Consider the following 230,686-nt stretch of genomic DNA (forward strand, 5'->3'; position numbering starts at 1 on the left):
TGCTCATCGCCGGCCTCGTGACGATCCCCGTCATCGGCATCTCCCTCAGCAAGGCGTTCCGGGCCTACCTCGACACCTACCGACAGCTCGCGGCAGCCATCGTCACCGTCATGGCCGTCCTCGGCCTCGCCTACGTCATGAACGCCTCCGGTCAGACCGCGACGCTCGGCACGTGGATGGCCGGTGCTGGGGCGATCTTCGCGATCATCTCCCCGATCCTCGGGTGGCTCGGCGTGGCCGTCACCGGCTCGGACACGTCGTCCAACTCGCTGTTCGGAGCGCTGCAGGTGTCGGCGGCCGCCAAGACCGGGCTCGACCCCATCCTCATGGCGGCGGCCAACTCCTCCGGTGGTGTCCTCGGCAAGATGATCTCGCCGCAGAACCTCGCGATCGCTGCGGCGGCGGTGGGATTGTCCGGCCGGGAGGGTGACATCTTCCGCAAGGTGGTCGGCTGGAGCGTCGGGTTCCTCGTCTTCATGTGCGTGCTCGTCTATCTCCAGTCCACGCCCGTGCTCTCGTGGATGGTCCCCTGACCCCACGCCCGCTCGTGATGGCAGGCTGGTGGCGTCCCGCTCGGCGCGTGCCGAGCGGGACGCCCTGACTTCCAGAGAGGAGCCGCGCGTGGACCGTGGCGAACGTCCGTCCGCCGACCGGGCGGGCGCGGAGTCCAAGGTGGTGGCGCCGCGCCGCCCCGGAGTGCAGTCGCTGGATCGCGCCTTCGAGCTGCTCGAGGCGATGGCCGACGCCGGCGGGATCGCCACCCTCTCCGAGCTCGCGAAGTCGACCGGGCTTCCGATGCCGACGATCCACCGAATCGTCCAGTCCCTCGTGGCGGGAGGCTACGTCCGCAAGGACGTGTCGCACCGATACGCCCTCGGCCCGCGGCTCATCCGGCTCGGAGAAGTCGCCGGTCTGACGCTGGGAGCGCGAGCCACGCCCTACCTCAGGCGACTGGCCGAGCAGATCGGTGAGACCGCCAACCTCGCCATGCTCGAAGGCGACTCGGTGGTCTACGTGGCGCAGGCACCATCACCGCACGCCATGCGGATGTTCACAGAGGTCGGGCGGCACGTGCTGCCGCACTGCACCGGGGTGGGGAAGGCGCTGCTGGCTGAGCTGCCCGTGCAGAACGTCATCGAGCTCATCGGCAGGACCGGCCTCCCGGCCCGCACCGAGCACACGCTGACCGACCTGGACGCCCTGCTTGCTGAGCTCCGTCGGATTCGTGAGCAGGGGTTCGCGGTCGACGACGGTGAGCAGGAGGTCGGGGTCCGGTGCGTGGCGGTTGCGGTGACCACCGGGCCGGCGCGTCTTGCGGTCTCGGTCTCCGGGCCGTCGGGGCGCCTCACCCTCGGACGCGTCCACGAGATCGCCCCCGTCCTGCGAGACGTCGCAGACCGGCTCCTCCTCGACCTCGGGGAGGCCGGGACCGACCCGGCGGAGGGCCGCCGACCGGACGGTCTCGCACAGCACCGCCAGAGGGGTCGCGGCTGACGCGCCGCGGTCGGGAGAGAGGGCGCGGCTCACCCTGCTCTCGGCAGGCGGACCACGGCTCGAAGTCCGGGCGCGGCATCCTCGAGTCGCACGTCGCCTCCGGTGCGTCGCAGCAGAGCCCGGGTGATCGGGAGCCCGAGCCCGCTGCCTCCGCTGTCCCGGTCGCGGGCCTCGTCGAGTCGGGTGAACCGGTCGAAGACGCGCTCCCGATCCTCGGCGGGGATGCCATGACCGTCGTCGGTGACGGTCAGCTGCACCTGGTGGCCGACGGCGGTCGCGTCCAGGACCACGCTGGTCCGTGCATGACGGACCGCGTTGTCGACGAGGTTCGTCAGGGCGCGGGTGAGGTCGGCGCTCGCCGCGCGGGTGGGGAGCTCGCGGCCGGCCAGGCCCGGGGCCGTGCGGACGGGAACGCGGGCGTGGGCATACCGTCTGGCCACGTCAGAGACGAGCTGGCCGACGTCGAGGTCGGAAGTCCGGCGTGTCGTCGCGGCGTCGTCGGCCCGCGCGAGCAGGAGCAGGTCGTCCACGAGAGTGGTCAGCCGGTCCACGTCGGCGAGGAGCTCGGCCGGTAGGTCGCCGCCCTCACCGAGTCGCTCGGCCACCTCGAGCTGCGTCCGCATGCTCGCGAGCGGGCTGCGCAGCTCGTGCGCCGCATCGGCGACGAAGGCCCGCTGCTTGTGCCGAGCTGCGGTGACCCGCTCGAGCATGGCGTTCAAGGTCGTTGCCAGGGCGCTGATCTCGTCGCGGGTGGGCGGCACCGGCAGGCGCTCGGTCTCCGATGACGACTCGTCGATGCGCTCGGCGCCCCGGCGCAGGGCCTCGACCGGCGCGAAGGCCGCACCGATGACGCGCCACGCGATGACGGCCAGAACGGCGAGGAGCAAGGGGAAGATCCAGAGCAGCAGGGTGCGCAGGGTCGCTGCGCTCTGCTCCACGTCGGCCGTGGGTGCCGCTGCGACGACGGAGAACTGACGCCCCGAGGGCACGGACGGGCCAGCCCCCACAGCGGCGACCAGGAGCCGACCGGCAAGCCCCGATCGGCTGCCCGGGACACTCACCCGCTCCCCGGCCAGGGCGCGCCGCAGCTCGTCGGGAGTGACGAGGGCAGTCAGCCGGTCTGCGGTCACCGAGGCGGTCACCACCCGGCCCGCGGCGTCGAGAACCTGGACGACCTGGGACCCGGAGACCGGAACCGGGTCGGGCAGCTGACCCGAGTCGACGAACAGGGCCACCTGCTCCGCGCTCGCCCGGGCCGTGCCCTCCACGGATCGTCCGAGTGAGGTCGTCAGCACCGTGTAGAGCAGCACGCCCCCGATCACCAGCGCGCCGGCGAGCCCGGCGAGGCCGATGAGCATCAGTCGGGCGCGGATGCTGAGCCCGGCCAGGCGGGTTCGCACCGACCGCCGGGCCGGGGCGCTGGTCACGGCGCCATCCGGTAACCCACGCCCCGGACGGTCTCGATGCGGGCCCGGCCGAGCTTGCGACGCAGGTAGCCCACATACACCTCCACGACGTTGGCGTCGTCGAGGCCACCCCAGACCGCGTCGAGCAGCTCCTCCTTGCGGACGACAGCCGGGTGAGCCCGGATCAGGTGCTCGAGGAGCAGGTACTCCCGCGGGGCGAGGGCCACCTCGACTCCGTCGACCTCGACGGCGTGACCCGCCGGGTCGAGCGTCACCCCGGCGGCCCGCAGGATCGTGGGGCGCGGTGCGGGGTCGCGCCGCAGGAGCGCCCGGAGCCGGGCCAGCAGCACGACGAAGGAGAACGGCTTGGTCAGGTAGTCGTCGGCGCCGTAGTCGAGGCCGTCGGCCTCGTCGTACTCCCCGTCCTTCGCGGTGAGAAGGAGCACCGGCACCCAGTTCTGCTCGGTGCGAAGCGTCTTGACGACCGTGTAGCCGGACAGGCGCGGCAGCATGATGTCGAGGACCACGACGTCGTAGGCGCCGAACCGCGCCGCGTCGAGCCCCGCCTGGCCGTCGCCGACGTGGTCGACGACGTACCCCTCTGCGGTGAGCCCGCGCACGATCGCAGCGGCCATCCGGGCCTCGTCCTCCACCAGCAGCACCCGCACCCCGTCACGATGTCACGCCGCAGGGCCCGTACGCCGCCGAGCACGCCGGAACGGTCTCAGCCCACTCTCAGGAGGGAGGGCGCACGATGGGCACATGAGCTTCTTCATCGAGCACCCCAGGGCCCGGTGGGCCCTCCCCGTCGCCGCGGCCGGCCTCATCGGCGCCACGGTCATCAGCCTCAACCAGGCGGCCAGTGCCGATGCCGGACTTCCCTCGCGGACCGCTGCGCAGCTGCTCGCCGACGTCCGCTCCTCCGATGTGTCCAGTCTCTCCGGGACCGTCGTCCAGACCGCCGACCTCGGCCTGCCCTCGATCCCCGGGATGGGCGGCTCGGGCGGCCCCGGCTCCGCGAGCAGCTCGCTGACCTCCCTCATCTCCGGCACCCACACCTGGCGCGTCTGGCTGGACGGCCCCACCCGTCAGCGCCTCGCCCTGATCGGCAGCAACGGGGAGTCCGACGTCATCCACAACGGCAAGGACCTCTGGTTGTGGTCCAGCGCGGACCGGACCGCGGTGCACCACGAGCTCGACGCCGACCAGGTGGGAGCCGGGACGGACGGCAAGCACCTTCCCGGTGTCCTGCCGAGCGGGGTGCCCAGCGCGTTGCCGTCCAGCCTGCCGCGCACCCCGGACGAGGCCGCGAGCGCGGCCCTCGCGCTGGTCGGCGAGAGCACCACCATCACGACCTCCGGCACCGCGTCGGTCGCAGGCCGCTCCGCGTACGAGCTGGTCCTCACGCCGAAGGACCCCAACACCTTGGTCAAGTCGGTGCGGATCGCCATCGACGGACAGGAGCGCGTCCCCCTGCGGGTGCAGGTGTACTCGACGAAACTGACGAACCCGGCGTTCGAGGTCGGCTTCACCGCCGTGGACTTCGCGCAGCCGGACTCCCGGCAGTTCGAGTTCACCCCGCCCGCCGGCACCACCGTGACCGAGTCCGACGAGCTCATGCCACCCAAGGCCTCCGACGGCAGCGACACCACGCCGAGCAAGCCGTCCACCGACACGCTGGCCGGCCTGACGGGGCGGCCGAAGGTCGTCGGCTCCGGCTGGAGCACCGTGCTCGTCGCACCGTTCTCCCTGCCCGACGCCCAGCCGGGCGCCGGCGGGACCGCGGGGGACAGCGCAGCCCAGCTCAGCGGCATACTCAAGGCCCTGCCGACCACGTCGGGTGCGTGGGGCAGCGGGCACGTCCTCCAGGGCACCCTCTTCACGGTCGTCCTGACGGACGACGGGCGGGTCGCGCTCGGTGCCGTCGCCCCGGACCAGCTGTTCAGCGCCCTGGCTGCGAAGTGACCGAACTCCTGCCGGCACAGCCGGCGTCAGCCCCCGAGCGCGATCTCGCCATCGCGACCCGGGGGCTGACGAAGCGTTTCGGTTCCCGCGCCGCGGTGGACGACCTGGGCCTCGTCGTGCCGCGGGGCTCGGTGTATGGCTTCCTCGGCCCCAACGGGTCGGGCAAGACGACGACGATCCGCATGCTCCTTGGTCTGGTCCGTCCCTCTGCTGGCACGAGCACCCTTCTCGGACAATCCATTCCGGCTGGCGCGCAAGCAGCGCTCCCGCATGTCGGGTCCCTGGTGGAGGGTCCTGCCTTCCACCCGTACCTGTCGGGTCGGGCGAACCTGCAGCGGCTGGACGCGGCCGACCTGACGGCCGACCCGCGGACGTCGAGGCAGCGCGTCGACGCCGCCCTCGACCGCGTCGGCCTGCTGGCAACTGCAGGCAAGCGCTACCGCGCCTACTCCCTCGGGATGCGCCAGCGCCTGGCCATCGCGGCCGCGCTGCTCATGCCGCGCGAGCTGCTCGTGCTCGACGAGCCGACCAACGGCCTCGACCCGCAGGGAACCCGAGAGGTCCGGCACCTCGTCGCCTCCCTCGCCTCGGACGGCACGACCGTCTTCGTGTCGAGCCACCTGCTGTCCGAGGTGGAGCAGATGTGCACCCACCTCGGCGTGATGAGTGACGGTCGGCTCGTCGCCCAGGGTTCGACGTCGGAGGTCCGTGGGGGAGCGGCACCGACGGCCCGCATCCTGACCGACCAGCCCACCGAGGCGACCCGGATCATGTCCGAGCTCGGGCTCACCGGGGTGGAGGCGATGCCGGGCGGGGTCCGAGGCACCCCCAACGGCGTCGCACCGGAGAAGATCGTGGCGGCGCTCGTCCAGGGCGGCGTCGGCGTCAAGGAGTTCACCGTGACCAGTCCCAGCCTCGAGGACCTGTTCGTCGCGCTCACCGGGGAGGGTTTCGATGTCAGCGGCTGACCCGGTTCTCGCCGACGTTCACGGCGCGGACCCGCACGACGCAGGTGCGACGGTCGCGCGGAGGCTGTCCACCCGCCTGCTGCGTTCGGAGCTGCGGCTCATCGCCGGTCGCCGCCGCAACCAGATGGGGCTCCTCGTGCTCGCCGCGGTACCCGTCCTCATCGCGGTGGCCGTCCGGCTCTCGTCGCCGCGCGAGGGCCGGGGCCCGGACTTCCTCTCCTCGATCACGTCGAACGGGCTGTTCGTCCCGCTCGCCGCGCTCAGTGTCGAGCTGGGGCTCTTCCTGCCGCTCGCCATCGCCATGCTCGCCGGTGACTCGGTCGCCGGTGAGGCCAACCTCGGGACGCTGCGGTACCTGCTGACCGTGCCGGTCGGGCGCACCCGCCTGCTGGTGACCAAGTACATCTCCCTCATGATCGGGGCCGTGTGGGGCGTCGCCGTCGTCGTCGTCGCCGGGACGATCGCCGGGATCGCCCTCTTCGGCACCGGACCGATGCTGACCCTGTCGGGCACCGAGATCTCGTTCGGATCGGCAGTGTGGCGCGTCGTCCTCGTCAGCCTCTACGTCGCCGCCGGGCTCGCCGCGCTCGCCGCCGTCGGCCTGTTCATCTCGACGCTCACCGAGCAGCCGCTCGCCGCGACGGTCGCGCTCATGATCTTCACCATCCTGTCGTGGATCGCGGTCTCGGTGCCGCAGATCTCGTGGCTGCATCCCTACCTCCTCGTGGACCAGTGGATGGCGTTCGGTGACCTGCTGCGCGACCCGCCGTTCTGGGACAACATCGCCCAGGGCCTCTGGGTCGACCTGGCGTATGCCGTCGTGTTCGGTCTGCTCGCCTGGGCCCGCTTCGCGGGCAAGGACATCACGAGCTGACCCCGCCGACCGCACGGCTCAGCGGGCGCGCGGGACCGAGCCCAGCGGCATACGGAACGAGTCGTATGCCGCTGGGCGCGCTTCCAACGCCTCTGGCCTGAGCGTTCGGTGCCCGCACAGCCTCCGATGTGCAGTGCCCAGCGCCCCGAGTGGGGCAGGATGGTGCGATGTCCAGCCCACGAGGGACAGTCGACGTGGTCGAACCGCCGATCGCGGATCGCGTGCGTCGACCCGCCGATGCGCTGAGGCTGGGTCTCGTCCTCGTCGTCCTCGCTGCCTCGCTGGCTCTCGCCGACGTGGCTGTCGGCACGACCGGCGCGCTCGAGCAGGACCTGGCCCTCGCGACGAGCGGCCTGCCCCGCCTGCTCCTCCAGGTCGTCAGCTGGCTCTCGGGCATCGGTGTCGTCGTGCTGCCCCTTGCCGTGGGCACCGACCTCGTCGTCCGCGGCCGGCCCTCGCAGCTCGTCCACGCGCTCGCCGCCTCCGGCGCGGCGGCCCTCGTCGTGGTCGGGCTGCGGGCTCTCAGCTTCGACGGACCCCTCAGCAGCCTGCTCCGCACCCTGACCCGCCCGCTCGCCGAGGGCCGTACCGACCCCCTTGACGCCGTCATCGTCTCGATGATGGCGCTGCTCACGGTGGCCGACATCATCGGGCGCAAGTGGATCTCCCCGCTTGCGATCGTCGTCATCGGGTCAACCGTCGTGACGGCCTTTCTCTCCGGCACGAGCACGGCCCTGGCCCTGTTCACCTCGGTGCTCCTCGGCTGGGCGGTCGGCCTGGCCTTCAGGTTCGCCTTGGGCGCCACCTCGACGCGGCCCCCCGGGTCGCAGATCGCCGATGCGCTGGTCGCGGCCGGCGTCCCGCTGGTGCGACTCGAGCTGGTGGACTCCGACGACGCGGGCGACCGCCGCTACCGCGGCACGACGACCTCGTCGACGGTGGACGTCCAGGTCATGGACCGCGACACCTTCGGGCTCGCGTCCGGCCGGCGGCTGCTGCGTCTCCTGCGCCTGCGCAAGGGCACGACCCGCCCGGCCCTGACGCTGCGCGCTGAGCTCGAGCACCGGACCCTCATGGGCCTGGCGCTCGCCCAGGCCGGCATCCCCGCGCCGCGGCCGGTCGCCGCCCGCGAGGTGGGGCCCTTCTCCGCCGTCATCGCCTATCTCGACCGGGCCGGAGCTCCGTTGTCCGAGCTGGGAGCCGAGCTCGACGACGCGCAGCTCGCCGACATCTGGCGCCTGCACGCCACCTTGCTGCGCCTCAGCATCGCCCACCGAGGACTCGGCCCGGACGTCGTCATGGTCACCGACGACGGTCGAGCGGGCCTGCTGCGCGTCGGCGGCGGCGACATCGCCGCCGACGAGCTGACGCTGCGCATCGACACGGCCCAGCTGTTGACGACGGTCGGCCTCGCCGTCGGCGCGGCGCGCGCAGTCCAGTCGGCCACCGCGGTGCTCGGAGCGGATGTGGTCTCCCGGGCGCTGCCGCTGTTGCAGCCGATCGCTCTGACGCCGACGACGCGCGCGGTGCTCAAGCAGCACAAGGGCCTGCTCGGCTCGCTGCGCGACGAGATCGAACGCGGCCGGCCCACCGAGGAGGTCGTCGCACCGGTCGAGCTGCGCCGTGTGACGCTGCGTGGTCTCGTCACCGTCGTCGGCGGTGGGGTCGCGGCCTACCTGCTCCTCACCCAGCTGGCCAAGGTCGACCTGGGCAAGGTCATCGCCAACGCGAACCTCGGCTGGGCCCTGGCGACCGTCATCTTCGCCACCCTGACCTTCGCCGGCGCGTCGCTCGCGCTCAGCGGTGCCGTCGACCTGGCGTTGCGGTTCGGCCGGACCTACATGACCCAGCTCGCCGTGGCGTTCAGCGGGCTGGTGGCGCCCGCCGCCATCGGCAACATCGCCCTGAACACCCGCTACCTCCAGAAGGCGGGGGCCGAGCCGGCCGTTGCAGGAGCGAGCGTGGGGGTCGCGCAGCTGGCCCAGTTCTCCTCGTACTTCGTCCTGCTCATCATCTCCGGTGTCCTCGCCGGCACCGGCCCGCGCGCCTCCTTCACGCCGCCGGCCGTCCTCGTCGCCGCCGTGCCCATCGTCATCCTCGTGGTCCTCGCCCTGCTCGCCGTCCCGCGGGTTCGTCGGCTCATCACCCTCCGCGTCGTGCCCCGGGTCAGGACCGTCGTCCCACAGGTCCTCTCCGTGCTCCAGCACCCGCGCAAGCTCACCCAGCTGCTCGCCGGAGCGCTCCTCCTCGACGTGTCCTTCGTCGCCGCCCTCGTCTGCGCCACCCGCGCCTTCGGGGCCACGCAGCCGGTCGCGGCCATCGCCGTCGTCTACTTCGCCGGCGCGATCATCGGCTCTGCCGTGCCCACCCCGGGCGGCCTCGGCGGGATCGAGGCAGCGATGTCCGCGGGCCTGATCGCCATCGGCGTCGACGGGGGGACGGCCGTGTCCTCCGTGCTGCTCTACCGCCTGGCGACGTACTGGCTGCCGATCCCCTTCGGCTGGTACTCCCTCAACCGGCTCCAGAAGCTCCAGGCCATCTGACTCTCCGCTGAGCCTCGTCGCGGTCGCCGGTGCCTTGCACTTCAGGCCTTCCGCCCAGCCCGATCGACCGGTGCCCCCAGCCGGCGGCACGGTGGCCGACGTTGCGGCCGCCTACCTCGACACCGCCGCGCGCCAGGACTGCGCGTTCACCGCGGTCCCTAGGGGGCTTGCTTGAGGCGGTCGACATGACTCGGTTTCGAGCGATGCGACACCTACTCCGTCAGCAGGTGCAACCACGAGTCCGTGAGCTCCTCAAGGCAAACCTCCCGCTGCCTGTCGCTGCGCCATCCCACCGCGAAGTAACGACGCGAGAGGTACTCGAACTGGCCGAACGCCAACAGGCTGCGCACCCGCCGGCGTTCGGTGGTGTACCTACCGGCTCGCTCCAGGCCAGTGGCCATCTGCTGAACGACCTGCTCGTACCAGTCCTCGGTTCGGCTGGCGACGTCCGGCTCATGGGATGCCTGGTAGCTCACGATCATGTAGGGCTTGATCGCGTCCCACTGGCTCATGCGCGAGTCCAGCCACGCGCGGATCTTTGCCTGTTGGCCCGACTCCACTACGTCACTGAGCGGCGGGCCCTCGAGAGAGACCAGCATCTCGTGGGCGTGACCCACCAGCTGGCTGACGAGTTCACCCTTCGACGGGAAGTGCAGATAGAACGTCGTGCGGGTGGCACCGGCTGCCTTGGCGATGTCATCGACGGTCGCCGCGGCATATCCCTTGCGGAGAAACATCTCCAGCCCGCTCTGGAGGAGGAGATCCTTCGTCAGCGCCTTCTGTGCTTCGCGCAGGTTGCCCATGGACGGACCTTACTGCGGGAGCGTGTTGTTTCATGAGCTGCCGCGTTCGGTGGGTTGGCAGCATGTCGCATCGGCGGACAAGCGACCGTCGTCCCCACCCGTCCTTGTCGCTCAACGCTCTGTGTCATTCATCTCGTGCATCCACGACCATGCAGAACATGCGCTTGCCTAATGCCGGTACGAGCCCTCACCTTGGGTGACAACCTGTTCCCCCGACCCGAGGTGCCGCATGCCGAACTCCACCCCGCCCGTTTCCGACATCGACCTGTTCGACGACGCCGTCACGGTTGACCCCTGGCCGACCTACGCAGCCCTGCGCGAGCTCGCCCCCGTGGTGTACCTTCCCGCGAACGACACGTATGTCCTCACGAGATACGAGGGCATCCGCAACGCCCTTCTCGACTGGGAGACCTTCTCTTCCGTCAACGGCATCGGCTTCAACCCGATGGTCAACGAGGCACTGACCGGCACGTCCCTGGCGTCAGACCCGCCGGTCCACACGCAGCTGCGCGCGACCCTGACCGAGAACCTGTCCCCCCGCGCGCTGCGTGGCCTGAAGGCCACCATCGACACGAAGGCTGATGCCCTCGTCGAGCAGCTCGTCAACAAGGGCTCGTTCGAGGCCATGGACGCCCTGGCCCGGGCCCTGCCGCTCGAGGTCGTCGCGGACCTCATCGGCTTCACCGGCGATGCCCGACACAACATGCTCCGGTGGGGGCAGGCCGCCATGCAGGTCATCGGCCCGATGAACGAGCGCACCGCCGAGAACTTCCCCATTGCCGGCGAGCTCTACGGGTGGTGCTCGAGCGTCACTGCCGAGGACCTCCAGCCGGGCTCGGTCGGGCGCGGGATCTTCGACGCCGAGGGCCGCGGCGACATCCCGCCCCACACGGCCGGCCACATCATCCACCAGTACCTCGGCGCCGGGGTGGACAGCACCATCGCCTCGATCGGCAACATCATCGCGCTCTTCGCGGCACACCCGGACCAGCTCGCGCTCGTCCGCGAGAACCCCGCTCTCGTCCCAGCGGCGTTCAACGAGGTGCTGCGTTACTGGCCTCCGCTCCACGTGTGGGGCCGACGCGCCACCAAGGACGTCGACGTCGAGGGCCTTCGCATCCCCGCCGAGGCGCACGTCGGCCTCCTCTTCGGCGCGGGCAACCACGATCCGCGCCACTACGACGACCCCGAGGCGTTCCTGGTCGAGCGGAACCCGGTCGACCACCTTGCGTTCGGCTACGGTCCGCATGGTTGCGCCGGGCAGGGGCTCGCGCGACTCGAGGCCCACGCGGTGATCGACGCCCTCGCCCGTCGCGTCGGGCGACTCGTCGTCGGACCGGAGGTGCGCCTCCCCACGAACATCACCCGCAGCATCGACGAGCTGGCCGTCCTCGAGGTGGTGCCGGCATGAGGATCGTGCTGGACCGGGCGCGCTGCGAGGGGCACGGCCTGTGCGAGGAGGCTGCGCCGCAGCTGATGCACCTCGATGACGAGGGCGAGCTCGTGCTCGACCGCGAGGAGATCTCCGTCACCGACTCTGCCGCGAATGCCGAGGCCAACGCGGCCGTGCGCGTCTGCCCCGTCGCGGCACTTCGGATCGCATGAGCCGCCCGACCGAGCAGGCGGGGCGGGTCGACCGGGTCCTCGTCGTCGGCAACGGCATCGCCGGCCTGACTGCGGCGGACACCTTGCGAGGGGCCGGCTTCGAGGGGGACCTCACCATCGTGGGGGACGAGACGCACGCGGCGTACAGCCGGCCCGCACTGTCGAAGGCTCTCCTCCATGACGGCGACGATCTTTCTCACGAGCTCGCGCCGCCGACCCATGGGGCGACCGAGCTCCTCGGAGTGCGCGCGACCGGCCTCGACGTCGAGCGACGCCGCGTCGCGCTCGACGACGGGACGGACCTCCCCTACGACCGGCTCGTCATCGCCACGGGCTCCCGAGCGAGGCGACTGTCCGACCTCCCCGAAGAGCTGACTCTCCGGGGACTCGACGACGCGCTGCACCTCCGCAGCCGCCTCGCCGAGAAGCCGTCAGTGATCGTCGTGGGCGGGGGCCCGCTCGGCATGGAGATCGCCTCCGGCTGCCTCGCGGCCGGCTCCCAGGTGACCCTCGTGTCTCAGGGCGTCCCGCTCCTCCTGCAGCTCGGCCCGCACCTCGGCGAGGTCTTCACCGCGGCGGCCCGCGAGCGAGGGCTCACGGTCGTGGACACCGAGTACGCCCGCCTCGAGCGCGGTGGAGCGCATGCGGGGGCCAGCCGTGTCGTCCTCGACGACGGCACCGTCCTGGAAGCGGACCTCGTCGTCACAGCCGTGGGCGACGTCCCCAACACCGAGTGGCTCGCGAGCAGCGGCCTGGTGACCAGCGGACCGCTCACCGTCGACAGCCGTGGGCTCGTGCGGCCCGACGTCGCCGCGGCCGGCGACCTCGCAGCGTTCCCCACGCCCTACGGCATACGCCGGATCCCGCTGTGGAGCAGTGCGATCGAGCAGTCCAAGGTTGCGGCAGCCGCGCTGATCCGCGGTCAGGAGGCGCCGACGCTGCACTTCCAGCCCTACTTCTGGACCGAGCAGTTCGGCCTCAGCCTCAAGGCGGTCGGCTACATGCCGGTGTTCGGCCCACCCGCCTACGTCGACGGTGGGCCCGGTGGCCCGGCGCTGATGCGATGGGCTCGCGAAGACGGGACCGGCGTTGCGGCTGCCCTCAACTACCGCATCCCGATTCCCCGGCTCCGGCGGGTGACCCAGCAGGCGGCGTAGATTCGTCGCCATGAGCGACGCGGGAGAGGGCACCACGGGCTCGGGGCTCGACCGGCTCGGGTCGGTCAACCTCAACCTCCTCGTGCCGCTCCTCGCGATTCTCGAGGAGCGGTCCGTGACGAGGGCGGCAGAGCGCGTGGGACTGACGCAGCCCGCGATGAGCCACGCCCTGCAGCGGATGCGACGGCTGCTCAACGACGACCTGCTCGTCCGGCACGGCAACGACGTCACGGTGACTCCTCGCGGGCTCGAGCTCATCGCGCCGGTGCGGGCGACCCTGGAGCGCGCCGCTCAGGTCGTCAACTTCCCGTCCTTCGACCCGGCCGCCGACCGGCGGGTCATCACCATCGCCATGACGACGAGCACGGCGTTCGTTCTCGGGCCGCGGCTGAGCCGGCTGCTGCGCGAGCGGGCACCACACGCGACGCTCCGTATCCGCACGATCACCGTGGCGTCCGCCTCGACCTTCACGGAACACGGCGTCGACGTCGTCCTGCTCTCGGAGGCCTTCACCTCGCCCTACCCACGCGAACGGCTCTACGACGACCGAATCGTCGTCGTCGCCTCGACGGACACCCCACCGGCGGCAACTGCACTCGACCTGCTCACCAGCGAGCCGCACGTTGTTGTCGACTCCGAGCGTCGCGTCTTCCCGTATGCCGTCCTCGACGAGCACGAGGTCACGTACCGGGTCGGCGTGCTCGTCTCGGACTTCCTCCTCGTCCCGTACCTCGTCGCGCGCGGGGGTGGCGTTGCGCTGCTGCGCTACCGGGTCGCCGCCGAGATGAGGACGCTCGTCGACCTGAGGATCGAGGAGGCGCCCTTCCGACTCCCCGGACTCGGCATCGACCTGGTCTTCAACCCGCACCTGGCCGACCAGTACTTCATGGCCTGGCTGCGTCAACTGCTGTTCGAGGCGGCCCGTCCCTGCCCCACTCGACCCTGATGGTCAGCGGCGGCGGCCGATCGAGGCGACCCAGCTCTCGGCGAGGACGTCGAGCATCTCGTCGCGCGCCACGCCCCAACGGTCCGGCTGCCACTGGCGCGCAACGTGGTCGAGCTCGGTGATGGCGAGGACGCTCCGGAAGTGACGGGTGGTGGCCGGGAAGCGCTCGGCCCGGTCCAGGCCGTCCCTGATGTCGCCGATCGCCTCATCCAGCCACTCGTCAAGGAGGGTGCGGATCTCCGGGTCGACCGCGGCGGCGGCGTGGGCGGTGGTCGTGTAGGGGCGGATCGCGTCCCAGCGCTCGGAGGTCGTGGCGAGCCACGACCGGATCCGCTCGGGTGAGCCGTCCTCGACGACCGCGACGAGCTCGTTCTCGGTGGACCCGCGCTCGGCCGACGGGACCCGGGCCAGCAGGGCGTTGAGCCGCTCGGCGAGGAGAGCCTTGACGACCTCGACCTTGGACGGGAAGTAGGCGTAGAAGGTCACCCGGGTGGTGCCGGCCGCCGTCGCGATGTCGTCGACCGTCGTCGTGGCGTAGCCCTTCGAGACGAACAGGTCCAAGCCGGCGTCGAGCAGGAGCGTGCGCGTCATCTCCCTCTGTGCCGCACGCAGCCTCGCCATGGCGCCAGCGTAGGGCACGGAGAGCGGCGCTCGTGCACGGTGCTCATTGGAAATACGATATGAGCAGCCTATTAACACTATGTAAAGCAATATGACACCTTGCCCAGCAGAATGATCTCGTGCGCTTCGGTGGCGAGCCCGGCCGTCATCACCGACTGGCTGACCGTTCGACATGGCCCTTCAACGAGGAAGACATCAGCAATGACGCAGACCCTCCGGCGCGTTCCGGGCTACACCGCCACGGTGATAGCCGGCTCCTTCGCCGTCCTCCTGGCCCAAGTGGCCTACTCGCTTCCAGGTGCCCTCAACGGCACGTTCCAGCAGGAGTTCCAGGCCACCGGCTCCGAGCTGACCTGGATCACCGCCGCCTTCGCGATCCCGATGGTCGTCTTCGAGCTGACGACCGGCGTGATCGGCGACCTGTTCGGCCGCAAGCGCCTGCTCCAGGCCGGCGCTCTGCTCACCGTCATCGGCTCGCTCGTCGCGGCCCTCGCCGGCACCGTGCAGGTGATGTGGGTCGGTCAGATCGTCGCCGGTCTGGGAGCCGCAGTGCTCTACCCGATCTCCTTGGCGATGATCGCGGCTCTCGCGCCCAGCCACGACGCCCGTGCGAAGGCGATCGCTCTCTGGGCGGGATTCCTGTCCATCGGCGCGGCCATCTCGCCCCTGCTCGGTGGCGCCTTCGCGGCGAGCGGCAACTGGCGCGGCGCCTACATCGTCGTCATCGTCGCCGCGCTCGCCTCGATCCTCATCACGTCGCGGGCGACCGACTCCTCGGCACCGGAAGGCCGCAAGCTCGACGTCCCAGGGCAGGTCACCCTCGCGGTCGGTCTCATCGCCGTGCTCTATGCCGCGACGCAGGGCTCCGACTCGGGCTTCCTCCAGCCGAGCGTGGTCGCCGCGTTCGTGGTGGGCGTGCTGCTCCTCATCGCCTTCGTCGTCATCGAGTTGCGAACCGAGTCGCCGCTCCTGCACCTGCACCTCTTCGCCAACCGGGCGTATGCCGTCGTCGCGATCGCCACGGTCATCGGCATGTTCGCCTTCCTGGCCACTGCCTTCTCGATGAGCATCTGGCTGGGGGCGATCCAGCACCAGAACCCGCTGATCATCGGCGTGATGTTCCTCTTCATCCAAGGTCCTGCCTTCGTCCTGGTTCCGGTCGTCTCCCACTTGATCCGCAACGTGCCGGCGCGCTGGATCCTCACGAGCGGTTTCGTTCTCATGGCTGCCGGCGGCTTCTGGCCCTCGACCTTCGACGTCAACGACCTGGGCTGGACCCGCTTCATCGCCCCGATGCTCCTGCTCGGCATGGGCTTCGCCCTCACGGTCGGCTCCATCACCGCCGTGGCGATCAACACCGTCCCCGTGCGCCTCGCGGGGATGGCGAGCGCGACGACCAACCTCCTGCGCGATCTCGGTTTTGCGCTCGGGCCGGTCCTCATCGGCGCGGTGGCCTTCAGCAAGGCGAATGAGTGGATGCTCGAGAAGATCGGCCCGGTGATCGGCGCGTCCGGCCTCCGGCCGCCGTTCAGCGACATCGCGGCTGGCATCGCCCACCAAGGCGGCGCCATGGCGATCAACTCCATGCCCGTGGTTCCGGGACCGGGACCGGACCTGCCTCCCGTCCCGATGCCGGCGCAGCTCCAGCAGCTGGCTTTCGAGTCCCTCGGTGACGCCTTCAACACGGCCTTCCTGCTCGCTGGGGTCTGCGCCCTGCTCGCCGCCGCCCTGACGCTCTTCGGCCTGTTCGGGCACCACGAGCCGTCGTCCGAGGTCGAGAGCGGGGAGCACGACGACGAGCTCGCCGCCACCCGCTGAGCGACCACCTGTAGTCGGCGGGTGGAGGCCGCCGCGCCCGTGCGGGGCCTCCACCCGTCCGACCTTCACCCGTTTTACGTACTGATCATTCAATTGACACTATGTAAGAATTAATGTCAGCCTTCAACATCGCCCGTCCGGGCGTACCACGACGTGAGCAAGGACGCTGACGAAAGGAGAGCCGGTGAACGGCAAACCCTCTGCCGAGGTCCTCACCGTCAACACGGTGCTCGGCCCGGTGCCCGCCCACGAGCTCGGCGTGGTCTCGATCCACGAGGCGCTGCTGTCCGTGGTCCCCGGCGCCGAGCACGCGTTCGACGTGACCATCGACCGGGTCGAGGTCTTCGAGACCCTCGCAGCAAAGCTGCGTGACTTCCGCGAGCACGGCGGGGGCACGATCGTCGACAGCACCGGCATGTTCCACGGCCGTGACGTCCGGCTCCACGAGGCGCTCTCGCGGTCGACCGGCGTGCACATCGTCGCGTCGACGGGCATGGGCCCCGAGGAGATGCTGGGTGGGTACTTCCTCACCCCGCAGACCAACCCCCCGACGCCGTGGCCGGCGGAGAAGTTCGCCGACCTCTTCGCCAAGGAGGTCACCGAGGGAATGGTCGTGCCCCGGGTCGAGCGCCGCGGAGCAGCCGGCATGGTCACGACGACGGCGACGCGCGGCGGCATGACGGCCACCGACGAGAGCCTCTTCCGCGGCGCGGCCCGGGCGGCCATGAGCACCGGTGTCCCGCTCTCGATCCGTTTCGGCGCGGACGCACTCCGCGACCTGGACGTCGTCCTCGACGAGCGGATCCCGGCCGACCGTGTCGTGGTCGGCGGGCTCGACCGCGCCGTGGCGTATGCCGCTGGGTGGCCTCTCGAGGTCGCCGGCCGTGGCGCGTACGTCGCCCTCGACCACGTCGGCACCGAGGGCGCCGAGTATGCCACCGACGCCGAACGCGTCGCCCTCGTCGCCGCGCTCGTGGCCGCCGGTCACGGCAACCGAGTGCTGCTGTCGACGGGCGCCACCGGCGTCTCCAAGGGCGAGCCCGGGGTCGACGTGCCCTACAGCCACGTGCTGACGGCCTTCGTCCCCCTCCTCAAGGCCCACGGCGTCGGCGACGACGACGTGCAGCGGATCCTCGTGGACAACCCGCGCAACCTGCTCTCGGTGCGATGACCGTCCCAGCGCCCCAGCCCGTCCAGACGCCGCCCGGAAGGTGAGTGCAGTGCCCAGAGTGAACACCGTCCTGGGGCCGATCCCCACGGAGGAGCTCGGTCTCGTAGCCGTCCACGAGCACATCGGGTACGGCATGCCGGGCTCCGAGCTCGACACGCGGTGGTGGAAGTCCCCCGAGGAGCGCTACGACGAGACGGTCCCCAAGCTGCGCCAGTTCCACGAGTACGGCGGCGGGACGTTCGTCGACGCGACCGGCATCTGCAACGGACGCGACGTCAACTACTACCAGTCGCTCTCGGAGAAGACCGGCGTGCACATCGTCGCCTCCACGGGCTTCGTCGGCGGTGACACGGCCCTGCCCTTCTTCGCCCGCGCGAGCGTCGACTACCTCGCCGCCCACTTCATCCACGAGATCACCGTCGGCATCGGGACCACAGGCGGCAGGGCCGGCATCATCAAGGTCGGCGTCAGCCGCGGCGGGCGGATGACCGACCTCGACAAGCGGATCTACCGGGCCGCCGCCAAGGCAGCGCTCGCCACCGGCGTGCCGGTCCTGACCCACCTGGCCATCGACGCAGAGAACGCCATCGCGATCTTCACCGAGGAGGGCCTGCCGCTCGACCGGGTGCTCTTCGGCCACGTCGACGACGGCGTCAACGCCGACAAGACCCGCGACACCTGGATCGCCGACCAGGGCGGCCGCATCGGTTTCGACACCTTCGGCTACGAGACCGAGCTGCCCGACCCGCCCTTCTGGGCTCGTCCCCGCAGGCAACGGCTCGAGCACTTCCTGCGCTTCATCGGCGAGGGTCGCCTCCACCAGGTCCTCGCCTCCGCCGACGCGAACTGCAGCCCGCTCGGCTGGCCCGGCGTCAAGGGCCACACCGTCAACTACATCTTCGAGGACCTCATCCCGGACCTCCGCGCCGCCGGTCTCGACGAGGCCGCCATCACGACGATCTTCGTCGACAACCCCGCGAGCTTCCTCAGCATCACGAACTGACAAGGACGACAGTCATGCACTCCTCAGACCTCAAGAACCTCACCATCGCCGTCATCGGCGCCGGCTACGGCGGCGCAGCAGCGGCCAAGGCCCTCTCCCTGCTGGGCGCGAAGGTCAACGTCTACGAGCAGGCGAGCCAGATCCGCGAGGTCGGCGCCGGCATCGGCCTGCGTCCCTCCTCGATGGACCAGTTCCGCCAGTGGGGCATCTTCGACGCCATCGCCAAGGTCAGCTCGGCGAGCGACTATTTCGAGATCCTCAGCGCGACCGGCCACCCGATCATGAAGGACGAGTGGCCGGGCATGGAGGAGTACGCCGTCAAGACGCACACCCACCTCATCCACCGCGGCGACTTCATCGAGGCCCTCGTGGGCGTGCTCCCCGAGGGGATGGTCCACCTCGGCCACAAGCTCGCGCGCATCGAGGACAGGGGCGACCGGGCCGTCGCGACCTTCGCCAACGGCGTGACCATCGAGGCCGACCTCATCGTCGGCGCCGACGGCATCAAGTCGACGGTCCGCGAGCAGCTCTTCAGCAACCAGCAGCCGGTGTTCGCGGGCGAGCACGCCTACCGCGCGGTCGTCGACGTCGACGACGCCCACGGCCTGGTCGTCGACGACAACCTGCGGATGTATGTCGGGCGCGGCACGAAGGTGTACGTCCTACCGCTGCGCCACCGCGGCCAGATGTCCTTCGACGTGACTGCGCTGCGCACCGACAGCAGCTGGTCGCCCCAGCCGTCCAAGGATGACCTGATGGCGATGGTGGAGGGCTTCGACGAGCGGATCGTCGCGACGGCGGGCGACCTCGACATGTCCAAGGTCAACGTCCGCGCCGTCTATGACATCGACCCGGTCGACACATGGCACTCCGACTCCGTCGCGCTGCTCGGCGACGCCGCCCACTCGATGTGCCACCACCAGGGCCAGGGCGCCAACTCTGCGATCCTCGACGCCGGCGGTCTCGCCGACGCCCTGCGTGAGGCGGCCTCCGTCAAGGAGGCGCTCGCCCTCTACCAGGCGACGCGCAAGCCGGTCACCGACGAGCTGCAGCGCATCTCCCGCCAGGGCTGGAGCGAGGACGAGATCAACGACGTCTTCCCCGGCCAGAAGCCCGCGGCCCAGCAGCCGCAGAGCTGAACCATGCCGCTGCATCCCGAGATCGCCAAGGTCCTCGCGAGCCTCCCGGCGCCGCCGCCGGGTCCACTCGACCCGGTCGCGATGCGCGCCGGCGAGGAGGCGATCGTCCCTCCCCCCGAGGAGCGCCTTCCACTCCCGTCGGTCGAGGACGTGACCGCGCAAACCCTCGTCGGCGACGTCACCGTTCGGGTCTACACCCCGACGGACTCAACGGCATACGGCGTGCTCGTCTACTTCCACGGCGGGGCGTTCTTCCTCGGCAGCCTCGACACGCACGACCACGTCGCACGGTCCCTGGCGAAGGAGACCGGGCTCAAGGTCGTCTCGGTCGACTACCGGCGGGCGCCCGAGGCGGCCTTCCCTGCGGGCCTCGACGACTGCTACGGGGTCGTCCGCTGGGTCGCCGAGCACGGCCAGAGCCTCGGCTGGGACGGCGAGACGCTGGCGATCGCCGGTGACAGCTCGGGAGGGACCTTCGCGGCCGCCGTGGCCGCGCTGGCGCACGACGACGGGTTCGACCGGATCACGCACCAGGTCCTCTACTACCCGTCGCTGGACCTCGACTTCGACGAGGACCGCTACGCCTCGCTGCGGGAGAACGCGATCGGCCACGGCCTCGAGACCGCCGCCCTCAAGCCGTTCAACGCCTTCTACCTGGAGAGCGGCGCCGACCCCGCGGACCCCCGGGTCTCCCCGATCAAGCGCGCGAACCTCACCGGGCTGCCGAAGGCGCTCGTCGTCACCGGCGAGTTCGACCCGTTGCGCGACGAGGGTGAGCTGTATGCCGCTCGGTTGCGGGACGCTGGCGTCGATGCACGGGTCAGCCGGTATGCCGGAGCCGGTCACGGCTTCGTCCAGCACTTCTCGTGGATCCCGGAGTACCACCATGTCTTCGAGGAGACCGCGGCCTTCCTGGGCAGGCGGTGAACAGGATGGCCGAGGTGGCGATCCACCCACTGGTCTCGCCGTGGGGCCGGTTCGGGCTCTACAGCTTCTACCTCGACGCCCCCGAGCCGGCCATCGTCGACACGGGCATCGCGTCCTCACCGGCCGAGGGCATGGCCCCCGCGCTGGAGGCCATCGGCCGGCGCATCGAGGACGTCCGCTGGATCCTGCTGACGCACGGCCACATCGACCACGTGGGCGGGGCGCACGCCCTGTGGGAGATGACCGGTCGGCGCGCGCAGGTCGTCATCCACGAGGCCGACGCACCCATGCTCCGCTCGCGACGCGCGCACGTCGACGAGTACCTCGCCGGCCGGGGCCGTTACCTCCACGATCCTGACGGCGAGGCGAAGGTGACGGCCGCAGCGAACGCGGTCATCTCCGGTGAACTGGAGCCGACCACGCTCGTCAGGGGCGGCGAGGTCCTCTCCCTCGGCGGCGGGGTCACCGTCTCCGTCCACTCGATCCCCGGCCACACGGCCGGATCGGTCGCCTACGTCGTCGACGGGCAGCGATCGGTCTTCGTCGGTGACGCCGTCCAGGTCCACGGGGCCGCCAACGGCTTCCCCGGCTTCGAGCACCCGACGGCCTACCGCACGAGCCTCGAGTACCTCCGGGACGAGGTCCGACCCAGGCGCCTCTACCTCGGCCACCCCTACCGCAGAGCCGACGGGACGGCATACGGCGTGGAGCTCGACGCAGCACAGGCCGCCGAGGCCCTCCGCGAGAGCCTCGAGATCGAGGGGCGCGTCGCCGCCGCAGCGCACGACAGCCTCTGCGCGGGACTGCGCGAGACGGCCTCTCCCTACTCCCCATTCGCACCCGTCGCCGCGCAGGTCGGCTACGAGAACGACCCGACCCTCGAGCCGGCACCGTTCTTCACGTCGATGCACGGCTACCGCACGCAGTACGAGAACGAACCCCGCGAGACCACAGGCCACACCGAGACCCAGTGACAGAGGAGCAACGCAGCCATGGCTGACGTCCAGACCATCCGGGCAGGACTGCAGGACATCGTCGTTCACAAGGATCTCCGGGTCCCGATGCGCGACGGTGTCACGCTGGCCGCTGACGTCTACCGCGGCACCGAGAACAGGCCGCGCCCGGCGCTCGTCGCGCTGAGCCCCTATGGCAAGGAACTGCAGGCGCTCGCGCTCACCACGCCGCCGCAGCGCCGTCCCTCGCCGATGTGGGATGGCTGCATCGAGGCCGGCGACATTGCTCGCGTCGTCGCCGAGGACTACGTCCACGTGATCGGCGACCTGCGCGGCTCCGGCGACTCCGAGGGGGAGCACATCGGGAACTACAACGCGGGCGGGGTGTCGCTCGGCCAGGACGCCTACGACTTCATCGAGTGGGTCGCCGAGCAGCCGTGGTGCGACGGCAACGTCGGGATGATCGGCATCTCCTACTTCGGATCCATGCAGATCTTCGCCGCCGCGGAGCGCCCGCCACACCTCAAGGCCGTGTTCATCTCCGGCGGCCATTACGACTTCTACGAGACGACCTACCACGGCGGCATCATGTGGTTCATGCCGCGGGCCGCCCGGGAGGGCCGTGGCGGGGACTCCGGCTGGGCCTTCACCGACCGCACGAAGTCACGCATGCTCGAGACCTACTCGCCGGAGCAGATCAAGCAGCGCGTCGCCGAGCGACTCAAGGACCCCGACGTCGCCGCCTGGCCGAACCTCGTCCACGTGCTGCACTACCCGAAGCATCACGAGGCGTGGTTCGACATCGTCATGAACGAGCTCGACGGGGAGTGGTACGAGGAGCGCAACCCGATCAACCTCGCGAGGAACATCGACATCCCGGTCTACCTCCAGATCGACCAGGGCCGCGGCTGGACCGTCGACGGTCACATCGAGCTCTTCGAGGTCCTCAAGGGTCCGAAGCGGCTCGACATCGGCTCCTACCCACCGATGCAGTCGCGCCCGTGGATCGAGGAGCACGACAAGATGTTCCGCTGGTACGACTACTGGCTCAAGGGCATCGACAACGGGATCATGGACGAGCCTGCCGTGAGCGTCTTCGTCGAGGGCTCGCGCGAGGTCTTCACGGCCGAGGAGTGGCCACCCAAGGGCATCGACCACCGGCCCGTCTACCTGCGTCCGCGTCGCAAGCTCTCGCTCGAGCCCGAGCCGATGGGCGCCGAGCATGCCGCGCCCGACGGGTTCTACCAGGCGCCCCTCACGGTCACCGACAAGGTCGAGATCATCGACTGGAGCACGGCGCCCTTCGAGGAGCCGACCGAGATGATCGGCACTGGCGCCGCACACCTGTTCGTCGAGATCGACCAGCCCGACACGAATCTCATCCTGCGTGTCTGGGACGAAGCCCCCGGCGGCACACGTCAGCTCGTCACGACCGGCTTCCTCAAGGCCTCGCACCGCGAGCTCGACGAGCGCAGCACCGAGGGCAACCCCTACCACCCGCACACCCGGGCCGTGCCTGTCGAGCCGGGGGTGATCGAGGAGTACGTGCTGCGCCTCTACCCCTTCGCCGCAACGTTCCTGCCCGGCCACCGGATGGTCGTGGAGCTGTCCAACGACGAGCCGCTGACCGACGCCCACAATGCGCTCCTGCCGCCCGACGCGTTCCACCTGCCGGTCGGTCGCCCGGTCACCCACAAGATCTACCGCGACGCGGTGCACCCGTCGCGACTCGTGCTGCCGTTCACGCGCCAGGCGCCGCCGTCCGCGGAGGACGAGCGGTGACCGACGCGTTCGTCTACGCCGCCGTCCGGACGCCGTTCGGCCGCTTCAACGGCGGCCTCGGCGGGGCCCGACCCGACGACCTCGCCGCCGCCGTGATCCAGTCGCTGCTCGCCAAGGCCCCCGGCCTGGAACCGTCGGCCGTGGACGAGGTGGTCTGGGGCAACGCGAACGGCGCGGGGGAGGAGAACCGGAACGTCGGACGGATGGCGGCGCTGCTGGCCGGGCTGCCGACCTCCGTCCCCGGGACGACGATCAACCGGCTCTGCGGCTCGAGCCTGGACGCTGCGATGGCCGGCTCGCGCACGATCGAGACGGGTGACGCCGACATCGTGCTCGTCGGCGGCGTCGAGGTGGCCGGATGAGCCGCACCGCGATCCTCGAGAGCGTCGACGAGGCCGTCGCCGGCATCGAGGACGGGAGCACGATCCTGGTCGGCGGTTTCGGCCTGGCCGGCATGCCCTTCGACCTCATCGACGGCCTCATCCGGCAGGGCGCGACCGACCTCACGATCGTCAGCAACAACGCCGGCAACGGCGAGGTCGGCCTCGCTGCCCTCCTCAAGGCCGGCCGCGTCCGCAAGGTCGTCTGCTCCTTCCCGCGCCAGTCCGACTCCTACGTCTTCGACGACCTCTACCGTCGCGGCGAGCTCGAGCTCGAGGTTGTCCCGCAGGGCAACCTCGCCGAGCGGATGCGAGCGGCAGGGGCAGGTATCGGCGCCTTCTACAGCCCCACTGCCGTGGGCACCGTGCTCGCGGAGGGCAAGGAGACGCGCACCATCGACGGCCGCGACTACGTGCTCGAGTACCCGATCCGCGGAGACGTGGCCCTGGTCGGCGCGCACCGCGCCGACCGCATGGGCAACCTCGTCTACCGCAAGACGGCCCGCAACTTCGGGCCCGTCATGGCCACCGCGGCAGCCACGACGATCGTGCAGGTCCACGAGATCGTCCCGACCGGCGACCTCGACCCCGAGGCAGTGGTGACGTCGAGCATCTTCGTCGACCGCGTCGTCCGCGTCCCCGCCCGTCGCTACACCGTGCAAGGAGCGCGCTGATGGCGCTGAACCCCGACGAGCTCGCCGCCGTCGTCGCCCGCGACATCCCGGCCCACTCCTACGTCAACCTCGGAATCGGGCAGCCCACCAAGGTCGCCGAGCACCTGGCGCGGGAGGCCGGGATCGTCCTCCACACGGAGAACGGGATGCTCAACATGGGCCCGGCCGCGGTCGGCGACGAGGTGGACCCGGACCTCACGAACGCGGGCAAGGTCCCCGTGACCGAGCTCCCCGGGGCGTCCTATTTCCACCACGCCGACTCCTTCATGATGATGCGGGGCGGCCACCTCGACGTGTGCGTGCTCGGAGCATTCCAGGTCTCGACGGCCGGCGACCTGGCGAACTGGCACACGGGTGCACCTGACGCCATCCCCGCCGTGGGAGGCGCGATGGACCTCGCGATCGGCGCGCGGCAGGTCTTCGTCATGATGACCCTCTTCGACAAGGGGAACCGCCCCAAGCTGGTGCCGGAGTGCACCCTCCCGCTGACGGGTCTCGCGTGTGTCAGCCGGGTCTACACCGACCATGCCGTCTTCGACGTGGGACCACACGGGGCTGTCGTCCGGGAGACGTTCGGGATCACGGTCGCGGAGCTCCGCGAGCGCCTCGACGTGGCACTCAGCGAGGGCTGACCGCGAGGCCGGCCCAGCGGCATACACCGATGTCCGTATGCCGCTGGGCCGGCTCCCGTCTGCAACCCGCCCCACCGACGGACGGGTTCTCAGGCCGACGCGGGGGCCGTCTGGCGCTGGGAGTGCGGCCCGAACAGCTCCGCCTCAACCTCCGGCGGATGGCGCTCGGCCCGTAGAGCCAGTCGACGTAGCTGTAGTCCTCGACGGGGCGGGCGCGCCGGACGTCGTTGCGCCACAGGCGGGCATCGTCCCCGAGGTGCCAGAACTCGCCCCAAGCGCGGGCGGTGGTCAACAGGCGGTGGCAGTGCTCCGGCCGCACCGCGTTGTGGGCGGAGAGCACGGCGTCCCAGTCGAGCCGATCGGCGGCGCCCTGCTGGGCTCGGCGCGGCCAGTGTTTGGCGTCAGGCATGATCGACGACCCGGCCCGGTTCGACGGCGACACCAAAGCTACGGTTGCGATCAACCGCTCCACCCTGCTGTCGCACGGGCATGTCGACCCGCACGGCGTCGCTCTATCCGTAGTGGTAGCGACAGGCAGCGGTCCGGACCTCGTCGTCGACGACTTTGTACACGAGGCGGTGCTCATCGGTGATGCGTCTGGACCAGTAGCCCGCGAAGTCATGCTTGAGCGCTTCCGGCTTGCCGATGCCCTCGTTGCCGTTGCGTTGGATGTCAGCGAGCAGCACCTTGATTCTCTTCAGGACCCTGCGGTCTTGCGCTTGCCACCAGAGATAGTCCTCCCACGCGTTCTCGTCCCAGACGAGCAGCACGTCAGTCGGTCTCGATCAGGTCATGACCTTTACTGCGATCGGCCTCCAGACGCTCCATGGCGTCGAGGAGGCGTCGGGCATTGGCGGGTGAACGCATCAGGTAGGCCGTCTCCCGGAGGGACTCGTAGTCCTCGAGGGAGACGATGACTACGGGCTCATGTCCCGCCCGGGTGATGACGACCTCCTCACGGTCGTTGGCAACCCCGTCGAGTACCTCGGCGTAGCGAGCCCGGGATTCGGTGTAACTCATCGTCTTCATCATCGCCTCCTGTACAGGAAACTGTACGTCCTGAAAGCGGCGCCACGACGACGGCACCGGCGTCCACCATCGACGACGTGCAGGCCTGGACCGCCGACGCAGTCGGTCAGGCCTCCAGCCACGCCCGCGAGTACCGCTACGACCCGGTCGGGCCGCCGCACCGCCCTGGCCTCGACCGTCCACCCGGACGGCGACTGCGACGCCGCCGGCACCACCAACACCACGACCAGCAGAACCGGGTGGGACAGCGCCGACCGTCCCACCACTGGCCGCGACAATGCTGCTTGTATGAGTTGAAGGGCCTCCCCTTACGGGTGGTGGTCGCAGGATGACCGTGGGAGAAGGCTTCGGGTCGCGCCGGTTTCCGGCTGAGTGTTCGGGCGGTAATCGAGTCCTGGGCAGCGGACCGGGAACCCGACGACCTGCTCTTCCCGGCCCCCGAGGGCAGAACCTGATGGCCCTTGACACGGCATCAAATCAGCGGGGACTTCACCGGAAAGATCGGGTATTCGGGCTGCAGCACCAACGCGGGCGCGCATTACGCGATCGGGACGTGGTGGATCAACGTCCACGACACCACCGGCACGGCACGCTTCGTCATCTACGTCGACGGGGAGCCGCACGTCGCGCACACGACGATACTGACGCGCACGGAGGACGCGAAGGCGACCTTCGCGGGGACGGTCGCAACCGGGGCGGGGCCACTCACGGTCACGGTGAAGGGCAGCAGGATAAGCTCGATCCAAACACCGGGCGGGTATAGCGGAACCTGCCCCTAGGCAGGGCGTCCACTGCGAGCGCACACGTCCACACTGGGGCGTGGCGCTCCTACCGGGGCCGCCTTGCTGGTGATCGGGTCGGCCTGCCGACGGCGAGAGGCACCTCCTTGCGGGGCGCCGCGCCTGAGGTCTAACGTGCCTGAGGTGACCGTGACCGCGGTCACGGCAGTTGAGTCGCCGGGGACGTCCCCGCAGGGTCGCCCTCGGGGGAGGGTTTCGATCATGACATCCACCCTGCTCCACCGACTCCTGGCGGAGTCGGTCGGCACCGCGATGCTGGTCCTCGTCGGGGCAGGGTCAGTGGTCGCCACGCTCACCGTGGACGGCGAGGTCGGCTACGCGGGGCTCGGTTTCATCTCCCTCGCCTTCGCCATCATCGTGGCGGTCGTGATCTACGGCTTCGGCCCCGTCTCGGGCGCGCACATCAACCCGGCGGTCACGATCTCGCTGGCCGTGACCCGCAGGTTCCCGTGGGCGGAGGTGCTCCCCTACGTGCTGGCGCAGGTGGTCGGCGGCATCGTGGGAGCGCTGCTGATCGTCGCCGTCTTCGGCACGGACGCCGCGGACCTCGGGCTGGGTGCCACCACGCTGGCTGACGGTGTGCCGTACTGGCAGGGCATCGTCGCCGAGATTCTCGGCACCTTCGTGCTCCTCTACGCAGTGATGGCCCTCGCCGTGGACTCACGCGCCCCCCTCGGCTGGGCGGGTCTGATGATCGGACTTGCGGTCGCTGCCGCGATCTTGCTGATCGCACCGCAGACGGGTGGCTCCTTGAACCCGGCACGCACCTTCGGGCCGTATCTCGGCGTGACCATCTTCGGGGGCGACATACCCTGGTCCGACTTCGGGGTCTACCTGATCGGGCCCGTGGTGGGTGCCGTCGCGGCCGCGCTCGTCTACGACTTCATCGCCCAGACGCGGACCGGTGCACGACCAGCCGAGGAGGAGTCGTTCACCCCGGCTCCCGGTGAGGACGGCTGAACGTCAGGTGCCTCCCCTCCGCTCCGAAGCGGTAAAGAAGGAAGATCCAACAACCCAGAGAAGGGAAACGCCATGGCGGGTAACCGTGTCGTCGTCTACAAGGGTCCGGGCGAGGTGAGCATCGAGTCGGTCGACTACCCGAAGCTCGAGCTTCCCGAGGATGTGGTCAATGGCCTCGGAATCAAGAAGAAGGCTCCGCACGCCGCGATCCTCAAGCTGGTCACCACCAACATCTGCGGCAGCGACCAGCACATGGTGCGTGGACGCACCACGGCGCCCGTCGGCCAGACCCTGGGCCACGAGATCACCGGTGAGGTCGTCGAGGTCGGCGAGGACGTCCTGTTCGTGAAGGAGGGGGACATCTGCTCGGTGCCGTTCAACATCGCGTGCGGGCGGTGCCGGATGTGCAACGAGGGCAAGACGGGCATCTGCCTCAACGTGAACCCTGCGCGAGCCGGGGCGGCTTACGGGTACGTCGACATGGGTGGCTGGCTGGGCGGCCAGGCGGAGTACGTCATGGTGCCATTCGCCGACTTCAACCTGTTGAAGTTCCCCGACCGGGACCAGGCGCTGGCGAAGATCCTCGACCTGACGATGCTCTCCGACATCTTCCCGACGGGCTACCACGGCGCGTACACAGCCGGGGTCACCACGGGATCGACCGTCTACGTCGCGGGCGCCGGCCCGGTCGGACTGGCCGCCGCCTACTCAGCACAGCTCCTCGGGGCCGCCACCGTCATCGTTGGCGACATGAACGCCGAGCGGCTGCGCCAGGCTGAGTCCTTCGGGTGCGCGACGGTGGACCTCAGCACGGGCAACGAGCTGCCCGACATGATCGAGCAGATCCTCGGCGAGCCAGAGGTCGACGCGGCGGTCGACGCAGTCGGCTTCGAGGCCCGCGGCCACGGTGCCGGAGCAGGCGAGGCGCCGGCGACCGTTCTCAACGACATGATGACCGTCGCGCGAGCGGGTGCGTCGCTGGGCGTCCCGGGGCTGTACGTGACCGGTGACCCGGGCGGCGTCGACGAGAGCGCCAAGATCGGCCAGATCGGTGTCCGGCTCGGACTCGGCTGGGCTAAGTCGCACTCCTTCACCACGGGGCAGTGCCCGGTGAAGCGCTACAACCGGCAGCTGATGAACATGATCCTGGCCGACAAGGCCCACATCGCGAAGGCGGTCAACGCGACCAGGATCAGCCTCGACGAGGCCCCGCAGGGCTACCAGGAGTTCGACAAGGGTGCGGCGAAGAAGTACGTGATCGACCCCCACGGGATGGTCAGCGCCTGACCGCGGCCGAGGCGCCGGTCACGCTCTTGCGCGTGAGCGGCGCCTCCCTGTGCGTCAGGATCGGGTGAGACGGGTCGGTGATTTCCTTCCCTCTGCACGGGGCGAGTTTGGTTGAGCATGATGACGATGAGGATGGCGGACCTGCCCACGGTTGATGATGTGGGTGTGGCAGCACGAGCGGACCGGCCGAAGCGGGCCGGTTCACCCAGGAGTAGAAGGACCGGATCCTCGCGGAGTACGACGCCGCCGAGCGAGGCGAGCGGGTCGCGATTCTGCGGCGGGAGGCCCTGTACACCTCGCATCTGGTCGAGTGGCGCCGCTCGGCCGGCGGGTCCGGTGGCCGGGGCGCGGGGTCCGGTGGGCGGGTCCGGTGCGCGCGTTCCCGCAGGATTGAGGTCGCAAACGTCTCGACGGTCAGCTGTCTCGCGGTGGACACCCGCTCTGGGGTGAAGCGGTAGTCACGGCCGACCTCTGAGCACGAAAGTCCGCGGAATATCCACGGAACATATGACCCTTTCCGTCCCAAAATCGCCGCGGCGGCATGAGATGAGCCGTCTGTCGCCTGCCATGAGCATGGGACCGCTCTGAGCGGTCTTTTGCCAGGTTCATGGGACCACCTGGATTGCCAGTCATGGGACCACCCGGCGCGCCTCGCCGGTGGGTCCTCGGCCGGCTCGTTTGATCGCCTCGTCAGCGTCGTCGACGTGGAGGTCAGCGGGCATGGGATTCCGGGAGGTCAGCGTGAGTGAGGTCAGGGAAGTGTTGCGGGGCTGGCTCGACGGGGCCGGGCTACGCACCGTCGCCGAGCGGGCCGGGGTCGACCGCAAGACGGCGCGCCGGTACGTGCAGGCCGCGCAGGAGGCCGGGCTGGACCCGGCGGCGGGCTGGGACGCGCTCGATGACGGGCTGGTCGGTCAGGTCGTGGTCGCGGTCCGCCCGGTCCGCCCGAACGGGCACGGCCGGGCGTGGGAGGCCCTCCTCGCGCATGAGGAGCAGATCCGGGCCTGGGTGGCCGGCGACGGCAAGGACGCCAAGCCTTTGTCGATCGTGAAGATCGAGGAGCTGCTCGCCCGGCAAGGCACGGTCGTGCCGTACCGGACGCTGCACCGGTTCGCGACCGAGCGATGCGGCTACCGCGCCAAGGAGAGCACGGTGCGCGTCAACGACGGCGAGCCGGGCGCCGAGCTGCAGGTCGACTTCGGTCAGATGGGCTACCTGACCGACCAGGACGGGCGGCGCCGGAAGGTGCACGCGTTGATCTTCACCGCGGTCTACTCGCGGCACATGTTCGTCTGGCTGACCCACGCCCAGACGTTGGCCGCGGTGATCGCCGGCTGCGAGGCGGCCTGGGCGTTCTTCGGCGGCGTGTTCAAGGTGATCGTCCCGGACAACCTCAAGCCGGTCGTCACCGACGCGGACGCGGTCAACCCGCGGCTGAGCCAGGGCTGGCTCGACTACGCCCAGCACGCCGGGTTCGTCACCGACCCCGCGCGGGTCCGCCGCCCGAAGGACAAGCCTCGGGTCGAGCGGACGGTGCAGTACGTGCGCGGCAACTTCTGGGCCGGGGAGTCCTTCACCGACCTCGCCGATGCTCAGGTGGCCGCGTCCCGCTGGTGCGCGCAGCGGGCCGGGATGCGGATCCACGGCACCATCCAGGCCCGCCCGATCGAGGTGTTCCTGCAGGCCGAGGCGCCCGTCCTGCTGCCAGCACCGGACGCCTACGACGTGCCGATCTTCGCTCGGGTCAAGGTGCACCGCGACTTCCACGTCGAGGTCGCCAAGTCGCTCTACTCGCTGCCCGAGCAGTACCTCGGCCAGCACCTCGACGTCCGCGCCGACAGCGAGCTGGTCAAGCTGTACCAGCGAGGGGCGCTGGTCAAGACCCACCCGCGCCAGCGGCCCGGCGGGCGGTCCACCGACCCGGCCGACCTGCCCGAGCACCAGGCCTCGTACGCGTTACGGGACCTGGCCCGGCTGATCGGCACCTGCGCCGGGCACGGGGCGAACATCGGCATCTACGCCGAACGGATCCTGGATGACCCGCTGCCCTGGACGCGGATGCGCGCCGTGTACCGCCTCCTCGGCCTCGTCCGCCGCTACGGACCCGACCCGGTCGAGCAAGCCTGCGACCGAGCGCTGCAGCTCGACGTCATCTCCGTCACCAAGATCGCCTCCATGCTCGAACGCGCCACCGAGCACACCACCCCCACCCTGCCCACCGCGACCGCCGCGACCACGACCCGATTCGCCCGCCAGCCAACCGAATTCATGAGCCGAACGACGCGCACTGCCAATAGCTGGACAACCCCGGCCAGTCGAGGGACCGCCCTCGCCATTCATGGGACCACCGTGGCCACCGAGCCAGTCAACGCGGCCACGAATGGGACCACCGCGCTGTCCCTCATCCCCGGAAGCGCCCGCGAGGCCATCGCGCGCGAGGACGCTCCCACCCCCAGGAACCCTCAGAAGGAGAGCACCCGATGAGCACCATCACCAAGCCCGCCCCGAGCCCCCACCCGAGCCCCCACCCGAGCACCGGGCCCATCGACCCGGTCGGGACCGACCTGAGCAGCATCCTGCGCGCCCTGAAACTGTCCGGCCTCAAGGACACCCTGCCCGAACGGCTCGCGCTGGCCCGCCAACAGAAGCTGGGCCACGCCGCGTTCCTGCAGCTGCTGCTGTCTGATGAGGTCGCCCGCCGCGAGTCCCGCTCCGCGATGCTGCGCGCCGCCAAGGCCGGCCTCGACCCGAGCATGCGGATCCAGACCTGGGACGAACACCCCGACCTCAACTACGACCGCACCCTCTGGTCGGACCTGACCTCGCTGCGGTTCACCGAGGCCGGCACCGGCGTCCTGATCCTCGGGCCCGTCGGCGCCGGCAAGACACACCTGGCGACCGCGCTCGGACACGCCGCGATCCGGCGCCGGATGAGCGTGGTGTTCGCCCGCGCCGACAAACTCTTCACCCGGCTACGCGCCGCACGCCTGGACCACACCCTCGAAGCCGAGGTCCGCCGCCTCGCGGCCGTGGACCTGCTCATCGTCGATGACTTCGCACTCCGCGCCCTGGACGCGACCCAGACCAACGACTTCTACGAGCTCGTCGTCGAGCGCCACCGCAAGAAGTCCACCATCTGGGTGTCCAACAGGGAGCCGTCCGAATGGCTCGCCATGACCACCGACGCCCTGCTCGCCCAGTCGGCCATCGACCGGCTCACCTCCGGCGCGCACCACCTGATCATCGAGGGCCCCTCACACCGGCAACGACAGCGCGTCATCCTTGACGAAACAAGCGAGGCCCAGCATGCTCACTGACACCTCCAGGTGGTCCCATGCTCGTGGCAACGAGGTGGTCCCATCACGCTGGCAAGCGACACCGTCCGATGGACCGCATCGTCGCAGGTCAGAGCCCTGACCGCTCAAGTGCCCCCGGCAGGATCCGAACCTGCGACACCCGCTTTAGGAGGTCCACGCCGGCGGGCTCAAGCCCGTGACCTGCGCGAACGCCGAATCCTCTTGCCGTACGGCGAGGCTGGGGACTTCACTGGAGTGCGCTGGCTTCGTGTGGTTGACGGCGCTTTGGCGGTTCTGGCGGAATCTGGGCGGAGTGCCGAGACACCAGTCCGGGCATCGCGGGCATGACCGTCTACACAGTCATATGACTGGAATAACAATCATGAGCTAGCATGGATTCATGCTGTTCGGACAACCATTTGGCGGTGTCATCCCGGGTGTGCGCGGTGCCGTTCTCGCGGTCCTGCTGCGGACGGGCGAGCCGCTGACCGGCAGGCAGGTGCATGGACTGCTCAAGGATGAGCACAGCCTATGGTCGGTGCAGGAGGGCCTGCGAGCCTGGGCCGCGCTCGGGGTCGTGGAGACGGTCACGGTCGGACGCGCGGTGCTGCACTCGGTCAATGAGGGGCACGTGGCCGTGCCGGCGTTGCGGGCCCTGCTGGACCCCATTGCCGCGTTGACCGCGGCGATGGGCGAGCACATCGACTCACACGTCCAGGCTGTAATCCTGTACGGGTCGGTGGCCCGGGGTGAGGCGACGCCCGAGAGCGACGTCGACCTGGCCGTCATCGCCTCGCCCGGATGGGACCAGCGCGTGGAGTTGGAGGAGACGGTTCGGTCCCGGCTCGGCAACGACTGCGACGTCCTGGTGTTCACCGCAGACCGTTTTCGGCACTTGGCCGTGTCCGGGGAGACCGTTGTGGTCGACATCCTCGCTGACGGGATCCCCTTGGTCGGATCCATGCCGCGGGTCAAGCGACGGGTGGGCTGATGGCCAGTTTGGAGCAGCGCAACCATGCGAGGAACTTCTTGAAGAAGTCCCAGGAGTATCTCGCCTCGGCCGAGGACAACCTCGACCTGCACCGGTACACGGTCGCGGCGGGAGACGCGATCCATGCCGGCATCAGCGCCAAGGACGCCATCGTCGTCACCCTCACCGGCGCCACCACCAAGGGCAGGGACCACGCCGCAGCTGCCAAGGAACTTGCCCGGGCGCTGGGACCGCGGACGGACGCGACCGTCGCAGTCCGCGCGCTGCGCGAGCTGATCTCGGCCAAGGCCGACGTCGAGTACGGCACCGAGTTGGTCGACGCGGCCAAGGCAACCGTACTGGTCAAGCGTGCCCGCGACTTGGCCGACTTGGCCGTCCAGATCGTCAAGCTGGGCAGGTGACCACTGCCGCACCCGACAAGAACCGCGGTGTTCGCAGGGAGAATCGGCCGAGCAGCGTCCTGTTCGGATCGCTCGTGGAGCACGGGCGTGGGCGGGCCCTCGCTGGACCATCCGTCCGCGGCTACGCCGATGACAGCAGTGGCCCGCCGAAGGCGTCGGGAGCCACCGTCACCGCGCCAGAGAGCTACATCGAGGCTCGCGTCACCGAGCCCAAAGCACCGGATCCACCCACTGAAGCCAATACGGAAACGGTTGGCGCCTGACTCGGCCCCCGGGGACGCCGGTGAGACGGACGGAGTCGTCCGACTCTGCCGATGGTCGGACGTTCAACATGCCGGGGATCCCGCGCCGTATCGGCGTGGCACGAGCGACCGTCGACGCCGTAGCACTCCGGCGGGACCGGACGCCGGGTGAAACTCAGAACCGCTTCTGGCTCAGGCAGCCCCGAGGAAGCTGACCGCGGCGGGTACGAACTCGTGGTGGTACTGGAAAATGCCGCCGTGCCCGGAGTCGGGGTAGATGATCAGCGTCGAGTCCTGGACAGGACGCTGGGCACCATGCGGTCGTGGTCGCCGTTGGCGATGAGCGTCGGTTGGGTGATCCTCGACAGGTCGGCGGGAGTCGACCGACCGTAGGCGCGGATGGCCTTCAGCTGGGTGCGGAAGGCACGGATCGAGACGTCGCGGTCGCGGTCGGGGGTGCGCTCCTCCAGGCGGCGGATGAAGGCTTTGGCCGCCTGCTTGCCGGTCGCGTTGCGATTGAAGAACAGGAACTCCTTCGGGTCCGCGGGGTCAGCGTGGCGCGGACGATGTCGTAGTACGTCGTCCGCGCGACCTTGTCCATATCCTTGCCACCCTTCGGGCCGGTGCCGGTGAGCACGAGCCTGCGGACCAGGTCGGGATGCTCGAGCACGAGCGCTTGGGCGATCATCCCGCCGAAGGAGAACGCGAAGATGTCGACCTGCTCGTAACCGAGCGCCCGGATGAACGTGACGGCATCGGCAGCCATTGCCTCGACCGTGTCGGGCACCGTGCCCGTCGACCCGCCGACCCACGGTTGTCGAACGCGATGACGTGGCGCCACTGCGCGATCGCATCGACGATCCGTGGGTCCCAGTTGTCGAGGTTGGCAGCCAGGTGGACGAAGAACACGACCGGCACGCCGCGGCCCACGGGGCCGAGCTCGCGGTAGGCGTAGGTGACGCCGCCGACGGCTATCGACCGGTTCGGAGCGTCTCGGTAGGCGGTGAGTGGAGGTGCCCCATCGGAGCCATCGCGGGTCGTCGTCATGGTCTCGGTCCTCATCCGCGGCGCGCTGGAGGGGCGCCATCCCAGGTGGTGTCGGACGCCGGGTGTCGGCCTCGGGTCATTGCATTACGACCGTACTGCTATGGTGGTCGCAGACGCAAGGGCGAAGGAGTGACAACAGATGGCGAGGTACGGCGCCGAGCACAAGCAGGCGACGAGACGGCGGATGATCGAGACGGCGGGTCGCCGTTTCAAGAGAAACGGCATCGACGGTTCTGGGATCGCGACCCTGGTGGCCGACGCCGGTCTGACCAACGGCGCGTTCTACGGTCACTTCTCGTCGAAGGACGACTTGGTCGCCGCCGTCGTCACCGACCAGCTCGACGCCCAGGTCGCCCGGCTCGACGCGCTCCCGGCTGGATCCCGGGTGGAGGCGTTCATCCGCGACTACCTCTCCGCCGCTCACCGCGACGACCCGGCCACCGGCTGCCCCTCCGCGGCACTCCTGGACGAGATCGGCCGCTGCGACAGTGCCACCCGGCAGGCCTACACCGCGGGAGTCCGTTCGGTCATCTCTGCCATCGCCCGACACCTCGATGACGGCGACGACCACACCTCGGCCGCCGAGGAACGGGCCATCGCTCTGGTGGGACTGCTCGTCGGATCCCTGCAGCTGGCGCGCGCCCTTGAGGATGGCGAGCTGTCCGACCGCGTGCTGGCCGCTGCCCACACCAACGCCCTGCAGCTGGCGCGCGCCGGCCGGCGCCCCACCAATGGCAGGGAGTCAGCATGAAGGCCTTCGTCGTCGACCACTACGGGCGCGACGGTCTGCGCGAGGCCGACGTGGCGACGCCGTCGGTCGGCCCCCGCGACGTTCTGGTCGATGTACGCGCGGCAAGCGTCAACCCACTCGACCTGATGGTGCGGAATGGGGAGTTCAAGCAGCTCCTCAGCTACCCGCGACCGTTCATCCTTGGCCACGACGTCGCGGGCACCGTCACCGAGGTCGGCCCCGACGTCCGCTCTTTCACAGTCGGGGACGAGATCTGGGCCCGGCCCCGCGACCACCGCATCGGCACCTTCGCCCAGTCCATCGCCATCGACGCCGCGGACATCGCACTCAAGCCCGCCTCGCTCTCCTTCGCCGAGGCCGCCGCCGTCCCACTCGTGGCGCTCGCGGCCTGGCAGGCACTCGTCGACGTCGCTCAGGTCCGCCCAGGACAGCGGGTCCTCGTGCACGCCGGAGCCGGCGGCCTCGGGTCGACCGTCATCCAGCTCGCCCACTTCCTCGGCGCGCACGTCGCGACCACCGCGCGCGGAACCGACGTCGAGATGCTCACCGGCCTCGGCGCCGACGAGGTCGTCGACTTCACCACCACCGACTTCGCCGACGTGCTCCGCGACTACGACGTCGTCCTCGACTCCCTCGGGACCGACAGCCTGAACAAGTCGATGACAGTGGTCAAGCCCGGCGGCCTGGTGATCAGCGTGGCCGGCCCACCCGACCCCGCCTTCGCCACCCAGCTCGGCAAGCCCCTGTTCAAGCCGGTAATGGCGCTCCTCAGCCGCAAGGTCCGCCGCAGAGCCCGCCGACTCGGCGTGCGCTACTCATTCCTCTTCATGCACGCCGACGGCACCCAGCTGGCGACCCTGGCCCGGCTCTACGAAGCCGGAGACCTCCGCCCGGTCCTCGACCGCACCTTCTCCTTCGACCAGACCCTCGAGGCCATCGCCTACGTCGACCAGGGCAAGGCGCACGGCAAGGTCGTCGTCACCCACTGACCGCCGCCAGGTTCACGCATCCAACTGCGAGCCTTCAGATGGCGGTGCCGTTAGAACGGTCGCATCCCTCAGGAGACACGTCCGCGCGACCTCGAAGGCGCCTGCAGGTACGCAGCATCTCTAGGCTGCCTTCGCCGGCAGCTCACCTCGACGCCCGGATTTGCCGCGCCCCGTGAGTTGACCACTGTGCCGTTCTTCTATGGCTGAGAGTGGCAAGTTCCCGTTTCAGATGTGCCGGGTGCCGGTCGCGGTCGACATGTCGCCGAACGTCACCGATCGGCGCAGACGAGAACGGCGGTAGGGAACCACGATCTCTAGGGCCGGTCCGTCGAGGTGCTCGACCTCAACACGCACTGCGTCCTGACCCCCAGCCAACCGAACGTCCGAGGCGAACGCTGCCGCCACGATCGCCGCTCGCTGTCCAGCCGCAGCGGCGTACAGCCGTTCAAGCACGACCGTTGACTCTGGCCGCTCCCCAAGGTCGTCATCGCCATTCGCGAATAGGTTCGCGCTACCGCCTGAATCTGCCAGCGTCGCACCGACTGGGAAGAACTCGCCGTTCTTACCGAGGAGGTGCCCAGCTAGATCAAGGACGCATCCGAAACACTCCTCGATGTCGTCCTGGACAGCCACTGGAACGTCGTCTCGCCATGATTGCGCCACGACCGAATGATGCCATGGGCGACGTCCGCCTTTGCCGCTGTCAGTGCTCTCCGAACCTCTGTTGCGCGGCTTGCCGCGTGATGTCGAGCGCGGCACCAATGACGGTCCAGGAGTCGCCCGCCTGACGGGCGGCGCGGACCGCGTCGCGCAGCTCCTGCTCCGCGACCGCGAGACCGTTCTTTGCCGCAAGGATGCGGCGGAAGGACGCGGCGTCGCGCGCCGGGTGAGTGGAGGGGTCGAGGTGGTCCAAGCCAGTGCGGTCGTGGTTGGTCTTCAGGTTTGCCATGTCATTCACCTCATCTCAGATAGTCGAAGAACTTCGGTCGGAGCCTGTCGGCGTGGATTATGCGGGTGGGCTGACCGGCAGGCACCGCGACCAGTTCCAGCATTCGGCCGTGTTGGTCAGGGCCGATCACGAGGAGGCGGTCCTCGCCGTCGTATTCATATTCCACGAGCCGGATGGCGTTGGTCCATGCGTGCTCGATGTCGGCGGTGTCGATCCCGTGCTTTAGCGCCGAGCGCACAACCTCCACGACGTCAACTTTACGTTGACATCGCGCCCATCGTCAACCTTTGCTTGACGCGCGCCCATGCCGCAGACCGTGAATTCGACCGTGCGGATGTGCGGTCGTGTCGCTACGAGTTGGCGGGGTCCACGAACTGGTCGTTGGCGTCGCGCCAACGCTTGACCATCGATGTGCCGCCGTGCCCATCGCCCTCGTCGATGATGAGCTTCGAGCCTGGCCAGCGACGGTGTAGCTCCCACGCGGTGAGGACCGGGGAGGAGATGTCCCTCCGACCGTGGAGGAGCACGCCGGGGATGCCCCGCAGACGGTCTATCTGCTCGAGGATCGGCGGATCGAGGAACCCATCGTGCGACCAGTAGTGCGCTGTGAGCCTGGCGAAGGCGTGGCGGAAGCGTTGGTCCTCCCAGCGTGGATCACGTTGGAAGCCTCCGGCGCCGATCGAGATGTGGGTGTCCTCCCACAACGCCCACTCCTGCGACGCGGCGTCGCGTGCCGCGGGGTCCGCCGCCTCCATCAGGCGGGCGTAGGCCTCGACCAGGCGTCCGTGGCCGCGCGAGTAGCCGACCCCGGCGTGTTCGGCGTGGGACGCCAGACGGTCCCAGGCCTCGGGGAAGACCATGCCGACACCTTCGGTGATCCAGTCCACCTCTCGTCGGCTCGATGTGGTGACGGCGAAGAGAAGGATGCCGAGCACGCGGTCGGGGTGCGCCTGCGCGTAGGCCAGCGCCAGTGTGGAGCCCCAGGACACGCCATTGACGATCCAGGCGGCGATGCCCAGGTGCTCCCGAAGGCGTTCTACGTCCCGAACCAGCTGTGCGGTCGTGTTGTCGGTCAGGGAGACCGACCGGTCGGAGGCGTGGGGAGTAGAGCGGCCGCAGCCGCGCTGGTCGAAGCTCACGACTCGAGTTCGGGTGAGGTCGAATCTGTTGCGGTACCTGCTGGTGCCAAGGCCAGCCCCGGGGCCGCCGTGAAGGTACACAGCCGGGACACCCTCGGGGGAGCCCCACTCCTCCCAGTAGATCTCGTTGCCGTCACCGACGTCGAGCATCCCCCGTGCCCGAGGCGTCTCGTCAGTGTTCACCTGCCCAGCAAACCAGTTCCAGGGTTCCGTTCTCCAATGATCCCGCGGCGCGGGCAGCTGGACGATTACCCCTTCCGCTGGAGGGAGCGTGCGGTCTTGCCTCTCTACCGGAGCCGCAGATAGCGTGCGCTGCGGCCATCCGGACATGCCGCCGTGAGCATGGAGGCTGTGGAAGGCTCAGCGCATGTCTGACGCGGACAAGTCACTGGAATGGATCTCAGTGCAGCTCGACAAGTCTGCGGAGGACTTCACGTTCCCCGATCTCGGCCACGGCTACTACTTCGCGATCGATGCCCGACTCCATGCCCACTCTGACCCCGACCGCTGGGCCCTGGTCGTGGAGGTTGTCGGCTACAACCCGAGGGGCGGGGATGTTCTAGACGTTCTTCACACCTACGGAAACTGCCTGACCAGCGGAGACCCCGGAATCGACAACGAGGACTTCCTTGGGCGCATTGACAACTTCGAGGAAGTCGAGGACGAAGATGAGCCCGAAACGGCCACCGGAGCGGACGTCGTCGTACGAGGAAGTCGCATCCGCCTGTCCGCCCAACCCGGCGAAGAGCTGTCGGCGATGTTCCGCCGACTCGTTCCGAGCCACCGCCATCTCCTGCTGGCGGACGATGTCGAGCTGCGCCGCCGCATCCCGACGGACATTCCGGAGATCCTGAGGCTGGAGGAATGGCACCAGCCCGACCTCTTTGAGACCAAGCCGAGTCAGAGCGAGGTCTATCGCCAGGTGGCCGAGGTCCTCGCAACCGCCGACCCGGCACGATATCGCCCGACCGAGGCACCAAACACGTACTGGTCCAACTGGCCCGACTCAGGATCTCTCTGACGCCGCTCGATCGGCCGCGACGACGCGCGCATCTGCCGCTCCGCGGGCGGACGCCCGGTCATCAGGGTGAGGCGTTTACCGGGCCTGCCGCGAATCGTGTGCTCCGTGGTCGGGCTCGCGCCCGTCAGAGTACGCGGGGCCAGTGGTCGGCTGGCCTTTGGGGTGGACACCCGCTCTGGGGTGGAGCGGTAGTCACGGCTGCTCTGCGAGCACGCGAACCGGCGGAATTTCGGCGGAGCGAACGACTGATTTCGTCTCAGAAACGACACTTGTGCGTGAGACTCTCAGTCCTGACCTGAGTTTGTTCAAATGCTTAGTGCGTGAGTTTCGGGCCGTGGAGCGCCTCGAGGACGACCTGCTGATCGGCGGGGATAGCCGGGGGGAAGGTTTGCGTCGTGCCGTTGATCGCGATGGTCGCTGAGCGAAGGGCGCGCAGCTGCCGGGTGAGGCTGCGGATGCTCAGCCCGGTGCGGGCTTGGGCCTCCCGGGACAGGGCCAGCGCGGTGAACACGATGGTCAAGTGAGCCTCGATCGCGTCGCGCTTCCGGGCGAACAGCGGTTATGCCGACCTCCCGGTTATGCCGACCCCGGGTGTGAACGTGCAGGTCAGCGGCTCGGGAGGAGCCAGAAGGTCGGCATAGTCAGAGGCTGGTGAGGAAGGCGAGGACGTCAGCCGTTGGGGTGTAGGTGCCCGGGGTGACTTGAGGATCTCGGGTGCGGTCGATCGCGGCCTGTTTGATGGTCATGTCGGCGTGGAGATAGACGTCGGTGCTGGAAGTGTTCTCGTGGCCGAGCCAAAGGGCGATGACGGCGACGTCGACACCGGCTTGGAGCAGCCGCATCGCCGCGGTGTGCCGCAGGGTGTGCATCGTGACGTGCTTGCCCCCTAGCGACGGACAGTGTTCTGTGGCTGTGGACACGTGTTTGGCCAGTCGCCGCTCGAGCGCGTCGCGGGACAGGTGCTGTCCGCGCGGCCCGGGGAATGCCGCGGCGCCGGGCCGGGCGGCCCGCTCGGCCAGATACGGGGTCAGAACGGTCAGGGTGATGCTGGTCAGCGGGGTGGCGCGGTACTTGCGTCCCTTGCCGGTGCAGGTCACGTGCGCGCCGGTGCCGGTGTGGATGTCGTTGGTCGTCAGGGCGGTGAGCTCGCTGACTCGCAGCCCAGTCTGTATCGCCAGGGTCAGCAGGGCCCGGTCGCGCCGCCCGGTCCATGTGTTCGGATCCGGCGCGTCCAGCAGCGCCTGCGTCTCTTCGACGGAGAGGAACTGCACCGTCCGCGGGGTGCCGCGCCTGGTCGGGACGGCCAGCACTCGGGCGATCGTGCCCGCATGCTCGGGATGGTCGGGCAGGGTCACGGCCAGCACCGCGCGGATCGCGGTGAGGCGCGCGTTGCGGGTGCTGGCGCTGTTTCCGCGGTCGGCTTCGAGATGGTCCAGGAACGTGGTGATGGCCTCGGCGTCGATCATGCCCAGGTCGATCTTGTCCGCGTGGACGCCGGTGCTGGCCGTGAGGTACTTGATGAGCAGTCGCCAGGTGTCGCGGTAGGCCGCGATCGTATTCGGGGACAGGCCCTTTCGGGCGTAGGCGTGGCCGGTGAAGTAGGACTGCAGAGAGGGCGCCAGGAGAGTCATGACCGCGCCTCCTGCCGTTGCTCGAGCCGGGTCGCTGCCAGAGCCATCAGTTCCGGGGATGCGGACAGGTACCAGTACGTGTGCGCGGTGCTGGTGTGCCCCAGCCACGTCGCCAGTAATGTCAGCGTGCGCTGCGGGTCGCCGCCGCGGGAGTAGGCGGCTGCCATGTGAGCTGTTGCGAAGGTATGCCGCAGGTCGTGCAGGCGGGGATGGGCGGCTCCGCGTGGTCGCAGCCCGGCGGCGGTAGCGAGTCGGGCGAAGTGGGCTTCGATGGTGCTGAGCTGGTAGCCGGTGCCACGGGTACTGACGAGCAGCGGCCCGCCGGTGGCGGGGTGGGCGGCGGCCCGCGCGGGCAGGTCGCGGTACGCGAAGAGCGCCTCCACGGTGGAGGGGTGCACCGGGACCAGCCGGTCCTTGCGTTTGCTCGCCCGGATCAGCAGCACCCCGGCCACGGTGTCGATGTCACCGGTGGTCAGTCGCAGCGCCTCGCCGATCCGCAGCCCGGTCGCGGCCAGCAGCCCGATCACGGTGCGCATCGTCGCGGCAAGCAGCAGCCGTGTGAACACCTGTCCGCAGGCGTCCACGAGCGCGTCGAGGTCGGATTGGGAGTAGATGAACGGCGCCGCGCGTCGTGGCCCGGCGGGCAGGATCCCCGCGGGTGGGACCTGCACGTCCACACCGGTCGCGTGCAGGTACTTCGCGAAGGTGCGCACCGATCCCAGCCGCATGCCCCACCAGCGCGGGTCCGCGCCGGCGGGCAGCCGCGCCCATTCGACGGCGTCGGCGGTAGTGAACGTCTCCTTGCCCGCCGCGGCGAGCCAGTCGCAGAACTGCCCGGCCAGATGCTCGAGCTTGGCCAAGTCGTAGCCCAAGGCGCGGCGCATCGTCAGATACTCGTCCAGGTGCTCGTGCAGGGTGCTCATGGCCCGGGCACCTTCCCCCAGGACGTGACCAGGTCGCGCAAGGCGGCCAAGTCGGTCCGGGCGTAGACCATCGTGGTGTCCGTGCGTGCGTGGCCGAGCAGCGCGCGGGCCTCGATCAGCGAGCCGCCGGCGGCGAGCACCGCGGTCGCGGCGGTGTGCCGCAGGGCATGCGCGTGCACCGTGCCCAGGCCCGCTTCGGTGGCCAGGTGTGCGATGACACCGGAGATGCCTTTGCTGCTGAGCCCGACCAGCGGCGGGCGGAGCCGGGTGAACACGGCCCGGTCCACGGCCCCTGGTGGGCGTCCGTCCCTCAGGTAGTCGACCAGTGCCTGCCCGACGTCGGTCGGGATCGGCAGGGTCAGGACCCGCCCGCCCTTGCCGTGGACCACCAGCGTGCCGGCGTGCCAGTTCAGCTCGTCCAACGCCAAGGCGGCGACCTCCCCGGCGCGCAGCGCGAGCCGGCTGATCAGGACCACGATCGCCCGGTCCCGCCGGCCCGCCGGCGTGCTCGTGTCCGCGGCCGCGATCAGCGCCTGCACCTGCGCCGCGCTCAGCGCTCGTGGCAGGCCCGGTACCGCTGGGGCCGGCCGCAGCACGCCGGCGGAGATCGCCCGGTCCAGCCTGCCGGTCAGGAACGCCCAGTCCAGCAGCCCCCGCATCGACGAGACCAGATGACGGCGCGAGGACAGCGAGTACCCCTCGCCGTGCCGGGTGACGTACCGGTTCACCGTGGCCGCGTCGACCCCGTCCCACAGCCGCTGCCCGTCCGGGTCGACGGGTAGTTCGGCAAGGAAGCCTGCGGCAAATCGGCGGGCCTCGGTCGCCCACCCTTGGCTGACGCCGCGCCGGGTACGAAGGTGCTCGGTCCACTCCTGCAGCAGCTGCTCCGACGGCGAGCGGGATGGCGGTGGTGGCAGTGGCGCGGTGATCAGGCCGGTGGCCAGGAGGAACTTGCGAACCGTCACGATCCGTCGCACCGAGGAAGGATGACGGCGCCGACCCCTCGCCTGCGAGGCCACGAACCGGGTCAGCAGCGCGTCGTCGAGATCCCGAGCGCCCAAGCCCTGCCGGGCCATCCAGTTGCTCAACCGTGCCGCCGTGCACGCCACCGACGTCGCGGTGCCGGGCGCGTACCCCTGATCCCGCAACCACGCCACCAGGTCCAGGACGAGCTCATCCAGCGGACCTCCGCTCAACCGCGGGCGACCGTGCCGAGCACGGCTTACCGGTGGCCGCAGCACCAGCACGCCCCGGGCGGCCAGGAACCGCTTGACCAACGGCAGATACTGAGCAGCTGCCGGGACCGTGCTGCCCGATCGCTGCCGCTCGAGCTCGATGTACGCGTCGATGACGTCCTCGTCGACATCCTCAGCGCCCAGCCCCCGGCCGGTCATCCAGGCCGAGAGCCGGCCGAACGCCAGCACCGCACGGCGCGCCCGATCCTTCGAGATCCGCGAGTCGCCCAGCCAAGCCTCCAATGGCTCAGCCCAAGCCTCCAACGGGTCCGCACGATTGACATCCACATCGGCCATGGCCGCCTCCTCGGGGTAGAGATCCCGAGCATCACGCCGCCGATCACTATGCCGACCTTCTGGCTCCTCCCGAGCCGCTGACCTGCACCCCCACCCCAGTGGTCGGCATAACCCGGAGGTCGGCATAACCGATCTAATGCCGACGTCGGCATGACATCGGCCGAGCCCTCAGGTCGGTCTTGCTCATGCGGAAGGACTGCTCGACGTGCCACAGGTCGTGATAGGACCCGATCACCTCCCCGGCGGGCATGACCTCGGCGCTGATGTTCGACACGTACCCCTTCAAGCCCGCGAGGCGGCGGGCTCGGGCCAGGGCGGCCTCGTCCAGGCTGCGGGTGCCGTTGCTGGTCTTGACGAACCGTGGCGTGCGGGCGGCCTTCTCCCCGGCGACCACTGCCTTGGCTCGGTTCTCCTGCAAGGTCAGGGTCCGCCCGTCGCGGACCGCGCGCTTGGCCGAGTACGCCCAGATCGCCCGCCACGACCCGGGATGGCTGGCGGGGTCCCAGACCGGTTCGGCGCGCACCATCGGGTTGTTCTCACTCCTGCGCCCAGTCCTCGGGGTGAGGGTGTCGATGATCTGCCCGTCGGTGAACGCGTCGCCGTGCCAGCGGAAGTGCGAGGCCAGATCGAGCGGGGCCTTGACCGCGCGGGACCCGACGATGAAGCGCAGGCCGGCCTCGTCCAGCTCCCGCAGGTTCGAGGCGGACAGCATCCCGGCGTCGGCGACCACGACCATGTCGACCAGGCCGTGGCGGGCCTGGAAGGCCTTGATGACTGGGATGATCGTCGCGGTCTCTGCCTTGTTTCCCTCGAAACAGCCTACCTCTAAAGGGAATCCGCGACGGTCGACCAGCAGCCCCACCACAATCTGGCTCTACTGACTGATCCGTGGGTCAGTTCCGGCCGGGCAGGACGGGGCGGTGACCGCCGAGGCTGAGCATGGCCAGGGCGATCAGGGACTCTGGCGAGCGGAACCCGAATGCGATGCGCGTGATCAGGCGGACTTTCGTGTTGACCGACTCGATACGACCGTTCGAGAGGCCGTGCTCGATCGCGGCGAGGATGGAGTCGCGGTGTTTGACGATGCGTCGCTGCAGGGTCACGAACGCCTCGATGCGGCACCGTCGGGCCCACGCGACCCACCGGTCGAGCGCTTCGGCAGCCTGCTGGTGGGGCAGCTGGAAGACGAGCCGCAGGCCCTCCTTCAGCAGGTATCCGCGGTAGAGCCGCGGGTCGGTCCTGGCCACCCACGCGAGCTTGGCCTGCTGCTTCTCGGTCAGATTGCCCGGGTTCTTCCACAACGCGTACCGGGCCCCCTTGAGGTCCTTCGCGTGGCCGCTGGCCCGGCCCGCCCGGCGCCGGGTGACCGCGCCACGCGCCTGGTTCCACGCGTCCCGGCGCACCTCGTCGAGCGCGTCGGTGGCCCAGGAGACGACATGGAACGGGTCAGCGCAGCGGACCGCCTGCGGGCACCGCTGGGTGACGACCTTGGCGATCCAGTCCGCGCCGTCCGCGGACACGTGCGTGACTGCGGCGCAACGCTGCTCACCGAGGGCGTCGAAGAACGCGTGCAGGGTGGCCTTGTCCCGCCCGGGCGCGGCCCACACCAGTCGGCCGCTGTCGTGGTCGACCACGATGGTCAGGTACCGGTGACCGCGCTTGTAGCTGATCTCGTCGATCCCGATCCGTTTCAGACCGGCGAACCGGTCGAACTGCCTCTCGGTGTCGGCCCACACCCTCGTGATGATCGACCCGACCGTGCGCCAGGCGATCCGCATCAGCTGCGTCACGGTCGTCTTCGAGGCCTGCGTGGCCAGCCACGCGACCTGCTCGTCGAACGCGTACGTGTGCCCCGCCCCGTGCCGCGCCCACGGCACCGCCGCGACAACCACCCCGTGCTGACGGCACGAGACGCGAGGCGCGTCCGCCTCCAGCACCACCTGGACGGTGCCCAGATCCAACGCCCGCCACCGCCGCCTGCCCTCACCGCCGTCGTAGCCCGGACACGACCGTCCACACACCCCGCACCGGCTCCGAGCCCGACTCCGAGGACGCACCTGCGCGACCAGCAGCTGCTCGTCCTCGTCGAACTCGACCTGTTCGATGACCGTCTTGTCGACGCCCAACAGGGCACGCCATAGGCTGGCATCACGCACGCCGTTCTCCGCTCCAATGGTTCTGGACCTTTAGACAGCCCAAAACCTATGCGGGAACGGCGTGCCCCCGTTCAGCCAGCCCGAGAACCACCCACGGAAGGGTCAGAGGAGCCCACAATCTGAGGGTCGACCCGTCGCTCCTTGGAATAGCCGACCTTGCGCAGGTCGTCCTCCTTCTCGGCCTCGAAGTACAACGTGTTGGGTCGGCCCGGGGCGCGGTGGCGCATTGCTGTCGCTCCGTTTCCCCGGACCGCCCGCCGAACCCGCCGTGCGCCTCTCAACGCAACGGGCTCTCCACGAGGTGATGCCGGTCAGGCGGCCGTGGCCGGGTCGTAGGGCTGGGGATCTGCCTCCCGCGGTACCGGTAGCGCTCGATCCGCACCTTGGTGGGGTCGAACAGGACCGCGTCCTCGGTCGCGATGGTTCTCCAGCTGCCGTCGGGGCGGCGGAGCCATCGTTTGACCTTGGACCAGTTCCAGCGGTGCTGCTCGCGTTGCCACGCGACGAACCTTCGCCAGGTGAAGTACCTGAGGAAGGAGAACCGTCGCCCGGCGATCGCGTGGCGGAAGTAGTACGCCCAGCCACGCAGCGCCGCGTTGACCTCGATGATCACGTCCGTCAGGGGCCGTGGTGACCGGCGAGGGGTCAGGTTGCGGATGGTCGTCTTGATCCTCGCGAACGCCTTGTCGGCGATGAAGACCATGCAGCACCACTTCCCGCCTCCCCGGCGTTTCCTCCACTGGATGTGGAAGCCGAGGAAGTCGATCCCCTCGCTCAGGTGCGTGACCCGGGTCTTTGACTCCGACAACCGGAGCCCGACCCGCGCCAACACCTCGGCGGCCTGTTCCTTCAGGGCCAGTACGTCATCCCGGCTGCCGTTGGTCATGATGACGAAGTCGTCCGCGTAGCGCACGATCCGCCAGTTGCCCAGCCCGTGGTAGCGGCGCTTGGCGCGGCCAGTCTGGGTCGACTGGTCACCGCCTTGTGCCCACGGGGCCATGATCGCCTCATCCAGTACGGACAGGGCGATGTTGGCCAGCAGCGGCGAGATGATCCCGCCCTGCGGGGTGCCCTCACCGGCCGCGGCCTCCAAACCGAGGTCACTCAGGACCCCGGCCTTGAGGAACGCGCGAACCAGCGCCACGGTCTTCTTGTCCTTGATCCGCTCCCGCACCAGCCCCAGCAGGGCCGTGTGGTCGATGTGGTCGAAACATCCTTCGATGTCCGCGTCCAGCACCCACCGGTAGCCCCGGCCGGCATAGAAATGGATCTCAGCGACCGCGTCATGGGCCCGCCGCTTGGGCCGGAACCCGTAGGAGACCGGCAGAAAGTCGGCCTCGAAGATCGGCTCCAGCACCATCCTGAGCGACTGCTGCACCACCCGGTCGGTCACGGTCGGGATCCCCAGCGGGCGGGACTTGCCGCCCGGCTTGGGGATCAGTACCCGCCGCACCGGCGCCGGTCGATACGTTCCATCTCTCAGGCTCGCGGCGATCCCCGCAAGGAACACCCCGACCTCGCCCCGCTGACGGATCTGACGCACGGTGACGCCATCAACCCCAGCGGTGCGAGCCCCTTTGTTGCGTGCCACATGCTCCCAAGCCACCAACAGGTAGTCCGGGTGTGACACCAGGTTGAACAAGTCCCCGAACCGCGCGTTGCGGTCGGTCTTGGCCCACCGGTGATACTTGACCTGCGTCCGCGCTACCCGCCCGAAGATGATGTCCATCAACGAGGGCTCGTCGGAGTTCACCAACGCCTCTCGCGCCATCGCAGCACCTCCTATCCATCCTCGCTGCCGCCCTTCCCGATGTGACCGGCTCTCCCGGACTCGCAGTACTACGGCGGCTCCGCCAGTCCTTGATCCGATCGGTGGACGACGCACCCAGCCACCCCGACCGCTGACCGCGCGATCCTTGATGGCAGGTCCAAGGACCTTCCCGTGTTCACTCGCTGTTCGCTCACCGAAGGAGGCACCCGGCTATCTGCCTGCGGCACTCGTCGACGACTACTCCGTAGTCATTTCGCCGCCGACCCGCCCGGGACATGTAACTCGTGCCCCGGACAGTCCACCCACCCCTAACGCCGGCAGGTGGCCGACCGCGCCCGCCCCATATCCACTGGGTTTGAGGCGGTAGTACGTCAAGACAGGTGATGACACCGGTTCCTCGCGTATACCTCTTCGGCATGCTCGCCGCACCCACGCCATCCAACGGTGCTGACGCGACACGACTTTGTCGGGGCTGCTCCCGCCCTCCCGGACGTCTCTCCGGTCAGGCTGCCCCCAGCTTCAAACCCCCTGCTACGGCAGGGAATCAGGCAAAGGTCTCTCACCTCCGCTCGAACAACAAGCGCCTCACGGCGCACCGTGACGTCATACAGAATCAGGCTCACATCCCCGGTGCTGGCCGCGTGCGCGAAACACGCCGTCGCCACCCGGTCGCGGTACCCGCGCTCCTCGGCGCGGACCAGCGTCCGGCGCATCGTCGAGTAGCTGGCCGGGCTCCGGCCCAGCTCCGTGAGCACCCGACCCATGTCCAGCAGGGACGTCGGCTCCACCACCCGGGCGATCACCAGGTCCCTGAACACCTCGTCCCCGAGGACGTCGAACCCGAGGTCGGCGTACACGGCGGCGAGGGCCTCGAACAGCAGGCGGCAGTCTGTGTCCACCACCCGTCCCGGCCCGTCGCGTCCCACCTCGGCCGCGGGCGCCTCGCCGATCTTGAACAGCGCCGGCTCGGCAGGCTGCGTGACGAGCCGAGCGACCGGCAGCGTCGGTTCGACGTCGAGGTCCAGCAACCCCTGGGCCGGGTCCTCCAACAACTCACGCGCCTTCCCCAGCAGCACGCCCAGCTCAGCCTCGGTGTGCGCCGACCCCACATGCTTGATGACTCGCTGACGCCCCCCGACGTACTGCATGATCTGCACCGCCGTCGCTCCCGACGCCGTCGGCACCCGCCTGATGAACGCCACACAGCGACCCTAGACGGCACCGATTAGTGCGTGAAAACGCACCAACTCGATCGCATCACCCCAGGTCAGCGACGCGCCGCCCCGACTGAGGGCAGCAAGTGAACAAACTCAGGGCGGAGCGAACGACTGATTTCGTCTCAGAAACGACACTTGTGCGTGAGACTCTCAGCCCTGACGCCTGCATCTGCGCAGGTAAGAGCCCTGCGGGCTCAAGTGCCCCCGGCAGGATTCGAACCTGCGACACCCGCTTTAGGAGAGCGGTGCTCTATCCCCTGAGCTACGAGGGCGGGACAGCCCGGCCATTCTGTCAGGTCGCCCCGCCCCGTTCCGAATCGGCTGCGGGCGACGTCGAGGTCACCGGCGCGAGCCCCTCGACCAGTTCCCGGACGGTCTCCAGCGGGTCGAGCGTCCGCATCTCCTCACGAAACTCTGCCGCTCGCTGCCGGAACGAAGGCTCGACACAGACGCGGTCGACGGCGGCCCGGATAGCAGCCGCCTTCGGGGTCTCCGTCCGTAGGTCGATGCCAAGGCCGTGGTAGTCCACGTGCGCCGCAACGTCGTTCCGGCCGGCCTTGATGCCGGCACAGACCAACGGCACCCCGTGGACCAGGCTCTGAAGCACGCCGCCGAATCCGCCGTTCGTCACGTAGGCGTCGGCGTGGTCGAGCACCTCGCCGAAGTCGAGGTAGTCCTCGACGACCACGTTGTCCTGGGGGTAGCGGCGCCGCAGTTCCGCTGTCCCTGACCCCCCGGTTGCGACGAGCAGCCGCGTGTGAGTGCCGGAGTCTCTCAGGGCCTCGATGGTGGGGACGATCAGCTGGTCGTGATCGACATTGTCGACCGTGCCCTGCGTGACGACCACCGTCCGCTCGAAGTCACTGGACCAGTCCACTGTGGCCGGCGCCCGCTGCCCTGAAGGGTGCGGGATCAGCGGCCCGACGTAGCGCACCCGCGGGTTGGTGCGCGACCGCGGGTAGTCGAACGACTCCGTGCCGGTCTGCACGACAACGCTCGACATCGTGTAGGGCTCGTCGGTGAGGATCATGCCCTTGGGGACGCGGATCCCGTGGTCGGCGAGGATCTGGACGTAGTGCCGCTGGCCCAGGCCGAGGATGAGCAGGTCCGACAGCCGAGTCAGGGCCCTGTCACGCAGTCGTCCGCGCCGGCCTGTCGCGGGCTTGAGCCCCATGAACAGCGGTGGCACCCAGGGATCCCTCTCCATGTTGGAGATGGCGATGACCGAGACGACCGGCACGTCGAGGCCCTGCCGGACCAGTCGCTGAACGTAGACGCTGCCATCGAGGAGGAGAACGTCGAAGGGAAAGCGTTCCCGGATGTCCTTGATGTCAGAGAAGAAGTGCCCCACGTTGCTGACCATGATCTTGTCCCCGTCGAATCGCACCGCGCGAGGACCCTTGAGCCGGGCCCGTTCGGGGTAGAGCTCATCGAGGTTGTCCGCGGTGTGCTCCACCGCGCGTACGAAGGGGTAGAAGGGGATGCCGAGGGCCTCGACGCGGGGTGCGAGCGTCGCTCCCGTGTACCACCGCACGTCGTGACCGGACAGCTGCAGGTGCTTGGCGATGCCGGTCATCGGGTTGAAGTGGCCGTCCACGGCCTGCGAGGCGACCAGAACCTTCATCGCCGTCTCCTGTCCTGACGTGGCAATGGTGTCGCCGGTCACTTTAAGTCATCACTAGTGATGACTTAAAGTAGTGTCGACCCCGTGAACGGTTCCGTCAAGAGCGGCAGCGCCGCGAAACAGACGCGCGGCGAGCGGGCCCGAGACACCCGCCGCAGGATCCTCGCCGCTGCGCGGGCGGAGTTCGTGGCCAACGGCTACCACGCCGCGCGCATGGCGACGATCGCTGAGCGCGCGAACGTCTCGGTGCAGATGCTCTACTTCGCCTTCGGCACCAAGGCGAAGCTCATGTCGGCGCTGATCGCGGTCGCCGTCCTCGGCGAGGGGAGGGTGGCTCCGCCGGACACGGAGTGGTACGCCGCGCTGGTGGGGGAGTCGACGGCTGCCGGGGTGGTCCGCAGCTTCGTCCTCGGCAGTGGCGAGATCTTCGAACGAGCGGGTCCCCTCCTCCTGTCCCAGCGGGCCGGCGCGACGACCGACCCCGAGCTCGCCGCGGACGCGGCAGCGGGGGACGCGCTCAGGGCTGCGACCTACCGGGACGTCATTGAGCTGGCCGCCGCCAAGGGCCCGCTCAGGCACGGCCTCGACATTGACGCAGCCACCGACATCCTCGTGGCCATCGCGTCCCCCGCGATGCACACGGAGTTCGTCTCCGACCGGGGCTGGTCGCACGACCGCACCATCGCCTGGCTGGCGGAGACGCTCCCGCAGCTCATCTGCGGGGACGCACAAGAACACGGTGCCGTATGCCGCTGAGCCCGCCCCGCTCGCAGGTGAGCTGACCCGGGGGCCGGCTGAGCGGCATACGGCATCGTCTGCGTTGTCCCGAAAGTGGGGGTGGCGCGACACGCGCGACAGTGGCAGTGTGATCTGGGTCACTTCGCCACGGAAGTTGGCTCAGAACTGCAGGGGGATGCAATGCGGCGTCTGCGTGTGTTCACAGTGGTCTCGGCGATGGTGGCGGCGCTCCTCGTGGGGCTCACGCCGACGGCGTCGAGCAGCCCTCCAGGCGGCGGTGACCTCGACGCCTACACGGCCGTCGTCACGCCCAACCAGCTGGCCGAGCTCGCCAGGCAGGGCCATGACGTCCACGAGGGGCGCCAGACGAGCGCGACAGGGATCCAGGTCGAGCTGATCCTCACCGCGGCCCAGCGTGACCAGCTGCGCAAGCAGGGCCTGGACCCGCAGCTGACGCGGGTCAAGGGCGGGCAGACCGTCAAGGAGTTCGCCGCTGCGGAGGCTGCTGGTGGCTTCACGGTGTGGCGTTCCTGGGACGAGCCCGGAGGCATCAAGGACCAGCTCGTCCAGGCCGCGGCAGCCAACCCGCAGGTCGCCAAGCTGGTCAGGATCGGCACGACCCTCCAGGGCCGCGACATTCTCGCCATCAAGCTGACCCAGGGCGCCAACGGCATCGCCGACGGGAGCCGCCCGGCCGTGCTCTACAGCGCGACGCAGCACGCCCGCGAGTGGATCTCCACCGAGATCGACCGGCGGCTGATGAACTGGTACATCGACCGCTGGCGGGCCAACGACCCTGCCGTGCGCACGCTGCTGCAGACGACCGAGCTGTGGTTCGTCCCCGTCGCCAACCCCGACGGCTACCAGTACACGTTCGACGTCGAACGCCTCTGGCGGAAGAACCTGCGCGACAACAACGGCGACGGCCAGATCACCACTGGTGACGGCGTCGACCTCAACCGCAACTTCCCCAACCACTGGGGCTACGACGAGGAGGGCTCGTCGTCCATCCGGTCGAGCGAGACCTACCGCGGCACCGCACCGGTGTCCGAGCCGGAGACGGCGGCCATGAAGGGACTCCTCGATCGGATCGGGTTCGCGTTCCAGGTCAACTACCACTCCAACGGCCAGTGGCTGCTCTACGCCGAGGGCTGGCAGATCGGCACGCCGACCGCGGACGACCCGATCTACTACGCGATGTCCGGCAACCTCGACGAGCCCGCGATCAAGGACTTCCACCCGGGCCTCAGCTCCGACGTCCTCTACGTCACCAACGGTGAGACGACCGACTACGCCCACGTCGCGACGGGCGCCCTCGCCTGGACGCCTGAGCTGTCGGCCGGCTGCGACGGGTGCGGCTTCGTCTTCCCCGACGACGAGGCCCTCGTGCAGGAGGAGTTCGAGCGCAACCTGCCCTTCGCCCAGTCCGTGGCGCAGTCGGCCGTCGACCCTGACGACCCGGCCTCCGTGCTCGGGATCGACACCTTGCCCTTCTACCTGGAGAGCGACGACCCCTACAAGCGCGGCAACCCGCACGCCGACCTCACCTTCGACTACTCGTACGGCGACCCGCAGCCCGTCGCCGTCATCGCGAAGCGCAGCCTCGGGGCGGTCACGGTGAAGTGGCAGGTCAACGGCGGCGCCGTGCAGTCCGCCACGACCTCCGAATGGGGTGGGGGAGAGCGATACTCACCGGCAGCGAAGCACTACCGGCAGATGCGGGGTGTCGTCACGGGGACCAGCCCCGGCGACTCGGTCACGGTGTGGTTCGAGGGCGGCGGCGAGACCAGCCCGTCGTTCACCTACCGGGCCGTGTCCGAGACGGGCAACCGCGTCGTCGTCGTGGCAGCCGAGGACTACACCGGCGCGTCCCCGCTCCAGCGGGGGACCGGCCCGCACTACCTCACCTCCTACCTCGACGCGCTCAAGGCCAACGGCGTCGCGGCCGATGTCTACGACGTCGACGCGCGGGGCCGCACCGCGCCCGACCTGCTCGGCGTGCTGAGCCACTACGACGCGGCGATCTGGTACTCCGGCGACGACATCGTCACCCGCACCCGCGGACGTGGGCCGGGCAACGTCGACCGGCTCGCGCTCGACGAGATGCTCGAGTTCCGCGCCTATCTCAACGAGGGCGGCAGGGTCGCCTACACGAGCGACTTCGCCGGCAACCAGTACACCGGCAACGTCGGTGGCCAGCTCTACGACCCCAAGGGAGAGATCGCCTGCGTGCCGCTCCCGGCGGGTGTCGACGAGCGTCGCTGCCTCCTGCTCGCCGGCTCAGGCGACGGGACCAACGACGTGCTGCAGTACTGGTTCGGCGGCTACGTCGCCGTCGAGGGCGACGGCCTCGACGCCCACGGCAAGGCCTTCGCCCTGAACGGCGTCGACGACCCGTTCACCGGGCTGACCTGGGGGCTCAACGGGCCGCAGAGCGCCAAGAACCAGGACGACACGATGTCCTACGTCGCGACGAGCGGCATCCTGCCGGTCGAGCAGTTCAAGGAGTTCGAGAGCTGGCCCTCGGCCGTGTGGGACAAGCCGGGTGGGCCGTACGCCCCGCACACGGGGACGCAGTACGCCTACTCCCAGATCGCTGACATCTCCTACAAGCGCCTGACCCGCACCGTCACCGTGCCCGCGGGTGGGGCCACCCTCTCGTTCTGGACCTCCTACGACACCGAGCCGGCGTGGGACCACCTCTTCATCGAGGCCCGCACGGCCGGCCAGGACGACTGGACGACCCTGCCGGACCAGAACGGACACACGAGCACGTCGACCGGAGACAGCTGCCCAGAGGGCTGGCGTGACCTGCACCCCCAGCTCGACCACTACCAGACGTGGGACAGCGAGACCGGGGCCTGCACCGCGACCGGCACCACCGGTGCGTGGAACGCCGCGAGCGGCAACTCGGGCGGGTGGCAGCAGTGGTCGGTGGACCTGTCCGGCTACGCCGGTGGTCAGGTCGAGGTCTCCATCGCCTACGTCAGCGACTGGGCGGTCCAGGGGTTGGGCGTCTTCGTCGACGACGTCGTCGTGTCGACCGGTGAGGGCAGCACGTCCTTCGAGGCGGGGCTCGACGGCTGGGCCGTCAGCGGGGCACCGTCGGGCAGCGGCGCCAACGCGAACGACTGGATCGTCACCGACGCCTCGGGGTTCCCGGTCGGCGCCGCGATCTCGACCCCGGACACCGTGCTGATGGGCTTCGGGCTGGAGGGGGTGACCGGCTCCGCGGGCCGCGCCGCCGTCATGGGCCGCGTGCTCGACCACCTGCTCAACTGAAAGAGAGTCGTATGCCGCTGGGCTCGCCCCGCGCGGACGCCACCGTCCGCGCGGGGCCGGCTCAGCGGCATACGGCATTCATCGGTCGAGGTTGTGCCGCCAGCCGGTGGCCATTCCGCTCGGCTTCTTGGTTAGCCTGCAGGAATGACCGACGCCCCACGACCCGCCGCCTCGCCGGCGGAGTCGACGTCGGGGGACCCACGCGCCGACCGGGTCGCAGCGGCGGTCAAGACGTGGCAGCGCTCGCTCGTCGACCTCGGCGGGCGCAACACCCTGCTCTGGTACCGCGACCTGCCCTCCGGCACCCTTGACCTCACCACGGCCCACCCCGGCGGCGTCTCGATGCTCCTCGCCGGCCGCAGGACGCGCCTGTCCGACCTCATGCGTGAGCCCGCTGCGCTCGCGGAGGCCCGGCGACGCGCCCGGGCGATCCGTGCCAAGGCCCAGGAGCTCAAGGAGGAGCGCGGCATCGCCGCGGGCTTCCTCGCCATCGGCATGGCGACGTGGACCGTGGCCCGCGCACCGCGGCCCCCAGCGGCCCCCGTCCTGCTGTGGCCCCTCGAGCTGCGGCCGACCGGTCCGGCGCAGGACGACTTCGACATCGTCCTCGGGCCGGAGGTCGAGTTCAACCCGGTCCTCATCGAGTACCTGCGGTCCGAGCAGGCCATCGAGGTCGACGGCGAGGCGCTCGCCGACCTCGCCACCCGCGGCGACACCTTCGACCCCTATCCCGTCTACGCGGCCCTCCAGTCGGTGTGCAGCCAGGTGCCGGACCTCGCCATCGCACCCCGGCTCGTCGTGGGCACCTTCTCCTACGCCAAGCTGCCGATGGTCGCCGACCTGGCCCTGCAGGGCGCGTCCCTCGCCGACCACGACGTGGTCGCCGCGCTGGCCGGAGACGAGTCGGCCCTGGCGGCCGTGCGGCTGCGGGTGCCCGACGCCGGCCCCGAGCCTGACCCGGAGCACGAGCACCTCGTCCTCGACGCCGACTCGTCACAGCACGCGGCGATCGACGCGGTGCGGGCCGGCGCCCACCTCGTCATCAAGGGACCACCGGGCACGGGCAAGTCACAGACCATCGCCAATCTCATCGCCACGCTCGCGGCCGAGGGCAAGTCCACCCTCTTCGTCGCGGAGAAGCGCGCCGCCATCGACGCGGTCCTCGGGCGGCTCGACCGACTCGGCCTGGGCGACCTCGTCCTCGATGCCTACGACGGCATGACCAACCGCCGTGCAGCGGCCCAGCAGTTCGCCCGCACCCTGGAGTGGGCCGTGCGAGAGGACCGTGACGTGCCCGGTCTGGACGTGTCGGCTCCGGACGCCGGCGGTCCGGACATCCCGGTGTCGGTCCTCAGGGACCGGCGCGCCCGTCTGGTGGCGCACCTGCGGGCCATGCACGCCGTGCGTGACCCGTGGGGGGTCTCGGTGCACCAGGTGCAGGAGGCCCTGGCCGAGCTGGCCACCCGTCAGCCGTCCCCGACCTCTCGGATCCGGCTCAACGGGCCGACCCTGGCGAGCTTGGGGCGCGAGCGGATCCGTGACCTGGCCGGCCGCCTGCGCGACGCCGCCGGGCTGGGAGCCTGGTCCCAGGACGGGGACGACCCATGGTTCGGAGCCCGCATCCTGACCCCCGACGAAGCCGCCAAGGCGCTCGACATCACGACCCGCTACAGCACGACCGAGCTCGACGAGGCGGCCGCGCGGCTCGGCGCGATCCTCGGGGAGTCCCACGTGCCCGCCGCGGGATCCCTCGCCGACTGGCAGTCAGCCCTGGAGACGATGGCGGCCGTGCGGCACACGCTGGAGGTCTTCCGGCCCGAGGTCTTCGACGTCCCGCTCGACGAGCACATCGCTGCGACCGCGACCCGCGACTGGCGTGCCGAGCGTGGCATCGACATGGGCTGGCTGACCCGCTGGAAGGTGCGGCAGCAGGCCAGACGGCTGCTCCGTCCGGGCCGCCCACCGCAGGACCTGCACGGTGAGCTCGTCTCGGCCCGGGAGCAACGGCGGCAGTGGTTCTCGCTCGTCGGTGGCGGCGGTCGCCCCACCATCTCCCCGCGACTCGGCGAAGCCCTCGAGGTGCACGGCCGGCTCCTCGCGGACCTCCACTGGCTCGAGCAGCGACTGCCGGCGCAGGGGAGCCCCGCCGAAGGTCAGCAGCCGCTCACCGAGCTCTCGCTGGCCGACCTCCGCAGCCGGCTGGCGGCGCTCGCGGCCCGGCCCGACCGCGTCTCCGTCCTCCCGCACGTCACGACGGTCCTCGACGACCTCCGGGCCGCTGGGCTCGGGCCGCTCATCGACGACCTCAACGCCCGGGGGGTCTCTCCGGCCGCCGTGCCCGCCGAGGTCGACCTCGTCTGGTGGGCCTCCCTGGCCCAGGAGATCAGCCTGCGCGACCCGGCCTACGGCGCGCACGACGGTGAGGGGCTGCGTCGCATCGCCGACGAGTACGCCGCCGCCGACCGCGCCCACCTCCGGGCCACCGTGCCCCGGGTTCGCGAGGCGGTGGCCCGCAACATCCGCGAGGTGCTCGCCGACCACCCCGCCCAAGAGGCGCTCGTGCGGGCCGAGGCAGGCCGGGCCCGGCGTCACAAGCCTCTCCGCGAGCTGATGCCCGCGGCGTCCGCCGCGCTGACCGCGATCAAGCCGTGCTGGGCGATGAGCCCGCTCGTCGTGGCCTCCACCCTGCCCCCCGGCCGCTGGTTCGACGTCGTCATCTTCGACGAGGCCTCGCAGGTCCAGCCGGCCCAGGCGATCTCGGCGGTCTCCCGAGGACGGCAGGTCGTCGTCGCCGGCGACGAACGGCAGCTGCCGCCGACGAACTTCTTCACCGTGGTCTCCGACGACGAAGGGTCGTCCGAGCCGGAGGAGGAGGTCCTCACCGAGGGGTTCGAGTCGGTTCTCGACGTGCTCGCCGCAGCCCTGCCCACGCGGAAGCTCACCTGGCACTACCGGAGCCGCGACGAACGCCTCATCGCCTTCGCGAACGCGGCGGTCTATGCCGGTGGCCTCACGACCTTCCCGGGGACGGCGGTCGAGTCGGCGCTCACCTTCGAGCCCGTGGACGGCCAGGCCGTCGTGCAGCCCGGTGCGCAGAGCATCGAGTCCACCACGGCCGAGGTCGAGCGGGTGGTCAGCCTCGTCCTCGACCACGCCCGACGTCGGCCCACCGAGTCCCTCGGGGTGATCGCCCTCGGCATCAAGCACGCCGACCGACTCGAGGAAGCCATCACCGCCGCGCTGCGCGACGCCCCCGACGTCACGGCCTTCTTCGGTCCCGATCGGGACGAGCACTTCTTCGTCAAGAACCTCGAGCGGGTCCAGGGCGACGAGCGGGACGCCATCATCCTCTCGATCGGCTACGGCAAGACCCCCCACGGGCGGGTGCTGCACCGGTTCGGCCCCCTCAACATCGAGGGCGGCGAGCGCCGGCTCAACGTGGCCATCACCCGGGCGCGCACCCGGATGACCGTCGTGTCCGCGCTGCGAGCGTCCGACCTCGACCCGTCGCGGCTCAAGGCCCAGGGGGCGGTCATGTTGCGCGACTTCCTCGCCTACGCCGAGTCGAAGGGAGCCTCCCTGCCCAGCACCGCGGCTCCGGCGCGGGAGCCCGCTCGCGACGCACTGCGGCACGACCTCGCCGTGCGGCTGCGCCGCGAGGGGTTCGTCGTGCACGAGGACTACGGCACGGCCGACCAGCGCATCGACCTCGCGATCGAGGACCCCTACCACCGCGGCCGCGTCCTCGTCGCGGTCGAGACGGACGGACGGCGCTACGCCGCCATGCGCAGCACCCGTGACCGGGACCGGCTGCGTCCCGAGCAGCTGACCCGGCTGGGCTGGGTGCACCTGCGGGTCTGGACCACGGACGTGTTCCGGGACCCCGCCCGCGAGATGTCCCGCATCGTGCGCGTGGCCCGCGACGACCGCCGCCCGCCCGTGAGTCCGGAGGCCACGCAGGCCGAGCCGCAGGGGAGCGCGCACAGCGAGGGCTCCGTTCTGGCGACACCGACCGAGGGCCCCGACGCCGGCCGGAAGGTCCCTGAGGGGTCTGCGGGCGGGCAGAACGGGTCAGCTGCCCAGGCCGAGCACGAGGCGGTCCCGGGTCGTCGTCGGCGGCGACGGGTCTTTCGGAAGGGCACGGCGGAGTCGTCCACCGACGAGCCGGCCGGCGGCGAGTCGTCGGCTGGGGACGTGTCGTCCAGCGACGGGCTGGCGGGCGTCGCGTACGGGCCGACCCGGGACGACACGGACCGTGGCTGGGGCGAGGCTGCGGACGTCACAGCGCGTGACCAGTGGCTCCGGGAGCAACGGCCACCGCACTACGAGTAGCCACCCCGGGGTCGAACACCCGCCCGGTCCGGACCCGTCGGCCTCCGGAATGTCGCGGGCGGATCCGGCGTTCTGGACGGCATGAACGCCACCTCGACGCCCTTCAGCCTGCGCTATGCCTGGGCCCGGGGCCTCTTCGAGCGCGGAGACCATCTCGCAGCGGCCGCGGCCTTCGCCGAGCTGCTGGCCGAGGTCGAGTCCGCCGAGTCCGCCGAGGCTGTCGCGGCCGATGGCGAGCAGCCCGTTCTGCATTCGACGACTGACCTGCGCACCTACCTGGCCCGCGCGTACTTCCATTCGGCGCAGTTCGGGCGCGCCGAGGAGGTCGTGCGCGGGCTCATCGAGGAGTCACCCACCGACGGGTACGCGCACCTGCTGCTCGGCCGGACGCTCCAGCGAGCCGGTCGGCACGCGGAGGCCGCGCGGCCCTTGGCGCTGGCCGAGATCCTCGGGGACTACGAGCGCCCGAAGGCCTACGGCGGCCCGGACGAGTAGCCATCTGCACCCCCAACCACATCGAGAGAGCAGTTCGTGACGGTACGTCGCGAACTGCTCTCTCGATCAGGTGTTGGGCTCCGCGGAGAGTTCACACCGCGGATGGAGATCAGCGAACGCGCAGGGCGTCGCGGATCTCGGTGAGCAGGATGACCTCCTCGGACGGAGCCTCAGGCTCCGGCTCCTCGCCGCGCTTGCGGCGCTCAGCCAGCCTGTTCATCGGAACGACCACCAACAGGTAGACGGCGAACGCCACGATGATGAACCCGATCAGCTGCGTGAGGAACCCGCCCACGGACACCCCGCCGGGGTTCCACTGGGAGAAGTTCGGTGTCCCGCCAACCAGGCCGATGAGATCCATGATGATGACGACGAACGCCTCTACCACCTTCGCGAACGCCGTGCCGATGACGACGGCAACCGCGAGGTCGACGACGTTTCCACGCATGAGGAAGTCCTTGAAGCCCTTGACCATGGGCAGTCCCTTCAGTTCCAAATGCCTCCTGGTGGAGGCCTGTCGACTCGCCAACCTAGCCAGTGCGGGACGGAAACGGACGCAGGCACGTCATCCATTTCCGCAGTTTGTGCAACTTTCATCTCGCTGGCTGTCGATGGAGGCCGTTCTCATGGCTCGGGACGCACCGCCACGGCGAAGCTCTCACCAGCACTGAGCGTGCTCAGGTGGGTGGCGAGCAGTCTGGCCTCCGCGGCTGACACGGCGACCGTGATCCCCGGGTCGGCACCGTCTCCCCAAGGAACCTGAGTCGTCATGGGGCTGGCAGCCGCCTGCTTGCCCTGGCTGTCCGCTCCGGAGCCCGAGGCGTTGCCGGCCGGCCCGCCGAGCACGGCGAGCACCTGCGCGCCGGCGACCACCTGCTCACCGCTTCCCGTCGCATAGAGGTCCACGCGCCCGCCGGCCTCGACGCCCGTCAGCGCGATGTCCATGACCGGCACGGTCATGGCGGCTCGATCATCGGAACGACCGGCGAGCAGACCCGCTCCGGCGAGCCGTTCGCCCGTGAGCATCCCCCGGGCCTCGATCGGTGCCGCCGCCCGGCGGCCCACGACTGCCGCGATGTCGGCTGCGGCCGACTCCGGGCGGTGCTCCACCGGGCGGTTCTCGACGTGCACATCGGAAGCTGAGATGACCGCGCCTGCCGCAATCGCCCGGACGGCCACGACGGTCGGCAGGCCGGCGTCGGTCGCCGCCGGCCGCAGAGCCGACACCCCGAGCGCGACTGCCGAACCGGCCAGACCGGCGGCGCCCCAGCGACGCAGGCGGGCCCGGCGCGCTCGCTGCAGCCGCGAGCCGGGCAGGGCCCGCCGCGTCGAGACTCCAGCCGTCGAGGGTCCAGCCGGTGAGAGTCCAGCCGGTGAGGCTGACGGCGCCGAGGGTCTCGGCGAGCGGGTGCGGCCGTGGTGACGCAGGCCCACCATCAGGGCAGGGGGAAGGGCAGCGTGATCCCGTCGAGGGCGCGACGGCAGACGCAGGTGGCCGTCTCGTCGTCCTCATGGGCCGGCAGCTGTCCGACGGCGTCACGAAGGACGCCCTTGAGACCTTCGACGTTCTGCGCGAAGACCCGCATCACCTCCTCGTGGGTGACCGGGTCGCCACCCTCGACCCCGGCATCGAGGTCGGTGACCAGGGCGATGGTCGTGAAGCACAGGGCCAGCTCTCGCGCGAGGGCTGCCTCGGGCATCGTGGTCATCCCGACGATGTCCCACCCCAGCTGCTGGTGCATGAGGGACTCCGCTCGCGTCGAGAACCGCGGACCGTTGACCACGACGAGGGTGCCGCCCGCCACGACGTCGAGCTGCGAGACGCGAGCCGCATCCACGGCCACCTGCCGTCCGTTCGGGCAGTAGGGATCGGCGAAGCCGACGTGCACGACCTCGCCCTCCGCGTCGTAGACGGTCTGGGGCCGACCCCACGTCCGGTCGACGAGCTGGTCGGGGACGACGAGGGTGCCGGGGCCGTGCTCCGGCCGCAGCGACCCGACTGCGCAGGGCGACAGGATCTGCCGCACCCCGATGGCGCGAAGGGCCCAGAGGTTGGCTCGGTAGTTGACCCGGTGCGGCGCGTGTCGGTGGTCCTTCCCGTGGCGGGTCATGAAGGCGACGGAGCGTCCCTCGACCTCACCGACGACCAGCGGGTCACTCGGGCTGCCGAACGGCGTGCTGACCTCGACCGTCTCGTAGTCATCGAGGAAGTCGTAGAGCCCGGAGCCGCCGATGACTCCGATCTCGGCTGTGATGTCTGACGGTGTGAGCACGGTCTGCGAGGTCATGTCGGCAGCCTAGGACCGCATCGAGTCCGCGTCCGGACTGCCCCGGGAGCTGGGGACAAGGGGAGCGAGGGGGGAGGGGATGTGGATGGACCATCCCGCCCGGCGGGCCGATGTGATCGATCCGAGGTGTGGACCGGTCGATCACATCGTCAGGGGAGGTGGGCCGAGCCAGGGTCAGGATGCTTTACCGGGGCCGGACGACGAGCCACCCGACGACCCGGACGCGCCACCCGAGGACCCGGACGAGCCGCCCGAGGACCCGGACGAGCCGCCCGAGGACCCGGACGAGCCACCAGAGGACCCGGACGAGCCACCAGAGGACCCGGACGAGCCACCCGAGGACCCGGACGAGCCACCCGAGGACCCGGACGTGCCCGACCCCGACGACGAGGAGGCGGCGGAATCGGACCCAGCCGAAGCCCCCGCGGCCGCCTTGTCCTTCGAGTCGCCCTTGGCCCCGGACGCGCCGCCACTCGAGCGGGAGTCGGTCTTGTAGAAGCCGGAGCCCTTGAAGGAGATGCCGACCGGGTGGATCACCTTGCGGAGCCGGCCGTGGGCGCATTCGGGGCAGTCCGTCAGCGGGTCGTCGGTGAAGGACTGACGGATGTCGAAGGAATGGCCGCACTCGGTGCAGGCGTAGGTGTACGTGGGCACGGGATACCTCAGGGCTGGCGGCGGGGATGCCCGCCAAGTCTACGGCCGTGCTCGGTGGCCGTTGTCGCCCAGCCGGCGAGGCGCCCCTGGTGGCTGAGGGCCAGGATCCGCTGCTCGGTCGCCTTGCGAGCGTTCGACGGCGTCACGATGAGCAGCTGGTCGCCGTGGCGGATCGTCGTGTACTGCTCGGGCACGAAGCTCTCACCGGCCCGCACGACGAGGGTCACCATGGCTCCCTTGGGCAGCCGCAGCTCGAAGACGGCCACACCGTGCAGTCTCGACTCCGCACCGACGTTGACCGTGAGGACGTCGGCACCGATCTCGACGAGGGGCGTGCTCTCGAGGGCCACGTCGACGGAGTGGACCTGCTCGGTGAGGCCGAGGCGCTTCGCCACCCAGGGCAGGGGCGGGGCCTGGACGATGGTGAAGACGACGACGAGGACGAAGACGAGGTCGAAGATCCAGCCGGTGTTCGGGGTCCCGGCGACGAGTGGCACGGTGGCCAGCACGACGGGCACGGCACCGCGGAGCCCCGCCCAGGAGAGGAAGGCCATGTCGCGCCACGGCATTCGGAACCAGACGGTCGAGGCGACGACGGACAGGGGCCGCGCGACGAGAAGCAGCACCAGGCCGATGGTGACGGCGTTGCCGAGCTGCGCATCGAGGCGGAACGGGTCGGCGAGCAGGCCCAGCATGACGAAGAGCCCGATCTGCGCGATCCAGCCGAGCGCCGTCGCGAAGCTCTGGAACGAGGCGCGGTTGGGCAGGCCCATGTTCCCGAGGACGAGGGCCGCGAGGTACGTCGCGAGGAAGCCGGAGACGTGGAGGGCGGCGCCGACGGCGTAGGCCAGCACGGTGAGGGTGACGACCCCGATCGAGAAGAGCGCCGACGACCCCCCGGCGACCCGCCGGAGCCCGGCACCGCCCACGTAGCCCACGACCACACCGACGACGGCTCCGCCGGCGAGCTCGACGAGGACCATCGCGAGGAGCATCCACCACGGTTCCGGCTCGGCCCCGGGCAGGCCCTGAGCGGAGAGAGCCACGACGAGGAGGACGACGGGGGCGTCGTTGAAGCCGGCCTCGGCTTCGAGCATGCCGCTCAGTCGGCGGGGGATGGGGACGTGGCGGAGCACGGCGAAGACCGCGGCGGCATCGGTGGAGGCGAGGATCGCGCCGAGGAGCAGCGAGATCGTCCACGACAGGTCGAGGAAGGTGTGCGCGACGACGGCGACGACGAGCACCGAGACGACGACGCCGATGGTGGAGAGCAGCGCGGCGGGCGCGACGGACCGCCGGATGTTGCTCCACTTCGTCGAGAGCCCACCCTCGGCGAGGATGAGCACGAGGGCGGCGTAGCCGAGCACCCTGGTGGTCGAGGCGTCGGAGAACTGGATCCCGACGCCGCCGTTGCCGAGGGCGAGTCCGATCCCGAGGTAGATGAGCAGCGACGGCATCCCGGATCCCGTCGAGAGCCGCACGGCGGCGACGGCCACGAGGAGGACGAGGGAGCCGATGAGGAGCACGCGCGTCAGGTCGTCGAGGGTCATCCCCGACGTGACGGACGTGAGCGCGGCCACGGGCTGCTCCTGAGGTTGCGGTGGCTCCCCATCAAACCACCCGTATGCCGCTGGGCTCGTTGTCGTCCAAGGGGCCCGGTCGGCGCCTCCCGCAGTCCACCGGGTCGTGGCCTAGGCTCTTGGCGTGCCCCGAGCTCACCTCGCCCGCCGAATCGCGCTGTCGGTCGTCGTCCTGGTCATCGTCGCGCTCGTGGCGCTCACGATTCTCGCCGTCTCGACGGTGCGTCGACCCTTTCCCGAGACGACCGGGGAGCTTGAGGTCGAGGGACTGACCGGTCGGGTGACGGTCTCTCGCGACGCGCGGGGTGTGCCGACGATCACAGCCGACTCGGCCAACGACCTCTTCCGGGCCCAGGGCTACGTCAGTGCCCAGGACCGCTTCTTCGAGATGGACCTGCGTCGTCACATCACCGCCGGCCGACTGTCCGAGCTGGTCGGCGAGGGCGGCCTCGACACCGACCGGGTCATCCGCACGATGGGCTGGCGGCGGGTCGCCGAGCAGGAGCTGCCTCGTCTGGCGCCGGAGACCCGCCAGTACCTGCAGGCGTACGCCGACGGGGTCAACGCCTACCTCAAGCAGGCCGACTCACCTGCGGACCTCGCCCTCGAGTACCAGGTTCTCGACTGGAGCGTCCCCGGCTACCGGGTCGAGCCGTGGACGCCGGTGGACTCGCTCGCGTGGCTCAAGGCGATGGCCTGGGACCTCAAGGCCGACTACGAGGACGAGCTCGCCCGCGCCCGGCTCTCCCGGGGCGGTCGCACGTCGCAGAAACAGATCGAGCTGCTCTACCCGCCCTACCCGTTCGACCGCAACCAGCCGATCCTCTCCGAGCAGGACTGGCGCCCCGGGGCGGCCGCCAGCGACCAGCAGGCCGCCGCCGCGACACCGATGGCGCTGCTCAAGGGGGGCCAGGGCGCCTTCGACGCGACCGCCGCGGCCATGGCGGCGATCCCGGCCCTGATCGGCGAGGGCGACGGGGTGGGCTCGAACTCCTGGGTCGTCTCCGGCGACCGCACGACGACCGGAAAGCCCCTGCTCGCCAACGACCCTCACCTCTCCCTCGGCATCCCGAGCATCTGGACCCAGGTCAACCTCCAGTGCCGCACCGTGTCGGCGCAGTGCCCGTTCCAGGTCTCGGGGTTCTCGTTCTCCGGCCTTCCCGGCGTGGTCATCGGGCACAACGCCAAGGTGGCGTGGGGCTTCACCAACCTGGGCGCGGACGTGACCGACTTCTACCTCGAGCAGGTCAGCGGCGACACCTACCTGCGCGACGGCAACCAGGAGCCACTCGAGACCCGGCGCGAGACGATCAAGGTCGCCGGTGGCTCCGACGTCGAGATCCTCGTGCGCTCCACGGTGCACGGGCCGATCCTCTCTGATGCGGTGCCGGCCATCGCGGAGAGCGGGGACCAGACCGCCGTGCGTGGGGTGGCCCAGTCGAACCGTTACGCGGTCTCCCTGGCCTGGACGGCGCTGACCCCGACACGCACCGCCGACGCCATCTTCGCGCTCAACACCGCGACCGGTTGGGACGACTTCCGGTCCGCCGCTGCGCTCTTCGCCGTGCCCGCCCAGAACCTCGTCTACGCCGACACCGACGGTCACATCGGCTATCAGACCCCCGGGCTCTTCCCGGTGCGGCGGTCTGCGACGCCGGGTGCGGTGCCGGGGTCCTGGCCGTCGCCCGGCTGGGACAGCCAGTGGGACTGGCGCGGCTTCGTCGACTTCGAGGAACTGCCCTACGTCCTCGACCCCCAGGAGGGGTTCATCGTCACGGCGAACCAGGCCGTGACGGCGAGCCAGAAGCCGTTCCTCACCGGAGTGTGGGACTACGGCTTCCGCGCCGAGCGGATCCGCACTCTGCTGGCCGGGTCCGCGAAGGTGTCGCCCGAGCGGATGGTCCAGATCCAGGGCGACACCCGCAACGCCTTCGCCCCCGTCCTCGTCGAGCACCTGCTCGGCGTCGAGGTCGACGACTTCACCGCCCAGGCCCAGCTGCTGCTGCGCGACTGGGACGGCAACCAGCCCGCGGACAAGACCCGCGACTCGGCCTCGGCGGCCTACTACAACGCCGTGTGGAAGCACCTGCTCGAGTACACCTTCGACGAGCTCCCGCCCGACATGGCCGCGTCAGGTGGGACCCGCTGGATGATCGTGCTCGAGCAGCTGCTCAAGGACCCGAAGAACGCCTGGTGGGACGACAAGACGACCCCGGGGGTCACCGAGGGGTCGGGTGAGATCCTCAAGCGCGCGCTGGTGGACGCTCGCCTCGACCTGGCTCGCAAGCTCGGCAAGGTCCCGGCGACGTGGCGTTGGGGCCGGCTCCACCAGCTGAACCTCGAGCACCGCGTGCTCGGCACCGAGTCGGTGCCCGGGGTGATCCGGGACGTCTTCAACCGGGGCGGCATCGAGCTCGGCGGCGGCAACGGCATCGTCAACGCCACCAGCTGGGACGCCTCGAGCTCCGGCTACGAGGTGACGGCGGGACCCTCCATGCGGATGGTCGTCGACCTCTCCGACCTGGACAGGTCCCTGTGGGTCAACGCGACGGGACAGTCGGGCCACGCGTACAACTCGCACTACGCCGACCAGATCGACGCCTGGGCGGCCAACGAGCCGTTCCCGTGGCCGTTCACCGCCCGCGCAGTGGCGGCCGCACAGGACAGCGAGCTGACGCTGGTCCCGCCCGGTCAGCCGACCGGCTGAGGGTCCCGCCCCTCAGAGGGTCAGACCGTCAGCCCGCCCGGTGCGCGGGGCTCGAGTCGGCTGCAGTCCGGACGACCCGACCGCTCGTGGTGACGTAGCCGTCGACGGGCGAGTCGTGCGCCTCGCGCGGCAGGTCCGTGTCGCGCTGCTCTCCCTCGTGCAGCAGCGTGATGACCGGCGTCCCCGGGTCGCGGTGCCGCAGGGCCCGGTCGTAGCACCCGCCACCCTGTCCCAGCCGCGTGCCCCGGCGGTCGACGGTCAGCCCGGGCGTCACGACGAGATCGCAGGTGGACAGCGCGCCGGGCCCCAGCCAGCGCCGGCCGTCCCCGGAGGGGGGAGTGTCCTTCGGGAGGCGCGCGACGGTGCCGCGGTCGCCGATGGTGCCCTCAGCGGCATACGTCCACTCGAGCGAGAAGTCGTCGAGCACGATGGGCACGATGACCTCATGACCGGCCGCGAGGAGGGCCGCGATGAGCGGCGCGGTGGGCGGCTCGTCGGGCAACGACTCGTACACCGCGACACGGACCTGGTCCTCCGCTCGCTCGGGGAGGAACCGCAGCACGGCCTCGGCGATCGCGGAGCCCGCCGCCGAGCCATCGCTGGCCGCGGCGAGCTCGGCCCGCCGGCGTCGAGCAGCCTGGCGGATCTCCCGTTTGGTGGGCAGCGGCTGGTCAGGCGACGGCTGCTGCGACATCGCGGCTCCTCTCGTCCTGCTCCCGGGCGCGCACCGGGTCCATCGTAAGGTGAGCCCATGAGTGACCAGGGGTTGGCCCGCGCCGTCGAACGGATGCGCGGGCGAGGGATGGGACCCGAGGCCATCACGGTCTTCGAGCACTACTACCGTCAGCTCGAGGAGGGGGCGCAGGGCACGATCCCCGAGGACACCATCGAGCCGCTCCGGGACATCCAGGCCCTCGGCGAGGTGGAGGTCTCGGACGAGGACGCCCGCCGGGCGCTGAGCCAGACCGCGGTGATCAAGCTCAACGGTGGGCTCGGCACGAGCATGGGGATGAGCGGCGCCAAGTCGGCGCTCGAGGTCAAGGACGGACTGACCTTCCTCGACATCATCGCCCAGCAGGTGCTCTCGCTCCGCGAGCAGTGGGGGGTCGAGCTGCCCCTCATCCTGATGAACTCGTTCCGGACCTCGGAGCAGTCGCTCGACATCCTCGCCACCTACCCGGACCTCCCCGTCGACGGGCTCCCGCTCGACTTCATCCAGAGCGCCGAGCCGAAGCTCCTCGCCGACTCCCTCGACCCGGTCGACTGGCCTCCGGACCGCGAGCTCGAGTGGTGCCCGCCCGGCCACGGCGACATCTACGTCTCCCTCGTCACGTCCGGCGTGCTCGACAGCCTGCTGGCCAAGGGGATCCGCTACGCGTTCATCTCCAACTCGGACAACCTCGGCGCCACCTGCGACCCCGACGTGGCGGCGTGGATGGTCGAGCACGGGCTGCCCTTCGTCGCCGAGGTGTGCACCCGCACGAAGAGCGACCGCAAGGGCGGGCACCTCGCGACTCGCAGGTCCGACGGCCGCCTCATCCTCCGTGACACGGCGATGGTGGCCGAGGGCGAGGAGCGGTTCTTCGCCGACACCAAGCGCCACGACACGTTCAACGCCAACAACATCTGGGTCGACCTGTCCGTCCTGCGCGACCGGATGGCCGAGCGGGCCGGTTTCCTCGGCCTGCCCATCATCATCAACCGCAAGACGGTCGACCCGGCCGACCCCACGTCGCCCGAGGTCGTCCAGCTCGAGTCCGCGATGGGTGCCGCGATCGAGGTGTTCGAGGGGTCCGAGGCGCTGCTCGTGCCGCGCACGCGGTTCCGGCCGGTCAAGACGACCAACGACCTGCTCGTCGTCCGCTCGGACTACTTCGTGCTCGACGAGAGCTACCACCTCCTCGCGGTGGGGGAGGGCCCCGAGCCGTTCGTCGACCTCGACTCGGCCTACCGGCTCGTGGACGGCTTCGAGAAGCGCTTCCCCTTCGGGGTCCCGTCGATGGTCGAGTGCACCAGCCTGCGCGTCATCGGCGACCCGGTCTTCGGGCGCGATGTCCGCTGCGTCGGCGACGTCCTCGTCGACGGGCTGAGGAGGGTGCGCGACCACGCGGTCCTCGAGGGCCCGGTCGCGGGCGAGACCGCGGCGGAGGGGCGCCCTGCGGCGCGGGCTCAGGGTGTCGCCGACCTGCGGACCGTCGACCAGCACCTCCGCGCGATCCTGTCGACCCTGGAGCCGGCCGCGACGGCGAGCGTGCCGCTCACCGAGGCGCTCGGGCTCGTCGTCGCGAGGGACGTCCGGTCCCGGGTCAGCCTGCCGCCCTTCGACAACTCGTCGATGGACGGCTATGCGGTCCGGGCCCGGTCCCTCGACGGGGCCGACGCGACGCCGGTGTCGTTGCGGATCGTCGGTGAGGTGGCCGCTGGGGCCAACCCGACCTTCTCGGTGGGCCCCGGCGAGGCCGCCCGCATCATGACGGGCGCGCCGATCCCGACCGGCGCCGACGCGGTCATCGCCGTGGAGGACACCGACGGCGCGGCCGAGGGCCCGGTCCTCTGTCGGGCGGTCGTCGCCCCGGGCCGGTACATCCGACCGCGTGGCGAGGACGTCTCCGAAGGTGCCGTCGTCGTGTCGGCCGGCGACGTCGTCGGGCCGCGGACGATCGCCCTGCTCGCCGCCTGCGGCCACGCGACGGTCGAGGTGCACCGGCGGCCGCACGTCGTCATCCTGTCGACCGGCGCGGAGCTCGTCCCGCCGGGCGAGCCCCTCCAGCCGGGCCAGATCCACGACTCCAACTCGACGATGCTCTGGGCGGCCGCGATCTCCGCGGGTGCCTCGGCCGAGATCCGCGGAACCGTCGGCGACACTGACGCCGAGCTGCTCGTCGCCCTCGACGAGGTCGTGGCCGGCGCGGACGTCGTGGTCACGAGCGGTGGGGTCTCGATGGGCGCCTACGACGTGGTCAAGAGCGCGCTCGCCGACCGCGGCGTGGACTTCGTCAGGGTGGCGATGCAGCCGGGCAAGCCACAGGGCTTCGGCTACCTCACGGGCCCGGTTGGTCGTCGCGTGCCGCTGTTCGCGCTGCCGGGCAACCCGGTCTCCTCGTTCGTCTCGTTCGAGGTCTTCGTCCGGCCGGCGCTGCGCCGTCTGATGCGCCTCACGCCGGAGAAGCGCCGGGTCCGCAGCGCCACGCTCACCTCAGGACTGCGCTCGCCCGAGGGGCGGCGGCAGTTCGGCCGCGCCGTCGTGTCGCGCAACTCCGAGGGTGCGCTGATGTGCACGCCGGTCGCGGGGCAGGGCTCGCACTTCGTCGCCGACCTGTCCCGGGCCAACGCGCTGTTCATCGTCCCGGAGGAGACCGCGGACCTCGTCGCCGGTGAGCGCGTCGACGTCATCATCCTCGACGACTGAGGTCGGCTCAGGCGCACTCTTCCCGTATGCCGCTGAGCTCCTCCCGCTCCCCCCTCCCTCCCAGCCCTCCCGCCCTGACGCGTCTCGGCCGTCCGCGTGGCGGATGGCGGGCCGGCCGCCGAGGGGGCCGGGCCGTCGCGGACGGGCGGTGGCATGATGACCCGGTGCCTGATGAGACTGCTGCCGCCGGCTCCGCACCGGCCGCCGAGCCCGGCCGGCTGACCCACGTGCGGTCGGACGGCACCGCGCACATGGTCGACGTGTCGGCCAAGGCCGTCACCACGCGCGAGGCGAGCGCCGCGGGCCGCGTGCTGCTCAGCGCAGACGCCGTCTCGGCGCTCCGCTCCGGTGTCGTGCCGAAGGGCGACGCGCTCGCGGTCGCCCGAATCGCCGGGATCCAGGCGGTCAAGCGGACCCCCGAGCTGATCCCACTGGCCCACCCGATCGCGGTCCACGGTGTCGAGGTGGACCTCGCGGTCGCCGACGACGGTGTCGACATCGTCGCCACCGTGCGGACGGCGGACCGGACCGGGATCGAGATGGAGGCCCTCACGGCGGTGACCGTGGCGGCGCTCGCGCTCATCGACATGGTCAAGGCGGTGGACAAGCACGGCCGGATCACCGACGTCCGGGTCACGGCGAAGTCAGGAGGAAGATCGGGTGACTGGCATGAGTGAGGCGACGGAGACCGGTCACGCCACGGAGAGCGACCAGGCGAGCGACCCCCTGGAGCAGGACCTGGTCGGCCTCGGACGCAGGGCCGTCGTCATCACCTCGTCGACCCGGGCCGCCGCGGGGGTCTACCCCGACCGGTCCGGCCCCGTCATCGTCGACCGGGTGCAGTCCTGGGGCTTCAGCGTCGGGGCCCCGATCGTCGTTGCTGACGGTGACGAGTTCGGACTCGCCCTTCGCGACGTGCTCGCCTCCGAGCCGGACCTCGTCATCACGACCGGCGGCACGGGCCTCACTCCCACCGACGTGACCCCCGAACAGACGTTGCCCCTGCTCGACCGGCTCGTCCCCGGCATCGCGGAGGGGATGCGGGCGGCAGGCGTCGCGAAGGGGGTCCGCACCGCGATGCTGTCGCGCGGGCTCGTGGGGATCTCCGGTCCGTCGCTGGTCGTCAACCTGCCCGGTTCGCGGGGCGGGGTGAACGACGGGCTCGACGTGCTCGAGCCCATCATGGGGCACGTGCTCCAGCAGCTGGCCGGCGGAGACCACTGAGTCACGGGTCGGATCGCCGCGCACGAGGACCGGAGGGAGCAAGCCGTGAGAGCACCGTGGCGACGCGAGCCGCAGCTCGCCCCGTGGCCGGTCGTGCTGCACGACCGTACTGCCTGGCCTGAGGTCGTCCTGCGGCCGCTGCGGCTCGAGGACGAGGACGAGTGGCACCACCTGCGCCGCGAGAACGCCGACCACGTGCGACCGTGGGAGCCGACGCTTCCGCCGGGGGTGACGACGAGGCTTCCGGTGTCGTACCGGCAGTTCGTCTCCGACCTCGACCGTGAGGCCGCCGCGGACCGGGCCATGCCGTGGTGCATCGAGGTGGGGGGTCGGATCGTCGGCCAGGTCCACCTCTTCGGCATCGTCCGGGCCGCCCAGCAGTCCGCTGCCGCGGGCTACTGGCTGGCCGAGTCCGAGTCCGGTCAGGGCATCGCCACCCGAGCCCTCGCCATGGCGATCGACCACGCGCTGGGCCCCGCCGGGCTCCATCGCGTCGAGGTCAACATCCGGCTCGACAACGACCGGTCCCTGGCGCTCGTGCGTCGGCTCCGACTCCGCGAGGAAGGCGTCCGGGAGCGGTATCTGCACATCGACGGGTCGTGGCGCGACCACCTCAGTTTTGCCGTGACGGCCGAAGAGGTCGAGAGGGCAGGTCTGGCGTCACGGTTGTCACACTTGTAACTTCCGCCACTTGCGCGACACGCGGGGAATGTGCATGGCCTTGCCGCCGTGGCCACCTAGCGTTGGCTTCGTGCCCGCCAGCAGTCTGATCTTTGTCGTCATCGTGGCGATCTGGGCTGCCTACCTCCTCCAGAACTGGTCCCGCCGGCGCGAGAACGCCGCTGCAGCGAGGTCCGTCGCCGGGTTCACCGAGGCGATGCGGGTCCTGCAGAAGCGCCGCGTCCTGCCCGGCGCCGACCTCTCCGAGCCGCGACCGCACTCCTACTCCGTGGCTCCCGCCCGGGTCGTCCACGCGACCGTCGACGTCAAGCGCGCCGTGCCCGCGGCTGCGTCGCGGCGGCGGTCACCGCTGGTCGCCCGCCGCCAGTCGGAGCTCGCGCCGGCCGGCCACCGAGCCGACAGCGACCGGGCCGGCACCGACCGTCACAGCATCGATCGGACCCGTCTCGACCGCACTCGCGACGACCACAAGGTGGAAACCATGAGCGCAGCCCGCCCGGCCACCCGTGCCCCTCGCCGAGTCCGGGCCGCAGTGCTCCTCGTCGCCCTGCTCTGGGTCCCGGTCTCGATCGTCCTGGCCGTCGTCGGCCCGCTCAACTGGGTCCCGGTGCCGTTCGCGGTCCTGACGGTCGTAGCAGTGCTCGTCTGGCTCCGCGCGGAAGCCCGCGTCGAGGGTGCGGAGCAGGCCAGCCGCGACGACGCCCACCCCGCCCGCGGACGGCGGGCGCCCGCACCCGAGCTGGAGCTCTCGAGCGACGTCACACAGGTCATCCGCCAGCCGCAGCGCTACGCCGCGGAGCAGGCCGAGCCGGCCGAAGCTCCCGCCGCAGCCGCAGCGGCAGCCGCCATCTCAGCCGCAGCCGCGGCCCTGGCTGCTGTCGAGCCGCTCAGCGCGTCCGTCTCGGGCCCCGCCGCGGCACCCGGGCGGCTGACAGCGCGAGCGAGCTCAGCGGCATCCGATCTCGTCTTCGACCTGCAGGCGAGCGAGCCGGCGCCCCGCACGGCGGCTGGGCCGCCCGCCCCGGGGACGTGGAGCCCGGTCCCGGTCCCGACGCCGACCTACGCGCTCAAGGCCAGGGCCGAGCCGCGCTACACGGCCGACGGGATCCCGGCCGATGTGTTCGACACGCCGGAGTTCGCCGACGAGGCGGACGAGCTCGACGACCGGGCCCTGTTCGCGCGCCGCGCCGTCAGTCAGTAGCCCCTCCGCCTCAGGGTTTGGCGGGGGCCGACCCCTCCTCTGCGGACTCCTCCAGCTCCTCCTCGAGCTCGGCCTCGCTCTCCTTGAGGAGCAGGTGCTTGCCGACCGCGTTGAGGACGGCCGCGAAGGGCACGGCGGCCAGCGCCCCGACGATCCCGGCCACCGTCGACCCGGCGGCGATGGCGAGGATGACGGCGAGGGGGTGGATGCTGACGGCGTGCCCGAGGAGGACCGGCTGGAGGACGTGCGACTCCAGCTGCTGCACGGCGATGACCACGGCGAGCATGATGAGGGCCACCCCGAACCCGTGCGACACGAGCGCGAGGATGACGGCGACCGCCCCGGACAGGAGGGCGCCGACGATCGGGATGAACGCGAAGAGGAAGACGAGGACGCCGATGGCGAACGCAAACGGCACCTTGAGCACGGTGGCGCCCAGCGCGATCCCGACCGCGTCGACGAGCGCGACGATGATCGTCGCACGGACGAACGCCGACAGCTGGTCCCACGCGATCCGGCCGGAGGAGTCCACGCGAGGCCGTGACACGCGCGGGAAGAGCCGGACGATCCAGGCCCAGATGCGCGGGCCGTCGTAGAGGAAGAAGAAGAGCGCGAAGAGGGCGATGAACATGCCGGCGATGAAGTGGGTCGCGGTGAGGCCGACGTCCGCGGCGGTCTGGCCGAGGTTGCCCGAGTTGCTGACTCCCTCGCGCAGGTTCTCGAAGTAGCGGTCGAACTCCGAGTCGGTGATGCTGAACGTCGTGCGCAGCCAGTCGCGGATCTGCTCGAGGCCCGTCGCGACCTCGGCGGTCAGCTCGGACAGGCCGCTGCTGAACTGCTGTCCGATCAGGGTGAAGAGCGCGGAGACGATGAGGATGACGCCGAGCACGGTCGTGCCGGCCGCGAGCCCCACCGGCATGGCCCGCGCGAGGCGGCGGCTGATCGGCACGAGCATGGCCGCGAGCAGCAGCGCGATGAGCAGCGGAACGACGATCTGGGAGAACTCCCGCAGCAGCATGGAGGCGACATAGAGGGCCACGCCGATGACGAGGAGGCGCACGGCCCACTCGCTCGCAGCCCGCACCGCGGGCGGCACCGCCGAGGCGCGGGCCGGGTCGGCGGGGCGGGGCGAGGTGGCGTTGTCGGTCACGAGGACACGGTATGCCGCTGAGCTCGCTTGGGTGGCCAGGCGCGGTCGGTGTCGTGGTCGGGTCAGCCCCCGTCGGCGTCGCGGAGGCGGTCGAGCAGGGCGACGGCGTCGTGCGGGGCGTGCCCCTTCGCGTCGTTGTCGAAGTAGACATGGGTGTCGTGCCCGTCGGCGAGCCAGCGGCGCACCTGCTCGGCCCAGCGGTCGAGGGACGCGTCGGTGTAGCCGCTCGCGTAGAGCTCGGTCTCGCCGTGGAGCCGGACGTAGCGGAAGTCGCTCGTCGCGTCGTGCATCTGTGGCCACCGGCCGGCGCTGTCGGCGACGACGGTGCAGATGCCGTGCCCGGCGAGCAGGGCCCGGGCCTCGGGGCTGTCGAAGCTCTCGTGCCGCGGCTCCAGGGCGTGCCGGATCGGCTGGTCCACCAGGGCCTCGGTGAAGACCCGGTCCTCGGCCAGCTTGTCGTCATGTCGGGCCGCGAGCCGGGCCGCCTCGTCGTGGGAGCGCGGGAGGAGCGCGAAGAAGCGCTCGAGTCGGTCCGGGCTCAGCGGCATACGGGCGGGGAGCTGCCAGAGGACGGGACCCAGCTTGGCGCCGAGGGCCAGAACGCCCGACGCGAAGAAGTTGGCGAGCGGCGTCTCGACGTCCTTGAGCTGTTTGAGGTGCGTGATGAACCGGCCGCCCTTGACCGCGAGGACGAAGTCGTCGGGGGTCGCGTCGCGCCAGGCCGCGTAGGAGCTGGGGCGTTGGAGCGAGTAGAAGGAGCCGTTGACCTCGACGGAGCTCATCCGCTCAGCTGCGTAGGCGAGCTCGTCCCTCTGGCGCAGGCCCTTCGGGTAGAAGTCCCCGCGCCAGCGCGGGTAACGCCACCCGGAGACCCCGACGAACGCCCGACTCATGGCGTCGAGGCTAGCTGGCCCGAGGCAGCGGGACGCCCGTTCTCAGCCGGTTCGTCCGCGTGGCGGGCCCGAAACGGTGGACGGAGCGGCTCACCTGGTGCGACCGTGAGGACGTGACCCGCACGGTCTCGGCGGACTACGTCGTGGTGGGAGCCGGTGCGATGGGGATGGCCTTCGTTGACGCCCTCACCGCCCAGACTGACGCGCGCGTCGTCCTCGTCGATCGCCGCCACGGCGTCGGCGGGCACTGGCTCGAGGCGTATCCCTTCGTCCGGCTCCACCAGGCGTCGGCGTTCTACGGGGTGGCGTCGACGCTCCTCGGCGGAGGGCAGGTGCAGCGGAGTGGCCCTGAGGAGGGGCTGCAGGAGCGGGCCTCCCAGGCCGAGATCTGCGCCTACTACGCCACCGTCCTCGACCGTCTCGTGGCGTCCGGGAGGGTGGAGCTCCTGCCGAACGCGGGCTACGTCCGCCGGTCCGATGGCGGGTCGATCGTGTCACGGGTGTCGGGGGAGCGGTTCGACGTCCCGGATCGGTGTCGGGTCGTCGATGCTCGCTACCTCGCGCCGAGCATCCCCGCGGAGAAGCCGCCGCCGTTCGACGTCGGCCGCGGCGCGCACGTCGTGCCGGTCAACGAGCTGGCCCGACTCGAGGAGGCACCGAGCGAGTACGTCGTCGTCGGCTCGGGCAAGACCGCGACGGACGCCTGCATCTGGCTGCTGTCCCGCGGCGTCGACCCGGACCGAGTGTGCTGGGTCCGACCCCGCGACCCGTGGATGCTCAACCGCGCTGTGGTGCAGCCGGACCCGGCGGTCTTTCTGGGGATGGGCGCCGACATCATGGAGCTGGCAGCGACTGCCGAGTCGCTCGACGACCTCTTCGTCCGACTGGAGGAGGTCGGGGTGATGCTGCGCATCGACCGTGGCGTCATACCGACGATGGCGAAGACGCCGACGCTGGCCGGCTGGGAGCTCGAGCAGCTGCGCACCATCGAGAACGTCGTCCGACAGGGGCACCTGCTCGCGGTGGGCCGAGGCAGGCTCCACTTCGCTGCCGGGACGGTCGCGGTGGCCGACGATGCGCTCGTCGTGCACTGTGCGGCGGACGGGTTGAAGTACCCGCCACTCGTTCCGGTCTGGCGTTCCGAGGTCATCACCCTGCAGCCGGTCCGCAACGGTTTCCCGTGCTTCGGTGCGGCCCTCATCGGCTACGTCGAGGCGACCCGGGGGGACGACGCCGAGAAGAACCGGGTGTGCGCGCCCTCACCGTATGGGGACTCGCTGGCCGGGTGGGCGAGCTCGGTCGTTCTGGGCACCCGTAACGCCATGACCTTCACGGCCGAGCCCGACATCAAGGAGTGGGCGAACGGCGTGGCCCTCAACCCGGCGCGGGTGCCTCCCGGCCACCCAGGTTCGGCGCAGCTCGACGACGCCCGGGAACGTCTCGGGCGGTACACCCGGCCGGGGCTGGAACGGCTGGCCGCACTCAGCTGACGTCGAGGGACGTCGAGGGACGTCGAGGGCGTGCGTATCGTCAGCCTCGTCCCCATCGAGAGGAGCAGCCGTGCGAGCCGTGGTCTACGACGAGATCGGCGCGAGCCCCGAGGTGCGCGATGTGCCCTCGCCGGAGGCGCCTGCGGGCGGGGTCGTCGTCGAGGTCCACGCCACCGGCCTCTGCCGCAGCGACTGGCACGCCTGGGCCGGTCACGACGACATCGCGCTCCCGCACGTCCCGGGGCACGAGCTGGCCGGGATCGTCGCGTCCGTCGGTGTCGGGGTGCGCGACTGGTCGGTGGGGGACCGGGTGACCGTCCCGTTCGTCGAGGGCTGTGGGCGGTGCGAGTGGTGCCTCGGCGGGGACGCGCAGGTGTGTCCCGCCCAGGAGCAGCCCGGCTTCACGCACTGGGGCTCGTTCGCCGAGTACGTCGCCCTGCACGCGGCCGACACCAACCTCGTGGCCGTGCCCGACGACGTGTCCTTCGAGGCCGCGGCAGCCCTCGGGTGCCGGTTCGCGACGGCCTGGCGCGCGCTGACCGGGCGGGCCGCGGTGCGACCGGGCGAGTGGGTGACCGTCGTGGGTGCCGGGGGCGTCGGACTGTCCACGGTGATGATCGCGAAGTCCTTGGGCGCCAAGGTCATTGCCGTCGACCGCAACCGTGGCGCGCTGGCTGCGGCCGAGGCGTTGGGGGCGGACGCGGTGCTCGAGGCGGACGGCTCGGACGTCCCGGCAGCGGTCCACGAGCTCACCTCCGGAGGCAGTCACGTCGCCGTGGACGCCGTGGGCAGCGAGGCGACCTGCGCCGACGCGATCCTCTCGTTGCGGAGGCGCGGCCGGCACGTCCAGGTCGGGCTGCTGCCGCCGGTGGACGGTCACCCCCGCGTGCCGATGGCGCGCGTCATCGGCTGGGAGCTGGACGTGCTCGGCTCACACGGAATGGCGGCCGTCGACTACCCGGGGATGATGGCGCTCATCGCGTCCGGGCAGCTGCGGCCCCAGACGCTCGTGGAGCGGGTCGTCGGCCTCGAGGAGGCGGCTGTGCTCCTGCCCCTCCTAGAGCAGGCTGCCCCGGCGGGAATGACGATGATCGATCCGAGGCCCGCGGCTGGGTGAGCACAACCAGCCCGCAGTATGCCGCTGAGCACCGCGGGCGGGCCGGTGCCGTCCCGGTCCGGACCCGGCAGCGATGGCCCGGCCTGAGCGATGTGTCCGTCCGCGCCCGCGCCGGCTTCACCGCGTGCGGCCTCTACCTGGGCGACCCGCCTGCGTGGGAGTGAACCCCGACGGACTCACGGGCGTGACCATCAGCGCTAGCCTGCGGGGACCGTCACCGGTTGAAGGAGGCCGCCCCGTGGGACTCGCCCTGCTCGTGCTCGCAGTCGTCGTCGGCGTCCTCATCGGCATGGTCGGCGTCGGTGGCGTGCTGCTGCCGCCCGGACTGGTTGCCCTCGGCGACCTGACCGCCAACGAGGCGACGGCGACGAGCACCTGGGCCTTCGTGTTCACCGGCGTGGTAGGCACGGTCGCCTATGCGTGGCGTGGGGTCGTGCCGTGGGGCATGCTCGCCGGGCTGACCGTCGGGGTCGCGCCTGCAGCGTTCCTCGGTGCGCTCATCAACGCGAGGCTGCCCGCGTCCGTCGTACTGCTCGGGCTGGCGGCTCTCACGCTGTTCGTCGGTGTGCAGCAGCTGCGGCCGCGGGCCGTCCGAGGGACGCGGGAGGGGCTGGGCGCGGCGGCGCTGGTCGCGCTCGGCGCCTTCGTCGGATTCGGATCCGCGCTCACTGGGACCGGGGGGCCGGTGCTGCTCGTGCCGATGTTGCTGACGCTGGGAGTGGCGCCGCTGCGGGCTGTCGCGGTGAGCCAGGCGGTGCAGTTGCCCGTGGTCGTCGCCGGCTCGGTCGGCTACCTGCAGACGGACCTGGTCGACATACGCCTGGGCACCGTGCTCGGTTGCCTCGCTGCGCTCGGGGTCGCGGCCGGCTCGGTGGTGGCCACGCGCATCCCCGCCGAGGGGCTACGGCGGATCGTGGCGGTGGCGTGCCTCGCAGCGGGCGTGTTCCTCGTGGTTCGTGCGGCCGTGTGAATGGTCTTCATGCCGCCCAGGTGCGCCAGCCCCGCCGCACCCCGCCGCACCCCGCCGAGAGCGGCCCAGCCGGCCGAGGACGACGGCCAATAGCCGGAACCTTGTGCTGAGCTGCCACTGCCTGCTCCTGATTTCAGGATCCGCGCAGGCCACTGACCAGCGGCTTTGGTGGAGCTGAGGGGATTCGAACCCCTGACCTTCTCATTGCGAACGAGACGCGCTACCAACTGCGCCACAGCCCCTTGATGCGACAGGAACTGTAACACCACGGGCACCGCGAGATGAAACCGGTCGCCTCGCCAGCGGGCCTCGGGTTGATGCCAGATCGGCACCCCCGGGGTTGCCGATCTGGCATCAACCCGGCCACGAGGGACCTAGACCCAGCTGGGGAACCACATCCGCATCGACCACTCCGACTGGGGGATGACGTCCCCAACGTAGATCGGGTGGAAAAAGGCGAAGAGCCCGATCGTCAGGAGCACGAACACTCCGGTCGCCGCGAGGCCGAGCCGCCGCCGCCCGACCGAGGCGCCACGCCCGCCGATGAGCAGGCCAAGGACGTAGACGCAGGCCAGCACGACGTAGGGCACGAACGCGACCTCGTAGAACGAGTAGATCGTGCGGTCGGCGAGGAGGAACCACGGCAGGTACCCGGCGGCGACACCCGAGAGCACGGCCCCAGCGCGCCAGTCGCGGCGCAGCGCCCACATGAAGAGCAGGACGAAGATGGCGAGGGTGCCGCCCCACCACACGGACACGGTCCCGATGGAGGTGATCGCCTTGCTGCACTGGTCGACGACGCAGCCGTCCGTGCCCTTGACCGGACCCTCGTAGAAGAAGGACGTCGGGCGGCCCTGGACCAGCCAGGACCATGGGCTCGTCTGGTAGGGGTGCGGGGAGTTGATCGAGGCGCTCGACTCGAACATCTGCTGGTGGTAGGCCCACAGCGACCGCCACCAGTCGGGCAGCAGCCCGCCGAGCCCTCCGGACGGCCGGGTCTCGGCCCAGTCGCGGAACGAGCCTCCTCGGGTGAGGATCCAGCCGGACCAGCTCGCGACATAGGTGACCAGGGCAGTCCCGACGAGCTGGACGAAGGCGAACAGCCCGTCCTTGACCACGCCGCCGACGACCCAGCCGCGCACCCCGGCCGCACGCCGCGCCCCGAGGTCCCAGAGGACGGTGAGGAGACCGAAGAAGACGACGAAGTAGAGGCCCGACCACTTGACGCCGGCGCCGAGCCCGAGCATCACGCCGGCCACCCAGCGCCACGGACGCCAGCCGAGCCACGGTCCGAGGCGCGACAACGATGCCCGCGACACACCGGCCACTCGCGTCGCGAGCACCGTGCGGGCCTGGTCTCGGTCGGCGAGCAGCGCCCCGAAGGCCGCCAGCCCGAAGAACATCACGAAGATGTCGAGCAGGCCGGTCCGCGAGTGCACGAAGTGGTGCCCCTCGAAGGCCAGGAGCGCAGCTGCGACGGTTCCGAGCAGGTCCGAGCGGAACAGCCTCCGTGCGATGAGCCCGAGCATGAGGATCGACAGCGTGCCCGCGAGCGCGACGGCGAACCGCCAACCGAAGGAGTTGAGGATGCCGAACGGGATCTCACCGAGCCCGATGAGCCACTTGCCCACCGGCGGGTGCACGACGAAGTCGCCCTCGGTGCCCCACACGAACGGGTCGTTGGCGGTGAAGTGCTGGTCGACCTGCTTGGCCTGCTCGAGGACGGGGTCGACCTTCATCTCGTAGCCGAACAGGACCATCGACCAGCCCTGCTTGACGTAGTAGGTCTCGTCGAAGATGAGCTGGTGCGGTGCGCCGACGTGCCAGAACCGCAGGATCCCGCCGACGATGGTGAAGAACAGCGGGCCGAGCCAGCCGAGGGTGAGGGCGGCGCCGAGCCGGGCCCTCCGCGGCACGCGGCGAAAGTCGTCCTCCGGTGTCCCGAGCAGCCGTGCGCGCACGGCCGGGGCGGAGTTCATGGGCGCCATCGTATGCATTCGGCCCGTGCCCACCCGATCCCGTATGCCGCTGAGCTGGCTCCCGCGCGCCGGGCCCTTCCAGCCCGGTGAGCCTCTCGTCGAGTGCGCACTTCCTGCCGCGCTGTGCGGTCAGACCGTGACGCCGCGGGACGTGAGGATCGAGTAGCCGACGAAGGCCACGATGTCGAGCAGGGCATGGCAGATGACGAGGGGCATGACCCGGCGGGTCCGCGCGAAGACATAGCCGAGAACGAGGCCCATGACGACGTTGCCGGCGAACCCGCCGAAGCCCTGGTAGAGGTGGTAGGTCCCCCGGATCAGCGCCGACACCCCGATCACCACCGGCCAGGACCATGCCAGCTGCCGCCAGCGCGTGAAGAGGTAGCCGACCATGACGACCTCCTCGACCAGGGCGTTGCCGATCGCGGCGAGCGTCAGCACCGGCGCGGACCACCACACGTCCGTGAGGTTGGCGGCGGAGACGTTCGTGTTGATGCCGATCGCCTTGGCCAGGAAGTAGAACCCGAGTCCGGGCAGGCCGATCAGCGCCGCCAGGCCGACACCGCGGAGCAGGTCCCGGAGCGGCTCGGTCCGGTCGAACCCCATGAAGCGCGCCGCTCCGACCCTCGCCGACGGGCGCAGCACCGTCGCCAGGAGGTAGATCGCGAGGGCCACCGGCACGACCTGGATGAGGATCCCCGCGAGCTGGTAACCCAGGTCGAGCCACGGCCGGTCCGGCGTCGCGGACTGGTTCATCGCCGTGGTCTGGGAGCGCAGCGGCACGTTGCGCGTCAGCTTCTCGATGATGGACAGGACCGACCAGATCGCCGACGCCCCGAGGCTGACCCCGAGCAGCAGGACCGTCTCGCGCCCGAGGCGTCGCCGCTCGACGGGCTCGGCCACGCGCACGGGGTCACGGTCGCTGGGACCGAGCTCAGCGGCATACGACAGCAGGGGGCGCGGCATGGCGCTCACTGTACTTTCGGAGCATGTCCCTGCTCGCCGACTGGACGCGCGGCCGCCACGAGGCGGCGGGGTTCGCGTACGACACATACCGGCGGGGGAGGGGGCCGGGGATCGTCGTCGTCCACGAGAGCCCCGGGCTGACACCCGAGGTCATCGAGTTCGGCGACGAGCTCGTCCAGTCCGGCTTCACGGTCGTCCTGCCGCACCTCTTCGGCTCGGCGCACGCCCCGCCACGGACGTGGGAGGCGGCCCGCGTCGTGCCGAGGCTTTGCGTGACAAGGGAGTTCACGATGTTCGCGACCGGGGTCTCAGCCCCGTTGGCGGAGTGGCTGCGCAGCCTCGCCCGCGAGCTGCACGCCGGCGCCGGAGGGCCCGGCGTCGGGGCGATCGGCATGTGCGTCACCGGCGGCTTCGCCCTCGCGATGATGGTCGACCCCGTCGTCGTCGCGCCGGTCGTCGCCCAGCCGGCCACACCGCTCCCGCTCGGAGCGCGGCGCGCGGCCGACGTCAACCTGTCACCCGACGACCTGGCGGCGGTGCAGGAGCGGGTCGCGCACGGCTGCCCCGTGCTCGGCGTGCGGTACCGGCGCGACTGGGTCACCGGAACGCGCTTCGAGACGCTCCGGCGTGAGCTCGGCGACGGGTTCATCTCCGTCGAGCTCGACGGCGCCGGTCATGCGACCCTGACCGACCACAGACACCCGACTGCCGTGGTCCGGGTCGTCGACTTCCTCCGCGAGCGGTTGCTCGGTCAATGAGACTTGTCCACACCCTTCTGGGGACAACCTGGGGATCGCATGGGCTGGCATGTGGAGAAGTGGGCTCTATCGGTGGACAACCCGCCCGGAAACTGTGGACAAAAAAGAAGTTCTCGAAACCCCTTGCGCCGCTTTGACATCGAGGCGTAGAACTCTCTTACGCGATCCCTTCGGGGAGAGCGGGACAGTTCGGAGACGAGGGTCCACACGCCAGGGCAACCTGACGCAGCCGCTTGGTGACGAGGTGGTTGGGACCGGAGCCGAAGAGTTGTCGATCGGAAGCGTCACATAGACCGATCACCAGAAGGGCCCTTGAGACTCATACTCCCAAGGGCCCTTCACCTTTCCCGGTCACCTCCCGGCCGTCACCGCGGCGTCGTAGAGCGCCTTCTTGGACAGCCCGGTGCGCACTGCGACGTCCGCGCAGACGTCCTTGAGGCGTTCACCGCGAGCAACCCGCTGCCGTATGCCGCTGAGCTCGCTCTCGACGGTGCTGACCTTCCGCTCCGCCCCCGTCACGACGACGGTGATCTCCCCCCGGACCCCGTCGGCGGCCCAGGCGGCGAGCTCCGCCAGGGTGCCGCGCCGGACCTCCTCGTAGGTCTTCGTCAGCTCCCGGCAGACCGCCGCTCGGCGCGTCGGCCCGAAGGCGTCGGCCATGGCGGCGAGGGTGTCGCCGAGCCGGTGCGGGGCCTCGAAGAAGACCATGGTGCGCCGCTCCTCGGCGAGGTCGCCCAGGGCTCGCGAACGCTCACCCGGCTTGCGGGGCAGGAAGCCCTCGAAGCAGAACCGGTCCACGGGCAGTCCCGACACGGCGAGCGACATGAGGACGGCGCTCGGACCCGGGACGCACGTCACCCGCACGCCGCGGTCCACGGCGGCAGCGACGAGCCGGTAGCCGGGGTCGGACACCGAGGGCATCCCCGCGTCCGTGACGACGACGACCCGGTCGCCGGCGACGAGCCGCTCGACGAGCTCCGGGGTGCGGGCGGCCTCATTGTGGTCGTGGTAGCTGACGACCTTCCCGGCGGGGCTCACGGACAGGTCGGTGAGGAGCCGTTTGAGGCGGCGCGTGTCCTCGGCGGCGATGACGTCCGCGGTTGCGAGCTCCTCCGCCAGCCGAGGCGCTGCGTCGCGGGGGTCGCCGATCGGGGTGGCGGCGAGGACGAGGGTGCCGACTGACGGTGCGGTGTTCACGACCCCATCCTCACCGACAGCATCGAAAGAGCAGTTCGTCCCCATCGAAAGAGCAGTTCGTCCCATCGAAAGAGCAGTTCGTCCGCCGCTTCCGCGCAGCTGCGGGTCTCGGCCAAGGGCGGACGAACTGCTCTTTCGATGTGGGGCGGACGAACTGCTCTTTCGATGTGGGGCGGACGAACTGCTCTTTCGATGTGGGGCGGACGAACTGCTCTTTCGATGGGGTTGGGGTCAGTCGGCGAGACGGGCCTCGATGGTGATCGACGGAACCGCCTTGAGGGCCTGGCTCACCGGACAGTTGTCCTTGGCCTCCTCGGCCCGGGCCTGGAAGTCCTCCGCGGAGATCCCCGGGACGGAACCGACCGTGCTCAGCTTGATCTCCGTGATGCCGGTGCCCGGGACGAAGGTGACGGCTGCGGTCGTGTCGAGCGTCGTGGGCGGGGTGCCGGCCTTGTTGAGGATGTTGGAGAACGCCATGTTGTAGCAGGCCGAGTGGGCCGCGGCGATGAGCTCCTCAGGGCTCGTCTTGCCGCCCGGCTCCTCGGTGCGGGCCGGCCAGGAGACGTCGAACGTCCCGTTGCCCGACGACTCGAGCGTGACCTGGCCGCTGCCGGTGAAGAGGTCGCCCTCCCAGTGGGCCGTTGCGGTGCGCGTGGCTGACATGAACACTCCTTCGATCGCGAGGTGGTGCTTCCCTCCTCACCTTTTCGCGAACGCGCAGGTCTGGCAAGGAGCCCGACAGCAACGGCACCGACCGACGGGACCGAGCCCAGCGGCATACGGCATCCTCGGCGCAGCCGCAGCGAAACGCGAGCACGACCACGGAGCCCGCCACCCTAGGATCGAGCCCATGAGCAAAGTCCTGTCTGCTGTCGCCTGGCCGTACACCAACGGCCCGCGGCACATCGGCCACGTGGCCGGGTTCGGTGTGCCCTCCGACGTCTTCAGTCGGTACATGCGGATGGCCGGACACGACGTGCTCATGGTCTCCGGGACGGACGAGCACGGCACGCCGATCCTCGTCCTCGCCGAGAAGGAGGGGATGACGCCGCAGGAGGTCACGGACAAGTACAACCGCGTCATCGCGACCGACCTGACCGAGCTCGGCCTCTCCTACGACCTCTTCACGCGGACGACCACGGCCAACCACTACGCCGTGTCCCAGGAGCTCTTCAGCGGCAACTGGCGCAACGGCTACATGATCGAGCAGACGACCAAGGGTGCCATCAGCCCGTCGACCGGGCGGACCCTGCCCGACCGCTACATCGAGGGCACCTGCCCGATCTGCGGCTACGGCGAGGCCCGCGGCGACCAGTGCGACAACTGCGGCAACCAGCTCGACGCCGAGGAGCTGATCAACCCGCGGAGCAAGATCAACGGCGAGACGCCCGAGTTCATCGAGACGCAGCACTTCTTCCTCGACCTCCCCGCGCTCGCAACGGCCCTGGCGGAATGGCTCGACGGGCGGGAGGGGTCGGGCACGTGGCGGCCCAACGTCATCAAGTTCGCCCGCAACCTCCTCGACGACGTGCGGCCGCGCGCGATGACCCGCGACATCGACTGGGGCATCCCCATCCCGCTCGAGGGGTGGCAGGACAACACGCACAAGCGGCTCTACGTCTGGTTCGACGCGGTCGTCGGCTACCTGTCGGCGTCGATCGAGTGGGCGCGTCGCGTCGGCGACCCCGAGCGGTGGCGCGAGTGGTGGAACGACCCGGAGGCCGTGTCGTACTACTTCCAGGGCAAGGACAACATCACCTTCCACGCGCAGATCTGGCCCGCCGAGCTGCTCGGCTACGCGGGGCTCGGAGAGAAGGGCGGATCCGCGGGGGCCTACGGGACGCTCAACCTGCCCACCGAGGTCGTCGCGTCCGAGTTCATGACGATGGAGGGCAAGCAGTTCTCCACCTCACGGGGCCACGTCATCTACGTCCGCGACGTGCTGGAGCGGTACGGCCCGGACCCGCTGCGCTACTTCATCTGCGCGGCCGGCCCGGAGAACCAGGACAGCGACTTCACCTGGGCAGAGTTCATCCAGCGCAACAACAGCGAGCTCGTCGCCGGCTGGGGCAACCTCGTCAACCGGACCGCGTCGATGATCGCGAAGAGCTTCGGCGAGATCCCTGCGGCGGGGCCGCTCGAGCCGGTCGACGAGGCGCTGCTCACCGCCGTGCGCGAGGCGTTCGACGTGGTCGGCGGCCTCATCGAGCGGCAGCGGTTCAAGCAGGGCATCGGCGAGGTCATGCGGGTCGTCGGAGAGGCGAACCGCTACGTGGCCGAGACGGAGCCGTTCAAGCTCAAGGGCGACGACGAGCGCGAGCGGCTGGGGACGGTCCTGCACGTGCTGGCCCAGGCCGTGGTCTCCATCAACACCCTGATGGCTCCCTTCCTGCCGCACGGCTCCAACCGGGTCCACCGGGTCATGGGCGGGGAGGGTGACTTCGTCCCGATGCCGGTCCTCGAGGAGGTCACCGACCTCGACGACGGACGCCCCTACCCCGTGATCACCGGCGAGTACTCCGCCACGCCGCGCTGGGAGCACGTCCCGGTCGTCGTCGGGACGCCGATCCCCAAGCCGACTCCCGTGTTCACCAAGTTCGACCCGTCCGTCGTCGAGGAGGAGATCGAGCGGATGCGCGGTGAGGACGCGGGCGAGGCGGGCGCCGCCCGATGAGCCCAGCCTCCTCGTCCCCACCCTCCTCGTCCGCGCAAGGGCTGCCAGCGGAGCTCCCTGACCCCCTCCCCATCGAGGTCGTCGACAACCACGTCCACCTCGACATCGGCCGAGACGGAGCGCAGCCCCTCGACGTCGACGAGGCGATCCGCCGAGCCCGCGCCGTCGGGGTGACCCGGCTCGTGCAGGTCGGCTGCGACCTCGACGCGATCGACTTCACCGTCCGCGCCGTCGAGCGACACCCCGAGGTGCTGGGCGCCGTCGCCCTGCACCCCAACGAAGTGCCCAAGCTCGCGTCCGCTGGGACGTTGTCAGCGGCATACGACATCGTGGAGCGCGCGGCGGCCCACGAGCGGGTGCGTGCGGTGGGCGAGACGGGCCTCGACTACTACCGCACCGGACCGGAGGGTGTGGCCGCGCAGCAAGAGGGCTTCCGCTGGCACATCGACCTGGCCAAGCGGCTCGGCAAGGCCCTGCAGATCCACGACCGGGACGCGCATGCGGACGTCCTGCGGATCCTGGCCGAGGAAGGCGCCCCCGACCGGACGGTGCTCCACTGCTTCTCCGGTGACCTGCAGATGGCTCGCGAGTGCGTCGAGCGAGGCTACTTCCTCTCCTTCGCCGGGACCGTGACGTTCAAGAACGCCCGGGGGCTGCGCGACGCACTGACCGCCACACCGCTGTCCCAGGTTCTCGTCGAGACCGACGCGCCTTATCTCACCCCGTCGCCCCACCGCGGTGCGACCAACGCGTCCTTCCTTGTGCCCCATACGATTCGGGCCATGGCCGGGACGCTCAACGTCGACGTGCCGACCCTGTGTGCGGCCGTCTCCGACAACTCCGAGCGCGTCTACGGCCCCTGGTCCTGACGCGCGCCGGGAGCGACGTGGTCGTCGGCGCGAGGAGTGTCCTGAGGGACGCCGAGCGGCTGCCCGCACTCCTTCGTCGAGAGCCGACGCTGTCCACGTACTGTTATCGAAATTTGACCTAAAGGGTCTTGCTCGTTCAGGCTGGGTAGCTGTTGGCCGGATGTCGCCCCGCATCGGACGCTCACTGAGGCCCCTCCAGAACGAACCGGAGGGAACCCTCCGAGGTCCGAGAGCGCGTGTCACCCGGGGATTACGACGTTCGGAGAATTTTGATTTCGCGCAATTTCAAGGTCATCGCCGGTGCCGGCGCCGCCTTGCTGCTCACCGCCGGTGGCGTCGGAGCAGCCCAACTCGACAAGGCGGTGAACCTGTCCGTGGACGGCACGTCCACCGCAGCCCACGTCTTCGGCGGCACGGTCGGTGACCTGCTCGAGAGCGAAGGGATCACGGTGAGGGACGGCGACGTCGTCTACCCGGCCGTCGACGCCCCCCTCTCGGACGGCGACACCGTCACGGTGCGGTACGCCCGAATGCTGAACCTCACCGTGGACGGCACGAAGAAGCAGATCCGCACGACGGAGACGACGGTCGACGCCGCTCTCCTCGCGCTCGGGCTGCACACCGACGGGGCCCGCATCTCGGTCTCGCGGTCCCAGCCCATCGGCCGCCAGGGGCTCGACCTCACCGTCGTGACGCCCAAGGCCGTGACCATCGTCGCCGATGGCAGGACGACCAGGAAGACCGTCGCCGCTGCCACGGTCGAGGAGGCCCTGACGCAGCTGCGGGTCGGCTTCGACTCGGACGACAGGATCTCCCCCTCACGGTCGACCGCGCTCAAGTCCGGCATGAAGGTCGTCGTCAAGGACGTCCGGACCACGACGTCGAGCCGCAGCGAGGTCGTCGGCTACACGACGATCCGCAAGGAGACCGCCGACCTCTACGAGGGGGCCACCAAGGTGACCACGCAGGGCGTCGACGGCGTCCGCCGGGTCACGGTGCGCACCACCATCGTCGACGGCAAGGTCGCCAAGCGCGAGCGCGTCTCGTCCAAGATCACCACGGCCCCCGTGGCCCAGGTCGTCCTCGTCGGCACCAAGGCCCGTCCTGTCACGAGCACGACCAGCACCTCGACCGGCGGCTCCGGCAGCACGTCGGGCACGGGCATCAACCTCGCCCGAGCCGACATGTGGGACCGCGTCGCTCAGTGTGAGTCCGGGGGCAACTGGTCCATCAACACCGGCAACGGCTACTACGGCGGTCTCCAGTTCTCCTTCAGCACCTGGCTCGCCTACGGTGGCGACGACTTCGCCCAGCGGGCTGACCTCGCTTCTCGAGCGGAGCAGATCACCGTCGCCAACCGGGTCTACGCCGACAACGGCCTGTCCCAGTGGGGCTGCAAGGCCTGACGCCTCGCACCCTGCACGGCTGCTCGAAGGGCCCTCGACCGGATGTCCGGTCGAGGGCCCTTCGCGTGCGGGCGTCAACTTTCGGGCCGGGGTCCGATGGGTGGGGGGCGAATCGTGGGTGGGCCGCCGACTTTCGGGCCCGGGTCCGATTGTGGAGGAAGGTCGAGCGCACGGGGGTACCCCTAGGGTGTGCTCATGACGAAGGAGGCCCCGGGCGGAGGGCGCAGAGCCGACCCAGCCGACCGGGTCGCGGCGGCGCCCCAGGCGGCGCTGCTGGGCCCCACACAGATCCGCGAGCTCGCGGAGCGCCTCGACGTCCGACCGACCAAGCAGTGGGGCCAGAACTTCGTCGTCGACGCCAACACGGTTCGCAAGATCGTCCGCGTCGCGGGAGTGGGACCCGAGGACGTCGTCGTCGAGGTGGGCCCCGGCCTCGGGTCGCTCACCCTCGCCCTGCTGCCTGTCGTCCGGCAGGTCACCGCGATCGAGGTCGACCCGCGGCTGGCTGGAGCCCTCGAGGGCACGGTCCGCTCGCTCCAACCCGAGAACGCGGCCAAGCTGCGCCTCGTCGCGGCCGATGCCCTCACCGTGACCAGGCTTCCCGGCCCCAAGCCCACCGCCCTCGTCGCGAACCTGCCCTACAACATCTCCGTGCCGGTGGTGCTCTCCTTCCTCGAGCAGTTCGCGTCGATCCGGCGGGTCCTCGTCATGGTGCAGCTCGAGGTGGCCGAGCGACTCGCTGCCAAGCCGGGCGGGAAGATCTACGGCGTGCCGAGCCTCAAGGCCGCCTGGTACGCCGACGTGGAGCTGGCCGGCCGCGTCGGCCGCAACGTCTTCTGGCCCGCCCCGAACGTGGACTCCGGACTGGTGTCCCTCGTCCGGCGCGACCCGCCGGACACGACGGCGACCCGCCAGGAGGTCTTCCGGTGCATCGACGCAGCCTTCCTCCAGCGGCGTAAATCGCTCCGCGGGGCGCTCGCGTCGTGGGCCGGCTCGCCGGCCCGGGCCGAGGCCGCGCTCCTGGCGGCGGGGGTCGATCCCAAGGCCCGTGGCGAGCAGCTCGACATCGTGGCCTTCGCGCGCATCGCCGAGCACAAGGACGCCCACGACGACCGACCCGAACCTCCGCGTCAGGCCCGACCGCACGACGCGGGCACCATAGGGTGACGCCATGACCGTCGCCCCGACACCGCCCCAGTCGGTGACCGTGCGTGCCCCGGCCAAGGTGAACCTCGAGCTCCGGGTCGGTGCGCTCCGGCCCGATGGCTACCACGACCTCGCCACGGTGTTCCAGGCCGTGTCGCTCTACGACGAGGTGTCTGTCGCTCGCTGGGACGAGTGGAAGGTCGTCCCGGGCGGCACCTACGCCGACCGCATCCCGGTCGACAACGGCAACCTCGCCGTGCGGGCGGCGAAGCTCGTCGCCGAGCAGTGGGACATCGATGACGTCCTCTCGATCCGGATCGACAAGGACATCCCGGTGGCCGGGGGGATGGCGGGCGGGTCCGCCGATGCGGCGGCGGCCCTCGTCGCCTGCGACCAGCTGTGGGGGCTCGGCCTCGACCGGGAGGAGCTGGCCGACCTGGCCGCCGAGCTGGGCAGCGACGTGCCGTTCCCGCTCGCGGGTGGCAACGCCATGGGCTCGGGTCGCGGCGAGCAGCTCGCTCCCGTCCTGGCCCGCGGCACCTTCCACTGGGTCTTCGCGATCAGTGACACCGGGCTGTCGACCCCTGAGGTCTTCCGCGAGCTCGACCGGCTGCGGTCGGTGGGCGGTGCCGACCCCGCCGATCCGGCCCGCACCGCTGAGGTGAGCTCCCAGCTGATGGCGGCCCTGCGGAGTGGCGACGCCCGTGACCTGGGCCAGGCCCTGCACAACGACCTGGAGGAGGCCGCGTTCTCCCTCCGTCCCGAGCTGCGGGTCCTCCGCGACGCGGGGGTCGAGTTCGGGGCGCTCGGTGGCGTGGTCAGCGGCTCGGGCCCCACGGTCGCCTTCCTCACGGAGAGCCACGAGGCCTCGCTCGACCTCTCGGTGTCGCTCGCGGCCTCTGACCTGTGCCGCGACATCCGCCGGGCCAAGGGCCCGGTGCACGGTGCCCACGTCGTCACCGGGGCACGCCCGGACTAGCACCCACCCCATGCCGTATGCCGCTGGGCTCGCTCGCGCACCGCGGTGACCGTCCCGGGGGTGCGGGATTGGGTGGCGGGGCGGGCAGGCCGTAGGGTCGGAAGGCCATGCCACCTGCCGCCGCCAACCTCATCAACCTCGAGCGAGTCTCGCTCGTGTTCGGGACGCGCCACATCCTCGACGACGTGTCGATCGGTGTCCTCGCCGGTGACCGCATCGGGGTCGTCGGCCGCAACGGTGGGGGCAAGTCGACGCTGCTGAGGGTCATCGCCGGCAGCCAGGAGGTGGACGACGGCCGCGTCTCCCGGCAGGGTGGCTCCGCGGGCATCCGGGTCGGGATGCTCTCGCAGGACGACACGCTCGACCCGGGCCACACCGTCCGCGAGGCGGTGTTGCGCGACCGCCCGGAGCACGTGTGGGCCGGCGACCCGCGGGTCCGTGACGTCCTGACCGGACTCCTGGGTGGGATCGACGCCCCGGACCTCGGCGGGCTCGATGCGATCGTCGGCCCGATGTCCGGCGGCGAGCGTCGCCGGCTCGCCCTGGCCCAGCTGCTCGTCGACGACCCGGAGCTGCTCCTCCTCGACGAGCCGACCAACCACCTCGACGTCGAGGGGGTGGCGTGGCTGGCGCACCACCTGGCCACGAAGCGGCCCCGGCCCGGCAACGCGACCGTCGCCATCACCCACGACCGCTGGTTCCTCGACGCCTACGCGACCTTGACCTGGGAGGTCGACGACGGTGGCGTCAGCGCGTTCGAGGGCGGCTACGCGGCCTACGTCCTCGCCAAGGCCGAGCGCGACCGCCTCGCCGGCGTCGTCGCGGACCGCCGCTCCAACCTCATGCGCAAGGAGCTCGCCTGGCTGCGTCGCGGCCCCCCGGCGCGCACGAGCAAGCCGAAGTTCCGGATCGACGCCGCCAACGCGCTCATCGCCGACGAGCCCCCGCCGCGCAACGCGGTCGAGCTGACCTCCTTCGCGACGAAGCGGCTCGGCAAGGACGTGCTCGACCTCGAGGACGCCGTCGTCGTCCTGGGCCAGCCCCCGCACGAGCGGACGATCCTCGACCGCGTCACCTGGCGCCTCCCGCCCGGCGAGCGGGTCGGGCTCGTTGGCGTCAACGGGGCCGGCAAGTCCACGCTGCTGCGCGCCCTGACCGGGGAGCAGCCGCTGACCGCCGGTCGCCGCAAGATCGGCAAGACGGTCGAGATCGCCCACCTGACGCAGGAGGTCCGCGAGCTCGACCGCTTCACCGAGTGGCGCGTCATCCAGGCCATCGAGGACGTCCGGCAGTTCACCACCCTCGGCGGCAAGGAGATCAGCGCCTCCCAGCTCGCCACCCGCCTCGGCTTCCCCGGCGGCCGGCAGCAGGCCCGCGTCGGTGACCTCTCGGGAGGCGAGCGCCGCCGACTCCAGCTGACCCGCCTCCTCCTCGGTGAGCCGAACGTCCTCATCCTCGACGAGCCGACCAACGACCTCGACATCGAGACCCTGACCAGCCTCGAGGACGTCCTCGACGGATGGGCCGGCACGCTCATCATCGTCAGCCATGACCGCTACCTCCTCGAGCGGGCCTGCGACCACCAGCTCGCCCTGCTCGGTGACGGGAAGCTCCGCGGCCTGCCGGGAGGTGTCGACGAGTACCTCCGCCTCCGGGCCGCCACCCCACGCCACCCCAGCCGTATGCCGCTGAGCCGGCCCAGCGGCATACGTGACCCCGCGGCCGGGGCCGGGTCCGCAGCCTCCCACGCAGCCGGCCCGAGCGCGGCGGAGGCCCGCGAGGCCCGCAAGACGATGTCCCGGATCGAGAGGCAGCTCTCGCGGCTGGGTGACCGGGAGGCGCGCCTCCACGGCGAGATGGTCACCGCGGCGACCGATCCCACCGCCCTCGCCGACCTCAACGCGAAGCTCCAGGACGTCGTCGCCGAGAAGGAGGAGCTCGAGCTCGAGTGGCTGGAGGCCGCTGAGCTCGTCGAGTGAGGACCCGCCGTCCTGACGCGACGGGGACGTGAGCCGTGCCACTCCGGCCGACAAACAGCCCAAACTCCGCACGGTCGACGGTGGCCGCACCTACGGTGGTCGAAGAAGTTCGGGGGACCTCGTAGGGGAGGCGGGCCGATGCTCACTCGACGGACGTTCCTGAAGTACACCGGGGCGACGACGCTCACGCTCTTCGCGACGACCGCCGCGGGTCAACGCGTCGCGCTCGCGAGCCTGCCGGGTGGCAGCCTCGACCCGAGCGCCGTGCCGAAGTTCGCCTCGCCGCTGCTCATCCCGCCGGTGATGCCGCGAGCGGGCACCGTCCCGTGGCGGGGAGCGGGGCGCGCCGACTACTACGAGATCGCCATGCGGCAGTTCGAGCAGGCCATGCTGCCGACGCCACTGCCCCTGACGACCGTGTGGGGCTACGGTCCGGCGGGTCCCGGAACCGCACTGCACCACGCGCCGTCGCTGACCATCGAGGCCACCGTCGGGGTCCCGGTGCGGGTCCGGTGGGTCAACGACCTCGTCGACGCCGACGGCCGAGCGCTGCCGCACCTCCTCCCGGTCGACCCGAGCCTGCACTGGGCGAACCCCGAGCGGCTGCCGGACCGGCACGGCCATCGGTCGACCGACCAGAAGCCGGACCTCACCGGCCGCGTCTTCGTGCCGCCCGACGAGTACACCGACCCGGCGACGCAGTACACGACGTACCGGGGCCCGGTGCCGATCGTCACCCATCTGCACGGCGCGGAGGGGGTCGGCGACGAGAGCGACGGCTACACGGAGGCGTGGTACCTGCCCGCCGCGACCGACCTCGATCCCGAGCTCGCCACCTCCGGGCGGTGGTACGCCTACCTGGCCGGGCTGGCCCAGGAGCGCTTCGGCGTCGCGCCCGAGGCCGGGGCCCAGACGAGCCAGTACCCCAACCACAACCGCGCGTCGACCCTGTGGTTCCACGACCATGCCCTGGGCCTGACCCGCCTCAACGTCTACGCGGGACCCGCCGGCTTCTACCTCCTCCGCGACGTCTCCGGTGGCGACGGGCCGATCCGCGACGCCCGCACGGGCGGGGCGGCCTCGCTCCCGGGCCCAGCGCCGCGGCGCACCGACCCTCCCCCGGGGAAGGCGTACTACGAGATCCCGATCGCCATCCAGGACCGGTCGTTCAACGCGGACGGGTCGCTCTTCTACCCCGACTCCCGGACCTTCTTCGACGGCGTGACCGGCCCGTGGGTGCCCGAGTCGGACCTCTCACCGGTCTGGAACCCTGAGTTCTTCGGCAACACCCTCATCGTCAACGGACGGGTCTGGCCGCACCTCGACGTCGAGCAGCGTCGGTACCGGTTCCGGGTGCTGAACGGGTGCCAGTCCCGGTTCCTCCTGCTCGACTTCACCGCCATCCCCGGCGTCGACGTGTGGCAGATCGGCAACGACGGCGGCCTGCTCCCGGACGCCGCCCACGTGACGGCCGACCTCGAGGGCAAGGTGCTCCTCGCCCCGGCCGAGCGGGCCGACCTCGTCGTCGACTTCACCGACGTCCCGCGTGGCGAATGGGTGCTGCACAACGTCGGGCCGGACGAGCCCTTCCGCGGCGGCGACTTCGAGCCCGCCGATGCGGCCACGACCGGTCAGGTCCTCCAGTTCCGCGTGGGCCGAGCGGTGACCCCGGACCGCTCCACCCCGCCGGAGCACCTCGTCCTGCCGGCGGTCCCTGCCCTGCCGGACGAGGGGCGGGTGCGCCGCGTCGCGCTCATCGAGGCCATGTCGATGGCAGCCGAGGACGCACCGGCGCGGGCCCTGCTCGGCGTCGTCGTCGGGGACCCGGCCGCGCCGGAGGGCGGGCACGTCTTCCCGAGCGAGTGGCACGAGGAGGTGACCGAGCACCCCGACCAGGGTGCGGCCGAGGTGTGGGAGATCTACAACACGACGGGTGACGCCCATCCCATCCACGTCCACGAGGTCGCGTTCGAGGTGGTGGACCGCCAGTCCGTCCACGTCGAGGAGCCCCCGGACGACGGGCCCGAGGAGGACGAGCACGAGCACGGCGCGGGGCCGACGGCAGTCGTCCGGATCTCGCCCGACAGTTCCGCGCGGGGCCCGGAGCACGGCGAGTCGGGACGCAAGGACACCGTGATCGCCTATCCGGAGGAGGTGACCCGGATCCGCCTGCAGTTCGACACTGCCGGGCGCTATGTCTGGCACTGCCACATCCTCGAGCACGAGGACCACGAGATGATGCGGCCCCTGCAGGTCGGCCCGGCGGACCCCGCCCAACCCCGCTGACCACCACCACTGCCCATCGAAAGCCCCCGATCGAAAGCCCCCGATCGAAAGCCCCCGATCGAAAGCCCCCGATCGAAAGCCCCCGATCGAAAGCCCCCGATCGAAAGAGCAGTTCGTCCCGGGAAGGACGAACTGCTCTTTCGATGGGAACGGGACGAACTGCTCTTTCGATGGGGTCAGCGGTTGTCGACCGCGGTCACCTCGACCGCGACGTCGGCGCCCGTCCAGAGGTGCGTCAGCACGTAGACCGACCCCGGCGGGATGACCGCAGACTCGTCCGCCGCGGAGGTCGCGACCGACCCGGTGAGCCCGCACGAGCTGTCCAGGAAGTAGAGGTCGAGGTCGTGGCCGAGGCTCGAGTCGGCCGCGCTCGTACCCCGCACGGACACGGAGTGCAGGCCGTCGGAGAACCCGGCCGGCAGCTTCGTCACCCAGCCGTCGACGCCCTGGGACGACGGCGGGAAGGTGCAGGCGGTGTTCATCTCGGTCCCGGTGACGCCGAAGACGTTCTGCAGCCCGGTGACGTCCCCGGCGGCGGGGTTGGGCGCCGAGATGGTGCCCTCGTCGGTGTGGGCCGGGTCGGGGGTCACCGTCCCGTTCTCCACGACGGCTCCCGAGCCGAACGCCTCGATCTCCGCGACCTGGGCGTACGTCGTCGTGTCGCCCTGCACCGAGTCGATGAAGAACCGCAGGTACGCGGCCTTCGTCGGCGTGGCGAGGGCGAAGGTCGTGTAGTTGAGGTCAGCGGCCGTCGGGCGCGGGGCCTGGTAGCCGAACGCCCCGGTCCGGACGGTCTTCCACGTGACGCCGTCGAGGGACGTCTGGACGGTGAAGTCCTTCACCGCCGAGAACCGGGACGCGTTCGTCGCCTTGAAGGCGCTGACCCGCACGGAGGAGACCGTGGCCGGGGCTGCGAGCTTGACCGTGACCCGCTCGTCGGGCCCGGCGTTGTAGGCGCCCTCGGCGTCCTTGCGGGTGGACCAGACCGAGGCGGCCGTGTCGTCGAAGGCGAACTTCGCAGGCTGGCCGGCGTCCTCGTTCGACACCGACACGATGGACGCGCCGGCCGCCGTGGACGCGAGGTTGGGTGCGAGCCTGACCACCCGGGACCGGTTCTTGCCCGCCGCCACCGAGAAGTCCTCGATCGTCTGCGTGCCGAAGCCCGGCGCCTGCACCGTCAGGGGGTACGTCCCCGCGACGGCCCGCACCGTCGCACCACCGGTCGAGCCGGTCCGCACGAGCGGGCTGACCCGGGCCTCGAAGACGCCGAGGATGACCTTGGCCCCGCTGATCGGCTCGCCGGTCGTCGCGTTGACGAAGGTGAGGGCCGCGGTGCCGTTCCGGGCTGCGGTGGGGTGGTCGAACCCGGGCTGCGGGTCGGCGTCGTCACCGGTGGCCGAGACGGCCGAGGCGCCCGCCCCGCGTCGCGCGAACACCGACCAGATGAGGTCCGCGTCGTCCCCGTGGTAGCGGTCGAGGTCGGCCGTGAGAATGGCGTCGCGCTGGTCGAGGAAGGACGGGTTCGGGGCGCTGATCGGCATGGCGTCGGTGACGAGGCGGGCCGCCCGCTCCGCACCCTCGGCCTTGCCGTGCTCGGTCACCAGGGCCCGGTGCAGGTCCCAGAGGATCGCGGTCCAGATCTCGCCGTCCGCATGCACCTCCGGCCCGGTCACGTCGTAGCCGATGTCGCCGAAGGTGTTCGGGTTGTCGTTGTAGTCGTAGTTGCGGATGCCGCGCGTCTCGTTGCCGGTCGCGTAGGCGCCGACCACGGCCCGCGAGGTCTCGAGCCCTTCGGTGTAGGCGTGGTTGAGGGCGTACCAGTCGCCCCAGCCCTCGCCCATCGAGCCGGACTGGTGCGAGCCGAGCGCCCCGCCGCCGGCGACGTACCGGTTGGACAGGCCGTGGCTGTACTCGTGCTCGATCACCGACATGTCGAACGAGCCGTCGCGGTGCGGTCCCTCGAAGGCGTCCTCGATGGGCTCCCAGAGGAACATGCCGCTCCACGGCGGGATGCCGTCGTCGAGGGTCAGCATGTAGGCGTTGTCCCGCCCGGTGTAGGTCGGCGCGCCACCGGAGGCCGCGCCGGCCTGCACCAGCCCACGGATCGCGTCGCCGCCCAGCCCGCCCCGGCCGCCGTTGTCGGCCTGGAAGTTGCCGCCGCTCTCGGTGAAGCCGAGCCGGTAGAGGCGGTCGTGGATCCGGTTGTGGTGGAAGAAGAGGTTCGTCGCCGCCGGGTTGAGGTCGTCGGCGTACGACGGCGGCACGGTCTGGCCCTTCGTCGCCGCCCACCGGTTCGCGTAGTCGTCGTCGAAGTGCCCGTCGACGGCGACCGGCCTCGGCGCGTTGTCGACCGGACCGATGAAGTTGGACCAGTTGGCGTAGGCGTCGGCGTTGTTGCCGAGAGTCGTGACGCCGGTCCCGGTGGCGCCGGTGAGGTCGACCCAGCCCTTCGGCGACTCCGCCGTCGCGCCGAACGGCGCCTGCCGCGGCTCGCCACCGGCGGGCGCGCCCGGGTAGTTGTCGTAGACGGTCCCGTGCGGGTCCTCGAACTGGACGACTCCGGCCCGGTGCAGGACCGCCCCGGTCGTCCCGTCGACGATGACCTCCCACGCCCGCGTCTGCTCCTTGATGAAGAAGACCTTGTAGGCCGCCACCGGCCCGTTCCTCGTCGGGAAGACGACCTTGCGCGCGTAGCCCGGCCCGGCGAACGGCCCCCGCTCGAAGGTGGTGAAGCCGGCCTGTGTCCCGGTTGCCTTGGGGGCGAAGGTGACCCCCGGAGCGAGCTGCGCGGCGACCGTGAGCAGGGCCCCCGCCTCACCCAGCACCCATCCTGACCTCAGCGTCTCCCCGGGGGCGAGCTCAGCGGCATACGACAGGATTCGGCCGTCCTTGGTGACGGCGACGATGGCGCGCCCACCGCGCGCCGCCGGCGCCCCGGCGACCGTCTGGACGAACGTCACGACGTGCGTGCCGGTCCCCGGGAGCGTGTGGTCCCTCGCGACGGACAGCGCGCTCACCTGTCGGGAGCTCAGGCCGTATGCCGCTGGGCTCGCTGCCAGCCAGGCGCGGGCGATGTCGACGGCTGAGCCCGAGGCAGGACCGGTGAGGTAGCCGTCGGCGCGGAGGGTCCGCAGCGTGCCGAAGCGGGGGTCCCACGTGGCGCGGGCGCCGGGACCCGACGCGGCGAGCAGGTCGGAGACCGCCGTCCGGGTCGCCTGGCTCGGGACGATGGCCTTGGTCACGGCCCGGGTGTCGAGCGTGGCGAGCAGGTCGTCGACGACGTCGGACAGGGTGTTGGACGTCAGTGGCAGGGCGCTCGTCGAGGGCGCGGCGACGGCGAGGGGTACGCCCGCCGCGGCAGTCAGGGCGCACAGTCCCACCGCGAGGACGTGCTTGGGGGTGATGCCCACAGGTTGCTCCTTTGCAGCTCCAGCTGGAGCGGGCCGGATCGGCCCGTCGGAGGTGCAACGAGACAGGTGGGGCGCAGGCTACGGAACCGGGTCAGGACTCCTGGGACTCGAGCGGCGCGAGCATACGGCGCAGCAGCCCGGCCAGCGCGGCCTGGTCCGCCGGTGACAGCTCGGACAGGAGCGACTTCTCCTGCTCGATGAGGTCGGCCATGGCCGCGTCGACGACGTCCCGGCCCGCGGGGGTGAGGTGCACGAGGACCCCACGGCGGTCATGGGGGTCGGGTCGGCGCGCGACGAGGCCGCTGCGCTCGAGGCGGTCGACGCGGTTGGTCATCGTGCCCGACGTGACGAGGGTCTGCTGGACGAGCTGCCCGGGGGAGAGCTCGTAGGGCTTGCCGGCCCGACGGAGGGCGGACAGGACGTCGAAGGCCCACCCGTCGAGCGCGTGCACGGAGAAGGCCGACCCGCGAGCGAGGTCGAGGCGACGGGCCAGGCGGGACACCCGCGAGAGGACTTCGAGCGGCGTCACATCGAGGTCTGGACGTTCACGGCGCCAGGCAGAGACGATGACGTCGACGTCATCGACGGGCTGACGGTCGGGGCTCATGCCTCCACTCTAGGAGCACCGTCAAGAGTCTTGACATCAAGCAAAACTGGGGAGCGCACATGACAGAGCGGAGCGAGGCGGCTGAGCGTGGGCAGCGTGGGCGGGAGACGCTCTGGGACCCGGGCCAGTACGGCCGGTTCGCGGACGAGCGGGCCCGCCCGTTCCACGAGCTGGTGGCCCGGATCCGGACGGCGGCGCCCCAGCGGGTGGTCGACATCGGGTGCGGGCCCGGCGACCTCACCCTCGGGCTGGCCCGGCGCTGGCCGGACGCCCGTGTGGTCGGCGTGGACAGCTCGCCGGAGATGCTCGCGGAGGCGCGCACCCGTGATCGCGACGGCCGGGTCCAGTGGGTGGAGTCACGGGCCGAGGCCTGGGACCCCGTCGTCACGGGCGACCCCGCCTTCGACGTCGTCATCACCAATGCGACGCTCCAGTGGATTCCGACGCACCTGCGCCTCATTCCCGCCTGGTTCGAGGCGCTCGCCCCGGGTGGGACCTTCGCCATGCAGGTCCCGGCGAACTTCGACGCGCCGTCACACCGGCTCATGCGTGAGGTCGCCGCGCGTCACCCCCGCGTGGACGAGCTCGAGGAGCGTCTCGACCGGGCCCGGTCCGTCGCCCTGCTCGAGACCTATGCCACCCTCCTGCTCGACCTCGGGGCCGAGGTGGACGCGTGGCAGACGACGTACCTGCAGGTCCTACCCGCCGAGGAGGGCTCGCCGCACCCGGTCCTCGAATGGGTCCGCGGCACCGGCCTCCGTCCCGTCCTCAGCACGCTGAGCGAGGCGGAAGACCGGGACGCCTTCATCGCCGACTACGGGGGCGAGCTCGAGGCGGCCTACCCGCGGCGCGGTTTCGGGGTCCTCTTCCCGTTCAGCCGCCTCTTCGCGGTGGCCCAGAAGCCCGGGTGACGGTGTGGCGTTGGTCACGGTGGGATCTGGGGCAGAAACTCGGTCATGAAACCGCGACTCCCTCGTCTACCAGGTGGCGACGGTTTTCCGGACTCCCGTTCGTCAGGGGAGGGAGTGCCCCTGACGGGAACCCGGCCGCCGTCAGGCTCGCCCTTCTGAGGAGTTTCGTGGAGGGGACTCCTCGGAGGGGCGGGCCGCATACTCACCCTCCCCGCGTTCTGAATCCTGCCGGCTCGACGATGCCCGGGTGGCACACTGGTCTGACAAGGGGGACGTCGGAAGGTTTGGTGCGTGGCGGCTGACATGTCGATGTGGTCGAGCGAGGCCTGGTCCTCGGCGGCCGACATGTACCTGCTCGCGCGCAGCCGCGAAGGCTCCGCAGAGGCCTTCGGCGAGCTCTGGCGGCGCCACCTGCCGGCCGCCTACGCCGTCGCCAACCGGCACCGCGGGAGGACCGCGGCCGAGGACATCGTCGCGGAGGCGTCAGCGCGCGTCTTCGCCCTGATCCAGGACGGCAAGGGGCCCGACGAGCACTTCCGGGCCTACTTCCTGTCCGCGGTCCGGTCCGTCGCCGTCGACCACGGGCGGCGCGAGCTCAAGGTCGTGCCCGCCGAGGACGAGACCCTCGAGGGCCTCGGCACACCTGTCGTCGACCCGCTCGGCGGCCTCGACCAGGAGTTCGACGCGGACCTCATCCGCACCGCCTTCCGAGCACTCTCCGAGCGGGACCAGCGGGTCCTGTGGCACACCACGGTCGAGGGCGAGGCCCCCCGCACGCTGGCGCCGGCCCTCGGGATGTCGGCCAACGCGGTGAGCGCGCGAGCGATGCGGGCTCGCGAGGCGCTGCGCGCCCACTACCTCGACGCGTGTGCCGAGCGAAGCCTGCCGGGCGCCGACAGCGACGAGTGTCGCTGGGCCATCGCGCACCTCGGAGCTCACGTCCGCGACCGTCTCCCGAAGCGGCAGAAGGCCCGCGTCGAGGAGCACCTGCGCACCTGCGGGCACGCCACGGCCGTCGCCGCCGACCTCCGGGCCATCCACGCCGAGTTCCCCGGCCTCATCGTTCCCTTCGTCTTCCTGGCCGGTGTCAGCACCGCGGGCTTCGTCAACGCCACGGCTTTCGCCGGCGCCACGGCCGGTGCCGGCTTGGCGACCGGGACCGGCAGCACCGTGGGCGCAGCGAGTGCCACAGGGAGCGCCACTGCGAGCACGCCGCCGCCGACGCCCGGCATCGGCGACTCCCTCGGGCAGCTCGCCGGCCGGGCGAGCGCCCTCGTCGCCGGCGTCGCGATCGGGGTGGGCCTCGCCACCGCGGCCCCGACCCCCGTGGAGCCCGTGGTGGCGGTTCCGGCCCCGGCCGTGTCGGCCCCGTCGACGGCGCCATCAGCCGTGCCGACTCGTCCCGCACCGCCGAAGCCGTCCGTCGCTGCCGAGCCGGCCCCGGCGCCGACGCGGGCCACGGTGACCACCACCCCTCGCCCCGCGCCGGCCAGGACGACCCCGCCCGCGCCCCGACCAGCTGCCGTTCCGGCCCCGGGCACGCGCGCTCCGCGGACCCCGACCAGCGAGCCAGCCCCGCCCCCGGCACCACGGGTCTCGGCGGCCGAGGCCTCCGTCCACGTCGTCCAGCAACGGGAGACGACGCGGTTCCTGTTACGGGTCCGGGGAGTCGAGGGCCCGATCACGATCGTCGTCACCACGCCCGCGGGCGGAGAGCTCACCGTCAAGAACAGCCCGTGGGCCTGCTCGTCGGCGGCTCCGTCGTCGGTCCGCTGCACCGGACAGGACGGTCAGGCGATGCTCGTCCAGTCGGGTCTCGAGGGGCCTTCCCCCATCCGGGTGGTCATCACCGACTCGACCGGCGCGACGCGCACCCAGACGCTCTCCCTGGGCTGAGCGCGGCTGAACGGCGCGAGCCTGCCCAGGGGATGCGGCCCGAGGGCTCCGTCAGCGGCGGGTCGTCGCGAGCGTGGGGGAGCGGTCGAGACCGGCCAGGCCGTTCCACGCGAGGTTGACCAGGTGCGCGGCCACCTCCTCCTTCTTGAACTTGCGGCGGTCGAGCCACCACTGACCCGTCAGGGCCACCATCCCGACGAGCATCTGCGCGTGGATCGGCGCGGACTTCGGGTCCAGACCACGCTGCTTGAACTCCACGGCGAGCAGGTGCTCGACGCGAGTCGCGACGTCACCGAGGACGCTCGCGAACGAGCCGGTCGACTGCCCGGGGGGCGAGTCGCGCACGAGGATGCGGAAACCCTCGGAGTCGCTGTCGATGTAGTCCAGCAGCGCCAGCGTGGCCCGCTCCAGCAGGTGCCGTGCCCCCGCCCCACCCTCGAGCGCAGCCGTGATCCCGCCGAGCAGGCGCTGGATCTCGCGGTCGACGACGACCGCGTAGAGGCCCTCCTTGCCGCCGAAGTGCTCGTAGACGACCGGCTTGGACACCTTGGCCCGCGAGGCGATCTCCTCGACGGTCGCCGCCTCGAAGCCCTTGTCCGCGAACACCCGACGACCGACCGCGACGAGCTGCTCCCGCCGCTCGGGTCCGGTCATCCGGTTGCGCGCCGGTGTGGAGCGAGGGGCGGGGGAACGGTCGTCGGCGGTCACGGGTCCCATTCTGCCTGCGTCGGCGCGAGCGAGTCGGTGGCGTCCGTGGGCCTGCACTAACCTTGGGGCGTCCCGCACTCGGTGACGATCCCCGGTTGGTCTGTCGGCAGGGCCCGCCTGACTTTGAATCAGGACAAGCGACGCAGGTTCGACTCCTGCCCGGGGAGCAAGCGCGCCACCCTTGACCTGCACAAACGCACTTCCGGTCATTTCGACACATCCCCGCCCCTGTCGCGCTTGCTAACGGATTTGCTAACAGCGGGTGCTGGGTATGACCACGACTGCGGCGCCTGCGTCGGTGAGTGCGGCTGCGCGTTGGTAGTTCTTGGCTATGCCGATTGTCGGTAGGCCTGCAGCAGTCGCGGCTTGAACGTCAGTGACGCTGTCGCCGACGAGCACCAATGAGTCGGGAGGGCGGTTGACGGCGCGTCCGGCGTCGATGATCAGCCGGGGGCTGGGTTTGAGATCGTGGACGTTCTGGAGGGTGCGCCAGGCGTACCCGTCGACGTAGTGGGCCCATCCATGGGCCGCGAAGAACTCGAGCACGGCGTCGGCCGAGTTGTTGCTCACGACAGCGACAGTTTGTCAACGGTCTGCAGCACCTTCGAGCAGGTCGCGTGCGTGGGGCTGGGTGCACAGGTTGCTGCGGCTGCGACTTCGGCGCGGGTGCATGCTGCTTCGACGGCCGCTAGGCGCTCTGGGTGTTCGGTGAGCGCGTAGCGGAGCACTTCGAGGTGGTCGGTGGTGCTGAGGATGGTGTCCGGGAGGTCGATCCCGTCGAGCGCTGCCCGGGCTTGTCTGCTGCCTGCGCGTTGGCGGGTGGGGGCATGAGCGCGGCTAGTGGTCCGCCGAAGTCGAGGAGCAGGCCGCGTGCTTGCGTCAGCAGCTCGTGCGCGGTGGTCATGTCGAGAGTTGGGCGATGGCGTTCCAGATGCTGTCGAACCACGTTTGGGTCTGGGCGACGAACTGGGAACCGGTAGAGTCCGGTTCGCCGTCGTCGGTGAACTGGAAGTGGACCGCGTCCTTGCCCATGGGTCGTAGATCGCCTGGCGCTTGGTTCCGATGCGGACCTCGTGCTTGACGACGGGGTAGTAGCCGAAGAAGGTGTCGACTCTGTTGATGATGTACGCCTTGAACAAGGGCGCCGAGCCGTGCGTGCGGGCCTCGACGGTGGCGCTCGCTGGGGACCGTGCAGCGATGCTTCACGACGGCGGACCAAACCGCCCGTATTTGCATACGTCGCGGCAGTAGCGGTCGTTGCGTGGCCGAATCCTCAGTGACTGTGACGGTTCTCCGTGGTGGAACGTGCACCGCAGATCGGCGAGATTGGATGAATCGTCAACATGGGCGCTCGTGTCGAGCAATCATGAGGCAGAACGGGCGCGAACTCGGCGGGCTTGCCCCCGGGGCCGGTAATCCCTCCGACCCCGGCGCCCCGGCCAATCGACAGGAGGAGCCTCATGAACCGCAGGATCGGAATCATTCGGGTCGGCGTTGCGGCCGCCATCTCGCTCCCAGCGGCACTGTCGATGTTGGGCCCGAGCATCGCCGAAGGCGCCGAAACCGGAACCGTGATTGTCACAGAGAATCCAGCCCGGCCGGTACCCGCCGATCTTCGCGGCGATTACGACGTCGCTGCACGACTCGTCGCCGAAAACCAAGACGACTTCTCGGGGGTCTGGATCGACGAGGCGGGGCACCGGGTCCAGATTGGTGTCACATCGCCTCGCGGACACGCCATGCTCAACGCGCACGCCAACTCCACCGAACCACCCCAACCCACACGAGTCGTTGTGCCGAAGGAAAAGGAACTGCCACCCTCCGCCGAGAGCGCGAGGGCTGCCGCTGCTGTAGCTCGGGTCGAGGCCCCTCGTAGCGCCGCCACGCTCGAGCAGCTGCAACACGACGCGATAGACATGGGGGCGCAGTTTACGGAGGAAGACGTCTGGCTCTCCCAGGCCGACCCGGAGCACGATCGAGTGGTGATCAGCGTTGTGACCGCGAGTGACGAGCTGATTGCCGAAATGGCCAGTCGCTACGGCCGGAGCGTCGCGGTCCATGTCGATGCAGACCGACCCGTAAGCTTGCCTCAATTCGGTCGGCAATCCGACGGCAGCCCGTTCTGGGGCGGGGCCTGGATCATCGGTTGCACCGACGCCTTCACTGAGACTTACAACGGCGGCTACTACATGCTCACCGCCGGCCACTGCCGACCGACTGGTGGCACGGTGTCGACTCCCGAAACGTCGATGGGAACCGTCACGCAGTCAAGTCGCGAGAACTGGAACAGCGGGACTGGCACGGTTCTCATGTCCGGCGGCGGCAGTACCTACCGTGGCGATATTGCCCAGATCGCCATGTACAGCTCTAAGTCCGGTCAAGGCTACATATACCGGGGCAGTTCCTCCTCGACGTCTGGGAAACCCGTGCGGGGCATGGCCTCACAGGTGGTTAACGGAGATCCCTACTGCACCGGCGGCTCGGTTTCGGGAGAGATCTGCGGATGGACCGTGCGCTACCCGAGAACTGACCACCGCTACTCCAACGGTGAGCTCGCACGCAACGTCGCGGTCAGCTACAGCAAGCAAGGCTGGTGTACCCGCCCCGGCGACTCAGGGGGCCCGATCTATATCGTCAACTCCGACGGGTCCGTCCGTGCACGTGGCATCCACTCCGGTGGTGGCGGTGGGGGCAGTGACTACTACGGCGGCTCACTCGACCAATGCTTCGAGGTCTTCACCGACATCTGGGACCCCTACTACGCGTTCCCCGGAACGCTCCTGACGTCATGACGCGCATCGTCGCCGCCGCAGTGGCCGCGACCTTGGCCATAGCACTTGCCGCATGCACGAGCCCAGCCCGAGCGTCAATACGCGCCTATCACGTGACCAACTCGCCAACGACGATCGAGCTTGACGTCGTTTTGCAACCCGACCTCGCAGTCGGAACAGTGCACGTTCTGGAAGAGACCGACAAGTTGGTCAAGATCGAAGTACTCGCAGACGGCGCCCGAACCGACGACACCACATCGCTCGGGCGTCAGCAGACTGTCAAAGTGGTACTCCATGCACCCTTGGGCGCCCGTGCCGTACTCGACCCAGACGGCGCAGTGGTCCCACGCCTGTAGTGAGGCTCATGACCAACATCCCGGGACGGAAACGCCACCGCCCGAGCCAATCGAGAGCGACGACGGTTTACAACTGGGTTCTCTCCCGCGGCGAATCGATACCTCGGCTTGAGAGCCATGGTGCCGCCGGTCGGGTCGCACCGTTCGGCCGCTCATCGGCAAAGGTCGCGCGGATGCGCCCCGTGCGCGGCAGCGCCCCGTGCGCGGCAGCGCCCGGTTCGCCCTGTTCGTCCGTTCGCCCCTGGTGAGGACTTTCTGTACTGGCTTATTTAACGCGCCTGCGGCGCGGAAAAGCGCGGGGCCACGCGATGCGGACCCCGCGCGTCGGCGCTGCCGCGCCTACGCGCACCCCACCGCACCCCGCGCTAAACCGTGCAGAGCCGCGGACCAGTCACGCCATCACTCGTCGCCCTCCAGCTGCTCGGCCCTCTGTCGTCGTGCGAACCGACCAGCTGGATCCGGCGGCCGCCGCGTCGCCCGCATGCGCCAACCCGCAAGGCCGAGCAGCGCCACGTCCAGCGACACGACTGCCCACGGAAGCCAGGGCCGGCCACTGACCTCGCCCGCGCGAGCGTGAACATCGGCCACGAAGTAGATGACCAGCATCGGCTGGACGAGGACGAACACCAGCCACGCTCGCCACTCCCATCTTGGCATCAGCCCCCAAGGCTCGCCGCCCCGCTCGGAACCGTTCACCACGACGCCTCTTCCACGAAAGTTTGACGCATTGAGTCTGCCAGCAGGGCGTACGACACAAGCCGGGCATTGTCGCGGGTCGCGCGCCCTGCCGCCGACACTCGGATGGGCTTTCTCCTTGGCAACTGGGCTGAGTCGAAGGCGCGCTGAGGAGAGATAGGCCCCCGCCAGGCACGCGCGTGGCTCAGTCCCCGAGTAGCCCACTGCCCAGGTCGAGTGCCCCGACCGTCGACGACCCGCGCAGCTGAGTCCCACACGCGCCTTCTGCGCGACACCTCCCAGCCCATCGAGTGCAGGTCACTGCGCAGATCCGCATGGCTCGGTCTTGCTAACGGATTTGCTAACAGCGACCCGCACGAGCATGGACTGGGCGGGACTGAGCACCCTTGCGCTGAGCACGAACCCGAGGCAGTGGGACGTCCGTGGACACCGCGACCGCAACTTTGAATCAGGACAAGCGACGCAGGTTCGACTCCCGCCCGGGGAGCAGACCGGGGCACGTTGTGCCGGTACCCCCGCACCTCGACGGCTCCCCGGGAGGAATCTCACCAGCCACTGAGCAGGCCGGCCGCGACGGAGCCAGCCCAGCGGCATACGGCAGGTCGGATCGGCCACTCCCGCGGGTGGACGTGGCGGGAGCGGCCCGTGCGCCGCTAGTAGCATGGCTGCGGCGCCCCGACGACACATCCGGGGAGGACGCCACCCCCACCAGGAGGAGCTGCCACCCGTGAGCGATCGCCGGCCGACCGCCGTGATCGTCCTCGCCGCCGGCGAGGGCACGCGCATGAAGTCCACCACCCCCAAGGTCCTCCACGCGATCGGTGGGCGCTCGCTCGTCGGCCACGCGATGCGGGCCGCCAGGGGCATCGACCCGATCCACCTGGCCGTCGTCGTCCGGCACGAGCGCGACCGCGTCGCAGCCCACATCGCCGAGCACGACGAGGACGCGATCATCGTCGACCAGGACGAGGTCAAGGGCACGGGCCGGGCCGTCGAGTGCGCCCTCGAGGCGCTGCCGGCCGACCTGACCGGAACCGTCGTCGTCACCTACGGCGACGTGCCGCTGCTGACCTCCGACACGCTCGAGCAGCTGTGTGCCGTGCACGACGCGGCCTCCGACGCGGTCACGGTGCTCACGGCGCTGCTCGACGACCCGACCGGCTACGGCCGCGTCGTCCGGGACGCCGACGGAGCCGTGGAGTCGATCGTCGAGCAGAAGGACGCGACCGACGAGCAGCGTGAGATCCGTGAGATCAACAGCGGCCTCTACGCCTTCGACGCCGCGCTGCTCCGCGAGGCGCTCGGCGAGATCGGCACCGACAACGCCCAGGGCGAGAAGTACCTCACCGACGTCGTCGCCGTCGCCCGGCGGCGCGGGCTCACGGTGCACGCGCACGTCATCGAGGACATCTGGCAGACCGAGGGCGTCAACGACAAGGTGCAGCTCGCCCGCCTCGGCGCCGAGCTGAACCGCCGGACGGTCGAGCAGGCCATGCGCGACGGCGCCATCGTCATCGACCCGGCCACGACGTGGATCGACGCCGACGTGACGATCGGGCCCGACTCGGTGATCCACCCGGGCACCCAGATCCACGGCGCCACGACGATCGGCACCGAGTGCGTCATCGGACCCGACACCACGCTCAAGGACGTCGAGGTCGGCGACCGGGCCAGCGTCGTCCGGTCGCAGGCCGAGCTCGCCGTCATCGGGCCCGACGCGACGGTCGGCCCCTTCTCCTTCCTGCGTCCCGGGACGAACCTCGGCGCCAGGGGCAAGATCGGCGGGTTCGTCGAGACGAAGAACGCCACGATCGGCGCCGGCGCGAAGGTGCCGCACCTGACCTACTGCGGCGACGCGACGATCGGTGAGGGCGCCAACATCGGCGCCGGCACGATCTTCGCCAACTACGACGGCGTCACCAAGGGCCACACCAACGTCGGGGCCTGGAGCTTCGTCGGGAGCAACTCCGTCATCGTCGCGCCGCGCACGATCGCCGACGGGGCGTACGTCGCCGCCGGCTCTGCGGTGGTCAGCGACGTCGAGCCGGGACAGCTCGCCGTGACCAGGGCGCAGCAGCGCAACATCGACGGCTGGGTGGCGCGCCGCCGCGCCGGTACGAAGACCGACGAGGCTGCCCGAGCGGCCACCGAGACGAAGGGTGGCACCCGATGAGCACGATCAACAAGACGACCGAGAAGCACCTCATGGTGTTCTCCGGCCGGGCCCACCCGCAGCTCGCGCAGGAGGTCTCCGAGGCGCTGGGGACCGAGCTCGTGCCGACCAGCGCCTACGACTTCGCCAACGGCGAGATCTACGTCCGCTACGAGGAGTCGGTGCGCGGCTGTGACGCCTTCGTCATCCAGAGCCACACGTCGCCGATCAACGAGTGGATCATGGAGCAGCTCATCATGGTCGACGCGCTGAAGCGGGCGTCCGCCAAACGGATCACCGTCGTGCTGCCCTTCTACGGCTACGCGCGGCAGGACAAGAAGCACCGCGGTCGCGAGCCGATCTCGGCGCGCCTCATGGCCGACCTCTTCAAGGTCGCCGGCGCGGACCGCCTCATGGCCGTCGACCTGCACACCGCGCAGATCCAGGGCTTCTTCGACGGGCCGGTCGACCACCTCATGGCGATGCCGATCCTCAGCGACTACGTCAATGACAAGTACGGCCACCTCGACCTCGCCATGGTCTCGCCGGACGCGGGCCGGATCAAGGTCGCCGAGGACTGGTCGACCCGTCTGGGCGGAGTGCCCCTCGCGTTCATCCACAAGACGCGGGACATCAACCGGCCCAACGAGGTCGTCGCCAACCGGGTGGTCGGGGAGATCAAGGGCCGGGTCTGCGTCCTCGTCGACGACATGGTCGACACGGCCGGGACGATCACCAAGGCCGCCGACGCCCTGATGGAGGAGGGGGCCACGGCCGTCATCATCGCGGCGACGCACGCCATTCTGTCCGGCCCCGCGGTGGACCGGCTCAAGGCCTGCAAGGTCGACGAGGTCGTCGTCACCAACACGCTCCCCATCCCGGACGACCGGCGTTTCGACAAGCTCACCGTCCTGTCCATCGCCCCGCTCGTGTCGCGGGCGATCCGCGAGGTCTTCGAGGACGGGTCGGTCACCAAGCTCTTCGACGGCAAGGCCTGACCCAGGGGGCTCCCACGAGAGCTGCCGTATGCCGCTGAGCCGGCTCAGCGGCATACGGCTGGCTCGGTCTCCTCCCGTCCTGGGGGTCGGATGACGCGGCTCGGCCCTGGCTGCGGCGGGCGGCGTGCCCAGCCGCGGGGTCCGGGGGCGCGAAGGTGCGTCATCGGTCCCCGGCGGGTCAGGTGCGGGCGGCCTTGCGTGCGCGGTAGGCGGCCGTGTGGGCCCGGGCCGCGCATCCGCGGTCGCAGTAGCGGCGGGACCGGTTCTTGGACAGGTCGACGATGACGTCGTCGCAGTCCTGCCCCTCGCACACCCGGAGGCGGTCGAGGCCGCCCGCACGGACGACGTCGACCATCGCGAAGGCGAGCTCCACGGCCATCCGCTCGGCGAGCGGGGCCTCGAGCGGGGTCGCGTGGATGTGCCAACCGATGCCGTCGTGGTCGACGAGCCGTGGGACGGCCCCGGCCTCGCTCAGCATGGCGTTGACGAGCTCGACGACCTGCGGCTCGTCCGACTCCCAGAAGCGCCGGAGTCGGGGACGCAGGGCCCGGACCGCGGCCAGCTCGGCCTCGTCGCGGTCGAACCGGCCGGTCCAGGGCTGCCCGGCGAGGAAGTCGCGCAGGTCCTCGACCGTGGTGAGGGTGTCGGACGAGGTGTCGCCCGGGACGGTGCCGGGCATGGTGTTGACCAGCTCGGCGCCCCAGGAGAGAGCATCCTCGGCGTCATGGGTGAATAGGATGTTGACTCCTGACATCGATCCTGCGCTGGTCACTAGTGTAATCCGTTTTGCTCCTGACAGGAGGCTGCCGTGGTGCATCGCCACCCGCTGCTCGGCCTCGGCGCGGCGCTCGCGTCCTCGGCCGCCTTCGCGACGTCAGGGGCCTTCGCCAAGTCTCTCCTCATCGGCGGCTGGGCGCCCGGCGCGGTCGTCACGCTCCGCATCACCATTGCTGCTGCGGTGCTCCTGCTACCGACGGTCTGGGTGCTCCGCGGCCGATGGGACGTGCTCCGGCGCAACGCCCGGCTCGTCGTCGGCTACGGCCTCACGGGTGTCGCCGGGTGCCAGCTCGCCTACTTCTACGCCGTGAGCCACCTCTCCGTGGGGGTGGCCCTGCTGCTCGAGTACCTGGCGCCGGTCCTCATCGTCGGCTGGCTGTGGTTCCGACGCGGGCAGGCGCCGCGCGGTCTCACCGTCGTCGGCGTGATCCTCGCCGTCGCCGGCCTCGCCCTCGTCCTCGACGTCCTCGGCGGCATGCGCCTCAGCGCCGCAGGGGTCTCGTGGGGCCTCGCCGCTGCCGTGATGCTCGTCCTCTACTTCCTCATCACTGCGGGCGTCGACGAGGACCTCCCACCCGTCGCGCTCGCCGGCTCCGGGCTCGTCGTCGGTGCTGCGGTGCTCTGGGCCGGGGCGCTCGTCGGAGTGCTGGACGTGACCCGCGGGGACGCGACCGTGCTCCTCGGCCGCACGAGCGTGCCCTGGTGGGTGCCGGTGCTCGTCATCGCGGTCGTCGCGGCGGCCTTCGCGTACGTCGCGGGGGTGGCGGCGGTGCGTCTGCTCGGGGCCAAGGTCGCCTCGTTCGTCGCCCTCACCGAGGTGCTCTTCGCCGTCGTCTTCGCCTGGCTCGTCCTCGCCGAGCTCCCGACGCCGGTCCAGCTCGTCGGCGGCGTGCTCATCGTCGGGGGACTGGTGGCGGTCCGCCTCGACGAGGCCCGCGGAGGCCGACCCGGTCCGTCGGCCAGGCCCGGGCCGGCATTGGCTACGGACTCGGACTCGGACTCGGACTCGGACTCGGACTCGGACGAGGCCTACGCGGCCGAGCTGCTCCCCACGGGCGCGCTCAACCCCGACCCGATCGGCGAGCACGCACCCTGACCCTCCGCTCACGGGCCCCCCGGACGGGGACGGATGACGCACCTTCCGGTGGTCAAGGGGCGACCCCGAGCGGGCCGGCGCGGCGCCCCAGCGGGAAGGTGCGTCATCGGTCCCTGTCAGGGAGCGACGCCGCAGACCCGCGAGTCGGCGGGAGGAGCGGGAGGAAACGGACAGCGGGAGCGAGCTCAGCGGCATACGGGATGGTCGATTTCGTGCCTCCGGCGGGCATCGGTAAGATCGACTGGTTGCCTCGGCGAGGGACGCTGCACGGCTGCCAGGCCGTGGGTCCGTGATCGACGCGGTGGAACCTGGACTCCGGTCCGGTCCGCCCTGCGTGCGGACCGCCAGCCACCCGCGCACCGTCCCGCGTCGAGGCCCAACCGCAGCTCACCACCGAGACTTCAGGAGTACCCCGTGTCTGACGCAACCAAGCTCTCCGCCGAGAAGCGCACCGACTTCGGCAAGGGCGCCGCCCGCAAGATCCGCCGCGCCGGCAACATCCCCGCCGTGATGTACGGCCACGGCACCGCGCCGGTCCACATCACCCTGCCGGGTCACGACACGTTCCAGGCGCTGCGCCACACCAACGCCCTCCTGACCATCGTGGTCGACGGCAAGGAGGCGCTCGCCCTCGCCAAGGACATCCAGCGCGACCCGATCAAGCCGATCATCGAGCACGTCGACCTCGTCGTCGTCCGCAAGGGCGAGAAGGTCACCGTCGAGATCCCGGTCCACCTCGAGGGTGAGGCCGCCCCCGAGACCGTCGTCACGCTCGACCACTCGTCGCTGCAGGTCGAGGCCGAGGCGACCCACATCCCCGAGAACGTCGTCATCTCCATCGAGGGCCTCCCGGCCGGCACCCAGATCCTCGCCGGCGCCGTCACGCTCCCCGAGGGCACGACCCTGGCCACCGACCCGGAGGCTCTCGTCGTCAACGTGACGCAGGCGATCTCCGAGGCGGCCCTCGAGGCCGAGCTCGCCGAGGCCGAGGCCGAGGCCGGCATCGAGCACGAGGCCCCGTCCGAGGCGGCCGCGGAGGGCGAGGCCGCCGCCGAGGGCGAGGGCGCCGAGGCGCCTGCCGAGACCACCGAGGCCTGAGCGCCTCAGTCGGGGTGGTCACCGGCCGAGGTGCTGGTTGACCACCCCGACCCCGCCCCGCGCTCGTACCCAGCGACCCACCGAGGAAGGTCATGGACACCTGGCTCGTCGTGGGACTGGGCAACCCCGGCCCCGCCTACGCCGGCAACCGGCACAACGTCGGCGCGATGGTCGTCGACGAGCTCGCGTCGCGGCACCGGCTGGGCTCCTTCAAGACGCACCGGTCGCGCGCCCGCGTCGTCGAAGGGCGGTTCAGGGTGCCGGGGCCGAAGGTCGTCCTCGCGGTGCCGCTGACCTACATGAACGTCTCGGGCGGTCCGGTCGCCGGCCTGCTCAGCTACTTCGGGGTGCCCCTCGAGCGGCTCGTCGTCGTCCACGACGAGCTCGACATCGACGCGGGGCTGGTCCGCCTCAAGGTCGGCGGTGGGGAGGGTGGCCACAACGGGCTGCGCTCGATCAGCCAGTCGGTCGGCTCGAAGGACTACCACCGGGTGCGGGTCGGGATCGGGCGTCCGCCCGGGCGACAGGACCCGGCCGACTACGTGCTCCGGGACTTCGGCAAGCAGGAGCGGGCCGAGCTGCCGTTCCTTCTCGATGAGGCCGCCGACGCGGTGGAGGCGCTCATCGACGTCGGCCTGCTGGACGCGCAGCAGCGCTTCCACGCACCGCGCCCCTAGAACGCGTTGCCCGTATGCCGCTGGGCTCGCCCCCGACGCTCGCGGGGTCCCGCTCCTCCCGCCGTCGCCGGCCGTCGCCGCCCCTAGACTGGAGGATCTGATGCCTCACGCACTCCTGCCCGCGTTCCGGGCGCTCCCCGATGTCCAGGCCGTCCTCGATCAGGTCGGTCACGCACGCCTCGTCGACGTCTCCGCCTCGGACGGCACTCGCCCGTTCCTCGTCGCCACGCTCGCCGAACGGATGGCGGAGGCGGCGGGCGAGTCGGCGGCGGGCGGCCCCGCCCCGATCGTCGTCGTCACCGCCACCACCCGCGAGGCCGAGGACCTGGCGACCGCCCTCGGGGCCTTCCTGTCCCCGGACGGGATCGCTGTCTTCCCCAGCTGGGAGACCCTGCCGCACGAGCGACTCTCGCCCCGCAGCGACACCGTCGGCCGGCGACTGGCCGTCCTGCGCCGGGTCGCCCACCCCGACCTGGCCGACTCCGCCTACGGTCCGCTGTCGGTCGTCGTCGCGCCCGTCCGGGCCCTGCTCCAGCCGGTCACCAAGGGCCTCGGAGAGCTCGTCCCGGTGCGCCTCGAGGCCGGTGACGAGCGGCCGCTCGAGGACGTCGTCGACGCCCTCGCCGCTGCGGCCTACACGCGCACCGACCTCGTCGAGCGCCGCGGTGAGTTCGCCGTCCGAGGCGGCATCCTCGACGTCTTCCCGCCCACCGAGGAGCACCCGGTCCGCGTCGAGTTCTGGGGCGACACCGTCGAGGAGGTGCGCTGGTTCAAGGTGGCCGACCAGCGCTCCCTCGAGATCGCCGAGCACGGCCTCTGGGCACCCCCGTGCCGGGAGGTGCTGCTCACCCCCCAGGTGCGGGCCCGGGCCAAGGCGCTCGCCGGTCAGCTCCCCGGCGTCGCCGACATGCTCGTCAAGGTCGCCGAGGGGATCGCGGTCGAGGGCATGGAGTCCCTGGCGCCGGCCCTCGTCGACGGCATGGAGTCGGTGCTCGACGTCCTGCCCGTGGAGTCGCTCATCGTCCTCGCCGACCCCGAGCGGATCCGGCGCCGGGCGCACGACCTCGTCGCGACGAGCGCGGAGTTCCTCGAGGCGAGCTGGGCCAACGCCGCCGCCGGCAACGACGTGCCGGTCGACCTCCAGTCCCTGCTCGGGTCGGCCTCGTACTGGACGCTGGCGGAGGTCCGGAGCCATGCACTGACTCACGACCGTCCGTGGTGGACGGCGACGCCCTTCGCCGCCGACGCCGGCCTCGAGATCGAGGACGACGACGTCGACGCCCGCCTGAGCATCGGGACGACCGACTCCGAGGCCTTCCGGGGGGACACGGGCCGCGCCGTCGACCACCTGCGCGAGCGGGCGACCCAGGGCTGGACCGTCGCCGTCGTCACCGAGGGGCCGGGTCTGGCCAAGCGCGTGGACGAGGTGCTCCGGGACGAGGAGGTGCCGGTACGCCTCCTCACGCGCGGTGACCTGCAGCCAGGCGTCGTCGCCGTCTGCACCGCACCGCTCGGCCGCGGTTTCGTCCACGAGGCCGGGCGCCTCGAGGTGCTCACCGAGACCGACCTCACGGGCCAGCCCGGTGGCGGCACCTCGACGAAGGACATGCGCCGGATGCCCTCGCGCCGGCGCAACCAGGTCGATCCGCTCCAGCTCCGCCCGGGGGACCACGTCGTCCACGAGCAGCACGGCGTCGGCCGGTTCGTCGAGATGATGCAGCGCACCGTGGCCGGGGCCACGAGGGAGTACCTCGTCATCGAGTACGCCGCCTCCAAGCGGGGCCAGCCCGGGGACCGGCTCTACGTCCCGACCGACCAGCTCGACCAGGTGACGAAGTACGTCGGCGGCGAGGAGCCGACCCTCAACAAGATGGGCGGGTCCGACTGGACGAGGACCAAGTCGCGGGCCAAGCGCTACGTCAAGCAGATCGCCGCTGACCTGATCCGGCTCTACAGCGCGCGCCAGGCGACGAAGGGGCACGCCTTCAGCGCGGACACCCCGTGGCAGCGCGAGCTCGAGGACGCCTTCGCGTACGTCGAGACCCCGGACCAGCTGTCGAGCATCGACGAGGTCAAGGCCGACATGGAGAAGCAGGTGCCGATGGACCGGCTCATCTGCGGTGACGTCGGCTACGGCAAGACCGAGATCGCGGTCCGGGCGGCGTTCAAGGCGATCCAGGACGGCAAGCAGGTCGCCGTGCTCGTCCCGACGACGCTGCTCGTCAGCCAGCACCTGCAGACCTTCTCGGACCGCTATGCCCAGTTCCCGGTCACGGTCAAGGCACTGTCCCGGTTCCAGACCGACAAGGAGGCCAGGGAGGTCCTCGACGGACTGGCGCGCGGCACGATCGACCTGGTCATCGGCACGCACCGGCTCCTCGCGAAGGACATCCAGTTCAAGGACCTCGGGCTCGTCGTCGTCGACGAGGAGCAGCGCTTCGGCGTCGAGCACAAGGAGCTGCTCAAGACCATGCGCACCGCCGTCGACGTCCTGTCCATGTCGGCCACCCCGATCCCGCGGACGCTCGAGATGGCCGTGACGGGCATCCGCGAGATGTCCACGCTGGCCACGCCGCCCGAGGAGCGCCACCCCGTCCTCACCTTCGTCGGCGGCTACGACGAGAAGCAGATCACCGCCGCGATCCGGCGCGAGCTGCTCCGCGAGGGCCAGGTCTTCTTCATCCACAACAAGGTGAGCAGCATCGAGAAGGCGGCCCTCCGGCTGCGCGAGCTGGTGCCCGAGGCGCGGATCACGACGGCGCACGGCAAGATGGGCGAGCACCGGCTCGAGCAGGTCGTCGAGGACTTCTGGCAGAAGCGCTCTGACGTGCTCGTCTGCACGACGATCGTCGAGACGGGCCTCGACATCTCCAACGCCAACACCCTGATCGTCGAGCGGGCGGACCTGCTCGGGCTCTCCCAGCTGCACCAGCTGCGCGGGCGGGTCGGCCGGGGGCGCGAGCGCGCCTACGCCTACTTCCTCTACCCGCCGGAGAAGCCGCTCACCGAGACGGCTCACGACCGGCTGCGGACCATCGCGAGCCACACGGACCTCGGCTCCGGCATGGACGTCGCGATGAAGGACCTCGAGATCCGCGGGGCGGGCAACCTGCTCGGCGGCGAGCAGTCGGGGCACATCGCCGGCGTCGGCTTCGACCTCTACGTCCGGCTCATCGGCGAGGCGGTCGCCGACTTCCGCGGCGACGGCGAGACCGCCCCGGCCGAGATCAAGATCGAGCTGCCCGTCGACGCCCACCTGCCGCACGACTACGTGCCCGGCGAGCGGCTGCGTCTCGAGGCCTACAAGAAGCTCGCGACCGTCGAGTCCGACGAGGCCGTCGACGAGATCGAGGCCGAGCTGCGGGACCGCTACGGCGCCCCACCGAAGCCGGTCGAGAACCTGCTCGAGGTGGCGCGGCTGCGCGTCGTCGCCCGCAAGGCCCGGATCGGCGACATCGGCGGCCAGGGCAAGCACGTGCGCTTCGGCCCGGTCAAGGACCTGCGCGAGAGCCAGCAGCTGCGCCTCATGCGGCTCTACCCCGGGACCATCGTCAAGGACGCACTCGGGACGATCCTCGTGCCCGCCCCGACGACGGCCCGGGTGGGGGGCAAGCCGCTGCGCGACGTCGCGGTCCTCAGCTGGGCCCGGCAGCTGATCACCGCCGTGCTCCTCGACGACATCGCGGCGGCCGGAGGGGTGTCAGCTGCCCGATCGACGGCACCGTAGGATGACATCCGGATCCGTCCGAGGAGGAGTCAAGTGAAGCAATCGTCGGTCCGCGCCCGGTCACCCCGGCGCATCGCAGCGACCGCTCTCGTGGGGCTGACGGCCGTCACCCTGCTCGCCGGCTGTGGCTTCGAGGCCAGGCAGCAGGGCGCCGCGGTGGTCAACGGCCAGGTCATCCACGAGGACGAGGTGGAAGAGACCGCACAGCAGCTTCGCGACGCCAAGTTCGACTTCCCCGAGAACATCGTCGTCACGGCCCTCGTCGCCGCGCCGCTCCTCGAGGACGCCATCAGCGAGTCCAAGAGCTGGGAGCCGGACGCGACCTACGCCAGCGCCATCGCCGCGATGCCCGGCGCCACCGAGACCACCAAGGAGTTCGTCTCGGCCGTCGCCCTCATCCAGTCCGGCCTGATGACCGACCAGGACGTCCAGCGCTACCGCGACAACCTCGCGAAGGCCGACATCACGATCAACCCGCGCTACGGCGAGCTGCTGCGGTCCGAGCAGGGCCCGGTGTTCTTCACGATCGGCCAGAAGCAGCCGAACTGGATCGTCACCCCCAGCGAATGACCGCCGCGACGAGCGACTACCTCCCCGACGACCGCCGCGTCGTCCTGCTCGTCTCGACCCCGCGCGTCGCTCCGGGCGTGCTCACCCGGGACGCCTGGGCGGCACTTGGCGCCGCGCGGCAGGTCTGGTCCGCCACCGACGAGCCCCAGGCCGAGGCGATCATCGAGTCCGGCATCGACGTCGTGGCCCAGGACCGGGCGGACGTGCCTACCCTCGCCCGGCGAATCGTCACCGCGGCAGACACCGGCACCGTCGTGTGGGTCGGTTCGGCCGACGGTGACCCCGGGCTCAACGAGGCCATCGCCACCGAGGTGACCCGCCTACCCGAGCCGCCCGACGTGGAGGTGCTCATCGGCGCCTACGACCTCCCGGGGGCCCGGCTGCTCGACGTCGTCGCCGTCATGGACCGGCTGCGGTCGCCCGGTGGCTGCCCCTGGGACGCGGAGCAGACGCACGAGAGCCTCGTGCCGTACCTCCTCGAGGAGGCCCACGAGGCGGTGGAGGCCCTCGAGAGCGGCGACACCGACCACATGCGCGAGGAGCTCGGCGACCTGCTCCTCCAGATCGCCTTCCACTCCCGCGTCGCCGAGGAGCACGAGACCGCACCCTTCGACATCGACGACGTGGCGGGCGGGCTCGTCGAGAAGCTCGTGCGCCGCCACCCCCACGTGTTCGCCGACGTCGACGCGGATACCCCAGAGGCGGTCGAGGCCAACTGGGAGACGATCAAGGCCGCCGAGAAGGAGGACCGGCTCCACCCGCTCGAAGGCGTCCCCTCGAGCCTGCCGGCCCTGGCCCGTGCCGAGAAGTACGTCGGACGGCTGGAGAAGGCCGGCCGGTCCGATCTGCTCGACGATGCCGAGGCCGCAGCGGACCTCGGCGCCCGGCTCCTCGGCATGGTTCGCCGCGCCCGGGCTTCCGGCGTCGACGCCGAGGGTGCCCTGCGCGAGACGCTGCGACGACTGGTGGCGGCGAGCGAGGGCCGACCCCGTCCGGAGTGAGCCCTGATCCGGGGAGCGAGCCCAGCGGCATACGACCGCGTCGTCCCTCGGTGACTGTGGAGGCGGACGTCGGAGGAGTCGGCCTCAGTAGGCGCCGCGCGAGCCGAGGACGGCCCGGAGGGTCTTGATGACGATCGACAGGTCCTGCACCAGCGACCAGTTGTCCACGTAGTAGAGGTCGAGCCGGACGGTGTCCTCCCACGACAGGTCGCTGCGCCCGGAGACCTGCCACAGACCGGTCATGCCCGGCCGGACGTGGAGGCGGCGCTGGACGTCCGAGGAGTAGCGGCGCACCTCTGCCGGCAGCGCCGGGCGGGGGCCGACGAGGCTCATGTCGCCGGCGAGGACGTTCCACAGCTGGGGGAGCTCGTCGATCGAGTAGCGACGGAGGAACCGGCCGACCGGCGTGATCCGTGGATCCTGCTGGGCCTTGAACAGGACGTGCGCCGGGTCGTGGTTGAGGTGCGTGAGCCCGGACAGCTGCGCCTCGGCGTCCACGACCATGCTCCGCAGCTTGAGGCACTCGAAGAGGTTGCCGTCCCGTCCGACTCGGGTCTGGCGGAAGAGGATCGGCCCACCGTCGTGCAGCCTGATCGCCATGGCCACGCCCAGGACGAGCGGGGAGGTGAGGACGAGGCTGGCCGTGGCACCGACCACGTCGAAGGCCCGCTTCAGGCCGCGGCTGGCGCCGAGGCTCTGCGGCTGCTCGACGTGGACGAGGGGCAGGCCACCGACGGGTCGCATCAACATCCGGCCGGAGGAGATGTCGCTGAGGCTCGGCACGACGGCCATCTGGACGTGATGGCCCTCCAGGTCCCAGGCGATACGGCGGAAGTCGGTGGACGAGGCGAAGGCGCCCTCGGTGAAGACGACGAGGTCTGCCTCGTGGTCCCGCGTCGCCAAGGCGGTGTCGGTGCTCAGGCCGACGACGGGAACGCCCCGTGGGGTGGTGGCCAGCTGCTGCGACGGGGGCAGCAGGGCCCCGACGATGCGGTAGCCCAGCCAGGACTCCCGGTCGAGGACCGCCGCGACCTCATCGACGTGCCCGGCGGACCCGGCGATGAGGACCTTGGTCAGGAGGTGACCCCGGTGGTGCAGCCGATGGACCAGGCGGCGGGCCGACCACCGCCACCCGAGCAGCAGCGGGATGCCGACGAGGAAGAGCAGGACGAAGAAGCCACGCGAGAGGTTGAACTTCGTCAGGTAGCTGACGATCCCGATGAGGCCGGCTGTCATGCCTCCCGCCGCCAGCACGCGGGCGTACTCCGTCGTGCCGACCCCCAGCTCCGTCCGCCGGTAGGTGCCGGCCACCACGTTGACGAGCATCCACCCGAGCACGATCCACAGACCGAGGGCCTGGGCCACCTCGGTGATGTCCTCGGTCGCGCGGAAGATCGTGAGTCGGTGGCGGCCCACGGTGGCGAGGACGGCGGCGACGACGATGACGGCGAGGTCGCCGAGGGCCAGCCCGAGCTGGAGGACCCGCACGCTCCGGGTCCGGTCCGTGTAGGGGTGGGCCACGGGCCGGGATGCGACGTCAGGCATCACGCCGACGTCGTGCACGGACTGGACCATGTCTCGATGAACACCCAACCTCGACGCGTCGCCGCGCCGTCCCTGTGCCTGGACCGCTCTGCCCCCCGAGCGAACCCTTGAGAGTATGCCGGTCGCCGGGACCGGCGGCAAAGAAACGACCAGAAATCGTCGACCGGGGTGCTGCGACACTCGTGAGCCCGGATGCCGGGTCGGTCGTCGAGGGGGATCGTGCGACGGACTACGCTCGGGGGCGTCACGACCCTCACAGCGACGTGAGCATCGACAGCCCGACCGGTTCGACCGACCACAGGAGCAAGAGTGGCCACCATTGAGGAGATTGGCGCCCGCGAGATCCTTGACTCGCGCGGAAACCCCACCGTCGAGGTCGAGATCCGTCTCGACGACGGGACGTTCGCCCGGGCAGCCGTGCCATCCGGCGCGTCGACCGGGGCCTTCGAGGCGGCCGAGCGCCGTGACGGTGACAAGGGCCGCTACCTCGGCAAGGGGGTCGAGCAGGCCGTGGACGCCGTGATCGAGCAGATCAACCCGCGGCTCATCGGCTACGACGCGAGCGAGCAGCGTCTCATCGACGCCGAGATGATGGCGCTGGACGGGTCGTCCAACAAGGAGAACCTCGGCGCCAACGCGATCCTCGGCGTCTCCCTCGCCGTCGCCCACGCTGCCGCCGAGTCGGCCGGACTGCCGCTGTTCCGCTACGTCGGCGGGCCGAACGCGCACGTGCTGCCCGTCCCGATGATGAACATCCTCAACGGCGGGTCGCACGCCGACACGAACGTCGACATCCAGGAGTTCATGATCGCCCCGGTGGGGGCGCCGACCTTCCGCGAGGCCCTGCGCTGGGGGACCGAGGTCTACCACTCGCTCAAGAAGGTCCTGCACGACCGCGGTCTGTCCACCGGTCTGGGCGACGAGGGTGGCTTCGCGCCGAACCTCGAGTCGAACCGTGCTGCGCTCGACATCATCGTCGAGGCCATCACCGCCGCCGGCTACGTGCCCGGGCGCGACATCGCCCTCGCCCTCGACGTCGCCGCCTCCGAGTTCCACCAGGACGGCTCCTACCAGTTCGAGGCGGCGAGCAAGTCGGCCGACGAGATGATCGACTACTACGCCGAGCTCGTCGACGCCTACCCGCTCGTCTCCATCGAGGACCCGCTGAACGAGGAGGACTGGGACGGCTGGACGGCCATCACCGAGCGGCTCGGCGACCGGGTGCAGATCGTCGGCGACGACCTGTTCGTCACCAACCCGGAGCGTCTCGGTCGTGGCATCACGAGCGGCGCGGCCAACGCGCTGCTCGTCAAGGTCAACCAGATCGGCACGCTCACCGAGACCCTCGACGCCGTGACACTCGCCCAGAGCAACGGCTACCGCTGCATGATGAGCCACCGTTCCGGCGAGACGGAGGACGTCACCATCGCCGACCTCGCCGTCGCGACGAACTGCGGCCAGATCAAGACGGGCGCCCCGGCCCGCTCCGAGCGCGTCGCCAAGTACAACCAGCTGCTCCGGATCGAGGAGGAGCTCGACGACGCAGCCGTCTACGCGGGTATCGGGGCCTTCCCGCGCTTCGACGCGTCCCGCTACGAGGGCTGAGGACCCGCTCCGCACATCCCATGGAGGCCTGATGCCAGACCGCACCCCGTCCCGTCCGGGCGGCGACGACCGATTCCGGTCGAGCCGTGGCCCGGCGGGTGGGGGGCGGTCCGGGGCCTCGCGCTCGGGCCCGCGCCCCTCGCCCAAGGCGGGATCGGGACCGCGGGCCGGCTCGCCACGCACCGGCCCGGCCGCTCGGACCGGGCCCGGCAAGGAGCGACCCGCGCTGGCGGCCCGGCCCCGCCGACGCCCCCCGGAGCCCCCCTCCCAGTCGACGACCTGGGTCCGCGGCGCGATCCTGCTCGGGATCATCGTCATGCTGGCAGTGACCCTCGTGCCGACGCTGCGCTCGGTCATCCAGCAGCGCAACGAGACCGTGGCGCTCCAGGAGAAGGTGGCTCGGCAGAAGGTGACCGTGGCCGAGCTCGAGAAGCAGGCCGCCCTGTGGAAGGACCCGAGATACATCGAGGAGCAGGCCCGCAAGCGGCTGAGGTTCGTGCGCGTGGGTGACCGCGCCTACTCCGTGACCGGCCTCGAGACGACGCAGCTGGAGGAGCAGAGGGTGCAGGACCCGATCGTCGCCGCACCGATGGCGAACGAGTCGTCGCCGTGGTACGGCAAGCTGTGGCAGTCCGTCCAGATCGCCGACCGACCGACCGCCGGGCTGCCCCGATGACCCCGGACGAGGCGCCCGGGGACCGCTCGGGGACCGGCGTCGACGACGCCGACCTCCGCGCCGTCGAGCGCCAGCTGGGCCGGCTGCCACGCGGGGTCGCCGCGGTGGCCCACCGGTGCCCCTGTGGCGAGCCGGACGTCCTGAGGACCGAGCCGCGGCTCCCGGACGGCACCCCGTTCCCTACGACGTACTACGCCACCTGCCCGCGGCTGACCGGCGCCCTCAGCACGCTCGAGACCGCCGGCGTCATGCGGGAGATGACGAGCCGCCTCGCCGAGGACCCCGCCCTCCGTGCCGGCTACGAGCGGGCCCACGAGCACTACCTGGCCCAACGGGCCGAGCTCGGCCAGGTGCCGGAGATCGACGGCGTGTCGGCGGGCGGCATGCCCACCAGGGTGAAGTGCCTCCATGTCCTCGTCGCCCACTCGCTTGCGGCGGGCCCGGGGGTCAACGTGCTCGGCGACGAGGCGCTGGCCATGCTCGACGACTGGTGGGTCCCCACCTCCTGCGCGGCCCTGCACGCCGCGGAGGACGCCGCCGAGGACACCGCCGAGGACACCGCCGAGGACACCGCCGAGGACACCGCCGAGGACACCGCCGAGGACACCGCGGAGGAGACGGCCGGTGAGTGACGGCGCGGTGCGCGTCGGCGCGGTGGACTGCGGCACCAACTCGATCCGACTCCTCGTCGCCGACGTCGACCCGCGGACGGGCGAGCTGCGGGACGTGCTGCGTCGGATGGAGGTCGTCCGCCTCGGGCTCGGCGTCGACCGCACGGGTGTCATCGCGGCAGAGTCCATGGAACGCACGCTGCGCATGACCCGGGCGTATGCCGCCCAGTGCCGTGAGCTCGGCGCCTCCCGGGTCCGGTTCGTCGCGACCTCCGCATCGCGAGACGCCCGCAACGCAGCCGACTTCATCGACGGGGTGCGGGCGGCGTTCCACGAGCAGTGGGGCGCCGACGTCCTGCCGGAGGTCGTGACGGGCCACGAGGAGGCCAGCCTCTCCTTCCGCGGAGCCACGGGTGGGCTCGCGTCCCACGGCGTGCCAGGGCCTTACCTCGTCGTCGACCTCGGCGGCGGCTCGACCGAGTTCGTCCGAGGCACGAGCCAGGTGGACGCCGCGACGTCGGTCGATGTCGGCTGCGTCCGGATGACCGAGCGGCATCTCCTCTCGGACCCCCCGAGCGCCGCGGAGATCGAGGCGGCCACGGCCGACATCGACCACGCCATCGACGCGGCGGCGGGGGTGGTTCCTTTCTCGGGGGTGGGGGCCCTCGTCGGGCTGGCCGGGACGGTGACCACGGTCACGGCGCACGCCCTCGGGCTGCCGACCTATGACCCGGTCCGGATCCACCTCTCGCGCCTGCCCGTCGCGCGAGTGCTGACGGCGTGCACCGACCTGCTGCACCTGTCCCACGCCGAGCGGGCGGCGCTGCCCTTCATGCACGAGGGGCGCGTCGACGTCATCGGGGCCGGGGCCCTCCTCTGGGGGCGGATCGTGGAGCGGGTAGGCGAGGCGTCCGGGATCACCGAGGTCGTCACGTCGGAGCACGACATCCTCGACGGCATCGCCCTGTCCGCCGCGTCACCCGACGCGGTGCCGGGGCCGGACAGCTGAGTACCCCCGCAGGGACTCGAACCCTGACTCGAGCGATTTTAAGTCGCCTGCCTCTGCCGGTTGGGCTACGGGGGCCGGAGCTCTCAGTATGCCGTGCAGCGGACGCGGGCCGTCCAGCACAGTCACGGTTGCGTCTCGGACCGCCCAAACTGCACCCGTCGGGAACTCTGAGGGTCACCTCGAGCGCTTAGGGTGGTGACAGTCGCCACGCCCACGAACGAGGCGTGGCCCCAGTGCTGGGGAGGCACGAGACAACATGGCAGGTGGAAACCCGGTCTTCGACCGGATCGACAAGCAGCTGCAACGGGAGCGATACGCGGGCTTCGGCACGCCGCAGCGCGGGCAGCAGGGTCCCACGGGCCCCACTCAGGCAGCAACGACGGGCTACGCCGTCCAGGACACCGGCACGGCAGACCAGCTCAACGACCTCTACGCGCGTCAGGCAGCCGGACCGGTTGACACCGGGCGCGTCACCCTCGACGACGTCATCGTCAAGAGCCTCGTGCTCTTCGCTCTGACGCTCGTGGGCGCCGGCGTCTCGTGGTTCATGGTCGACGCCAACCCGGGCCTCATCTCGCCGCTGTGGCTCGGTGGCATGTTCGGCACGCTGATCCTCGGCTTCGCGATGATGTTCATGAAGAACATCCCGACGCCGCTCTACTTCGTGTACTCGGCGCTGCAGGGCGTCTTCCTCGGCGCGTTCAGCTACTTCCTCGCCTCGGCCTACGGTGCGGACCTCGTCCTCACCGCGGTGGTTGCGACGCTGTGCGTCTTCGTCGCCATGTACGCCGGCTACGCCACCGGGCTGATCAAGGTGACGGAGAAGTCCCGGCGGATCTTCGTGTTCATGATCGCCGGCTACGCGCTCTTCTCGATCGTCCAGGTCGTCCTGCTCATGACGGGCGTCATCGACGGCTGGGGCTTCGGCGGTAGCGGCCCGATGGGCATCGGGCTGAGCCTCCTCGGCGTCGGCCTCGCCTCGTACTCCTTGGCCGTCGACTTCGACTCGATCGACAACGCCGTCCGCCTCGGCGCGCCGCAGAAGTACTCGTGGCTGCTGGCGCACGGTCTGATCGTCTCGGTCGTCTGGCTCTACATCGAGATCGCCCGGCTCCTCGCGCGCCTGCGCGACTGACGGTCCTCGACCGCCGTGGGGTCGCCTGTTCCGCAGGAGGTCTCCGACGAGCTCCGGCGTGTGGTCGAGCGGTGGCGTCAGCTGCCGCTCGACCACGCGTTGTCCCGTATGCCGCTGACGTCGGCTCTCGTGCAGCAGCTCGCTGATCGTGTCGCCGGGTTGCGCGACCGGCCGGCCCGCCCGGTGCCCGACCTCGGGCCGGCGGTGGTCATGGACCAGCTCACCGTCATGGTCTACGACCTCTACGCGACCCAGCCGGATGCGGACGTCGCCGACGTGGTGAGCCAGCTCAGCGGCATACGGCACGCCCTCTGATCGAAAGAGCAGTTCGTCCCCCTTTCGCGGGCAAGCCTCGCGGGCGATGTGGGGACGAACTGCTCTTTCGATTGCGGGTGGAGGTACGAAGTGCTCTCTCGATCAGCTGAGGCGCTCGAAGATGACCGCCATGCCCTGGCCGCCGCCGATGCACATCGTCTCGAGGCCGAACTGCTGGTCGCGCTCGCGGAGCGCGTTGATGATCGTGCCGGTGAGCCGGGCTCCGGTCGCGCCGAACGGGTGCCCGATCGCGATGGCGCCACCGTTGACGTTGAGCCGGTCGTAGTCCATCCCGATCTGGTCGGCGGAGCCGATGACCTGCGCAGCGAAGGCCTCGTTGATCTCGTAGACGTCCATGTCCCCGATGGTCATCCCGGCCCGCTTGAGCGCGAGGTTGACGGCATCGACCGGGCCGAGGCCCATGATCTCGGGGGACAGGCCGGTCGCGGCCGTGGAGACGACGCGGGCGAGCGGTTCGAGTCCTAGCTCCTTGGCCTTGGTGTCGCTCATGACGACGAGTGCGGCGGCGCCGTCGTTGAGCGGGCAGCAGTTGCCGGCCGTGACGGTGCCGTTCTCGCGGAAGACCGGGTTGAGCGCCTGCACGGCCTCGAGCGTGACCCCGGCTCGCGGGCCGTCGTCCTTCCTGACGACTGTCCCGTCCGGCGTCGTGATCGGCGCGATCTCCCAGTCGAAGAAGCCCCGCTGGATGGCCGCCTCGGCGCGGTTCTGGGACGTGACTCCCCACTCGTCCTGGCGCTGGCGGCTGATTCCGTAGGCGTTGGCCACGTTCTCCGCGGTCTGGCCCATCGCGATGTAGACGTCGGGCAGCTCGCCGTCCTCGCGCGGGTCGTGCCACATCTCGTTCGTCTCGGCGGTCCGCTTGGTCCGCTCCCGCGCGGCCCGGAACGCCGGGTTCATGTCGTCCTCGTTCGCGCCACCCGCGCCGGCGAACCCGACGTACTGAGAGACGCACTCGACCCCGGCCGACACGAAGATGTCGCCCTCGCCGGCCTTGATCGCGTGGAAGGCCATCCGAGTCGTCTGGGCCGAGCTGGCGCAGAACCGGTTGATCGTGGCGCCGGGGGTGCGGTCGAGACCGAGGAGTGTCCCGACGACCTTGGCCATGTTGGAGCCGTGCCGGTGGGACGGCTCGGCGCAACCGAGGTAGATGTCCTCGATGAGCGTCGGGTCGAGGCCCGGGACCTTGTCGAGCGCCGCCTGGATGACGCTGGCGGCGAGGTCGTCGGGGCGGATGTCCTTGAGCGAGCCCTTGAAGGCGCGCCCGAACGGCGAGCGGGCGGTCGAGACGATGACGGCTTCGGTCACGGTGTCCTCCTGCGGACGGCGGTGTCAGCGGGCACCCGGAGGTAAGCGGGCGCTCAGTTCCCACCGATGGTATGCCGCTGGGCTCAGTTGTCGACACCGGGCCGCTATGGCGTGGGTCTCGTCACGGCCGGATCGTGGGGGGCGGCGCCCGAGCGGACCGTTCGGCCGGGCCGGTGCGCACCGTTAGGGTGGTGCGTCATGACCAACCGGACCAGTGGCCCCGGGCGCCGGATCGCGCACGTCGCCGGAGCGGTCGCGCTCGTCCTCCTCGCGGGGTGCACGTCGTCGACCTCGCCTCCGGAAGCGACGACACCGCCGGGGACGGCCGCGACGGCAGCGCCCACGAGCCCGGCCCCCACCGTCGCCGCCCCCGCTGCCGCGGAGATCCTCGACCGCGCGAAGGCCAACGCCATCCGAGCGACCTCCGCGGCCTTCACCGGGCGGGTCGAGCAGGGCGGCGTCGAGATGCTGGTCGACTTCAAGGGCACCAGTGACGGCTCCGCCTCGGACATCACGCTGACGTCGGGATCCGCTGGCACGGCGCGTGTCCTCTCCGTGGGCGGAGCGGTCTACATCCAGGCCGACGCCGCGTTCTGGAAGGGTCAGGGAGTGCCCTCGCCGTTCCCTGCCGAGAAGTTCGTCAAGGTCCCGGCGGCGGCCGCGCAGTTCAGCGACGAGTTCAGCCTCAACGCCCTCGTCGACGAGGCGTTCGCAGCGGTGACGTCCGCCCAGCTGTCCGACACCGTGAGCTCGGAGGTCGTCAACGGCGTGGACACGTGGGTCGTCACCGACGCCCGCGGCGCGGGTGAGGGCGCGCTCCACGTCTCCAAGGACCGGTTCGAGGTGGTCCGGTTCTCCGGGTCGTCCACGAGTCCGGGCCAGCTCGACTTCTCGAGCTGGAACGCCGACCTGGGGATCACCGCCCCGCCCAGCGACCAGGTCGTGGCCCCGGGTTGAGACCCGCTGGCTCGTCGTCGAGCGTGCCGGCCCGGGGCAGGGACTGCACACACTCGACGGGTGTGGCGGGGCAACACCTGCATACTCGACGGCTGCGGCGGGGGAGGGACTGCACACTCGACGGGTCAGGAGGGGGGAGCGCCGATGGGCGCCCCCTCGACGCCTTCGGGTGCCTCGGCCGCGGGGGTCGGGACCGGATCGCCGTCGCGCACCGGGTCCGCCTCGGGGACGGCGACCGTGGGCCGCAGCCGGCGGCGGATCATCGCCCAGCGGCCGTGGACGCCGCGGGCCTGGCCGCCCACCTCGGCCGGGGCGACCTCCGTGCCGGGGTTGGCGACGGCCCGGCTGGCAGCGACGGCCACCGGACCGACCCCCTCGCCGCGCCAGGCGCTCGGCTGGGTGGGTGCGCTGCGCTCCCCGAAGAGGTCGAGGGCCGCGCTCACCGTGGGCAGCAGTGCGGCAGCCACCCGGGCGTAGCCGGCGGGGCTCGGGTGGAACCGGTCCTGGCTGAACATGACCTGCGGCGCCGCGGAGAAGGCGTCGCTCAGCAGGTCGCCGATCGACACGGCACGCCCACCGGCCTCGACGACGGCGACGGTCTGGCCGGCGGCGAGGTCGCGGGACCAGCGTCGCGCGAGGTAGCGCAGCGGCTGCGGCAGCGGCTCGATCGCACCGAGGTCGGGGCAGGTCCCGACGACGACCTCCGCGCCGGCCTCCCGGAGCCGGCGCACAGCCATCTCGAGGTGGCCCACGGCGAGGGAGCGCTCGATGCGGTGGGTGACGTCGTTGGCGCCGATGAGGATGACCGCGATGTCGGGGCTCGGCACCCGCTCGAGCCCGCGCTCCACCTGGGCGCCGAGGTGCAGCGACTCGGCGCCGATGGCCGCGACGTTGGTCAGCTCGACGGGCCGGCCGCTGAAGGCCGCCACGCCGTTGGCGATGGTCGCGCCGATCGTCTGGCGGGCGTGCTCGGCACCCATGCCCGCGCCGGTCGAGTCGCCGAGCACGAGGAAGCGGATCGGCTCGCCCGGCCCGAAGCCGTAGGTCCCCTCGTCGTCGGGGGCGCCCTCGAACGGCTGCCCCACGATCCGCCGGGCGAGGACCGCCTCGACCCGGAGCAGGCCGTAGCCGGCCAGGCCGAGGGCCCCGAGCCCCGCGGCCCCCACACCACCGCCGAACGCGGCGGTCTGGGCGATCTTGCGAGCGCGTCGAGCGCGGCTCATCCAGCACCCCCTCTGCGTGAAGCGACGTCCCCTCACCGTAACGTCCGGGACCGACCGCACGATCCCCGGCCCGGCACCCGGGGAGGGGAGGGGGGAGCGAGCCCAGCGGCATACCTCCATCGGGTGGCGCTCAACGGCACCTAGGATGATCCGGTGAAGTACGCAGAGCACATCTCCGACCTCGTCGGCAACACCCCCCTCGTCAAGCTCGGCAAGGTCGTCGAGGACGCCGGCGTCCGCTGCACCGTGCTGGCCAAGGTCGAGTACTTCAACCCCGGCGGGTCGGTCAAGGACCGCATCGCGCTGCGGATGATCGACGCGGCCGAGCGCGACGGGCTGCTTCGGCCGGGCGGCACCATCGTCGAGCCGACGAGCGGGAACACCGGGGTCGGGCTCGCCCTCATCGCCCAGCGTCGTGGCTACAAGTGCGTCTTCGTCTGCCCCGACAAGGTGAGCCAGGACAAGCGAGACGTGCTCAAGGCGTACGGCGCCGAGGTCGTGGTCACCCCGACCTCCGTCGCCCCCGACCACCCGGACTCGTACTACAGCGTCTCCGACCGGCTCGTCGCGGAGATCGAGGGCGCCTGGAAGCCGAACCAGTACTACAACCCGGAAGGCCCGAACAGCCACTACGCGACGACCGGGCCGGAGATCTGGGCGGACACCGACCACCGGGTGACGCATTTCGTCGCCGGCGCGGGAACCGGTGGCACCATCAGCGGCACCGGCCGCTACCTCAAGGAAGTTTCCGAGGGGGCCGTGCGGATCATCGCGGCGGACCCGGAGGGCTCGGTCTACTCCGGCGGCAGCGGGCGTCCCTACCTCGTCGAGGGCGTCGGCGAGGACTTCTGGCCGGGCGCGTATGACCCGTCGGTCGTCGACGAGGTGATCGCGGTCTCGGACGCCGACTCGTTCGAGATGACGCGGCGGCTGGCCCGTGAGGAGGGCCTGCTCGTCGGCGGCTCGTGCGGGATGGCCGTCGTCGCCGCCCTCCGCGCCGCCGAGGACCTGCCCGAGGACGCGGTCGTCGTCGTCCTGCTGCCCGACTCCGGTCGGGGCTACATGTCGAAGATCTTCAACGACGAGTGGATGGCGTCCTACGGCTTCCTCCACGACGGCTCGGACCAGACCATCGGGCAGGTGCTCCGCACGAAGTCCGGCGAGATGCCCGCGCTCGTGCACACCCACCCCAACGAGACGATTCGCGACGCCGTGCAGATCCTCCGTGAGTTCGGTGTCTCGCAGATGCCGGTCGTCAAGGCGGAGCCGCCGGTGATGTCCGGCGAGGTGGCGGGGTCGGTGAGCGAGCGGGCGCTGATGGAGGCCCTCTTCACCGGGCGGGCGCACCTGTTCGACTCGGTCGAGAAGCACATGGAGCCCGGTCTGCCGCTCGTCGGCGCCGGTGAGCCGGTCGCCGCCGCGCGGGACGAGCTGGAGAAGTCCGATGCCGTCCTCGTCGTCGAGGACGGCAAACCGGTGGGCGTGCTGACGCGGGCGGACCTGCTCGGCTTCCTCGCCGACTGAGCTCCCCTCCCGGGTCGTCGACAGGTCCGGACCGGATGCCGCTGGGCGCGCTTCCCGGGTGTGTTGCGTTGGGGGGTGGGAGGTGCGTCTTGACCGTTTGCTGGCCAAGACTTTGCCAACTCATGGAGGTCCCTAGACCGGGATGAGGAGCGAGCTCGTGGCTACCGGCCGTAGCCTGTGACCGCCATCACGACGATGGCGTCCACGTGCGTCGGGGCTCTGGGGTTCGTCCTTCCGCCAGATGGTCCGGCCGGAGTGCTCGGGTGATTGGAGGGCGCCATGACGCTGTCCGTGGAGACGTCCGCTGTGGAGACGCTGTCCCTCGAACCGCTCGGCCTGAGCGTCATCGAGGAGGAGGTGTACCGCCGACTCATCGACCGCGGGATGGCGGCGGCTCGGGACATCGCCCGCGAGCTCGGCACGCGCCCGGACGAGGTGGCCACCGCGCTCGACTCGTTGACGGCCCTGGGCCTGGTCCACCGGGAGGACTTCGGGGGCCTGCGATTCCGGGTCATCCCACCGGACGTGGCCCTCCCCGAGCTGATCGGGCAGCGCCGCCGGGCCCTCAACCGGCTGCAGGCCGAGGCCGACCGGCTGCGTGAGGAGGCCGCTCGCCGGACGAGCCCACCGACGCAGGTCGTCGAGCCGGTGATCGGTGCGGCGGCCGTGCTGGCCGTGGTGACACAGATGCAGCGGGCCGCCCGCGAGGAAGTGCTCATGGTCGACGCCCCGCCGTACTTCGTCGGTGGCAGCCAGCCGAACGAGAGCGAGTTCATCGCCCTCGCGGCAGGGGTCTCCTACCGGGTCATCTACCACAGTGACGCGCTCGCGGGTGACGAGGCGCGGGCCGCCATGCGGCAGTACGTCGATGCAGGGGAGCAGGCCCGGGTCCACGCGCAGGTCTGGCCCAAGCTGCTCGTCGCGGACCGCAGCGTGGCCCTCGTCCCGGAGTCGGCCACCGACCCGGACCCCGAGCGGCGCCTGCTCGTCCGGTCGTCGAGCCTCCTCGACCTCCTGCTCGTCCGCTTCGAGCAGATGTGGGAGCGGGCCACCCCGGTCGAGTCGCTCGCCCGCACCGCGGCTCCGGGCGAACCGGAGATCTCCGATCGCGACCGGGAGATCCTCGGGCTCATGGCGGCGGGCCTCAAGGACCGCGCCATCGCGCGCTCGCTGGGGATCACCGAGCGGACCGTCGGGCGACGGATCAACGAGCTGATGAGACGGCTCGACACGGAGACCCGGTTCGGCGCCGGGGTCCGGGCCGTGCAGCGCGGATGGGTGTCCGGCTGAGCGAGCGACGGTGGCAACTTTCGGACAATGTCCGGTTGCGCCCTGTTCACCGCCTCTTTCCGCTCAATACCGTCCGGCGCGGACGTCGGTCACCCCTCACGGCGTCTCCACTCCCACCATGAAGGAGCTCTCCATGAAGCACACCATGTGGCGCCGTCGGGCGTCACGGGCGGCCACCGCCGCCGTGGCCGCCTCGATGGCTCTGGCTTTCCAGGCCGCACCCGCCACCGCATCGGCGGCGCCGGCCGCCTCGGGCAGCCCGTCCGCGAGCCCCGCCGGATCCATCCTCGGGACCGACAACCCGGATGCGATCCCGGGGGAGTACGTCGTCGTCTTCACCAACCAGGCGCAGAGCGCGGCTGCCACCAGGCAGTCGGCTCAGGCGATGACCGACAAGTACGGCGGCCGGGTCAAGCACTCCTATGGGGCCGTCGTCGACGGCTTTGCCGCGACGATGAGCGAGGCCCAGGCGCGTCGCCTCGCGGCGGACCCGGCGGTTGCGCGGGTCGAGCAGGCCTACCGGGTCGAGATCGCCGGTGAGCAGGTCAACCCGGCCAGCTGGGGCCTCGACCGGATCGACCAGCAGGCCCTGCCGCTCAACAGCCGCTACCGCTACCCGGACCAGGCCGGTCAGGGGGTCCACGTCTACATCATGGACACCGGTGTGAACCTCAGCCACACCGAGTTCACCGGGCGCACGAGCAACGGCTACGACTTCGTCGACAACGACACCAACCCGACCGACTGCAACGGCCACGGCAGCCACGTCGCCGGCACCGCGGCCGGCACGAGCTACGGGGTGGCCAAGAAGGCGACCGTCCACGCGGTCCGCGTCCTCAGCTGTTCCGGCTCCGGTTCGAACGCCGACATCATCGCCGGCGTCAACTGGATCAAGACCAACGCGGTCAAGCCGGCGGTCGTCAACTACAGCATCGGCTGCAGCACCCGGTGCACCGACACGACGATGGACAGCGCCGTCCGCTCCCTGGTGACGAGCGGGGTGATGTGGGTCCAGGCCGGCGGCAACGGCAACGACGACACGTGCTACTACAGCCCGCAACGGGTCTCCGAGGCCCTGACGGTCGGCAACTCGACGAGCGCGGACGCCAAGGCGTCGAGCAGCGCGTGGGGCTCCTGCCAGGACCTGTTCGCCCCGGGCACGAACATCACGTCGGCGTGGTACGACACGAGCACCTCGACGCGAACCATCACCGGCACCTCGATGGCGAGCCCACACGTCGCCGGCGCGGTCGCGCTCTACCTCGGCGCCAACCCGACCGCCTCGTCCTCGGCGGTCCACTCCGCGATCGTGAGCAACAGCGTCAGCGGCGTCATCTCGGGGGTCCCGAGCGGCACCCCGAACCGCCTCCTCAACACCGAGTTCCTCCTCGGCGGCTCGACCAGCCAGTGCTCGGGCATGCGCGGCACCTGGACGGGGTCGCTCTCGAACGGCGCGTCGCAGACCCTGCCGTACGTGTACGACGCCACCGCCGGCACGATCCAGGTGTGCCTCGACGGGCCGACCGGCGCGGACTTCGACGTCTACCTGCAGAAGTGGAACGGCTCGGCCTGGTCCACCGTCGCGCGGGGCATCTCGTCGAGCGCTGACGAGTCGTTCACCTACAGCAACGCCTCGGGCTACTACCGCCTGATCGTCGAGTCCTACTCCGGTTCGGGCTCGTACACCGCGGGGATGAACTACTGACCGACCGCGCTGACGCCTGATCGACCCCATCAGGCCGTATGCCGCTGGGCTCGCTCCTCGTGAAAGACCACCCGAGCGGGTGGTGGCCTTCCGAGCAGGCCGAGCCCAGCGGCATACCTCATGGGCGGAGCCCTCGGGGTCGCCGGGGACCACCCACTCGGGTCAGAATGTCTGGGTCACCTTCTTGAGGCCCCGGGGCTGGTCGGGGTCGAAGCCCCGGCCGACGGCCATGGCGCAGGCCAAGCGTTGGAGCGGCACGATCTGTGCGATCGGGGCCAGCTGCTCGTCCATCCCCGCGGGCAGGACGATCCGGGTGGGCGTCTCGTGCGCGATGGCTGGGGGTGCGACGAGGCAGATGTCGGCGCCTCGCTCCTCCAGCGCGGCGAGGACCGGCTGAAGGGCGCGGCCCCCCGGGCCCTCGGGGACGACGGCGATGACGGGCCGGTCCTGGTCGACCATGGCGAGGGGCCCGTGGAGCAGGTCGGCGCCGGAGTAGGCGTGCGCCGACAGGTAGCAGGTCTCCATCAGCTTGAGCGCCGCCTCGCGCGCGGTCGGGTAGGCGTAGCCGCGTGAGGTCGTGACGAGCTTGTCGACGAAGCGGTAGCGGGACGCGACCTCCTCCACGTCGGCGGTGAGGGCGCACGCCACGTCGTCGACGAGCCGGTCCGCGGGCCGCCGGTCGAGCTCGGCCCAGGCGCGCACGAGGAGCCAGAGGGCGAGCAGGCTCGAGGTGTAGGTCTTCGTCGCGGCGACCGAGCGCTCGGGGCCGGCGAGGATGTCGAGGCCGACCTCGCTGACCCGACCGAGTGGCGAGTCGCTCGTGTTGGTGACCGACAGGGTCAGGGCCCCACCGGCGCGAGCCCGCTCGGTGGACTCCACGAGGTCGGGGGAGCCGCCGCTCTGGCTCACGGCCACCCACAGCACGCCGTCGAGTGACGGCTGTCGGTCGTACGCCGTGTAGACGGACGTCGAGGCGAGGCCGCAGGGCAGGCCGAGGGTCGTCTCGATGAGGTACTTGGCGTAGAGCGCCGCGTGGTCGGACGTGCCGCGGGCCGCGAGGAGGACGAAGCGGGGAGCAGCGGCACGGATCCGGGCGGCGATGTCCTCCACAGGTCCTGGGGCCGCGAGGAGCCTCGAGAGGGCCGCCGGCTGCTCGCCGATCTCGGCCCGCATGAGCGCCCCGGTCACTCTGCCCCTCCCAGCGAGACGGCGCGGGACTCGAAGATGGCCGCGATGGACTCGCGGATCGGGTCGTAGTGCGTCGCGAACGCGTGCTGGAGGCGCTCGAGGTCCCGTGCCGCGATGGCGTCGACGATCGCCTCGTGCGCCTCCGCGGTGCGCAGCCAGTCCGCGGGCTCGACCTTGAGGGTCGGTGCGACCCGGGCCTGCACCTGCCAGAACGCCTCGGTCAGCTGGCTGACGAGGTTGTTGCCGATGGCGTTCATCAGCCGGATGTGGAAGGCGCGGTCCTCCTCGACGTACGGCTGGCCCTCCATCGCGAGCCGGCGCATCCGGACGGCGAGCTCGCGCAGGTTGGCGAGCTCGACCTCGTCGAGCGTCTCGATCATGAGGGGGGAGAGGCCCTGCTCGAGCATCTGGCGGATGTTGACGAGGTCGGTCATCACCTTGCCGTCGGTGCCGGTGCTGAGCAGACCGCGGAAGGCGAGGCTCTCGACGAGGGCGTTCATCGACATCCGCCCGACGTAGGAGCCGTGCCCGTGCCGCACCTCCACGATGTCGAGCGCGGAGAGGTTCTTGATCGCCTCACGGATACTGGTGCGGCTCGCGCCGATCGCGGCGATGAGCTCGTTCTCGGTCGGCAGGAGGTCGCCGGGGCGGAGGTTCTTCTCGAGGATGTACGTCTTGATGCGTTCGATCACGTCCTGGTTGCGGGACCGTGGCGGCAGGCCGTTGCGCAGGGCAATGGGCGGGACATCGGACATTCGAACCCCTCGTCGTCGATTTGTTATGGACAATCTACTAGACATCCTTCCTCTTGGGGAAGACGTATGATGTACTACGTGCCAGTGCAGCGCTGCCAGGTGATCGGCGGACTGCCTCACCACTCACCAACAGGCACCACATGGGAGGCCCCAGTGAACCCCGACCAGGCGTCCAAGACCCTGCTCGACCCCGCCGGACTGTCCGGAGTCAGCCGCCGCAAGTTCCTCAAGTTCAGTGGCACGCTCAGCGCCGCGGCCGTCATCACGGGGGCGCTCGCCGCCTGTGGTGGCCCCAGCTCGACGAACTCGAACGACGGCGCCGCGGCCGGCGGCACCGTCCCGGACACCATCGAGGCGACCCTCGCGTTCACCTTGTCGAGCGGGCTCGACCCGATGAACGCCTCGAGCGCCGTCGGTACCGCCGCCAACCAGCACCTCTTCGAGGGTCTCGTCGACCTCGACCCGATCACCCGGCAGCCCTACCCCGCCCTGGCCAAGGCACTGCCCGAGCCGGGGGCCGACGGCCTCACGTGGACGGCCACGCTCCGCGACGGCGCCATGTTCTCCGACGGCACCCCGGTCACCGCCGAGGACGTCGCGTGGTCCTTCACCCGCGCCCTCGACCCGGCGAACAAGGCCCTCATGGCCGCCTTCCTCCCGTTCATCGACTCGGTCACCGCCAAGGACGCCAAGACGGTGGAGTTCACGCTGAAGTCGCCGTTCGCCCTCTTCCCGCAGCGGATCGCCGTCATCAAGGTGGTGCCGAAGAAGCTCACCGGCGACGCCGCCGCCGCCAAGGCGTTCGACACCAAGCCGGTCGGCACCGGCCCGTGGAAGCTCGACAGCGCCGACGCGACCACCGGTCTCCGCTTCTCGGTCAACGACAAGTACAACGGCCCACGCAAGGCCGCGGCCAAGAAGATGGTCTGGAACACGACGACCGAGGGCGCGACCCGGATCGCCGACATCCAGGGCGGCCGCGTCCAGGCCGTCGAGGCCGTCCCCTACATCAACGTCGCCCAGCTCGAGGGCAAGGTCGACGTCGAGGCCCGCCAGGCCTTCAACCAGCTCTTCCTCCTCTTCAACTGCTCCGCCAAGCCGTTCGACGACAAGCGGGTCCGTCAGGCGCTGCACTACGCGCTCGACAAGGACGCCATCGTCACCACGGCGCTGCAGGGCTACGGCACCCCGGCGAAGTCCTACCTCGACCCGGAGAACAAGGACTTCCAGGAGGCCTCGACCGTCTACGGCTACGACCCGGAGAAGGCCAAGGCCCTCCTCGCCGAGGCCGGCGTCAAGGACCTGACCTTCGAGCTCGTGACGACGAACACCCAGTTCATCGTCGACATCGCCCCGCTCATGGTCGACCAGTGGAAGAAGATCGGCGTCAACGCGTCGCTCAACACGGCGCCGTCCGCCTCGGTCTACGCGCCGGCACCTGACGGGCTGGTGTCCAAGGACTCCTTCCGGGTCCTCGCCGCCTCGGGCGACCCGACGGTCTTCGGTCCTGACGCAGACCTGCTCCTGCGCTGGTACTTCGCCGGCGACACGTGGCCGAAGGGCCGGGCCCGCTGGACGGGCGCCGCGCCGACCCAGATCGCCCAGCTGCTCGACCAGGCCGCCGCCGAGCAGGACACGGCCAAGCAGAAGGACCTGTGGAAGCAGGTCCTCGACCTCGTCGCCGACGAGGCCGCGATCTACACGGTCCTGCACACCAAGATCGTCACGGCGTGGGACTCGAAGAAGCTCGACGGCTTCAAGCCGGCGGCGACGACGGGGCTGTACTTCCTCGACGCCAAGCGCACGGCCTGACCACCCGCTCCAATCCCCGGGCCGGCTCGCCCACCCCCCTCCCCCTGGGAGCGAGCCGGCCCGGTTCCATCCGCAAGCAAGGAGGACCGATGTCGTCGATCGTGAAGATGATCCTCAGGCGACTGCTGACACTCGTGCCGTTGATGCTCGGGATCGCCCTCTTCGTCTTCGTGATCATGCGGCTCTCGCCGGTCAACTCCGCCGTGGCCGCGCTCGGCGACCAGGCCTCACCCGAGCAGATCGCCGAGTACGAGGCGTCCCGCGGGCTCGACCAGCCCGCTCCGGTCCAGTTCGTCCGCTTCCTCGGCAACGTCGTCCAGGGCGACTTCGGCGAGACGATCGGCATCTCCAAGCCCGTCGCCGGCCTCATCGCCGAGGCCCTGCCCTTGACGATGCAGCTGACCCTCCTCGGGGTCGGACTCGCCCTCGTCATCGCCCTCGCCCTCGGGATCACGGCCGCGCTCTTCCGGGACCGCTGGCCCGACCAGGTCATCCGCGTCCTGTCGATGACCGGAATCTCCGTTCCCAGCTTCTGGCTGGCGCTGCTGATGATCCAGCACCTGTCCCTCGGGCTCGGCTGGTTCCCCAACGCCGGCTACACCAACCCGGCCGAGAGCCTCACCGGCTGGCTGCGGTCGATGGCCATGCCGGCCATGGCGCTCGCCGTGCCGGTCGGGGCGTCGCTCGCCCGGATCGTGCGCACCTCGATGGTCGAGGAGCTCGACAAGGAGTACGTCCGCACCGCGTACGGCGCGGGCCTGCCACCGAGCATCGTCGTCGGGCGCAACGTCCTGCGCAACGCCCTGGTCAACCCCCTCACCGTGCTCGGACTCCGGGTCGGCTACCTGCTCGGCGGCACGATCATCATCGAGGCGATCTTCACGATGCCCGGCATGGGCACCCTCGTCATGCAGGCCGTCGGCACCAACGACACCAACCTCGCGCAGGGCACGATCCTCGTCATCGCCTTCACCTTCGTCGTCGTCAACCTGCTCGTCGACATCCTCTATCTCTTCGCGAACCCGCGGCTGCGGGGAGGCCACTGATGACCATCCGCCCCGAACTGACCGCCACGCTGTCCGACCCGGCGAACCGCAAGGTGGCCAGCCGCGCTGCCCTGCGCCGCCTGCCCCTGCTGTCCCGGATCGCCGCGGCCTTCATCGGCGTGCTCGTCCTCACGGCCATCCTCGCCCCCTGGCTCACGCCGCACGACCCGACCGCGACCGGCCTCGCGTCGGTCAACGTCGGGCCCGGGTCTGACTTCTGGTTCGGCGTCGACCGGTCGGGACGCGACATCTTCTCGCGCCTCGTCGCGGGCACCCGCCGCTCGCTCGTCGTCGGCTTCGGCGCCGCGAGCATCGCCCTCGCGCTCGGCACGCTCCTCGGTGCGCTCGCCGCGACCAGCCGCAAGGCGGTCGACGAGCTGGTCATGCGGCTGCTCGACGTCGTCATGGCGTTCCCGGCCATCGCGCTGTCCGCGGTGCTCATCATCGCCTTCGGCAAGGACAGCCTGCTCGTCCTCATCCTCGCCATCGGCTTCGTCTTCACCCCGCCGATCGCCCGTGTGGTCCGCGCCAACGTGCTCACGCAGTACAGCGAGGACTACGTCGCGGCCGAGCAGGTCATCGGCGCCGGCCGCCTCCACATCCTCGGTCGGCACGTGATCCGCAACTCCGCCGCCCCGGTGATGGTCTTCGCCACCGTCATGGTCGCCGACGCCATCGTCTTCGAGGCCTCGCTGTCTTTCATCGGAGGTGGCCTGCCCGGTCACGTCGCCGAGTCGTCGTGGGGCTCGGTCATCGCCTACGGCAAGGACGTCCTCCTCGCCGGCTCGTGGTGGGCCACCTTCTTCCCCGGGCTGCTCATCCTGCTCACCGTGCTGTCCCTCAACATCCTCTCCGAGGGCATCTCCGACGCGTGGGCCGCGCCGGCGGCCAGACGGGTGAAGCGCAAGGTCACCTCCCCCGACGACGTCGACCGCCTCGAGACCTCCGAACCGGGCACCGGTGAGGTCCTGCCGCTCCCCGGCCTCGCCGAGGCAGGGCAGCGACTGCGTGAGCGGGCCCGCCCGCTGCCGCCGGGTGACCCGACCCTCACGGTCACCGACCTGCGGATCGGCTTCGACGGACGACACGACGGCGTCGACATCGTCGACGGCATCAGCTTCGAGGTGCGCCCCGGCGAGGTGCTCGGCCTCGTCGGCGAGTCCGGCTCGGGCAAGTCGCTCACGGCCCTGGCCGTCATGGGCCTCGAGCCCAAAGGTGCGCGGCTGGGCGGGACGGTCGACTTCAACGGCATCGACCTGCTCCGGTTGTCGCCGGCCCGTCGCCGGGCGCTGATGGGGCGCGAGATCGCGATGATCTACCAGGACGCCCTCTCGGCCCTCAACCCCGCGATGCGGATCCAGGCGCAGCTCGACCAGCTGACGAAGCGCGGCGGCACCCGGACCGCCGACGAGCTGATGGGTCTCGTCAGACTGGACCCCGACCGGACCCTCGGCTCCTATCCCCACGAGCTCTCCGGTGGCCAGCGTCAGCGCGTCGTCATCGCCATGGCCCTGTCGAGAGACCCCAGGCTGATCATCGCCGACGAGCCGACGACCGCCCTCGACGTCACCGTCCAGGCCCAGGTCATGACCCTGCTCCTCGACCTGCAGAAGCGGCTCGGCTTCGCCCTGGTCCTCGTCAGCCACGACCTCGCCCTCGTGAGCGACATCAGCGACCGCGTCGTCGTCATGTACGGCGGCCAGATCGTCGAGGGCGGCGTCACGGCCGAGGTCGTCGCCGCCCCGGCGCACCACTACGCCCGGGGCCTGCTCGGATCGGTGCTCTCCCTCGAGTCGGGGGCCGAACGGCTCACCCAGATCAAGGGCGTCGTCCCCTCGCCGGCGGACTTCCCGGCGGGCTGCCGGTTCTCGGACCGGTGCCCCATGTCCACCGCGGTGTGCCGCACCGAGGCGCCGCCGCTCGTGGGCGAGCCGGGGCACCACGTCGTCGCCTGCCACCATCCCGCCCACGAGCTCCCGGCGGCGACCGGGGCCACCCACGCCACGGAAGGGGCCGTCTCATGAACGGGCCGATCATGCGTCTCGACGACGTGTCGGTGGTCCACCGGATCAAGGGTGCGGGACTCTTCGGCCACGGCAGCGTCCAGGCCCTCAACGGGGCGTCCCTCGAGATCCGCGCCGGGGAGACCGTCGGTGTCGTCGGTGAGTCGGGATGCGGGAAGTCGACGATGGCCAAGGCCATGGTCGGCCTCCAACGTCCCACGTCGGGCTCGATCATCTTCGAGGGCCGGGACATCTGGTCCCTCAAGGACCGGGAGCGCCGCAGCCACCTCGGTCGGGGCGTGGGGATGATCTTCCAGGATCCGGCCGCCTCGCTGAACCGGCGCATGCCGATCAGCCAGGTCGTCCGCGACCCCCTCGACGTCCACGACGTCGGCACGCCCAAGGAGCGCACCGCCCGGGTCCGCGACCTGCTCGACCTCGTGGGCCTGCCCCGCTCGGCGGCGGACGTCCTCCCGAGCCAGCTGTCCGGCGGCCAGCGGCAGCGCGTCTCGATTGCCCGCGCACTCGCGCTGGAGCCTTCCCTCGTCATCGCGGACGAACCGACGAGCGCGCTCGACGTCTCGGTGCGCGCGCAGATCCTCAACCTGCTCCTCGACCTCAAGGAGCGGCTCGGCATCGCGATGGTCTTCGTCTCCCACGACATCCAGACGGTCAAGCGGGTCAGTGACCGGGTCGTGACGATGTACCTGGGCCGGATCGTCGAGGAGACCCCCGCCGACCGGTTGCCGGAACTCGCGGTCCACCCCTACACCCGCGCGCTGTTCTCCGCGACGCCGGGTCTGCTCGACCCGATCGACCCGATCCCGCTCGTCGGGCCGGTTCCGTCCGCGGCGAACCCGCCTTCGGGCTGCCCCTTCCGCACCCGCTGCTGGAAGGCGACCGAGGTCTGCTCCGAGCTGATGCCGGGGCCGATGCTCGCCGCAGAGGGCCACACCTACCGCTGTCACCACCCCGTGCCGGCCGGGATCACGACCGCGGACCTCGCGGCGTCGGCCCGCGCCGCCACCGCCGACCTCGTCAAGGAGCCGTCATGACGACCGCAACACCCTTCCATGGCCTCGTGCCGCCGGTCGTCACCCCGCTGGGCGAGGACCTGACCGTCGACGTCGCCTCGCTCGAGCGCCTCGTGGCCCGGATGATCGACGCGGGCGTCGACGGGCTCTTCGCCCTCGGCAGCAGCGGCGAGACCGTCCTCCTCGACGACGCGCAGCGCGACCTCGCCCTCGAGGTCATCGTCAAGACCGCAGACGGACGGGTGCCGGTCATCGCCGGCGCCATCGAGCCGGGCACGGCCCGGTCGGTCCAGCGCGCCCGCGCCGCCGAGCGGCTCGGCGCCCAGGCGGTGGTGGCCACGGCGCCCTTCTACGTCATCGTCGGCCCGCACGAGATCGAGCGGCACTTCCGCTCCGTCGCGGCCGCCGTCGACGTGCCGTTGTTCGCCTACGACATCCCGGTCTGCGTCCACTCCAAGCTCTCGAACGACCTCGTCCTGCGCCTCGCGCACGACGGTGTCATCGCGGGTGTCAAGGACTCGAGCGGCGACGACGTCGGCTTCCGGCAGCTCCTCGTCCAGGTGGCCGCGGAAGGGCTGTCCGACTTCGCCACCCTGACCGGCCACGAGGTGATGGTCGACTCGATGCTCCTCGCGGGCGCGAGCGGCTCCGTGCCCGGGCTGGCCAACGTCGACCCCGCCGGCTACGCCCGCCTGCACGCGGCGGTCGCGGCCGGCGACGTCGCGGCGGCCCGTGCCGAGCAGGAGCGCCTCATCCAGCTGTTCCGGATCGTCGACGCAGCCGACCCGGCCACCTCTGCCGGCATGACCCGTGGCGCGGGCTCGTTCAAGACGGCGCTACACGTCCTGGGCGTCATCGACAGCAACGCGATCTCGCTGCCGCTGCGCGCCCTCGACGATGCCGAGTCGGGCCGGGTGCGCGAGGTCCTCGAGTCGGTGGGACTGCTCTGACCCATGGCTCAGACCGTCGTCGCCCTCGACATCGGCGGCACCAAGACTGCCGCCGCACTCGTCACCGCGGAGGGTGCCGTCACCGACGTGACGACGGCGCCCACACCGGGTGACCAGGGGCCGGAGGCCATCGTCCGGGTCGCCTCCGGCCTCGCAGCCGACCTCCTCGTGACCGCGACCGCCCGCGGTCACGAGGTGGTCGGTCTCGGTGTCGGCAGCGCCGGGGTCATCGACACCGCGACCGGCCGCGTCGTCTCCGCCACGGAGGTCCTGCGCGACTGGGCGGGCACGGAGGTCAGGGACGCACTGAGCGAGCTCAGCGGCATCCGGCACGTCGTGGTCGACAACGACGTCCACGCCCACGCCCTGGGCGAGACCTGGCTCGGCGCCGCGTCCGGTGCCTCGAGCGCCTTCTTCGTCGCGGTCGGCACCGGCATCGGTGCGTCCGTCGTCATCGACGGGACCGTGTGGCACGGCCGCCGCGACGTCGCCGGGCACTTCGGACACGTCGCAGTGCCCCACGCCGGCGGAATGCCCTGTGTCTGCGGGGGATCTGGCCACCTCGAGGCCGTCGCGGCTGGGCCGGCCATGGTCTGGTCGTACAACCGGCGGGCCCGCGCCGACCTCACGTCGCTCGCCGACGTCGCCCGCCGCGCCGACGCCGGCGACCGCCTCGCCGTGATGACCATCGACATCGGCGCGCGGGCGCTCGGCAGCGCCATCGGCGGGGCCGCCAACCTGCTCGACCCGGAGGTCGTGGTCATCGGCGGAGGCGTCCCCGGCATCGGCGCCCGCTGGTGGGAGCCGATGGAGGAAGCCGTGCGGGCCGAGCTGCTGCCCCCGCTCGCGGAGCTGCCGGTGCTCCCGGCCCGGCTCGGCTCGGCTGCCGCCCTCGTCGGCGCCGCCCGGCTCGTCTGGAAGGGACTCGCGTGAACCCCATCGATCGGATCAGAGGCGGACTCGTCGTGTCCGTCCAGGCCTACCCCGGGGAGCCCATGCGGCACCCGGACACCATGCGCAGGGTCGCCGAGTCCGCCGTCCGCGGCGGAGCGGCCGGCATCCGGGCCCAGGGGATCGACGACCTGCGCGCCATGCGCCCGGTCATCGACCTGCCCCTCATGGGCCTCTGGAAGGACGGCGACAGCGGCGTCTTCATCACCCCGACCGTGATCCATGCCGTCGAGGTCGCCCGGACGGGCTGCGAGATCGTCGCCGTCGACGGGACGCGGCGTCCGCGCCCGGACGGGTCGTCGCTCGCCGAGACGGTCGCGGCCGTGCACCGCGAGGGAGCCCTGCTCATGGCTGACTGCGCGACGCTGGCCGACGGGGTGGCCGCCGCCGAGGTGGGTGCCGACCTCATCGGCACCACGCTCTCCGGCTACACCCCGGACAGTCCCAGGACGCCCGGCCCGGACCTCGACCTCGTCGCCGCTCTCGTGCGTGAGCTCGGCCTCCCGGTCGTCGCCGAGGGCCGGATCCACACGCCGGACCAGGCCGGGGCCGCGCTGGACGCGGGAGCCCATGCCGTCGTCGTCGGGACCGCCATCACCCACCCGGCGACGATCACGTCCTGGTTCGTCGACGCGACCCGCGTCCGCCCGTGAGCCGGCTGCTGCCTCCGGAGGCGCTGCACCCCCAGGTGCGGGCGCTCCCCGACACCACCGCGCCGATCGACCCGGCTCGGCTCGACGAGCAGCGGCGCGCCGTCGCCCTGAACACACCGGTGGAGGCGGGGGAGGGTGTGCCCGTCCGGTACGTCGAGGACGTCGATGCCGAGGGGGTGCCCTGCCGGCTCTACCGACCCGCCGACGGCCGGCTGCCGGTCGTCGTCTACGTCCACGGCGGCGGCTGGGTCGACGGAGGGCTCGCCTCGCACGACCCGCTGTGCCGCCTCCTCGCTGCGCGGTCCGGGGCCGCCGTGCTGTCCGTGGACTACCGCCTCGCGCCCGAGCACCCCTGTCCGGCGGCCTCGGACGACGTCGACCGTGCCATCCACTGGCTGCGTTCCCCGGCGGCCGAGCTCCGGTCCCTCGATGCGAGCCGCCTTGCGCTGAGCGGAGACTCGTCCGGCGGGCACCTGGCGGCGGTCGCTTCGCGGCGCTGCCGGGACCGGGGCGTCCCGGTGCGGGCCCAGGCGCTCTTCTACCCCGTGGTCGACCCCACCGGCGCGACGTGGGGCGACACCGTGTTCCCCGGGCTCAAGGCCCCGAACCTCAGGTGGTGCTGGGACGTCTTCGCCCCGCCCGGCGTCGACCGGAGCAGCCCGGATGTGTCACCCGCGCTGGGCGACCTGAGCGGCTTGCCCCCGACCCTGGTCGTCACCGCCGAGCACGACATCCTCACGGTCGAGGCGGAGGCCTATGCCGCCGCCCTGGCCGAGGCCGGCGTCAGCTCGGTCACCGTCCGGGTGCAGGGGCTGGTGCACGGCTTCGTCCGCCGGCTCGCCCGTTTCGACGCGGCCGCCGCCGCAGTGGACCTCGCTGCGGGCCACCTGGCACGCCACCTCGGCGACTGACCCCAGCTGGTGGTCAGCCCTGCTCGGACTGCTGCGCCTTCTTCGCCTTCTTGTACTCACGCACCTTGACCCGCGAGTCGTCGTCGACGACGTCCGCGATCGACCGGTGCCCCGGCTTCCCGTAGTCCCCGGTCGCCTCCTCCCAGCCGGGCGGCGTGACGCCGAACTGCTTGGCGAGGAGCGCGGCGAAGATCCGCGCCTTCTGGTCGCCGAAGCCGGGGAGGCCGGCGATGCGCCGGACGAGCTCGCTGCCGGAGTCGACGCCGGTCCAGAGGCTGGCGGCGTCGCCGTCCCACTCGTCGACGACCGCCTGGCAGAGCTGCTGGGCCCGCGCCGCCATCGAGCCGGGGAAGCGGTGCAGCGCCGGTGGGGTCCGGAAGTGCTCGAGCAGGGTGTCGGGGGGCAGCGCCGCGATCGTCTCCGCGTCGAGGTGGTCGGTCCCCATCCGCTGGGCGAGGACGCTCGGGGAGGTGAACGCCTTCTCCATGGTGATCTGCTGGTCGAGCAGCATCCCGAGCAGGAGGGCGAGGGGGTCGCGCTCCAGGAGGGTGTTGCCTTCGTCGGTCGTCGCCAGGTGCAGGGCCATCCCTCCATCTTGTCGTATGCCGCTGAGCTGGCTCCCCGACGTCCGCCCGGTCCGACTCCTCCCGTCCGCCCGGTCCGACTCCCCGACGTCCGCGCGGTCCGCCTCCTCCCGTCCGCCCAGACCGCAACACACCCGCCTACCGAGTGGTGGCCCCGGCTGCACCCGGGGTGGCCGGGCGGTAAGCGGGTGTGTTGCCGAGGAGGTGCGGGTCAGGTGTCGACCCAGGTGCTGGGGCCGGGCGTGACCCTGGCCGCCCCGGACGTGAGGGAGGCAGCCGTCCCGGCCAGCGACTCGACGTCGTCCGGGGCGACGGCGACCTGCAGCCGCACCCCCGTCGCGAGGTACTCGACCTCGGTCACCACCATGCCGGAGCGGCCGCGCAGGGCGTGCTCGACGCGGGGACCATCCGCGTGGCCCACCTCGATCGCCACGGTGCGGCGTCGCTCGCGGACCACGAGGGGCGCGGCGTCGAGGGCGGCTCCCACGGCATCGCCGTACGCGCGGATCAGCCCCCCGGTGCCGAGCAGCACCCCACCGAACCACCGGGTCACCACCGCGACGACGTCAGTGACCCCTCGGCCCCGCAGCACTTCGAGCATCGGCGCGCCGGCGGTGCCCGACGGCTCGCCGTCGTCGTTGCTGCGCTGTGTCGCACCATCAGGCCCGAGGACGAACGCGGTGCAGTGGTGCCGGGCCTCGCGGCTGCCCGCGCGCACCGCCTCGATGACCTCGCGGGCCGCAGCCTCCGTCTCGACGCGCCGCAGGTCGCAGACGAACCGCGACCGACGCACCTCGATCTCGGCACTCGACCGACCGGCGATGGTCACGTAGGAGCGGGGCGAGCTCAGCGGCATACCCTTTCCATCGGGCGACGACGGGACGCCACGAGTATGCCGGTGGCCACGAGAGGACACGAATGGACGCGCACCCGGTGCACGGGCCCGTGCACGGACCGGTCGACCCTGACGTCACCCCGGACGACGTGGAGACGAGCGCGGTCGACCATGCACTCGTTCGGGACCGCCTGGACGTCCTGGGCGTCATCGCGCTGGGTGGGGCGCTCGGCGCGGCGGCACGCTACCTCGCGGGAGAGGCGTGGCCCCACCCGCCCGGGGCTGTCCCGTGGGCGACACTGGGGATCAACGTGACCGGATCCTTCCTGTTGGGCCTGCTCATGTTCTACGTGAGCGACGTGTGGCCGCCGCGACGCTATGTCCGGCCGTTCCTCGGCGTCGGCGTGCTGGGCGGGTTCACGACCTTCTCCGCCTACGCCCTCGAGACGCGGGCGCTGCTGGCCGGGGGGCACCTCGGCGCCGCCCTCGCGTACCTGGTGGGGACGCTCGTGCTGGCGCTCGGTGCCGTGGTCGCGGGGGCGGTCGTCGGGCGCGTGGTCGCCCGGCCGGGAAGGGTGGGCTCGTGACGCTCCTGCTCGTGATGCTCGGCGGGGCCGTCGGGGCGCCGCTGCGCTACGTCACCGACCTGGCCGTGCAGCGGTGGCACGGAGCCCGGTTCCCCTGGGGGACCCTCGCGGTCAACGTGCTCGGCTCGCTGCTCCTCGGCGCGGTCCTCGGCCTGGCAGCGTCCGGGTCGGTGTCGCCTGAGGTCCTCGCCCTCGCGGGGACGGGGCTCTGCGGGGCCCTGACCACGTACTCGACCTTCGGCTTCGAGACGGTCCGGCTCGTCGAGGAGGGTGCCTTCGTGGCCGCCGTCGGCAGCGTGCTGCTGAGCATCGGCTGCGGGCTCGCGGCCGGCTCGGTCGGCTGGGTGATCGGCCAGGGACTGCTGGCTCACGCAGCGTGAGACCCCGCTGGACTGGCCGGTTGGGTCAGCGGCTGTAGCGGTCGAGCACGATGTCGACGAGCGGGGCCGGCGCGGGCGCTCCCGGCAGGAGCAGGGGCGGGGTGACGACGTCGGCCCCGCTGCGGGTCGCGAGGTCGGCGAAGAAGCCGGGCGCCAACAGGTAGGTCGCGACGACGACCCGGCCGCCCTCCTCACGCGCCCGGCTGACCGCTGCGTCGAGGCGCGGCTGCGCCGCCGAGAGGTATGCCGCTGGGCTCGGTCTCCCGATGAGCTGGCCGAGCGCGTCGGAGAGCTCACGACAGTCCTCGACGGCGCGGGGGTCGGAGCTGCCGGCCGCGGCGAGGATGACGGTGTCGTCGTCCCGGAGTCCGGCGTCGTGGAGACGGTCCGCGAGGAGCCGGGCGAGCCGAGGGTCAGGTCCGAGCGCGCCGGCCAAGGTGGCCGCGGGGTGGGCAGCGACGGCCTCGGAGAGGTCGACGTAGACGTGGTAGCCGGCCGAGAGCAGGAGCGGCACGACCCGGGCCGGGGTCCCGTGCAGGCTGTCGAGCACCGCGGTGACCGCGGGCTCCTCGACGTCGACGAAGGCTGCGCGGACGTCGAGGTCGGGTAGGCGGGCGGCCACGGCGGAGACGAGCCCGGCGACGGCCGCCTGCCCCTCGGGCGAGCTCGTGCCGTGGGAGCAGGCGATGAGGGTCGGGCGCACGGACCCACTCTCGCACGCGATCCCACCCCACATCGAAAGAGCATTTCCTCCCTGTTGCACGCCCGGGTTCCATGGCGACGCGGTGAGCCGTAACGGGGAACTGCCCTACCGGAAAACTGGGGGTGACACCGGCTGCCTACCGTGGTCCGCAGGGCGGCGTGACGCCGGGCGTGACACGGATGCCGACTCTGGGCTTGCGCTGCATCCATCGGCCGAGGAGGCCCTCCGCCGCGTTGCCGAGACGCGCGAGGGGGTACTTCGCCGACATCGCCCGTTGGATCTCTCTGACGCCTTCCGGGTCGCGCACGAGCTGGGCCGTCCCGTGCCACACAGCGGCGCCCGCTGGGACACGGCCCCGCACGTCGCACGGCCGCAGCTCGACCCGACTCGTGTGGCCGAGGCGTCTGAGCTTGCCCACCCCCTCCACCGAGATGAGGACGACAGCGGCACCGTTTCGGGCCACCCACATCGGCGTGGCGACCGGGTCGCCAGACCGGCGGAACGTCGTCAAGGACACATAGCGGTGTGCGGCGACCTCGTCGAGGCGCCCGGTGAGGTCGTGGTCCACCTCCTCAACCTACGGTGCCGGTCCGCGCCGTGTGCGGATGCGTGGGCTCCGACGGATCGGCGGCTCACTGACCCGGTGCCCTTGTCGCTGGGTCCCCGCCACTAGGACACTGACCCGTTGGGCGGGTCAGTGTCCTAGTGCGCGACCCGCCAAGGCGTCTCCGTCGGCGCCCGTCAGACGCCGCATGTGCGGGCGCGGGGCTGGGTCCGCACGGCCTCAGGCGGCGGGCGCGCCGGTCGGGGACTCGCGGGAGGTGATGCGGTAGAGCGCCCATTCTCCGGGGATGCCCTTGAGCGTGGTGCTGCCCCAGGGCTCATAGCTCAGGGTCGAGCCGAGGACGAGGGTGCGGACGGTGTCGGTGAAGAGGATCTCGGACGTCTGGGCGAGTGCACTCACGCGCGCGGCCACGTGCATGGCGATCCCGACGAGGTCGTCGTCCTGACGTAGCACCTCACCGGAGTGGACGCCGGCTCGCACCGCCAATCCCATGGCGTCGGCGTCGTGGACGACCTCGTAGGCACAGCGCAGCGCGGCCGACGGGATCGGGAACGACGCGAGGAACCCGTCGCCCATCGTCTTGATCTCCGTCCCGCCGAAGCGCGCGAGGGAGCGCCGGATGGCGTCGAAGTGGGCGTCGCGCGCATAACCGAAGCTCGCATCGCCGGTGCGGGCGGCAGCCTCGGTCGACCCCACGACGTCGGTGATGAGGATCGTGGCGACCTCGCGGTGGCCGCTGTGGTTGGGGCGGTAGGTCCCGAGGAACTGCTCGATCTCGGCTGCGACGTCGTGGAAGGGCAACAGCGTCGTCATCGGCCGCTGGCCGCGAATGAGCCGCAGGGTCGCGTTGGGCAGCTGGTCGGCCAGCCACTGCATGCTCTCCAGCGTCGCCAGTCGTTGCAGCTCGACGTCGTGGAGCAGCAGGACGGGGGCGGTGATGCTCTCCAGGTGCGGCCGCAGGTCGAGGTCGGCGGTCATCTGAAGGAGGCGGGCCGCAGCCCGCGGTGTGGCTGACATGCTCTCGAGCCTCTTGAGCCACGAGAGGTGTCGTGGTGAGGCCGCGAAGTCGGGGGCGACGAGCTTGACCGCCATGCCGCGGCCCCATCCTCCGGACCGGATCGCGGCGAGCGCCATCCGCAGCATCCGCGGGTCCGGTCCGAACGGGTAGCCCCGATCCCGATGGCCCACGGCGAGGGACTCTCCGGCGATCACCGCAGCGACCCGGTCCGGATGCAGTGCCGCTGCGAGAAGGCTGAGAGACCCGGCGTCGAGCCACCCCATGACGACGGCAGTCCGGCTCTGGCACGCGTCCATCACCGCGACGAGGTCGTCGCACCACTGCTTCGGTGAGACGGCTGACAGGTCGCGGTCGGACAGCCCGGTCCCGCGCTTGTCGAAGATGATGACCCGGCCGAGCTCGGTCAGGTGCTCGAGAAACTCGACGTTCTCGGGGAGCTCCCAGTAGAGGTCGAGGTGTGACATGAAGCCCATCGACAGCACGATGTCGCGCGGACCCTCGCCGAGCACCCGGTAGGCGATGTCGGCACCGTTGGACTGCGCGTACAACGTCTCTGGAATCATCCGTCCCCTTCGTCCCGGCAACAGTATCGACCGAGAGGCCCCGCTCCGGGGTCGTAGGGTGGCCCCGAGGAGGCGGAACATGACGGAGACCTTGGCGGCTGCGCTCGAGCGGGAGCACCGCGAGATCGACGAGGGACTCGAGACCTACCGGGCTTCGCGCCTGGCGGGGGAGCCGGACTCCGCTGCCCTCGTCCGGGCCATCGACGGCTTGAGGCGGCACATCTACCTGGAGGAGGCGCTGTTCTTCCCGCCGCTCCGCAGTGCCGGGCTCGTGGGGCCGGTGCTCGTCATGCTGCGTGAGCACGGCGAGATGTGGCCCCTCCTGGACGGGCTGGAGACTGAGGTCGGTCGCGACCCTGGCGGAGACACCGCGGCTGGTCTGCTCGATGACCTCGTGCCCCGGCTCGCGGCCCACAACGTCAAGGAGGAACGGATCCTGTATCCGCAGGCCGACGGGGTGCTCGACGGCGAACCGGCCGAGCAGCTGCGTGTCTTCATGACGACCGGGCGGATGCCGCCGGGCTGGGTCTGCGAGATGGCGCGCCCACAACCTGATTGACTGGCCGCCCATTCCCCTTGAGTGCCACGATTACTGGGAGAACTCATGATCGACTTCACCAACGGCTCGGTCTTCAAGCTGAGCCCGGCCAACCCGCAGGAGATCGGGCCGCAGGTAGCCGAGCTACTTGTCCCCGACGAGCAGATCGTCGCCTCTTTCAAGGCCGTAAGGGACTTCGTCGTGTTCACGAACAGACGGCTGATGGCGGTCAATGTCCAAGGAATCACCGGCAAGAAGCGCGACTTCACGTCGCTGCCGTACAACAAGATCCAAGCATTCTCCGTGGAGACGGCCGGAACGTTTGACCTCGATGCCGAGCTGGACCTGTGGTTCAGCGGGATGGGTAAGGTCCGGCTCGAGTTCAAGGGGCAGGTCGATGTCCGAGCGCTTGGAAAGATGATTGCGGGCTACGTCCTGTAGCAGTTACTTCGTCCCTCAATACGGCCGTCAGCTCCACGCAGGTCCGGCGGTCAGAGGAGGCCGGCGCGGTCGGCGAGGACGGCGGCCTGCGCGCGGTTGTCGACCCCGAGCTTGGCGAAGGCGCTGCCGAGGTGCGTCTTCACGGTCGTCTCGCTGACGAACAGCTCGCGCGCCAGCTCGGCGTTCGACAGTCCGCGCGCCAGCCCGGCGAGGACGTCCCGCTCACGCTCGGTCAGGGTCCCCACCAGTCGCGCGGCATCGAGGCGCTGCGCCGACCCGGCGTCGTCTCGGAGCCTCGTGAACAGCTGGGCCGCGGTCTTCGGAGAGACCGCCCCCAGCCCGGCAGCCACGTTGCGGATGCCACTGCGGATCTCCTCTGGCGAGGCGGTCTTGAGCAGGAACCCGTCGGCGCCGGCCTCGATCGCCCGTTCGGCGACATCGTCCTGGTCCCACACGGTGAACATGAGGATCTTCGGGGCCTGCGGTCGGGCCTTGACCGAGCGGATCGCCTCCAGGCCCCCGATGCGCGCCATCCGCACGTCGAGCACGATGACGTCGGGATGGTGTGCCTGCACGCCGCCGAGCACCTCGTCGCCGTCGCTCACCTCCGCGACGATCTCGATGTCCTTGGCCACGCTGAGGAGGTTGCGCACCCCCATTCGCACGATCGGGTCGTCGTCCACCAGCATCACCCGGATCGGGCGCGGTGGGGTGCCCACGTTCTCGTCGCCAGCAGCCTCAGCAACCCCAGTGCCCGTGTCAGACATCAGGCTTCCCTCCTGTCTGCACCGTCGACGAGCGTCCATGGCAGCCGGACCGACACCCTGAACACCGCCTCCGCATCCGCCCCCCACTGCATGTCCCCGCCGTAGTGCTCCACCCGCTCGCGGATGCCGACCAGACCAGTCCCGGGCCGAACCTCTCCATCGTGCGTCGGCGGCCATCTCGGTGGCGGGAGGTGGTTCGCGGTCCCGATGACGAGCTCGCCCTCGGCAGGCCCACCGGTCATGGTCAGTCGCACCGGCACGGTCGCCGCGTGCTTGCGGGCGTTGGTGAGCAGCTCCTGGACGATCCGGTACGCGGCCTGCGCCACCGGTGGGTCCATCGCCTCGCCGTCCTCGACATAGACGGTCGCGACGAGGGGCATGCCGGCGGTCACGGAGTCGTCGATGAGGGCGCGCAGGTCCCGGAGCGTCTTCGTCGGCGCGGCCACGTCCGCATCACCGGGGTTGCGCAGGATGTTGAGCAGCGAGTGCAGCTCCGAGACCGACTTGGCCGCGGTCTCGCGCACCACCTGCGCCGACTCCTTGAGCTGCGCCGCGGTGCGCCACTCCACGGCGTCAGCACCCTCGGGCCGCTCCACGAGCTCGTCCCCAGCGGCCTCAGCCATCGCCTCGAGCGCGCCGGCGTGAACGGACAGGATCGACAGGTTGTGCCCCAGTCCGTCGTGGATCTCCCGCGCCAGGCGCTCGCGCTCGGTCTGACGCGAGACCTGGTCGGTCAACGTCGTCACCATCTGACGCTCCGACGCCGCGACGTCCTCCGCGGTGTGCAGGTCAGCTCGGGTGCGCAGCCACAGCCCCAACCCGACGAAACCTCCCACTGCCGCGACGGTCAGCAGAACCGGGACCCACCAGCTGTGTGGCGCCCCCTCCTGGCCGAGGAAGATGGCCCAGAAGGACATGCTTCGGGGCTCGACGTCGATGTCACGCCACGTCGCGACCGCCGTCACGAGCACCACCAGGGGCGCGAGCTGGTAGGTCCGCGCCCAGGGCCGCAGCCGGATCACCGTCATCAGCCCGATGAGGGCCAAGGTCGGCCCGAGGTGCGCGAGGAGCGACGCGGCACTGCCGACGAGGGTCAACGCCACCGGCCACCGGTCGCGCCAGACGACGGTCACGGCGAGAGCCATGCCGAGGACGGAGATCGTGCCCCCCAGGCCCGTCAGCGGCGCCGAAGGGTCGCTGCCGAGCCCCAACGCGATCCGCCGCTGGAGGTCGAAGGCGCTGATGGTGAACGCAGCGTCGACGACCACCAAGGTGGCGAGGCCGAGGGTCCGCCCGCGACGCCCCAACCCGAGCCGACGCAAGAGGTCAGGTCGGGCTGGCGGCGGGCTGAGCGGCATACGACACAAGGTAGGACACCCCGCCGACACGCGGCCTCCACCCTTCGGGCGGACCCGCCCCACCTGGGGTCCTCCTTTCGGTCACCCGAGTCGGTCCGCCCGGCCGAGGCGGCGACACCCCCCGTGGCGCGACAGTCGTCCCGCAACGCACACCACGAACGAAGGAGTCGCCATGACGACGAACTGGCAGCCGCCGACCATCCCCGCCCCGCCGGCGCCGGAGCCGCCCAGCCGGAGCTGGTTCGCCCGGCACAAGATCCTCACCGCGATCCTCGCGTTCGTCGCGGTCATGGTGCTCGCCCAGGCGGTCAACGGCGGCGACGACCCCGCCCCTGCCGTCGTCACCAAGCCTGCAGCCTCCGCCAGTCCCGACGCACCGCCGGAAGAGTCAGAGCAGCCCGCCGCCACCGAGGAGCCGGCCCAGCCGGAGGAGCCGGCTCGAACCGCCAAGCTGGGGAGCGCCGTGCGGGACGGGCAGTTCGAGTTCACCGTCACCAAGGTGCAGGCCGGCGTCGCGAAGGTCGGCAGCGACATGTTCGGCGAGAAGGCGCAGGGGCAGTTCGTCCTGGTCCACGTCACCGTCGAGAACATCGGCGACGAGGCCCAGTACTTCAGCGACTCGAACCAGAAGGTCCAGGACGCCAAGGGACGGGAGTTCTCGGCCGACACCGGCGCCGCCCTCTACGTGGACGACAACGACGTGTTCCTCAACGAGATCAACCCCGGCAACACCGTCAAGGGCGTCCTCGTCTACGACATGCCCAAGAACACCAGGCCCGCGTCCATCGAGCTGCACGACTCCGCCTTCTCGGGGGGCGTGACCGTCCGCCTCGGCTGAGTCGCGCACGCTCCGGCCGGATGCCGCTGAGCTGGCTCGGCCGCCCCTGGTGAGGGGAGTGGGCGGCCGGGCCTCAACCTGATGGACTCAGCCGGCCCGTCACCTCCCGGCTCTCGGTCCCGATGACCTGGATGCGTCGCCTCAAGCCGACGCATCCAGGTCAAGAGGACCGACCCCGAGGCGCATCCAGGTGAGGTCGACGCATCCAGGTCGATGCGAAGCACGGTGAAGGAGCAACGCCGGCGGGTGGGGGACTCTGGCCGTCCTGGACGGTGACCGCTGGGTCACGGGGACCCCGTGAACCGGCCCAGCGGCATCCACGTGACTGCACGTGGAAGACCAAGAGCCCCGGGACGCGCTAGCGTCACAGGGTGACTGACGACAGCCTTGACCTCGAGCGGGCAACCGAAGCCGAGCCCACCGACGACGAGCCGACCGTCGACGAACCGACGTTCGCCGACCTCGGCCTCGACGAGCGGATCCTCAAGGCGACCCGGGACCTCGGTTATGAGCACCCCTCGCCGATCCAGGCCGCCACCATCCCGGCCATGCTCGAGGGCCGCGACGTCGTCGGGCTCGCCCAGACCGGAACCGGCAAGACGGCCGCCTTCGCGCTGCCCATCCTCGCCCGGCTCGACCTCAAGCAGAAGACGCCGCAGGCGCTCGTGCTCGCCCCGACCCGCGAGCTGGCCCTGCAGGTCTGTGAGGCCTTCGAGCGGTATGCCGCCAACCTCCGCGGAGTGCACGTGCTTCCCGTCTACGGCGGGCAGGGCTACGGCGTCCAGCTCAGTGCGCTGCGCCGCGGCGTCCACGTCGTCGTCGGCACGCCCGGTCGGATCATGGACCACCTCGAGAAGGGGACCCTCGACCTGAGCGAGCTGCGGTTCCTCGTGCTCGACGAGGCCGACGAGATGCTGAAGATGGGCTTCGCCGAGGACGTCGAGACGATCCTGGCCGACACCCCGGCCGACAAGCAGGTCGCGCTCTTCTCGGCGACGATGCCCGCCCAGATCCGGCGCATCTCCAAGCAGCATCTCACCGATCCGGTCGAGATCACCGTCAAGGCGAAGACGACGACCGCGCCGAACATCACGCAGCGCTACCTCATCGTCAGCTACCCGCAGAAGGTCGACGCGCTGACCCGGATCCTCGAGGTCGAGAACTTCGAGGGGATGATCGTCTTCGTCCGGACGAAGAACGAGACCGAGACCCTTGCCGAGAAGCTGCGTGCCCGCGGCTTCTCCGCCGCCGCCATCAACGGCGACATCGTGCAGGCCCAACGCGAGCGCACCGTCGACCAGCTGCGGTCCGGCAAGCTCGACATCCTCGTTGCCACCGACGTCGCCGCCCGCGGTCTCGACGTCGAGCGGATCAGCCATGTCGTCAACTTCGACATCCCGACCGACACCGAGTCCTACGTCCACCGCATCGGCCGCACGGGCCGAGCAGGCCGCAGCGGCGACGCCATCTCGTTCGTCACCCCGCGCGAGCGGCACCTGCTCAAGGCCATCGAGAAGGCCACCCGGCAGGGCCTCACCGAGATGCGCCCGCCGACCGTCGAGGACATCAACGAGGTGCGACTCGGCCGGTTCGACGACGCGATCACCGCGGCGCTGCAGAACGAGCAGCTCGACCTCTTCCGGCAGGTCGTCTCGCACTACGTCGCCGAGTACGACGTGCCCGAGGCCGACGTCGCCGCGGCGCTCGCCATCGTCCAGCAGCGCGGGGAGCCGATGCTTCTCGATCCCGAACCGGAGCCGGCCCCCCGGCGCGGTCGCGACCGCGACGACCGCCCCGACCGGGGAGACCGCCCTGTTCGATCCGACCGATCCGATCGATCCGACCGCCCCGACCGGGGTCCGCAGCGGGACCGCCCCGACCGTGGCCCGCGTCGAGGCAGCGCCTCCTTCGCGACCTACCGGATCGCGGTCGGCAAACGGCACCGCGTCCTGCCGCGGCAGATCGTCGGCGCCCTCGCCAACGAGGGAGGCCTCGGTCGCGAGGACTTCGGGAAGATCGACATCCGCGGCGACTTCTCCCTCGTCGAGCTCCCCCAGGAGCTGCCGGCGAGCACGTGGCAGCGGCTTCGGGACACCCGGATCTCGGGCCAGCTCATCGAGCTGGCCCGGGACGACAAGTCCTCGGGGCCGCGCGCAGCATCCGGCCGGGCGACCCGGCCGACGAGCTAGCCCGAGCCCGAGCGCGCGCGACCGGGGGAGCGAGCCCAGCGGCATACGGCAGCGATCCCTGGGTCCGGACACGCGGAAGCCCCGGTGGCGGGCAGTGCCACGCCACCGGGGCCTTTCACGACTACAGCGTTCGGGCTACCTCACCTGCTCAGGGCAGCGTGCGGTCGTACGTGTCGCCGTAGTAGGTGCCGAGCCGGTGGCGGTACTCCGGGTTGTCCAGATCTGCATCCGTCAGCTCCGGGGAGTCCTTGATCTGGTCCTTGGTCCGGTCCACATGGACCTTCTCGTCGTTCCAGTCGACCCGGTCGATGGTCCCTGCTGGAAGCATGACCTTCCGACCGACGATCCACGGGCCGGTGTCGACGACGACGAAGCTGCTGTCGACGTCGAGGGTGGTCCGGTCGATCTTGCCGATGTGGCCGTCGACGGCCTCCACGGAGAAGCCCGTCAGGTCCTTCCCGCGGGTCGTCACCTCAGCGCTCTCCCGATAGTTCCAGGCATCCCAGGCGCGGGTGGCCATGGCTTTCTCCTCTCGTTCGAGTGTTGCGTGCACCTCCCCCTACCCACCCCTTGCGGGGCGGCAAAGCGACGCGAGGTCCCTCACGAGGCCGGCCGGGATGCCGGCGCGAGCTGTTCCAGCAGGTCGAGGCCGACGGAGAGCGAGTGGTCCGGCTCCGCGGTTGGGGAGACGACGTCCGGGTTGAAGTTCGGGTCGACGAAGACCTCGGTGACGCCCTGCTCGGCAAGCCGGTCAAGATCGCCGCGAACCTGGCTCAACGACCCGGTGAGCAGGCGCCGCCCCCCTCGGCCGCCGACCTCCCGGTCGAGCCGGACAACGCCGCGCACGACGAATCGCAACGCATCTGGGTCGCGGTCGGCCCGGGCGGCTGCCTCGCGCACGGTCGCGATGTCCTCGCCGACCCGGCGCAGGTCCTGCCGGCTCGCCGTGATCCAGCCGTCGGCGAGACGGCCGACGCGTCGGAGAGCCGCAGGCACCGAGCCTCCCATGAGCAGGGGCGGGTGCGGTCGCTGCACCGGCTTCGGCTGGACGATGGCCTCCTCGAGGTGCACGTGCCTGCCCTCGAAGTGGACGGGGTCGGGCCCCCAGATGGCGCGGAGGGCCTGGACCGTCTCGACGGTGCGCGCGACCCGCTCGCTGAGCGGTACACCAACAGCGTCGAACTCCTCTGCGGCCCAGCCCAACCCGAGCCCCACGTCAAGGCGGCCGTCGCTGAGCACGTCGAGGGTGGTCAGCTGCTTCGCCAGGACGAGGGGTGGGGCGAACGGTGCGTTCAGCACGGCGACTCCCAGGCGCACCCGCTGGGTCAGGGCTGCCGCGTGGGCGAGCACGACGATCGGGTCGTGGACCGAGACGTAGGTCGCTCCCCAGTCGGCGTGGGTCGGGTGGAGCAACCGCTGGAAGGTCCACAGTGACGCGTAGCCCAGCTCCTCCGCGCGCCGCGCCACGAGGCGGATCGACTCGGTCGACGACCACGCGCCGGAGACGGGGAGGGCAAATCCAAGGTCCATGTCGTCCATCTTCCCGGTTGGCGCGCCCTTCTCGTAAGCTCCGGGCGACCCGTTGCCCGTCCTTCAGGGCCGCTCGTTGAAGCGCTGCGCCGCCTTGCGGCCCCAAGTGGCGAGGGTGGTGACGAGGGTGGAGTCGAGGTGACGCTCCCCCTCACGGCCCTCGATCGTCTCTGACCTGCCGCTGCCCTCGTCGAGGCCGGGCACGATGCGGTTGGACAGGCCCATGACCCGGGTCGTCGTCCCGGGCAGGAGGCCGTGCACGCGGACCCCGATGTGGGTGAGCGGGGACAGCATGACCATTGACACCGGTGCCCTGCAGCGCGGCGGCCAGCCCGTCGGAGAAGCCCACGGCCCCGAACTTGGCTGTGGCGTAGGGAAGCAGGTGCGGCGGAGAGACCATCCCGCCGATGGAGGTCACGGTGCCGATGTGCCCCCGCCCGCGGCGGCGGAGGTGCCCGCGTCGGGCGAGCTGCTTGACGATGAGGAGGCCGAGACCGCGGGAGCCGCCGACGACGAGTGCGACAGGTGGGGAGGTCATGTGGTGCGCCTCGCCAGCGGGGTGGGTGCTCCAACGCTCGGTCCGGTCCTGCGTGTGGTGGCCCCGGGTCAGCGGGCGACGAGGTAGCCCTCGGGGTCGAGCGTCACGGGGATCGGGTCGCTGATCTCGAGGCCCGGGCCCTCGTCGGAGGTGTCGAGGTGGAAGCCGAGGATGGCCGAGGTGCCGTCGCGCAGCGTGACGACCGGGGCCGCATAGAGCAGGGGGTCGGCGGTGAACGGCCGGGCGCGGCTCACGTCGAAGGGTCCGGTGAGCGAGTCGGCCGGGACCGACCACGTGCTGCAGCCCTCGGCGGTGGCCCGGCGCTCCGGCGTCACCTCGGCCTCATGGCAGGAGAAGGTCAGGACCGGCCGCCCGTCGACCAGCACGCTGCGGATCACCTCGAGCTGCCCGAAGCCGGCGCCGGGACGGCTGAGGGGCGGGCGCACCTCCCACTCGTCGAGGTCGGCGCTCCACGCGTGTCCGACGACGCCGTCGTCCTGAGGGGCCCCGTCGAGGGCCCGGGCGGTGATGAGCAGGTGCCAGCCGTTGCCGTCCCGGTCACGCAGGACGAACGGGTCTCGCCACGTCTCGCTGCTCTTCTCCGGGTCGGGCCCCGTGGTGGGGCCGGGGTGGCTGGCCAGCGTCTTGTACCACCGGGGGTCCACCGCGGCGACGGGTTGGTTGCTCCCGCGGCGCCAGCGGCCCAGGTCGTCGGACAGGGCCATCCCGATGCGTTGGTCGTAGGTGTGGTGGCCGCGGCGGGACAGCGCGGAGTAGAAGAGCCGCCACTGGGTCCCGTCGTGGACCACCGACCCGGTCCAGATCGCCAAGTCGTCGAAGCCCATGTCCGACGGCGCGAAGACCTCCCCGTGGTAGTCCCACGTGAGCAGGTCGGTGGAGCTCGCATGAGCGATCCGAGCAGCCGTATGCCGCTGGGTTGCGTCCCCGAGGGAGCGTGGCGCCTCGAGGAAGAACAGGTGGTAGCGCTTTCCGTCGTCGGCGATCCAGGAGTCCCACACCCACTTGTCCTCGAGCGTCAGCATGGTCCGAGTCTTTCCGAGTGGCTGCTGGTTGGCAAAGGGTGCCGCGTGTCGCGCGCCCATGGCGTCCCCGAACGACGCGACGTCGACCCCCGGGAAGTAACGGGACGGGCGGACGGTTCCTCCCCATGACACTCCGGCCGTTCTCGTGGCGGCCGCCACCGAAAGGGACCCCTTCATGACCATCCTCGTCACCGGCGCCACCGGACCGTTCGGCCGCCTCACCATCGACGCACTGCTCGGGCGCGGCATCCCGGCCGGCGAGGTCGCCGCCCTCGTTCGCGACCCGGGCCGGGCCGAGGATCTCGCGGCGCGCGGGATCGACGTCCGGGTGGGCTCCTACGACGAGCCGGAGACCCTCGATGCCGCCTTCGCCGGTGTCGACCGGGTCGTGTTCGTCTCCGGGAACGCGGTCGGTCAGCGGGTCCCCCAGCACCAGAACGTCGTCGACGCCGCAGCCCGGGCCGGGGTCTCCCTGGTGGCGTACACGAGCATCGTCCGCGCGGACACCTCGACCCTGGGCCTCGCCGCCGAGCACCGGGCGACCGAGGCGATGCTCGCTCAGTCCGGCGTGCCGCACGTGCTGCTGCGCAACTCCTGGTACCTCGAGAACTACACCGCCCAGATCCCCACCCAGCTCGAGCACGGCGCGGTCCTCGGCTCGGCTGGCGACGGCCGGCTCAGCGCCGCGACGCGAGCCGACCTGGCCGAGGCCGCTGCCGCCGTTGTCGCCGAGGACGGGCACGCAGGTCGGGCCTACGAGCTCGGCGGGGACACGCCGTTCACCCTGTCCGACTACGCCGCCGAGCTGGCTGCTCAGTCCGGCCGGCCGGTCGTCTACCAGGACCTGCCGGTGGCCGAGTTCGCCGCGGTGCTCGTCGGCGCCGGGCTGCCCGAGGGTTACGCGATGGCCCTGGCCACGAGCGACGAGGCGATCAAGGACGGAGCACTGCTCGTCGAGACCGGCGATCTCAGCCGCCTCATCGGCCGTCCGACGACGAGCCTGTCCGACGCCATCCGCGCCGCCCTCTGACGCCCAGCCGGCCGCCCTCACACCGCAACACACCCGCTTACCGACTGCGGACCCCCGGCACAGGCGGCCCCTGCACGCGGTAAGCGGGTGTGTTGCGAGGTCAGCGGGTCGTGGGCACGCTGACGAGCCGGGGTGCCCTCTCGCTCGGGAGGGCTCCTAGGCTGGCGGCATGCTCAACACGCTGTCGGTCGGCACCGCCGGGCCGAGAATCGCCTTCCTGCACGGACTCTTCGGTCAGGGGCGCAACTGGAACCAGATCGCCAAGGGCCTCGCCGGGCCGGACGGGACCGGCGCGCGGTGCCTGCTCGTCGACCTCCCGGACCACGGCCGGTCGCCGTGGTCGGAGGAGTTCTCGTTCGAGGGCTACGCCGACGCCGTGGCAGCGACGCTGCAGGAGGTGGCGCCAGGGGAGAGCTGGACCGTTGTGGGCCACTCCCTCGGGGGCAAGACGGCCATGGTGCTCGCCCTCCAGCACCCGGACCTCGTCGACCACCTCGTCGTCGTCGACATCGCACCCAAGGACTACGGCTCCCTGGAGCGGTTCCAGGGCTATATCGACGAGATGCGGGCGCTGCCGCTCGGCGAGATCGAGAGCCGGGCCGATGCGGAGGCCCGCTTCCAGGAGCCGAACGCCGGGGTCAGGGCCTTCCTGCTCCAGAACCTCCGCTCGGAGCGCGCCGACGGGCAGTCCCAGTGGCGCTGGCAGGCCAACCTCGACCTCTTCGCGGCCGATGCCGCGCTCGGGCACGAGTCACGCATCGCCGGCTGGCCGGCGTCGGTCGACGGGCTCCCGCCCTATGAGGGCCCAGTCCTGTGGATCGCCGGGGGGGACTCGCCCTACATCGATCCGGAGGACGCCGAGACGATGCGGCGGTACTTCCCGCTGGCCCGCCAGCTCACGATCAAGGGCGCGGCGCACTGGGTGCACACCGACGCACCGGAGATCGTGGTCGAGGCGCTCCGTCGCGTCCTCGCCTGACGCACGTCGGTCAGAGGAGGCGGCGGCCCATCGCCCAGGCCGTCAGCTCGTGACGGGAGCTGAGCTGGAGCTTGCGCAGCACCGAGCTCACGTGGGTCTCGACCGTCTTGATGGAGATGAACAGCTCCTTGGCGACCTCCTTGTACTGGTAGCCGCGCGCGATGAGGCGCATCACCTCTCGCTCCCGGGCCGAGAGCCGGTCGAGCTCCTCGTCGATCTCCGCGACCTCGCCGGCAGCGGCACCGAACGCGTCGAGCACGAAACCGGCCAGTCGCGGGCTGAACACCGCGTCCCCGTCCGCGACGCGGCCGATGGCGGTGAGCAGGTCGCCGGCACTGATCGTCTTGGTGACGTAGCCGCGGGCTCCCGCCCGGATGACGGCGATGACGTCCTCGGCCGCATCCGACACGGACAGGGCGAGGAAGCGAACGGGCTGCCCGGCCTCGGTCTGGACGCCCGCACAGGCCCGGATGACATCGGCGCCACCGTGCCCGTCGCCACCGGGGATGTGGACGTCGAGGAGGACGACGTCGGGCCTGGTCTCCTTGATCACCGAGGTCGCTGACTCCACCGCGCCGGCCTCGCCGACGATCTGGGGCGCATACGTCGGTGCCGCCGGGCGGGCGCCCGCCGGCCCGGACCCGCCATCCGGAGTGGCCGCGCTCATCAGCTCGGCCCGGACTCCCGTGCGGAACATGTGGTGGTCGTCGACGAGGACGACACGGATCGTCCGCTGCTGGCTCATGCGTTCTCTTCCTCGGGCTGGGACGGGGCCGTCGCGGGCGCCTCGACGGGCAGGCAGAGCTCGATCTCCGTGCCGTCGGACCGGCGGCGGATCGTCGCCGTGCCGCCGTGCCGCTCCATCCGGCCGATGATCGACTCTCGCACACCCGCCCGGTCGTCCGGCACGTCGTCGAGGCTGAACCCGGTGCCGTGGTCGCGCACGAACGCCTCGACCGCCGTGGGGCCCACCTCGACGTAGGCGGTCACCGGCGGCTCGCCGTGGCGCACGGCGTTCCATGCGGCCTCCCGGACGGCCTTGACCAGCGCCTCCAGGTGCTCGTCCATCGACCGGTCGCCGGTGACGACGAGCTCCACCGGGACCCCGTGGAGGTCCTCGATCTCGTCGAGGGCGGCCGTCAGGGCTGCGCCGAGGGTGCCGGCCCGGGCATCCTCGTCGTAGAGGTAGGAGCGCAGCTGACGCTCCTGCGCCCGGGCGAGCCGGGCCACGACGGCGGGATCGGCGGCCCGACGCTGGATCAGCGCGAGCGTCTGGAGCACCGAGTCGTGCAGGTGCGCCGCGATGTCCGCCCGCTCCGTGGCTCGGATGCGCGCCGCCTGCTCCCGCCGGAGGTTGCTCCAGAGGCGGAGGATCCACGGTGCCGCGAGCACCGCCACGCCCACGAGCGCGGCCAGCACGGCCCCCGCGACCTGCCAGATCTGGCCGACATCGGTCTGCCCGACGAGCAGGCCGACGAGGCCGAGGGTGGTGAGGCTGAGCCCTACGATGAGCCAGATCCACTGGACCGGTCGGCGGGCGCCGACGGGGTCGGCGTCGTCGAGCTGCGACCAGAAGAAGAGGGCGCCGATGGCGATGACGACGACGGGGAGGAGCACCTGCGGCTCGACCCCGATCCCGGCGCTGCCGAGCCACAAGGCCGCAGCGATGCCGAGGGCCACCACCCCGAGGAGCGCGATGACGACGGCTTCGTTGCCGCTGCGGAGCCAGGCTCGCAGCGACTTCGACGTCGGGACCCGGTGGCCCGGCTCCGCACCGGGCGCCGCACCGGGCGCCGCGCCGGGCGCCGCGCCGGGCGCTGGGGCCGCCACCCCGGGCGTGGCGGCGGCGCTCGGTGTCGCGGCCGGCCGGACGCCCGCGGACAGCTGACCCGGCTGCCCCGGCTGTGCGATCTGGGCCGGGTCGACCGGTGAGGGAGCCGGGGCGAGGGTGCCCTCGCGCATCGTCGCCCAGAGGAACACGTAGACGGCCAGGCCCGCACCGAACGGCACTGCCGCCACGAGGAAGCCGATCCGGACCATCTTCACGGGAACGCCGAGGTGCACCGCGAGCCCAGCCGCCACGCCGCCGATGATCCGGCCGTCGGTCGGCCGGACCAAGGGTGGGCGGAGCACAGCCGGGCGCAGCACCGCAGGTTGCGGCACGGGCTGGCTCGGCTCGGTTCGCGTGGTCACCGCTCCATCCTCACTCACCGGACCCGGTGGGGGCGACCATCCGCTCCGTCTTTGAGGGGTGCTTCAGGGTTGCGTCAGGGTCGACCCGCATGGCTGCCCCTGCCCCGGGGGCAGAGAGTTGAGGCATGAAGCACCAGACCGACCCCACCCGGAAGGGACACGGCCTCGACGGCCTCTATGACGCCCTGCGTCGCCTCGGCGTGGCGCGAGCCTCGGACGGTCGATGGTTCGCGGGGGTCGCCGCCGGCGTCGCCCGCCGTCTCGGGATCGACCCGCTCGTGGTCCGGGCCGCCTTCATCCTGCTGGGGATGCTCTTCGGGATCGGCCTGTCGCTCTACTTCCTGCTCTGGCTGGTCCTCCCGGACGAGCAGGGCCGCATCCCCCTCGAGCAGGCCCTCAAGCACGGCGAGGGTCACTCGATCTTCCTGCTCATCGTCACCGCCGTCATCCTCTTCGGCGGCGGCCCGTGGTTCTCCAACGACAACGGCGGCGTCCGGTTCTTCGGGTTCGCCGCCTTGACCGTCGGAGCCTGGTGGTTCCTCACCCGGACCGAGTCGGGCCGGGACCTCTGGAGGTCGGGCCGCCAGGCGTTCGCCCCACCCCCGTCGGCCACGACGCCGGCGAGCCAGGCCGCTGCGGCTCCGAGCACCCTCGGCACCCCTGGCGCCGGCTCGCCATCCGCCCCCACCGGGACGTCCACGGACCCCACGACCGGGCTGCCGGTCGGTCTGTCGACGGGCAACGCCGCCGCCAACGCCGGCGCCGCGGCCTGGCCGCCGCCGACCGGGCACCCGAACCTGGCCTCGGTGACCGTCGCCGTGCCGACCCCGCCAGCGGAGCGGACCCGTGGTATCGGTTTCGCCGGCGGGCTGCTCATCCTGGGGGCCGCGATCCTCGCGGGCGTCGGCGTGCACTCCGCAGCCACGCGCCAGGACTGGCAGGGCAGCCACGTCGCCGTGGGGATCGCCGGCGGCCTGGTCGTCCTCGGCCTCGGGATCCTCGTCTCCGGGCTCGCCGGGCGCCGGGCCGGGTGGCTCGCCCCCTTCGCCCTGCTCGCGATGACCGCCTCGCTCTTCACGACCGTCATGCCGCACGGCCTGACCCAGCCCTTCTCGGCCGGCGAGCGCCACTACCAGCCGACGACCCTTCCGTCGGAGCAGAGCTACCAGCTCGGGCTCGGCCGACTGGACGTCGACCTCACCCGGGCCGACCTCGGCGGGGCCGGCGTCGAGAGGGTCGTCGCCACGATGGGCCTCGGCGAGATCAACCTCGTCGTGCCCGAGGGCGTCCGGGTGACGGTCCACGCGAGTGGCCGAGCGGGCGAGATCCTCGCCATCGACAGCAACGAGGGAGGCTCCCAGGCGAGTCGTGGAGGCACCGCCCTCGAGGACACCTTCACGTACGGGCCCGCCGACGCGGCGGACCAGCTCGTCGTCGACGCCGAGGTGGGACTCGGACAGATCACGATCCGGACCGGAGCGCGGCCATGACCGAGCGCGACCCCGACCCGACCCAGCACCTCGAGCCGTCGGACACCCAGTCCATCGAGCGGCCAGACACCCAGCAGATCGAGACCTCAGGAACGGCCATGACGCAGCACGACCCCGCCCCGCAGGGCCCGCAGTCGCCCGGTCCCGCACCCTTCAAGGTCGAGCCGGCAACCCCCGTGCCGGACGACGTCGTGCGGGACGCAGACGACGCGGCGGCTGCCCTGCCGAGCCTGCCCGTGCCCCCGCGGGCCGCCGCGCCGGCCGCGCCCTGGGCGCAGCAACCCCGGGGCTTGGTGAAGGCTCGCAGGGGGCCGCTCCCGGTCACGGTCATGCTCGGGCTGCTCAGCGTCATCGTCGCCGGATACGTCCTCGTGACCAACCTGGCCGGAGCGGACATCGACATGCGCGTCATGGGGCCGATGGTGTTCGGCTCCTTCGGCGGGCTGCTGCTCCTCGTCGGCCTGATCGGCGTCATCGCGGGCGGGCGGCGCCGCTCCGACTGAGCCGCCGACTCGAGGACCCGGCAACCAGGGGGTATGCCGCTGGGCCGGCTCCCGCGGTCAGGTGACCTCGGGGGCCGGCTGGGCCGAGCGGGACGGTCGGACGGGGAGGTCAGCCTTCGTGCGCCGTCAGCCCAGCGGCATACGGTAGTGGAGCCCGCAGGCGGCCCTGACCCAGCCGTGCCCCGACCAAGGAGACCCTCTGTGACCCCGCGCTCCGGCATCGACCCCGCCAGTCTCGACCGCTCGGTGCGGCCGCAGGACAACCTCTTCCGGTTCGTCAACGGCACCTGGCTGGACACGACGGAGATCCCCGCGGACCGCGCCCGCTTCGGCAGCTTCGACCTGCTCCGTGAGCAGTCGACCGCCCGCGTGCACGAGCTCATCGAGGAGGCCGCCGCAGACCTGACCGCCGAGGTGGGCACCCCGCGCCGCCAGGTCGGCGACCTGTTCACGAGCTTCATGGACACCGAGCGGGTGGAGGAGAACGGGCTGGCGCCGCTCCTCCCGTTCCTGAGCGAGGTCGCCGCGATCGACTCCCCGCACGCCCTTGCCGCCACCCTCGGGCGCCTCCACCGAGTCGGCGTCACCGGCCTCCTCGCCCTCTACGTCAGTCCCGACCAGCGCTCGCCCGAGGACTACGCCGTCTACCTGGAGCAGTCCGGCCTCGGGCTGCCGGACGAGTCGTACTACCGCGACGAGGCCCACGCCGAGACCCGCACCGCCTACGTCGCCCACGTCGAGCGGCTCCTCGCGCTCGCGGGAGTGCCCGAGGCCGCCGACAAGGCGACACGGATCATGGCGCTGGAGACGGAGGTCGCCCGGCACCACTGGGACACGGTGGCGAGCCGCGACGCGGTCAAGACGTACAACGCCTACCCGCTCTCCGAGGCAGAGTCGCTCGCCCCGGGGTTCCCTTGGCACGCCTGGCTGTCCGCGATGGGGGCGCCTGAGGGTGCCGTCCCCAAGGTGGTCGTCCGGCAGCCGAGCTTCGTGACCGCGCTCAGCACGCTGCTCACCGAGGTCCCCCTGGCCGACTGGCAGGCCTGGCTCACCTTCCACGTCGTCAGCAGCTTCGCTGCGCTGCTCCCTCGGGCCATCGTCGACGAGGACTTCGACTTCTACGGGCGGACGATCTCCGGGCAGCCGGAGAACAAGGAGCGCTGGAAGCGTGGGGTGGCCGTCGTCGAGGGTGCGGTCGGCGAGGCGGTCGGCCGGCTCTACGCGGAGCGGTGGTTCCCACCCGCCGCCAAGGAGCGGATGCAGCACCTGGTCGCGAACCTCGTCGAGGCGTTCCGTCGCTCGTTCACCACGCTCGACTGGATGGGTGCCCAGACGCGCAAGGAGGCGCTCGACAAGCTCGAGCGCTTCGTCGCCAAGATCGGCTACCCCGAGGTGTGGCGCGACTACTCCGGGATCCACATCGACCCTGCTGACCTGGTCGGGAACGTCTGTCGGGCAACGCAGTTCGAGGTCGACCGCAACTTCGCGAAGCTCGGCAAGCCGATCGACCGCACCGAGTGGTTCATGCTGCCCCAGACGGTCAACGCGTACTACATGCCGACGATGAACGAGATCGTCTTTCCCGCCGCCATCCTCCAGCCGCCGTTCTTCGACCTCGAGGCCGACGACGCCGTGAACTACGGCGCGATCGGGGCGGTCATCGGTCATGAGATCGGGCACGGCTTCGACGACCAGGGGTCGCGCTACGACGGGAGCGGGGCCCTGCGCGACTGGTGGACCGCGGAGGACCGGGAGCGGTTCGACGCCCTGGCGGCACGTCTCATCGAGCAGTTCAGCAGCTACACGCCCGAAGGACTCGACCCGAAGCACCGGGTCAACGGCGCCCTCACCGTCGGCGAGAACATCGGTGACTTAGGCGGGCTGCAGATCGGCTACCGGGCCTACCGGATCGCGACCGAGGACGCCGGCATGCCCGAGCTCGACGGCTTCAGCGGACCACAGCGGTTCTTCATGGGGTGGGCCCAGGTCTGGAAGGGCAAGGCCCGCACCGCAGAGGCGATCCGGCTGCTCGCTGTCGACCCGCACTCGCCGCTCGACATCCGGGGCAACGCCGTGCGCAACCTCTCGGAGTTCCACGAGGCCTTCGGCGTGAACCCCGAGGACGGGATGTGGCTGCCGGAGGAGGATCGGGTCCGGATCTTCTGAGAGACCTCCCAGACCTGGGCCGTCCGGTGGGCGGGTCACAGGGACAGCTTGAAGCCCACGTGCGACCTGACGAAGCCGAGCCGCTCGTAGAAGCGGTGGGCGTCAGTGCGTGCGCGGTCCGAGGTCAGCTGCACCAGGCTGGCCCCCAGCCTCCGAGACTCGTCCACCGCCCACTCGACGAGCGTCGTGCCGAGTCCGGAGCCGCGCTCGGTCGAGGCGACCCGGACGGCCTCGATGATCGACCTCGTCGTGCCCCGTCGGGACAGGCCGGGGATGACACTGAGCTGGAGCGTGCCGACGACTCGACCGTCGCGCTCGGCGACGACGAGGTGCTGCCCGGCGTCGGCGCAGACCCGGGTGAACGCCGCCTCGTAGAGGGCGAGGTCGTCGGGACTCTCGCGGGTGGCCCCCAGGCGATCGTCCGCGAGGAGGTCGACGATGGCGCGGATGTCGGCGCGCGTGGCGGGCCGGATCGTCAGGGCGGGAGCGTCTGGGGCGGTCACGCGGACTCGGCGGCCTGCCTGAGCTGGAGCAGTCCCTTCTCCAGGTCGGGACCGATCATCTTCTCCATCGAGTAGAGCTTGCTCATCACGCGCATGACGACGTTCTGCGGGCCGGTCATGACCCACTCCACCCTCGTCCCGTGCTCCTCGGGGGTCAGCCGGAAGTCGACCCGGTTGTGCGCCTTCATCGGAGCGGCGAAGACGAGGTCGATGCCGACGTGGTCGGGGGCCGCCTCGACGATCTCCATCCGTCCCTCCCCGGCCTTGCTGTTGCCGCGCCACCCGTAGACGGCCCCCACGCCCGAGGACGCGCCGGCATAGGTGCGCTCCAGGCCCGCGTCGAGGCCCTCCCACGGCGACCACTTCTGCCACTCATGGAGGTCGGTGAGAAGGGGGAGGATCCGCTCCGGCGGCGCCGCGACCGTCGTCGCACGGCTGACTCTGAACTCCTTGGCCATGGGGGCGATCCTGTCACGCCCCCGGCCGACCCCGGGGGCCCTGGACCCCGCGGGTCCGAAAAGCGCGGATACGTCCGGAACCGCGCACAGCGGCATACGGCATGGGGTGCTTTTTTGTCGAATCCTCGGACACGGGATGAGGCCGTCGCTACCTTGGATGGTTATCGCGACTCGTGGTGAGGGCCCACCTCCACTGGGCCACGCGAGGCGCCCCTGGGGGAGGGACAATGTCACGCAGGTCCGTGAACCGTCTCGTCGGTTCGATCGCGTCCGCGGTGCTCATCACCGGGTGGGGACTGGGACCGCAGCTGCCCGCCCACGCAGCCGATCCCGACCCCGGCGTCGACCGGGTCGTCGCCATCCTCGGCGGCGGCAGTGCGACCGAGGACCTCGCGTCGTGGACCTCAGGACTTGCCGCCCTCGGGGCCTTCGGGAAGCCGATTCCCTTCGTGAGCGCCAGCCCGGGCGGGCTGGCGGGACTCGACGACCTCGTCAAGGAGGGCATCGCCGACGAGGTGGCGGGGGCCACCACGTGGGGCGCGCTCGACGCCCTGGACAAGGCGGTGTCGCTCCCCGGAGGCCGGAACGGCACCCTCGACGTCGCCGTCGAGGACCTGGCCGACGGCAAGCGCGTGCACGTGGACCTCACCATCACCCGCACGGCGGCGAAGCAGTCGCTCACCATCAGCTCGGCCGACCCGAAGGTGGAGCTGGCCTCGCCCGAGGGTGTCACCGTCTCGGTCGAGGCAGCGCTCTCGCTGTGGATCGTGTGGACCGGCCCGACGACGAACCGGGTGTACCTCGCCAGCGACGCAGGTCACGCTCCCCGCGTGGACGTGGACGCGACGGCTCATCTCTCGGCCTCGGCGAAGGCTGCCCTCGGCATCCTCGACGTCTCGCTCTCGAGCACCGACTTCACCGTCAAGGCCCACGCGTTCGCGAAGCTCAACGACCCCAACAACGACGGCGTCCTCGCGTTCACCGAGTCCGCCCCCGGCGACGGCGAGCTCGCTGCCGACGGATCGCTCCAAGGCCTGGTCAGCGCCGGACTCGACCCCACAGGCTCGCCCAGTGACCCGGCGACAGCCGGATCCGTCGCCGGAACGCTTGCCGTGCAAGCGGATCCCAGCGGACTCGGCTCGGCGTTCCCGACGTTCTCGGCCGACGTCACCGTCACCTGGCCGAACATCACGTCGGGCGCCCCGGTCATCTCGGCCCCGGACCTCGCCGCGGTCGTCGGAAGGTTCCAGAACATGAGCCTGCGTGACCTCGCCGACGGGCTGGCGCAGGTGGCCACCGCCCTGACGGGGATCCAGAAGGCGAAGTTCGACGCCGACGGGTCGGGCCCCGGCACAGCCATCGCGGGAGACCTCGACCTGCCGTTCCTGCGCGGGACCGTCTCCGACGCTGTCAAGGCGAACGAGGTGCTCGTCGCCTTCCTCAAGGCCAACGTCGTGCAGGCCCCGGACCCCGGGCAGCCGGCTCCGCCCGGGTTCGACGCGAGCACCGTCGGCAACCCGAAGTTCACCTCGCTCCAGGACCTCATCACCAGGCTCAAGGCAGCCGGGATCCCCGTCGACGGCCTCGACTGGAAACCCACGATCGACAAGCTGGCCCTCCACCTGACGATGACGAAGGCGGCGCCCTCGTCGCCGGTGCCGATGGACGCCGGCGCCGCGAAGGTCTCCAAGCCCGGCGCGAGCTATACCTCAGACGGCCTCAGCATCTCCGACGGCACGGCGTGGGAGCCGGGCCAGTGGGTCGGCATGCGCGTCGTGGCCGGCACGTCCGCCGGGGAGATCACCGCGAACACCGCGAGCTCGCTCACCCTCTCGGGCGACTGGATCGGTGGGAAGCCCGCCGACACGACCCCCTTCGTCATCCTCGGCCCGGAGGCGCAGCTCGGCGCCGTCACCTTCGGCGACGGGTTGACCAAGCTCCCTGTGGGAAGTCCTCCCGACGGCCCCCGCCAGGGGATCCTCAAGGCGAACTCCGCCCAGACCTTCGCAACCGTCACACCGTCGTTCACCGCCGACCTCACCCTGGTGCTCGACCTGCAGGAGCCTCGGACCGGCTCGGCGTGCGTGGGCTTCGAGGGGAACACCAAGCCCTGCCCGTTCACCCTGGAGACCGGGACGTTCAAGACCGAGGTGCAATCGCTGCCGCTGGGCGCGGACCGCGTGATGATCCGGACCGGCGTGCCTCTGCTGAAGGCCGACTTCCCGATCGACACGAAGGTCGACCTGACCGCCAACGCCGGCTTCTTCCAGGTCCGGCTGGAAGGCAACCTCAAGGTCTGCAACAGCTCCGCTCCGGCGAACTGCTCCACGCCCGGGACCGGCAACATGCTGACGATCGGCCTCAAGCAGGCCGGTGACGCCCAGCACGACCTCAGGCTGCGCGACCTGTTCAACGGACTGGTGACGGCGACGCCCACCGGCCCGAGCCAGGCCGGGGACCTGCTCGACGTGGCCCTTGACGTTCGAGCGTTCGGCGACCTCACCGTGTCGGTCCCTGACGCGGCCTCCTTCTTCCCCGGCGGCGCGAAGCTCTCCGCGAAGGCGACGTGGAACGACCTGACCAAGACCTCGGGCGCGGACGGACCGCAGTTCGACCTCAGCGACCTCGACAAGGTCTTCGCGCTCGACTTCAAACCCGGCTCGCAGGCCGAGCTGTTCGCCATCGTGCTCAAGACGCTGCAGACCCTCTCCGCCCAGCTCGCCGAGGCACAGCCCGGTGGCACCACGGGGATCTTCAGCACGCAGATCCCGGGAACCGGGACATCCCTGCGCGACCTGCTCCGTCGCGACCTGTCGGGAGTCGGGGCCGGCGTCACCTACGGGGCGGACACCCTCACCGACACCAACCGGACCTTCCCGACCGCCCTGGCCGGCCGCGCGGTCGTCGTGGGCACCCAGGTCGCCGTCGTCAAGCAGACGGACGGGGTGAACACGGTCACGCTCACCAAGCCGTGGGAGACCAAGCCAGCCACCGGCGCGGCGTACACGTTCCGGTCGCCGCTCGACGACGCCCTCGACGCGATGTCGGCGCACCCGCCCCAGAACATCCAGGACCTCGTCGAGGTCCTCACCAACCGCCTCGGGAGCGACGCCCTGAAGTTCCGCTTCCTCGACGACGGTGGGACTCCCAGCATCGTTCTCGACTTCGACTGGACCCGCACGTACACGGCCTCGACCCCACTGCGCCTGCAGCTCGACGGCGTGCCGGCGCTCGTGTCGGCCTCCACGAGCGGGGCGGGCAAGGTCGCCGTCACCGGTGGCGTGGACGTCGCCGTGGTCGTCCCTCTTGCCGTCGGGACCGGGGCCACGGACGCAACCACGCTCAAGGTCCTCGACAGCTCGAAGATCACCGTCAACGCTGCCGCGGAGTTCACGGGCACCGCTGCCGGAACCCTCGGCCCACTGACCGTGTCTGCCGGGATCCCGAGCGACCAGGCCGAGGCCCGGGCCAACCTGAGCCTCGAGCTGGGCAAGACCACCCCGACCAACGCGCCGGTCTCCTTCGGCACCTTCCTGACCAGCCTCACGCCGACGTTCAACGCGAGCAACGACCCGACGAAGGCGACGTGCGGGGAGACCTTGGCAACCGAGCTGATGGTGTGCGGCCGGATCCCGCTCTACGCCACCGTCGCCGGCGGAACCCCGACGTCGCTCGGAACCGCCCACCTCCGCGTGGCGAACTCCACCGACCCGGCCGACCTCACGGATCTCAACGACACGCTGCCCGCGCCCGACAGCAAGCCCGAGCTCGAGGCGCCTGCTGGGCTGGCCACCGCCCTGGCAAACGCGATCGCCGACTTCACCCAGATCAAGCCCGGCCTCGACGGCTATCTCGAGAAGCTCGAACAGGCCCTGCGGCTGGCCACCTTCGACGGCAAGCTGCCGTTCGTCGGCAAGGACCTCCAGCAGGGCGCCGACAAGGTCGCGAAGCTGCGTGCCGAGCTCAAGGCCGAGCTGGGGGCCATCCCCGCGACCCCGGCCGAGGCGCGCACCTACCTCAACACGCAGATCGCCAAGGCGATCGCGGACGCCGGGCTCACCAACACCACGGTGAAGGTCGGCTACGAGTGCTCGGCCAAGCTCGAGCCCGCGGCTGCGCCGACCGTCACGCCGACGCCGGCGGACGGTGGCACGGACCACACCTGGACCTACAAGATCGTCGCCAGCCAGGGCGACGGGACCGGCACCGACGGCGACACCATCCTCTCCGGTGAGGGGTCCTCGCAGACGACGTGGGCCGCGCTCGACAACGATCACTTCAACACGCTGACCTGGCCGTCGGTGACCGGCGCCACGAAGTACAAGATCCTCCGGAAGGACGGGTCGACGTTCGGCCTGGTCAAGGTGCTCGACGCGTCGGCTGGAGCGACCCAGACCTACGTCGACAAGGACCCGACCACCCCGGCGAGCTATGAGCCGGTGACCACGAAGCCGGACCTCGACGCCTGCGCCGCCGAGGCCATCGAGGGCGTCAACATCACCATCGACCTCAATGTCGGCGAGGTCGACACGACCCTCGGGTGCAAGCCCGGGACCGGGTGCCTCGGTGATGGCCAGACCCTGCCGCTCGACATCGGCATCCCGGGACTCGCCCTGCGGGCCGGGGACGCCGACGCCATCACCTATGGCCTCGGGCTCCAGCTGCACCTCAAGGCCGGCATCGACACCGACCGCGGCTTCTTCGTCCACACCCACGACGCGGCGGCGCCGGAGTTCCGGGTCGGAGCCCGCTTCGACATGCCTGCGTCCATGAAGGCCGAGCTGGCCTTCCTCGACATCGACGTGACGAAGAACAACGGCACCGTGCCGCTCTTCGCTGGTGCCTTCATGATCGACGTGAGGTCGGGCGACGCCAGCGAGACGGCGAGCTCCGTTCTGACGATCAGCGACTTCGGGACCCTCGACCCGTCGAAGCTCTTCGACATCAAGCTGACCGCTGCGATCAACGCCGACTGGATCGTCAAGGCGAGCGCCTCATCGGTGCTGCCGGGCGTCCAGGCCAACTTCGTCCTCGAGTGGGGCTTCACGAACAAGGACCTCAAGAACCTCGGCTTGCCCAAGATCGACTTCAAGGCGGTCAAGCTCGATGCCGGCGGCTTCTTCTCCGAGCTGCTCGGACCGGTCCTCAACAAGATCAAGTCGGTGACCGGCCCGATCCAGCCGGTGATCGACACGCTCTACGCGCCCATCCCGGTGCTCTCCGACCTCAGCAAGCTGGCCGGGGGCGGGGACGTCAGCCTCATCACCCTGGCCAAGGCGTTCAACACGTTGGCCGGTGGGCCCGATCTCGAGTTCGTGGAGCGGATCACCGCCTTGGTGACGCTCGTCAACAACATGCCCCAGTGCGGTGGTGGCGCCAGCTGCCTCATCGACGTCGGTGCCTTCACCGTGCCGGGGGACAAGGCCCTGGCCACGAGCGTGTCGCCGACGAGCGCAGACACCCTCGTCGTCAAGGATCCGGCGACCAAGACGGGTGACGCCCTCAAGACCGAGCTCAACACCAACGGCGGCAAGGGCACCGTCTTCGGCACCGGGGCCGCCGGAGCAGGATCGGCCAACAAGTCCGGCTTCACCTTCCCGATCCTCGACAACCCGGCATCGATCTTCAACGTCCTCATGGGCAGCGACGTCGCGCTCGTCGAGTTCGACAGCGGCCCGCTGACGCTGGGCTTCACCTGGCGGCAGTCCTTCGGCCCCGTCTACGCGCCACCGCCGGTCATGGTGACGCTGTCCGGCTCGGCCTCGGTCTCCCTGCGGTTCATGGCCGGTCTCGACACTGCGGGCATCCGCTACGCCGTCGAGGCCGCCCGGACCGGCGAGCAGGTCAAGGCCCTGAAGATCCTCGACGGGCTCTACTTCAAGACGACCGACAGCAGCGGCAAGCCCGTCCCCGTGGTTCGGCTCGACGGCGAGATCGCCGCCGGCGCGTCGGTGACGGCGCTCATCATCGAGGTCGGCATCGAGGGTGGCCTGCACCTGACGATCGGCTTCCACTGGAACGACCCCAACAACGACGGCAAGTTCCGCGTCAGCGAGTTCCTCCAGGCAGCCATCAACAACCCGCTCTGCCTCTTCACGACGACGGGCCGGCTCAGCCTCTTCCTGCGCGTCTACATCACGATCGGGTTCTCCCCGTTCAGCACGACCTTCTCGTTCACGCTCGCTGACATCACGCTGCTCGACTTCACGGCGCAGCCGGACTGTGAGCCACCGCCGCCGCGGCTCGGCGGCACCGTCGGGACGACCCTCGTCGTCTTCGCCGGCATGTTCGCGACCGACGAGGAACGCGGCACCCCGTGGGGGAACACGGCCGACACCGAGGCCGATGTGGTCAAGGTGACCGAGCTCCACTTCGCGCAGCGGCCCGGCGACGACGCCGGCACCAACCCCGACTTCGACGGTTTCGCCGTCCAGATGCTCGGTGAGCGGCGCGACTACCTCGACACGAGCCTTGAGCGGGTCGTCGTCGACGGCCGGGGCTCCACGGCTCCGCTCATCGTCAGCCTCGTCGGCGACGGCAAGAAGGAGACGAACCCGTCGACCCCGACCACGCAGGCGGACCTCACCGTCTTCAGCAAGGACGCGGTCGTCATCGGGTCCGACCATGCCGACCAGATCCAGACCGGCACCGGCTCGTCCTGGGTCGACGGCGGCAAGGGCGACGACCGGATCGTGACCGCGGACGGCGTGGGCAAGGTCGCCCACGTGGCTGGTGGTGACGGCGCCGACGCGATCACCACCGGTGAGGGTGACGACTTCGTCTCAGGCGACGGCACACTCGGGACGCCGGAGCTCACCCGGACCGTGCAGCTCAACGCCGTCGACAAGAAGAACCACGGCGAGGCGGAAGAGCAGCTCGACGGCCTCATCGACTGGACCCAGCTCACCACCGACCCGACGACCGGCTCGCAGACCGGCACCGGGATCGACATCATCAGCGTCGGCCTCGGCGTGAACCGGGTCAACGGCGGCGCCGGTGACGACAAGATCGGCGTGGCGGCGGACCGGCCCGACGGCCTGGGCGGCACCGTGACGTCGAAGGGCAACGTCCTCATCGGCGGCCTCGGCAGCGACAGCATCGCCGGAGGCACCGCCACGGACACGATCTACGCCTCCACGGAGACGACGTTCGGCGTCGACAGCCCGGGCCCCGCTGACACCTTGACCGTCAAGGACGGCAAGGACATCCCCAACATCATCGAGACCGGGACGGGCAACGACGTCGTCTACGGCAGCAACGCCGAGGACATCGTGACGAGCCATTCCGAGAAGGCCCAGAAGGCCCGCATCCTCGGTGGCGGCGGTCCCGACGCCCTGGTGGGCGGCTACGGCAGCGACGAGATCTTCGGCGGGCCCGGGGACGACTACGTCATCGCCGAGCCGAGCGAGGTCGGCGCGCTGGGCAGCACCCAGCACCAGATCGAGGGGGTCTCCTTCGGCCTCAAGCGGACGGTCACGCACCTGCCACTTCCGCCGAACACCTCGCCCTCGGCCAAGACCCTGGTCGGCGGTCTGGGCAACGACCACATCCTCGGCGGTGACGGGCCCGCCTCGATCTTCGGCGACACCCTCCGCGACACCGCCACGGTCGGCGCGGCGGCGAACGAGACGTGCCGTGACGGGTCGCCCGTCACCTCCGACCCCGTGCCCGAGGGCACGACGTCGGGCACGGGCGACGGCAACGACCTCATCGAGGGCGGCGCCGGCGTCGACACCGTCTCCGCGGGTGGCGCGCGCGACCGCGTGCTCGCCCACGGCTCCGCGGACCTGGTCTGCGGCCAGCAGGGCGACGACGTCCTCCTCGGCGGCGACGGCCCGGACCGCATCTGGGGTGGCTCCGGCAACGACCGCGCCTACGGCGAGGCCGACGCCGACCTGGTCTTCGGCAACGACGACGAGGACCAGCTCTACGGCCAGGGCAGCACGGACGTCATCGAGGGCAACGACGGCAGCGACCGCGCGAGCGGCGGCGACGGTGACGATCTGGTCTACGGCGGAACCCGCCACGCCGGCCGCGCCGACACCGGCCCGGCCAGCGATCCGGACGCGGGAGACATCCTCGCCGGTGACACCGGGGTCGACATCCTCATCGGGGACAACGGCACCGTCGACGACCCGCTCAACACGGGGGACGCGCGGGCCATCCCGCTCGACCTGGACGGGGCGACACCCACCGCGGGTCGGGGTGACCTGATCTACGGCGGTGACGGCACCGACACCGCGTACGGCGGCCTCGGCCCGGACAAGGTCAACGGCGGCAACGACGCCGACCACCTCGAAGGCAACAACGACTCGGACGTCGTCCACGGTGACGCGGGCGAGGACGAGATCGTCGGCGGCTCGTTCCAGCAGGCCGCGTCGGGCATCGGTCGCCCCGATGCCGGGGACGTCCTCCACGGCGACGCGGGTCCGGACCTGATGGCCGGCGACAACGCGATCCTCGCGTCCGCGGCGACCGAAGCCGACGCGACCGCCGTGACGAGGATGCGCGGATTCGCAGCCAACCACGGCGTCCAGCTGCTCGACCTCGACCCGACCGACACCGCAGGAAACTGGGGTGCGGACGAGATCTACGGCGGCGACGGCGAGGACGTCATCTTCGGCCAGCGTGGCGACGACCGGATCAAGGGCAACGCCGAGGACGACTACGCCGAGGGCGGCCCCGGCATCGACTGGGTCGAGGGGAACGCCGGTGACGACGACCTCGTCGGCGGCAGCTCCGACCCGTCCGGGGGTGCGGACGAGACGACAGCGGGTCAGGGCGACGTCGCGGACGCGCTCTTCGGCGGTCCCGGCGACGACGTGGCCTTGGGGGACAACGGGCAGGTCCTCCGGCCCGGAGCCGGCCAGACGCCATCGTCCGTCACCGTCCGGCTGGGCAGCACCTCCGGCGCGGCCATGACGCCGCGCGTCATCCAGGTCTGGGACCGCAGCACCGGCACCGGCTACCTGGCCGCGCCGCCGGCGTCCCGCTACGGCGCCGACCGGATCTCCGGCGGTGACGGGGTGGACGTCCTGCTCGGCCAGGACGGTGACGACGTCATCACCGGCGACGCACACGGGGACTACGTCGAGGGCAACGGGGGAGCCGACTCCATCTTCGGCGACCTCGCCTTCGGCACGGCGTCCGCGCACGGCACCCCGGCAACGCCGCTGGCAGCGACATGGCCGGGAACCCCCAGCGCTGCCGCGCTCCGCGTGGGCACGAGCACGACGCCCGGCCAGGACGACCTCATCGGTGGCACGCCGACCCCCGCCTACCGCGACGGTGGCGACACCATCGAGGGCAACGGTGCTGACGACGTCATCCTCGGCGACGACGGGTCGCTCCTGCGCACCCTGCAGGGCACCCCCGGGTCGCTCACCGAGCAGGTCTACACGGATCGCTACCCGGACGGCGACGTCCCGGCGGATGCCACGCGGTCCCGGACGCACGACCCGGCGCTGCCCGGCCCGAGCACCCGGTTCTGCCTCTCGGCCCCCACGGCGACGACGTGCGACCAGACCGGGGCCTCCGGCAACGACAGGATCTGGGGTGACGGCGGCAACGACGGCATCTGGGGCCAGGACGGCAACGACCAGATCTCCGGTGGCGACGGTGACGACGACCTCTACGGGGAGCTGGGCGATGACCGGATCAACGGCGATGCGGGCGAGGACGCGATCCTCGGCGACCGCGGGGGCGTCGTGAACCAGCGCCTCAGCGCCGGCGACGAGCCGATGCAGTTCACGGAGACCCTGCAGAACCCGCCGATGGAGACCTTCACCGGCTTCCGGCGGGGCGACTACGACCGGCGCGCGGACCTACTGCACGACGTCGACGGCGACCAGTGGATCGGCACGTCGACGGGCACACCCATGCCGCACGCCGGGCTGACGGAGGGCGGTCGCGACCTGATCCGTGGCGGACCCGACGCGGACACCATCCACGCCGGCTTCGGGGACGACGTGGCCAACGGTGACAGCGGGGGCGACGACGTCCTCGGCGGCGACGGCGAGGACGTCCTCTGGGGCGGCCGTGGCTGTGACCCCACGCTGGACGCAACCAGCCCTGACTGCCTGACCGGGGGCGTCTTCGACGGGACGTCGCGCGGAGCCGACGACCGTTTCATCGACCACGTCTTCGGCGGCCGGGGCGAGCCGGACCCGGCCAAGCAGCAGGTCCTGGGCTCCGACATCATCGACCTGCGGCCGCGTGGCGACTACGCGAGCTGCGTGCCGGGCGACTGGCCGGTGACCGACGGGACCAAGAAGGACCCCGTCACCAACGACCCATGCCTCTGGTTCGAGATGACCGACACCCACGACGTCGACCTCGCCAACAACAACCACCACCAGGGCACGGACTGGCTCTACGGCGGTTGGGACCGTGACGTCATGCAGGGCGATGTGGCGGCCAACGGGCCGAACCCCGGCGACCGCCTCATCGACTGGAGCGGTGTCTACAACCTGTACACCCACTGCAACGCGTCCTACGGCGGGTTCAACGACATCCGCCAGATGTCGCCGGACCTGCTCGCCTTCCTCCAGCACCTCGCGTGGGCGTCGGGGGCCGGCCGCGAGGCCGCGGACGTGACCACACCGGGCACCTCGGCCTTCGTCGAGCTGGCGCTGGTCTACACGGCGGACATCAACGACCACGCCTCGGGCCCGGCCTACCCCACCACTCCGGGGCACTTCGAGGAGGCCGCCTGCGAGCCGTGATCCCGCCGCCCGCTCGCACTCGGGCGCGCTGACGTGAGGAAGCCAGCCCAGCGGCATACGGACCATTCCGTATGCCGCTGAGCCGGCTTCCGCAGAACCGGTTTCAAGCGGGTTGGGGGTGGTGGCTTCCGCGGGAGCGCGCCATCGCTGCGCCCGCACCGACGAGGGCGATCCCACCCAGTGCCCCGAGACCGATCTGGATGAGCTCGACGGTGCCGCCCTCCGGGACGAACGGCCCGTCCGGCGGGGGCCCGGGACCCTTGATCCCGTTGCCGATCGGGTCCGGGAGGACGACTGCCGGGCCCTGACCCGCCATGGCGGGCAGGGCGGTGGCGAGGGTGAGGATGCCGCTTGCCGCGAGCATGGCGAGCGACCTTCGTCCGAGATGTGCGTTGATGGTCATGATGTGTTCCCTGTCTGAGTCGTGAAGGTGGACACCACCAACTCTGCGTTCGGTCTCACGCGGCGCACATCGGGTACTGCTCCTCAGTTCTGCGGGACTTCTCCTCAGATCCTCCGCCCGCTCGTCGCGGGCCCTCGCCCGTCGCGCCGGGCCACCCGGCCCAGGGACGGTCGTGCACAGTGGGTGAAACGCCCGCGCCGGCGGGCTGGCGGGGCGAGGATGGTATCCGTGGGGTCGTGGACCGTCATGGTCGGTCGTGACGCCGAGCAGCGCGCGCTGGCGGCGGCGATCGAGGCCGCGAGGACGGGAACGCCGTCGGCGGTGCTGGTAGGCGGGGAGGCCGGGGTCGGCAAGACCCGGCTGGTCACGGAGGTGACGGCGGCGTTCGAGCAGCGCGGGGTGCGTGTGCTGTGGGGTCGGTGTCTGCGCTTCGGTTCCGCTGAGTCGTCGTTGCAGCCGATCGGGCGCCTGCTCACGCAGTGGTTCCGGCAGGCCGACGTGGCGGAGCGCGAGCGGGTGCTGCACGGTCTTCCGATCGGGAGGCTGGCGCAGATCGCGCCGGTGCTGGGCGACGGTGCTGGAGAGGCGTCGGGTCAGCTGATCCCAGCTCTGGCCACGGTGCTTGAGCGAATCTCGGAGGCCCAGCCTTCGGCCGTCATCATCGATGACCTGCAGTGGGCGGACACGACGTCGCTGGACCTGCTCGCATACATCGTGGCTGGCTTCGGTCGCGGTCAGGATCTCGTCGTTCTCGCCACGTATCGGGACAGCGACCTCCACGAGGGGCACCGGTTGCATGGTTGGCTCGCCGACGTGCGCCGACTGCCCTTGGTCGCCGAGCTGCATCTGGAGCCGCTGGGGCTCCAGGACACCGAGGACCTGGTCGCTGCCCTCTGCGGGCAGGAGGGCGCGGTCGCTCGAGGTGCCGCGGTGTTCGAGCGGTCGGGGGGTAACCCGTACCTGACCGAGCTGCTCGCGCTGGCGTCTTCGGCCGGCGGTCACCAGGGCGCCGCGGGTCTGCGTGACGCCCTGCTCGCGTCGTGGCACCGTCTCAGCCCACCAGCCAGGGAGATGGCGCAGCTGCTGGCGGTGGGCGGGCGACCGGTGGACCGAGTCATTCTCGAACACCTCGCAGTGGTCAAGGGGCTGTCACTCGAGTCGATTCGAGGCTGCGTCCCCGAGATCGTCGGGGCTGGGCTCGGCACGGTCACACCAAGCGGACAGGTGTGGTTCAGGCACCCGCTGCTCAGCGAAGTCCTGGTCTCCACCCTGTCACAAGGGGAGCTGCGGGAGGTGCACGGTGAGTACGCCCGTCTCTGGGCAGCGGCCTCGAACGCGGCCCCGGCAGGTCGCGCCGCGCACCTGGCGCTGCACCACGCCGGCGCTCACCACTTCGACGAGGCGTTCGAGTGGTCGTTACGCGCCGCGGACGCGGCGGCAGGCTTGTTCGCGTGGCCGGAGGAGTTCGAGCACCTCCACCGGGCTTGTCAGCTCTGGACGCGCGTCTCCGCGGCCGGCCGCGGAACCGGGGTCGAGCGAGTGCCGCTGCTCGGGAGGACCAGCGACAGCGCCATCCGCGCCGGCGAGTACCACCTCGCCCTCCAGCTCCGCGAGGCGGCGCTGCGGCTGGTCGACCGCCGAGCGACGCCGCTGGTCGCAGCCCGGCTCCAGATCAACCTTGACCTGTTCCGGCGCTGGTGCGGCCGGTCTGCCATGCCGATGATGGAGCCTGAACTGCTGTCGCTCACCGAGCGGTTCCCGCACAGCCCCGAACGTGCGATCGCCCTGTCCCAGCTCGCCATTTCCGAGGTCTGGGCCGGCCAGCCCACCGCCGCGCACCATGCCGACGAAGCGGTGCTGGTGGCTCGTCGGAGCGGCTCCGACGAGGCCTTGTCCTGGGCGCTCGGAGCCCGGTCACAGACCCGCTGGGAAGAGCCCGCAGGACTGGACGACGCCGAGCGGGCCATGGTCCATGCAAGGGCCAGCGGCGATCACATCCTCGTCACGGAAGCCGTTGGCTACTGGGCCAACTGCCTCCTGGGGGTCGGTCAGCGTGCAGCGGCCGCGGACCGGATGTCGGAGGTCTTCCGTGGGCTCATGGCGACAGGTTCCTTCTATGAGGCGGTCGACCTCCTGCCCAGTATCGGCCAGCATCTCACTGAGCTCGGTCGCTGGTCAGAGGCGCGCGACCTGCTGCGCGAGGGTCTGAGCCGCCGGATCACGTCCTCGCGCGGAGGAGACCTGCGGCGAGTAGCCGCGGACCTTGCCGCCAGGACCGGCGATCTTGCGGCGGCGCGCCAGCACCTGGCTCGAGCCCGAGAGCTCTCGTCCCAACGGCGGCTCCTCGGTGGCTTCGTGATCGCGCCCGAGGCACGAGTCGCCGTTGCACAGGGTGATCAGGTGCAAGCGCTGTCCATCATCGCCGAGGGAATTCCCGCGATGCGGACTGTGGACGCTGACTCGGCAGACGAACTGCTCGTGTGGGCGGCGCGAGCGGCCGCCGATCTTGCCACCAGACCGGGCGAGCACGTCAACGCGGTCGGCTGGCTCGAGAAGATCGAACGGCTGCGTGGTCGCACACCCCCACCCTTTGGGCCGAGAAGGCCAGAGAACGCGTTCATCGTGGCTTGGGCGCGGCTCTACGCGGCTGAGGCGGAGCGTTGCCGCGACGGCGGACCCCGGCGGCCCGAGCTCTGGACCGACGCGGTCGCCGCGTGCGCCAGGGCTGGTCTCCCATGGGAGCAGGCTCTCGCTTCGTACCGACTGGCTCAGTCTCTGCTGTCGACCAAGGGCAATCGGACCCAAGCGGCCTCGGCCTTGCGTGAGGCCGCCCGGATTGCAGGGGAGCTGGGCGCCGCTCCGATCCTGGCCGACACGGCCTCCCTGGCCGCGCAGAGCCACATCTCCCTGACCGAGCACGCGCCCGCCGACCCCGAGGCCAAGCTGCCAGAGGTCTTCATCGGGCTGACGCGTCGCGAGCGTGAAGTGCTCGGCCACCTCGTGGTGGGCCGCACCTACGCAGAGATCGCTCGTGACCTCTTCATCAGCGACAAGACGGTCAGCGTGCACGTGTCCAACCTGCTGCGCAAGACGGGAACGTCCAGCCGGATCGAGCTGGCCGACCTCACCCGCAGCCTCGATCCAGAGTAGCGACTCGCAGGCGTGGCCGCCGTGGGCTGAGGTCTCCCGGGTGGAAGCCGAGGGGTCAGGCCCGGGCGAGGTCGGCGGCGAGCGCCAGAACGCGGTCCGCGACCTCGCGCGCGGCGTCGACCGCCTGCGCGTCGAACGAGATCCGGGTGCGCCTCTCGACCAGGTCCGCTGCCGTGAGGGCACCCTCGTGCAGCACGCCGAAGAGCAGCTCCACGCCCAGGGTGGGGCACGAGTCACTGACCGGACGCATGAGCTCCGGGTGGGCGAGCCCAAGGGCCGCCACGTCGGTCGCCTCGGTGCCATAGCGCCGGACGAGGCGTTCGGGAGCCGGGACCCGGGACAGCACCTCCCGCGAGGCGGCGCCGACGAGGGGGAGGGAGCGGGTCCGGCAGCTGGCAGGGGAGCGAACCCGGCGGCATACGGCATCGACGGTGGCCTCGGCCATCTGCCGGTAGGTCGTCAGCTTGCCCCCGGTGATGGTGACCGGCCCCCCGGGCTCGTCGACGAGGAGATGCCTGCGCGAGACGTCGGCGGTGGGACCGTCTGCGGCGGTGGTGACGAGCGGTCGCAGCCCCGCGTAGCGCCCGACGACGTCCGACTCGGCGAGCGGCTGCTCGAGGACCTGGTTGATCGTGTCGAGGAGGAACCGGGTGTCGGCGCAGGGCACCTCCGGGGCCACGCCGTCCACGTCCCCGACCGGCTCGTCGGTGAGGCCGATGATCACGAGGCCGTCGGACTGCGGCATCGCGAACACGAAGCGGCCGAAGTGGCCGGGGACCGGCGCGGTGAAGATGGCCCGCGGGCGACCGACCGCTTCGCTGCGGACGACGACGTGCGAGCCCCGGCTCGGCTTGATGTGCACGGACGGCTCGTGCTCGCCGGCCCAGACGCCGGTCGCGTTGACCACGTGGCCGTGCGCGGTGAAGGACTCGCCGGCGAGCTCGTCCCGGAGCGTCACCGTGGTGTCGGTGAGCTCTGTCGCGGCGCAGCGCGTCACGACATCGGCTCCGTGGGCGACCGCCGTCCGGGCGATCGCCGTGCCCAGCCGGGCGTCGTCCTCGAGCTGGCCGTCCCAGAAGAGGAGGCCGCCGCGCAGTCCGTCCTGGCGAAGGCCGGGCGCCATCACCAGGGCCTCTGACGCGCTGATGCGGGACGGCCTCGGGAGCAGGTGTCGCGAGGTGTGGGAGGCCAGGCGCAAGCCGTCAGCCAGTCGGATGCCGGCCTCGGTGAGCAGCCCCAGGGGCGGCGGCGTCGAGCCGTCGAGCGGCACGATGTTGGCGGCGGCGCGGGTGAGGTGGGGAGCGATCGTCGTCATCAGCGCATGTCGCTCCCTGGCCGACTCCCAGGCAATCCCGACATCGCCCTTGGCGAGGTAGCGCAGGCCACCGTGGACGAGCTTGCTGCTCCACCGGCTCGTCCCCGCGGCGAGGTCGACCCGCTCGATGAGTGCGGTGCGCAGGCCACGAGACGCGGCGTCGAGGGCGACCCCGGCACCGGTCACTCCGCCGCCGACGACGATGCAGTCATAGCGGCTCGTCGCCAGGCTCTCCAGCGCTCGGGCCCGGGCCCGGCGGTCGATCGCCGGTGCGGTCATCGCCCGTCCCCTTGCCCGTGCTCTGGGTGCGAGGCAGGTGCCAGGTAGCTCGACACGAGCCGGCGCACCTCGGCCAGGACGTGGGCCCGGTCATGGTCGCCCGTGAGGATGCGCATCCCGACGACGAACGGGGTCAGGGCCTGAAGCAACACGCGGGCCGTGAGGTCCGGGTCCGGGGCGACGATCGACCCGTCCGCGACCCCGGCGCGCAGAGCGGCGCTGAGCGCGTCGAGGGCGAGCAGCTGGCTGCGGCCGTATCGGTCGACGAGGTAGGGGAGCAGCAGGTCCGGGTCATGTTTGAGCAGGGCCCCGACGAGCGGCGCCTCGCTCAACGCGTCCACGAGGGCGACGGCCATCTCGACGACGGTGTCTCGGCCGGTCCGCGGCGGTGCCTCCGAGGCGACGCGGGCGGCGCCGTCCTCCATCGTCCGAGTGAACTCTGCGACGAGCGCGTCGAGGACCAGCTGCCTGATCGTGCCGCCCCGCCGGTGCACGGTGACGCGGGAGACCCCGGCGCGGTGCGCGATGGAGGTGGCTGTGGCCCTCCGGACGCCGTAGTCGAGGACCTCGTCACGGACCGCGGCGAGGAGGGTGTCGTCGGGACTCGTCATGGATTCACTGTACCGATGTAACAATTCATGTAAAAGTGTTTCACATGAACGATCTCGTCACGCACTCCATCCCGCGATCCGTGTGGCACGGGTGGGGGGACCCGGCCGAGCGACCCGCGCTCGGCGACGAGGCCTGGACGGAGCTGGCCGCGCGGATCGGCGTCGACCGGAGTGACGTCGCGCCGCCCGTCCCCATCGATGAGGTGCGACTGCGGCCGTCGAGGCTGGGCGAGGCCCCCTTGGCCGCGCTCGCCGGAGCGGTGGGACCGGAGCACGTGCACACCGACCGCAGGTGGCGGATCGAGCACGCCGGCGGCAAGAGCTATCCCGACCTCTACCGCCTGCGCACCGGCGACGCCTCCCAGGCCCCCGACGCGGTCGTCGTGCCGGGGTCGGCGGCCCAGGTGGGCGAGGTGCTCCGGGTGTGTGAGGAGCACGGCGTGGCGGTGGTCCCGTTCGGTGGGGGGACGAGTGTCGTCGGCGGTGTCGGTGCGGTCTCGGACGGCGCGAGTGGGCCAGGCCGTCAGCGTGCGGTCGTCACCCTGGACCTGCGCCGGCTCACCCGCGTCGTGAAGGTCGACCCCAAGAGCCGGCTGGCGACGCTGGAGGCGGGGCTCCGGGGGCCCGAGATCGAGCAGTCGCTGCACCCGCACGGCCTGACGCTGGGCCACTATCCCCAGAGCCACCAGGAGGCGACCGTCGGCGGCTACGTGGCGACGCGGTCCGCCGGACAGGCGTCCACGGGCTACGGCAGGGTCGACGACCTCGTCGTCGGGGCGCGCGTCGTCACCCCCAGGGGCGAGCTCGTGCTCGGCGGCCGGGCGCCCGCCTCCGCCGCGGGACCCCGCCTGCTCGACGTCGTCGTCGGCAGTGAGGGAACGCTCGGGGTCATCACCGAGGCGACCGTCCGCGTGGCGCCGCTGCCGACCGTGAAGCGGCACGGCGCCTGGTTCTTTCCTTCCTTCGCGGTGGCCGCGACGGCCCTGCGCACCCTGGTCCAGTCGGTCGGCCACGGCGGGATGCCCGACGTCTGCCGCCTCTCCGACGAGGACGAGACGCGCGTCAACCTGACGTTGGCCGGAGCGATGGGCCAACGGCTGCTGCGCTACACGGACCTGCGGGGGACCTCCACGCCGGCCCTGCTGGTGCTCGTCTGGGAGGGCACGGACCGTAGCGAGGTCCGGCACCGCCGGACCGCAGCGGGCCGCGTCCTCAGCCGGTGTGGCGGACGTCGGCTACCCGCCCAGGTTTCTCGGGCGTGGGAGCGGACGCGCTTCTCGGGGCCCTACCTTCGCGACGAGCTGATGGACCGTCGGGTCCTCGCCGACACCCTCGAGACGGCGACGACGTGGGACAACCTGCCCCGCCTGCACACCGCTGCGCGGGCAGCCATCAGCGGTGCGCTCGAGGTGGAGGGGCGGCGCGCCGTCGTCATGTGCCACGTCTCGCACGTCTACGCCGCCGGGGCCTCGCTCTACTACACCTTCCTGACGGCGGCGGCGGAGGACCCACTCGCGCAATGGCGCTCGGTGAAGACGGCGGCCAGTGACACGATCATCCGCGCCGGGGGCACCATCACCCATCATCACGCGGTGGGCACAGACCACCGAGCGCACCTCGCCGCCGAGATCGGGCCGCTCGGGGTCGGCATCCTCCGCGCGCTCAAGGAGCAGCTGGACCCCGCCGGCATCCTCAACCCCGGCAAGCTCATCCCGGACCTGCCGCCCGGCCCGCCCGGCGAGGAGACCGCGCCGACAGCGCAGCACGCACGGGCGGGAGCATGAACGGAGCCACCGCGGACCGCACCATCCTCGTGGTCAGCCCCGTCTCCGGGGGTGGGCGTGCGCTGCGAGCGTCGCGTCAGGTGCATGACGTCCTCGTCGCGCAGGGGCGTTCGCCGGAGCTGGTGATCACCGAGAGCGGTGACCACGCCGAGTCGGTCGCGGCCGGGGCGGGCCCGTCAGACCTCGTCGTGTCACTGGGCGGGGACGGACTCCACTCGCGAGTGGCCGCCGGGGCCGTCCGCGGCAGGGCCGTCGTGGCGCCCCTCCCTGGTGGCCGCGGCAACGACTTCGTCCGCGCCCTCCGGGTGCCGCAGGATGCTCGGGCCGCGGCGGAGGCGCTGTCGGTCGCGACCCAGCGCCGGGTCGACGTCGGTCGAGTCGGAGACCGTCATTTCGTCGGGGTGGCGAGCGTCGGCTTCGACAGCGTCGCCAACACCATCGCCAACGAGACGACGTGGCTCGCAGGTCCCCTCGTCTATGCGTGGGGTGGGTTGCGGGCGCTGCTCGCCACGCGTCCCCGGTCCTTCCACATCACGGTCGACGGCGAACGCCGCAGTCTCGTGGGCCTCAACGTCGCCGTCGGCAACTCCGGCAGGTACGGCGGGGGAGTGCGCATCTGCCCCTCCGCGGAGCTCGACGACGGGCACCTCGACCTGGTCACGGTGGCCCACGTGTCGCGGGCCGCCTTCGCGCGGATCCTGCTGCACACCCTTCCTGGAACTCACCTCTCCCGTCCCGGTGTCTGCACCGGTCGCGCTCGCACCGTCCACATCGACGCAGACGAGCCGCTCGTGCTCTTCGCGGACGGCGACCCGGTCGCAGTGCTTCCGGTCGAGATCACCTGTGAGCCAGGGGCGCTGCGGGTCCTGGCCTGAGACGGACGGCGCGTCCCAGGGGAGCCGGCCCAGCGGCATACGGCATGAGGCCTGAACCCCGACGCGACTCAGCCTGGACCTGCCGACCGGGCACTCAGCCGATGAGCTCGAGGAGCAGCTCGACGGCGCGGTTGGCCGCCTTGTTGCCGGCGGGGTCTCGGACGACCGCCGCGATGTGCCGGATCGGCTGCGGCGGAGCGATGGGCACGACGCGGACCTGGGGGTCGGAGGTCGGGAGGTGAGCGGCGAGCCCGGGAATCACCGTGATACCGACGCCGGCCCGGACGAAGGCGATCGCCGTGTAGTGGTCCTGGGCCTGCACCGCGAACCGCGGTCGGAAGCCGGCCGCCTCGCAGGAGGCCGCGAGGATCTTGGAGCAGATCGCCTGGGGCAGGTCGTTGCTGATCCAGGTGTCGCCCTCGAGGTCGGCGAGGGTGACCGCGGACGAGTCGGCGAGCGGGTGGTCGCCGGGGAGCAGGGCGACGTAGGGGTCGACAGCGAGGGGGATCCGCCGCGAGCCGTGCGGGTCCTGTGCTCCGGCCACCTCGACGAGGATGTTGAGGTCGAACGGTGCACCTCCGCGCCTCGGGATCTCGTTGAGGACGAGCTCGAGGGTGAGGTCGGGCATCTCCGCGCTGAGCCTGCGGGCGAGCGTCGGCATCCACTCGGCGCCCGCCGACGTGAAGTAGCCGATCGTCAGCCGGCCCGAGCGCCCCTCGCGCAGGTCGGTGACGACGCTGTCGAGCTTGCTGAGCTCCCCCATCAGGTCGTTGGTGTGAGCGACGAGGGAGCGAGCCGCGGCCGTGGGGGACAGCCCCCGACCCTCCCGCTCGAAGAGGGTCAGTCCGGTCTCCTTCTGCAGGGCCGAGATCTGCTGGCTGATGGCCGACGGCGTGTAGCCGAGGTTGTCCGCGGCGGCCTGGATCGAGCCGCTGGCCATGACGGACCGGAAGACCCTAATGCGATGAGTGTCGAGCATGCTCCCACTCTATAGGCAAACTTAAGAGTGGTTTAGAAAACATCGCTTGTGCTGAAGCGTTCGAGGTCGAATGATGGAGACATGAGCACGACACCCTTCCCGTCCCTCGGTTCCCTTCGCGCCCTCGCCGCCAGCCGCCGTCGCGGCTTCGTCGCCGGGTCCACGTGGTCGTCGGTCGTGGACCGTGACCTGGACCGGATGGCTGCCGAGCTGCTCGTCCTCTCCCACGCCGATGCGGAGCACCTCGCCGCGACCGCGGAGCCGGCCGTCCGCCCGCTGGCCCTGCCGCACCGCGTGGCCCGCGCCTTCAGCCACGCCCGCCCCGCGCGGACGGCCCCCCGTCCGCGAGCCAGCTGAGCGCACTCGGGCCTGCTGGGTGGGCGCCCCGAGCCGGCGCCAGGACTACGGCACCGGAGGCGCGATGTCCTGCTGGGCCGGCAGCTCGTCCTGGCGGACGAGACCGACCGGGCACGTCATGCCGTTCGGTCCGTGGTTGCAGTAGCCGCCGGGGTTCTTGTGCAGGTAGCCCTGGTGGTAGTCCTCGGCCAGGTAGAACGGCCCCGCGTCGTCGGCTGAGCGGATCTCCGTGGTGATGTCGCCGTGGCCGTGCTCGTGCAGGACCCGCTGGAAGGCGTCGCGCGTCGCGCGGGCCGCCTCCTCCTGCCCGGGAGTGGTCCAGTAGATCGCCGAGCGGTAGGCCGTGCCCACGTCGTTGCCCTGACGGTTGGCCGTCGTCGGGTCGTGGTTCTCCCAGAACGCCTTGAGCAGCAGCTCCGGCGACGTCTGGGCCGGGTCGTAGACGACTCGCACGGTCTCCGCGTGCCCGGTCAGGCCGGTGCACGTCTCCTCGTAGGTCGGGTTGGGCGTGTAGCCCCCCATGTAGCCGGCCGCGGTGTTGACCACGCCTGGCAGCCGCCAGAAGATCCGTTCCACGCCCCAGAAGCACCCCATCGCGACGTACATCACCGCGGAGCCGTCGGGCCAGGGACCCTCGAACGGCGTGCCGAGGACGACGTGAGCTGGTGCCACCGAGAAGGGGCGCTGGTCCCGCCCGGGGAGGGCATCCTCACGGTCGGGCATCGTGGTCTTCCTGCCGAATCCGAACACCATCTGAGTGTCGTCCCTTCGTCGCGTGTGGCCACTTTCGTTGGTCCAACGCCCAGACACCCTGCCGTATGCCGCTGGGCTCGGTGCCGTCCGAAGCGGTCGGCTCCGCGCGTGGCTGCTCCCGTCTTCCCCCGGAGTCGAGTGTGCAGTTCGGGTCGCGGATGGGCGGCACGAAGTGCACATGCGACTTAGTGGTTGGGCTGAGGGCAGCGCCGCTGGGAGCCGGCCCAGCGGCATACGGCATCCTCCCGCCCCTCCGGCCGCGCACTAGGCTGGCCCGCATGTCTGACGAGCACGGATTCTCGACGCGCGCCATCCACGCAGGCCAGGAGGCCGACGCCTCGACCGGTGCGGTCGTCCCGCCGATCTACCAGGTCTCGACGTACAAGCAGGACGGCATCGGCGGCTTCCGCGGCGGCTACGAGTACAGCCGGTCGGCCAACCCCACCCGGACGGCGCTCGAGGAGTGCATCGCTGCGCTCGAAGGCGGCAGCCGCGGCTTCGCCTTCGCGTCCGGGCTCGCCGGGCAGGACTGTGTCGTGCGGTCGCTGCTCGTGCCCGGCGACCACGTCGTCGTGCCGAGCGATGCCTACGGCGGGACCTACCGCTACTTCAACAAGGTCGCGAAGCCGCACGGGATCGACCACTCGATCGCGAGGATCGGCGACGTCGACGCCGTGCGGGACGCCATCGTGCCGGGCCGCACCAAGATGGTGTGGGTCGAGACGCCGACCAACCCGCTGCTCGGCATCGCCGACATCGAGGCGATCGCCGAGGTCGCCCACGACGCCGGGGCGGTGCTCGTCGTCGACAACACCTTCGCGACCGCCTACCTGCAGAACCCGATCGCCCTCGGCGCCGACATCGTCACCCACTCGACGACCAAGTACTCCGGTGGCCACAGCGACGTCGTCGGGGGCGCGGTCGTCACTGCACCGCAGATCCGCGTCGCCGGGCTCGAGGACGCCGAGGAGCGGATCGCCTTCCACCAGAACTCGATCGGTGGAGTCGCCGGCCCCTTCGACTCGTGGCTCACGCTGCGCGGGCTGAAGACTCTCGCGGTGCGCATGGAGCGCCACTGCGACAACGCCGAGCGGGTCGTCGAGTTCCTGACCGGTCACGACGGCGTGGCGCAGGTGTTCTACCCCGGCCTCGAGTCGCACCACAACCACGCGGTCGCAGCGCGACAGATGAAGCGCTTCGGCGGCATGGTGTCCTTCCGGATGAGGAAGGGCGAGGACGCAGCCGTCAAGACCTGCGCCGCAGTCCAGCTCTGGACGCTCGGGGAGTCGCTCGGCGGCGTCGAGTCCCTCATCGAGCACCCGGCGCGGATGACCCACGCCTCGGTCGCCGGCACGGAGCTCGAGGTCCCCGCCGACCTCATCCGACTGTCGGTCGGCATCGAGGACGTGGACGACCTCATCGCCGACCTCCGTGAAGCACTCGACATCCACGGCTGAGTCGCGCCAGCCGACGTTCCCCACCAGCGAACTCGCATGACGATCCTCACGGTCGACTTCGGCTCGACCTTCACCAAGGGTGCCCTCGTCGCCGACGACGGAACGGTCCTGCGCACCGCCTCGACCCCCACGACCGGTCCCCAGACGGGCGACCGGCGGAGCGACATCCTCGACGGCTACCGGGTCCTCCGCGACCTGCTCGCGGCACCGAGTGACGCCCGGGTTCATGCCTGCTCGAGCGCCGGTGGCGGACTGCGGCTCGCCGTCGTCGGGTACGAGCGGACCGTCACCGCAGAGGCGGGGCACCGGGTCGGGCTCTCGGCGGGCGCGAAGGTCGTCCAGGTCGCCCACGGGCCGCTGACCGCCACCGACGTGGCGCGCGTCCGGGCGGCCCGGCCCGACATCATCCTGCTCGTCGGTGGCACGGACGGCGGCAACGCGAATGTCCTGCTGCACAACGCGGCTCGACTGGCCAAGGCGGCCATCGGTGGTCACGCGACGCGTGCAGTGCCGATCGTGCTCGCCGGCAACCGGGACGCGCGCTCGGACGCCACTTCGGTGCTCGAGACCGGGGGACGGCCCGTCATCCACGCCGACAACGTCCTGCCGGAGATCGGTGTCATCGCCCCTGAATCGGCTCGGCGCGCCATCCGCGAGGCCTTCCTGCGGCACGTCATCGGCGGCAAGGGCCTGTCGCGAGATGCGGCCTTCGGTCGGATGGTCGAGGCGGCGACGCCGGATGCCGTGCTCCGGGGTGTCGAGGTGGTGGCTGACGTCCGCGCCGGCGGGGACGTCCTCGTCGTCGACATCGGTGGCGCGACGACCGACGTCTACTCCGTCATCACGCCCGAGGGGGAGGACGCGACCCTGCACAAGGATGTCGTGGCGCCGCTCTGGCACGCGCGCACCGTCGAGGGTGACCTGGGGATGCGCTGGAACGCCGATCACGTCATCGAGGCAGCCGCGTCGGAGCACGTGCTCGGTGGCGTCCGGGACGCCGACGCCCTCAGGTCGTATGCCGCCGACGTCCACGAGCGCCCCGGCTCCCTTCCGTCCACCGACGTGGAGCGCCGCCTCGACCTGGAGCTCGCCCGGCTCGCGGCTCTCGTCGCCGTCCGCCGGCATGCCCGACCCGCGCAGCCCACCGAGTCCCCGCGGCCGCTCGCGAACGTCACGACCCTGATCGGATCCGGTGGCGTGCTGCGGCACACCGACGACGCGGGCCGCGGGCTGGTCCTCGGTGCGGTGCTCGGGGACCATGCCGGCGGATGGAAGGTGCCCCGGTCCGCGCGGGCGCTGGTGGACACGGGCTACCTGCTGCATGCCGTCGGCCTGTTGGCGACCCACGACCAGGCGCTGGCCCGAGTGATCGCTTCCCAGATCAGCTGAACCAGCCGGGCCGGGAGGTTCGCCGGGGCGAAGTTGTGGCGGGCCGGGGTCGGGGGCTGGCGCCGGAGGTTCGCCGGGGCGAAGTTGTGGCGGGCCGGGGTCGGGGGCTGGCGCCGGAGGTTCGCCGGGGCGAAGTTGTGGCGGGCCGACCGATCTGGAAGCTCGGAAGGGCTGGGAGCCGGCGCTCGAGCGGGAGCGAGCCCAGCGGCATACGGCCAGCGCGCATGAGAAACGGGTCGGCCCCCGCGAAGGGGGCCGACCCGTGCCAGCGGAACTGGCGCTCAGCCGGTGTAGGGCTTCGCGTCGAGGATCTTGACCTCGATCGTCTTGCCGGTCGGGGCCTCGTAGCTCGTCGTGTCGCCCACGCTCTTGCCGTTCACGGCGGCGCCCATCGGGGACTTCTCGGAGAAGACCTGCAGGTCGTCGTCGGCGATCTCGCGGCTGCCGAGGAGGAACTTCTCCTGCTCGCCGAAGAGCTCGACCGTCACGACCATGCCCGGCTCGACGACACCGTCATCGGGAGGCGTCTCACCGACCACGGCGTTGTGGAGCAGGTCCTGGAGCTGCCGGATGCGGGCCTCCATCTTGCCCTGCTCCTCACGCGCGGCGTGGTACCCGCCGTTCTCCTTGAGGTCACCCTCCTCGCGCGCTTCCTCGATCTTGCGGGCGATCTCGATGCGACCTACCCCCGTCAGCTGGTCGAGCTCAGCCTTGAGGCGGTCATAGGCCTCCTTCGTGAGGAAGCCAGCTGCAGTCTCGGTCACGTTCTACTCCTGTAAGTACCAACGCCCACGCGGTGCTCGCGTGGGCGCCTAGTCCGGTCGACTCACCACAGAAAAGCCCGACCGATGTGCCACCCTCTCTGTGAGGGGATCGGTCACGACGCGTGGTGAATGACCAAGAATAGCAAAATGCGCCCGAAGTGCGCAGCGGAAGGCCGTCAGCGTGATGTGTCGCAGGTCTCGACCTCGCCCGTGACGGCCAGGCTGGTCGTTCGCACCGTCACCTGCCGGCGAGCGGAGTCAGCGCCGCCGAGCTCGATCGGCACCTCCGTCGACCCCACGACGGCGAAGTCCCGCGACAGGGCGTGCACGGTGCACACGAGGTCCTTGCCGCCCGGGCTGTGGACCTCGAAGTCGACCCAGACGCTCCGGTTGTCGACGACCTTGAAGCCCATCGTCTGCCACGCGGGCAGCCCAAGCGTCGCGGACAGCCCGAACCAGACGGCGAGGGCGACGCCGAGGCTCACCCCGATGGTGCCGACCACCCACCACTTGAGGGTTCCGGGGGCAGGGCGGGGGAGCGGCATGCGGTGTCCTGGCGTGATGAGAGGATGGCCGTCGGTACGAGACGGTCAGAACGATACGACGAGCCCCATCCGTGACGAACAGGGAGTCAGGTAAGACGGTGTCCGAAGGCCTGCGACTGATGGCGGTGCACGCGCACCCGGATGACGAGTCGAGCAAGGGGGCCGCGACGACGGCCAAGTACGTCGCGGCCGGCGCGGCGGTCATGGTCGTGTCCTGCACCGGTGGAGAGCGCGGCGACATCCTCAACGAGAAGCTCAAGAACGACCCGCAGATCCTCCGTGACATCGCCCAGGTCCGGCGCAACGAGATGAAGGCCGCCCAGGAGGTGCTCGGGGTCGAGCACACGTGGCTCGGCTTCGTCGACTCCGGACTGCCGGAGGGGGACCCGCTGCCGCCGCTGCCGGCCGGGTGCTTCGCCCTCGAGGACCTCGACGTGACGACGGAGGCGCTGGTGCGCGTGATCCGCGAGTGGCGCCCGCACGTCATGACGACGTACGACGAGAAGGGCGGCTACCCACATCCGGACCACATCATGACCCACGTCGTGGCGATGTCGGCGTTCGAGGCGACCGGCGACCCCTCGCGCTACCCGCACGCCGGCGAGCCGTGGCAGCCGCTCAAGGTCTACTACAACGGTGGCTGGTCGAAGGAGCGCCTCAGCGCGATCCACGACACCATGGTCGCGGCCGGCCTGGAGAGCCCCTACGCCGACTGGCTGGCGAACTGGAAGCCACGGCGCGCAGGTCGGGTCACGACGCGGATCGAGTGCTCCGACTACTTCGAGGTGCGCGACCGGGCCCTCCTCGCCCACGCGACGCAGGTCGACCCCGACGGGTTCTGGTTCCAGGTGCCGCGGCCGCTGCAGGAGCGGGTCTGGCCGGTCGAGGAGTTCGAGCTGGCACTGTCCTACGTGCCGGTCGACCTGCCCGAGGACGACCTGTTCGCCGGGCTGGGTTCGCCGGCCGAGGCCGACGCCGCGGCCACGTCGGGCACCCTCGAGATCACCTACGACGGCCGGCTCGCCCCGGACGGCGAGGAGAAGTTCGACCCCGCCGAGCGGGTCGAGCACCCCAACGAGCAGGCGGAAGGAAACGAGGACTGATGGGTGAAGGTGGCAACCTGCCGATCGGGCCGGGCGTGTGGGGGTTCCTGGCCCTCTTCGTCCTGGCGATCGCGTTGTGGCTCCTCGTGCGCAACATGAACGCGCGGCTGCGCCGGATGGCCTACCGCGAGCACGAGCGACTCGAGGCCGAACGGCCGGCCGACGGTGACCAGCCCGGTGGGGGCGAGGGTCCCCGTCCGCCCGAGCAGGGCTGAGACCAGACGGACCGAGGCCGTATGCCGCTGGGCTCGCTCCCACGGTCATCCGGCCTGCCGGCCCTCCCGCCCGCTGCGGGGTCGTCGCGGGCGGTGGTCAGGCGATGCCGGTCAGGCGATGGCGGGTGTGGCGGCGATGGCCAACGCGACGGCTGCGAAGTGGGCCGTGAAGCCGCCGAGGGTGAAGGCGTGGAAGACCTCGTGGAAGCCGAACCACCTCGGGGAGGGGTTCGGTCGCTTGGCGCCGTAGACGATGCCCCCCGCCGTGTAGAGCAGCCCGCCGAGGGCGATGAGGGACCCGACGAGCGGCCCCCCCGAACGCCAGAACGGCACGACGTAGAAGACGGCCGCCCAGCCCAGCGCGATGTAGAGGGCGGTGTAGAGCCAGCGTGGTGCGCTCGTCCAGGCGACCCGGAAGACGACCCCGGCGATGGCGGCCCCCCAGATCACGGTGAGCAGGAGCCGGGCGTCGTCGTCGGGGAGCAGCGTCACGGCGAACGGCGTGTAGGTGCCGGCGATGATGAGGTAGATGTTCGAGTGGTCGAACCGCTTGAGCAGGGCCGACATCTTCGGACCCCACGTCCCCCGGTGGTAGACGGCGGACACCCCGAAGAGGAGGGCGGCGCTGACCGTGAAGACGGCGGCCGAGGTGCGCACGGGACCGGACTCCGCGAGGACGATGAGGATCATCCCGCCGATGAGCGCGACGGGGAACATGCCGAGATGCAACCAGCCCCGCAGCCGAGGTTTGACCGCAGCGACGAGGTCAGCGACGGCTCCTGCCGGTCCGTTCGGTTCCTCTGCCATGGCAGCACTATAACCTACGCAACCGTAGGTTACGCAAGGGTAACCACGTCGGACCTCAACCGGCCACACCGCGTCGGCGGCTGCGGGACCCGGAGTAACGTGGGGTCCCGGCCCCGTGGTCCGGGCCCGATCGAGCACGATGAGGCGAGAGTGAGGCCCAGTGGGTTGGCGGGATCTGGTCTACGGGGCCTACGAGCGTCGGGTCCTCAAGCACCTGCCCCGTGAGTCCCTGCCACGGCACGTGGCCGTCATGCTCGACGGCAACCGGCGGTGGGCCAGGGCGCGCGGGGCCGGGACGGCTCATGGGCACCAGGCCGGCGCGGACAAGATCGAGGAGCTCCTCCAGTGGTGCGAGGAGGCCGGTGTCGAGTACGTCACCCTCTGGCTCCTGTCCACCGACAACCTCCAGCGCGCCGAGGCGGAGCTCGCCCCCCTCCTCAAGATCATCGAGAACGCCGTCGCGGACCTCGCGGCCACCGGTCGCTGGCGCCTGCGGATCGCCGGGGCGGTCGACCTGCTTCCCCCCGACACCGCCGAGAGCCTGCAACGCTCGGTGGCCGCCACCGAGGCGGTCTCCGGGATGACGGTCAACGTCGCCGTCGCCTACGGCGGTCGCCGTGAGATCGCCGACGCGGTCCGGGACATGCTCCTCGAGCACTCCGCGCGCGGCGAGAGCATCGAGGACATCGCCGCGCGGCTGCGGATCGAGGACATCGCCGAGCACCTCTACACCAAGGGGCAGCCGGATCCCGATCTCGTGATCCGCACCTCGGGCGAGCAGCGCCTCGGCGGGTTCCTGCTCTGGCAGAGCGCCACCTCGGAGTTCTACTTCTGCGAGGCCTACTGGCCCGACTTCCGGCACGTCGACTTCCTCCGCGCCCTTCGCGCCTACGCCGGGCGCCATCGCCGGCACGGCACCTGACCGGCCGCCGTCGCACCCCGAGCACGGCAGTCGACGACCTCGGGAGGGCTGGGAGGGCTGCTGGGTGCGGGACGGGCTCAGCGGCATACGGCTGAAGCCTCGGTGAACTCTGCGCGACACGACGCGGCAATGACGGGCGGCGGCACCACGGGGACGTACCGTCGAGTCAGCGGAGACACCCGTCCCCGCCCCCAGGAGGCCCATCCATGGAGCAGACGCTTCGGACGGAGGGCCGGGTGCGGCCCCACCGTCAGCGGGCCCCCCGGGACCTCGCGAGCGAGTAGGCGCGGCGAGCGCCGGCAAGGAGTGGGCATGGCCTCCGAGAACCAGGTGGACCACCAGGTGTCCCACGGCACCACGACCTCGTCAGACCCGGCCCCTGCCCGCCGCCGCGCCCGCAAGAGCGCGCCCGAGCGCAAGACCTACGTCCTCGACACCTCCGTCCTGCTGTCCGACCCCAAGGCGATGCTGCGCTTCGCCGAGCACGAGGTCGTGCTGCCCGTCGTCGTCGTGACCGAGCTCGAGGGCAAACGGCACCACCCCGAGCTCGGGTTCTTCGCGCGCCAGGCACTGCGGCTGCTCGACGACCTGCGGATCAGCGAGGGTCGGCTCGACAAGCCCGTCCCGGTCGGCGACGACGGAGGCACGCTGCGGGTCGAGCTCAACCACACCGATCCCATGGCGCTGCCGGCGGGCTTCCGCCTCGGCGACAACGACACGCGCATCCTCGCCGTCGCGAAGAACCTCAGCAACGACGGCTGCGACATCACCGTCGTCAGCAAGGACCTGCCCATGCGGGTCAAGGCCTCCGCCTGCGGCCTCGAGGCGGAGGAGTACCGGCACGAGCAGGGCGTCGACTCCGGCTGGACCGGGCTGGACGAGCTCGAGCTCACGGCGGAGGAGCTCGACCAGCTCTACGACCGCGGCCGGATCGAGCACCCCGTGGCCGCTGAGCTGCCCTGTCACACCGGTCTGGTGCTGCTCTCGCCCCGGGGCAGCGGTCTCGGCCGGGTCGGAGCGGACAAGCAGGTTCGGCTCGTCCGGGGCGACCGCGACGCCTTCGGCCTGCACGGACGCAGCGCCGAGCAGCGGATCGCCCTCGACCTGCTCCTCGACCCCGACATCGGCATCGTCTCGCTCGGCGGCCGGGCCGGCACCGGCAAGTCCGCGCTGGCCCTCTGCGCCGGCCTCGAGTCGGTGATGGAGCGTCGGGCCCAGCGCAAGGTGCTCGTCTTCCGTCCGCTCTTCGCCGTGGGCGGGCAGGAGCTCGGCTACCTGCCCGGCACCGAGCAGGAGAAGATGAACCCGTGGGGGCAGGCCGTCTTCGACACGCTGAGCGCCCTCGTCTCGGCCGAGGTCGTCGAGGAGATCATGGACCGCGGGCTGCTCGAGGTGCTGCCGCTCACGCACATTCGTGGCCGCAGCCTCCACGACGCGTTCGTCATCGTCGACGAGGCGCAGTCGCTCGAGCGGAACGTCCTGCTCACCGTGCTCTCCCGGATCGGCCAGAACTCCAAGGTCGTCCTGACCCACGACGTGGCCCAACGGGACAACCTGCGGGTCGGTCGGCACGACGGGGTGGCGGCCGTCATCGAGAAGCTCAAGGGCCACCCGCTCTTCGCCCACGTGACGCTGACCCGAAGCGAGCGCAGCCCGATCGCGGCGCTCGTGACGGACCTCCTGGAGGGTCCGGACGCCTGACCGCCACGCGACCGCAGATGTGATCTGCGTCACCTCTCGGCCGGCCCCGTTGCCGGTCCGAGTGCGGGAGCCTTTCCGGGTTCGCACCTCGCTGCGGTGGTTTTCCGGTGTGGTCCCGGTCGGGCTTGCCTCGCTCGCGCCGGACTGGCACCTTTGGGGGCGTCCAGCTCCACGGATCTGTACCCTCCCCTCAGTTGTTCACAGGTCCTGCTCCGTGCACGGGGGACCCGCGTGCGGGTCGCACGGCAGACCTGACCCAGACGTCGAGTCGACCAGGAAGGCGTGACCCCGCTTCATGGCACGGTACGAAGGCCGCCATCGCGCCACCAGAGCGACCGCGGCCCCGCCCGTCCCCCAGCCCGTGCCCCTGGTGCCGGTCACCCCCGGACCGTCCGTCCGCACGACAGCAGGCCCGCAGGCTGTGCTGTCGCGCGTGGTGCCCGACCAGGCCTTCGGCTCCTCGGTGGGTGGCCGACACGGGGCGCCGGTCGCCGGTCGGCACGGGGCGCCGGTCGCCGGTCGGCACGGGGCGCCGGTCGCCGGTCGGCACGGGGCGCCGGTCGCCGGTCGGCACGAGGCTCCGGCGGCTGGTCGGCACGTCGCGCCCCCGTCAGCCGCGGCGTACTACGGCCAGGTCTCCAGCCGGGCCCGGGCGGGCGGCGGAGCGGGCCGCACCGCGTCCGGCCCGACCCTCCCCAGCCGACGGGCCCTGAAGGCGGGCAGCAACCCGCCTCGCCGACCCGGCCGCCCGGTCCTCGTGGGAGCCCTGGCCCTCGGGCTCGGGGCGAGCGCCGTCGGCTTCGCCACCGCCGACCTGCGCACGTCCGAGGCCGCGTTCGTCGTGGGTGACAACGTCGTCGCACAGACCGAGGAGCTGGCCCGGACCAGCACGGTCGACCTGACCTACCGCGCCGCAGCGTCGGTGTCCCGCAACGAGCGGCGCACCGCGATCGTCGCCACCGGGCTCCGTTCGGCGGCGGCCCTCGAGGCGAAGCAGAAGGCGGAGGCGGCTCGACGAGCGGAGGAGCGGCGCCTCGCCGCGGAGGCGGCCGAGCGGGAACGGATGCGTGAGCAGGTCATCGCCAACGCGAGGACGAACCCGCAGGCCGCCGCCCGGATCCTCCTGGCGGACGAGGGCTTCACGAGCGACGCTCAGTTCAACTGCCTCGTCAACCTGTGGAACGGCGAGAGCGGCTGGCGCTGGAACGCCGAGAACTCCAGCTCCGGCGCCTACGGGATCCCGCAGTCGCTGCCGGCGAGCAAGATGGCGACCTTCGGAGCCGACTACCGGACCAACCCGATCACGCAGATGAAGTGGGGGATCTGGTACATCGAGCAGGCCTACGGCTCGCCGTGCAACGCGTGGTCGACCTGGCTCTCGCGTTCCCCCCACTGGTACTGACGCACGGGGGCTCACGGCCGTGGCCGGCCTGGGCCTCCGTGTCCCCCCGAACAACCCGTGCGGCCACCCCCATGGCGTATGCCGCTGAGCTCGGTGCCAGGGATCCCTACCCGCGCGACGGGTCAAGTCCACCGCCCGCGTGCAGCGCCCGCGCCCGAGGTGTCGTCGCGCGCGGCTCTAACCGAGGAATGCGGCCTGGCGGCCGGATTCTTCGGTCAGATCTTGCGGAGACGGACGCGGCGGACCTCGTGGTTCTCGCCCTTGGTGAGCACGAGCGTGGCCCGGGACCGCGTCGGCAGGATGTTCTGCACGAGGTTGGGCCCGTTGATCTCGCGCCAGATGCTGTTGGCCGTCAGGGCCGCCTCCTCGTCGGAGAGCGCGGCGTAGCGGTGGAAGTAGGAGTCGGGGTTCGAGAACGCCGTCTCACGCAAGCGCAGGAACCGCTGGACGTACCACTTGCGCACGTCGTCGACCCAGGCGTCGACATAGAGCGAGAAGTCGAAGAAGTCGCTCACGGCGAGCCCCGTCCCGCGGACCGGGTGGACCGCGGGGGCCTGGAGCACGTTGAGGCCCTCGACGATCAGGACGTCCGGCTGGCGCACGACGACCCGTTCGTCCGGGACGATGTCGTAGGTCAGGTGCGAGTAGACCGGAGCGGTCACCTCCGTCCTGCCCGACTTGACCTCCGCGACGAACCGGAGCAGCGCCCGCCGGTTGTAGGACTCGGGGAACCCCTTGCGCTGGAGCAACCCCCGTCGCTCGAGCTCGGCGTTGGGGAAGAGGAAGCCGTCGGTGGTGATGAGCTCGACCCTCGGCGTGTCGGGCCACCTGGCGAGCATCTCGCGCAGGATGCGGGCCGTCGTGGACTTGCCCACCGCCACGGAGCCGGCCACGCCGATGACGAACGGCGTCTTGGCGGGCCGCTCACCGAGGAAGTTCGTCGTGACGTCGTGCAGCTCCCGGGTGGCGCCGACGTAGAAGTTGAGCAGCCGGGACAGGGGGAGATAGACCTCCTCGACCTCGCGCAGGTCGACCCGGTCGCCGAGGCCGCGCAGGCGCCTCAGGTCGTTCTCGTCGAGGTTGAGCGGGTAGTTCTCCCGGAGGCGGGACCAGGCGGCACGGTCGAGCTCGACGTAGGGCGAGGGGATCGTCGTGGGGACCCGTCCGTTGGGGCCGTCGTCCTCGATGACCACGGCGTCCGTCAGGTCATCTCCGCGGGATGGCTGCGACACGCTGCCATTGTGTCCGACGGCGACCCCGGGCGTGGGCTCGGGCCGCTGGGTGGTCCTTTAGGCTGGTCCGCATGTGCGGAATCGTTGGCTACGTCGGCAGGACCCAGGACGGCACGGCGCTCGATGTCGTCATGGAGGGCCTGGCCCGCCTGGAGTACCGGGGATACGACTCCGCCGGGGTTGCGCTCATCGACGGGGACCACGTGGAGACCCGCAAGAAGTCCGGCAAGCTGGCCAACCTCAGGGCCGAGCTCGAGTCGCACCCGCTGTCCGGGTCCTCGACGGGGATCGGGCACACCCGATGGGCGACGCACGGCGGCCCGACGGACGAGAACGCCCACCCGCACCGAGGGGGCGCCGACGGCAAGCTCGCCCTCATCCACAACGGCATCATCGAGAACTTCCACTCGCTCAAGCAGGGCCTCGTCGACGAGGGCGTCGTCTTCGCGAGCGAGACCGATACCGAGGTCGTCGCCCACTTGCTGGCTGCCTCCTACGAGCGCACCGGCGACCTGACCGAGGCGATGCGGGCGACGGTCGCCGACCTCGAGGGCGCCTTCACCCTGCTCGCGATCCACGCGGACCAGCCGGACGTCGTCGTCGGCGCCCGCCGCAACAGCCCGCTCGTCGTCGGCCTCGGCGACGACGCCAACTACCTCGGCTCTGATGTCGCGGCCTTCATCGGTCACACCCGACACGCCCTCGAGCTGGCGCAGGACCAGATCGTCACGATCACCCCGGACGGGGCCTCCGTCATCAACTTCGACGGCACGCCCGCGGAAGGCAAGGCGTACGAGGTGACCTGGGACGCAGCGGCCGCCGAGAAGGGCGGCTACGCGACGTTCATGGAGAAGGAGATCAACGACCAGCCGCACGCGGTCCGCGACACCCTGCTCGGCCGGACCGACCCCGACGGTCGCCTCGTCCTGGACGAGCTGCGGATCCCCGAGCAGCAGCTCCGCGACGTCAACCGCATCACCGTCGTCGCCTGCGGGACGGCCGCCTACGCGGGCATGACGGCCAAGTACGCCATCGAGCACTGGACCCGCATTCCCGTCGAGGTCGCGCTCGCCCACGAGTTCCGGTACTGCGACCCGATCGTCGACGAGCACACGCTGGTCGTGTCGATCAGCCAGTCGGGCGAGACGATGGACACGTTGATGGCGGTCAAGCACGCCCGCGACCTCGGCGCCCTGACGATCTCGATCTGCAACACGCACGGGTCGACGATCCCGCGCGAGTCCGACGCCGTGCTCTACACCCATGCGGGGCCGGAGATCGCGGTCGCGTCGACCAAGGCGTTCCTGGCCCAGATCACCGCCTCCTACATCCTCGGCCTCTACCTGGCGCAGCTGCGCGGCGGCGCCTACGCGGACGATGCCCAGGCGGTGATGAAGGAGCTGGCCGAGGTCCCGGCGAAGATCGAGACGCTGCTCGGCCGCATGGGCCGGGTCCAGGAGATCGCGAAGTTCATGGCCGACACCAGGTCGGTCCTGTTCCTCGGCAGGCACGTCGGCTACCCCGTCGCCATGGAGGGCGCGCTCAAGCTCAAGGAGCTCGCGTACATCCACGCGGAGGGCTTTGCGGCAGGAGAGCTCAAGCACGGTCCCATCGCCCTCATCGAGCCGGGCCAGCCGGTCTTCGTCATCGTCCCGTCGCCCTCGAGCGAGCACGGTCTTCACGGCAAAGTGGTCTCCAACATCCAGGAGATCCGGGCCCGCGGGGCGCGCACCCTGGTCATCGCGGAGGAGGGTGACGAGGCGGTGGTGCCCTTCGCCGACGAGGTCATCCGGGTGCCTGCCACCTCGCAGCTGCTCGCTCCGCTCCTGACCGTCGTTCCCCTCCAGGTCTTCGCGCTGTGGCTGTCGACGGCCAAGGGCCTCGACGTCGACCAGCCGCGCAACCTCGCCAAGTCCGTCACGGTCGAGTGACCGTGGCGGTCGTGAGGGCAGCGACGTGATCATCGGGGTCGGCATCGACGTGGTGGACATCGCGCGCTTCGGCGAGACGCTGCACCGGACTCCGGCGCTGCTCGACCGGCTGTTCACCGAGGAGGAGCGCGGCCTCGGGATCGCCTCTCTGGCCGCCCGGTTCGCCACGAAGGAGGCCCTCGCAAAGGCCCTCGGCGCCCCGGTCGGCCTGCACTGGACCGACGCTCGGGTCGTCACGAACGACGACGGCAAGCCCTCCCTCGAGATCGGTGGTTCGGTGCAGGCGCGGGCCAACGACCTCGGCGTCGACAGCTTCCACGTCTCGATGTCCCACGACGCGGGTGTCGCGTCGGCGATCGTCATCGCGGAGGGCTGATGATCCGCGCCGCGTCGGTCGCAGAGGTCCGCGCCGCGGAGGCGGTCGCGCTGGCGCAGCTGCCCGAGGGCGAGCTGATGCAGCGGGCGGCCGAGGGGCTGGCCGGGGTGGCCGCGGCACGCTTGGCCGAACGGGACGGTCGGACGGTCGTCGCGCTCGTCGGTGCCGGTGACAACGGTGGAGACACGTTGTATGCCGCTGGGCTCCTCTGTGACGCAGGCTTCGCTTGCGTTGTGGTGCTGTTGCCAGACTCCGGCCGGGACGGTGTCCACGCTGCGGGCCTTCGCGCGGCCGAGGAAGCGGGTGCCTCGGTCGTCGTCGCGTCGGATGATCCGGCCGCGGCGGCCGCGGCGGTCGCGGAGGGCGATCTCGTCCTCGACGGCATCGTCGGGATCGGCGGCCGGCCGGGGCTCCGTCCTCCGGCTGCGGCCCTCGTGGACGCGATCGCGGACGACGCCTGGGTCGTCGCCGTGGACGTGTCCAGCGGCCTGGACCCGGACGGCCTGGACCCGGACGGCGACGCGGTCTGGGCCGACGAGACGGTCACCTTCGGTGTCCCCAAGCCGGCGCACCTCCTGCCGCCGGGGGAGGCGGCGACCGGGCGGCTGACCGTCATCGACATCGGTCTCGACCTCGCCGCGGTGCCGGCCGCCGTCGAGCGGCTCATCCATGACGACGTCGCTGCCCTCTGGCCGGTGCCGGGTCCCGGCGACGACAAGTACTCCCGGGGCGTCCTCGGCGTCGTGGCCGGCGGTGAGCTGTACACCGGCGCCGCGGTGCTGGCCGTCACAGCCGCGGTCGAGTCCGGCGTCGGCATGGTCCGCTACGTCGGCACCCCGACACCGACGGGCCTGGTCCGGCACGCCGTTCCCGAGGCGGTCGTCGGTGAGGGCCGGGTGCAGGCCTGGCTCATCGGCCCGGGGCTCGACCCCGAGGCCCCCGGCGACGAGGCCACCGCGCAGCTCCAGGTGGCCCGGGACGCCCTGGCCAGTGACCTGCCTGTCGTCGTGGACGCGGGTGGCCTCGACCTGCTCTCCGGCCCGCGCGCGGCTCCCACCCTGCTCACCCCGCACGCGGGCGAGCTGGCCGGGCTGCTCTCCCGCTGGGGGTCGCCGGTCAGCCGGGCCGACGTCGAGCGCGAGCCGGTCAGGCATGCGCGGTCGGCGGCCGAGCAGACCGGGGCCACGGTGCTCCTCAAGGGCTCCACCACCATCGTGGTCGGCCCCGCGCCCGAAGGACCGGTGCGGTCCCAGGCCGATGCTCCCGCGTGGCTGGCCACCGCGGGCGCCGGTGACGTGCTGGCCGGGGTGGTCGGGATGCTCCTCGCAGCAGGCCTCGCGCCCCTTGACGCAGGCTCCTTGGCGGCCCTCGTCCACGGCGTCGCCGCGGACCGGGCCTCCGGTGGTGGGCCATTGCGCGCCACGGCCGTGGCCGGGGCACTGCGGTCGACGATCCGCGACCTGCTGCGCCGCGACCCCACCTGACGATCGAAAGAGCAGTTCGTCCCCACCCTCGCATTCGAAAGAGCAGTTCGTCCCCACCCTCTTATTCGAAAGAGCAGTTCGTCCCCCACGGTGGCTTGGGAGCGGTCCCAGCCAATCGGGACGAACTGCTCTTTCGATGGGGACGAACTGCTCTTTCGATGGCTTGTGACGAAGTACTCCTCCGCCGCGAGGGGGACGAACTGCTCTTTCGATCGGCACGTGCAAAGATGCGCTCGATGAACTCCACTGACGCGACTGCCGGCCTGACCGTCTGGGCGGAGATCGACCTGGACGCCTTCGAGGACAACGTCCGCACCCTGCGTGCCCGGGCGCCGCACTCGCAGCTCATGGCGGTCGTCAAGGCGGACGGTTACGGGCACGGCCTGCTCCCGGTGGCCCGGGCGGCCGTGCGCGCCGGAGCGGACTGGCTCGGTGTGGCGCAGCCGACCGAGGCGTTCGCCCTGCGGGACGCCGGAGTCACCACCCGCATCCTGACCTGGCTCTCCGTCCCGGGCACCGACTTCGCCGGGGCGGTTCGACGCGACATCGACGTCTCGGCCTCGGCGCCGTGGACCCTCGATGCCATCGCCGGAGCAGCCCGGTCCGAGGGGCGCTCGGCCCGGGTCCACCTCAAGGTCGACACCGGGCTCGGCCGGGGCGGTGCCTTCGGCACTGACTGGCCCACGCTCGTCGAACACGCCCGTCGACTGGAGTCGGAGGGAGCCATCTCGGTCGTCGGGATCTGGACGCACTTCGCCATGGCCGACGCGCCCGAGCACCCCACGGTCCTGGCCCAGCAGGACACCTTCTTCGAGGCCGTCGCCACCGCCGAGCGAGCCGGCGTGCGGCCCGAGGTCAGACACCTGGCGAACTCAGCCGCCACCCTGGTCCATCCGGCGGCGCACGCAGACCTCGTGCGACCCGGCATCGCGATGTACGGGCTGTCCCCCGTCCCCGAGGTCGCGGACGATTTCGGGCTGCGACCGGTCATGACGCTGCGCGCCCGTCTCGCGCTCGTCAAGAGGTGGCCGGCGGGTCGCGGGATCAGCTACGGCCACGTCTATGCCCCCGAGGTGGACACGGTGGTCGGCCTCGTCCCGGCCGGCTACGCCGACGGCGTCCCGCGCAGCGCGACCAACGTGGCGCCGGTCCAGGTCGGGGCGCGCCGGACGACGATCGCCGGACGGGTGTGCATGGACCAGTTCGTCGTCGACCTCGGTCCGGACAGCGCCGCCGCCGCCGGGGACGTCGTCACCCTCTTCGGCAAGCCGTCCGAGGGGCCGACCGCGCAGGACTGGGCCGACGCCACCGAGACCATCAGCTACGAGATCGTCACGCGGATCGGGGCCCGCGTCCCCAGGCTGTGGAGTGGTGGGGCTGAGGCTGGAGCGGGCGCGTGAGCCCCACCCACCGCAACCCAGTCCTCGGCGTCGTCCTCGGCGCGGCGGGCCTGGCCGCGGGCGTCGCGGCCGGGATCGCCGCAGACCGCGCTGGACGGCACCGGGCGGCCCTGGACGCCCTCGAGACGAGTGAGCAGCTCGAGATCATCGCCGACGAGGAGCGGGTCGTCCTCACCTCGGACGGCGTCGCCCTCCACGTCGAGATCGACGAGCCCGCGCCCGAGGCAGCCGCTGCCGCGGCCCGGGGCCTGACGAGCGGCGACGACCCGTCCCGCCTGCCCACCGTGGTCCTCTCGCACGGCTACTGCCTGAGCCTGAAGTCGTGGGTCTACCAGCGTCGGTCCCTCAAGGCCGCGGGGTTCCGCGTCGTCAGCTGGGACCACCGTGGCCACGGGCAGTCCGGCCCGGGGGCGAGCGACTCCTACGTCATCGACCAGCTCGGCGAGGACCTGCGTGCCGTCATCGAGGACACCACCCCAGAGGGCCATCTCGTCCTCGCCGGTCACTCGATGGGTGGTATGACGATGCTCGCCCTGGGCGAGAGCCACCCCCAGCTCATCCGGGACCGGGTGACCGGGGCCGCGTTCATCAGTACCAGTGCGGGGGGACTGACGCTCGCCAACGGCGGTCGTAGCGCGACGCTCGGCCGGCTCGCCCTCGAGCGCCTGGGCCCGTCCATGCTGGGCCCCCTCGGCGAGCGGCCCGAGCTCGTTCGACGACTGCGCCGGGTCGGGCGAGACGTCGAGGAGTTCCTCGTCGACCAGAACTCCTTCGCCTCGCCCGTCCCGCGCAAGGTGGTCCGCTACACGGCGGACATGTTGCTCAGCACGCCGTTCGACGTGATCAACGACTACCTGCGGACGTTCGACGGGTTCGACAAGCGGCCCGCCCTGGCCGAGTTCAAGGACACGCTCACCCTCGTGTTCAACGGCCGCGAGGACGTGCTCACGCCACCGGCCCACAGCGAGCTGATCGTCGAGGGCATCCCGGGCGCGGAGCACATCGTCGTCAACGACGCGGGCCACATCATCATGCTGGAGCACCCGGACCTGCTGAGCGCGCACCTGCTCGAGCTCGTCGAGGAGGGCACTCGCGCTCGGGAGGAGCACATCGACCTGCCGCGCCGGCCCCGGGTCCGCCGGGTCGTCACGGACATCGCGAAGAACCGCCGTCAGCGCCGCATCGAGCTCGAGGCCGACGAGGCAGCTCGAGCCGAGCGGGCCCGAGCACTGGCTCGGCTCCGCCGGGCCAAGGTCGCAGCTGGATCGAAGGAGGAGGTACGCCGTGAGTCGTGAGGTGATCCTGGAGACCCCGGAGGACACTCGGGCCTTCGGCAGAAGGCTGGGCCGGCTCCTGCGGGCCGGTGACGTGGTGGTCCTCACCGGTGACCTCGGCGCGGGCAAGACGACGCTGACCCAGGGACTCGCCGAGGGCCTCGGCGTCCGAGGGCCGATCACCTCGCCGACCTTCGTCATCGCGAGGGTGCACCCCTCGGTCGTGGGTGGTCCCGCGCTGGTGCACGTGGACGCCTACCGGCTGGGCAGCGCGGTGGAGCTGGACGACCTCGATCTCGATGCCGACCTCGACCTGAGCGTCACTGTCATCGAGTGGGGGGCGGGGATGTCGGAGCAGCTCTCCGAGCAGCGGCTGGGCATCACGCTCACCGGCGAAGAGGTCCGGACGGCGCGTCTCGATGCGGTCGGACCACGGTGGGAGCGTCTCAGCGACTCGGCGCTCGCCTCCATCTGAGCCCAACGGAGCGGGTCTTTCGGCACTGTCCGACCACCGAGTCGGCCGCGAGGCTGGCGGTGGAAAGGCAGGTGATGGTCATGGCACGGATCCTTCGCTGGGCCGCAGTCACGCTTACGGCCCTGTTCGTGGTGGGCGGGTTGCTCTTCGCGATCGGCAGCGTCTGGGACGACCCCGGCGGCTGGACGGCGCTGCTCGTGACGCTGGCGATCGTGGTGCCCCTCATCGTGCTCACCGTCCTCGCGGCCCGAGAAGCCGAGCTCGGCTTCCTCGTGCTGGCCGGGGCCGTCGGGCTCTTCGCGGCATGGATGGTGCTCACGCTCTTCGTCGAGGTCGGCCGGGTGCCGGACATTCCGGTGATCGCGCTGCTGCTCGCGCTGCCGAGCGCGGTGCTCGGCCGTCGTCACGCGGGACGAGCGGGAAGCTTGCTGCTCGCGCTGGCGGCGGTGCCCTTCGCGGACGTCCTCGCCCGATGGTTCGGGGAACGGGGTCCCGATGGCCCTGGCCTCGGCGCACTCCTCGGCGGATCCACGGGCGCGGTGGTCGTTCCCCTGGCCGTCCTCGCCGTTCTCTTCCTCGTCGCGGGGGCGGTCGGCCACGATGGCACGCGTGTGCCAGCCGGTCCGCGGGTGAAGCCTCCCGCCAGGAGCCGGCAGCACCTCTGACGGCACGGGAGACCGGCGCCGCCGCCTGAACGGTTCCGGCTGGGCTGCCGGGCCGGGATAACCTGACGCCCGTGCTCATCCTCGGCATCGACACCTCGACCACCGCGATCAGCGTCGCGCTCCACGACGGCGACCGCGTCGTGGCCGAAGCGACCACGCTGGACGCCCGGGCCCATGCTGAGCACCTCGCCCCCGGGATCCGGGCCGCGCTCGACGAGGCCGGCGCCGAGCCGCGTGACGTCACGGGCGTCGTCGTCGGCATCGGTCCCGGCCCGTTCACCGGCCTCCGCGTCGGCATCGTGTCGGGACGCACCTTCGCCTTCGCGCTCGGCCTGCCCGTCCACGGGCTCTGCAGCCTCGACGCCCTCGCCCACGAGGCGTGGCAGTCCGGTCACCGGGGTGGCCTTCTCGTCGCCACCGACGCCCGGCGCAAGGAGGTGTATGCCGCTGAGTTCGTTCTCGACGCCGCCGGCCTCACGCGCGTGGCGGGCCCTGTCGTCAGCCGGGCCGCGGAGCTCGATGAGTCGTGGCGCGCCTTGCCCGTCGCGGGCCGCGGCCCCCTGCTCTACCCGGCCGACCTCGCGAGGTCAGCCGACGGCGCGGGCGGGCCCAGCGGCATACGGCTGCCGCTCGACGTGTCCGCGGGGGCTCTCGCGGACCTCGCCGTCCTGCGGCTCGCCGCCGGCGACCCGCTGGACGGGCTCGAGCCGCTCTACCTGCGTCGGCCCGACGTCTCCAGCGCCCCGCCCAGCAAGAAGTCGACCCTCGGATGAGCGCGCCGGTGCTCCGCGCGCTCGAGTGGGCCGACATCCCGAGGCTCGCCGCGCTCGAGGTCGAGCTCTTCGCCGAGGATGCGTGGTCCGAGCAGGCCTGGTGGGCTGAGCTCGCTGCCCGCCCGCGCCGGGACTACGTGGTGGCCGTCGACGGAGACCAGGTGGTCGGTTACGGCGGGCTGGACGTCTCGGGCGACGTGGCCGACCTCATGACGATCGCGGCCGTTCCCGCGGCACAGGGCCGCGGCCTCGGGCGACGGCTGCTCGACGACCTCGTCCACCGCGCCGAGGGGCACGGGGCCACGGCCCTGCTCCTCGAGGTGCGGGCCGACAACGAGCCGGCCAAGCGCCTCTACGAGCGCCGTGGTTTCGAGACGATCTCGGTGCGACGCCGCTACTACCAACCGGGCGACGTCGACGCCCTTGTCATGCGCAAGCACATCGGAGGCACCCATGGCTGACGAGCCCCTCGTCCTCGGCATCGAGACCTCGTGCGACGAGACCGGGGTCGGGATCGTGCGCGGGCAGACGCTCCTCGTCGACACCGTCGCGAGCAGCGTCGAGGAGCACGCCCGCTTCGGCGGCGTCGTCCCGGAGGTCGCCAGCCGAGCGCACCTCGAGGCGATGATCCCGACGATCGAGCGCGCCTGCCACGACGCCGGCGTGAGCCTCAGGGACCTCGACGCGATCGCCGTGACCTCGGGCCCGGGTCTTGCCGGTTCGCTGCTCGTCGGAGTGGCCGCGGCCAAGGCCTTGGCGGTCGCCCTCGACAAGCCGATCTACGGGGTGAACCATCTCGCGTCGCACGTCGCCGTCGACATCGTCGAGCACGGCCCCCTGCCCGAGCCGACGATGGCCCTGCTCGTCTCCGGTGGACACTCCTCGCTCCTCCTCGTGCCCGACGTGACGAACGACGTCCGCTCCCTCGGGTCGACGATGGACGACGCCGCCGGGGAGGCGTTCGACAAGGTGGCCCGCGTCCTGGGGCTGCCCTTCCCGGGGGGCCCGCACATCGACCGGGCCGCTCGCGAGGGGGACCGGATCGCCATCGACTTCCCGCGCGGCCTGACGACCGGCCGGGACCTGGAGCGACACCGGTTCGACTTCTCCTTCTCCGGCCTCAAGACCGCCGTCGCCCGGTGGGTCGAGACGCGGCACCGGGACGGCGAGGCGGTGCCGGTGGCAGACGTGGCCGCGTCCTTCCAGGAGGCCGTCGTCGACGTCCTGACGCGCAAGGCCGTGCTGGCGTGCAAGGACAACGGCGTCGACCACCTGCTCATCGGTGGTGGCGTGGCCGCGAACTCGAGGCTGCGCGCGCTGGCGGAGGAGCGGTGCGCCAGGGCCGGGATCCTCCTGCGCGTCCCCCGCCCGGGCCTGTGCACCGACAACGGTGCGATGGTCGCGGCGCTCGGGGCGCAGATGGTCGCCAAGGGCCGCGCGCCCAGCGACCTCGGCCTGCCGACCGACTCCTCGATGCCGGTGCAGCTGGTGCAGTCCTGACCACGATGTCTGCTGGTTCCTCGAACCAGCAGAGGAGTGGCGGTCCGGGGGAGCGGGGCTGTCAGTCGCAGCCGATGAGCCCCAGGTCGGCCTTGAGCGTCAGGACCCGGGTGGCCGCCGCGGTCACCGTGGCCCGGAAGCCTCGGTCGGCCTTCATCCGCCCGGTCAGGGCGCGATGCATCGTCGGGACCGTGCTGGGGCGCGCCGTGAGGACGATGTCGCCCCCTGCCTCGACGAACCGTGTCGCCCGCTGTCCCACGGGAGTGTCTTCGACGGCCTTGGCTGCCCCCACGTCATCGGTGATGACGACCCCGCGGAAGCCCAGCCGTCCACGGAGCAGGTCGGTGACGATCCGTGGGGAGAAGAGCGCCTGCACGCCGGGGTCGATCCGGCTGTAGACCGCCGACCCGACCATGACCAGGTCGGTGCCGGCCGAGATGCCGCTCGCGAACGGCTCGAGGAACGGGTCGGTCGCGGTCGTGGTCCGATCGACGATGCCATCGGTCGTCAGGTCGGTGTTCCCCGTGATCCGGCCGATGCCCGGAAAGTGCTTCGTCGCCGTGGCGACCTTTCCCTCGTGCATTCCGGTGACGAAGGCCCCCACCATCCGGGCCACGACGTCCGGGTCCGACGAGAACTGCCGGTCCCACCGGCCGATCGGATCGTTGTCGCGGCCGAGGCTGTCGGGGACCGTGTCGGCGACAGGGGCGAGGTTGACGTTGATGCCGCCGGCGCGCAGCTGCTCGCCCCACGTGGAGGCCCGTTGCCTGAGCGCGACCGCGGACAGCGTGCCCTGCTCGAGGGCGCTCGGCATCCGGGCGAAGCCGTCGCCGCGGAGCTGCTGGACGTTGCCGCCCTCCTGGTCCGCGGCGAGGAGCAGGCCCGGTGCGCCTCCCGAGCGGTCCGAGGCGGCGTTGAGGTGGCGCGTCGCAGCACGGGTGCGCTCCACGCCGTTGTACCAGCCACCGAGGAGGATGACGCCCCCGAGGTGCCGGTCCCGGATCAGGGCGTCGAGGCTGTCCTGCCGGGCGTCCGCAGCGAGCCCGACCATGATGAGCTGGCCCGCGAGCTGTGCCGGCGTCAGGTCCGCGACGATGGTCCGGGCGCACCCCTCGGACGTCTGTCGGGTCGGCGCGGGCGAGGACGTGGTCGCGGCGGGCCCCGAGGTCGCCGAGGTCGCGGTCGGTGCGGAGGAGAGGCTGCCGGTGCCCGCTGACGTGGTGGCAGCACCCGGAGGCGACGTCGCTCCGCTGGGGGCAACCGGGAGCGGAGGGCTCCCCGGGCCCGCGCACGCCGCAGCCACCGTCGCCACGAGGACGAGCAGGGCCGCAGCGGCGGACGACCGCGCGTTGCGGCGGGAACGGATCACGAGCACTCAAGGACCGTACCCACGAGGCGCCCCCGTCCCGTCCGCACACGCCACCGGTCGGGGACGATACGTTGCCCGATGTGACCCGAGAGCCCACGCCCATCGTCCTTGACGTCGACACCGGGGTCGACGACGCCTGTGCCCTCCTGCTCGCCGCGACCCACCCTGCGCTCGACCTGCGCGCAGTCACGTGCGTCGGCGGCAACGCCCCCGTGAAGGACGTGGTCCGCAACACCCTGACCGTTCTGGAGGCGGTCGGCCGGGCCGACGTCGCCGTGGCCGGCGGTGCAGCCCGGCCGCTCCTGGAGCATCCGCAGGACGCTCGCCACGTCCATGGCGACGACGGGATGGGCGACCTGGGGTGGCCGACCCCCGCCCTCCTCCCGGACGGCCGCCACGCCGTGGAGCTGCTCCGCGACGTCTGTCTCGCCGCCGCGGCCGCCGGGGAGCGGGTGACGATCGTCCCGACGGCGCCGATGACGAACATCGCCCTGCTGCTGCGGACCTACCCCGCTGTCGCCGACGGGATCGCCGACATCGTCTTCATGGGCGGCGCCGCCCAGGTCGGCAACGCGACCGCGTCCGCGGAGTTCAACGTCTTCCACGACCCGGAGGCCGCCGCGATCGCCCTCGACGCGGGCGCCGACCTGTCGATCCCGGTCACGATGTACGGCCTCGACGTCTTCTACGACCCGGTGGTCACGCGCGAGCAGGCCGCCGAGCTCGTCGCCGTCGGGGGCCGGACCGGCGCCGAGCTGGCCGGCCGGCTGATCGAGTTCCAGTGCGACCGGTTCGGCCGTGACGCGTCGACGATCGGGGACGCCGGAGCGGTCTGTGCCGTCATCGACCCCGACGGGCTGACGACGGAGGTGCTGCCGATCCGGGTCGAGCTCGCCGGGCAGTTCTCGCGCGGCCGGACCATCGTCGACCGTCGCGACTGGAGCGGCGACCTCTCGCACGACCCGCACGGCGAGCCGCCGGTGCGGGTGCGTGTCGCCCTCGGCGTGGACCACGAACGATATGTCGGGATCTGGCTCGAGACGATCCGCACGCGGGCGGGTGGCCGCTGATGGGTCGCGTCGCCGTCCTCGGCTCCCTCAACGTCGACGTCGTGACCCGGGTGACGCGCCTGCCGCGGCCCGGCGAGACGGTCCTCGGTGAGGCCGCCGGCCGCTTCGCCGGGGGAAAGGGCGGCAACCAGGCCATGGCGGCCCGGCGCGCCGGCGCGGACGTCGTCATGATCGGACGTGTCGGCGGCGACGACGCGGGTGCCCGCTACGTCGAGAGGCTGCGCCGGCACGGGATCCGGGCGGAGGTCCCGGCCTTCCCGGATGCCCCGACGGGCACGGCCTACATCACCGTCGACGACGCCGGCGAGAACTCCATCATCGTCGTGCCCGGTGCCAACGAGATGGTCACGGACGAGTCGGTCACGGCCGCGACACTCGGTCCCGGGGACGTCCTCCTGTGCTCGCTCGAGGTCCCCCTCCACCTCGTCGCCCGAGCCGCATCGGCCGCCGACCGGGCCGGCGCCCGCGTCGTCCTCAACCTGGCGCCCTACGCTCCGTTGCCGCGCCACGTCATCGCACTCGCCGACCCGGTCGTGGTCAACGAGTCGGAGATGCGGCAGCTGGCCGACTCGGACCTCATCCCGGCCTCGCTGCTCGTGACGTTCGGACCCGCGGGGGCCAGGTGGGACGGGGAGGAGGTGAGCGGCATACGGCTCGATGAGGGCGACGTCGTGGACACGGTCGGTGCCGGCGACGCCTTCTGCGGCGCTCTGGCAGCAGCGCTCGCAGGGGGAGCGACGCGTCGGGAGGCCCTGGAGGCGGCCAATCGGGCGGGAGCCGAGGCCGTGCAGTGGGCCGGGGCCCAGCCTGACGCAGCCCTGTGAGGTGACCACCTGCCGGGGTTCGGTGCCGCATGGCCCTGCGCGAACAAGGGCGTCGCCTCCTACCGGTCTGCCCGGATCGGTGACCAGATCGTTGCCGACCTGGCCTGGACCTACGAGGAGCCGCTCCACGACGCGGCGCCGGTGGCCGGCCTCGTGTGCTTCTACACCGAACGGACGGACCCCGGCCTCGACGGGGTCGCCATCGAGCGGCCCGTCACGCCGTGGGCGTGAGACTCAGGCGGGCGTGACCACCAGGGCCACCTGGGTGCCGGCCACGCGGGTCACGACGAGCGTCGCCTCCGAGCCGCCCTTGCCGCGGCCGGTCATCTTCAGCTGCCGGCGCAGCAGGTCGGCGTCGACCGTGACGCCACGCTTCTTGATCGTCACTCGGTCGTGGCCGTGGTCGCGCAGCCAACGGGAGAGCGCCTTCGGCGAGAGCGGCATCGCCTCGACGACCCGGTAGCGCCGTGCCCACGGGATGTCGTATGCCGCTGGGCTCGTCACGTAGCCCACGCCGGCTCCCAGCTCGGCTCCGTCGACCGCGGCCAGCAGGGCACCGGTGAGGCCGGCCCGGATGACCGCGCGGTCGGGCTCGTAGAGCCAGTCGTCCACAGCTGCGACCGAGGGCAGCGGCGGCCGGCCGGTGGCGGGGGCCGCGTCGGCCTCAGTGACGACATGGGTGGCGTGGGCGGAGCAGACCGCGGCGGTTCGCCCCGGCCGGGTGGCCAGGGCCTTCCACCAGACGACGCACTCGAGCACCTCGCCGTGCCACGAGCTCCACTGGGCCTCGGCTCCCGGGGGGAGCGCGGCATGGGGGAAGGCGGGGGAGAGCTTGGCGCCGGCCGCGGGCACCTGGGCGGCGAACTCCTGGACTTCGGCCCAGCTCGGCGAGATCGCGTCGAGGGAGAAGATCCGTTTGGCGCGTCCGCGGACGTCCGCCACACCCTCGACCCGGCGCGCGGGGTCGAGCCAGACGCCGAGGTGGCGGCCGGCCTCGCCGAGGGGGAGCCTGACGTCCTCGGCGCGGGCACACGTCACTCGAGCGGACGGCCAGTGCCGCAGGTTGGCTTCGGCGACGCGGGCGGTCGCGGGGTCCGCGTCGACCGCCCGCACGAGCAGGTCGAGCCCGGCGAAGGCCATCGCATCGGACCCGATGCCGCACCCGAGGTCGTAGACCTCACGGACGTCGGCGGCGGCGAAGCGGTGCGCGTGCCGGGCTGCGAGGGCGAGGCGGGTGGCCTGCTCGAGCCCGTCCGCGGTGAAGAGCATCCCGACCGCGAAGTCCCCGAACTTGTCGACTGCCCGGGCGCGCAGCCGGGACTGGCCCAGGGCGGCGGCGACGAGATCCGGGTCGAACGCCTCGCGGAGGCGCTCCTGCAGGGGGAGGGCGGTGGACTCGTCGTAGGGCGGCAGCGACTGGAGCAGGGCCCAGCCCTCTCCTGACGAGAGCCGCTCCACCATCGCCGCATCCATGCGCGCCATCCTCGCAGGCGCCGCGGGCATTCGGGCAGGCTGACCAGGCCACGCGGGTGGTCCGGGGGGTCACGGGGCGCAGGCCGTTCACGGCCGTGAGCCCCCGTGTGTTGGCACTCGACTTGACCGAGTGCTAACTGAAACCTAGATTTCTGCTTGTTGGCACTCTCACCTCGAAAGTGCCAGTTCTCTCCGGCAGGACGGTCGACCCCCGCGACGGCGGCCAACCCCATGGAGATCAAGAACGCATCAGACCCGAACAATCGACATCCCGAAGGGAAGGTCACCACCGTGTCGGTTTCCATCAAGCCGCTCGAAGACCGCATCGTCGTCAAGTCCCTTGAGGCCGAGCAGACCACCGCGTCCGGTCTGGTCATTCCGGACACCGCGAAGGAGAAGCCCCAGGAGGGCGAGGTCCTCGCTGTCGGCCCCGGCCGCTGGAACGAGGACGGCGACCAGCGTGTGCCGCTCGACGTCAAGGTCGGCGACAAGGTCATCTACAGCAAGTACGGCGGCACCGAGGTCAAGTACGGCGGCGAGGAGTACCTCATCCTCTCCGCACGTGACGTCCTCGCCGTTGTCGGCTGAGCGTCCCGCCAGCAGCATCAGCTCTTGACCGCACCCCGGTGACGCCCCTCGGGGTTGTACCGGGGTGCGGTTCGTTCGCCCCACCGTTTTCGCGCACCATCAGCCAGAAGGAACACCATGGCCAAGCAACTGGAGTTCGACGACTCCGCCCGGAAGTCGCTCGAGCGCGGCGTCGACGCGCTCGCCAACGCCGTCAAGGTGACGCTCGGCCCGAAGGGCCGCAACGTCGTCATCGACAAGAAGTGGGGTGCCCCCACGATCACCAACGACGGTGTCACGATCGCCCGCGAGATCGAGCTCGAGGACCCGTACGAGAACCTCGGCGCCCAGCTCGCGAAGGAGGTCGCCACCAAGACCAACGACATCGCCGGTGACGGCACCACGACCGCCACGGTCCTCGCCCAGGCGATGGTCAAGGAGGGCCTGCGCAACGTTGCTGCGGGCGCTGCCCCGGCCGCCCTCAAGCGCGGGATGGACAAGGCCGTCAGCGCGGTCAACGACCGCCTGCTCGAGATCGCCCGCGACGTCAACGGCAAGGAGGAGATCGCCTCGGTCGCGACCCTCTCCGCGCAGGACGCCACGCTCGGCGCCCTCATCGGTGAGGCCTTCGACAAGGTCGGCAAGGACGGCGTCATCACCGTCGAGGAGTCCTCGACGACGGCGACCGAGCTGGAGTTCACCGAGGGCATGCAGTTCGACAAGGGCTACCTCTCGGCCTACTTCGTCACGGACACCGAGCGGATGGAGACGGTCCTCGAGGACGCGTACGTCCTCATCAACCAGGGCAAGATCTCGGCCGTCGCCGACGTTCTGCCGGTCCTCGAGAAGGTCGTGCAGTCGGGCAAGCCGCTGCTCATCATCGCCGAGGACGTCGACGGCGAGGCCCTGTCGACGCTCGTCGTCAACAAGATCCGCGGCACCTTCACCGCCGCCGCCGTCAAGGCGCCCGGCTTCGGTGACCGCCGCAAGGCCATGCTCCAGGACATCGCCATCCTCACCGGTGGACAGGTCATCGCCGAGGAGGTCGGCCTCAAGCTCGACCAGGCCGACCTGACCGTCCTCGGCCGGGCCCGCCGCGTCGTCCTCACGAAGGACAACACGACGATCATCGACGGGGCGGGCGACTCGTCCGAGGTCGAGGGTCGCGTCAACCAGATCAAGGCCGAGATCGAGCGCACGGACTCCGACTGGGACCGCGAGAAGCTCCAGGAGCGCCTCGCCAAGCTCGCGGGTGGCGTGTGCGTCATCAAGGTCGGTGCGCACACCGAGGTCGAGCTCAAGGAGAAGAAGCACCGCATCGAGGACGCCATCTCGGCGACCCGCGCGGCCATCGAGGAGGGCATCGTCGCCGGTGGCGGCACGGCCCTCATCCACGCCGCCGAGGTCCTCGACGGCCTCGGACTCGAGGGCGACGAGGCGACGGGTGCGGCGATCGTGCGCAAGGCCGTCCAGGAGCCGCTGCGCTGGATCGCCGAGAACGCCGGTCTCCAGGGCTACGTCGTCACCTCCAAGGTGGCGGAGCTCCCGCTCGGCCAGGGCCTCAACGCGGCCACGGGCGAGTACGGCGACCTCATCGCGGCCGGCGTCATCGACCCCGTGAAGGTGACCCGGTCCGCGCTGCGCAACGCCGAGTCGATCGCGTCGATGATCCTCACGACGGACACGCTCGTCGTGGACAAGCCCGAGGACGAGGAGCCGGCGGCCGGCGGCCACGGCCACGGTCACGGGCACTGACCTTCCCGCACGGCAAGGGCCACCCTCCTCGTGGGGGTGGCCCTTTCGCGTCCCGAAGGGCGGGAGGTATGCCGCTCAGCTCGCTCGCGTGACCCAGCTCAGCGGCATCCGGGCTGGGTTGTCGGCCCCGCGTGCCGGGGAGGGCGCGAGCGGCTCAGGACGCCGTCGCGATGGTACGCGCCGGAGGGATCAGGGGGTCTGCGTAGAGCAGTTCGCGCTCGCTCTCGCTGAGCCCGCCCCACACGCCGTAGGGCTCTCGCACCTGGAGGGCGTGGCTCCGGCACTCGGCCAGCACGGGGCAGCCTGCGCAGACGGCCTTCGCGGCGGCGTCCCGGTTGCGGCGTCGTGGGCCTCGCTCGCCCTCGGGATGGAAGAACACCTCGGGGCTGACGCCCCGGCACGCCCCCTCGAGCTGCCAGTCCCACAGGTCCGCCACCGGACCCGGGAGGCGGGTGATCTCGGCCATGGTGTGGTCGTCCTCGTCTTTCGTTCGGCGGCAGCTGCTCTGCCGGGACGGCCCCGTCCGGCGCCGTCGGTCGAAACTAACCGGCGGCCCGGTCTGGATTGAAGGCCAGAAGTTTCAAGACTTGTTCAAGAAATCCCCTTGAGATGACAGGCGTTGTCGCCCCCCGCGGAGGTGACGGTACGTACGATGTGGGCACGCAGACTCGTTGCCCCGGTGGGTGGGGCTCGCTGCGCGAGAGGTCGGGGGTTCGGCAACTGATGGGACGCATCTGGACGCGGTCCGGAGTAACGCGCCGCGCGGGAGCGGCGATGGAGAGTGTGGACACTCCCATTTCCCTCGGCGAGATCGCTTCGCGTGCGGCGACGGACTCTGTCGCGCGTGAGGACCTGCTGCGGCGGGTCCGCGACCTGGCCGTGCGGTATGCCCGTGTCCGCCTCGGCCGCTTCGGCGCCGAGGACCTCGCCCAGGACGTCGCTCAGGAGGTGTGCATGGCCGTGCTGACCGCTCTGCCCACCTACGAGGAGCGCGGCCTGCCGTTCGAGGCCTTCGTCTACCGGATCACCTCCCGCAAGCTCGCGGACGTGCAGCGGGCGGCCATGCGTGGTCCGACGCCCGTGGAGGAGGTGCCCGACCGGGTCGACGACGCATCGACGCCCGAGGCCACGGCGATCATCCGCGACGAGGCGGCCACCGCGCTCTCGCTGATGGAGCGGCTGCCCGCGACGCAGCGCGAGATCCTCATCCTCAGGGTGGCCGTCGGCCTGTCCACCGACGAGACCGCGACCGCGCTCGGCCTGACGACGGGTGCGGTGCGGGTGGCCCAGCATCGGGCCCTCGGCCGGCTGCGCACGCTGCTCGCGGAGCACCAGGCGGGTGATGTGGCGTGACCGGGCCGGTTCCCCTGAGTGATCTCGTCGCGGACGACCTCCTGCTCGATCGCCTGGCCGGCCGGCTTCCGGCGGGCCCGGAGCCGGTCGAGCAGATGCTCGCCCGCCTGGCGGCTCATGCGGACCACCCGCTGGTCGGGCGGCCGACCGTGCGCCGCTCCGGTCGACGCCGCGCCCTGTCCGCTCTGTCCGCCCTTGCCCTGGGCGCCTCCGGTGCGGGCGTCGCCGCCGCCGTGTCGGTGTCGGACGGGCGACCCGCTGCCCGACCAGCGGTGGTGGCCCCCCGTCCGGCGGCCCAGCAGCCAGAGACCCAGCGACCCGGTCCCGCGCTGGTGCGCGAGGCGACCGACGGGCTCGCCCCCCAGGAGTGGCAGGGATGGTCGGCGTCGACCGGTGCCCGGTTCGATACCACCGGCCTCGCGCCGGTCCTGCTTCCCGCCCCGGTCCGGCTCTCGTCCGGCTCTGAGGTGAACCGCACGCGGTGGTCCGGACTGACGGTCTCCCGAGAGATTGTCTCTGTCGGTCTGGAGGGGCTGGGGCGGCCGCATCCTCCGGCTCGGCCGCCCACCACGGACCTGCTCCCCGGGGACGTCGCAGCGTCGTCCACACCCTCGCGGCGGGGCGACCCGCCGACCAGACAGGGCCGGCCGCCCCAGGCGGCGACCCGGCCGACAACCCAGGAAGAGACCCGGGCAGCGCCCCGGGCAGTGACCCTGCGCGTGCCGGGGGCCGGCGGCCGGAAGGCGGCCAGGGTCGCGAAGCCGGCTGACGAGGTTCGGGCCGAGGGCACGTCGCACGGCAGGAGCCGATCGGCCCCCGTCGGCCGGACCTCTGAGCCGGCACCACCGACGCCGCACCGCGCGGTGGGACCCGGCGAGCCTCACCCGGTGATCGTCGAGCACGGGCAACCGGCCGGGGCGGTGAATCCCGGGCCGCCAGCCGGACCGGTGGACCCGGTGGCGGAGTCCGGACCGGTGGACCCGGTGGCGGAGTCCGGACCGGTGGACCCGGTGGCGGAGTTGCCCGTCGACACAGCCCCGGAGCCGAGCGCGACACCGGTCGGTGAGCCGAGCGCGACACCGGTCGGTGAGCCGAGCGAGCCGGCGGGGCCACCTTCGACCGAAGGCGCCACGCCGTCCGGCGCGGTGGGCGAGCCCCCGGGGTCATCCGAGGCCTCGTCTGCGGCGGCAGCCCCCATCAGCTCCGGTTCGGAGACGGCTGCACCCCAACCGTGACCGCTGCCGGCAAGCGGGGCTGACCGCCCCGTCGCTCCCCTGCTGCGCGGTCCGGAGCGGCCCGGCGCCTCCCGTAGAATTGGCCGATGCAGCTCGGTACGAATGACGTCCCCTCCCCGTTCGAGAACCTCGGCCTCACCTACGACGACGTCCTGCTCCTCCCCGGATACAGCGACCTGGCTCCCACCGACATCGACACCTCGACGCGCCTGACCCGCGAGCTGACGATCAAGTCGCCGCTGATCTCCGCCGCGATGGACACCGTCACCGAGGCCCGGATGGCCATCGCCATGGCCCGTGAGGGCGGCATCGGCGTGCTGCATCGCAACCTCTCGATCGCGGACCAGGCCTACCAGGTCGACCTCGTCAAGCGCACACAGACCGGGATCATCTCCAACCCGATCACCATCGGCGCGGACGCGACGCTCGAGGACCTCGACCAGAAGTGCGGCGAGTACCGCGTCTCCGGGCTCCCCGTCGTCGACGGCGACAAGCGGCTGATCGGCATCGTCACCAACCGCGACCTGCGCTTCACCCCGGTCAAGGAGTGGGCGACCACCCGGGTCCACGAGGTCATGACCCCGATGCCGCTCATCACCGGGCCCGAGGGCATCAGCCGTGAGGACGCGACTCTCCTGCTGAGACAGCACAAGCGCGAGCGGCTTCCCCTGGTCGACGAGCAGGGTCACCTCGTCGGGCTGATCACGGTCAAGGACTTCGTCAAGGGCGAGCAGTTCCCCAATGCCAGCCAGGACGGGGCAGGGCGGCTCATGGTCGGCGCCGCCATCGGCTACTTCGGCGACGCCTGGGAGCGGGCGACGACGCTCATCGAGGCAGGGGTCGACGTCCTCGTGGCCGACACGGCCCACGGGCACGTCCGGATGCTCGTCGAGATGGTCGCCCGGCTCAAGTCCGACCCGGCGACCCGGCACGTCCAGGTCATCGGCGGCAACGTCGCGACCCGTGACGGCGCCCAGGCCTTCGTCGACGCAGGGGCCGATGCGATCAAGGTCGGCGTCGGGCCCGGCTCCATCTGCACGACGCGCATCGTCACCGGCGTCGGCGCCCCGCAGGTCACGGCCGTCCACGCCGCGTCGCTGGCGGCCAGGCCGGCGGGCGTGCCGGTCATCGCCGACGGCGGCCTCCAGTACTCCGGCGACATCGCCAAGGCCATCGTCGCCGGCGCCGAGTCCGTCATGATCGGCTCGCTGCTCGCCGGCTGCGAGGAGTCGCCCGGTGAGCTGATCTTCGTCAACGGCAAGCAGTTCAAGAGCTATCGCGGGATGGGCTCCCTGGGGGCGATGAGCTCGCGCGGCAAGAAGTCCTACTCCAAGGACCGCTACTTCCAGGCCGAGGTCGACACGGACGACAAGCTCGTGCCCGAGGGCATCGAGGGGCGCGTCGCCTACCGTGGCCCGCTCTCGCAGGTCGCGCACCAGATGGTCGGCGGTCTGCGCCAGTCGATGTTCTACGTCGGTGCGCGGACCATTCCGGAGCTCCAGGAGAAGGGCACGTTCGTCCGCATCACCTCCGCCTCGCTCAAGGAGAGCCACCCCCACGACATCCAGGGGATCGTCGAGGCGCCCAACTACACGGTGGGCTGACTCCGGGAGTGGTCCGGCACCGCACTCTCGACCCGACACGTCGGGAGGGCTGGGAGCGAGCCGGGGCTGGGAAGCCGGCTCAGCGGCATACGGACGACGGCGCGAGGCGACCCCCTGCTGTCGCTAGGCTGACCCGGTGACTGAGATCGAGATCGGCCGAGGCAAGCGCGGGCGGCGTGCCTACTCCTTCGACGACATCGCCGTGGTGCCGTCCCGGCGCACCCGCGACCCCGAGGAGGTCTCGGTGTCGTGGCAGATCGACGCCTACCACTTCGACATCCCGGTCATGGCCGCGCCGATGGACTCGGTCGTCTCTCCTGTCACCGCCATCTCGCTCGGCAAGCTCGGCGCCCTGCCCGTGCTCGACCTCGAAGGGCTGTGGACGCGCTACGAGGACCCCACGGCGCAGCTCGCCGAGATCGCGAGCCTCGACCCGATCCTCGCCACCCCGCGAATGCAGGAGATCTACGCCGAGCCGATCAAGCCCGAGCTGATCACCGAGCGACTGCGCCAGCTGCGCGAGGCCGGGGTCACCGTGGCCGGCGCGCTGTCGCCGCAGCGCACCCAGCAGCACTGGAAGACGGTCGTCGACGCCGGGGTCGACCTCTTCGTCATCCGCGGCACGACCGTCTCCGCCGAGCACGTCTCCGGACGGGCCGAGCCGCTCAACCTCAAGCGGTTCATCTACGAGCTCGACGTCCCCGTCATCGTCGGTGGCGCCGCGTCGTACACCGCGGCGCTGCACCTGATGCGCACGGGTGCCGCCGGCGTCCTCGTCGGCTTCGGCGGGGGAGCGGCCCACACGACCCGGACGGCGCTCGGCATCCACGCGCCGATGGCCTCGGCCGTCGCCGACGTCGCGGCGGCGCGGCGCGACTACCTCGACGAGTCGGGCGGGCGCTACGTCCATGTCATCGCCGACGGTGGCGTCGGCACGTCGGGCGACATCGTCAAGGCGGTCGCGTGCGGCGCGGACGCCGTGATGTTGGGGGCCGCCCTGGCCCGTGCGACAGACGCGCCCGGCCGTGGCTACCACTGGGGCCCCGAGGCCCACCACTCCGAGCTCCCCCGCGGGGTGCGGATCGAGCTCGGCGCCCAGTCGTCCATCGAGGAGATCCTCTTCGGCCCGGGGCGGCAGGCCGACGGCACCACCAACCTCGTCGGGGCGCTGCGCCGGGCCATGGCCACGACGGGCTACAGCGACGTCAAGGAGTTCCAGCGGGTCGAGGTCGTCGTCTCGCCGTACCTCGGCCAGTAGGCGGCTAGATTACCCGCGGTAGCATCGGGGGCTGTCGGCCCCTAGGCTGCCCGTATGACGCAGGCGTACGACCACGACATCGTGGTGATCGGATCGGGTTTCGGCGGGTCGGTGGCGGCCCTCCGGCTGGCCGAGAAGGGCTACCGGGTCCACGTGTACGAGGCCGGTCGGCGGTTCGCCGACGAGGACTTCGCCGAGACCAGCTGGAACCTGCGACGCTACCTCTGGGCTCCGCGCCTCGGCTGCTACGGGGTCCAGCGCATCCACCGCCTGCCGCACTGCCTCGTGCTGGCGGGTGCGGGAGTCGGTGGGGGTTCGCTCAACTACGCGAACACGCTCTACATCCCGCCGGAGCCGTTCTTCCGGGACCCCCAGTGGGCGGGCATCACGGACTGGCAGGGGGAGCTGGCCCCTCACTACGCCACCGCCCAGCGGATGCTCGGCGTCGTCGAGAACCCCTGTGAGGGTCGTGTCGAACAGCTGATGCGTGACACCGCCAACGACCTGGGCGTCGGTCGGACCTTCCGCAAGACCCCCGTCGGGGTCTTCTTCGGCGAGCCGGGCAAGCGGGTCCCGGATCCGTACTTCGGGGGGCAGGGCCCCGACCGCGCCGGGTGCACCGAGTGCGGCAACTGCATGGTCGGGTGCAAGGTCGGCGCCAAGAACACCCTCGTCAAGAACTACCTGGCACTCGCCGAGCGACGCGGGGTCACCATCGAGCCGCTCCGGACCGTGACCGCTCTGCGCCCGCTCGACCCCGCCCGCCCCGAGACCGGCTACGCCGTGACCACGGTGCGATCCGGCGCGTGGACGAGCCGCGGCAAGGCGGCCCGCACGGTCACCGCGGCCCAGGTGGTCATCGCCGCCGGGGCGTGGGGGACGGCCGAGCTCCTCCAGACGATGAAGACGACCGACCTGCCCCGGCTCTCGCCGCGGCTCGGCGAGCTGACCCGGACCAACTCCGAGGCGCTCGGCGGGGCCATGACGACGCGCGTCCCCGACGGGATCGACCTGACCAAGGGAGTGGCGATCACCTCGAGCTTCCACATCAACGACACGACCCACGTCGAGAACGTCCGCTACGGCAAGGGGTCCAACGCGATGGGTTTCCTCGCGATCATGCAGGTCGACGGAGGTGGACGGTTGCCTCGCTGGCTCAGGTTCCTCGGCCTGGCAGTCCAACGGCCCCACGTCTTCCTGCGCAGCCTCTCGAAGCGCCGATGGAGCGAGCGGAGCGTCATCGCCCTCGTCATGCAGACGACGGACAACTCGATCCGGGTGTCACGCAAACGCGGCCTGCTCGGGGCGCACCTGACGTCGAGCGACGGACATGGCACCCCCAGCCCGACGTACATCCCCGAGGGGAACGCGGCCGTGCGCGCGATGGCCCGTCGGTTGCAGCAGGTGACCGGCATCCGCGCCGAGGCGGGCTCGTCGATCGGCGAGATCGTCGACATCCCACTGACGGCGCACTTCATCGGCGGTGCGGTCATCTCCGACACGCCGGCCGGCGGCGTCGTCGACCCCTACCACCGGGTGTGGAGCTACCCCGGCCTGCACGTCGTCGACGGCGCGGCCATCTCCGCGAACCTCGGAGTCAACCCCAGCCTGACCATCACCGCGATGGCCGAGCGGGCCCTGTCCCTGTGGCCGGCGAAGGGCCAGCCTGACCCGCGCCCGGAACAGGGCCGCGCCTACGAGCGGCTCGTCGCGGAACCACCGGTCCCAGCGGGCACCTGACCCTGTCGCGCCCGCCCGCCGGGCCGGGAGTGGTCTGACGAAGGGTGACGCCGCCGCCCCTCAGAGGCGACGTCACCCCGCGGGCGCCGGGCCGGAAATCGGTCGAGAAACAGCCCGGCGCCACGCTGACAACGAGCCCTGGGGCCCGGCGTTACGGGAGGAGGCGCTCAGTGGTTCGGCCGGAGCACGCCATGGGGCGCCGGCCGAGTGGCAACGCGCGCCCGGACGAGGAGGGCGGCGCCAGCGACGATGCAGACGATCTCCGAGGCGGCCGCCGTGAAGACGCTGAACCCCTCCCACCGAGTGTGCACGCCGAGCAGCCCGACGGTGGATGCGATGACGAACGCGCCCAGCGTGGCCGCGCCGAAACCGAGGGTGAGGAACGCCGGAATCCAGTGTCGCCAGCCCAGGATCAGACCGGCGATCACGACGCCCGACACGGCGTTGACCATGAACATCGGGCCGACCGACTGGTCCCGGACGCCGTCGAACCACATGAAGAGGTGCACTGCCGCCGAGACGAGCAGTCCCGCGGCACCCGCGATCCGAAGTCCCATCGTGTCACTCCCATCGAAACGAGTCGGGTGAGCGAGGTGCTCGCGCACGCCGAGGAGGTGGACCTTCTCCACTCGAGGACGATCCCCGCGGTCGGGTGGTTCAGCCACCTGGACCGGGGCCGTAGGCCGCGAGGAACCGGTCCCGGAACCGGTCCATCCGCCACACGGGAGACCGGGGACCGGGCCGCAGCCCCTCGCTCCAGCCCCAGGCCGCGATCCGGTCCAGGACCGCGGGGTCGCGCGCGACGACACTGATGGGAACGTCGTGGCCGCCGCCGGGGCCGGAGACGATCGGCGCGGGTTGGTGGTCACCGAGCACCACGAGGACGAGGTCCCGGTCCCGAACGTGCCCCAGCAAGGAGAACGTGCTGTCGAGGGAGTAGGCCACGCTCTGGCCGTAGGCCGTGCGCACCGTGGTGTTGCTGCTCCACACGACCGACTGCGGCGTGGCCCGGCCCGCCTGGGCGAGAAAGACCGAGCCGTACCCGATGGAGGCCCAGCTCACCGCGTGCGGCAGCGGGGCCCACGGCACGTGGCTCGACACGAGGTCGATCTCGGCCATGACCGGCTCTCGGGGGGATGGCTCCAGCTCGAGGCGGTTGAAGGCGGCCAACGTGTACTGGTCCGGCATGGGGGCATAGCCGAACCCCGGCCCGGCGTACCCGAGGGTGCGCGCGTCGTAGACGAGGTCGTAGCCGTAGAACGCCTTCCCCTCGGGCCAGTCCCGCCGGTTGGCCGGGACGACGTCGACCACACGCCATCCCGCTCGGGAGAACGCTCCAGTGAGGGTGAGCCGTCGAGCGTCGAGGAGCTGGTCGTAGCGCTGCTGGCTGTCGACCCACAGGCCGGACTGGAGGGTGGCGTGCGCGAGCCAGCTGGTGCCGCCGAAGGTCGGCGAGGTCAGCCAGGCGCTCCGGCTCGAGTAACCAGCAGCGTCGAGCTGCGCTGTTGCCGCGTCGAGCGCCGTCGACACTGCGGGTGAGCCCTCGACCGCGACCCGCCCGTAGCTCTCGACGAAGACGAGGAGGACGTCCTTGCCCCGCAACGCGAGGAGCAGGTCGGCGTCGCGGCTCTGCTGCCACGGATCGGCCGGGATCATCGTGGCGAACACGTCGCGGTCGCGCAGGTTCGCCCGCGTCGTGGTGACCTCACGGACCGCAAGGGCGGCCGCGCTCGACGAGGCGACGGGGAGGTCCGGCTGGATGCTGAGGCCTGCGGCCGCGCACCCGACCCACACCAGGGCCAGCGCCAGGACGGCCGGGAGCGACGTCCTTCGGTGGTGGTTGACGACGCGCGAGAGCCGAGCCACGGCCAGTGGCGTGCCCACGACGAGGCCCAGGACGGCAAGGGCGCTCGCGGCGAGGATGACGAGGGCGGGTCCGGGCCCGACGGAGCCCGCCAGCAGCTCCGCTGCCGACCCTGCGTACCGCCAGTCGGTGACCGGGTTGAACGGACGGTAGAGGGCCGAGCGGAACCCGAGGTCGAGCACCCGGACGATGACGAGCAGCGCGAGGACCACGCCGATGAGGGCCTCCAGCCAGGCCCGTGGTCTGCCGCGGAGGACCAGCAGCAGGACCACGAGCACGAGCCCCTCTATCGGAACGCGCACGAGGCTCAGGAGGCCCAGCCGTGACGCACTCTCGGGGGCCGCCAGGGCGAACCACACGAGCCCGGCCGCCACGGCGGTGAGAAGCCACCTGCTCACCCGTCTGACACGCGTCACGGGTCAGCCACCGGACCGAGACGGAGCAACGGGCCGCGCGCTCCGGAGTCGGAGGGCTCGTGTCGGGTGGCCGGGGCGAGGGCCCGAAGGCGCCACAGCTCGCGCACCTCGGTGCCGAAGGACGCGGTGAGCAGCGCGAGGGCGAGGGTCAGGGCCGCGACGAGGACCGAGGGGGCGAGCAGGTGCGTGGCCGCGACGACGAGGACGACCCCCTGGACGGCCGCCACCACCTTGCGCCACCGACGGGCGGGGACCTGGCGTCGGAGCCACGGCGCCGCCGCGGCCACAGCCAGCAGGAGGTAGCGCCACAGGCCGACGGCCAGCACCCACCAGCCGATGCCGGGGGCGACGTGGACGCTGAGCACCAGGACCAGCAGGGCGTCGACCTCCATGTCGAAGCGCGCCCCGAGCGGCGTGACCGTCCCCGTCCGTCGCGCGACCTGCCCGTCGACCGCGTCAAGCGCCAGCGCGACCGCAGCGAGCCCCACGAGGACGGCCGTGGTCCGTGGGCTCGTCCTCGCCGGACCACTCCACGCACCCAGCGCCTGGGCATCGGCGACGAGCGCCGTCACGGCGCAGACGAGAACCGCCCGCAGCAGGGTGACCTGGTTGGCCCGGCCGAGTCCGAGGTCGCCTCGGGCAACGAGTCCCCCGCCCAGGCTGAGGGCGACGACCGCCCCGGCGCCGACTCCCGCAACCCAGCCGGACGGGCCCAGGCCGACCACCTCGTGCAGCGCAGCGAGGAGGCTCACGACGCCGACCATGCCCACGGCCGGCCCGGACGGGATCATCTGTCGCACGCTACCTCCGGCCGCCGGTCCCTTGCTCCTAGGACGACAGCGGACGGCCCCGAGTTCGGCCCGGGTCGACACCTGAGTCTGCGCCGGGCTGGTTAGGCTGAGCGCGTGTCCACTGGCGCACGCGCGTTCTGGCTCGCCGAGCCGGGCAGGGGCGAGATCCGGGAGGTCCGGGTCCCTGACCCGGGCCCCGGCGACGTGCGGGTGCGGACACTGCGCACCGCGGTGAGCCGCGGCACCGAGACGCTGGTCTTCCGGGGCGAGGTCCCGGCCTCCCAACGCGCCGCGATGCGCGCTCCGCACCAGGAGGGCGACTTCCCGGCTCCCGTGAAGTACGGCTACCTCAACGTGGGCGTCGTCGAGGAGGGACCACCCGCTCTGACCGGCCGAACCGTCTTCTGCCTGTACCCGCACCAGACGGCGTACGTCGTGCCGACGGAGGCAGTGGTGGTCGTCCCCGAGGGGGTGCCGCCGTCTCGGGCGGTCCTGGCCGGCACCGTCGAGACCGCGGTCAACGCGCTCTGGGACGCGCCGCCCCTGCTGGGGGACCGGGTGGCCGTGGTGGGCGGCGGCATGGTCGGGTGCTGCGTCGCCCTGCTTCTCGGCCGGTTCCCGGGAACCACGGTGACCCTGGTCGACGCAGATCCCTCCCGTGCCAGCGTGGCCGCCCGGATCGGCGTCGGCTTCGCCCGGCCCGACGAGGACCTGTCGGCGGTGCACGGGTGTGACCTCGTCATCCACACGAGTGCCACGTCCGCCGGGCTCCAGCTGTCGCTCGACCTCCTCGCGGCCGAGGGCACCGTGGTCGAGCTCAGCTGGTACGGCGACGCACCGGTGCAGCTGGCCCTGGGCGGCGCCTTCCACTCGTCGCGCCTCGGCATCCGGGCGAGCCAGGTCGGGGCCGTGGCCGCCGCCCGCCGCTCGAGATTCACGCCGACACAGCGGCTGTCGCTGGCCCTCGACCTGCTGAGGGACCCGGCCTTCGACGCCCTCCTCACCGGCTCGTCCCCGTTCGAGGAGCTGCCGAGGGTGATGGCCGGGCTCGCGGACGGCACCCTGCCCGCCATCTGTCACTCCATCACCTACGGATCGGAGCAGCCATGTTCAGCGTGACGGTGCGGGACCACATGATGGTCGCCCACAGCTTCCGCGGAGAGATCTTCGGACCGGCCCAGCGCCTCCACGGTGCGACCTTCGTGGTGGACGTGACCTTTCGGGGTCCGGCGCTCGACCGCGACAACGTCCTGGTCGACATCGGTCTGGCCACGAGCGAGGTCCACGAGGTCGTCAGCGACCTCAACTACCGCAACCTCGACGACGAGCCGGCCTTCGCCGGGGTCAACACCTCGGCCGAGGCGCTGGCCAAGGCCGTCGCGGACCGTGTCGCGGAGCGAGTCCACGGCGGGCGCCTGCGCGACGCCGCCCAGCAGGTCACCGAGATCTCGGTGACCCTCCGTGAGTCGCACGTCGCCTGGGCCGGCTACGAGCGGCCCTTGTGACCGACCTGCACCTCGTCGTCCCCAGCGCCGTGGACGACCCGGGGCGGCCGAGCGGTGGCAACACCTACGACCGTCGAGTCGCCGAGTACCTCCCGTCGCTCGGGTGGACCGTCCACGAGCATGCGATGCCGGGGGACTGGCCGCAGCCCGGGGGCAGGGCGCTCGGCACCCTGGCCCGGGTCCTGTCAGGCTTCCCCGACGGTGCGGTGCTGCTCGTCGACGGACTGGTCGCGTCGTCCGCGGCGGACGTCCTCCTCCCGGAGGCCGGGCGGCTGCGCATCGTGGTGCTGGTCCACCTGCCACTCTCCGTCATGGACGAGGGGCCGTCTCCGGGCCAGCCGCGTGACCCGTCCCGCACCGCCGATGCTGCCCGCCCCGGTGGCGGCGGCCGTCTCAGCGAAGGCGAGCGGCGAGTGCTGTCCGCGGCGGCTGCGGTCGTGGCGACGAGCGAGTGGACGCGCCGATGGCTCGTGGACCGCCTGACGCTCACCCCGGACCACGTGGTCGTCGCCCGACCGGGCGTCGACGCCGCAGCGCTGGCCCCTGGGACCGCGACGGGCGGCGAGCTGCTCTGCGTCGCAGCCGTGACCCCGGCGAAGGGCCACGACCAGCTCGTCTCCGCCCTGGCCCTCGTCGCCGACCTCGACTGGCGGTGCGTGTGTGCCGGCTCGCTGAC

The 230,686-nt window shown here is 71.1% G+C and carries 197 protein-coding genes, 4 tRNA genes and 7 pseudogenes (2 of these 208 running past the window's edge); 130 read left to right on the forward strand and 78 right to left on the reverse strand.

Going from position 1 to position 230,686, the window contains the following annotated elements:
- On the forward strand, positions 1-533 hold the 3' end of the coding sequence (locus INTCA_RS04165) for an L-lactate permease (protein WP_013491680.1). It extends 1,207 nt beyond the left edge of the window; 533 of the gene's 1,740 nt are visible here — the last part of the coding sequence; its start codon lies off the left edge, out of view; the stop codon is at positions 531-533.
- Positions 534-621: 88 nt separating this feature from the next.
- Positions 622-1,494 carry an IclR family transcriptional regulator gene (locus INTCA_RS04170; protein WP_013491681.1) on the forward strand — a complete coding sequence of 291 codons (873 nt, stop codon included), beginning with the start codon at positions 622-624 and terminating at the stop codon, positions 1,492-1,494.
- 29 nt (positions 1,495-1,523) lie between these two features.
- Here the strand turns inward: INTCA_RS04170 and INTCA_RS04175 are convergent, their stop codons facing one another.
- Both INTCA_RS04175 and INTCA_RS04180 read right to left on the reverse strand, forming a co-directional pair.
- Positions 1,524-2,921 carry a sensor histidine kinase gene (locus INTCA_RS04175; RefSeq protein WP_013491682.1) on the reverse strand — a complete coding sequence of 466 codons (1,398 nt, stop codon included), beginning with the start codon at positions 2,919-2,921 and terminating at the stop codon, positions 1,524-1,526.
- Positions 2,918-3,568 carry a response regulator transcription factor gene (locus INTCA_RS04180; protein ID WP_013491683.1) on the reverse strand — a complete coding sequence of 217 codons (651 nt, stop codon included), beginning with the start codon at positions 3,566-3,568 and terminating at the stop codon, positions 2,918-2,920. The genes INTCA_RS04175 and INTCA_RS04180 overlap by 4 nt, the downstream gene beginning before the upstream one ends.
- A gap of 94 nt (positions 3,569-3,662) precedes the next feature.
- On the opposite strand from INTCA_RS04180, the gene INTCA_RS20210 reads away from it, so the two are divergent.
- From INTCA_RS20210 to INTCA_RS04200, 4 genes are all read left to right on the forward strand, one after another.
- A complete protein-coding gene (locus INTCA_RS20210) occupies positions 3,663-4,865 on the forward strand; it encodes a LolA family protein (protein ID WP_013491684.1) in 1,203 nt (400 codons plus the stop codon).
- A complete protein-coding gene (locus INTCA_RS20215; RefSeq protein ID WP_013491685.1) occupies positions 4,862-5,833 on the forward strand; it encodes an ABC transporter ATP-binding protein in 972 nt (323 codons plus the stop codon). The genes INTCA_RS20210 and INTCA_RS20215 overlap by 4 nt, the downstream gene beginning before the upstream one ends.
- Positions 5,820-6,707, forward strand: a complete 888-nt coding sequence (locus INTCA_RS04195) for an ABC transporter permease (RefSeq protein WP_013491686.1) — start codon at positions 5,820-5,822, stop codon at positions 6,705-6,707. Before INTCA_RS20215 ends, INTCA_RS04195 begins: the two co-directional genes overlap by 14 nt.
- A gap of 167 nt (positions 6,708-6,874) precedes the next feature.
- A complete protein-coding gene (locus INTCA_RS04200; protein WP_013491687.1) occupies positions 6,875-9,250 on the forward strand; it encodes a lysylphosphatidylglycerol synthase transmembrane domain-containing protein in 2,376 nt (791 codons plus the stop codon).
- A gap of 212 nt (positions 9,251-9,462) precedes the next feature.
- Here INTCA_RS04200 and INTCA_RS04205 read toward each other — a convergent pair whose 3' ends face one another.
- Positions 9,463-10,053, reverse strand: coding sequence for a TetR/AcrR family transcriptional regulator (locus INTCA_RS04205; protein WP_013491688.1), 591 nt, complete (start codon positions 10,051-10,053; stop codon positions 9,463-9,465).
- Between the two features lie 229 nt (positions 10,054-10,282).
- Between INTCA_RS04205 and INTCA_RS04210 the strand changes: the two genes are divergently transcribed.
- The 4 genes from INTCA_RS04210 to INTCA_RS04225 are packed head-to-tail and all read left to right on the forward strand — an operon-like array spanning position 10,283 to position 13,761.
- Positions 10,283-11,464: a cytochrome P450 gene (locus tag INTCA_RS04210; protein ID WP_013491689.1), complete on the forward strand. Its 1,182-nt coding sequence runs from the start codon at positions 10,283-10,285 to the stop codon at positions 11,462-11,464.
- On the forward strand, positions 11,461-11,658 hold the full coding sequence (locus tag INTCA_RS04215) for a ferredoxin (protein WP_013491690.1): 198 nt from the start codon (positions 11,461-11,463) through the stop codon (positions 11,656-11,658). Before INTCA_RS04210 ends, INTCA_RS04215 begins: the two co-directional genes overlap by 4 nt.
- Positions 11,655-12,815 (forward strand): NAD(P)/FAD-dependent oxidoreductase, encoded by a 1,161-nt coding sequence (locus INTCA_RS04220; protein WP_013491691.1) that lies wholly within the window; start codon positions 11,655-11,657, stop codon positions 12,813-12,815. Before INTCA_RS04215 ends, INTCA_RS04220 begins: the two co-directional genes overlap by 4 nt.
- Positions 12,816-12,825: 10 nt before the next feature.
- The gene (locus INTCA_RS04225; RefSeq protein ID WP_013491692.1) at positions 12,826-13,761 is read left to right on the forward strand and encodes a LysR family transcriptional regulator; all 936 of its coding nucleotides are present in this window, start codon (positions 12,826-12,828) and stop codon (positions 13,759-13,761) included.
- Positions 13,762-13,764: 3 nt separating this feature from the next.
- Here INTCA_RS04225 and INTCA_RS04230 read toward each other — a convergent pair whose 3' ends face one another.
- The gene (locus INTCA_RS04230; RefSeq protein ID WP_041307257.1) at positions 13,765-14,382 is read right to left on the reverse strand and encodes a TetR/AcrR family transcriptional regulator; all 618 of its coding nucleotides are present in this window, start codon (positions 14,380-14,382) and stop codon (positions 13,765-13,767) included.
- A 201-nt stretch (positions 14,383-14,583) separates the two neighbouring features.
- Here INTCA_RS04230 and INTCA_RS04235 point away from each other — a divergent pair, with 201 nt between their 5' ends.
- From INTCA_RS04235 to INTCA_RS04280, 10 genes and pseudogenes are all read left to right on the forward strand, one after another.
- Entirely contained in the window at positions 14,584-16,200 is a 1,617-nt protein-coding gene (locus INTCA_RS04235; RefSeq protein WP_013491694.1) for an MFS transporter, read from the forward strand.
- A gap of 184 nt (positions 16,201-16,384) precedes the next feature.
- Complete coding sequence (locus tag INTCA_RS04240) at positions 16,385-17,371, forward strand: phosphotriesterase family protein (RefSeq protein ID WP_013491695.1); 987 nt, start codon at positions 16,385-16,387, stop codon at positions 17,369-17,371.
- 49 nt (positions 17,372-17,420) lie between these two features.
- Entirely contained in the window at positions 17,421-18,374 is a 954-nt protein-coding gene (locus INTCA_RS04245; RefSeq protein ID WP_013491696.1) for a phosphotriesterase family protein, read from the forward strand.
- Between the two features lie 14 nt (positions 18,375-18,388).
- Complete coding sequence (locus tag INTCA_RS04250; RefSeq protein WP_013491697.1) at positions 18,389-19,513, forward strand: FAD-dependent monooxygenase; 1,125 nt, start codon at positions 18,389-18,391, stop codon at positions 19,511-19,513.
- Between the two features lie 3 nt (positions 19,514-19,516).
- On the forward strand, positions 19,517-20,440 hold the full coding sequence (locus tag INTCA_RS04255; RefSeq protein WP_013491698.1) for an alpha/beta hydrolase: 924 nt from the start codon (positions 19,517-19,519) through the stop codon (positions 20,438-20,440).
- A gap of 5 nt (positions 20,441-20,445) precedes the next feature.
- Positions 20,446-21,414, forward strand: a complete 969-nt coding sequence (locus INTCA_RS04260; protein WP_013491699.1) for an MBL fold metallo-hydrolase — start codon at positions 20,446-20,448, stop codon at positions 21,412-21,414.
- A gap of 18 nt (positions 21,415-21,432) precedes the next feature.
- Positions 21,433-23,175: a CocE/NonD family hydrolase gene (locus INTCA_RS04265; protein ID WP_013491700.1), complete on the forward strand. Its 1,743-nt coding sequence runs from the start codon at positions 21,433-21,435 to the stop codon at positions 23,173-23,175.
- Positions 23,172-23,525, forward strand: a pseudogene (locus INTCA_RS04270) (thiolase family protein); the annotation flags it as partial. The gene INTCA_RS04265 and the pseudogene INTCA_RS04270, both read left to right, overlap by 4 nt.
- A gap of 8 nt (positions 23,526-23,533) precedes the next feature.
- Entirely contained in the window at positions 23,534-24,229 is a 696-nt protein-coding gene (locus tag INTCA_RS04275; RefSeq protein ID WP_013491702.1) for a 3-oxoacid CoA-transferase subunit A, read from the forward strand.
- Positions 24,229-24,861, forward strand: coding sequence for a 3-oxoacid CoA-transferase subunit B (locus tag INTCA_RS04280; protein WP_013491703.1), 633 nt, complete (start codon positions 24,229-24,231; stop codon positions 24,859-24,861). Before INTCA_RS04275 ends, INTCA_RS04280 begins: the two co-directional genes overlap by 1 nt.
- Positions 24,862-25,373: 512 nt before the next feature.
- Here the strand turns inward: INTCA_RS04280 and INTCA_RS04290 are convergent.
- Together INTCA_RS04290 and INTCA_RS04295 are read right to left on the reverse strand one after the other, a co-directional pair.
- Positions 25,374-25,631: a Txe/YoeB family addiction module toxin gene (locus tag INTCA_RS04290; protein WP_013491704.1), complete on the reverse strand. Its 258-nt coding sequence runs from the start codon at positions 25,629-25,631 to the stop codon at positions 25,374-25,376.
- 1 nt (position 25,632) lies between these two features.
- Positions 25,633-25,890 carry a type II toxin-antitoxin system Phd/YefM family antitoxin gene (locus tag INTCA_RS04295; RefSeq protein WP_013491705.1) on the reverse strand — a complete coding sequence of 86 codons (258 nt, stop codon included), beginning with the start codon at positions 25,888-25,890 and terminating at the stop codon, positions 25,633-25,635.
- A 461-nt stretch (positions 25,891-26,351) separates the two neighbouring features.
- On the opposite strand from INTCA_RS04295, the gene INTCA_RS04300 reads away from it, so the two are divergent.
- The 7 genes from INTCA_RS04300 (at position 26,352) to INTCA_RS04330 (ending at position 33,625) form a co-directional block, all read left to right on the forward strand.
- Positions 26,352-26,669 (forward strand): hypothetical protein, encoded by a 318-nt coding sequence (locus INTCA_RS04300; RefSeq protein WP_013491706.1) that lies wholly within the window; start codon positions 26,352-26,354, stop codon positions 26,667-26,669.
- Between the two features lie 222 nt (positions 26,670-26,891).
- A complete protein-coding gene (locus INTCA_RS04305) occupies positions 26,892-27,650 on the forward strand; it encodes an MIP/aquaporin family protein (RefSeq protein WP_013491707.1) in 759 nt (252 codons plus the stop codon).
- A gap of 72 nt (positions 27,651-27,722) precedes the next feature.
- On the forward strand, positions 27,723-28,937 hold the full coding sequence (gene fdhA / locus INTCA_RS04310) for a formaldehyde dehydrogenase, glutathione-independent (protein ID WP_013491708.1): 1,215 nt from the start codon (positions 27,723-27,725) through the stop codon (positions 28,935-28,937).
- Positions 28,938-29,678: 741 nt separating this feature from the next.
- Positions 29,679-31,421 carry an IS21 family transposase gene (gene istA, locus INTCA_RS04315; RefSeq protein WP_244859868.1) on the forward strand — a complete coding sequence of 581 codons (1,743 nt, stop codon included), beginning with the start codon at positions 29,679-29,681 and terminating at the stop codon, positions 31,419-31,421.
- Complete coding sequence (locus tag INTCA_RS04320) at positions 31,418-32,254, forward strand: ATP-binding protein (protein ID WP_013491710.1); 837 nt, start codon at positions 31,418-31,420, stop codon at positions 32,252-32,254. Before istA ends, INTCA_RS04320 begins: the two co-directional genes overlap by 4 nt.
- 379 nt (positions 32,255-32,633) lie before the next feature.
- On the forward strand, positions 32,634-33,224 hold the full coding sequence (locus tag INTCA_RS04325; RefSeq protein ID WP_013491711.1) for a nucleotidyltransferase family protein: 591 nt from the start codon (positions 32,634-32,636) through the stop codon (positions 33,222-33,224).
- Complete coding sequence (locus tag INTCA_RS04330) at positions 33,224-33,625, forward strand: hypothetical protein (protein WP_013491712.1); 402 nt, start codon at positions 33,224-33,226, stop codon at positions 33,623-33,625. Before INTCA_RS04325 ends, INTCA_RS04330 begins: the two co-directional genes overlap by 1 nt.
- Positions 33,626-34,059: 434 nt before the next feature.
- On the opposite strand, the pseudogene INTCA_RS04335 reads toward INTCA_RS04330, so the two are convergent.
- A pseudogene (locus INTCA_RS04335) lies at positions 34,060-34,914 on the reverse strand (alpha/beta fold hydrolase).
- A gap of 139 nt (positions 34,915-35,053) precedes the next feature.
- Here INTCA_RS04335 and INTCA_RS04340 point away from each other — a divergent pair.
- Positions 35,054-35,665 carry a TetR/AcrR family transcriptional regulator gene (locus INTCA_RS04340; RefSeq protein ID WP_013491713.1) on the forward strand — a complete coding sequence of 204 codons (612 nt, stop codon included), beginning with the start codon at positions 35,054-35,056 and terminating at the stop codon, positions 35,663-35,665.
- Positions 35,662-36,654: an NADP-dependent oxidoreductase gene (locus tag INTCA_RS04345; protein ID WP_013491714.1), complete on the forward strand. Its 993-nt coding sequence runs from the start codon at positions 35,662-35,664 to the stop codon at positions 36,652-36,654. The genes INTCA_RS04340 and INTCA_RS04345 overlap by 4 nt, the downstream gene beginning before the upstream one ends.
- A gap of 225 nt (positions 36,655-36,879) precedes the next feature.
- Here INTCA_RS04345 and INTCA_RS04350 read toward each other — a convergent pair whose 3' ends face one another.
- From INTCA_RS04350 to pip, 4 genes are all read right to left on the reverse strand, one after another.
- Positions 36,880-37,287, reverse strand: a complete 408-nt coding sequence (locus INTCA_RS04350) for a hypothetical protein (protein ID WP_041307261.1) — start codon at positions 37,285-37,287, stop codon at positions 36,880-36,882.
- A 70-nt stretch (positions 37,288-37,357) separates the two neighbouring features.
- Positions 37,358-37,603 carry a hypothetical protein gene (locus tag INTCA_RS04355; RefSeq protein WP_013491716.1) on the reverse strand — a complete coding sequence of 82 codons (246 nt, stop codon included), beginning with the start codon at positions 37,601-37,603 and terminating at the stop codon, positions 37,358-37,360.
- A gap of 10 nt (positions 37,604-37,613) precedes the next feature.
- Positions 37,614-37,850: a BrnT family toxin gene (locus INTCA_RS04360; RefSeq protein ID WP_013491717.1), complete on the reverse strand. Its 237-nt coding sequence runs from the start codon at positions 37,848-37,850 to the stop codon at positions 37,614-37,616.
- Between the two features lie 103 nt (positions 37,851-37,953).
- The gene (gene pip, locus INTCA_RS04365; protein ID WP_013491718.1) at positions 37,954-38,925 is read right to left on the reverse strand and encodes a prolyl aminopeptidase; all 972 of its coding nucleotides are present in this window, start codon (positions 38,923-38,925) and stop codon (positions 37,954-37,956) included.
- A gap of 184 nt (positions 38,926-39,109) precedes the next feature.
- Between pip and INTCA_RS04370 the strand changes: the two genes are divergently transcribed.
- The gene (locus tag INTCA_RS04370) at positions 39,110-39,763 is read left to right on the forward strand and encodes a DUF7003 family protein (RefSeq protein WP_013491719.1); all 654 of its coding nucleotides are present in this window, start codon (positions 39,110-39,112) and stop codon (positions 39,761-39,763) included.
- A gap of 313 nt (positions 39,764-40,076) precedes the next feature.
- Here INTCA_RS04370 and INTCA_RS04375 read toward each other — a convergent pair.
- From INTCA_RS04375 to INTCA_RS04420, 10 genes and pseudogenes are all read right to left on the reverse strand, one after another.
- Positions 40,077-40,322, reverse strand: a pseudogene (locus INTCA_RS04375) (IS1634 family transposase); the annotation flags it as partial.
- An 82-nt stretch (positions 40,323-40,404) separates the two neighbouring features.
- Positions 40,405-41,394 (reverse strand): tyrosine-type recombinase/integrase, encoded by a 990-nt coding sequence (locus tag INTCA_RS04380; protein ID WP_013491720.1) that lies wholly within the window; start codon positions 41,392-41,394, stop codon positions 40,405-40,407.
- Positions 41,391-42,317: a tyrosine-type recombinase/integrase gene (locus tag INTCA_RS04385; protein ID WP_013491721.1), complete on the reverse strand. Its 927-nt coding sequence runs from the start codon at positions 42,315-42,317 to the stop codon at positions 41,391-41,393. The genes INTCA_RS04380 and INTCA_RS04385 overlap by 4 nt, the downstream gene beginning before the upstream one ends.
- On the reverse strand, positions 42,314-43,975 hold the full coding sequence (locus tag INTCA_RS04390) for a tyrosine-type recombinase/integrase (RefSeq protein WP_083807854.1): 1,662 nt from the start codon (positions 43,973-43,975) through the stop codon (positions 42,314-42,316). Before INTCA_RS04390 ends, INTCA_RS04385 begins: the two co-directional genes overlap by 4 nt.
- 13 nt (positions 43,976-43,988) lie before the next feature.
- Positions 43,989-44,720, reverse strand: a pseudogene (locus INTCA_RS04395) (IS1634 family transposase); the annotation flags it as partial.
- 22 nt (positions 44,721-44,742) lie between these two features.
- Positions 44,743-46,005, reverse strand: a complete 1,263-nt coding sequence (locus tag INTCA_RS04400) for an ISL3 family transposase (RefSeq protein WP_013491425.1) — start codon at positions 46,003-46,005, stop codon at positions 44,743-44,745.
- Positions 46,006-46,282: 277 nt separating this feature from the next.
- Entirely contained in the window at positions 46,283-47,776 is a 1,494-nt protein-coding gene (gene ltrA / locus INTCA_RS04405; protein ID WP_013491723.1) for a group II intron reverse transcriptase/maturase, read from the reverse strand.
- A 596-nt stretch (positions 47,777-48,372) separates the two neighbouring features.
- Positions 48,373-48,978 (reverse strand): annotated as a pseudogene (locus INTCA_RS04410) (IS1634 family transposase); the annotation flags it as partial.
- A 214-nt stretch (positions 48,979-49,192) separates the two neighbouring features.
- Positions 49,193-49,265, reverse strand: a tRNA-Arg gene (locus INTCA_RS04415).
- A gap of 20 nt (positions 49,266-49,285) precedes the next feature.
- Positions 49,286-50,617 carry a glycosyltransferase gene (locus tag INTCA_RS04420; RefSeq protein WP_013491724.1) on the reverse strand — a complete coding sequence of 444 codons (1,332 nt, stop codon included), beginning with the start codon at positions 50,615-50,617 and terminating at the stop codon, positions 49,286-49,288.
- Between the two features lie 84 nt (positions 50,618-50,701).
- Here INTCA_RS04420 and INTCA_RS04425 point away from each other — a divergent pair, with 84 nt between their 5' ends.
- The 4 genes from INTCA_RS04425 to INTCA_RS04440 all read left to right on the forward strand — a co-directional run bounded on the left by INTCA_RS04425 (position 50,702) and on the right by INTCA_RS04440 (position 59,464).
- On the forward strand, positions 50,702-51,373 hold the full coding sequence (locus tag INTCA_RS04425; protein WP_013491725.1) for a TetR/AcrR family transcriptional regulator: 672 nt from the start codon (positions 50,702-50,704) through the stop codon (positions 51,371-51,373).
- Positions 51,374-51,535: 162 nt separating this feature from the next.
- A complete protein-coding gene (locus tag INTCA_RS04430; RefSeq protein ID WP_013491726.1) occupies positions 51,536-54,637 on the forward strand; it encodes a M14 family metallopeptidase in 3,102 nt (1,033 codons plus the stop codon).
- Positions 54,638-54,781: 144 nt separating this feature from the next.
- Entirely contained in the window at positions 54,782-58,969 is a 4,188-nt protein-coding gene (locus INTCA_RS04435; protein ID WP_013491727.1) for an AAA domain-containing protein, read from the forward strand.
- Positions 58,970-59,050: 81 nt separating this feature from the next.
- Positions 59,051-59,464 (forward strand): tetratricopeptide repeat protein, encoded by a 414-nt coding sequence (locus INTCA_RS04440; RefSeq protein WP_013491728.1) that lies wholly within the window; start codon positions 59,051-59,053, stop codon positions 59,462-59,464.
- 109 nt (positions 59,465-59,573) lie between these two features.
- Here the strand turns inward: INTCA_RS04440 and mscL are convergent, their stop codons facing one another.
- The 3 genes from mscL to INTCA_RS04455 all read right to left on the reverse strand — a co-directional run bounded on the left by mscL (position 59,574) and on the right by INTCA_RS04455 (position 61,752).
- On the reverse strand, positions 59,574-59,939 hold the full coding sequence (gene mscL, locus INTCA_RS04445) for a large conductance mechanosensitive channel protein MscL (RefSeq protein WP_013491729.1): 366 nt from the start codon (positions 59,937-59,939) through the stop codon (positions 59,574-59,576).
- Positions 59,940-60,088: 149 nt separating this feature from the next.
- The gene (locus tag INTCA_RS18565) at positions 60,089-60,901 is read right to left on the reverse strand and encodes an SAF domain-containing protein (protein ID WP_013491730.1); all 813 of its coding nucleotides are present in this window, start codon (positions 60,899-60,901) and stop codon (positions 60,089-60,091) included.
- Complete coding sequence (locus INTCA_RS04455) at positions 60,901-61,752, reverse strand: S-methyl-5'-thioadenosine phosphorylase (RefSeq protein ID WP_013491731.1); 852 nt, start codon at positions 61,750-61,752, stop codon at positions 60,901-60,903. The genes INTCA_RS18565 and INTCA_RS04455 overlap by 1 nt, the downstream gene beginning before the upstream one ends.
- A gap of 85 nt (positions 61,753-61,837) precedes the next feature.
- On the opposite strand from INTCA_RS04455, the gene INTCA_RS20540 reads away from it, so the two are divergent.
- Positions 61,838-62,248, forward strand: coding sequence for a hypothetical protein (locus tag INTCA_RS20540; protein WP_342341447.1), 411 nt, complete (start codon positions 61,838-61,840; stop codon positions 62,246-62,248).
- A gap of 14 nt (positions 62,249-62,262) precedes the next feature.
- Here INTCA_RS20540 and INTCA_RS20545 read toward each other — a convergent pair.
- Together INTCA_RS20545 and INTCA_RS04465 are read right to left on the reverse strand one after the other, a co-directional pair.
- Positions 62,263-62,406: pseudogene (locus INTCA_RS20545) on the reverse strand (FmdB family zinc ribbon protein); the annotation flags it as partial.
- Positions 62,407-62,414: 8 nt separating this feature from the next.
- Positions 62,415-63,986, reverse strand: coding sequence for a potassium/proton antiporter (locus tag INTCA_RS04465; RefSeq protein WP_013491733.1), 1,572 nt, complete (start codon positions 63,984-63,986; stop codon positions 62,415-62,417).
- Between the two features lie 124 nt (positions 63,987-64,110).
- Between INTCA_RS04465 and INTCA_RS04470 the strand changes: the two genes are divergently transcribed.
- Positions 64,111-66,693, forward strand: a complete 2,583-nt coding sequence (locus INTCA_RS04470) for a penicillin acylase family protein (RefSeq protein WP_013491734.1) — start codon at positions 64,111-64,113, stop codon at positions 66,691-66,693.
- A gap of 28 nt (positions 66,694-66,721) precedes the next feature.
- Here INTCA_RS04470 and INTCA_RS04475 read toward each other — a convergent pair whose 3' ends face one another.
- Complete coding sequence (locus tag INTCA_RS04475; protein WP_013491735.1) at positions 66,722-67,387, reverse strand: 5-formyltetrahydrofolate cyclo-ligase; 666 nt, start codon at positions 67,385-67,387, stop codon at positions 66,722-66,724.
- 57 nt (positions 67,388-67,444) lie between these two features.
- Here INTCA_RS04475 and INTCA_RS20550 point away from each other — a divergent pair, with 57 nt between their 5' ends.
- The 5 genes from INTCA_RS20550 (at position 67,445) to INTCA_RS04500 (ending at position 73,208) form a co-directional block, all read left to right on the forward strand.
- Positions 67,445-70,102, forward strand: coding sequence for a UTP--glucose-1-phosphate uridylyltransferase (locus INTCA_RS20550; protein ID WP_013491736.1), 2,658 nt, complete (start codon positions 67,445-67,447; stop codon positions 70,100-70,102).
- A 164-nt stretch (positions 70,103-70,266) separates the two neighbouring features.
- On the forward strand, positions 70,267-70,779 hold the full coding sequence (gene moaC / locus INTCA_RS04485) for a cyclic pyranopterin monophosphate synthase MoaC (RefSeq protein WP_013491737.1): 513 nt from the start codon (positions 70,267-70,269) through the stop codon (positions 70,777-70,779).
- Entirely contained in the window at positions 70,763-71,326 is a 564-nt protein-coding gene (locus tag INTCA_RS04490; protein ID WP_013491738.1) for a MogA/MoaB family molybdenum cofactor biosynthesis protein, read from the forward strand. The genes moaC and INTCA_RS04490 overlap by 17 nt, the downstream gene beginning before the upstream one ends.
- A 45-nt stretch (positions 71,327-71,371) precedes the next feature.
- Positions 71,372-72,007, forward strand: coding sequence for a GNAT family N-acetyltransferase (locus tag INTCA_RS04495; RefSeq protein WP_013491739.1), 636 nt, complete (start codon positions 71,372-71,374; stop codon positions 72,005-72,007).
- A 70-nt stretch (positions 72,008-72,077) separates the two neighbouring features.
- Entirely contained in the window at positions 72,078-73,208 is a 1,131-nt protein-coding gene (locus tag INTCA_RS04500; protein ID WP_041307263.1) for a hypothetical protein, read from the forward strand.
- Positions 73,209-73,218: 10 nt separating this feature from the next.
- Here the strand turns inward: INTCA_RS04500 and INTCA_RS04505 are convergent, their stop codons facing one another.
- Both INTCA_RS04505 and INTCA_RS04510 read right to left on the reverse strand, forming a co-directional pair.
- Positions 73,219-74,358, reverse strand: coding sequence for an AI-2E family transporter (locus INTCA_RS04505; protein WP_013491741.1), 1,140 nt, complete (start codon positions 74,356-74,358; stop codon positions 73,219-73,221).
- A 62-nt stretch (positions 74,359-74,420) separates the two neighbouring features.
- On the reverse strand, positions 74,421-75,251 hold the full coding sequence (locus INTCA_RS04510; RefSeq protein ID WP_013491742.1) for a DUF72 domain-containing protein: 831 nt from the start codon (positions 75,249-75,251) through the stop codon (positions 74,421-74,423).
- Positions 75,252-75,364: 113 nt separating this feature from the next.
- On the opposite strand from INTCA_RS04510, the gene INTCA_RS04515 reads away from it, so the two are divergent.
- The 4 genes from INTCA_RS04515 to INTCA_RS04525 all read left to right on the forward strand — a co-directional run bounded on the left by INTCA_RS04515 (position 75,365) and on the right by INTCA_RS04525 (position 78,828).
- Positions 75,365-76,741, forward strand: coding sequence for an NAD(P)-binding protein (locus tag INTCA_RS04515; RefSeq protein ID WP_041308396.1), 1,377 nt, complete (start codon positions 75,365-75,367; stop codon positions 76,739-76,741).
- A gap of 70 nt (positions 76,742-76,811) precedes the next feature.
- Positions 76,812-77,858: a zinc-binding dehydrogenase gene (locus INTCA_RS04520; protein WP_013491744.1), complete on the forward strand. Its 1,047-nt coding sequence runs from the start codon at positions 76,812-76,814 to the stop codon at positions 77,856-77,858.
- Complete coding sequence (locus tag INTCA_RS19780; RefSeq protein WP_013491745.1) at positions 77,855-78,022, forward strand: hypothetical protein; 168 nt, start codon at positions 77,855-77,857, stop codon at positions 78,020-78,022. The genes INTCA_RS04520 and INTCA_RS19780 overlap by 4 nt, the downstream gene beginning before the upstream one ends.
- A gap of 74 nt (positions 78,023-78,096) precedes the next feature.
- Complete coding sequence (locus tag INTCA_RS04525; protein ID WP_013491746.1) at positions 78,097-78,828, forward strand: sulfite exporter TauE/SafE family protein; 732 nt, start codon at positions 78,097-78,099, stop codon at positions 78,826-78,828.
- A gap of 166 nt (positions 78,829-78,994) precedes the next feature.
- Here the strand turns inward: INTCA_RS04525 and INTCA_RS04530 are convergent.
- From INTCA_RS04530 to INTCA_RS04540, 3 genes are all read right to left on the reverse strand, one after another.
- Positions 78,995-79,070 (reverse strand) — tRNA-Ala (locus INTCA_RS04530).
- 132 nt (positions 79,071-79,202) lie between these two features.
- On the reverse strand, positions 79,203-80,807 hold the full coding sequence (locus tag INTCA_RS04535) for a dolichyl-phosphate-mannose--protein mannosyltransferase (RefSeq protein WP_013491747.1): 1,605 nt from the start codon (positions 80,805-80,807) through the stop codon (positions 79,203-79,205).
- 129 nt (positions 80,808-80,936) lie between these two features.
- Positions 80,937-81,773, reverse strand: a complete 837-nt coding sequence (locus INTCA_RS04540) for a CPBP family intramembrane glutamic endopeptidase (RefSeq protein ID WP_013491748.1) — start codon at positions 81,771-81,773, stop codon at positions 80,937-80,939.
- A 23-nt stretch (positions 81,774-81,796) separates the two neighbouring features.
- Between INTCA_RS04540 and INTCA_RS04545 the strand changes: the two genes are divergently transcribed.
- Positions 81,797-82,531, forward strand: coding sequence for a dienelactone hydrolase family protein (locus INTCA_RS04545; RefSeq protein ID WP_013491749.1), 735 nt, complete (start codon positions 81,797-81,799; stop codon positions 82,529-82,531).
- Positions 82,532-82,882: 351 nt separating this feature from the next.
- Here the strand turns inward: INTCA_RS04545 and rsmI are convergent, their stop codons facing one another.
- Both rsmI and INTCA_RS04555 read right to left on the reverse strand, forming a co-directional pair.
- Positions 82,883-83,728: a 16S rRNA (cytidine(1402)-2'-O)-methyltransferase gene (rsmI, locus tag INTCA_RS04550; RefSeq protein WP_013491750.1), complete on the reverse strand. Its 846-nt coding sequence runs from the start codon at positions 83,726-83,728 to the stop codon at positions 82,883-82,885.
- Between the two features lie 231 nt (positions 83,729-83,959).
- The gene (locus INTCA_RS04555; protein WP_013491751.1) at positions 83,960-84,391 is read right to left on the reverse strand and encodes an OsmC family peroxiredoxin; all 432 of its coding nucleotides are present in this window, start codon (positions 84,389-84,391) and stop codon (positions 83,960-83,962) included.
- 187 nt (positions 84,392-84,578) lie between these two features.
- Between INTCA_RS04555 and metG the strand changes: the two genes are divergently transcribed.
- From metG to INTCA_RS04590, 7 genes are all read left to right on the forward strand, one after another.
- Positions 84,579-86,402: a methionine--tRNA ligase gene (metG, locus tag INTCA_RS04560; RefSeq protein WP_013491752.1), complete on the forward strand. Its 1,824-nt coding sequence runs from the start codon at positions 84,579-84,581 to the stop codon at positions 86,400-86,402.
- Entirely contained in the window at positions 86,399-87,271 is an 873-nt protein-coding gene (locus tag INTCA_RS04565; RefSeq protein ID WP_013491753.1) for a TatD family hydrolase, read from the forward strand. The genes metG and INTCA_RS04565 overlap by 4 nt, the downstream gene beginning before the upstream one ends.
- Positions 87,272-87,540: 269 nt before the next feature.
- On the forward strand, positions 87,541-88,677 hold the full coding sequence (locus tag INTCA_RS20440) for a resuscitation-promoting factor (protein ID WP_041307265.1): 1,137 nt from the start codon (positions 87,541-87,543) through the stop codon (positions 88,675-88,677).
- A 195-nt stretch (positions 88,678-88,872) separates the two neighbouring features.
- Positions 88,873-89,844, forward strand: coding sequence for a 16S rRNA (adenine(1518)-N(6)/adenine(1519)-N(6))-dimethyltransferase RsmA (rsmA, locus tag INTCA_RS04575; protein ID WP_013491755.1), 972 nt, complete (start codon positions 88,873-88,875; stop codon positions 89,842-89,844).
- A 4-nt stretch (positions 89,845-89,848) separates the two neighbouring features.
- Complete coding sequence (locus INTCA_RS04580; RefSeq protein ID WP_013491756.1) at positions 89,849-90,802, forward strand: 4-(cytidine 5'-diphospho)-2-C-methyl-D-erythritol kinase; 954 nt, start codon at positions 89,849-89,851, stop codon at positions 90,800-90,802.
- A gap of 107 nt (positions 90,803-90,909) precedes the next feature.
- Positions 90,910-92,781, forward strand: coding sequence for an ABC-F family ATP-binding cassette domain-containing protein (locus tag INTCA_RS04585; protein WP_013491757.1), 1,872 nt, complete (start codon positions 90,910-90,912; stop codon positions 92,779-92,781).
- Positions 92,782-92,919: 138 nt separating this feature from the next.
- Positions 92,920-95,067: a multicopper oxidase family protein gene (locus INTCA_RS04590; protein WP_013491758.1), complete on the forward strand. Its 2,148-nt coding sequence runs from the start codon at positions 92,920-92,922 to the stop codon at positions 95,065-95,067.
- A gap of 176 nt (positions 95,068-95,243) precedes the next feature.
- Here the strand turns inward: INTCA_RS04590 and INTCA_RS04595 are convergent, their stop codons facing one another.
- Positions 95,244-98,477, reverse strand: coding sequence for a M36 family metallopeptidase (locus tag INTCA_RS04595; RefSeq protein WP_013491759.1), 3,234 nt, complete (start codon positions 98,475-98,477; stop codon positions 95,244-95,246).
- A 91-nt stretch (positions 98,478-98,568) separates the two neighbouring features.
- Positions 98,569-99,084, reverse strand: coding sequence for a MarR family winged helix-turn-helix transcriptional regulator (locus INTCA_RS04600; protein ID WP_013491760.1), 516 nt, complete (start codon positions 99,082-99,084; stop codon positions 98,569-98,571).
- Positions 99,085-99,143: 59 nt separating this feature from the next.
- On the opposite strand from INTCA_RS04600, the gene INTCA_RS04605 reads away from it, so the two are divergent.
- Entirely contained in the window at positions 99,144-99,995 is an 852-nt protein-coding gene (locus INTCA_RS04605; protein ID WP_013491761.1) for a methyltransferase domain-containing protein, read from the forward strand.
- A gap of 291 nt (positions 99,996-100,286) precedes the next feature.
- Positions 100,287-101,891, forward strand: a complete 1,605-nt coding sequence (locus tag INTCA_RS04610; RefSeq protein ID WP_041307267.1) for a sigma-70 family RNA polymerase sigma factor — start codon at positions 100,287-100,289, stop codon at positions 101,889-101,891.
- Positions 101,892-101,942: 51 nt separating this feature from the next.
- Here INTCA_RS04610 and INTCA_RS04615 read toward each other — a convergent pair whose 3' ends face one another.
- Positions 101,943-102,545 carry a TetR/AcrR family transcriptional regulator gene (locus INTCA_RS04615; RefSeq protein ID WP_013491763.1) on the reverse strand — a complete coding sequence of 201 codons (603 nt, stop codon included), beginning with the start codon at positions 102,543-102,545 and terminating at the stop codon, positions 101,943-101,945.
- A gap of 142 nt (positions 102,546-102,687) precedes the next feature.
- Here INTCA_RS04615 and INTCA_RS04620 point away from each other — a divergent pair.
- Positions 102,688-102,766 (forward strand) — tRNA-Gln (locus INTCA_RS04620).
- 85 nt (positions 102,767-102,851) lie between these two features.
- Here INTCA_RS04620 and INTCA_RS04625 read toward each other — a convergent pair.
- Both INTCA_RS04625 and INTCA_RS20445 read right to left on the reverse strand, forming a co-directional pair.
- Positions 102,852-103,169, reverse strand: a complete 318-nt coding sequence (locus INTCA_RS04625; protein WP_052337973.1) for an HAD family hydrolase — start codon at positions 103,167-103,169, stop codon at positions 102,852-102,854.
- A gap of 330 nt (positions 103,170-103,499) precedes the next feature.
- Positions 103,500-103,631 (reverse strand): hypothetical protein, encoded by a 132-nt coding sequence (locus tag INTCA_RS20445; protein ID WP_267896166.1) that lies wholly within the window; start codon positions 103,629-103,631, stop codon positions 103,500-103,502.
- Between the two features lie 428 nt (positions 103,632-104,059).
- Between INTCA_RS20445 and INTCA_RS04630 the strand changes: the two genes are divergently transcribed.
- Together INTCA_RS04630 and INTCA_RS19425 are read left to right on the forward strand one after the other, a co-directional pair.
- The gene (locus INTCA_RS04630; RefSeq protein WP_013491764.1) at positions 104,060-105,391 is read left to right on the forward strand and encodes a chymotrypsin family serine protease; all 1,332 of its coding nucleotides are present in this window, start codon (positions 104,060-104,062) and stop codon (positions 105,389-105,391) included.
- Positions 105,388-105,726 (forward strand): hypothetical protein, encoded by a 339-nt coding sequence (locus INTCA_RS19425; RefSeq protein WP_148236469.1) that lies wholly within the window; start codon positions 105,388-105,390, stop codon positions 105,724-105,726. Before INTCA_RS04630 ends, INTCA_RS19425 begins: the two co-directional genes overlap by 4 nt.
- 399 nt (positions 105,727-106,125) lie before the next feature.
- Here INTCA_RS19425 and INTCA_RS04635 read toward each other — a convergent pair whose 3' ends face one another.
- Positions 106,126-106,422, reverse strand: a complete 297-nt coding sequence (locus tag INTCA_RS04635) for a hypothetical protein (protein WP_148236471.1) — start codon at positions 106,420-106,422, stop codon at positions 106,126-106,128.
- A 727-nt stretch (positions 106,423-107,149) separates the two neighbouring features.
- Here INTCA_RS04635 and glmU point away from each other — a divergent pair.
- Entirely contained in the window at positions 107,150-108,595 is a 1,446-nt protein-coding gene (gene glmU / locus INTCA_RS04640) for a bifunctional UDP-N-acetylglucosamine diphosphorylase/glucosamine-1-phosphate N-acetyltransferase GlmU (protein WP_013491765.1), read from the forward strand.
- On the forward strand, positions 108,592-109,572 hold the full coding sequence (locus tag INTCA_RS04645; RefSeq protein ID WP_013491766.1) for a ribose-phosphate diphosphokinase: 981 nt from the start codon (positions 108,592-108,594) through the stop codon (positions 109,570-109,572). Before glmU ends, INTCA_RS04645 begins: the two co-directional genes overlap by 4 nt.
- Positions 109,573-109,750: 178 nt before the next feature.
- On the opposite strand, the gene INTCA_RS04650 is transcribed toward INTCA_RS04645, so the two are convergent.
- Positions 109,751-110,326, reverse strand: a complete 576-nt coding sequence (locus INTCA_RS04650) for a CGNR zinc finger domain-containing protein (protein WP_013491767.1) — start codon at positions 110,324-110,326, stop codon at positions 109,751-109,753.
- A 54-nt stretch (positions 110,327-110,380) separates the two neighbouring features.
- Between INTCA_RS04650 and INTCA_RS04655 the strand changes: the two genes are divergently transcribed.
- The 6 genes from INTCA_RS04655 (at position 110,381) to INTCA_RS04680 (ending at position 118,518) form a co-directional block, all read left to right on the forward strand.
- Positions 110,381-111,445, forward strand: coding sequence for an EamA family transporter (locus tag INTCA_RS04655; RefSeq protein WP_013491768.1), 1,065 nt, complete (start codon positions 110,381-110,383; stop codon positions 111,443-111,445).
- A 414-nt stretch (positions 111,446-111,859) separates the two neighbouring features.
- A complete protein-coding gene (locus INTCA_RS04660; RefSeq protein ID WP_013491769.1) occupies positions 111,860-112,543 on the forward strand; it encodes a 50S ribosomal protein L25/general stress protein Ctc in 684 nt (227 codons plus the stop codon).
- 92 nt (positions 112,544-112,635) lie between these two features.
- The gene (pth, locus tag INTCA_RS04665) at positions 112,636-113,220 is read left to right on the forward strand and encodes an aminoacyl-tRNA hydrolase (RefSeq protein WP_013491770.1); all 585 of its coding nucleotides are present in this window, start codon (positions 112,636-112,638) and stop codon (positions 113,218-113,220) included.
- A 100-nt stretch (positions 113,221-113,320) separates the two neighbouring features.
- Positions 113,321-116,947, forward strand: coding sequence for a transcription-repair coupling factor (gene mfd / locus INTCA_RS04670; protein WP_013491771.1), 3,627 nt, complete (start codon positions 113,321-113,323; stop codon positions 116,945-116,947).
- Between the two features lie 33 nt (positions 116,948-116,980).
- A complete protein-coding gene (locus INTCA_RS04675; protein ID WP_013491772.1) occupies positions 116,981-117,517 on the forward strand; it encodes a hypothetical protein in 537 nt (178 codons plus the stop codon).
- Positions 117,514-118,518 (forward strand): nucleoside triphosphate pyrophosphohydrolase, encoded by a 1,005-nt coding sequence (locus INTCA_RS04680; protein ID WP_013491773.1) that lies wholly within the window; start codon positions 117,514-117,516, stop codon positions 118,516-118,518. Before INTCA_RS04675 ends, INTCA_RS04680 begins: the two co-directional genes overlap by 4 nt.
- An 84-nt stretch (positions 118,519-118,602) precedes the next feature.
- On the opposite strand, the gene INTCA_RS04685 is transcribed toward INTCA_RS04680, so the two are convergent.
- The gene (locus INTCA_RS04685) at positions 118,603-120,093 is read right to left on the reverse strand and encodes a sugar transferase (protein WP_013491774.1); all 1,491 of its coding nucleotides are present in this window, start codon (positions 120,091-120,093) and stop codon (positions 118,603-118,605) included.
- Positions 120,094-120,372: 279 nt separating this feature from the next.
- Between INTCA_RS04685 and eno the strand changes: the two genes are divergently transcribed.
- From eno to INTCA_RS04705, 4 genes are read left to right on the forward strand one after another with little or no spacing between them, the layout of a single operon-like run.
- A complete protein-coding gene (gene eno, locus INTCA_RS04690) occupies positions 120,373-121,668 on the forward strand; it encodes a phosphopyruvate hydratase (RefSeq protein WP_013491775.1) in 1,296 nt (431 codons plus the stop codon).
- Between the two features lie 31 nt (positions 121,669-121,699).
- Positions 121,700-122,344, forward strand: a complete 645-nt coding sequence (locus INTCA_RS04695) for an FtsB family cell division protein (protein WP_013491776.1) — start codon at positions 121,700-121,702, stop codon at positions 122,342-122,344.
- On the forward strand, positions 122,341-122,976 hold the full coding sequence (locus tag INTCA_RS04700; protein ID WP_013491777.1) for a DUF501 domain-containing protein: 636 nt from the start codon (positions 122,341-122,343) through the stop codon (positions 122,974-122,976). Before INTCA_RS04695 ends, INTCA_RS04700 begins: the two co-directional genes overlap by 4 nt.
- On the forward strand, positions 122,969-123,964 hold the full coding sequence (locus INTCA_RS04705; RefSeq protein WP_013491778.1) for a Ppx/GppA phosphatase family protein: 996 nt from the start codon (positions 122,969-122,971) through the stop codon (positions 123,962-123,964). The genes INTCA_RS04700 and INTCA_RS04705 overlap by 8 nt, the downstream gene beginning before the upstream one ends.
- A 1-nt stretch (position 123,965) precedes the next feature.
- Here the strand turns inward: INTCA_RS04705 and INTCA_RS04710 are convergent.
- Positions 123,966-124,039: transfer RNA gene (locus tag INTCA_RS04710), tRNA-Leu, on the reverse strand.
- A 181-nt stretch (positions 124,040-124,220) separates the two neighbouring features.
- Here INTCA_RS04710 and INTCA_RS04715 point away from each other — a divergent pair.
- Both INTCA_RS04715 and INTCA_RS04720 read left to right on the forward strand, forming a co-directional pair.
- Positions 124,221-125,099, forward strand: a complete 879-nt coding sequence (locus tag INTCA_RS04715; protein WP_013491779.1) for a Bax inhibitor-1/YccA family protein — start codon at positions 124,221-124,223, stop codon at positions 125,097-125,099.
- Between the two features lie 15 nt (positions 125,100-125,114).
- Positions 125,115-125,414, forward strand: coding sequence for a hypothetical protein (locus tag INTCA_RS04720; RefSeq protein WP_013491780.1), 300 nt, complete (start codon positions 125,115-125,117; stop codon positions 125,412-125,414).
- 102 nt (positions 125,415-125,516) lie between these two features.
- On the opposite strand, the gene INTCA_RS04725 is transcribed toward INTCA_RS04720, so the two are convergent.
- Positions 125,517-126,740, reverse strand: a complete 1,224-nt coding sequence (locus tag INTCA_RS04725; protein WP_013491781.1) for an acetyl-CoA C-acetyltransferase — start codon at positions 126,738-126,740, stop codon at positions 125,517-125,519.
- 198 nt (positions 126,741-126,938) lie between these two features.
- Here INTCA_RS04725 and INTCA_RS04730 point away from each other — a divergent pair, with 198 nt between their 5' ends.
- Complete coding sequence (locus INTCA_RS04730; RefSeq protein ID WP_013491782.1) at positions 126,939-127,697, forward strand: hypothetical protein; 759 nt, start codon at positions 126,939-126,941, stop codon at positions 127,695-127,697.
- Positions 127,698-127,822: 125 nt separating this feature from the next.
- Here INTCA_RS04730 and INTCA_RS04735 read toward each other — a convergent pair whose 3' ends face one another.
- Positions 127,823-128,920, reverse strand: coding sequence for an SGNH/GDSL hydrolase family protein (locus tag INTCA_RS04735; RefSeq protein ID WP_013491783.1), 1,098 nt, complete (start codon positions 128,918-128,920; stop codon positions 127,823-127,825).
- 153 nt (positions 128,921-129,073) lie between these two features.
- Here INTCA_RS04735 and INTCA_RS04740 point away from each other — a divergent pair, with 153 nt between their 5' ends.
- The 3 genes from INTCA_RS04740 (at position 129,074) to INTCA_RS04750 (ending at position 133,439) form a co-directional block, all read left to right on the forward strand.
- Positions 129,074-130,444 carry a cystathionine beta-synthase gene (locus INTCA_RS04740; protein ID WP_013491784.1) on the forward strand — a complete coding sequence of 457 codons (1,371 nt, stop codon included), beginning with the start codon at positions 129,074-129,076 and terminating at the stop codon, positions 130,442-130,444.
- Positions 130,445-130,723: 279 nt separating this feature from the next.
- Positions 130,724-131,734, forward strand: coding sequence for a helix-turn-helix transcriptional regulator (locus INTCA_RS04745; RefSeq protein WP_013491785.1), 1,011 nt, complete (start codon positions 130,724-130,726; stop codon positions 131,732-131,734).
- 133 nt (positions 131,735-131,867) lie between these two features.
- Positions 131,868-133,439 (forward strand): S8 family peptidase, encoded by a 1,572-nt coding sequence (locus tag INTCA_RS04750; protein ID WP_013491786.1) that lies wholly within the window; start codon positions 131,868-131,870, stop codon positions 133,437-133,439.
- A 162-nt stretch (positions 133,440-133,601) separates the two neighbouring features.
- Here the strand turns inward: INTCA_RS04750 and INTCA_RS04755 are convergent, their stop codons facing one another.
- Both INTCA_RS04755 and INTCA_RS04760 read right to left on the reverse strand, forming a co-directional pair.
- The gene (locus INTCA_RS04755) at positions 133,602-134,627 is read right to left on the reverse strand and encodes an SIS domain-containing protein (RefSeq protein WP_013491787.1); all 1,026 of its coding nucleotides are present in this window, start codon (positions 134,625-134,627) and stop codon (positions 133,602-133,604) included.
- Positions 134,624-135,382: a FadR/GntR family transcriptional regulator gene (locus INTCA_RS04760; protein WP_013491788.1), complete on the reverse strand. Its 759-nt coding sequence runs from the start codon at positions 135,380-135,382 to the stop codon at positions 134,624-134,626. Before INTCA_RS04760 ends, INTCA_RS04755 begins: the two co-directional genes overlap by 4 nt.
- Before the next feature lie 153 nt (positions 135,383-135,535).
- Between INTCA_RS04760 and INTCA_RS04765 the strand changes: the two genes are divergently transcribed.
- From INTCA_RS04765 to INTCA_RS04800, 8 genes are all read left to right on the forward strand, one after another.
- Complete coding sequence (locus INTCA_RS04765) at positions 135,536-137,194, forward strand: ABC transporter substrate-binding protein (protein ID WP_013491789.1); 1,659 nt, start codon at positions 135,536-135,538, stop codon at positions 137,192-137,194.
- Between the two features lie 89 nt (positions 137,195-137,283).
- Positions 137,284-138,240 carry an ABC transporter permease gene (locus tag INTCA_RS04770; protein ID WP_013491790.1) on the forward strand — a complete coding sequence of 319 codons (957 nt, stop codon included), beginning with the start codon at positions 137,284-137,286 and terminating at the stop codon, positions 138,238-138,240.
- Positions 138,240-140,264, forward strand: coding sequence for a dipeptide/oligopeptide/nickel ABC transporter permease/ATP-binding protein (locus INTCA_RS20240; RefSeq protein ID WP_013491791.1), 2,025 nt, complete (start codon positions 138,240-138,242; stop codon positions 140,262-140,264). The genes INTCA_RS04770 and INTCA_RS20240 overlap by 1 nt, the downstream gene beginning before the upstream one ends.
- On the forward strand, positions 140,261-141,298 hold the full coding sequence (locus INTCA_RS04780) for an ABC transporter ATP-binding protein (RefSeq protein WP_013491792.1): 1,038 nt from the start codon (positions 140,261-140,263) through the stop codon (positions 141,296-141,298). The genes INTCA_RS20240 and INTCA_RS04780 overlap by 4 nt, the downstream gene beginning before the upstream one ends.
- Positions 141,295-142,227, forward strand: coding sequence for a dihydrodipicolinate synthase family protein (locus tag INTCA_RS04785; RefSeq protein ID WP_013491793.1), 933 nt, complete (start codon positions 141,295-141,297; stop codon positions 142,225-142,227). Before INTCA_RS04780 ends, INTCA_RS04785 begins: the two co-directional genes overlap by 4 nt.
- A 3-nt stretch (positions 142,228-142,230) precedes the next feature.
- Positions 142,231-143,160, forward strand: coding sequence for an ROK family protein (locus INTCA_RS04790; RefSeq protein ID WP_013491794.1), 930 nt, complete (start codon positions 142,231-142,233; stop codon positions 143,158-143,160).
- Complete coding sequence (locus INTCA_RS04795; protein ID WP_013491795.1) at positions 143,157-143,831, forward strand: N-acetylmannosamine-6-phosphate 2-epimerase; 675 nt, start codon at positions 143,157-143,159, stop codon at positions 143,829-143,831. The genes INTCA_RS04790 and INTCA_RS04795 overlap by 4 nt, the downstream gene beginning before the upstream one ends.
- On the forward strand, positions 143,828-144,742 hold the full coding sequence (locus INTCA_RS04800; RefSeq protein ID WP_013491796.1) for an alpha/beta hydrolase: 915 nt from the start codon (positions 143,828-143,830) through the stop codon (positions 144,740-144,742). Before INTCA_RS04795 ends, INTCA_RS04800 begins: the two co-directional genes overlap by 4 nt.
- A 13-nt stretch (positions 144,743-144,755) precedes the next feature.
- On the opposite strand, the gene INTCA_RS04805 is transcribed toward INTCA_RS04800, so the two are convergent.
- Both INTCA_RS04805 and INTCA_RS04810 read right to left on the reverse strand, forming a co-directional pair.
- Positions 144,756-145,328: an HhH-GPD-type base excision DNA repair protein gene (locus INTCA_RS04805; RefSeq protein ID WP_013491797.1), complete on the reverse strand. Its 573-nt coding sequence runs from the start codon at positions 145,326-145,328 to the stop codon at positions 144,756-144,758.
- Positions 145,329-145,537: 209 nt separating this feature from the next.
- Complete coding sequence (locus INTCA_RS04810; protein WP_013491798.1) at positions 145,538-146,182, reverse strand: IMPACT family protein; 645 nt, start codon at positions 146,180-146,182, stop codon at positions 145,538-145,540.
- A 62-nt stretch (positions 146,183-146,244) separates the two neighbouring features.
- On the opposite strand from INTCA_RS04810, the gene crcB (INTCA_RS04815) reads away from it, so the two are divergent.
- Both crcB (INTCA_RS04815) and crcB (INTCA_RS04820) read left to right on the forward strand, forming a co-directional pair.
- Positions 146,245-146,748, forward strand: coding sequence for a fluoride efflux transporter CrcB (gene crcB, locus INTCA_RS04815; RefSeq protein WP_013491799.1), 504 nt, complete (start codon positions 146,245-146,247; stop codon positions 146,746-146,748).
- The gene (gene crcB, locus INTCA_RS04820) at positions 146,745-147,128 is read left to right on the forward strand and encodes a fluoride efflux transporter CrcB (RefSeq protein WP_013491800.1); all 384 of its coding nucleotides are present in this window, start codon (positions 146,745-146,747) and stop codon (positions 147,126-147,128) included. The genes crcB (INTCA_RS04815) and crcB (INTCA_RS04820) overlap by 4 nt, the downstream gene beginning before the upstream one ends.
- Before the next feature lie 25 nt (positions 147,129-147,153).
- Here crcB (INTCA_RS04820) and INTCA_RS04825 read toward each other — a convergent pair whose 3' ends face one another.
- The 3 genes from INTCA_RS04825 to INTCA_RS04835 form a co-directional block, all read right to left on the reverse strand.
- Positions 147,154-147,864 (reverse strand): sirohydrochlorin chelatase, encoded by a 711-nt coding sequence (locus tag INTCA_RS04825; protein WP_013491801.1) that lies wholly within the window; start codon positions 147,862-147,864, stop codon positions 147,154-147,156.
- 103 nt (positions 147,865-147,967) lie between these two features.
- Positions 147,968-148,399, reverse strand: coding sequence for a PPOX class F420-dependent oxidoreductase (locus INTCA_RS04830; RefSeq protein ID WP_013491802.1), 432 nt, complete (start codon positions 148,397-148,399; stop codon positions 147,968-147,970).
- Between the two features lie 216 nt (positions 148,400-148,615).
- Positions 148,616-149,977, reverse strand: coding sequence for an adenylate/guanylate cyclase domain-containing protein (locus INTCA_RS04835; protein ID WP_013491803.1), 1,362 nt, complete (start codon positions 149,975-149,977; stop codon positions 148,616-148,618).
- A 79-nt stretch (positions 149,978-150,056) separates the two neighbouring features.
- Here INTCA_RS04835 and INTCA_RS04840 point away from each other — a divergent pair, with 79 nt between their 5' ends.
- Positions 150,057-150,536 (forward strand): hemerythrin domain-containing protein, encoded by a 480-nt coding sequence (locus INTCA_RS04840; protein WP_013491804.1) that lies wholly within the window; start codon positions 150,057-150,059, stop codon positions 150,534-150,536.
- Between the two features lie 45 nt (positions 150,537-150,581).
- Positions 150,582-150,956 (forward strand): PH domain-containing protein, encoded by a 375-nt coding sequence (locus tag INTCA_RS04845; protein WP_013491805.1) that lies wholly within the window; start codon positions 150,582-150,584, stop codon positions 150,954-150,956.
- A 50-nt stretch (positions 150,957-151,006) separates the two neighbouring features.
- Here INTCA_RS04845 and INTCA_RS04850 read toward each other — a convergent pair whose 3' ends face one another.
- Together INTCA_RS04850 and INTCA_RS04855 are read right to left on the reverse strand one after the other, a co-directional pair.
- Entirely contained in the window at positions 151,007-151,723 is a 717-nt protein-coding gene (locus INTCA_RS04850; RefSeq protein WP_013491806.1) for a response regulator, read from the reverse strand.
- Positions 151,723-153,081, reverse strand: a complete 1,359-nt coding sequence (locus INTCA_RS04855) for a sensor histidine kinase (RefSeq protein WP_083807860.1) — start codon at positions 153,079-153,081, stop codon at positions 151,723-151,725. The genes INTCA_RS04850 and INTCA_RS04855 overlap by 1 nt, the downstream gene beginning before the upstream one ends.
- 172 nt (positions 153,082-153,253) lie before the next feature.
- On the opposite strand from INTCA_RS04855, the gene INTCA_RS04860 reads away from it, so the two are divergent.
- Both INTCA_RS04860 and INTCA_RS04865 read left to right on the forward strand, forming a co-directional pair.
- Positions 153,254-153,919 carry a DUF4352 domain-containing protein gene (locus INTCA_RS04860; RefSeq protein ID WP_013491808.1) on the forward strand — a complete coding sequence of 222 codons (666 nt, stop codon included), beginning with the start codon at positions 153,254-153,256 and terminating at the stop codon, positions 153,917-153,919.
- 371 nt (positions 153,920-154,290) lie between these two features.
- Entirely contained in the window at positions 154,291-156,108 is a 1,818-nt protein-coding gene (locus INTCA_RS04865) for a DEAD/DEAH box helicase (RefSeq protein ID WP_013491809.1), read from the forward strand.
- 148 nt (positions 156,109-156,256) lie between these two features.
- On the opposite strand, the gene INTCA_RS04870 is transcribed toward INTCA_RS04865, so the two are convergent.
- The 5 genes and pseudogenes from INTCA_RS04870 to INTCA_RS04890 all read right to left on the reverse strand — a co-directional run bounded on the left by INTCA_RS04870 (position 156,257) and on the right by INTCA_RS04890 (position 159,219).
- Positions 156,257-156,628: a hypothetical protein gene (locus INTCA_RS04870; protein WP_013491810.1), complete on the reverse strand. Its 372-nt coding sequence runs from the start codon at positions 156,626-156,628 to the stop codon at positions 156,257-156,259.
- Positions 156,629-156,708: 80 nt separating this feature from the next.
- Positions 156,709-157,638, reverse strand: coding sequence for a TIGR03619 family F420-dependent LLM class oxidoreductase (locus tag INTCA_RS04875; protein WP_013491811.1), 930 nt, complete (start codon positions 157,636-157,638; stop codon positions 156,709-156,711).
- A gap of 63 nt (positions 157,639-157,701) precedes the next feature.
- Entirely contained in the window at positions 157,702-157,944 is a 243-nt protein-coding gene (locus tag INTCA_RS20245) for a hypothetical protein (protein ID WP_234424066.1), read from the reverse strand.
- 43 nt (positions 157,945-157,987) lie between these two features.
- A pseudogene (locus tag INTCA_RS20555) lies at positions 157,988-158,176 on the reverse strand (hypothetical protein); the annotation flags it as partial.
- A 68-nt stretch (positions 158,177-158,244) separates the two neighbouring features.
- Positions 158,245-159,219 carry a glycoside hydrolase family protein gene (locus tag INTCA_RS04890; RefSeq protein ID WP_041308414.1) on the reverse strand — a complete coding sequence of 325 codons (975 nt, stop codon included), beginning with the start codon at positions 159,217-159,219 and terminating at the stop codon, positions 158,245-158,247.
- A 175-nt stretch (positions 159,220-159,394) separates the two neighbouring features.
- Between INTCA_RS04890 and INTCA_RS04895 the strand changes: the two genes are divergently transcribed.
- Both INTCA_RS04895 and INTCA_RS04900 read left to right on the forward strand, forming a co-directional pair.
- Positions 159,395-160,249: an SDR family oxidoreductase gene (locus tag INTCA_RS04895; protein ID WP_041307278.1), complete on the forward strand. Its 855-nt coding sequence runs from the start codon at positions 159,395-159,397 to the stop codon at positions 160,247-160,249.
- 169 nt (positions 160,250-160,418) lie between these two features.
- Entirely contained in the window at positions 160,419-161,228 is an 810-nt protein-coding gene (locus INTCA_RS04900) for an alpha/beta fold hydrolase (RefSeq protein ID WP_013491814.1), read from the forward strand.
- 10 nt (positions 161,229-161,238) lie between these two features.
- On the opposite strand, the gene INTCA_RS04905 is transcribed toward INTCA_RS04900, so the two are convergent.
- Both INTCA_RS04905 and INTCA_RS04910 read right to left on the reverse strand, forming a co-directional pair.
- Positions 161,239-161,973: a LuxR C-terminal-related transcriptional regulator gene (locus INTCA_RS04905; RefSeq protein ID WP_013491815.1), complete on the reverse strand. Its 735-nt coding sequence runs from the start codon at positions 161,971-161,973 to the stop codon at positions 161,239-161,241.
- Entirely contained in the window at positions 161,970-163,421 is a 1,452-nt protein-coding gene (locus INTCA_RS04910; RefSeq protein ID WP_013491816.1) for an ATP-binding protein, read from the reverse strand. Before INTCA_RS04910 ends, INTCA_RS04905 begins: the two co-directional genes overlap by 4 nt.
- Before the next feature lie 125 nt (positions 163,422-163,546).
- On the opposite strand from INTCA_RS04910, the gene INTCA_RS04915 reads away from it, so the two are divergent.
- The 3 genes from INTCA_RS04915 (at position 163,547) to INTCA_RS04925 (ending at position 167,580) form a co-directional block, all read left to right on the forward strand.
- Entirely contained in the window at positions 163,547-164,911 is a 1,365-nt protein-coding gene (locus tag INTCA_RS04915) for a PspC domain-containing protein (RefSeq protein WP_013491817.1), read from the forward strand.
- Complete coding sequence (locus tag INTCA_RS04920; protein WP_013491818.1) at positions 164,908-165,414, forward strand: hypothetical protein; 507 nt, start codon at positions 164,908-164,910, stop codon at positions 165,412-165,414. The genes INTCA_RS04915 and INTCA_RS04920 overlap by 4 nt, the downstream gene beginning before the upstream one ends.
- Positions 165,415-165,615: 201 nt before the next feature.
- On the forward strand, positions 165,616-167,580 hold the full coding sequence (locus tag INTCA_RS04925) for a M13 family metallopeptidase (protein WP_013491819.1): 1,965 nt from the start codon (positions 165,616-165,618) through the stop codon (positions 167,578-167,580).
- A 35-nt stretch (positions 167,581-167,615) separates the two neighbouring features.
- Here INTCA_RS04925 and INTCA_RS04930 read toward each other — a convergent pair whose 3' ends face one another.
- Both INTCA_RS04930 and INTCA_RS04935 read right to left on the reverse strand, forming a co-directional pair.
- A complete protein-coding gene (locus INTCA_RS04930; RefSeq protein ID WP_013491820.1) occupies positions 167,616-168,083 on the reverse strand; it encodes a GNAT family N-acetyltransferase in 468 nt (155 codons plus the stop codon).
- Positions 168,080-168,541: an SRPBCC family protein gene (locus tag INTCA_RS04935; protein ID WP_013491821.1), complete on the reverse strand. Its 462-nt coding sequence runs from the start codon at positions 168,539-168,541 to the stop codon at positions 168,080-168,082. Before INTCA_RS04935 ends, INTCA_RS04930 begins: the two co-directional genes overlap by 4 nt.
- Positions 168,542-168,768: 227 nt before the next feature.
- On the opposite strand from INTCA_RS04935, the gene INTCA_RS19785 reads away from it, so the two are divergent.
- Positions 168,769-179,265, forward strand: coding sequence for a calcium-binding protein (locus INTCA_RS19785; protein WP_013491822.1), 10,497 nt, complete (start codon positions 168,769-168,771; stop codon positions 179,263-179,265).
- A gap of 103 nt (positions 179,266-179,368) precedes the next feature.
- Here the strand turns inward: INTCA_RS19785 and INTCA_RS04945 are convergent, their stop codons facing one another.
- A complete protein-coding gene (locus INTCA_RS04945; protein ID WP_013491823.1) occupies positions 179,369-179,668 on the reverse strand; it encodes a hypothetical protein in 300 nt (99 codons plus the stop codon).
- A gap of 228 nt (positions 179,669-179,896) precedes the next feature.
- Here INTCA_RS04945 and INTCA_RS20450 point away from each other — a divergent pair, with 228 nt between their 5' ends.
- The gene (locus INTCA_RS20450) at positions 179,897-182,818 is read left to right on the forward strand and encodes a helix-turn-helix transcriptional regulator (RefSeq protein ID WP_041307280.1); all 2,922 of its coding nucleotides are present in this window, start codon (positions 179,897-179,899) and stop codon (positions 182,816-182,818) included.
- Positions 182,819-182,873: 55 nt separating this feature from the next.
- Here INTCA_RS20450 and INTCA_RS04955 read toward each other — a convergent pair whose 3' ends face one another.
- Both INTCA_RS04955 and INTCA_RS04960 read right to left on the reverse strand, forming a co-directional pair.
- On the reverse strand, positions 182,874-184,412 hold the full coding sequence (locus INTCA_RS04955; RefSeq protein WP_013491825.1) for a glycerol-3-phosphate dehydrogenase/oxidase: 1,539 nt from the start codon (positions 184,410-184,412) through the stop codon (positions 182,874-182,876).
- The gene (locus tag INTCA_RS04960; RefSeq protein WP_013491826.1) at positions 184,409-185,023 is read right to left on the reverse strand and encodes a TetR/AcrR family transcriptional regulator; all 615 of its coding nucleotides are present in this window, start codon (positions 185,021-185,023) and stop codon (positions 184,409-184,411) included. The genes INTCA_RS04955 and INTCA_RS04960 overlap by 4 nt, the downstream gene beginning before the upstream one ends.
- A gap of 44 nt (positions 185,024-185,067) precedes the next feature.
- Here INTCA_RS04960 and INTCA_RS04965 point away from each other — a divergent pair, with 44 nt between their 5' ends.
- Positions 185,068-186,807 (forward strand): FAD-binding oxidoreductase, encoded by a 1,740-nt coding sequence (locus INTCA_RS04965; RefSeq protein WP_013491827.1) that lies wholly within the window; start codon positions 185,068-185,070, stop codon positions 186,805-186,807.
- The gene (locus tag INTCA_RS04970) at positions 186,804-187,682 is read left to right on the forward strand and encodes a diacylglycerol/lipid kinase family protein (protein ID WP_013491828.1); all 879 of its coding nucleotides are present in this window, start codon (positions 186,804-186,806) and stop codon (positions 187,680-187,682) included. Before INTCA_RS04965 ends, INTCA_RS04970 begins: the two co-directional genes overlap by 4 nt.
- Positions 187,683-187,776: 94 nt before the next feature.
- Here INTCA_RS04970 and INTCA_RS04975 read toward each other — a convergent pair whose 3' ends face one another.
- Positions 187,777-188,661, reverse strand: a complete 885-nt coding sequence (locus tag INTCA_RS04975) for a LysR family transcriptional regulator (protein ID WP_013491829.1) — start codon at positions 188,659-188,661, stop codon at positions 187,777-187,779.
- Positions 188,662-188,742: 81 nt separating this feature from the next.
- On the opposite strand from INTCA_RS04975, the gene INTCA_RS04980 reads away from it, so the two are divergent.
- Positions 188,743-189,018: a hypothetical protein gene (locus INTCA_RS04980; RefSeq protein ID WP_013491830.1), complete on the forward strand. Its 276-nt coding sequence runs from the start codon at positions 188,743-188,745 to the stop codon at positions 189,016-189,018.
- A 45-nt stretch (positions 189,019-189,063) separates the two neighbouring features.
- On the opposite strand, the gene msrA is transcribed toward INTCA_RS04980, so the two are convergent.
- Complete coding sequence (msrA, locus tag INTCA_RS04985; RefSeq protein ID WP_218916288.1) at positions 189,064-189,741, reverse strand: peptide-methionine (S)-S-oxide reductase MsrA; 678 nt, start codon at positions 189,739-189,741, stop codon at positions 189,064-189,066.
- A 308-nt stretch (positions 189,742-190,049) separates the two neighbouring features.
- Here msrA and INTCA_RS04990 point away from each other — a divergent pair, with 308 nt between their 5' ends.
- Positions 190,050-191,228 (forward strand): cystathionine gamma-synthase, encoded by a 1,179-nt coding sequence (locus tag INTCA_RS04990; protein WP_013491832.1) that lies wholly within the window; start codon positions 190,050-190,052, stop codon positions 191,226-191,228.
- Positions 191,229-191,264: 36 nt separating this feature from the next.
- The gene (locus tag INTCA_RS04995) at positions 191,265-192,617 is read left to right on the forward strand and encodes a glutamate mutase L (RefSeq protein ID WP_013491833.1); all 1,353 of its coding nucleotides are present in this window, start codon (positions 191,265-191,267) and stop codon (positions 192,615-192,617) included.
- Between the two features lie 281 nt (positions 192,618-192,898).
- Here INTCA_RS04995 and greA read toward each other — a convergent pair whose 3' ends face one another.
- A complete protein-coding gene (gene greA / locus INTCA_RS05000) occupies positions 192,899-193,381 on the reverse strand; it encodes a transcription elongation factor GreA (protein WP_013491834.1) in 483 nt (160 codons plus the stop codon).
- 176 nt (positions 193,382-193,557) lie between these two features.
- A complete protein-coding gene (locus tag INTCA_RS05005) occupies positions 193,558-193,926 on the reverse strand; it encodes a DUF4307 domain-containing protein (RefSeq protein WP_013491835.1) in 369 nt (122 codons plus the stop codon).
- A gap of 98 nt (positions 193,927-194,024) precedes the next feature.
- Here INTCA_RS05005 and mca point away from each other — a divergent pair, with 98 nt between their 5' ends.
- Complete coding sequence (gene mca, locus INTCA_RS05010) at positions 194,025-195,029, forward strand: mycothiol conjugate amidase Mca (protein WP_041307282.1); 1,005 nt, start codon at positions 194,025-194,027, stop codon at positions 195,027-195,029.
- Complete coding sequence (locus INTCA_RS05015; protein ID WP_013491837.1) at positions 195,029-195,244, forward strand: hypothetical protein; 216 nt, start codon at positions 195,029-195,031, stop codon at positions 195,242-195,244. The genes mca and INTCA_RS05015 overlap by 1 nt, the downstream gene beginning before the upstream one ends.
- Before the next feature lie 111 nt (positions 195,245-195,355).
- On the opposite strand, the gene trhA is transcribed toward INTCA_RS05015, so the two are convergent.
- On the reverse strand, positions 195,356-196,051 hold the full coding sequence (gene trhA, locus INTCA_RS05020; protein WP_013491838.1) for a PAQR family membrane homeostasis protein TrhA: 696 nt from the start codon (positions 196,049-196,051) through the stop codon (positions 195,356-195,358).
- 160 nt (positions 196,052-196,211) lie between these two features.
- On the opposite strand from trhA, the gene INTCA_RS05025 reads away from it, so the two are divergent.
- The 3 genes from INTCA_RS05025 (at position 196,212) to INTCA_RS20265 (ending at position 200,076) form a co-directional block, all read left to right on the forward strand.
- Entirely contained in the window at positions 196,212-196,973 is a 762-nt protein-coding gene (locus INTCA_RS05025; RefSeq protein ID WP_013491839.1) for an isoprenyl transferase, read from the forward strand.
- Between the two features lie 465 nt (positions 196,974-197,438).
- The gene (gene phoH2 / locus INTCA_RS05030) at positions 197,439-198,674 is read left to right on the forward strand and encodes an RNA 5'-3' helicase PhoH2 (protein ID WP_234424011.1); all 1,236 of its coding nucleotides are present in this window, start codon (positions 197,439-197,441) and stop codon (positions 198,672-198,674) included.
- Positions 198,675-198,969: 295 nt separating this feature from the next.
- Positions 198,970-200,076 carry an aggregation-promoting factor C-terminal-like domain-containing protein gene (locus INTCA_RS20265; protein WP_244859869.1) on the forward strand — a complete coding sequence of 369 codons (1,107 nt, stop codon included), beginning with the start codon at positions 198,970-198,972 and terminating at the stop codon, positions 200,074-200,076.
- A 215-nt stretch (positions 200,077-200,291) separates the two neighbouring features.
- Here INTCA_RS20265 and coaA read toward each other — a convergent pair whose 3' ends face one another.
- A complete protein-coding gene (gene coaA, locus INTCA_RS05040; protein WP_013491842.1) occupies positions 200,292-201,269 on the reverse strand; it encodes a type I pantothenate kinase in 978 nt (325 codons plus the stop codon).
- 110 nt (positions 201,270-201,379) lie between these two features.
- On the opposite strand from coaA, the gene glmS reads away from it, so the two are divergent.
- The 10 genes from glmS to tsaD all read left to right on the forward strand — a co-directional run bounded on the left by glmS (position 201,380) and on the right by tsaD (position 211,186).
- Positions 201,380-203,239: a glutamine--fructose-6-phosphate transaminase (isomerizing) gene (gene glmS, locus INTCA_RS05045; RefSeq protein WP_013491843.1), complete on the forward strand. Its 1,860-nt coding sequence runs from the start codon at positions 201,380-201,382 to the stop codon at positions 203,237-203,239.
- Positions 203,240-203,264: 25 nt separating this feature from the next.
- Positions 203,265-203,615: a holo-ACP synthase gene (locus INTCA_RS05050; protein WP_013491844.1), complete on the forward strand. Its 351-nt coding sequence runs from the start codon at positions 203,265-203,267 to the stop codon at positions 203,613-203,615.
- Positions 203,615-205,099, forward strand: coding sequence for a bifunctional ADP-dependent NAD(P)H-hydrate dehydratase/NAD(P)H-hydrate epimerase (locus INTCA_RS05055; protein ID WP_013491845.1), 1,485 nt, complete (start codon positions 203,615-203,617; stop codon positions 205,097-205,099). Before INTCA_RS05050 ends, INTCA_RS05055 begins: the two co-directional genes overlap by 1 nt.
- Before the next feature lie 236 nt (positions 205,100-205,335).
- Positions 205,336-206,499, forward strand: a complete 1,164-nt coding sequence (gene alr, locus INTCA_RS05065; RefSeq protein ID WP_013491846.1) for an alanine racemase — start codon at positions 205,336-205,338, stop codon at positions 206,497-206,499.
- Positions 206,496-207,794 carry an alpha/beta fold hydrolase gene (locus INTCA_RS05070; RefSeq protein WP_013491847.1) on the forward strand — a complete coding sequence of 433 codons (1,299 nt, stop codon included), beginning with the start codon at positions 206,496-206,498 and terminating at the stop codon, positions 207,792-207,794. Before alr ends, INTCA_RS05070 begins: the two co-directional genes overlap by 4 nt.
- The gene (gene tsaE, locus INTCA_RS05075; RefSeq protein WP_013491848.1) at positions 207,784-208,248 is read left to right on the forward strand and encodes a tRNA (adenosine(37)-N6)-threonylcarbamoyltransferase complex ATPase subunit type 1 TsaE; all 465 of its coding nucleotides are present in this window, start codon (positions 207,784-207,786) and stop codon (positions 208,246-208,248) included. The genes INTCA_RS05070 and tsaE overlap by 11 nt, the downstream gene beginning before the upstream one ends.
- 80 nt (positions 208,249-208,328) lie before the next feature.
- On the forward strand, positions 208,329-208,913 hold the full coding sequence (locus tag INTCA_RS05080; RefSeq protein ID WP_148236474.1) for a hypothetical protein: 585 nt from the start codon (positions 208,329-208,331) through the stop codon (positions 208,911-208,913).
- 71 nt (positions 208,914-208,984) lie between these two features.
- The gene (tsaB, locus tag INTCA_RS05085; protein WP_013491850.1) at positions 208,985-209,686 is read left to right on the forward strand and encodes a tRNA (adenosine(37)-N6)-threonylcarbamoyltransferase complex dimerization subunit type 1 TsaB; all 702 of its coding nucleotides are present in this window, start codon (positions 208,985-208,987) and stop codon (positions 209,684-209,686) included.
- A complete protein-coding gene (rimI, locus tag INTCA_RS05090) occupies positions 209,683-210,147 on the forward strand; it encodes a ribosomal protein S18-alanine N-acetyltransferase (protein WP_013491851.1) in 465 nt (154 codons plus the stop codon). The genes tsaB and rimI overlap by 4 nt, the downstream gene beginning before the upstream one ends.
- Entirely contained in the window at positions 210,140-211,186 is a 1,047-nt protein-coding gene (gene tsaD / locus INTCA_RS05095) for a tRNA (adenosine(37)-N6)-threonylcarbamoyltransferase complex transferase subunit TsaD (protein WP_013491852.1), read from the forward strand. The genes rimI and tsaD overlap by 8 nt, the downstream gene beginning before the upstream one ends.
- A gap of 61 nt (positions 211,187-211,247) precedes the next feature.
- Here tsaD and INTCA_RS05100 read toward each other — a convergent pair whose 3' ends face one another.
- Positions 211,248-212,561, reverse strand: coding sequence for a glycoside hydrolase family 3 N-terminal domain-containing protein (locus INTCA_RS05100; protein WP_041307285.1), 1,314 nt, complete (start codon positions 212,559-212,561; stop codon positions 211,248-211,250).
- 74 nt (positions 212,562-212,635) lie between these two features.
- Between INTCA_RS05100 and INTCA_RS05105 the strand changes: the two genes are divergently transcribed.
- The 3 genes from INTCA_RS05105 to INTCA_RS20455 are packed head-to-tail and all read left to right on the forward strand — an operon-like array spanning position 212,636 to position 214,680.
- Positions 212,636-213,625, forward strand: coding sequence for a nucleoside hydrolase (locus INTCA_RS05105; RefSeq protein WP_013491854.1), 990 nt, complete (start codon positions 212,636-212,638; stop codon positions 213,623-213,625).
- The gene (locus INTCA_RS05110) at positions 213,625-214,449 is read left to right on the forward strand and encodes a ribokinase (protein WP_013491855.1); all 825 of its coding nucleotides are present in this window, start codon (positions 213,625-213,627) and stop codon (positions 214,447-214,449) included. The genes INTCA_RS05105 and INTCA_RS05110 overlap by 1 nt, the downstream gene beginning before the upstream one ends.
- A gap of 9 nt (positions 214,450-214,458) precedes the next feature.
- Positions 214,459-214,680 carry a DUF427 domain-containing protein gene (locus INTCA_RS20455; RefSeq protein ID WP_083807861.1) on the forward strand — a complete coding sequence of 74 codons (222 nt, stop codon included), beginning with the start codon at positions 214,459-214,461 and terminating at the stop codon, positions 214,678-214,680.
- A 3-nt stretch (positions 214,681-214,683) separates the two neighbouring features.
- Here INTCA_RS20455 and INTCA_RS05115 read toward each other — a convergent pair whose 3' ends face one another.
- Positions 214,684-215,922, reverse strand: a complete 1,239-nt coding sequence (locus INTCA_RS05115; RefSeq protein ID WP_013491856.1) for a class I SAM-dependent methyltransferase — start codon at positions 215,920-215,922, stop codon at positions 214,684-214,686.
- Between the two features lie 291 nt (positions 215,923-216,213).
- On the opposite strand from INTCA_RS05115, the gene groES reads away from it, so the two are divergent.
- Complete coding sequence (gene groES, locus INTCA_RS05120; protein WP_041308421.1) at positions 216,214-216,510, forward strand: co-chaperone GroES; 297 nt, start codon at positions 216,214-216,216, stop codon at positions 216,508-216,510.
- Between the two features lie 117 nt (positions 216,511-216,627).
- Positions 216,628-218,244: a chaperonin GroEL gene (gene groL, locus INTCA_RS05125; protein ID WP_013491858.1), complete on the forward strand. Its 1,617-nt coding sequence runs from the start codon at positions 216,628-216,630 to the stop codon at positions 218,242-218,244.
- A gap of 154 nt (positions 218,245-218,398) precedes the next feature.
- Here the strand turns inward: groL and INTCA_RS05130 are convergent, their stop codons facing one another.
- Complete coding sequence (locus tag INTCA_RS05130) at positions 218,399-218,710, reverse strand: WhiB family transcriptional regulator (RefSeq protein WP_013491859.1); 312 nt, start codon at positions 218,708-218,710, stop codon at positions 218,399-218,401.
- Between the two features lie 308 nt (positions 218,711-219,018).
- Here INTCA_RS05130 and INTCA_RS05135 point away from each other — a divergent pair, with 308 nt between their 5' ends.
- The 5 genes from INTCA_RS05135 (at position 219,019) to INTCA_RS05155 (ending at position 225,434) form a co-directional block, all read left to right on the forward strand.
- Complete coding sequence (locus INTCA_RS05135) at positions 219,019-219,597, forward strand: sigma-70 family RNA polymerase sigma factor (RefSeq protein ID WP_013491860.1); 579 nt, start codon at positions 219,019-219,021, stop codon at positions 219,595-219,597.
- The gene (locus tag INTCA_RS05140; protein ID WP_013491861.1) at positions 219,594-220,832 is read left to right on the forward strand and encodes a hypothetical protein; all 1,239 of its coding nucleotides are present in this window, start codon (positions 219,594-219,596) and stop codon (positions 220,830-220,832) included. Before INTCA_RS05135 ends, INTCA_RS05140 begins: the two co-directional genes overlap by 4 nt.
- 86 nt (positions 220,833-220,918) lie before the next feature.
- On the forward strand, positions 220,919-222,436 hold the full coding sequence (gene guaB / locus INTCA_RS05145; protein WP_013491862.1) for an IMP dehydrogenase: 1,518 nt from the start codon (positions 220,919-220,921) through the stop codon (positions 222,434-222,436).
- Between the two features lie 136 nt (positions 222,437-222,572).
- A complete protein-coding gene (locus INTCA_RS05150) occupies positions 222,573-223,694 on the forward strand; it encodes a GuaB3 family IMP dehydrogenase-related protein (protein WP_013491863.1) in 1,122 nt (373 codons plus the stop codon).
- Between the two features lie 54 nt (positions 223,695-223,748).
- Positions 223,749-225,434 carry a GMC oxidoreductase gene (locus INTCA_RS05155; RefSeq protein WP_013491864.1) on the forward strand — a complete coding sequence of 562 codons (1,686 nt, stop codon included), beginning with the start codon at positions 223,749-223,751 and terminating at the stop codon, positions 225,432-225,434.
- 167 nt (positions 225,435-225,601) lie between these two features.
- Here INTCA_RS05155 and INTCA_RS05160 read toward each other — a convergent pair whose 3' ends face one another.
- From INTCA_RS05160 to INTCA_RS19435, 3 genes are read right to left on the reverse strand one after another with little or no spacing between them, the layout of a single operon-like run.
- Positions 225,602-226,063, reverse strand: a complete 462-nt coding sequence (locus INTCA_RS05160) for a hypothetical protein (protein ID WP_013491865.1) — start codon at positions 226,061-226,063, stop codon at positions 225,602-225,604.
- Positions 226,064-226,091: 28 nt separating this feature from the next.
- Positions 226,092-227,696, reverse strand: a complete 1,605-nt coding sequence (locus INTCA_RS05165) for an alkaline phosphatase family protein (RefSeq protein WP_244859870.1) — start codon at positions 227,694-227,696, stop codon at positions 226,092-226,094.
- A 14-nt stretch (positions 227,697-227,710) separates the two neighbouring features.
- Entirely contained in the window at positions 227,711-228,505 is a 795-nt protein-coding gene (locus tag INTCA_RS19435; RefSeq protein WP_114609509.1) for a CDP-alcohol phosphatidyltransferase family protein, read from the reverse strand.
- A 114-nt stretch (positions 228,506-228,619) separates the two neighbouring features.
- Here INTCA_RS19435 and INTCA_RS05175 point away from each other — a divergent pair, with 114 nt between their 5' ends.
- The 3 genes in view from INTCA_RS05175 to INTCA_RS05185 are tightly spaced (each overlapping or abutting the next) and all read left to right on the forward strand, a layout consistent with a single transcriptional unit that may run on beyond the window.
- Positions 228,620-229,624: a zinc-dependent alcohol dehydrogenase gene (locus INTCA_RS05175; RefSeq protein ID WP_013491868.1), complete on the forward strand. Its 1,005-nt coding sequence runs from the start codon at positions 228,620-228,622 to the stop codon at positions 229,622-229,624.
- A complete protein-coding gene (locus INTCA_RS05180) occupies positions 229,612-230,010 on the forward strand; it encodes a 6-pyruvoyl trahydropterin synthase family protein (RefSeq protein ID WP_013491869.1) in 399 nt (132 codons plus the stop codon). Before INTCA_RS05175 ends, INTCA_RS05180 begins: the two co-directional genes overlap by 13 nt.
- Positions 230,007-230,686, forward strand: the 5' portion of a protein-coding gene (locus INTCA_RS05185) for a glycosyltransferase family 4 protein (RefSeq protein ID WP_013491870.1). The gene runs 454 nt beyond the window's last position; 680 of the gene's 1,134 nt are visible here — the first part of the coding sequence; it begins with the start codon at positions 230,007-230,009; its stop codon lies beyond the right edge, outside the window. Before INTCA_RS05180 ends, INTCA_RS05185 begins: the two co-directional genes overlap by 4 nt.

It is taken from the genome of Intrasporangium calvum DSM 43043, from assembly GCF_000184685.1.
Classification (GTDB): domain Bacteria; phylum Actinomycetota; class Actinomycetes; order Actinomycetales; family Dermatophilaceae; genus Intrasporangium; species Intrasporangium calvum.

Excerpts from the sequence above, each read along its gene's own strand:
- INTCA_RS20210 (WP_013491684.1), top strand. The coding sequence starts at position 3,663 with ATGAGCTTCTTCATCGAGCACCCCAGGGCCCGGTGGGCCCTCCCCGTC.
- INTCA_RS04195 (WP_013491686.1), top strand. The coding sequence starts at position 5,820 with ATGTCAGCGGCTGACCCGGTTCTCGCCGACGTTCACGGCGCGGACCCG.
- INTCA_RS04200 (WP_013491687.1), top strand. The coding sequence starts at position 6,875 with ATGTCCAGCCCACGAGGGACAGTCGACGTGGTCGAACCGCCGATCGCG.
- INTCA_RS04205 (WP_013491688.1), bottom strand. The coding sequence starts at position 10,053 with ATGGGCAACCTGCGCGAAGCACAGAAGGCGCTGACGAAGGATCTCCTC.
- INTCA_RS04210 (WP_013491689.1), top strand. The coding sequence starts at position 10,283 with ATGCCGAACTCCACCCCGCCCGTTTCCGACATCGACCTGTTCGACGAC.
- INTCA_RS04215 (WP_013491690.1), top strand. The coding sequence starts at position 11,461 with ATGAGGATCGTGCTGGACCGGGCGCGCTGCGAGGGGCACGGCCTGTGC.
- INTCA_RS04220 (WP_013491691.1), top strand. The coding sequence starts at position 11,655 with ATGAGCCGCCCGACCGAGCAGGCGGGGCGGGTCGACCGGGTCCTCGTC.
- INTCA_RS04225 (WP_013491692.1), top strand. The coding sequence starts at position 12,826 with ATGAGCGACGCGGGAGAGGGCACCACGGGCTCGGGGCTCGACCGGCTC.
- INTCA_RS04230 (WP_041307257.1), bottom strand. The coding sequence starts at position 14,382 with ATGGCGAGGCTGCGTGCGGCACAGAGGGAGATGACGCGCACGCTCCTG.
- INTCA_RS04235 (WP_013491694.1), top strand. The coding sequence starts at position 14,584 with ATGACGCAGACCCTCCGGCGCGTTCCGGGCTACACCGCCACGGTGATA.
- INTCA_RS04250 (WP_013491697.1), top strand. The coding sequence starts at position 18,389 with ATGCACTCCTCAGACCTCAAGAACCTCACCATCGCCGTCATCGGCGCC.
- INTCA_RS04255 (WP_013491698.1), top strand. The coding sequence starts at position 19,517 with ATGCCGCTGCATCCCGAGATCGCCAAGGTCCTCGCGAGCCTCCCGGCG.
- INTCA_RS04260 (WP_013491699.1), top strand. The coding sequence starts at position 20,446 with ATGGCCGAGGTGGCGATCCACCCACTGGTCTCGCCGTGGGGCCGGTTC.
- INTCA_RS04265 (WP_013491700.1), top strand. The coding sequence starts at position 21,433 with ATGGCTGACGTCCAGACCATCCGGGCAGGACTGCAGGACATCGTCGTT.
- INTCA_RS04275 (WP_013491702.1), top strand. The coding sequence starts at position 23,534 with ATGAGCCGCACCGCGATCCTCGAGAGCGTCGACGAGGCCGTCGCCGGC.
- INTCA_RS04280 (WP_013491703.1), top strand. The coding sequence starts at position 24,229 with ATGGCGCTGAACCCCGACGAGCTCGCCGCCGTCGTCGCCCGCGACATC.
- INTCA_RS04295 (WP_013491705.1), bottom strand. The coding sequence starts at position 25,890 with ATGAAGACGATGAGTTACACCGAATCCCGGGCTCGCTACGCCGAGGTA.
- INTCA_RS04305 (WP_013491707.1), top strand. The coding sequence starts at position 26,892 with ATGACATCCACCCTGCTCCACCGACTCCTGGCGGAGTCGGTCGGCACC.
- fdhA (WP_013491708.1), top strand. The coding sequence starts at position 27,723 with ATGGCGGGTAACCGTGTCGTCGTCTACAAGGGTCCGGGCGAGGTGAGC.
- INTCA_RS04320 (WP_013491710.1), top strand. The coding sequence starts at position 31,418 with ATGAGCACCATCACCAAGCCCGCCCCGAGCCCCCACCCGAGCCCCCAC.
- INTCA_RS04325 (WP_013491711.1), top strand. The coding sequence starts at position 32,634 with ATGCTGTTCGGACAACCATTTGGCGGTGTCATCCCGGGTGTGCGCGGT.
- INTCA_RS04330 (WP_013491712.1), top strand. The coding sequence starts at position 33,224 with ATGGCCAGTTTGGAGCAGCGCAACCATGCGAGGAACTTCTTGAAGAAG.
- INTCA_RS04340 (WP_013491713.1), top strand. The coding sequence starts at position 35,054 with ATGGCGAGGTACGGCGCCGAGCACAAGCAGGCGACGAGACGGCGGATG.
- INTCA_RS04345 (WP_013491714.1), top strand. The coding sequence starts at position 35,662 with ATGAAGGCCTTCGTCGTCGACCACTACGGGCGCGACGGTCTGCGCGAG.
- INTCA_RS04355 (WP_013491716.1), bottom strand. The coding sequence starts at position 37,603 with ATGGCAAACCTGAAGACCAACCACGACCGCACTGGCTTGGACCACCTC.
- INTCA_RS04370 (WP_013491719.1), top strand. The coding sequence starts at position 39,110 with ATGTCTGACGCGGACAAGTCACTGGAATGGATCTCAGTGCAGCTCGAC.
- INTCA_RS04380 (WP_013491720.1), bottom strand. The coding sequence starts at position 41,394 with ATGACTCTCCTGGCGCCCTCTCTGCAGTCCTACTTCACCGGCCACGCC.
- INTCA_RS04385 (WP_013491721.1), bottom strand. The coding sequence starts at position 42,317 with ATGAGCACCCTGCACGAGCACCTGGACGAGTATCTGACGATGCGCCGC.
- INTCA_RS04390 (WP_083807854.1), bottom strand. The coding sequence starts at position 43,975 with ATGCCGACCTCCGGGTTATGCCGACCACTGGGGTGGGGGTGCAGGTCA.
- ltrA (WP_013491723.1), bottom strand. The coding sequence starts at position 47,776 with ATGGCGCGAGAGGCGTTGGTGAACTCCGACGAGCCCTCGTTGATGGAC.
- INTCA_RS04420 (WP_013491724.1), bottom strand. The coding sequence starts at position 50,617 with ATGAAGGTTCTGGTCGCCTCGCAGGCCGTGGACGGCCACTTCAACCCG.
- INTCA_RS04430 (WP_013491726.1), top strand. The coding sequence starts at position 51,536 with ATGCGGCGTCTGCGTGTGTTCACAGTGGTCTCGGCGATGGTGGCGGCG.
- INTCA_RS04435 (WP_013491727.1), top strand. The coding sequence starts at position 54,782 with ATGACCGACGCCCCACGACCCGCCGCCTCGCCGGCGGAGTCGACGTCG.
- INTCA_RS04440 (WP_013491728.1), top strand. The coding sequence starts at position 59,051 with ATGAACGCCACCTCGACGCCCTTCAGCCTGCGCTATGCCTGGGCCCGG.
- mscL (WP_013491729.1), bottom strand. The coding sequence starts at position 59,939 with ATGGTCAAGGGCTTCAAGGACTTCCTCATGCGTGGAAACGTCGTCGAC.
- INTCA_RS18565 (WP_013491730.1), bottom strand. The coding sequence starts at position 60,901 with ATGGTGGGCCTGCGTCACCACGGCCGCACCCGCTCGCCGAGACCCTCG.
- INTCA_RS04455 (WP_013491731.1), bottom strand. The coding sequence starts at position 61,752 with ATGACCTCGCAGACCGTGCTCACACCGTCAGACATCACAGCCGAGATC.
- INTCA_RS20540 (WP_342341447.1), top strand. The coding sequence starts at position 61,838 with ATGGACCATCCCGCCCGGCGGGCCGATGTGATCGATCCGAGGTGTGGA.
- INTCA_RS04475 (WP_013491735.1), bottom strand. The coding sequence starts at position 67,387 with ATGTCGCAGCAGCCGTCGCCTGACCAGCCGCTGCCCACCAAACGGGAG.
- INTCA_RS20550 (WP_013491736.1), top strand. The coding sequence starts at position 67,445 with ATGAGTGACCAGGGGTTGGCCCGCGCCGTCGAACGGATGCGCGGGCGA.
- INTCA_RS04510 (WP_013491742.1), bottom strand. The coding sequence starts at position 75,251 with ATGAGTCGGGCGTTCGTCGGGGTCTCCGGGTGGCGTTACCCGCGCTGG.
- INTCA_RS04535 (WP_013491747.1), bottom strand. The coding sequence starts at position 80,807 with ATGAACTCCGCCCCGGCCGTGCGCGCACGGCTGCTCGGGACACCGGAG.
- INTCA_RS04540 (WP_013491748.1), bottom strand. The coding sequence starts at position 81,773 with ATGCCGCGCCCCCTGCTGTCGTATGCCGCTGAGCTCGGTCCCAGCGAC.
- INTCA_RS04545 (WP_013491749.1), top strand. The coding sequence starts at position 81,797 with ATGTCCCTGCTCGCCGACTGGACGCGCGGCCGCCACGAGGCGGCGGGG.
- INTCA_RS04555 (WP_013491751.1), bottom strand. The coding sequence starts at position 84,391 with ATGTCAGCCACGCGCACCGCAACGGCCCACTGGGAGGGCGACCTCTTC.
- metG (WP_013491752.1), top strand. The coding sequence starts at position 84,579 with ATGAGCAAAGTCCTGTCTGCTGTCGCCTGGCCGTACACCAACGGCCCG.
- INTCA_RS04565 (WP_013491753.1), top strand. The coding sequence starts at position 86,399 with ATGAGCCCAGCCTCCTCGTCCCCACCCTCCTCGTCCGCGCAAGGGCTG.
- rsmA (WP_013491755.1), top strand. The coding sequence starts at position 88,873 with ATGACGAAGGAGGCCCCGGGCGGAGGGCGCAGAGCCGACCCAGCCGAC.
- INTCA_RS04580 (WP_013491756.1), top strand. The coding sequence starts at position 89,849 with ATGACCGTCGCCCCGACACCGCCCCAGTCGGTGACCGTGCGTGCCCCG.
- INTCA_RS04585 (WP_013491757.1), top strand. The coding sequence starts at position 90,910 with ATGCCACCTGCCGCCGCCAACCTCATCAACCTCGAGCGAGTCTCGCTC.
- INTCA_RS04590 (WP_013491758.1), top strand. The coding sequence starts at position 92,920 with ATGCTCACTCGACGGACGTTCCTGAAGTACACCGGGGCGACGACGCTC.
- INTCA_RS04600 (WP_013491760.1), bottom strand. The coding sequence starts at position 99,084 with ATGAGCCCCGACCGTCAGCCCGTCGATGACGTCGACGTCATCGTCTCT.
- INTCA_RS04605 (WP_013491761.1), top strand. The coding sequence starts at position 99,144 with ATGACAGAGCGGAGCGAGGCGGCTGAGCGTGGGCAGCGTGGGCGGGAG.
- INTCA_RS04615 (WP_013491763.1), bottom strand. The coding sequence starts at position 102,545 with ATGACCGGACCCGAGCGGCGGGAGCAGCTCGTCGCGGTCGGTCGTCGG.
- INTCA_RS20445 (WP_267896166.1), bottom strand. The coding sequence starts at position 103,631 with ATGGGCAAGGACGCGGTCCACTTCCAGTTCACCGACGACGGCGAACCG.
- INTCA_RS04630 (WP_013491764.1), top strand. The coding sequence starts at position 104,060 with ATGAACCGCAGGATCGGAATCATTCGGGTCGGCGTTGCGGCCGCCATC.
- INTCA_RS19425 (WP_148236469.1), top strand. The coding sequence starts at position 105,388 with ATGACGCGCATCGTCGCCGCCGCAGTGGCCGCGACCTTGGCCATAGCA.
- INTCA_RS04645 (WP_013491766.1), top strand. The coding sequence starts at position 108,592 with ATGAGCACGATCAACAAGACGACCGAGAAGCACCTCATGGTGTTCTCC.
- INTCA_RS04650 (WP_013491767.1), bottom strand. The coding sequence starts at position 110,326 with ATGTCAGGAGTCAACATCCTATTCACCCATGACGCCGAGGATGCTCTC.
- pth (WP_013491770.1), top strand. The coding sequence starts at position 112,636 with ATGGACACCTGGCTCGTCGTGGGACTGGGCAACCCCGGCCCCGCCTAC.
- mfd (WP_013491771.1), top strand. The coding sequence starts at position 113,321 with ATGCCTCACGCACTCCTGCCCGCGTTCCGGGCGCTCCCCGATGTCCAG.
- INTCA_RS04680 (WP_013491773.1), top strand. The coding sequence starts at position 117,514 with ATGACCGCCGCGACGAGCGACTACCTCCCCGACGACCGCCGCGTCGTC.
- INTCA_RS04685 (WP_013491774.1), bottom strand. The coding sequence starts at position 120,093 with ATGGTCCAGTCCGTGCACGACGTCGGCGTGATGCCTGACGTCGCATCC.
- INTCA_RS04695 (WP_013491776.1), top strand. The coding sequence starts at position 121,700 with ATGCCAGACCGCACCCCGTCCCGTCCGGGCGGCGACGACCGATTCCGG.
- INTCA_RS04700 (WP_013491777.1), top strand. The coding sequence starts at position 122,341 with ATGACCCCGGACGAGGCGCCCGGGGACCGCTCGGGGACCGGCGTCGAC.
- INTCA_RS04715 (WP_013491779.1), top strand. The coding sequence starts at position 124,221 with ATGGCAGGTGGAAACCCGGTCTTCGACCGGATCGACAAGCAGCTGCAA.
- INTCA_RS04730 (WP_013491782.1), top strand. The coding sequence starts at position 126,939 with ATGACCAACCGGACCAGTGGCCCCGGGCGCCGGATCGCGCACGTCGCC.
- INTCA_RS04735 (WP_013491783.1), bottom strand. The coding sequence starts at position 128,920 with ATGAGCCGCGCTCGACGCGCTCGCAAGATCGCCCAGACCGCCGCGTTC.
- INTCA_RS04745 (WP_013491785.1), top strand. The coding sequence starts at position 130,724 with ATGACGCTGTCCGTGGAGACGTCCGCTGTGGAGACGCTGTCCCTCGAA.
- INTCA_RS04750 (WP_013491786.1), top strand. The coding sequence starts at position 131,868 with ATGAAGCACACCATGTGGCGCCGTCGGGCGTCACGGGCGGCCACCGCC.
- INTCA_RS04760 (WP_013491788.1), bottom strand. The coding sequence starts at position 135,382 with ATGTCCGATGTCCCGCCCATTGCCCTGCGCAACGGCCTGCCGCCACGG.
- INTCA_RS04770 (WP_013491790.1), top strand. The coding sequence starts at position 137,284 with ATGTCGTCGATCGTGAAGATGATCCTCAGGCGACTGCTGACACTCGTG.
- INTCA_RS20240 (WP_013491791.1), top strand. The coding sequence starts at position 138,240 with ATGACCATCCGCCCCGAACTGACCGCCACGCTGTCCGACCCGGCGAAC.
- INTCA_RS04780 (WP_013491792.1), top strand. The coding sequence starts at position 140,261 with ATGAACGGGCCGATCATGCGTCTCGACGACGTGTCGGTGGTCCACCGG.
- INTCA_RS04785 (WP_013491793.1), top strand. The coding sequence starts at position 141,295 with ATGACGACCGCAACACCCTTCCATGGCCTCGTGCCGCCGGTCGTCACC.
- INTCA_RS04790 (WP_013491794.1), top strand. The coding sequence starts at position 142,231 with ATGGCTCAGACCGTCGTCGCCCTCGACATCGGCGGCACCAAGACTGCC.
- INTCA_RS04805 (WP_013491797.1), bottom strand. The coding sequence starts at position 145,328 with ATGGCCCTGCACCTGGCGACGACCGACGAAGGCAACACCCTCCTGGAG.
- INTCA_RS04810 (WP_013491798.1), bottom strand. The coding sequence starts at position 146,182 with ATGCCGCTGAGCTCGCCCCGCTCCTACGTGACCATCGCCGGTCGGTCG.
- crcB (WP_013491799.1), top strand. The coding sequence starts at position 146,245 with ATGGACGCGCACCCGGTGCACGGGCCCGTGCACGGACCGGTCGACCCT.
- INTCA_RS04825 (WP_013491801.1), bottom strand. The coding sequence starts at position 147,864 with ATGTGGGGTGGGATCGCGTGCGAGAGTGGGTCCGTGCGCCCGACCCTC.
- INTCA_RS04835 (WP_013491803.1), bottom strand. The coding sequence starts at position 149,977 with ATGATTCCAGAGACGTTGTACGCGCAGTCCAACGGTGCCGACATCGCC.
- INTCA_RS04840 (WP_013491804.1), top strand. The coding sequence starts at position 150,057 with ATGACGGAGACCTTGGCGGCTGCGCTCGAGCGGGAGCACCGCGAGATC.
- INTCA_RS04845 (WP_013491805.1), top strand. The coding sequence starts at position 150,582 with ATGATCGACTTCACCAACGGCTCGGTCTTCAAGCTGAGCCCGGCCAAC.
- INTCA_RS04850 (WP_013491806.1), bottom strand. The coding sequence starts at position 151,723 with ATGTCTGACACGGGCACTGGGGTTGCTGAGGCTGCTGGCGACGAGAAC.
- INTCA_RS04855 (WP_083807860.1), bottom strand. The coding sequence starts at position 153,081 with ATGCCGCTCAGCCCGCCGCCAGCCCGACCTGACCTCTTGCGTCGGCTC.
- INTCA_RS04860 (WP_013491808.1), top strand. The coding sequence starts at position 153,254 with ATGACGACGAACTGGCAGCCGCCGACCATCCCCGCCCCGCCGGCGCCG.
- INTCA_RS04870 (WP_013491810.1), bottom strand. The coding sequence starts at position 156,628 with ATGGCCACCCGCGCCTGGGATGCCTGGAACTATCGGGAGAGCGCTGAG.
- INTCA_RS04875 (WP_013491811.1), bottom strand. The coding sequence starts at position 157,638 with ATGGACCTTGGATTTGCCCTCCCCGTCTCCGGCGCGTGGTCGTCGACC.
- INTCA_RS04890 (WP_041308414.1), bottom strand. The coding sequence starts at position 159,219 with ATGCTGACGCTCGAGGACAAGTGGGTGTGGGACTCCTGGATCGCCGAC.
- INTCA_RS04895 (WP_041307278.1), top strand. The coding sequence starts at position 159,395 with ATGACCATCCTCGTCACCGGCGCCACCGGACCGTTCGGCCGCCTCACC.
- INTCA_RS04900 (WP_013491814.1), top strand. The coding sequence starts at position 160,419 with ATGCTCAACACGCTGTCGGTCGGCACCGCCGGGCCGAGAATCGCCTTC.
- INTCA_RS04905 (WP_013491815.1), bottom strand. The coding sequence starts at position 161,973 with ATGAGCCAGCAGCGGACGATCCGTGTCGTCCTCGTCGACGACCACCAC.
- INTCA_RS04915 (WP_013491817.1), top strand. The coding sequence starts at position 163,547 with ATGAAGCACCAGACCGACCCCACCCGGAAGGGACACGGCCTCGACGGC.
- INTCA_RS04920 (WP_013491818.1), top strand. The coding sequence starts at position 164,908 with ATGACCGAGCGCGACCCCGACCCGACCCAGCACCTCGAGCCGTCGGAC.
- INTCA_RS04935 (WP_013491821.1), bottom strand. The coding sequence starts at position 168,541 with ATGGCCAAGGAGTTCAGAGTCAGCCGTGCGACGACGGTCGCGGCGCCG.
- INTCA_RS19785 (WP_013491822.1), top strand. The coding sequence starts at position 168,769 with ATGTCACGCAGGTCCGTGAACCGTCTCGTCGGTTCGATCGCGTCCGCG.
- INTCA_RS04945 (WP_013491823.1), bottom strand. The coding sequence starts at position 179,668 with ATGACCATCAACGCACATCTCGGACGAAGGTCGCTCGCCATGCTCGCG.
- INTCA_RS04955 (WP_013491825.1), bottom strand. The coding sequence starts at position 184,412 with ATGACCGCACCGGCGATCGACCGCCGGGCCCGGGCCCGAGCGCTGGAG.
- INTCA_RS04960 (WP_013491826.1), bottom strand. The coding sequence starts at position 185,023 with ATGACGAGTCCCGACGACACCCTCCTCGCCGCGGTCCGTGACGAGGTC.
- INTCA_RS04965 (WP_013491827.1), top strand. The coding sequence starts at position 185,068 with ATGAACGATCTCGTCACGCACTCCATCCCGCGATCCGTGTGGCACGGG.
- INTCA_RS04970 (WP_013491828.1), top strand. The coding sequence starts at position 186,804 with ATGAACGGAGCCACCGCGGACCGCACCATCCTCGTGGTCAGCCCCGTC.
- INTCA_RS04975 (WP_013491829.1), bottom strand. The coding sequence starts at position 188,661 with ATGCTCGACACTCATCGCATTAGGGTCTTCCGGTCCGTCATGGCCAGC.
- INTCA_RS04980 (WP_013491830.1), top strand. The coding sequence starts at position 188,743 with ATGAGCACGACACCCTTCCCGTCCCTCGGTTCCCTTCGCGCCCTCGCC.
- msrA (WP_218916288.1), bottom strand. The coding sequence starts at position 189,741 with ATGCCCGACCGTGAGGATGCCCTCCCCGGGCGGGACCAGCGCCCCTTC.
- INTCA_RS04990 (WP_013491832.1), top strand. The coding sequence starts at position 190,050 with ATGTCTGACGAGCACGGATTCTCGACGCGCGCCATCCACGCAGGCCAG.
- INTCA_RS04995 (WP_013491833.1), top strand. The coding sequence starts at position 191,265 with ATGACGATCCTCACGGTCGACTTCGGCTCGACCTTCACCAAGGGTGCC.
- INTCA_RS05005 (WP_013491835.1), bottom strand. The coding sequence starts at position 193,926 with ATGCCGCTCCCCCGCCCTGCCCCCGGAACCCTCAAGTGGTGGGTGGTC.
- INTCA_RS05015 (WP_013491837.1), top strand. The coding sequence starts at position 195,029 with ATGGGTGAAGGTGGCAACCTGCCGATCGGGCCGGGCGTGTGGGGGTTC.
- trhA (WP_013491838.1), bottom strand. The coding sequence starts at position 196,051 with ATGGCAGAGGAACCGAACGGACCGGCAGGAGCCGTCGCTGACCTCGTC.
- phoH2 (WP_234424011.1), top strand. The coding sequence starts at position 197,439 with ATGCTGCGCTTCGCCGAGCACGAGGTCGTGCTGCCCGTCGTCGTCGTG.
- INTCA_RS20265 (WP_244859869.1), top strand. The coding sequence starts at position 198,970 with ATGGCACGGTACGAAGGCCGCCATCGCGCCACCAGAGCGACCGCGGCC.
- glmS (WP_013491843.1), top strand. The coding sequence starts at position 201,380 with ATGTGCGGAATCGTTGGCTACGTCGGCAGGACCCAGGACGGCACGGCG.
- INTCA_RS05055 (WP_013491845.1), top strand. The coding sequence starts at position 203,615 with ATGATCCGCGCCGCGTCGGTCGCAGAGGTCCGCGCCGCGGAGGCGGTC.
- alr (WP_013491846.1), top strand. The coding sequence starts at position 205,336 with ATGAACTCCACTGACGCGACTGCCGGCCTGACCGTCTGGGCGGAGATC.
- INTCA_RS05080 (WP_148236474.1), top strand. The coding sequence starts at position 208,329 with ATGGCACGGATCCTTCGCTGGGCCGCAGTCACGCTTACGGCCCTGTTC.
- rimI (WP_013491851.1), top strand. The coding sequence starts at position 209,683 with ATGAGCGCGCCGGTGCTCCGCGCGCTCGAGTGGGCCGACATCCCGAGG.
- tsaD (WP_013491852.1), top strand. The coding sequence starts at position 210,140 with ATGGCTGACGAGCCCCTCGTCCTCGGCATCGAGACCTCGTGCGACGAG.
- INTCA_RS05110 (WP_013491855.1), top strand. The coding sequence starts at position 213,625 with ATGGGTCGCGTCGCCGTCCTCGGCTCCCTCAACGTCGACGTCGTGACC.
- INTCA_RS05115 (WP_013491856.1), bottom strand. The coding sequence starts at position 215,922 with ATGGATGCGGCGATGGTGGAGCGGCTCTCGTCAGGAGAGGGCTGGGCC.
- groL (WP_013491858.1), top strand. The coding sequence starts at position 216,628 with ATGGCCAAGCAACTGGAGTTCGACGACTCCGCCCGGAAGTCGCTCGAG.
- INTCA_RS05130 (WP_013491859.1), bottom strand. The coding sequence starts at position 218,710 with ATGGCCGAGATCACCCGCCTCCCGGGTCCGGTGGCGGACCTGTGGGAC.
- INTCA_RS05135 (WP_013491860.1), top strand. The coding sequence starts at position 219,019 with ATGGAGAGTGTGGACACTCCCATTTCCCTCGGCGAGATCGCTTCGCGT.
- guaB (WP_013491862.1), top strand. The coding sequence starts at position 220,919 with ATGCAGCTCGGTACGAATGACGTCCCCTCCCCGTTCGAGAACCTCGGC.
- INTCA_RS05155 (WP_013491864.1), top strand. The coding sequence starts at position 223,749 with ATGACGCAGGCGTACGACCACGACATCGTGGTGATCGGATCGGGTTTC.
- INTCA_RS19435 (WP_114609509.1), bottom strand. The coding sequence starts at position 228,505 with ATGATCCCGTCCGGGCCGGCCGTGGGCATGGTCGGCGTCGTGAGCCTC.
- INTCA_RS05180 (WP_013491869.1), top strand. The coding sequence starts at position 229,612 with ATGTTCAGCGTGACGGTGCGGGACCACATGATGGTCGCCCACAGCTTC.